Source organism: Curtobacterium sp. MCJR17_020, from assembly GCF_003234365.2.
GTDB lineage: Bacteria > Actinomycetota > Actinomycetes > Actinomycetales > Microbacteriaceae > Curtobacterium.
Genome location: NZ_CP126260.1, coordinates 2,047,806 through 2,278,491, shown reverse-complemented (window position 1 = coordinate 2,278,491; position 230,686 = coordinate 2,047,806). Strand labels below are relative to the sequence as shown.

At 71.0% G+C, this 230,686-nt stretch carries 203 protein-coding genes and 2 tRNA genes (2 of these 205 only partly in view); 159 read left to right on the top strand and 46 right to left on the bottom strand.

Annotation, left to right across the window (positions count from 1 at the left end):
• The 22 genes from DEJ14_RS10735 to DEJ14_RS10630 all read left to right on the top strand — a co-directional run.
• Positions 1-381, top strand: the 3' portion of a protein-coding gene (locus tag DEJ14_RS10735) for an L-threonylcarbamoyladenylate synthase (protein ID WP_111083865.1). Its footprint begins 294 nt before the window's first position; the window shows 381 of its 675 coding nt (coding positions 295-675); its start codon lies off the left edge, out of view; its stop codon occupies positions 379-381.
• Entirely contained in the window at positions 378-1,604 is a 1,227-nt protein-coding gene (locus tag DEJ14_RS10730) for an MraY family glycosyltransferase (RefSeq protein WP_111083866.1), read from the top strand. The genes DEJ14_RS10735 and DEJ14_RS10730 overlap by 4 nt, the downstream gene beginning before the upstream one ends.
• Positions 1,601-2,092 carry a Cg1360 family ATP-synthase-associated protein gene (locus DEJ14_RS10725; protein ID WP_111083867.1) on the top strand — a complete coding sequence of 164 codons (492 nt, stop codon included), beginning with the start codon at positions 1,601-1,603 and terminating at the stop codon, positions 2,090-2,092. Before DEJ14_RS10730 ends, DEJ14_RS10725 begins: the two co-directional genes overlap by 4 nt.
• 107 nt (positions 2,093-2,199) lie before the next feature.
• A complete protein-coding gene (gene atpB, locus DEJ14_RS10720) occupies positions 2,200-3,060 on the top strand; it encodes a F0F1 ATP synthase subunit A (RefSeq protein ID WP_333925860.1) in 861 nt (286 codons plus the stop codon).
• A 61-nt stretch (positions 3,061-3,121) separates the two neighbouring features.
• Positions 3,122-3,358, top strand: coding sequence for an ATP synthase F0 subunit C (gene atpE / locus DEJ14_RS10715; protein ID WP_027465781.1), 237 nt, complete (start codon positions 3,122-3,124; stop codon positions 3,356-3,358).
• Positions 3,359-3,367: 9 nt separating this feature from the next.
• Positions 3,368-3,922, top strand: a complete 555-nt coding sequence (locus tag DEJ14_RS10710; RefSeq protein WP_111083868.1) for a F0F1 ATP synthase subunit B — start codon at positions 3,368-3,370, stop codon at positions 3,920-3,922.
• A 2-nt stretch (positions 3,923-3,924) separates the two neighbouring features.
• Positions 3,925-4,719 (top strand): F0F1 ATP synthase subunit delta, encoded by a 795-nt coding sequence (locus DEJ14_RS10705; RefSeq protein WP_111083869.1) that lies wholly within the window; start codon positions 3,925-3,927, stop codon positions 4,717-4,719.
• A gap of 108 nt (positions 4,720-4,827) precedes the next feature.
• Positions 4,828-6,456, top strand: a complete 1,629-nt coding sequence (gene atpA / locus DEJ14_RS10700; protein ID WP_111083870.1) for a F0F1 ATP synthase subunit alpha — start codon at positions 4,828-4,830, stop codon at positions 6,454-6,456.
• Entirely contained in the window at positions 6,457-7,359 is a 903-nt protein-coding gene (locus DEJ14_RS10695) for a F0F1 ATP synthase subunit gamma (RefSeq protein WP_111083871.1), read from the top strand.
• A gap of 47 nt (positions 7,360-7,406) precedes the next feature.
• Positions 7,407-8,861: a F0F1 ATP synthase subunit beta gene (atpD, locus tag DEJ14_RS10690; protein WP_065959250.1), complete on the top strand. Its 1,455-nt coding sequence runs from the start codon at positions 7,407-7,409 to the stop codon at positions 8,859-8,861.
• Between the two features lies 1 nt (position 8,862).
• Complete coding sequence (locus DEJ14_RS10685) at positions 8,863-9,126, top strand: F0F1 ATP synthase subunit epsilon (RefSeq protein WP_027465776.1); 264 nt, start codon at positions 8,863-8,865, stop codon at positions 9,124-9,126.
• The gene (locus DEJ14_RS10680) at positions 9,123-9,893 is read left to right on the top strand and encodes a YaaA family protein (protein ID WP_349775267.1); all 771 of its coding nucleotides are present in this window, start codon (positions 9,123-9,125) and stop codon (positions 9,891-9,893) included. Before DEJ14_RS10685 ends, DEJ14_RS10680 begins: the two co-directional genes overlap by 4 nt.
• Positions 9,894-9,997: 104 nt before the next feature.
• Positions 9,998-10,576 carry a hypothetical protein gene (locus DEJ14_RS10675; RefSeq protein WP_258373156.1) on the top strand — a complete coding sequence of 193 codons (579 nt, stop codon included), beginning with the start codon at positions 9,998-10,000 and terminating at the stop codon, positions 10,574-10,576.
• Between the two features lie 52 nt (positions 10,577-10,628).
• The gene (locus tag DEJ14_RS10670) at positions 10,629-11,363 is read left to right on the top strand and encodes an FHA domain-containing protein (RefSeq protein ID WP_258373157.1); all 735 of its coding nucleotides are present in this window, start codon (positions 10,629-10,631) and stop codon (positions 11,361-11,363) included.
• Between the two features lie 3 nt (positions 11,364-11,366).
• Complete coding sequence (locus DEJ14_RS10665; RefSeq protein ID WP_111083874.1) at positions 11,367-12,188, top strand: PP2C family protein-serine/threonine phosphatase; 822 nt, start codon at positions 11,367-11,369, stop codon at positions 12,186-12,188.
• 140 nt (positions 12,189-12,328) lie between these two features.
• Positions 12,329-13,741 carry a serine/threonine-protein kinase gene (locus tag DEJ14_RS10660; protein ID WP_111083875.1) on the top strand — a complete coding sequence of 471 codons (1,413 nt, stop codon included), beginning with the start codon at positions 12,329-12,331 and terminating at the stop codon, positions 13,739-13,741.
• Positions 13,738-19,617: an Ig-like domain-containing protein gene (locus tag DEJ14_RS10655; RefSeq protein WP_146249668.1), complete on the top strand. Its 5,880-nt coding sequence runs from the start codon at positions 13,738-13,740 to the stop codon at positions 19,615-19,617. Before DEJ14_RS10660 ends, DEJ14_RS10655 begins: the two co-directional genes overlap by 4 nt.
• Before the next feature lie 69 nt (positions 19,618-19,686).
• Positions 19,687-20,658 carry an AAA family ATPase gene (locus DEJ14_RS10650; protein WP_111083877.1) on the top strand — a complete coding sequence of 324 codons (972 nt, stop codon included), beginning with the start codon at positions 19,687-19,689 and terminating at the stop codon, positions 20,656-20,658.
• Positions 20,655-22,067 carry a DUF58 domain-containing protein gene (locus tag DEJ14_RS10645; RefSeq protein ID WP_111083878.1) on the top strand — a complete coding sequence of 471 codons (1,413 nt, stop codon included), beginning with the start codon at positions 20,655-20,657 and terminating at the stop codon, positions 22,065-22,067. Before DEJ14_RS10650 ends, DEJ14_RS10645 begins: the two co-directional genes overlap by 4 nt.
• Positions 22,064-24,523 carry a transglutaminaseTgpA domain-containing protein gene (locus DEJ14_RS10640; protein ID WP_146249669.1) on the top strand — a complete coding sequence of 820 codons (2,460 nt, stop codon included), beginning with the start codon at positions 22,064-22,066 and terminating at the stop codon, positions 24,521-24,523. The genes DEJ14_RS10645 and DEJ14_RS10640 overlap by 4 nt, the downstream gene beginning before the upstream one ends.
• 68 nt (positions 24,524-24,591) lie before the next feature.
• On the top strand, positions 24,592-26,451 hold the full coding sequence (locus tag DEJ14_RS10635; RefSeq protein ID WP_146249670.1) for an FHA domain-containing protein: 1,860 nt from the start codon (positions 24,592-24,594) through the stop codon (positions 26,449-26,451).
• Between the two features lie 68 nt (positions 26,452-26,519).
• Entirely contained in the window at positions 26,520-27,197 is a 678-nt protein-coding gene (locus DEJ14_RS10630) for a hypothetical protein (RefSeq protein ID WP_111083881.1), read from the top strand.
• A 5-nt stretch (positions 27,198-27,202) separates the two neighbouring features.
• On the opposite strand, the gene DEJ14_RS10625 is transcribed toward DEJ14_RS10630, so the two are convergent.
• Positions 27,203-28,195 (bottom strand): asparaginase, encoded by a 993-nt coding sequence (locus DEJ14_RS10625; RefSeq protein ID WP_111083882.1) that lies wholly within the window; start codon positions 28,193-28,195, stop codon positions 27,203-27,205.
• Between the two features lie 58 nt (positions 28,196-28,253).
• On the opposite strand from DEJ14_RS10625, the gene DEJ14_RS10620 reads away from it, so the two are divergent.
• The 12 genes from DEJ14_RS10620 (at position 28,254) to rbfA (ending at position 42,485) form a co-directional block, all read left to right on the top strand.
• Positions 28,254-28,763, top strand: coding sequence for an OsmC family protein (locus tag DEJ14_RS10620; protein ID WP_111083883.1), 510 nt, complete (start codon positions 28,254-28,256; stop codon positions 28,761-28,763).
• A gap of 6 nt (positions 28,764-28,769) precedes the next feature.
• Positions 28,770-29,741: an FKBP-type peptidyl-prolyl cis-trans isomerase gene (locus tag DEJ14_RS10615; protein ID WP_111083884.1), complete on the top strand. Its 972-nt coding sequence runs from the start codon at positions 28,770-28,772 to the stop codon at positions 29,739-29,741.
• Between the two features lie 2 nt (positions 29,742-29,743).
• The gene (dxr, locus tag DEJ14_RS10610; protein WP_111083885.1) at positions 29,744-30,826 is read left to right on the top strand and encodes a 1-deoxy-D-xylulose-5-phosphate reductoisomerase; all 1,083 of its coding nucleotides are present in this window, start codon (positions 29,744-29,746) and stop codon (positions 30,824-30,826) included.
• A gap of 174 nt (positions 30,827-31,000) precedes the next feature.
• A complete protein-coding gene (locus DEJ14_RS10605; protein WP_181437389.1) occupies positions 31,001-32,335 on the top strand; it encodes a M50 family metallopeptidase in 1,335 nt (444 codons plus the stop codon).
• A 24-nt stretch (positions 32,336-32,359) separates the two neighbouring features.
• Positions 32,360-33,832: a purine-cytosine permease family protein gene (locus DEJ14_RS10600; RefSeq protein WP_111083887.1), complete on the top strand. Its 1,473-nt coding sequence runs from the start codon at positions 32,360-32,362 to the stop codon at positions 33,830-33,832.
• On the top strand, positions 33,829-34,437 hold the full coding sequence (locus tag DEJ14_RS10595; RefSeq protein WP_258373158.1) for a cysteine hydrolase family protein: 609 nt from the start codon (positions 33,829-33,831) through the stop codon (positions 34,435-34,437). Before DEJ14_RS10600 ends, DEJ14_RS10595 begins: the two co-directional genes overlap by 4 nt.
• A gap of 74 nt (positions 34,438-34,511) precedes the next feature.
• Positions 34,512-35,645 (top strand): flavodoxin-dependent (E)-4-hydroxy-3-methylbut-2-enyl-diphosphate synthase, encoded by a 1,134-nt coding sequence (ispG, locus tag DEJ14_RS10590; protein WP_111083888.1) that lies wholly within the window; start codon positions 34,512-34,514, stop codon positions 35,643-35,645.
• Positions 35,646-35,698: 53 nt separating this feature from the next.
• A complete protein-coding gene (locus DEJ14_RS10585; protein ID WP_111083889.1) occupies positions 35,699-37,450 on the top strand; it encodes a proline--tRNA ligase in 1,752 nt (583 codons plus the stop codon).
• A 159-nt stretch (positions 37,451-37,609) separates the two neighbouring features.
• On the top strand, positions 37,610-38,605 hold the full coding sequence (gene nusA / locus DEJ14_RS10580) for a transcription termination factor NusA (protein ID WP_111083890.1): 996 nt from the start codon (positions 37,610-37,612) through the stop codon (positions 38,603-38,605).
• 66 nt (positions 38,606-38,671) lie between these two features.
• On the top strand, positions 38,672-38,983 hold the full coding sequence (locus DEJ14_RS10575; RefSeq protein WP_111083891.1) for a YlxR family protein: 312 nt from the start codon (positions 38,672-38,674) through the stop codon (positions 38,981-38,983).
• A 73-nt stretch (positions 38,984-39,056) separates the two neighbouring features.
• Positions 39,057-41,909, top strand: coding sequence for a translation initiation factor IF-2 (gene infB, locus DEJ14_RS10570; RefSeq protein ID WP_111083892.1), 2,853 nt, complete (start codon positions 39,057-39,059; stop codon positions 41,907-41,909).
• 111 nt (positions 41,910-42,020) lie between these two features.
• The gene (gene rbfA, locus DEJ14_RS10565) at positions 42,021-42,485 is read left to right on the top strand and encodes a 30S ribosome-binding factor RbfA (RefSeq protein ID WP_111083893.1); all 465 of its coding nucleotides are present in this window, start codon (positions 42,021-42,023) and stop codon (positions 42,483-42,485) included.
• Between the two features lie 70 nt (positions 42,486-42,555).
• Here rbfA and DEJ14_RS10560 read toward each other — a convergent pair whose 3' ends face one another.
• On the bottom strand, positions 42,556-43,476 hold the full coding sequence (locus tag DEJ14_RS10560; RefSeq protein ID WP_502868753.1) for an iron-sulfur binding domain-containing protein: 921 nt from the start codon (positions 43,474-43,476) through the stop codon (positions 42,556-42,558).
• Between the two features lie 22 nt (positions 43,477-43,498).
• Here DEJ14_RS10560 and DEJ14_RS10555 point away from each other — a divergent pair, with 22 nt between their 5' ends.
• Genes DEJ14_RS10555 through DEJ14_RS10535 form a run of 5 tightly spaced genes read left to right on the top strand, consistent with a single transcriptional unit; the run spans position 43,499 to position 46,752 of the window.
• Entirely contained in the window at positions 43,499-43,945 is a 447-nt protein-coding gene (locus tag DEJ14_RS10555; protein WP_111083894.1) for a hypothetical protein, read from the top strand.
• 22 nt (positions 43,946-43,967) lie between these two features.
• The gene (gene truB, locus DEJ14_RS10550) at positions 43,968-44,927 is read left to right on the top strand and encodes a tRNA pseudouridine(55) synthase TruB (protein ID WP_111083895.1); all 960 of its coding nucleotides are present in this window, start codon (positions 43,968-43,970) and stop codon (positions 44,925-44,927) included.
• Positions 44,924-45,289 (top strand): hypothetical protein, encoded by a 366-nt coding sequence (locus DEJ14_RS10545; protein WP_111083896.1) that lies wholly within the window; start codon positions 44,924-44,926, stop codon positions 45,287-45,289. The genes truB and DEJ14_RS10545 overlap by 4 nt, the downstream gene beginning before the upstream one ends.
• A gap of 45 nt (positions 45,290-45,334) precedes the next feature.
• Positions 45,335-45,781, top strand: a complete 447-nt coding sequence (locus tag DEJ14_RS10540; protein ID WP_111083897.1) for a hypothetical protein — start codon at positions 45,335-45,337, stop codon at positions 45,779-45,781.
• Between the two features lie 8 nt (positions 45,782-45,789).
• Positions 45,790-46,752, top strand: coding sequence for a bifunctional riboflavin kinase/FAD synthetase (locus tag DEJ14_RS10535; protein WP_111083898.1), 963 nt, complete (start codon positions 45,790-45,792; stop codon positions 46,750-46,752).
• 100 nt (positions 46,753-46,852) lie between these two features.
• On the opposite strand, the gene DEJ14_RS10530 is transcribed toward DEJ14_RS10535, so the two are convergent.
• Positions 46,853-48,085, bottom strand: a complete 1,233-nt coding sequence (locus DEJ14_RS10530; RefSeq protein WP_181437390.1) for a DUF349 domain-containing protein — start codon at positions 48,083-48,085, stop codon at positions 46,853-46,855.
• Between the two features lie 113 nt (positions 48,086-48,198).
• Positions 48,199-49,005, bottom strand: a complete 807-nt coding sequence (locus tag DEJ14_RS10525) for a peptidylprolyl isomerase (protein WP_111083899.1) — start codon at positions 49,003-49,005, stop codon at positions 48,199-48,201.
• A gap of 129 nt (positions 49,006-49,134) precedes the next feature.
• Between DEJ14_RS10525 and DEJ14_RS10520 the strand changes: the two genes are divergently transcribed.
• The 10 genes from DEJ14_RS10520 to DEJ14_RS10475 all read left to right on the top strand — a co-directional run bounded on the left by DEJ14_RS10520 (position 49,135) and on the right by DEJ14_RS10475 (position 60,745).
• Positions 49,135-50,487 carry a replication-associated recombination protein A gene (locus DEJ14_RS10520; RefSeq protein WP_111084157.1) on the top strand — a complete coding sequence of 451 codons (1,353 nt, stop codon included), beginning with the start codon at positions 49,135-49,137 and terminating at the stop codon, positions 50,485-50,487.
• A gap of 223 nt (positions 50,488-50,710) precedes the next feature.
• The gene (gene rpsD / locus DEJ14_RS10515; protein ID WP_111083900.1) at positions 50,711-51,340 is read left to right on the top strand and encodes a 30S ribosomal protein S4; all 630 of its coding nucleotides are present in this window, start codon (positions 50,711-50,713) and stop codon (positions 51,338-51,340) included.
• Positions 51,341-51,472: 132 nt separating this feature from the next.
• Positions 51,473-51,655 (top strand): hypothetical protein, encoded by a 183-nt coding sequence (locus tag DEJ14_RS10510; protein WP_111083901.1) that lies wholly within the window; start codon positions 51,473-51,475, stop codon positions 51,653-51,655.
• Between the two features lie 81 nt (positions 51,656-51,736).
• Entirely contained in the window at positions 51,737-54,394 is a 2,658-nt protein-coding gene (gene alaS / locus DEJ14_RS10505) for an alanine--tRNA ligase (protein ID WP_111083902.1), read from the top strand.
• A gap of 8 nt (positions 54,395-54,402) precedes the next feature.
• Positions 54,403-54,846, top strand: coding sequence for a Holliday junction resolvase RuvX (gene ruvX / locus DEJ14_RS10500; RefSeq protein WP_181437412.1), 444 nt, complete (start codon positions 54,403-54,405; stop codon positions 54,844-54,846).
• Between the two features lie 89 nt (positions 54,847-54,935).
• On the top strand, positions 54,936-56,504 hold the full coding sequence (gene mltG / locus DEJ14_RS10495; RefSeq protein ID WP_111083904.1) for an endolytic transglycosylase MltG: 1,569 nt from the start codon (positions 54,936-54,938) through the stop codon (positions 56,502-56,504).
• 43 nt (positions 56,505-56,547) lie between these two features.
• Positions 56,548-57,768 carry a chorismate synthase gene (gene aroC, locus DEJ14_RS10490; RefSeq protein ID WP_111083905.1) on the top strand — a complete coding sequence of 407 codons (1,221 nt, stop codon included), beginning with the start codon at positions 56,548-56,550 and terminating at the stop codon, positions 57,766-57,768.
• The gene (locus DEJ14_RS10485; RefSeq protein ID WP_349775255.1) at positions 57,765-58,412 is read left to right on the top strand and encodes a shikimate kinase; all 648 of its coding nucleotides are present in this window, start codon (positions 57,765-57,767) and stop codon (positions 58,410-58,412) included. The genes aroC and DEJ14_RS10485 overlap by 4 nt, the downstream gene beginning before the upstream one ends.
• On the top strand, positions 58,409-59,506 hold the full coding sequence (aroB, locus tag DEJ14_RS10480; RefSeq protein WP_181437391.1) for a 3-dehydroquinate synthase: 1,098 nt from the start codon (positions 58,409-58,411) through the stop codon (positions 59,504-59,506). Before DEJ14_RS10485 ends, aroB begins: the two co-directional genes overlap by 4 nt.
• 624 nt (positions 59,507-60,130) lie before the next feature.
• Positions 60,131-60,745: a tRNA-specific adenosine deaminase gene (locus DEJ14_RS10475; protein WP_111083907.1), complete on the top strand. Its 615-nt coding sequence runs from the start codon at positions 60,131-60,133 to the stop codon at positions 60,743-60,745.
• Positions 60,746-60,752: 7 nt separating this feature from the next.
• Here the strand turns inward: DEJ14_RS10475 and DEJ14_RS10470 are convergent, their stop codons facing one another.
• Positions 60,753-60,932, bottom strand: coding sequence for a hypothetical protein (locus DEJ14_RS10470; protein ID WP_146249671.1), 180 nt, complete (start codon positions 60,930-60,932; stop codon positions 60,753-60,755).
• Complete coding sequence (locus DEJ14_RS10465; RefSeq protein ID WP_181437392.1) at positions 60,932-61,234, bottom strand: hypothetical protein; 303 nt, start codon at positions 61,232-61,234, stop codon at positions 60,932-60,934. The genes DEJ14_RS10470 and DEJ14_RS10465 overlap by 1 nt, the downstream gene beginning before the upstream one ends.
• Positions 61,235-61,369: 135 nt before the next feature.
• Here DEJ14_RS10465 and DEJ14_RS10460 point away from each other — a divergent pair, with 135 nt between their 5' ends.
• The 14 genes from DEJ14_RS10460 to DEJ14_RS10395 all read left to right on the top strand — a co-directional run bounded on the left by DEJ14_RS10460 (position 61,370) and on the right by DEJ14_RS10395 (position 77,527).
• Positions 61,370-63,061: an ABC1 kinase family protein gene (locus tag DEJ14_RS10460; protein WP_111083908.1), complete on the top strand. Its 1,692-nt coding sequence runs from the start codon at positions 61,370-61,372 to the stop codon at positions 63,059-63,061.
• 91 nt (positions 63,062-63,152) lie between these two features.
• A complete protein-coding gene (gene efp / locus DEJ14_RS10455) occupies positions 63,153-63,716 on the top strand; it encodes an elongation factor P (RefSeq protein ID WP_111083909.1) in 564 nt (187 codons plus the stop codon).
• 11 nt (positions 63,717-63,727) lie between these two features.
• Complete coding sequence (gene nusB / locus DEJ14_RS10450; protein ID WP_111083910.1) at positions 63,728-64,180, top strand: transcription antitermination factor NusB; 453 nt, start codon at positions 63,728-63,730, stop codon at positions 64,178-64,180.
• Positions 64,181-64,204: 24 nt separating this feature from the next.
• Entirely contained in the window at positions 64,205-64,804 is a 600-nt protein-coding gene (pyrR, locus tag DEJ14_RS10445) for a bifunctional pyr operon transcriptional regulator/uracil phosphoribosyltransferase PyrR (protein ID WP_111083911.1), read from the top strand.
• On the top strand, positions 64,804-65,763 hold the full coding sequence (locus DEJ14_RS10440; RefSeq protein ID WP_111083912.1) for an aspartate carbamoyltransferase catalytic subunit: 960 nt from the start codon (positions 64,804-64,806) through the stop codon (positions 65,761-65,763). The genes pyrR and DEJ14_RS10440 overlap by 1 nt, the downstream gene beginning before the upstream one ends.
• Positions 65,760-67,118 (top strand): dihydroorotase, encoded by a 1,359-nt coding sequence (locus tag DEJ14_RS10435; protein WP_111083913.1) that lies wholly within the window; start codon positions 65,760-65,762, stop codon positions 67,116-67,118. The genes DEJ14_RS10440 and DEJ14_RS10435 overlap by 4 nt, the downstream gene beginning before the upstream one ends.
• Positions 67,115-67,678, top strand: coding sequence for a PH-like domain-containing protein (locus tag DEJ14_RS10430; protein ID WP_111083914.1), 564 nt, complete (start codon positions 67,115-67,117; stop codon positions 67,676-67,678). Before DEJ14_RS10435 ends, DEJ14_RS10430 begins: the two co-directional genes overlap by 4 nt.
• On the top strand, positions 67,675-68,874 hold the full coding sequence (gene carA / locus DEJ14_RS10425) for a glutamine-hydrolyzing carbamoyl-phosphate synthase small subunit (RefSeq protein ID WP_111083915.1): 1,200 nt from the start codon (positions 67,675-67,677) through the stop codon (positions 68,872-68,874). Before DEJ14_RS10430 ends, carA begins: the two co-directional genes overlap by 4 nt.
• Positions 68,874-72,167, top strand: a complete 3,294-nt coding sequence (gene carB, locus DEJ14_RS10420; protein ID WP_111083916.1) for a carbamoyl-phosphate synthase large subunit — start codon at positions 68,874-68,876, stop codon at positions 72,165-72,167. The genes carA and carB overlap by 1 nt, the downstream gene beginning before the upstream one ends.
• Positions 72,164-73,048 (top strand): orotidine-5'-phosphate decarboxylase, encoded by an 885-nt coding sequence (gene pyrF, locus DEJ14_RS10415; protein ID WP_258373159.1) that lies wholly within the window; start codon positions 72,164-72,166, stop codon positions 73,046-73,048. The genes carB and pyrF overlap by 4 nt, the downstream gene beginning before the upstream one ends.
• Positions 73,045-73,992, top strand: a complete 948-nt coding sequence (gene gmk, locus DEJ14_RS10410) for a guanylate kinase (protein ID WP_258373160.1) — start codon at positions 73,045-73,047, stop codon at positions 73,990-73,992. The genes pyrF and gmk overlap by 4 nt, the downstream gene beginning before the upstream one ends.
• A 27-nt stretch (positions 73,993-74,019) precedes the next feature.
• The gene (gene rpoZ, locus DEJ14_RS10405; protein ID WP_111083918.1) at positions 74,020-74,283 is read left to right on the top strand and encodes a DNA-directed RNA polymerase subunit omega; all 264 of its coding nucleotides are present in this window, start codon (positions 74,020-74,022) and stop codon (positions 74,281-74,283) included.
• 5 nt (positions 74,284-74,288) lie between these two features.
• The gene (gene metK / locus DEJ14_RS10400; protein WP_111083919.1) at positions 74,289-75,500 is read left to right on the top strand and encodes a methionine adenosyltransferase; all 1,212 of its coding nucleotides are present in this window, start codon (positions 74,289-74,291) and stop codon (positions 75,498-75,500) included.
• Between the two features lie 8 nt (positions 75,501-75,508).
• Positions 75,509-77,527, top strand: a complete 2,019-nt coding sequence (locus DEJ14_RS10395) for a primosomal protein N' family DNA-binding protein (protein ID WP_111083920.1) — start codon at positions 75,509-75,511, stop codon at positions 77,525-77,527.
• 211 nt (positions 77,528-77,738) lie between these two features.
• Here DEJ14_RS10395 and DEJ14_RS10390 read toward each other — a convergent pair whose 3' ends face one another.
• Entirely contained in the window at positions 77,739-78,194 is a 456-nt protein-coding gene (locus tag DEJ14_RS10390) for a DUF4383 domain-containing protein (RefSeq protein ID WP_111083921.1), read from the bottom strand.
• 96 nt (positions 78,195-78,290) lie between these two features.
• On the opposite strand from DEJ14_RS10390, the gene DEJ14_RS10385 reads away from it, so the two are divergent.
• Entirely contained in the window at positions 78,291-79,226 is a 936-nt protein-coding gene (locus DEJ14_RS10385; RefSeq protein WP_111083922.1) for a methionyl-tRNA formyltransferase, read from the top strand.
• Positions 79,223-80,809 (top strand): RsmB/NOP family class I SAM-dependent RNA methyltransferase, encoded by a 1,587-nt coding sequence (locus DEJ14_RS10380; protein WP_258373161.1) that lies wholly within the window; start codon positions 79,223-79,225, stop codon positions 80,807-80,809. Before DEJ14_RS10385 ends, DEJ14_RS10380 begins: the two co-directional genes overlap by 4 nt.
• 16 nt (positions 80,810-80,825) lie before the next feature.
• Here the strand turns inward: DEJ14_RS10380 and DEJ14_RS10375 are convergent, their stop codons facing one another.
• The gene (locus tag DEJ14_RS10375; RefSeq protein WP_111083923.1) at positions 80,826-81,479 is read right to left on the bottom strand and encodes an NAD(P)-dependent oxidoreductase; all 654 of its coding nucleotides are present in this window, start codon (positions 81,477-81,479) and stop codon (positions 80,826-80,828) included.
• Between the two features lie 62 nt (positions 81,480-81,541).
• On the opposite strand from DEJ14_RS10375, the gene DEJ14_RS10370 reads away from it, so the two are divergent.
• The 17 genes from DEJ14_RS10370 to DEJ14_RS10290 all read left to right on the top strand — a co-directional run bounded on the left by DEJ14_RS10370 (position 81,542) and on the right by DEJ14_RS10290 (position 100,883).
• Complete coding sequence (locus DEJ14_RS10370; protein ID WP_111083924.1) at positions 81,542-82,144, top strand: TetR/AcrR family transcriptional regulator; 603 nt, start codon at positions 81,542-81,544, stop codon at positions 82,142-82,144.
• A gap of 47 nt (positions 82,145-82,191) precedes the next feature.
• Positions 82,192-82,851 carry a ribulose-phosphate 3-epimerase gene (rpe, locus tag DEJ14_RS10365; RefSeq protein WP_111083925.1) on the top strand — a complete coding sequence of 220 codons (660 nt, stop codon included), beginning with the start codon at positions 82,192-82,194 and terminating at the stop codon, positions 82,849-82,851.
• A 59-nt stretch (positions 82,852-82,910) separates the two neighbouring features.
• On the top strand, positions 82,911-83,174 hold the full coding sequence (locus DEJ14_RS10360) for a phosphoribosyl-ATP diphosphatase (protein ID WP_111084162.1): 264 nt from the start codon (positions 82,911-82,913) through the stop codon (positions 83,172-83,174).
• A 69-nt stretch (positions 83,175-83,243) separates the two neighbouring features.
• Entirely contained in the window at positions 83,244-84,083 is an 840-nt protein-coding gene (gene hisG, locus DEJ14_RS10355) for an ATP phosphoribosyltransferase (protein ID WP_111083926.1), read from the top strand.
• Positions 84,080-84,865 (top strand): imidazole glycerol phosphate synthase subunit HisF, encoded by a 786-nt coding sequence (gene hisF / locus DEJ14_RS10350; protein WP_111083927.1) that lies wholly within the window; start codon positions 84,080-84,082, stop codon positions 84,863-84,865. The genes hisG and hisF overlap by 4 nt, the downstream gene beginning before the upstream one ends.
• A 43-nt stretch (positions 84,866-84,908) precedes the next feature.
• Positions 84,909-85,355: a phosphoribosyl-AMP cyclohydrolase gene (hisI, locus tag DEJ14_RS10345; protein ID WP_111083928.1), complete on the top strand. Its 447-nt coding sequence runs from the start codon at positions 84,909-84,911 to the stop codon at positions 85,353-85,355.
• Positions 85,352-86,896, top strand: coding sequence for an anthranilate synthase component I (locus DEJ14_RS10340; protein ID WP_111083929.1), 1,545 nt, complete (start codon positions 85,352-85,354; stop codon positions 86,894-86,896). The genes hisI and DEJ14_RS10340 overlap by 4 nt, the downstream gene beginning before the upstream one ends.
• On the top strand, positions 86,893-87,558 hold the full coding sequence (locus tag DEJ14_RS10335; RefSeq protein WP_146249673.1) for a Trp biosynthesis-associated membrane protein: 666 nt from the start codon (positions 86,893-86,895) through the stop codon (positions 87,556-87,558). The genes DEJ14_RS10340 and DEJ14_RS10335 overlap by 4 nt, the downstream gene beginning before the upstream one ends.
• A complete protein-coding gene (locus DEJ14_RS10330; protein WP_159571188.1) occupies positions 87,555-87,794 on the top strand; it encodes an HGxxPAAW family protein in 240 nt (79 codons plus the stop codon). Before DEJ14_RS10335 ends, DEJ14_RS10330 begins: the two co-directional genes overlap by 4 nt.
• Before the next feature lie 16 nt (positions 87,795-87,810).
• On the top strand, positions 87,811-88,596 hold the full coding sequence (gene trpC, locus DEJ14_RS10325) for an indole-3-glycerol phosphate synthase TrpC (protein ID WP_111084163.1): 786 nt from the start codon (positions 87,811-87,813) through the stop codon (positions 88,594-88,596).
• A gap of 64 nt (positions 88,597-88,660) precedes the next feature.
• Positions 88,661-89,875: a tryptophan synthase subunit beta gene (trpB, locus tag DEJ14_RS10320; RefSeq protein ID WP_111083932.1), complete on the top strand. Its 1,215-nt coding sequence runs from the start codon at positions 88,661-88,663 to the stop codon at positions 89,873-89,875.
• Complete coding sequence (gene trpA, locus DEJ14_RS10315; RefSeq protein WP_111083933.1) at positions 89,872-90,666, top strand: tryptophan synthase subunit alpha; 795 nt, start codon at positions 89,872-89,874, stop codon at positions 90,664-90,666. The genes trpB and trpA overlap by 4 nt, the downstream gene beginning before the upstream one ends.
• A 98-nt stretch (positions 90,667-90,764) precedes the next feature.
• Complete coding sequence (gene lgt / locus DEJ14_RS10310; RefSeq protein ID WP_111083934.1) at positions 90,765-91,763, top strand: prolipoprotein diacylglyceryl transferase; 999 nt, start codon at positions 90,765-90,767, stop codon at positions 91,761-91,763.
• Between the two features lie 202 nt (positions 91,764-91,965).
• Positions 91,966-96,483, top strand: coding sequence for a glutamate synthase large subunit (gltB, locus tag DEJ14_RS10305; RefSeq protein ID WP_111084164.1), 4,518 nt, complete (start codon positions 91,966-91,968; stop codon positions 96,481-96,483).
• A 114-nt stretch (positions 96,484-96,597) separates the two neighbouring features.
• A complete protein-coding gene (locus tag DEJ14_RS10300) occupies positions 96,598-98,055 on the top strand; it encodes a glutamate synthase subunit beta (RefSeq protein ID WP_111083935.1) in 1,458 nt (485 codons plus the stop codon).
• Between the two features lie 157 nt (positions 98,056-98,212).
• Positions 98,213-99,658, top strand: a complete 1,446-nt coding sequence (gene pyk, locus DEJ14_RS10295; RefSeq protein ID WP_111083936.1) for a pyruvate kinase — start codon at positions 98,213-98,215, stop codon at positions 99,656-99,658.
• A 130-nt stretch (positions 99,659-99,788) separates the two neighbouring features.
• Positions 99,789-100,883, top strand: a complete 1,095-nt coding sequence (locus DEJ14_RS10290; protein WP_111083937.1) for a VIT1/CCC1 transporter family protein — start codon at positions 99,789-99,791, stop codon at positions 100,881-100,883.
• 3 nt (positions 100,884-100,886) lie between these two features.
• Here DEJ14_RS10290 and DEJ14_RS10285 read toward each other — a convergent pair whose 3' ends face one another.
• Positions 100,887-101,426, bottom strand: a complete 540-nt coding sequence (locus tag DEJ14_RS10285; protein ID WP_181437393.1) for an HdeD family acid-resistance protein — start codon at positions 101,424-101,426, stop codon at positions 100,887-100,889.
• A 183-nt stretch (positions 101,427-101,609) separates the two neighbouring features.
• Between DEJ14_RS10285 and exaC the strand changes: the two genes are divergently transcribed.
• Genes exaC through DEJ14_RS10270 form a run of 3 tightly spaced genes read left to right on the top strand, consistent with a single transcriptional unit; the run spans position 101,610 to position 104,780 of the window.
• Positions 101,610-103,151, top strand: coding sequence for an acetaldehyde dehydrogenase ExaC (gene exaC, locus DEJ14_RS10280; RefSeq protein WP_111083939.1), 1,542 nt, complete (start codon positions 101,610-101,612; stop codon positions 103,149-103,151).
• On the top strand, positions 103,151-103,549 hold the full coding sequence (locus DEJ14_RS10275) for a DUF779 domain-containing protein (protein WP_111083940.1): 399 nt from the start codon (positions 103,151-103,153) through the stop codon (positions 103,547-103,549). The genes exaC and DEJ14_RS10275 overlap by 1 nt, the downstream gene beginning before the upstream one ends.
• Before the next feature lie 52 nt (positions 103,550-103,601).
• Positions 103,602-104,780 carry a GAF domain-containing protein gene (locus DEJ14_RS10270; RefSeq protein ID WP_111083941.1) on the top strand — a complete coding sequence of 393 codons (1,179 nt, stop codon included), beginning with the start codon at positions 103,602-103,604 and terminating at the stop codon, positions 104,778-104,780.
• Positions 104,781-104,859: 79 nt separating this feature from the next.
• Here the strand turns inward: DEJ14_RS10270 and DEJ14_RS10265 are convergent, their stop codons facing one another.
• A complete protein-coding gene (locus DEJ14_RS10265) occupies positions 104,860-105,318 on the bottom strand; it encodes a hypothetical protein (protein WP_111083942.1) in 459 nt (152 codons plus the stop codon).
• A 147-nt stretch (positions 105,319-105,465) separates the two neighbouring features.
• On the opposite strand from DEJ14_RS10265, the gene DEJ14_RS10260 reads away from it, so the two are divergent.
• The 5 genes from DEJ14_RS10260 to DEJ14_RS10240 all read left to right on the top strand — a co-directional run bounded on the left by DEJ14_RS10260 (position 105,466) and on the right by DEJ14_RS10240 (position 109,054).
• Entirely contained in the window at positions 105,466-106,149 is a 684-nt protein-coding gene (locus DEJ14_RS10260; protein ID WP_243650050.1) for a response regulator, read from the top strand.
• Positions 106,146-107,654 carry a sensor histidine kinase gene (locus DEJ14_RS10255; protein WP_111083944.1) on the top strand — a complete coding sequence of 503 codons (1,509 nt, stop codon included), beginning with the start codon at positions 106,146-106,148 and terminating at the stop codon, positions 107,652-107,654. The genes DEJ14_RS10260 and DEJ14_RS10255 overlap by 4 nt, the downstream gene beginning before the upstream one ends.
• A gap of 12 nt (positions 107,655-107,666) precedes the next feature.
• A tRNA-Leu gene (locus DEJ14_RS10250) sits at positions 107,667-107,748 on the top strand.
• A gap of 124 nt (positions 107,749-107,872) precedes the next feature.
• Complete coding sequence (locus tag DEJ14_RS10245) at positions 107,873-108,478, top strand: ANTAR domain-containing response regulator (RefSeq protein WP_022905562.1); 606 nt, start codon at positions 107,873-107,875, stop codon at positions 108,476-108,478.
• A gap of 105 nt (positions 108,479-108,583) precedes the next feature.
• Positions 108,584-109,054 carry a GNAT family N-acetyltransferase gene (locus DEJ14_RS10240; protein WP_111083945.1) on the top strand — a complete coding sequence of 157 codons (471 nt, stop codon included), beginning with the start codon at positions 108,584-108,586 and terminating at the stop codon, positions 109,052-109,054.
• Between the two features lie 7 nt (positions 109,055-109,061).
• Here the strand turns inward: DEJ14_RS10240 and DEJ14_RS10235 are convergent, their stop codons facing one another.
• The gene (locus DEJ14_RS10235) at positions 109,062-109,430 is read right to left on the bottom strand and encodes a PaaI family thioesterase (protein WP_111084165.1); all 369 of its coding nucleotides are present in this window, start codon (positions 109,428-109,430) and stop codon (positions 109,062-109,064) included.
• Positions 109,431-109,557: 127 nt separating this feature from the next.
• On the opposite strand from DEJ14_RS10235, the gene polA reads away from it, so the two are divergent.
• The 7 genes from polA (at position 109,558) to DEJ14_RS10200 (ending at position 120,009) form a co-directional block, all read left to right on the top strand.
• Positions 109,558-112,200, top strand: a complete 2,643-nt coding sequence (gene polA, locus DEJ14_RS10230) for a DNA polymerase I (RefSeq protein ID WP_258373162.1) — start codon at positions 109,558-109,560, stop codon at positions 112,198-112,200.
• Positions 112,201-112,237: 37 nt separating this feature from the next.
• Complete coding sequence (locus DEJ14_RS10225) at positions 112,238-113,917, top strand: DUF885 domain-containing protein (RefSeq protein WP_111083947.1); 1,680 nt, start codon at positions 112,238-112,240, stop codon at positions 113,915-113,917.
• Positions 113,918-114,077: 160 nt separating this feature from the next.
• Complete coding sequence (rpsA, locus tag DEJ14_RS10220) at positions 114,078-115,556, top strand: 30S ribosomal protein S1 (RefSeq protein WP_111083948.1); 1,479 nt, start codon at positions 114,078-114,080, stop codon at positions 115,554-115,556.
• A gap of 92 nt (positions 115,557-115,648) precedes the next feature.
• Complete coding sequence (coaE, locus tag DEJ14_RS10215; RefSeq protein WP_111083949.1) at positions 115,649-116,251, top strand: dephospho-CoA kinase; 603 nt, start codon at positions 115,649-115,651, stop codon at positions 116,249-116,251.
• The gene (locus DEJ14_RS10210; RefSeq protein ID WP_146249674.1) at positions 116,248-117,291 is read left to right on the top strand and encodes a BPSS1187 family protein; all 1,044 of its coding nucleotides are present in this window, start codon (positions 116,248-116,250) and stop codon (positions 117,289-117,291) included. Before coaE ends, DEJ14_RS10210 begins: the two co-directional genes overlap by 4 nt.
• A gap of 22 nt (positions 117,292-117,313) precedes the next feature.
• Positions 117,314-118,816, top strand: coding sequence for a class I adenylate-forming enzyme family protein (locus DEJ14_RS10205; RefSeq protein ID WP_111083951.1), 1,503 nt, complete (start codon positions 117,314-117,316; stop codon positions 118,814-118,816).
• Positions 118,813-120,009 carry an acyltransferase gene (locus DEJ14_RS10200; protein WP_111083952.1) on the top strand — a complete coding sequence of 399 codons (1,197 nt, stop codon included), beginning with the start codon at positions 118,813-118,815 and terminating at the stop codon, positions 120,007-120,009. The genes DEJ14_RS10205 and DEJ14_RS10200 overlap by 4 nt, the downstream gene beginning before the upstream one ends.
• Positions 120,010-120,299: 290 nt before the next feature.
• On the opposite strand, the gene DEJ14_RS10195 is transcribed toward DEJ14_RS10200, so the two are convergent.
• Positions 120,300-121,628 carry an MFS transporter gene (locus DEJ14_RS10195; protein ID WP_111083953.1) on the bottom strand — a complete coding sequence of 443 codons (1,329 nt, stop codon included), beginning with the start codon at positions 121,626-121,628 and terminating at the stop codon, positions 120,300-120,302.
• A 193-nt stretch (positions 121,629-121,821) separates the two neighbouring features.
• Here DEJ14_RS10195 and uvrB point away from each other — a divergent pair, with 193 nt between their 5' ends.
• The 11 genes from uvrB (at position 121,822) to DEJ14_RS10140 (ending at position 136,026) form a co-directional block, all read left to right on the top strand.
• Positions 121,822-123,894, top strand: coding sequence for an excinuclease ABC subunit UvrB (gene uvrB, locus DEJ14_RS10190; RefSeq protein WP_111084166.1), 2,073 nt, complete (start codon positions 121,822-121,824; stop codon positions 123,892-123,894).
• A complete protein-coding gene (locus DEJ14_RS10185; RefSeq protein ID WP_111083954.1) occupies positions 123,884-124,801 on the top strand; it encodes an SDR family NAD(P)-dependent oxidoreductase in 918 nt (305 codons plus the stop codon). Before uvrB ends, DEJ14_RS10185 begins: the two co-directional genes overlap by 11 nt.
• A gap of 49 nt (positions 124,802-124,850) precedes the next feature.
• Complete coding sequence (gene uvrA, locus DEJ14_RS10180) at positions 124,851-127,877, top strand: excinuclease ABC subunit UvrA (RefSeq protein ID WP_258373163.1); 3,027 nt, start codon at positions 124,851-124,853, stop codon at positions 127,875-127,877.
• Entirely contained in the window at positions 127,878-129,953 is a 2,076-nt protein-coding gene (uvrC, locus tag DEJ14_RS10175) for an excinuclease ABC subunit UvrC (RefSeq protein WP_111083955.1), read from the top strand. It abuts the gene before it with no gap.
• A 103-nt stretch (positions 129,954-130,056) separates the two neighbouring features.
• Entirely contained in the window at positions 130,057-130,956 is a 900-nt protein-coding gene (rapZ, locus tag DEJ14_RS10170) for an RNase adapter RapZ (RefSeq protein WP_111083956.1), read from the top strand.
• 75 nt (positions 130,957-131,031) lie between these two features.
• On the top strand, positions 131,032-132,012 hold the full coding sequence (whiA, locus tag DEJ14_RS10165) for a DNA-binding protein WhiA (protein ID WP_111083957.1): 981 nt from the start codon (positions 131,032-131,034) through the stop codon (positions 132,010-132,012).
• A 280-nt stretch (positions 132,013-132,292) separates the two neighbouring features.
• Positions 132,293-133,297, top strand: coding sequence for a type I glyceraldehyde-3-phosphate dehydrogenase (gene gap, locus DEJ14_RS10160; RefSeq protein ID WP_111083958.1), 1,005 nt, complete (start codon positions 132,293-132,295; stop codon positions 133,295-133,297).
• Positions 133,298-133,300: 3 nt separating this feature from the next.
• On the top strand, positions 133,301-134,518 hold the full coding sequence (locus DEJ14_RS10155) for a phosphoglycerate kinase (RefSeq protein WP_111083959.1): 1,218 nt from the start codon (positions 133,301-133,303) through the stop codon (positions 134,516-134,518).
• Positions 134,515-135,294 carry a triose-phosphate isomerase gene (tpiA, locus tag DEJ14_RS10150; RefSeq protein ID WP_111084168.1) on the top strand — a complete coding sequence of 260 codons (780 nt, stop codon included), beginning with the start codon at positions 134,515-134,517 and terminating at the stop codon, positions 135,292-135,294. Before DEJ14_RS10155 ends, tpiA begins: the two co-directional genes overlap by 4 nt.
• Positions 135,295-135,402: 108 nt before the next feature.
• The gene (secG, locus tag DEJ14_RS10145; protein ID WP_017887256.1) at positions 135,403-135,654 is read left to right on the top strand and encodes a preprotein translocase subunit SecG; all 252 of its coding nucleotides are present in this window, start codon (positions 135,403-135,405) and stop codon (positions 135,652-135,654) included.
• 3 nt (positions 135,655-135,657) lie between these two features.
• Positions 135,658-136,026: an RNA polymerase-binding protein RbpA gene (locus DEJ14_RS10140; protein ID WP_027465686.1), complete on the top strand. Its 369-nt coding sequence runs from the start codon at positions 135,658-135,660 to the stop codon at positions 136,024-136,026.
• 474 nt (positions 136,027-136,500) lie between these two features.
• Here DEJ14_RS10140 and pgl read toward each other — a convergent pair whose 3' ends face one another.
• The 6 genes from pgl to tkt form a co-directional block, all read right to left on the bottom strand.
• Positions 136,501-137,271, bottom strand: a complete 771-nt coding sequence (pgl, locus tag DEJ14_RS10135) for a 6-phosphogluconolactonase (protein WP_111083960.1) — start codon at positions 137,269-137,271, stop codon at positions 136,501-136,503.
• Between the two features lie 98 nt (positions 137,272-137,369).
• Positions 137,370-138,314 carry a glucose-6-phosphate dehydrogenase assembly protein OpcA gene (locus DEJ14_RS10130; RefSeq protein ID WP_111083961.1) on the bottom strand — a complete coding sequence of 315 codons (945 nt, stop codon included), beginning with the start codon at positions 138,312-138,314 and terminating at the stop codon, positions 137,370-137,372.
• Complete coding sequence (zwf, locus tag DEJ14_RS10125; protein WP_111083962.1) at positions 138,311-139,849, bottom strand: glucose-6-phosphate dehydrogenase; 1,539 nt, start codon at positions 139,847-139,849, stop codon at positions 138,311-138,313. The genes DEJ14_RS10130 and zwf overlap by 4 nt, the downstream gene beginning before the upstream one ends.
• A gap of 22 nt (positions 139,850-139,871) precedes the next feature.
• A complete protein-coding gene (locus DEJ14_RS10120) occupies positions 139,872-141,470 on the bottom strand; it encodes a phosphoglucose isomerase-related protein (RefSeq protein WP_111083963.1) in 1,599 nt (532 codons plus the stop codon).
• Positions 141,470-142,582: a transaldolase gene (tal, locus tag DEJ14_RS10115; protein ID WP_111083964.1), complete on the bottom strand. Its 1,113-nt coding sequence runs from the start codon at positions 142,580-142,582 to the stop codon at positions 141,470-141,472. Before tal ends, DEJ14_RS10120 begins: the two co-directional genes overlap by 1 nt.
• A 127-nt stretch (positions 142,583-142,709) precedes the next feature.
• Positions 142,710-144,803 carry a transketolase gene (gene tkt, locus DEJ14_RS10110; protein ID WP_111083965.1) on the bottom strand — a complete coding sequence of 698 codons (2,094 nt, stop codon included), beginning with the start codon at positions 144,801-144,803 and terminating at the stop codon, positions 142,710-142,712.
• Positions 144,804-145,235: 432 nt separating this feature from the next.
• On the opposite strand from tkt, the gene DEJ14_RS10105 reads away from it, so the two are divergent.
• Positions 145,236-146,162 carry a heme o synthase gene (locus tag DEJ14_RS10105; RefSeq protein ID WP_111083966.1) on the top strand — a complete coding sequence of 309 codons (927 nt, stop codon included), beginning with the start codon at positions 145,236-145,238 and terminating at the stop codon, positions 146,160-146,162.
• Between the two features lie 361 nt (positions 146,163-146,523).
• Here the strand turns inward: DEJ14_RS10105 and DEJ14_RS10100 are convergent, their stop codons facing one another.
• Entirely contained in the window at positions 146,524-147,501 is a 978-nt protein-coding gene (locus tag DEJ14_RS10100) for a COX15/CtaA family protein (RefSeq protein ID WP_111083967.1), read from the bottom strand.
• A 252-nt stretch (positions 147,502-147,753) separates the two neighbouring features.
• Here DEJ14_RS10100 and sufB point away from each other — a divergent pair, with 252 nt between their 5' ends.
• The 5 genes from sufB (at position 147,754) to DEJ14_RS10075 (ending at position 151,947) form a co-directional block, all read left to right on the top strand.
• On the top strand, positions 147,754-149,172 hold the full coding sequence (gene sufB / locus DEJ14_RS10095; RefSeq protein WP_111083968.1) for a Fe-S cluster assembly protein SufB: 1,419 nt from the start codon (positions 147,754-147,756) through the stop codon (positions 149,170-149,172).
• Positions 149,173-150,438 (top strand): Fe-S cluster assembly protein SufD, encoded by a 1,266-nt coding sequence (gene sufD / locus DEJ14_RS10090; protein ID WP_111083969.1) that lies wholly within the window; start codon positions 149,173-149,175, stop codon positions 150,436-150,438.
• Positions 150,438-150,764 carry a non-heme iron oxygenase ferredoxin subunit gene (locus DEJ14_RS10085; RefSeq protein WP_111083970.1) on the top strand — a complete coding sequence of 109 codons (327 nt, stop codon included), beginning with the start codon at positions 150,438-150,440 and terminating at the stop codon, positions 150,762-150,764. Before sufD ends, DEJ14_RS10085 begins: the two co-directional genes overlap by 1 nt.
• 71 nt (positions 150,765-150,835) lie before the next feature.
• Positions 150,836-151,618 carry a Fe-S cluster assembly ATPase SufC gene (gene sufC / locus DEJ14_RS10080; RefSeq protein WP_111083971.1) on the top strand — a complete coding sequence of 261 codons (783 nt, stop codon included), beginning with the start codon at positions 150,836-150,838 and terminating at the stop codon, positions 151,616-151,618.
• Positions 151,618-151,947: a metal-sulfur cluster assembly factor gene (locus DEJ14_RS10075; protein ID WP_111083972.1), complete on the top strand. Its 330-nt coding sequence runs from the start codon at positions 151,618-151,620 to the stop codon at positions 151,945-151,947. The genes sufC and DEJ14_RS10075 overlap by 1 nt, the downstream gene beginning before the upstream one ends.
• A gap of 288 nt (positions 151,948-152,235) precedes the next feature.
• Here DEJ14_RS10075 and DEJ14_RS10070 read toward each other — a convergent pair whose 3' ends face one another.
• A complete protein-coding gene (locus DEJ14_RS10070; protein ID WP_111083973.1) occupies positions 152,236-152,835 on the bottom strand; it encodes a biotin transporter BioY in 600 nt (199 codons plus the stop codon).
• A gap of 115 nt (positions 152,836-152,950) precedes the next feature.
• Between DEJ14_RS10070 and DEJ14_RS10065 the strand changes: the two genes are divergently transcribed.
• Positions 152,951-154,549, top strand: a complete 1,599-nt coding sequence (locus tag DEJ14_RS10065; protein WP_111083974.1) for an ABC-F family ATP-binding cassette domain-containing protein — start codon at positions 152,951-152,953, stop codon at positions 154,547-154,549.
• 329 nt (positions 154,550-154,878) lie between these two features.
• Here DEJ14_RS10065 and DEJ14_RS10060 read toward each other — a convergent pair whose 3' ends face one another.
• From DEJ14_RS10060 to DEJ14_RS10050, 3 genes are read right to left on the bottom strand one after another with little or no spacing between them, the layout of a single operon-like run.
• A complete protein-coding gene (locus DEJ14_RS10060) occupies positions 154,879-155,859 on the bottom strand; it encodes an SURF1 family cytochrome oxidase biogenesis protein (protein ID WP_111083975.1) in 981 nt (326 codons plus the stop codon).
• The gene (locus tag DEJ14_RS10055) at positions 155,856-156,164 is read right to left on the bottom strand and encodes a hypothetical protein (RefSeq protein WP_374114431.1); all 309 of its coding nucleotides are present in this window, start codon (positions 156,162-156,164) and stop codon (positions 155,856-155,858) included. Before DEJ14_RS10055 ends, DEJ14_RS10060 begins: the two co-directional genes overlap by 4 nt.
• Positions 156,164-156,586, bottom strand: coding sequence for a DUF3099 domain-containing protein (locus tag DEJ14_RS10050; protein ID WP_111083976.1), 423 nt, complete (start codon positions 156,584-156,586; stop codon positions 156,164-156,166). The genes DEJ14_RS10055 and DEJ14_RS10050 overlap by 1 nt, the downstream gene beginning before the upstream one ends.
• Before the next feature lie 165 nt (positions 156,587-156,751).
• Between DEJ14_RS10050 and fabG the strand changes: the two genes are divergently transcribed.
• Positions 156,752-157,465, top strand: coding sequence for a 3-oxoacyl-ACP reductase FabG (gene fabG / locus DEJ14_RS10045; RefSeq protein WP_027465673.1), 714 nt, complete (start codon positions 156,752-156,754; stop codon positions 157,463-157,465).
• A 116-nt stretch (positions 157,466-157,581) separates the two neighbouring features.
• On the opposite strand, the gene serB is transcribed toward fabG, so the two are convergent.
• Together serB and glgC are read right to left on the bottom strand one after the other, a co-directional pair.
• On the bottom strand, positions 157,582-158,220 hold the full coding sequence (serB, locus tag DEJ14_RS10040) for a phosphoserine phosphatase SerB (RefSeq protein ID WP_111083977.1): 639 nt from the start codon (positions 158,218-158,220) through the stop codon (positions 157,582-157,584).
• Positions 158,221-158,491: 271 nt separating this feature from the next.
• The gene (gene glgC, locus DEJ14_RS10035) at positions 158,492-159,733 is read right to left on the bottom strand and encodes a glucose-1-phosphate adenylyltransferase (protein WP_111084169.1); all 1,242 of its coding nucleotides are present in this window, start codon (positions 159,731-159,733) and stop codon (positions 158,492-158,494) included.
• 47 nt (positions 159,734-159,780) lie between these two features.
• On the opposite strand from glgC, the gene glgA reads away from it, so the two are divergent.
• From glgA to DEJ14_RS10020, 3 genes are all read left to right on the top strand, one after another.
• Entirely contained in the window at positions 159,781-160,980 is a 1,200-nt protein-coding gene (glgA, locus tag DEJ14_RS10030; RefSeq protein WP_111083978.1) for a glycogen synthase, read from the top strand.
• Positions 160,981-160,989: 9 nt separating this feature from the next.
• Complete coding sequence (locus DEJ14_RS10025) at positions 160,990-161,772, top strand: ABC transporter ATP-binding protein (protein ID WP_111083979.1); 783 nt, start codon at positions 160,990-160,992, stop codon at positions 161,770-161,772.
• A 108-nt stretch (positions 161,773-161,880) separates the two neighbouring features.
• Entirely contained in the window at positions 161,881-162,129 is a 249-nt protein-coding gene (locus DEJ14_RS10020) for a type B 50S ribosomal protein L31 (protein WP_017887280.1), read from the top strand.
• A 76-nt stretch (positions 162,130-162,205) separates the two neighbouring features.
• On the opposite strand, the gene DEJ14_RS10015 is transcribed toward DEJ14_RS10020, so the two are convergent.
• Both DEJ14_RS10015 and treS read right to left on the bottom strand, forming a co-directional pair.
• Positions 162,206-162,949: a 3'-5' exonuclease gene (locus tag DEJ14_RS10015; RefSeq protein WP_111084170.1), complete on the bottom strand. Its 744-nt coding sequence runs from the start codon at positions 162,947-162,949 to the stop codon at positions 162,206-162,208.
• 58 nt (positions 162,950-163,007) lie between these two features.
• Positions 163,008-164,717 carry a maltose alpha-D-glucosyltransferase gene (gene treS / locus DEJ14_RS10010; protein ID WP_111084171.1) on the bottom strand — a complete coding sequence of 570 codons (1,710 nt, stop codon included), beginning with the start codon at positions 164,715-164,717 and terminating at the stop codon, positions 163,008-163,010.
• Positions 164,718-164,830: 113 nt separating this feature from the next.
• Between treS and DEJ14_RS10005 the strand changes: the two genes are divergently transcribed.
• On the top strand, positions 164,831-165,937 hold the full coding sequence (locus DEJ14_RS10005) for an alpha/beta fold hydrolase (protein WP_111083980.1): 1,107 nt from the start codon (positions 164,831-164,833) through the stop codon (positions 165,935-165,937).
• Positions 165,938-165,942: 5 nt separating this feature from the next.
• Positions 165,943-167,016: a glycosyltransferase gene (locus DEJ14_RS10000; RefSeq protein WP_111084172.1), complete on the top strand. Its 1,074-nt coding sequence runs from the start codon at positions 165,943-165,945 to the stop codon at positions 167,014-167,016.
• A gap of 90 nt (positions 167,017-167,106) precedes the next feature.
• Here the strand turns inward: DEJ14_RS10000 and DEJ14_RS09995 are convergent, their stop codons facing one another.
• The 3 genes from DEJ14_RS09995 to DEJ14_RS09985 form a co-directional block, all read right to left on the bottom strand.
• Entirely contained in the window at positions 167,107-167,844 is a 738-nt protein-coding gene (locus DEJ14_RS09995) for a hypothetical protein (protein ID WP_284179023.1), read from the bottom strand.
• A gap of 109 nt (positions 167,845-167,953) precedes the next feature.
• Complete coding sequence (locus DEJ14_RS09990) at positions 167,954-168,592, bottom strand: histidine phosphatase family protein (RefSeq protein ID WP_111083982.1); 639 nt, start codon at positions 168,590-168,592, stop codon at positions 167,954-167,956.
• A 7-nt stretch (positions 168,593-168,599) separates the two neighbouring features.
• Positions 168,600-169,436, bottom strand: coding sequence for a Sir2 family NAD-dependent protein deacetylase (locus DEJ14_RS09985; RefSeq protein ID WP_258373177.1), 837 nt, complete (start codon positions 169,434-169,436; stop codon positions 168,600-168,602).
• A 175-nt stretch (positions 169,437-169,611) separates the two neighbouring features.
• Here DEJ14_RS09985 and DEJ14_RS09980 point away from each other — a divergent pair, with 175 nt between their 5' ends.
• Positions 169,612-170,430, top strand: a complete 819-nt coding sequence (locus DEJ14_RS09980; RefSeq protein WP_111083984.1) for a TrmH family RNA methyltransferase — start codon at positions 169,612-169,614, stop codon at positions 170,428-170,430.
• A 35-nt stretch (positions 170,431-170,465) separates the two neighbouring features.
• Here DEJ14_RS09980 and DEJ14_RS09975 read toward each other — a convergent pair whose 3' ends face one another.
• Both DEJ14_RS09975 and DEJ14_RS09970 read right to left on the bottom strand, forming a co-directional pair.
• Positions 170,466-172,043 carry an AtzH-like domain-containing protein gene (locus DEJ14_RS09975; RefSeq protein ID WP_111083985.1) on the bottom strand — a complete coding sequence of 526 codons (1,578 nt, stop codon included), beginning with the start codon at positions 172,041-172,043 and terminating at the stop codon, positions 170,466-170,468.
• A complete protein-coding gene (locus DEJ14_RS09970; protein WP_111083986.1) occupies positions 172,040-173,134 on the bottom strand; it encodes an acetamidase/formamidase family protein in 1,095 nt (364 codons plus the stop codon). The genes DEJ14_RS09975 and DEJ14_RS09970 overlap by 4 nt, the downstream gene beginning before the upstream one ends.
• Before the next feature lie 76 nt (positions 173,135-173,210).
• Between DEJ14_RS09970 and DEJ14_RS09965 the strand changes: the two genes are divergently transcribed.
• Both DEJ14_RS09965 and DEJ14_RS09960 read left to right on the top strand, forming a co-directional pair.
• Entirely contained in the window at positions 173,211-174,440 is a 1,230-nt protein-coding gene (locus DEJ14_RS09965) for a D-alanyl-D-alanine carboxypeptidase family protein (protein ID WP_181437396.1), read from the top strand.
• Positions 174,441-174,490: 50 nt separating this feature from the next.
• Complete coding sequence (locus DEJ14_RS09960) at positions 174,491-175,873, top strand: serine hydrolase domain-containing protein (RefSeq protein ID WP_111083988.1); 1,383 nt, start codon at positions 174,491-174,493, stop codon at positions 175,871-175,873.
• Between the two features lie 132 nt (positions 175,874-176,005).
• On the opposite strand, the gene DEJ14_RS09955 is transcribed toward DEJ14_RS09960, so the two are convergent.
• Positions 176,006-176,800, bottom strand: coding sequence for an SGNH/GDSL hydrolase family protein (locus DEJ14_RS09955; RefSeq protein WP_111084173.1), 795 nt, complete (start codon positions 176,798-176,800; stop codon positions 176,006-176,008).
• A gap of 23 nt (positions 176,801-176,823) precedes the next feature.
• Here DEJ14_RS09955 and DEJ14_RS09950 point away from each other — a divergent pair, with 23 nt between their 5' ends.
• The 7 genes from DEJ14_RS09950 (at position 176,824) to DEJ14_RS09920 (ending at position 187,139) form a co-directional block, all read left to right on the top strand.
• Positions 176,824-178,017, top strand: a complete 1,194-nt coding sequence (locus tag DEJ14_RS09950) for an acyl-CoA dehydrogenase family protein (protein ID WP_111083989.1) — start codon at positions 176,824-176,826, stop codon at positions 178,015-178,017.
• Between the two features lie 170 nt (positions 178,018-178,187).
• Positions 178,188-180,515 carry an FUSC family protein gene (locus DEJ14_RS09945; RefSeq protein ID WP_111083990.1) on the top strand — a complete coding sequence of 776 codons (2,328 nt, stop codon included), beginning with the start codon at positions 178,188-178,190 and terminating at the stop codon, positions 180,513-180,515.
• Between the two features lie 37 nt (positions 180,516-180,552).
• Entirely contained in the window at positions 180,553-181,797 is a 1,245-nt protein-coding gene (dinB, locus tag DEJ14_RS09940; protein ID WP_111083991.1) for a DNA polymerase IV, read from the top strand.
• 131 nt (positions 181,798-181,928) lie between these two features.
• Positions 181,929-183,752 carry a DEAD/DEAH box helicase gene (locus DEJ14_RS09935; RefSeq protein ID WP_502868830.1) on the top strand — a complete coding sequence of 608 codons (1,824 nt, stop codon included), beginning with the start codon at positions 181,929-181,931 and terminating at the stop codon, positions 183,750-183,752.
• Between the two features lie 25 nt (positions 183,753-183,777).
• The gene (locus tag DEJ14_RS09930) at positions 183,778-183,975 is read left to right on the top strand and encodes a hypothetical protein (protein WP_111083992.1); all 198 of its coding nucleotides are present in this window, start codon (positions 183,778-183,780) and stop codon (positions 183,973-183,975) included.
• A 59-nt stretch (positions 183,976-184,034) separates the two neighbouring features.
• Positions 184,035-185,363, top strand: coding sequence for an NAD(P)/FAD-dependent oxidoreductase (locus DEJ14_RS09925; protein ID WP_111083993.1), 1,329 nt, complete (start codon positions 184,035-184,037; stop codon positions 185,361-185,363).
• 300 nt (positions 185,364-185,663) lie between these two features.
• Complete coding sequence (locus DEJ14_RS09920) at positions 185,664-187,139, top strand: HD domain-containing protein (RefSeq protein ID WP_111083994.1); 1,476 nt, start codon at positions 185,664-185,666, stop codon at positions 187,137-187,139.
• Between the two features lie 321 nt (positions 187,140-187,460).
• Here DEJ14_RS09920 and DEJ14_RS09915 read toward each other — a convergent pair.
• Positions 187,461-187,546: transfer RNA gene (locus tag DEJ14_RS09915), tRNA-Leu, on the bottom strand.
• A 183-nt stretch (positions 187,547-187,729) separates the two neighbouring features.
• Between DEJ14_RS09915 and DEJ14_RS09910 the strand changes: the two genes are divergently transcribed.
• The 3 genes from DEJ14_RS09910 (at position 187,730) to mshC (ending at position 191,179) form a co-directional block, all read left to right on the top strand.
• Positions 187,730-189,046: a M20/M25/M40 family metallo-hydrolase gene (locus tag DEJ14_RS09910; RefSeq protein ID WP_111083995.1), complete on the top strand. Its 1,317-nt coding sequence runs from the start codon at positions 187,730-187,732 to the stop codon at positions 189,044-189,046.
• 61 nt (positions 189,047-189,107) lie between these two features.
• Positions 189,108-189,938 carry an undecaprenyl-diphosphate phosphatase gene (locus DEJ14_RS09905; RefSeq protein ID WP_111083996.1) on the top strand — a complete coding sequence of 277 codons (831 nt, stop codon included), beginning with the start codon at positions 189,108-189,110 and terminating at the stop codon, positions 189,936-189,938.
• Entirely contained in the window at positions 189,935-191,179 is a 1,245-nt protein-coding gene (gene mshC / locus DEJ14_RS09900) for a cysteine--1-D-myo-inosityl 2-amino-2-deoxy-alpha-D-glucopyranoside ligase (RefSeq protein WP_111083997.1), read from the top strand. The genes DEJ14_RS09905 and mshC overlap by 4 nt, the downstream gene beginning before the upstream one ends.
• A 342-nt stretch (positions 191,180-191,521) precedes the next feature.
• Here mshC and DEJ14_RS09895 read toward each other — a convergent pair whose 3' ends face one another.
• On the bottom strand, positions 191,522-192,457 hold the full coding sequence (locus DEJ14_RS09895) for a proteasome assembly chaperone family protein (protein WP_111083998.1): 936 nt from the start codon (positions 192,455-192,457) through the stop codon (positions 191,522-191,524).
• 204 nt (positions 192,458-192,661) lie between these two features.
• On the opposite strand from DEJ14_RS09895, the gene DEJ14_RS09890 reads away from it, so the two are divergent.
• The 9 genes from DEJ14_RS09890 (at position 192,662) to DEJ14_RS09850 (ending at position 203,092) form a co-directional block, all read left to right on the top strand.
• Complete coding sequence (locus DEJ14_RS09890; protein ID WP_258373165.1) at positions 192,662-193,420, top strand: HAD family hydrolase; 759 nt, start codon at positions 192,662-192,664, stop codon at positions 193,418-193,420.
• Positions 193,417-194,571 (top strand): tRNA (adenine-N1)-methyltransferase, encoded by a 1,155-nt coding sequence (locus tag DEJ14_RS09885; protein ID WP_258373166.1) that lies wholly within the window; start codon positions 193,417-193,419, stop codon positions 194,569-194,571. The genes DEJ14_RS09890 and DEJ14_RS09885 overlap by 4 nt, the downstream gene beginning before the upstream one ends.
• 43 nt (positions 194,572-194,614) lie before the next feature.
• Positions 194,615-195,541 carry an FKBP-type peptidyl-prolyl cis-trans isomerase gene (locus tag DEJ14_RS09880; RefSeq protein WP_111084000.1) on the top strand — a complete coding sequence of 309 codons (927 nt, stop codon included), beginning with the start codon at positions 194,615-194,617 and terminating at the stop codon, positions 195,539-195,541.
• Between the two features lie 71 nt (positions 195,542-195,612).
• Positions 195,613-196,644, top strand: coding sequence for a helix-turn-helix transcriptional regulator (locus tag DEJ14_RS09875; protein ID WP_111084001.1), 1,032 nt, complete (start codon positions 195,613-195,615; stop codon positions 196,642-196,644).
• A complete protein-coding gene (locus DEJ14_RS09870) occupies positions 196,637-197,608 on the top strand; it encodes a helix-turn-helix transcriptional regulator (protein ID WP_111084002.1) in 972 nt (323 codons plus the stop codon). Before DEJ14_RS09875 ends, DEJ14_RS09870 begins: the two co-directional genes overlap by 8 nt.
• A gap of 190 nt (positions 197,609-197,798) precedes the next feature.
• Positions 197,799-198,551: a twin-arginine translocase subunit TatC gene (gene tatC, locus DEJ14_RS09865; protein ID WP_111084003.1), complete on the top strand. Its 753-nt coding sequence runs from the start codon at positions 197,799-197,801 to the stop codon at positions 198,549-198,551.
• Complete coding sequence (locus tag DEJ14_RS09860) at positions 198,548-200,992, top strand: DEAD/DEAH box helicase (RefSeq protein ID WP_111084004.1); 2,445 nt, start codon at positions 198,548-198,550, stop codon at positions 200,990-200,992. Before tatC ends, DEJ14_RS09860 begins: the two co-directional genes overlap by 4 nt.
• An 11-nt stretch (positions 200,993-201,003) precedes the next feature.
• Positions 201,004-202,596 carry an apolipoprotein N-acyltransferase gene (gene lnt / locus DEJ14_RS09855; RefSeq protein WP_258373167.1) on the top strand — a complete coding sequence of 531 codons (1,593 nt, stop codon included), beginning with the start codon at positions 201,004-201,006 and terminating at the stop codon, positions 202,594-202,596.
• Positions 202,597-202,741: 145 nt separating this feature from the next.
• Entirely contained in the window at positions 202,742-203,092 is a 351-nt protein-coding gene (locus tag DEJ14_RS09850) for an RNA polymerase-binding protein RbpA (protein ID WP_111084006.1), read from the top strand.
• Between the two features lie 73 nt (positions 203,093-203,165).
• Here DEJ14_RS09850 and DEJ14_RS09845 read toward each other — a convergent pair whose 3' ends face one another.
• Positions 203,166-204,392 carry an SPFH domain-containing protein gene (locus tag DEJ14_RS09845; RefSeq protein WP_111084007.1) on the bottom strand — a complete coding sequence of 409 codons (1,227 nt, stop codon included), beginning with the start codon at positions 204,390-204,392 and terminating at the stop codon, positions 203,166-203,168.
• Positions 204,389-204,862 (bottom strand): NfeD family protein, encoded by a 474-nt coding sequence (locus DEJ14_RS09840; RefSeq protein ID WP_235035827.1) that lies wholly within the window; start codon positions 204,860-204,862, stop codon positions 204,389-204,391. The genes DEJ14_RS09845 and DEJ14_RS09840 overlap by 4 nt, the downstream gene beginning before the upstream one ends.
• Positions 204,863-205,016: 154 nt before the next feature.
• Here DEJ14_RS09840 and DEJ14_RS09835 point away from each other — a divergent pair, with 154 nt between their 5' ends.
• The 7 genes from DEJ14_RS09835 to DEJ14_RS09805 all read left to right on the top strand — a co-directional run bounded on the left by DEJ14_RS09835 (position 205,017) and on the right by DEJ14_RS09805 (position 210,903).
• The gene (locus DEJ14_RS09835) at positions 205,017-205,778 is read left to right on the top strand and encodes an SDR family oxidoreductase (protein WP_111084008.1); all 762 of its coding nucleotides are present in this window, start codon (positions 205,017-205,019) and stop codon (positions 205,776-205,778) included.
• Between the two features lie 10 nt (positions 205,779-205,788).
• The gene (locus DEJ14_RS09830) at positions 205,789-206,244 is read left to right on the top strand and encodes an NUDIX hydrolase (RefSeq protein WP_111084009.1); all 456 of its coding nucleotides are present in this window, start codon (positions 205,789-205,791) and stop codon (positions 206,242-206,244) included.
• Positions 206,245-206,414: 170 nt separating this feature from the next.
• Positions 206,415-208,808 (top strand): ATP-binding cassette domain-containing protein, encoded by a 2,394-nt coding sequence (locus tag DEJ14_RS09825; RefSeq protein ID WP_111084176.1) that lies wholly within the window; start codon positions 206,415-206,417, stop codon positions 208,806-208,808.
• Positions 208,809-208,927: 119 nt separating this feature from the next.
• The gene (locus DEJ14_RS09820; RefSeq protein WP_111084010.1) at positions 208,928-209,194 is read left to right on the top strand and encodes a M48 family metalloprotease; all 267 of its coding nucleotides are present in this window, start codon (positions 208,928-208,930) and stop codon (positions 209,192-209,194) included.
• A 126-nt stretch (positions 209,195-209,320) separates the two neighbouring features.
• Positions 209,321-209,476 (top strand): hypothetical protein, encoded by a 156-nt coding sequence (locus DEJ14_RS09815; protein ID WP_181437397.1) that lies wholly within the window; start codon positions 209,321-209,323, stop codon positions 209,474-209,476.
• Positions 209,477-209,637: 161 nt separating this feature from the next.
• A complete protein-coding gene (locus DEJ14_RS09810; protein WP_111084011.1) occupies positions 209,638-210,234 on the top strand; it encodes a dihydrofolate reductase family protein in 597 nt (198 codons plus the stop codon).
• Positions 210,235-210,276: 42 nt separating this feature from the next.
• A complete protein-coding gene (locus DEJ14_RS09805; RefSeq protein ID WP_146249675.1) occupies positions 210,277-210,903 on the top strand; it encodes a hypothetical protein in 627 nt (208 codons plus the stop codon).
• Here DEJ14_RS09805 and DEJ14_RS09800 read toward each other — a convergent pair.
• Together DEJ14_RS09800 and DEJ14_RS09795 are read right to left on the bottom strand one after the other, a co-directional pair.
• Entirely contained in the window at positions 210,900-211,931 is a 1,032-nt protein-coding gene (locus tag DEJ14_RS09800) for an alcohol dehydrogenase catalytic domain-containing protein (RefSeq protein ID WP_111084013.1), read from the bottom strand. The genes DEJ14_RS09805 and DEJ14_RS09800 overlap by 4 nt on opposite strands.
• 47 nt (positions 211,932-211,978) lie before the next feature.
• A complete protein-coding gene (locus DEJ14_RS09795) occupies positions 211,979-215,416 on the bottom strand; it encodes an SdrD B-like domain-containing protein (protein ID WP_146249676.1) in 3,438 nt (1,145 codons plus the stop codon).
• A gap of 185 nt (positions 215,417-215,601) precedes the next feature.
• Between DEJ14_RS09795 and DEJ14_RS09790 the strand changes: the two genes are divergently transcribed.
• Positions 215,602-216,042: a GNAT family N-acetyltransferase gene (locus DEJ14_RS09790; RefSeq protein WP_111084015.1), complete on the top strand. Its 441-nt coding sequence runs from the start codon at positions 215,602-215,604 to the stop codon at positions 216,040-216,042.
• Positions 216,043-216,076: 34 nt separating this feature from the next.
• Here DEJ14_RS09790 and DEJ14_RS09785 read toward each other — a convergent pair whose 3' ends face one another.
• Entirely contained in the window at positions 216,077-216,757 is a 681-nt protein-coding gene (locus DEJ14_RS09785; protein WP_111084016.1) for an SDR family NAD(P)-dependent oxidoreductase, read from the bottom strand.
• Positions 216,758-216,859: 102 nt separating this feature from the next.
• Between DEJ14_RS09785 and DEJ14_RS09780 the strand changes: the two genes are divergently transcribed.
• A complete protein-coding gene (locus DEJ14_RS09780; RefSeq protein WP_111084177.1) occupies positions 216,860-217,696 on the top strand; it encodes a helix-turn-helix domain-containing protein in 837 nt (278 codons plus the stop codon).
• Positions 217,697-217,891: 195 nt separating this feature from the next.
• Complete coding sequence (locus tag DEJ14_RS09775; RefSeq protein WP_111084017.1) at positions 217,892-218,713, top strand: ornithine carbamoyltransferase; 822 nt, start codon at positions 217,892-217,894, stop codon at positions 218,711-218,713.
• Between the two features lie 45 nt (positions 218,714-218,758).
• On the opposite strand, the gene DEJ14_RS09770 is transcribed toward DEJ14_RS09775, so the two are convergent.
• Together DEJ14_RS09770 and DEJ14_RS09765 are read right to left on the bottom strand one after the other, a co-directional pair.
• Positions 218,759-220,672, bottom strand: coding sequence for an ABC transporter ATP-binding protein (locus DEJ14_RS09770; RefSeq protein WP_111084018.1), 1,914 nt, complete (start codon positions 220,670-220,672; stop codon positions 218,759-218,761).
• 79 nt (positions 220,673-220,751) lie between these two features.
• Positions 220,752-221,972, bottom strand: coding sequence for a beta-ketoacyl-[acyl-carrier-protein] synthase family protein (locus DEJ14_RS09765; RefSeq protein WP_111084019.1), 1,221 nt, complete (start codon positions 221,970-221,972; stop codon positions 220,752-220,754).
• Between the two features lie 55 nt (positions 221,973-222,027).
• Here DEJ14_RS09765 and DEJ14_RS09760 point away from each other — a divergent pair, with 55 nt between their 5' ends.
• Positions 222,028-222,636, top strand: coding sequence for a TetR/AcrR family transcriptional regulator (locus DEJ14_RS09760; protein ID WP_111084020.1), 609 nt, complete (start codon positions 222,028-222,030; stop codon positions 222,634-222,636).
• Positions 222,637-222,660: 24 nt separating this feature from the next.
• Here the strand turns inward: DEJ14_RS09760 and dhaM are convergent, their stop codons facing one another.
• The 3 genes from dhaM to dhaK form a co-directional block, all read right to left on the bottom strand.
• Positions 222,661-223,383: a dihydroxyacetone kinase phosphoryl donor subunit DhaM gene (gene dhaM, locus DEJ14_RS09755; RefSeq protein WP_111084021.1), complete on the bottom strand. Its 723-nt coding sequence runs from the start codon at positions 223,381-223,383 to the stop codon at positions 222,661-222,663.
• The gene (gene dhaL / locus DEJ14_RS09750) at positions 223,380-224,021 is read right to left on the bottom strand and encodes a dihydroxyacetone kinase subunit DhaL (RefSeq protein WP_111084022.1); all 642 of its coding nucleotides are present in this window, start codon (positions 224,019-224,021) and stop codon (positions 223,380-223,382) included. The genes dhaM and dhaL overlap by 4 nt, the downstream gene beginning before the upstream one ends.
• Before the next feature lie 74 nt (positions 224,022-224,095).
• Complete coding sequence (gene dhaK, locus DEJ14_RS09745; protein ID WP_111084023.1) at positions 224,096-225,097, bottom strand: dihydroxyacetone kinase subunit DhaK; 1,002 nt, start codon at positions 225,095-225,097, stop codon at positions 224,096-224,098.
• A gap of 318 nt (positions 225,098-225,415) precedes the next feature.
• Between dhaK and DEJ14_RS09740 the strand changes: the two genes are divergently transcribed.
• Together DEJ14_RS09740 and glpK are read left to right on the top strand one after the other, a co-directional pair.
• Positions 225,416-226,141 carry an MIP/aquaporin family protein gene (locus tag DEJ14_RS09740; RefSeq protein ID WP_111084024.1) on the top strand — a complete coding sequence of 242 codons (726 nt, stop codon included), beginning with the start codon at positions 225,416-225,418 and terminating at the stop codon, positions 226,139-226,141.
• Positions 226,142-226,215: 74 nt separating this feature from the next.
• On the top strand, positions 226,216-227,727 hold the full coding sequence (glpK, locus tag DEJ14_RS09735) for a glycerol kinase GlpK (RefSeq protein WP_111084025.1): 1,512 nt from the start codon (positions 226,216-226,218) through the stop codon (positions 227,725-227,727).
• Between the two features lie 96 nt (positions 227,728-227,823).
• Here the strand turns inward: glpK and trpD are convergent, their stop codons facing one another.
• Positions 227,824-228,888: an anthranilate phosphoribosyltransferase gene (trpD, locus tag DEJ14_RS09730; protein WP_111084026.1), complete on the bottom strand. Its 1,065-nt coding sequence runs from the start codon at positions 228,886-228,888 to the stop codon at positions 227,824-227,826.
• A gap of 70 nt (positions 228,889-228,958) precedes the next feature.
• Here trpD and ctaE point away from each other — a divergent pair, with 70 nt between their 5' ends.
• The 3 genes in view from ctaE to qcrA are tightly spaced (at most 33 nt apart) and all read left to right on the top strand, a layout consistent with a single transcriptional unit that may run on beyond the window.
• Positions 228,959-229,597, top strand: coding sequence for an aa3-type cytochrome oxidase subunit III (ctaE, locus tag DEJ14_RS09725; RefSeq protein ID WP_111084027.1), 639 nt, complete (start codon positions 228,959-228,961; stop codon positions 229,595-229,597).
• Between the two features lie 21 nt (positions 229,598-229,618).
• Complete coding sequence (qcrC, locus tag DEJ14_RS09720) at positions 229,619-230,428, top strand: cytochrome bc1 complex diheme cytochrome c subunit (RefSeq protein WP_111084028.1); 810 nt, start codon at positions 229,619-229,621, stop codon at positions 230,426-230,428.
• A 33-nt stretch (positions 230,429-230,461) separates the two neighbouring features.
• Positions 230,462-230,686, top strand: the 5' end (the start) of a protein-coding gene (qcrA, locus tag DEJ14_RS09715) for a cytochrome bc1 complex Rieske iron-sulfur subunit (protein WP_111084029.1). It continues 840 nt past the right edge of the window; the window shows 225 of its 1,065 coding nt (coding positions 1-225); it begins with the start codon at positions 230,462-230,464; the stop codon falls past the right edge of the window.

Below are 230,686 nucleotides of genomic sequence, written 5' to 3'. Positions count from 1 at the left end.
ACCGTGATCCTGCGCGCGCAGCCGTCGCTCGACTGGGACCTCGGCGAGACGCGGGGCACGGTCGCCCTGCGGATGCCGGACTCGCGGATCGCGCTCGAGCTCCTGCAAGAGGTCGGGCCGCTCGCGGTGTCGTCCGCGAACTCGACCGGCGATCCGGCCGCGATGGACGTCGACGCCGCCGAGCGGATGCTCGGGGACGGCGTCGCCGTGTACCTGGACGGCGGCGCGATCGGGGAGCACGACGGCTTCGAGGCCTCCACCGGGTCGACGATCGTCGACGCGACGGGGCTGTCGGACGGCGGGAAGCTCCGCATCGTCCGGCACGGGGTGATCTCCGACGACGAGATCACCCGGGTCGTCGGGGCCGACCTCGTCGGATGAAGTACTACCTGCTGGCGGGGGCGATCGCCGCGGTCGTGAGCTTCCTGGTCAGCGTGCTCGTGTGGAAGCTCGGGCTCAAGTACAAGTGGTACCCCCAGGTCCGCGAGCGCGACGTGCACCGCACGCCCACGCCGCGCCTCGGCGGGATCGCGATGTACATCGGCGTCATCGTGTCGCTGCTGGCGGCGTGGTTCCTGTTCCCGTCGATCGCGGGGACCGACTACTTCCGGCTGGTGTTCTCCGAACCCGGGCGCGTGCTGGCGGTGCTCGGGGGAGCGACGATCATCGTGGTCCTCGGCGTCGCGGACGACATCTGGGACCTCGACTGGATGACGAAGCTCGCGGGGCAGATCATCGCCGCGGGCATCCTCGCCTGGCAGGGCGTCGCGATCGTGTCGCTGCCGATCGGCAACACCCTGGGGGTCGGCTCGTCGTACATGAGCCTGATCTTCACGGTGCTGGCGGTGGTGCTCGTGATGAACGCGGTGAACTTCATCGACGGACTCGACGGTCTGGTCGCCGGGGTCGCGATCATCGCCGGCGGGGTGTTCTTCCTCTACACGTTCTTCATCAACCGCGTGGTCGTGCAGACCGAGTTCTTCTTCAACCTGCCGTCACTGCTGACGGCCGTGCTCGTCGGGTCCTGCTTCGGGTTCCTCATCCTCAACTGGCACCCGGCGAAGCTGTTCATGGGCGACGCGGGAGCGCTGCTCGTCGGCTTCCTGATGGCCACGAGCGCGGTGTCGGTCACGGGGAACATCGATCCCGCCGCGGTGCAGACACGCCAGGCGCTGCTGCCGGCGTTCATCCCGATCCTGCTGCCCTTCGCGATCCTGATCGTACCGATCCTGGACTTCGGCCTGGCGGTCACCCGGCGGCTCAGCGCCGGGAAGTCCCCGTTCTCGGCTGACCGCAAGCACCTGCACCACCGTCTGCTCGACATGGGGCACTCGCACTTCCACGCCGTGCTGATCTTCTACGCGTGGACCGCCACCGTCGCGGTCGGGTGCCTGCTGTTCCTGTTCGTGGACTGGTACTGGGTGGTCGCCTTCGTCGCGGTCGGCTTCACCGTGTGCGCCGTCGCCACGTTCGCGCCGCTCGGCCGGAAGCGGACCGAGATCGCCGCCCAGACCGCCAACCGCTCCGCCGCCGTGGTGGACGCAAGCCTCGACCCGCTCGACCGGGCCGCCAACGACCGCACGATCCCAGGAGACATCACGTGACCGCACCGAACGCGCTCGACCACGTCCGGCCGGTGTTCCGCCGCATCATCACGTGGGGCGCCGTGCTCGCGGTCGCCCTGGCGATCGTCGGGGGAGTCGTGGGACTGCTCGTCGCCGACACTCCCGGGCTCGTCGGCGGCCTGCTCGGAGCCGTGCTCAGCGTGGTGTTCCTCGGCCTCACCGCGGTCAGTGTCCTCGTCGCGCTGCGCGTCTCCAAGGGACAGATGATCTCGGGTGCCTTCTTCGGCATCGTGATGGGCACCTGGCTGCTCAAGTTCATCGTCTTCATCGTGCTGCTCGTGGCGCTGAAGGACCGCACCTGGGTGGACTTCCCGGTGCTCGCGATCGTGATCATCGCGGGGGTCGTCGGGTCCCTGGTCATCGACGTCGTCGCGGTGGCGAAGGCCCGCATCCCGATCGGCGTGCAGCTGCCAGGCGACGGGGCCGATGGCTCCGCGGACGCTGAGAACCCGACCCCTCGCAACTGAGAAGCCGGGAAGCCTCTCGCACCTGATAGGCTTCTCGGAGTCCGCCACCGGAGCCTTTCGCTCGGAGCGGGCAAGCCTCCACAACGTCCACCATCGCGTGCCATGATGTGCGCGCGCCGACACAGGAGACAGCGCTGCTATCCCACGCTCTTCCCCTGTCCCTCTCTGCTGCGGTTGACACCGTTGCGGCGGGGAGCAGCAAGGCCGCCGAGTTCCATGGTCCGTCGATCAACGAGTTCTTCCCGGATGCGATCTTCTTCGCCGGGACGCCGTTCGAGATCGATCGGGTCGTCCTCATCCGCTTCTTCGCCGTCGCCGTGCTCCTGGTGTTCGCCTTCGTGGGAACCCGTGCGCTGAAGCTCGTCCCGAACCGCGGTCAGGCGTTCATCGAGTACGCGTTCGACGTCGTTCGTCGCAACACCTTCGACAACCTCGGAGAGAAGGACGGCAAGCGATTCCTGCCGCTCCTGGCGACGATCTTCTTCGGCGTGCTGTTCATGAACCTGACCGGTCTGATCCCGGGCATGAACCTCGCCGGCACCAGTCGCATCGCGATGCCGATGATCCTCGCGATCGTCGCCTACGTCGCGTTCATCTACGCCGGCCTGCGCAAGCACCCGGGCACGTTCCTCCGGAACTCGCTCTTCCCGCCCGGGGTGCCGTGGTTCCTTTACATCATCGTGACGCCGATCGAGCTCGTCTCGACCTTCGTGCTCCGTCCGGTGACGCTCACCCTGCGACTCCTGATGAACATGGTCGTCGGGCACCTGCTGCTCGTCCTGTTCTTCTCGGCCACGCAGTTCTTCTTCTTCGACGCTTCGCTCGGCTTCAAGGCCTTCGGCGTCGGGACCCTCGCGTTCGGCATCGCGTTCAGCTTCTTCGAGATCCTCGTCGCGCTGCTGCAGGCCTACGTCTTCATGCTCCTCACCGCCGTCTACATCCAGCTGGCGCTGGCTGACGAGCACTGATTCCTCACTGACCCCCTACGGGACCGGCAACCGTCGGACCCGCACCTCGAAAGGAAAACACGTGGACGCAACGACCGTTCTCGCGGAGATCAACGGCAACATCGCGACGGTTGGCTACGGCCTCGCTGCGATCGGCCCGGCTATCGGTGTCGGCATCGTCGTCGGCAAGACGATCGAGTCCGTCGCCCGCCAGCCCGAGCTCCAGGGCCGCCTGACGACCCTCATGTACATCGGTATCGCCTTCACCGAGGCCCTGGCCTTCATCGGCATCGCCACGTACTTCATCTTCACGAACTAAGGTTCCTCGATGCACAACGCACTCATCATCGCGGCGGAGGAGACGCACAATCCCCTCATTCCGCCGCTGTACGACATCGTGTGGTCCGCGGTGGCCTTCCTCATCATCCTCGTGGTGATGTGGCGTGTCGTCACGCCGCGCATCACGAAGATGCTCGATGAGCGCACTGAGGCCATCGAGGGTGGCATCAAGAAGGCAGAGGCTGCTCAGGAGCAGGCCGCTGCTGCGCTCGACGAGTACAACAAGCAGCTCGCCGACGCCCGCTCCGAGGCGTCCCGCATCCGCGAGCAGGCCCGCGCCGACGCCACGGCGATCGGCAACGAGGTCCGCGAGCAGGCAGCGGCCGATGCAGCACGCATCACGGCCAACGCCCAGGCGCAGATCGAGGCCGAGCGCCAGAGCGCCGTCCAGTCCCTCCGGTCCGAGGTGGGCACCCTTGCCCTCGACCTCGCGTCCGGCGTGATCGGCGAATCGCTCAAGGACGACGCCAAGTCGACCGCAGTGGTCGACCGCTTCCTCGCCGACCTCGAGGCCTCGCAGGCCACGAAGACGGGGGAGCACTGAGCATGCGCAGCGCTACCAGAGAAGCACTCGCGTCCACCAGGGCGGTGCTGTCGGACCTCGGTTCGAACGCCGGCCTGGCCGCGGGTGCCGAGATCCTCGCCTCCGGGCGTGCGATCGCCGGTGCGCCGCAGCTGCTCGGGCTGCTGTCCGACCCGACGGCCGACCCGGCCGGCAAGAAGGTCCTCATCGACCGTGTCTTCGCCAGCCAGTCGGACGCCACGCGTGCGGTCCTGACCGCGGTGGCCGGCTCGCGCTGGTCCTCGCAGCAGGACCTGCTCGCCGGCATCGAGGACGCGGGCATCCGCGCCGTCGCCGCCACCGCGGGTCCGGACTCGTCGATCGAGTCGGAGCTGTTCGCCTTCGAGACCGCTGTCCGTTCGGACGCCGGCCTCGAGCTGGCGCTCGGCACGAAGCTCGGCAGCGCGCAGCAGAAGGGCGCACTCGTCGAGCGGCTCCTCGGTGCCAAGGCATCCGAGCAGACGATCACGATCGTGTCGGCCATGGTGCAGCAGCCTCGCGGCCGCCGCATCGGTGAGATCGTCCGCGATGCTTCGCGCATCGTGGCGGAGCAGGCCGGCAAGCTCGTCGCGACCGTGGTCACGGCGACGCCCCTGACGATCGCCCAGTCGGCTCGCGTCACGCGCGGTCTGTCCGAGCGGTACGGCAAGGACATCAGCATCAACCAGGTCGTCGACCCCACGGTCGTCGGCGGGGTCCGGGTGCAGATCGGCGGCGACGTCATCGACGGCACCGTGTCCACGCGACTCTCGGAGCTCCGGCTCCAGCTCGCCGGCTAGGCGTACGGTCGAAGCCGCTCCTCCCCAAGTCCACAACGGGAACTGCCGTGTCCGGCAGCGTCACCCTCTCGGAGCCGAAGGGCCCCGGAAAACCACAAGGAAAATCCCATGGCAGACATCACCATCAGCCCCGATGAGATCCGTGATGCCCTGAAGGACTTCGTCTCGAACTACGAGCCGACGAAGGCCTCCACGGCCGAGGTCGGGCACGTCACCGACGCCGGTGACGGCATCGCCCACGTCGAGGGTCTCCCCGGCGTCATGGCGAACGAGCTCATCCGCTTCGCGGACGGCACGCTCGGCCTCGCGCAGAACCTCGACGAAGACTCGATCGGCGCCATCGTGCTCGGCGAGTTCGCCGGCATCGAAGAGGGCATGGAGGTCACCCGCACGGGTGAGGTCCTCTCCGCCCCCGTCGGCGACGCCTTCCTCGGTCGCGTCGTCGACCCGCTCGGCGCCCCGATCGACGGTCTCGGCGAGATCGCTGCAGAGGGCCGTCGCGCCCTCGAGCTCCAGGCTCCCGGCGTCATGGCCCGCAAGTCGGTCCACCAGCCGCTGCAGACCGGCATCAAGGCCATCGACGCGATGATCCCCGTCGGCCGTGGTCAGCGCCAGCTGATCATCGGCGACCGCCAGACCGGCAAGACGGCCATCGCGATCGACACGATCATCAACCAGAAGGCCAACTGGGAGTCCGGCGACGAGGAGAAGCAGGTCCGCTGCATCTACGTCGCCATCGGCCAGAAGGGCTCCACGATCGCCTCCGTCAAGGGTGCGCTCGAGGACGCCGGCGCGATGGAGTACACCACCATCGTCGCCGCCCCCGCGTCCGACCCGGCCGGCTTCAAGTACCTCGCCCCGTACACCGGCTCGGCCATCGGCCAGCACTGGATGTACTCCGGCAAGCACGTCCTCATCATCTTCGACGACCTGTCGAAGCAGGCTGAGGCCTACCGCGCCGTGTCGCTCCTCCTGCGTCGTCCGCCGGGGCGCGAGGCGTACCCGGGTGACGTCTTCTACCTGCACTCCCGTCTGCTGGAGCGTTGCGCGAAGCTGTCCGACGAGCTCGGCGCCGGTTCGATGACGGGTCTCCCGATCATCGAGACCAAGGCGAACGACGTCTCGGCGTACATCCCGACCAACGTCATCTCCATCACCGACGGCCAGATCTTCCTGCAGTCGGACCTCTTCAACGCGAACCAGCGTCCGGCCGTCGACGTGGGCATCTCGGTGTCCCGCGTCGGTGGTGACGCCCAGGTGAAGTCGATCAAGAAGGTCTCCGGCACGCTGAAGCTCGAGCTGGCGCAGTACCGCTCCCTCGAGGCGTTCGCGATGTTCGCGTCCGACCTCGACCAGGCGTCGCGTCGCCAGCTGGACCGTGGTGCCCGCCTGACCGAGCTCCTCAAGCAGCCGCAGTACTCGCCGTACCCGGTCGAGGAGCAGGTCGTCTCGATCTGGGCCGGCACCAACGGCAAGCTCGACACCGTCCCGGTGCCGGACGTGCTGCGCTTCGAGTCCGAACTGCTCGACCACCTGCGTCGCAACTCCGAGGTCCTCACGACCCTGCGCGAGACGAACCAGCTCAGCGACGAGACCGTCGCCGAGATGTCGAAGCAGATCGACGAGTTCTCGAAGAGCTTCCAGACGAGCGACGGCAAGACCCTCGGCTCCGAGCAGTTCGATGCGGCAGACGCCGAGGACGTCGACCAGGAGCAGATCGTCAAGGGTCGTCGCTAGATGGCAGCGCAGGTCCGGGTCTACCGACAGCGAATCAAGTCCGCGAAGACCACGAAGAAGGTCACTCGCGCGATGGAACTGATCTCGGCGTCGCGGATCCAGAAGGCGCAGGCCCGCATGGCTGCGTCCGGCCCGTACTCGCGAGCCGTGACGCGTGCGGTGTCGGCCGTGGCGACGTTCTCGAACGTCGACCACGTGCTGACCACCGAGCCGGAGTCCTCGACCCGTGCGGCCGTGGTGCTCTTCACCTCGGATCGCGGCCTGAACGGCGCGTTCAGCACGAACGTCCTCAAGCAGGGCGAGGAGCTCGCCTCCCTGCTCCGCAGCGAGGGCAAGGACGTCGTCTACTACCTGGTCGGCCGCAAGTCCGTCGGGTACTTCGCGTTCCGTGAGCGTGCGTCGGAGCAGCAGTGGGTCGGCAACACCGACCAGCCCGAGTTCTCGACGGCCAAGGAGATCGGCGACGCCGTCGTGTCGAAGTTCCTCCAGGACACCGCAGAGGGCGGCGTGGACGAGATCCACATCGTGTTCAACCGGTTCCTCAGCCTGGCGACGCAGGAGCCGCAGGTCGTTCGCCTGCTGCCCCTCGAGGTCGTCGAAGGGGTCGAGGAGCCCGAGGGCAACGAGCCCCTGCCGCTCTACGAGTTCGAGCCGGACGCCGATGCGGTGCTCGACTCGCTGCTCCCGGTCTACATCGAGAGCCGCATCTTCAACGCCATGCTGCAGTCGGCTGCTTCCGAGCACGCCGCCCGTCAGAAGGCGATGAAGGCGGCCAGCGACAACGCGGACTCGCTGATCCGTGACTTCACCCGACTCGCGAACAACGCGCGTCAGGCGGAGATCACGCAGCAGATCTCCGAGATCGTCGGCGGCGCCGACGCCCTCTCGTCGAAGAAGAAGTAGTCCGCGTCGTTCGCGGACAGATACCCACCCTCAGGAAGGCACCAGCCATGACCGACACCGCAACCACCGCGGTCGAGACGTCGTCGGCGCCCGGTGTCGGCCGGATCGCCCGTGTCACGGGTCCCGTCGTCGACATCGAGTTCCCCCACGACGCAATCCCGGAGATGTACAACCTCCTGTTCACGACCATCACCATCGGTGACTCGTCGCAGGAGATCGGCCTCGAGGTCGCCCAGCACCTGGGCGACGACCTGGTCCGTGCCATCTCCCTGAAGCCGACCGACGGCCTGGTCCGTGGCCAGGAGGTCCGTGACTCGGGCGCTCCGATCTCGGTCCCCGTCGGCGACGTCACCAAGGGCAAGGTCTTCGACGTCCTCGGGAACGTGCTCAACACGGACGAGAAGCTCGAGATCACCGAGCGCTGGCCGATCCACCGCAAGGCCCCGGCCTTCGACCAGCTCGAGTCGAAGACCTCGATGTTCGAGACCGGCATCAAGTCCATCGACCTCCTCACCCCGTACGTGCAGGGTGGCAAGATCGGCCTCTTCGGTGGTGCGGGCGTCGGCAAGACGGTCCTCATCCAGGAGATGATCCAGCGCGTTGCGCAGGACCACGGCGGTGTGTCGGTGTTCGCCGGTGTCGGTGAGCGCACCCGTGAGGGCAACGACCTCATCGGTGAGATGGAAGAGGCGGGGGTCTTCGACAAGACGGCCCTCGTGTTCGGCCAGATGGACGAGCCGCCGGGAACGCGTCTCCGCGTGGCCCTGTCGGCGCTGACGATGGCGGAGTACTTCCGCGATGTCCAGAAGCAGGACGTGCTCCTCTTCATCGACAACATCTTCCGCTTCACGCAGGCCGGCTCCGAGGTCTCGACGCTGCTCGGTCGCATGCCGTCCGCCGTGGGCTACCAGCCCAACCTCGCCGACGAGATGGGTGTGCTGCAGGAGCGCATCACCTCGACGCGTGGTCACTCGATCACCTCGCTGCAGGCGATCTACGTGCCGGCTGACGACTACACCGACCCGGCTCCGGCCACCACGTTCGCGCACCTCGACGCGACCACCGAGCTCTCGCGTGAGATCGCGTCGCAGGGTCTCTACCCCGCGATCGACCCGCTGACCTCGACGTCGCGGATCATGGACCCGCGGTACCTGGGCGCCGACCACTACGAGACGGCCACGCGCGTCAAGCAGATCCTCCAGAAGAACAAGGAACTGCAGGAGATCATCGCCATCCTCGGTGTCGACGAGCTCTCCGAAGAGGACAAGATCACGGTCGAGCGCGCTCGTCGTATCCAGCAGTTCCTCTCGCAGAACACGTACATGGCGAAGAAGTTCACGGGCGTCGAGGGCTCCACGGTGCCGCTCAAGGACACCATCGAGTCCTTCCGCGCCATCGCCGACGGCGAGTTCGACCACGTTGCGACGCAGGCGTTCTTCAACGTCGGTGGCATCAACGACGTGGAAGAGAAGTGGGCACAGATCCAGAAGGAGAACCGCTGACATGGCGGGTCTCAGCGTGAGCGTCGTCTCGGCCGACCGTGAGGTCTGGTCGGGCGACACCACCATGGTCGTCGCACGCACGACAGAGGGCCAGATCGGCATCCTCGCGGGACACGAGCCGATGCTCGCGATCCTCGCGCAGGGTCAGGTCCGCATCACGCGGGCCGATGGGTCGACCGTCGCGGTCGACGCCGAAGACGGCTTCCTGTCGGTGGAGCACGACACGGTGACGATCGTCGCGCGGCAGGCCGCGCTGGCGTCCTGACCGGACTGACCGTCCTCCTCCCGCCTTCGGAGACGAAGCGGGAGGGTGGGGACACGAGCCGCACGCTCGATCTGCGTGCACTCTCGTTCCCGGAACTGGCCGAAGAGCGGGCCGCGGTGATCACCGCGGCCCGCTCTGTCAGTTCCGAGGAGTCCTCGGCCAGGACGGCTCTGAAGCTCGGCCCGAAGTCGATCGCCGAACGGTTCCGCAACCTCGAGCTCGACACGTCGGGCACGATGCCGGCGATCGAGCGGTACACGGGGGTGCTCTACGACCCCCTCGGCGCGCAGACCGCTGACGCGTCGACGCGGGCGTGGTGGCACGACCACGTGGTCGTGCAGTCGGCCATGTTCGGACCGATCGGTGCTGGTGACCCGATCCCGGCGTACCGCCTGTCGCACGACTCCCGGCTCGGGACGGTCCGGCTGGCGTCGCACTGGCCCGCAGCCTCGTCCCGGGTCCTGGTCGCACGGGCGGACGGCCTGGTGCTCGATCTCCGGTCCGAGGGTTACCGGCAGCTCGGTCCCGTCCCGGACGCGGTCGCCCCGCGCGTCGTGAGCATCGACGGCTCCGGTCGGCGGCGGGCGTTGAACCACTGGAACAAGACGGCCAAGGGCCGACTGGTCGCGCTGCTCGCGCGCACCGGAGCGGTCGTCGCGACCATGGACGACCTGGTCGACTGGGCCGCCGCGCACGGCGTCGTGGTCGAACGCAGCGACTCCGGCTGGGACCTGGTCGCCGAGAGCCTGGAACCCGTCACCGTCTGACCATCGCCCCGGTCCGTCCTCCACAGGATGGGCCGGGGCGCTGCTGTCCACAGGTGGTCGGTTCGTGCCTGACTGGAGGCCCGGATCACGCTTCGATGGCGTGCATGATCCCCTCGACGGCACACACCCCCGACCACACCGCAGTCCGGTTCCCTCGCGAGATCGCGGCGGCGGTCACCCTCCCGGCAGCGGCCGCAGCGCTGGTCACGTCCGGCGTCGGCGCTGGCTCCCGCGTCGGCGCGATCGCCATCGTCACCGCCTGCGGTGCGCTGTCCACCCGCATGGCGCTCATCCCGTTCCTCGCCGCGCGAGACCAGCCGGATCCGCGGGCCATCCGGGGGTTCGACCCGTTCGACGACCCGACGCCGCCGGCGTTGCACGGCCTCGGACCGGAACCGGACCGCGCTCGTCTGCGCACGGCCGGCGATCGGTGTGCCGAGGCCTGGCGGGTCTGGCGCGCCGAGGGTGGTCAGGTGGACAGTACGGCCGGAGCCGCGGGTGCGCTCGCACTCGGGGCCTGGTGCGCGTGGGCGCTCGGGTCGTGGGCCCGCGCCGAGACACGGGCGCGCTACGCCCTCGAGACCCGTGCTGACGACCCGCTCGCCGGTCTGGTCCTGCGGTCGGTCCTGGCCGGCAGTACGCCGACGTGGGCCGGACCCCGTCGTGACCGGCACCGATCGTGACCGGTGCGGACAGCCGTCGGTGCGGTGTGACGTGTCGACCGGATCGTCTACGGTGGAGGACACCACATCCGAAGGGCTCCGGTTGCGCGACGACGACATCGAGGACACCGTCATCCGGCGACCCCGCGGTGCCGGCGGCGATCGCTTCGACGACGTGCTCGGCGACACCGTCATCCGACCGCCCACGGAGCCGTCCGAGCCGGTCGGCAACCGTGCCGACGACCCTGCCGACGACGGAGCCGATCCGGAGGACACGGTCGTCCGCGCCCGTGTCCGGAGCGCCGCCGGACCGAGCGTGCCCGCCGGAGCCGCCACGGGCCTCCCGTCCGCCCCTGCCGCGCCCGCGGCGCGCGTGCCGTCGATCCGCATCGGCGACCGCACCTTCCGTCTGGACCACCCGGTCGTCATCGGACGGCGTCCGTCGCTGCCGCGGATCACCAGCGGCGCCGAACCGGAACTCGTGACCGTGCGGTCCGCCAACGGGCAGGTGTCGTCCTCGCACGTCCGCATCCACGCCGAGGGCGAAGCCGTGGTGGTGCAGGACCTGCGGTCCACGAACGGCACCGTCGTCCGACCGGCCGGCGCGCCGGTGTACCGCATGGCATCGGGTGCGTCGATCGTCGCGCTGACGGGTACGGTAGTCGAGGTCGGTGACGGCAACGCCATCGAGGTCCTCTCGCCGTACCTCCGGGTCGCACCGACGGCGGACGGGTTCCCACCGGTTCCCCCGTGGCCCACTGACCAGACAGCACACGGCACGCCCCGACCCCCCAGAGAGCGATCCTGAAACGTGACCGAACTCGGCCGAGCAGCGACTGCGCACGCCATCGACGTCCCCGGTGCCGACGGCGCCACCCTGACGCTCTCGTGGGGAGCCGCGACCGATGTCGGTCGTCGCCGTGACCACAACGAGGACAGCTACATCGTCGGGGCGCCGTTCTTCGTCGTCGCCGACGGCATGGGTGGACACCTCGCCGGCGACCGCGCGAGCGACGCCGTCGTGCGTCGACTCGAGCAGGTGACGCAGGAGTCCTTCACCACGCGGCAGGGCATCCAGCGGGCGCTGCTGCTCGCCACGGCCGACATCGAGCGCGCAGCTGGCGGCAACGCGATCGGAGCGGGCACGACCGTCACCGGCATCGCCCTGGTCGCGTCGCTCGGCCAGCCGGCGGCCCTCGTCTTCAACGTCGGCGACTCCCGGACCTACCGGATCGAGGACGGCGTGCTGCGCCGCGTCACCGTGGACCACTCCGTGGTGCAGGAGATGGTCGACGCCGGGTTGCTGCGGGCCGAGGACGCCGAACAGCACCCGGACAGCAACGTCATCACCCGCGCGGTCGGCTTCGGCGAACCGCCGGCGCCCGACTGGTGGACCCTGCCGCTCCGCGCGGGCGACCGGTACATCGTCTGCTCCGACGGCCTGACGAAGGAGCTCGGCGACGCCGGCATCGCGCGCATCGCGGCTCGAGAAGCCGGTGCGCAGGGACTCGCCGAACGCCTCGTCGGCGACGCGGTCGTCGCCGGCGGCCGCGACAACGTCACCGTCGTGGTGCTCCAGGTCGATGCCGCCCCGGACGACGGCGACCTCGAGGACACCCTGCCGCGGCACTGACCGCCGGCACATGACCCCCCGAACTGGGGGAGTGCGCCCGTCCACAGGCGGTCGGTGTGCGGATCGACGGTCACCGGCGCTTCGTACAATGACTGTGCCACGACGAGAGAGTTGGCCGCTCGGCCGGGGAGGAGATAGCGATGGCGCGTCGCCTGCCGTCCAACCCGCCCGTGATCGGCGGCTTCAGCCCCGTGCACGTCCTCGGTTCCGGTGGCTTCGCCGACGTCTTCCTCTACGAGCAGGACATGCCGCGTCGTCAGGTCGCGGTGAAGGTCCTGCTCGACGAGGTCGTCGACGACCGCGTCCGGCAGATGTTCCAGGCCGAGGCCAACCTGATGGCTCGGCTCAGCACCCACCCGTCGATCCTGACGGTGTTCCAGGCGAGCGTCGCGGCCGACGGACGTCCGTACCTCGTGATGGAGCTGTGCTCCTCGTCGCTCAGCGAGCGGTACCGGCGTGAGCCGATCCCGGTGTCCGAGGTGCTCTCGATCGGTGTCCGGATCGGGTCCGCCCTCGAGACCGCGCACCGCGAAGGCGTGCTCCACCGTGACATCAAGCCGTCGAACATCCTGCTCACGGCGTACGGCAACCCCGTGCTCTCCGACTTCGGCATCGCGGCCACCATCGGCGGGACCGACCCGGACGAGCCCATCGGCATGTCGATCCCGTGGTCGGCGCCCGAGGTCCTGATCGACGAGTCCCGCGGCACGATCCAGTCCGAGGTGTACTCCCTCGCCGCCACCGTGTACTCCCTGCTCGCCGGCCGCAGCCCGTTCGAGGTCCGGGGCGGCAAGAACGGTGCGAGCGACCTGATGAGCCGGATCGACAAGGGCGGCGTCAAGCCCACCGGTCGGACCGACGTCCCACCGTCGCTCGAGCGCCTGCTCGCCACCGCGCTGTCCCGCAAGGTGCCGTCGCGCCCGACGACCGTGCTCGAACTCGTGCGCGGGTTCCAGCAGGTCGAGGCCGAGCTCGGGATCCCGCAGACCGCGGCCGACGTCGCGGTCGAGGCGTGGGCCATCGCGACCCCGACCCCGGAGGGCGACCGGACCATGATCCGCGAGCTCCAGCCGCCGTCGCGGGTCGGCGCCCGTCGCCGCAGACGCCGCGCGGTCCAGGGCGGCGTCGTCGCCGGTGGTTCACAGAGCGTCGGCACCGTCCACCGCACCGGATCGGTCACACGTGCGCGCCGACGCACCCGGTCGACGCTCGTCTGGGCGACGTCCCTCGCCGTCGTCGTGGTCGCCGCCCTCGCCATCGCGACCGTGGTCGTCGTCGGGCGACTCGGCGCCGGAGCGATCCCCGTGGTGGCGGACGTCCGCGCACAGCCCTCGGCGCAGGCGGTGTCGTTCTCGTGGGCTGACCCGGGTCTGAAGAGCGGCGACACCTACGTCATCTCGTCGAACGGCGCGTCCAGCCAGCAGACCGGCACCACGTTCGTCGTCTCCGGGGAACGCGGCGACGAGGAGTGCATCGCGGTCGCGGTCAACCGCGACGGCAAGACCGGTGCAGCGAGCGCGCAGAAGTGCGCGACCGTCGGGAGCACCGGGTGATCCGCGCGCTCGTCGCGAAGCACCGATCCGCCGCCGTCACCACCGGGGTCTCCGTCCTGGTCGCCGCGGTCGTCGCGACGACCGCGATCGTCTCGACCGGCTACCACACGCAGCGCGTCGACCTCGGGGACGGCACCGTCTGGGTGCCCTCCGCCGAGTACGGAGCGGTCGGCCGGGCCAACACCGGGGTCCTCCAGCTGAACACCGCCGTCGAGACCGCGAGCGACGACCTTGCCGTGCTGCAGCGCGGGTCCATGGTGTACAGCGTCGACCAGACCAAGGGGACCGTGGCCAAGGTCGACGTCGCCGACGCCACCGTCGGCGACGCCGTGACCCTGCCCGCGGGGACACCCCAGGTCTTCTTCGCGGGGGACACCGCGGTGATCGGCAACCAGGACACCGGCGAGCTGTGGGCGACGCCCGCGGCCGACCTCGCCGAGTTCGACGCCTCGACCAAGGCCGACCTGACGCTCGGAGCGGACACCGTCTTCGACGCCTCGGACGGACACGTCGCGGTGTACTCGGCGAAGACCGGCACGGCATCGCTCGTCGACGTCGGGTCGACGTTGTCCGTCGACCAGCGGTGGAAGGTCGACATGGACCGCACCGACGACTTCCAGGTCGCGACCTTCGACGGCCACCTGGCCGTGCTCGACCGCACCAACGGTGCCCTGTCGATCGACGGCCGCACCGTGGAGCTCGGCGACCGGGTCGGCGCGTCACCCGCGCTCCAGCGATCGTCGGACACCTCGTCCGACGTCACCGTCGCAGGCACCGCCGGACTCGTCCGGGTCAGCGCCTCGGGGTCCGTCGACGCCACCGCGCTCCAGGTGTCCGGACGTGCGGCGCGCCCCTACGTCGACGGGTCCTGCACCTACGCGGCGTGGGCCGGTGGCCAGGCGATCGACACCTGCGACGGCAACGCGCTCCAGCGGCTCGCGAGCACCGGCGGGACCAGCACGATGCAGATCCTGCACAACGGGCAGACCGTCGTCGCCAACGACCCGTCGAGCGGTCGTTCCTGGGCGATCGACCGCAGCGGCCAGCTCATCGACAACTGGGCCGACCTCATCAAGCAGGACGACGAGCAGCAGCAGGAGCAGGTCTCCGACGACGACCCCGAGGTCGACAAGGACCAGAAGCCGCCGGTGGCGGTGGACGACGACCTGGGCGCTCGTCCGGGACGCACCACGAGCCTCCCGGTCCTGCTCAACGACTACGACCCGAACGGTGACCCGATCATCGTGAGCGAGGTCGGGTCCATCTCGGAGTCCGCCGGCCGCGTCGCCATCGTCGCCGACGGCCAACGGCTGCAGGTCACGCTGTCGTCGCGCGCGACCGGCACCGTGACCTTCCCGTACACGATCACCGACGGCAACGGCGGATCGGACACCGCGACCGTCAGCGTCACGGTGCGGCCGGAATCGCAGAACGAGGCCCCGCGGCAGGTGCGTGACACCTCGGCGGACGTGGTGCAGAACGGACACGTCGTCAGCAGCGTGCTCGGCGACTGGGTCGACCCCGACGGCGACCCGGTGTACCTGAAGTCCGCGACCGCCTCGGACGGCGACCGGGTGTCGACCACCCCGGACGGCCTGCTCGACTTCCGTGCGGACAGCGGCCGCACGGGCGACCGTGCCGTCCAGCTCGTCGTGAGCGACGGACGCGCCGACGGCCGTGGCTCGGTGACCGTGCGCGTGGCGAAGCAGGGGAGTGTGCCGCTGCGTGCCGACCCGTTCCCGGTGCAGGGCTACGCCGGCAAGGCCTTCACGGTGGAGCCGCTCGACCACGTCCGCGGCGGCAACGGCACCGTGACCCTCACGAGTGTGTCGTCGTCGGCGGGGCTGACGGTCACCCCGAGCTACGACGCGGGCACGTTCCGGGTGCAGGGTGCGAGTGCCGGCGACCACCAGCTCGAGTACACCGTGACCGACGGTGTGAAGACGTCGAGCGGCATCGTCCGCGTCACGATCCTCGCGCCGCCGGACGCCTCGACCGCGCCCATCACGACCCCGAAGACGGTCTTCGTCAACACGCTGTCGAGCAAGGACACCGACGTCACCGCGACCGACATCGACCCGGCGGGCGGGGTGCTGCTCGTCACCGCCCTCGACGGACCGGTGCGGGGCAGCGGGGTCCAGGCGAGCATCCTCGACCAGCACACCGTGCGCGTCACGCTGACCGCACCGCTCGACGGGCCGGTGTCGTTCGGCTACACCGAGACGAACGGCCTGGCGTCGTCCACCGGCACGATCACCGTCGTCGAGATCCCCAAGCCCGACCGGATCCAGCCGCCCGTCGCCCAGCCCGACAGCGCGACCGTCCGGGTCGGCGACGTCGCGAACATCGACGTGCTCGACAACGACACCCAGCCCGAAGGCGAGCCCCTGACCCTCGAGCCCGAGCTCGTGCAGAACGTGCCCGGCGACGGCGGTCTGCTGTTCGCCTCGGGCGACCACCTGCGCTACCTCGCGCCGAAGACCCCCGGCAACTACACCGCCGTCTACCGGGTCGCCGGTCCGGACGGCCAGTACGCCGACGCCGCCGTCTCGATCTCGGTGCGCGAACGGGACGCCGCGACCAACAACCCGCCGGTCCCGCAGACCGTGACCGCCCGGGTCGTGGCCGGTTCGTCGGTGCGGATCTCGGTGCCGCTGAACGGGATCGACCCCGACGGCGACTCGGTACAGCTCGTCGGCGTCGGGTCGAACCCGGACAAGGGCTCCGTCACCGACGTCGCGTCCGACGCGCTGACCTACGAGGCGGGCGACTACTCGGCCGGCACCGACGAGTTCACCTACACGGTGGTCGACGCCCTGGGCGCACGTGCCACCGGTACCGTCCGCGTGGGCATCGCCCCCCGGGCCGAACAGGCGTCGAACCCCGTCGCCGAGGCCGACCACGTGACCATCCGCCCCGGCGGGTCGGTGACCGTGCGGGTGCTGCAGAACGACTCCGACCCGGAGGGCGGCCAGCTCACCGTGTCGGCGGCCGAGCCCACCGCCGACGACGTGTCGGCGAAGATCCTGCGGAAGCAGCAGATCCGGGTCACACCCCCGAAGACCGCGAAGTCGGGCGACTACGCCGTGCTCTACACGGTGGCGAACGCCAGCGGGGGATCGAGCACCGCGTTCCTCACCGTCACGGTCGACCCGGACGCGCAGCCCCTCCGCCCCGAGGTCGACGACACCACCCTGGACCTGCAGGACATCCTGCGGCGCGAGAGCGTGACCGTCGACGTGCTCGAGAACGTCTTCTTCGCCGAGGGCACCGCTGCCGACCTGCAGGTCGGGATCGTCGACGGCTACGGCGACACCGCACGGCTCACCGACGACGGCCGGATCACGGTCCGGCTCACCGACGAGTCCCAGGTCATCCCGTTCTCGGTCGCACGGGTCGACCACCCCGACATCGTGTCCTACGGCTTCATCAACGTCCCCGGGTTCGACGACGCCCTGCCGCAGATCAACCGCTCGGCCGGTGCCGTCACCGTGAAGAGCGAGGCCACGGTCCGGATCCCGCTCGAGGACTACGTCGTGACCGCGAACGGCCAGACGGCGAAGATCACGGACCGCGGCACGGTGAAGGCGACGCACGCGAACGGCCAGAGCCTGGTCGTCGACTCGTCGACCCTGCAGTTCACCTCGTCGAAGCTGTACTACGGCAACGCGTCCATCTCGTTCGAGGTCACGGACGGTTCCGCGGCCGACGGCGGGAAGGGCCGGGTCGCGACGCTCGTGCTCCCGGTCACCGTGACGCCGCGGTCGAACCAGCCGCCGGCGTTCACCGGCTCGGCGGTCGAGATGCAGCCCGGCGAGACGCGCACCGTCGACCTGACGAAGCTCACCGACTACCCGTACCCGAAGGACCTGCCGGAGCTGCGATACTCCGTCGTCGGCCGTCCGGCGGCCGGCACCACCGCCACGATCTCCAAGCAGCAGCTGACCATCACGGTCGCCGACACCGCGAAGAAGAACACCACGGCGTCGATCGGCATCGGGGTGCAGGACGACGCGAACGCCGGTCGTGCCGGCACCGTGACCGTCGGGGTCGTGGCCTCGACGCGTCCGCTCGTGCAACCCGGCGCCGACCGGTCGATCACCAAGCGCGGTGCGACGACCACCATCGACGTCCTGACGAACGACCAGCCGACGAACCCGTTCCCCGGACAGCGGCTGCGCGTCGTGAACATCCGTGGTCTGTCCGGCGGGCTGCCGAGCGGCGTCTCCGTGACCCCGAGCGGCGACCGCACCCGTCTGCAGGTCCGCGTCTCCGACAGCGCCAAACCGGTGGACGCCCACCTGCAGTACCAGGTCGCCGACGCCACGAACGACCCGGACCGCTACGTGTGGGGCGACGTGACGATCTCGGTGCAGGACGTCCCCGACGCCCCCGGCACGCCCACCCGGACCGGGTCCTACGACGGCGGCCAGGCCACGCTGACCTGGTCGACCCCGCAGGGCAACAACTCGCCCATCACCGGGTACCGCGTCATCGGCACGAACGGCGTCGCGAAGAACTGCGGCACCGCCACGGTCTGCACCCTGACGGGCCTCGACCCGAAGGCGTCGTACCGCTTCCAGGTCATCGCCACGAACGCGATCGGCGACTCGAAGCCGTCGGGCAGCTCGGCCCCGATCAGCGCCGACTACGTGCCGGCGCCGCCGAAGGGCATCACCGTCACACCGAGCGGGTCGACGCCGAACCAGCTCGACGTCGTGTGGAAGGCCGTTCCCGCTCCGAACCGGGGCAGCGCGGTCGACGACTACATCGTGACCATCGAGGGACCGGGGCTGTCCGGCACCCGGCACACCGGCACGGCGACGAGCACCTCGTTCACCGGAGCCCAGAGCGCCGCGCAGTACAAGGTGACGATCTCGGCCCGGAACGACGCCGACCGCAACGGCACCGTCGTGCAGTGGAACTCGGTATCGGCCACGGGCACGGCCGTCGGGACGCCCGGCAAGCCGACGAACGTCCGAGCCGTCGCCGGTGAGCAGGCGGACTCTTCGGGGAAGTCGACCGTGACCGTGACCTGGGGTGCTCCCGACGCGGCAGGCGGGTCCGGACTGCGGTACGGGGTGTTCCGCTCGGGCAACGTCGACTGCGCTGCCAACCCGTCCGGCTCGATCGGTTCGTCGAGCCCGACGCGCGACGACGGCGTCGGCGGCGGGTCGACGCGGTACGCCGTGACCGTGTCGAACGGCTACTTCTGCAACGTCGAGTACACGGACGCGGTGACGTACGAACGTCCCACGGGGACCGGACGACCGTCCGTCGACGTCGTGCAGGTCGGGACGAACCTCTGGAACGTCAGCGTCACGGCTCCCTCGCGGAACGCGCACCACTACCAGCTCGAGACCGGCGGGCAGCCGATCAGCCTGCAGCCGGGCCAGACCTGGACAGGCGTGCCGGGGTCCGGAGCGCGCAACGTTTCCGCGCAGATGCTCCTGCGTGCCTGCGGCGGACCGGGCAGCACGTTCTGCACGTCCGACGACCAGTCGTGGACGGGCAACGCCACGGCCCTCGACTCGAACCTCTCGGTGACCGCTGCCCAGCAGGGGCAGGCGATCGCGGTCACGGGGCCGAGCGGCTCCGGGATCTCGGTGCGCTACACCGCGTACTGGTACTTCGACGAGGACGGCAACATCTTCCGCGGGACGGACAGCTGGAACGCCGGGGAGACCGCGCCGACTCCGCCACTCGGCGCGAGCTCCGTCAAGGTCCGAGCGACGGTCACCGCGACGGACGGCTCGAGCTCGCAGAAGTCCGACGCCGTGACCGATGCGTTCCCGATCGCAGCGGCGCCGGAGCCGGACCCCGAGCCGGAGCAGCCCGTTCCGGGCGAGCCCGATCCGGAACCCGCGCCCGGCTGACCCGGTTCCGCGGCCCACGGACCGTACGCTGCACACACCGCCATCCCCGAGAACGAGGAACGACCACGCATGAGCATGACCCCGGAGCAGGCCACCTGGTTCGCCGACGTCGCAGGCCGCATCGTGACCAACGTCGAGCAGGTGCTCCTCGGGAAGACGTTCGTGATCCGCCTCGCGGTGACGGCGATGCTCAGTGAGGGGCACCTGCTCCTCGAGGACGTCCCCGGCACGGGCAAGACGAGCCTGGCGCGGGCGATGGCGCAGAGCGTGCAGGGGACGACGAACCGCATCCAGTTCACCCCCGACCTGCTGCCCGGCGACATCACCGGCATCAGTGTCTACGACCAGCGCACGCAGGAGTTCGACTTCCACCGCGGACCGGTCTTCGCGAACATCGTCCTCGCCGACGAGATCAACCGTGCGAGCCCGAAGACGCAGTCTGCCCTGCTCGAGGCGATGGAGGAGTCGGCGATCACGGTCGACGGCGTGAACCACCGCCTGGCGGCCCCCTTCATGGTCATCGCGACGCAGAACCCGATCGAGCAGGCCGGCACGTACCGTCTGCCCGAGGCGCAGCTCGACCGGTTCCTCATGAAGACCTCGATCGGCTACCCGGACCACGCCGCCACCGTGAAGATCCTCGAGACCTCGTCGGCTCCGTCGGCATCGGTTCCGCTCGCGAGCGTCGTGCCCGCGGCGACGATCACCGAGATGGCCGCGCTGGCCCGCACGGTGCACGTCGACGCCGTCATCGCCGACTACGTCACACGGTTGGTCGACGCGACCCGTTCGGCCAGTGAGGTCCGCCTGGGCGTCAGCGTCCGCGGCGCGATGGGCCTCATCCGATCGGCACGCGTGCTCGCGGCGCTGAGCGGCCGCCACTACGTCACGCCTGACGACGTCAAGGCCCTCGCCGTCCCGGTGCTCGCGCACCGCCTGGTGCTCGACGCCGAGGCGGAGTTCGACGGTGTCAGCGCGCCGAGCGTCATCGCACAGCTGCTGGTGGAGACGCCGCCGCCGGCCGACCGAGTCACGACGTGACGGACCGCCGGCCCGTCTCCACGCGCTCACGCCGTCCGTCCTCGACGCGGTCGCGTCGCGGGACGACGGCGTACGAGCGCACGGGGACGGTCGCCGGCCTGACCAACGTCCGCTCACGGATCGTCGGTGACCGCGAGGGCGTCGCAGCGGATGCGGTCGTCGGGATCGTCCGGGTCTGGGCAACGGCCTGGAGGCTCGTCAAGCGTTCCTGGGGCGAGGTCTCGTCCGTCGTCACCGGGCTCGGGTGGACGGTCGCGGCCCTCACGCTCGTCGCGTTCGTGGCCGGCTACCGGTTCGGCCTGCGCGAGATCGTCGTCGTCGGGTTCGCGGGAGCGGTGCTGGTCGTCGTCGCGGCGATCGCGCTCATCGGCCGCACGCGGCTGGTGATCCGGATGCGCCTGCCGCAGCACCGAGTGGCTGTCGGCGACGAGGCCGGCGTGGTGGTCACGGCGGAGAACCCGACGCGTCTGCCCTCCGTTCCGACGACGGTCGAGGTGCCGGTCGGCCCGGGTCTCGTCGACGTCGCGATCCCGGCGATCGGCGCGCACGGCACGTTCGAGCAGCTGGTGCCCGTACCGACCGTGCGCCGCGGCGTGCTCGACGTGGGTCCGGTCACCGGCGTCCGCGCCGACCCCGTCGGTCTCGTCCGTCGCGAGGTCGTCTGGACCGCACGCGAACAGGTCATCGTGCACCCGCGCACGATCGCGATCCCGTCGACGAGCACCGGGCTCGTGCGCGACCTCGAGGGGCAGGCGACCACCGACCTGTCGCCGGCCGACATCGCGTTCCACGCCATCCGCGAGTACATGCCCGGTGACGACCCCCGCACCATCCACTGGAAGTCGACGGCGAAGTCGGGCGCGCTGATGGTGCGCCAGTTCGAGGACACGCGTCGCTCGCACCTGGTCGTGGCGCTCGGCATCGCCCGGTCGGAGTTCGGGGACGACGAGGAGTTCGAGCTCGCGGTGAGCGCTGCGGCCTCGCTCGGTGCCCGTGCGATCCGCGACGGCCGGGAGGTCTCGGTCGTGGTGTCGGAACGCACCCCGGAGTTCGCGAAGCGTGCCGTCTACGCGGTGCGGACCCTGCCGACGGTCACCCCGACGCGACTGCTCGACGACTTCGCCTCGGTCGGACTCGCCGATGCCTGCCTGCCCATCGCCGAGGTCTCCCGGATCGTCGGCAGTGACACCGAGGGCATCTCGGTGGCGTTCCTGGTCGTCGGTTCGACGATCGGACTGCCGGCGCTCCGGCTCGCGGCGACGCGCTTCCCCGTGGGGGTCGAGGTCGTCGCGGTGATCTGCGAGCCCGAAGCGCAGCCACGGTTCCTGCGGGTCGCGGGCCTGACCGTGATGACCATCGGCTACCTGGACGACCTCCGGCACGCCCTGCACCGATCGGCCGCCGCGTGAGCGCCCCTGCGGTGGCCACCCCGACGCCGCCCGCGGAGCGTGCCCGTCGGTCGACCCGGCGTTCCGATCGCCGCGATGCCCGGCGGCTCGTGCCGTTCCGTCTGGCCGGCGGGACCCTCGTCGTGTGGCTCCTGCTCGCGGTGGCGAGTGTGTCGTGGTGGCCGGTGTACCGCGACGACTCGATGATCGTCGCGGCGGTGACCGCGATCGTGTTCGGCACCCTCGTCGCCCTCATCGGTGCGGTCCTGCGGCTGCCGCTGGTCGTGGTGGCGATCGCGACGGTGGCGGCGTTCACGCTCGCCGGTGTGCCCGCCGCCGTGCCCGGTCAGGCCAACGGGATCCTGCCGACGGGCCCGGGCCTGCTCGCGCTGTTCGCCGGTGTCGCGCTGGGGTGGAAGCAGCTGGTGACCATCAGCCTGCCGGTCGGCTCGTACGAGGCGCTCCTCGTGCCGTACTTCGTGACGCTCCTCGTCGCCACGGTGACGGCCGTGAGCGTGGCGACCCGGGCCTCCAGGCAGGAACTCGCGAGCATCCCGGCACTGGTGCTGTTCGCGATCGGGGTGGTCGTCGGGCCGAGCCGGCTGGACACGTCGATCGTGACGGCCGTCGTGCTCGTCGCCGTCGCGCTCGTGTGGGCGCTGACGGTGCGGCACGCACGTCGAGCGGTCGCCGTGGCGACCACGATCGGGTCGTCGGTGCCGATCGCTCGGTCCGTCGTGCGCCCCGCCCTCGTCGGCACGGGGACGATCGTCGCGGCAGCCGTCGTCGCCACGGGTCTCGGGCTGGTCGCGCCACCGGCCAACGAGCGCACCGTGGCCCGGACGGACGTCGTCAAACCGTTCGACCCGCGTGACTACGTCAGCCCGTTGAGCGGCTTCCGCGCGTACGAGGAACAGAGCGCGGCGGATACCGCACAGCTCCGGGTCACCGGTCTGCCGGAGAACGGGTTCGTGCGCATCGCGACGCTCGACACCTACGACGGCGTGGTCTACCGCGTCGGCGGGTCGGACGGCTCCTCGTCGTCGGGCACGTTCGAGCGCGTGCCGACGTCGGTCGACGTCCGTGGCGTGGACGGCACCAGGGTGCGCGTGGGGGTGACCGTCGACGGCTACAGCGGGGTCTGGCTGCCGACGGTGGGGGACCTGGAGCGCGTCGACTTCACCGGGACCGACGCCGACGACGAGCGCGGGTCCTTCTTCTACAACGGCTCGACGCAGACGGGCGCCGTGGTCGGCGGTGTCCGCGAAGGCACTTCCTACGACCTGACCGCCGTGGTCCCCGACCAGCCGACGGACGAGCAGCTCGCGGCCGCCCGCCCTGGCAGTGCCGCGGTCCCGACGGCTCGCGACGTGCCGGACGCCGTCCGCGAGACGGTCGAGGCGACGACCGACGCCGATGCGACGTCGGGTGCGAAGCTCGTCGCGGTGATCCAGGCGCTCAAGCGCAACGGGTACGTCAGCCACGGCGTCGGTGACGACCGGATGAGCCGTTCGGGGCACGGCGCCGACCGCATCCAGGAGCTCCTGACGTCGCCGCTGATGATCGGCGACCAGGAGCAGTACGCCGCCGCCGCTGCGCTGATGGCCGACGAGCTCGGGTTCCCGGCACGGGTGGTCATGGGCTTCACCGCGGGCGGCGACTCGGGGTCCGGCGGGGCGTCGGCGAGCGGGGGCACCACGACGTTCCGCGGCTCGGACGTCACTGCGCGCATCGAGGTCGACACCGCGCAGTGGGGGTGGGTGATGCTCAACCCGAACCCGAGTGTCCGCGAGATCCCGAACGAGCAGCAGCAGACGCCGCAGCCGGTGACCCGTCCCGAGACCGTCGTGCCGCCGCCTCCCGTCGACCAGCAGGACCAGGACCAGCAGGCGCCGCCACAGAGCGACCGGAACACGCCGCCCGTGCAGCCGCTGTGGTTGCAGATCCTGCTCGCAGCGCTGCCGTGGGTGCTCGGTGCACTGGGGCTGATCGCCCTCGTGCTCCTGCCGTTCGGGGTGATCGTCCTGCTGAAGCGGGTCCGCCGCCGACGGCGCCGTCGTGCTCCGACGCCGCGCGGTCGCATCGTCGGGGCCTGGGACGAGTACCGCGATGCGCTCCTCGACCGTGGGCACGACGTGGCCGGGTCGGCCACACGACGCGAGACCGTGGCCGGTGCTCCGGGTGAGGGCGGGACCGGACTGGCCGCCCTCGCCGACCGGGCGGTGTTCGGACCGAGCGACGTCGACCAAGCCGCCGCCGACCGGATGTGGTCGGCGACGGACGACGCGGTGGGCACCCTGCGCGCCGGTCGGACGCGCCGTGAGCGGTTCCGCACCGCCGTGTCGCTCCGGTCCCTGCGCGGACCCGAACGGCCGCGCGGGACCACCGGTCAGGGCTCGGCGAGACGCGGTGACTACGATGGCCGGAGGCCTGACGAGCGTCGTGGACGGCCGAGTGAGGACAGAGGCAGACCGTGATCAGATGCGAACACTGTGGATCGATGCTCCCGGAGGGGGCGATCTTCTGCGGTGAGTGCGGACGCGCGGTGACCGCCGGAGCGAGCCGCCGGCCGGTCGCTCCGACCCCCGTCGAGCAGGCGCCGCCACCGCCCCTGCAGCAGCCCGACTCCCACGGACGTCGGTCCGACCCTGCGGCCGACGCGTGGTTGCCCGAGTCGACCCTCGACCCCGCCACCCGCGCGTGGCTGACCGGTGCCGACCGCCGCAGCACCGAACCCCCGGCCGCGGTGCCCGTCCAACGCCCCGACGACCTCGCCCCGCGCGAGGCACCGTCGCATGTGCACGGAGCGGGTTCCGGCCTCGGCGACTGGTCGAACGCGGCCGCGCAGCCCGACGCCGTCCCCGCCCAGGACGAACCGCCCCTGGACCCGGACGCCTACCGCTCCGAGCCCGCCGACGCCCTCGCCGACGACCCCGAGCGGACCCGGTTGGCTCCCGTCGAGGACCGTCCCGTGACCGCGCCGGCCGCTGACGAGGCGCCGGCGCCCGTGTGGGCGCCGCCGGTCGCTCCGGCCCCGTCCGCGGCGCCGGCAGGGCCGTCCTGGTGGGTCGGCCGCGGTGCCTCCACCGAGGCCGCGCAGGCCGCGTCCGGAGCCGAGTCCGCTCCCGTCGTCCCGCCGGTCCCGAGTGCGCCGGCGAGCACTGACGACACGCTCCGTGACACGCCCCGCGACACCGAGGCGTCCTCGCACGCGACGGACGACGCAGCCGTGCACGCCGAGACCGACGGTGCTGACGACACGACGTCCACCCGCTCCGGCGAGCCCGTGCAGGACGGAGCGCTCGAACAATCGACCGCAGCCGTGCCCGTCGTCTCGCCGCCGCAGCCGGGGGACACCGCCGTCGTCGAGCCCCTGATCGACCGCCGACCGCCGCGGCCCGCGCCGCTCGTGACACCGGGCATGCACGCCACGACCATCTGCCACGTCTGCGGCAACCGCCTCGAGCCCGACGACATCTTCTGCGGCGAGTGCGGAGCAGTCCGCCCCGCCGTGACCGCCGCGTTCACCGGACCGGTCGTACCGCTGCCGATGGCGCGTCCGGACTGGGCGACCGAGCACTCCGGTGTGGAGTCGGCCGGAGCCGGCGGGTCGTCGTCGACAGACGTGCCGGACGACGAGATCCCGGCCGACGCGACCGCGGACGACCAGGTCACGAGCGACCAGACCGGGTCCGGCGAGACCGGGTCCGACGGGAACGGGTTCGTCGAGGCCGTGGCCGACGAGACCGCCGCCGACGACGAGTCGGCCCTGCCGGACAGCGAGGCCTCGCGCCCGGGTGGGCGTCCTCGCGGCGCACACGCGGCGCCGGTGACCGAGCCGACCGAGCCGTCCGGGTTCGAGAACGCGGCACCGCACGGAGCACCGCAGGACACCGAACGGTCCTGGGCTCCGCCCGAGCAGGCCCCGCACACCCCGCTCGCCGCGCCGCTGCCTCCGATCCCCGGGGCGGCACCGGAGCTCCCGTTCCCGCCGTCGGACCGTCCCGCGGCCAGCGCGGACGCCGACGAGCTCGACGAGGACGTCGACGAGACCCGCATCGTCTCGAAGACCCCGACGCGTGCGCCGTTCCTGCTGCACTTCAGCACGGGTGAGCGGTTCGGGGTGCACGGCACCGGCCTGCTCGGTCGTCTGCCGCGTCCGCAGCCGGGGGAGCGCTACGACGACCTGCTGACCGTCCACGACCCGGGCAAGTCGGTGTCGAAGACCCACCTCGAGCTCGGCCGCGACGGTGACGACCTGTGGGTGTCCGACCGGTTCTCCGGCAACGGCACCGTCGTCCGCCACATCGACGGTTCGATCCGTCGCTGCGAGCCCGGCCGTCGGTACCGCGTGGAGCGCGGGGCTCGGGTGGACATCGGCGAGCAGTTCTTCCTCGTGCAGTAGCGCTCGGAGTTCTCCACAGATCGGTCGTCGGCGCCCCGGAGACGCCGCCGTCCTGCTGCGATGGAGGCATGACCCCGTTCGCTGCTCGGTGCGTCCTGGTCGGGACCGCCGTCGTGCTCGTCCTCGCCGGGGTGTTCGCGCCCCTCGACGGCGCCTCCCGTGCGGTGGTGTTCGCAGCCGCCGGGTGCTGCGCGGTGCTCGACGTCCTGCTGCACCGCTCCGGCGCAGGCGGGCCCCGCGAACCGGAGTCGCTGTCCGGCGCCGACGCCGCAGCGGCGATCGAGCCCCTCTGTCCGAGCGCACCCGGACGGCTCCTGCTCGGCCACGGCCCGGACGGTGTCCCGTGGGAGACCGACACGACCGGTCACGTCGTGGTCGTCGGCACCGGGGCACTCGCCGCCGCGGTGTTCCGGGCGATCGCCGAGCAGCTCCGCGCCACCGCCGACCCGTGGGACGACCTCCGCGCAGCCGGCAGACTCGGAACCCCCGCTGGCGACGGTCCGGCGCTGCCCGACGGTACGACGCTGCCCGACGGCACGGCGGTGCTCGCTCGCCTCGACCGCTCCGGACGTCCGAGCGGCACGGTCGTGCTCGTCCCGGGCCTCGGCGCGATGCCACGGCTGTGGGACGCCGCGGTCGAGGTCACCCGCTACGGCTGCACCGTCCGTCGCCCACCCGACCGACGCGGTGTGACGCTCAGACCGGTGCTCCCGGTACTACCGGTACGGCCGGAGCTCGTCGGGTGATTGCCTCAGCGCAGGCCGGCGCCGACCCGGACCGCGCCGACCGGCACACCACCGCCGAGCACCTGCTCACCCGTCGCCGCCAGGACATCGGCCACGCCGTCGGCACCCACCAGCCCGTTCCGCTGCAGCAGGGTCAGCGCTGCGAGGGTGCCCGCACGCTGCGACCCGTCCAGCACCTTCACCGCGACCGCGGCCCCACCGGGCAGCCCCATCACCATGACGCCCTCGGCACCGAGCTTCGCCAGGACCTGCAGCCGCTCGATCGTGACGGTGTTGGCCCGCCCGACCCCGTCGATCGCCCACGGGTGCGCCAGGACGGCGTCGGTCAGCGCCGCGGAGTCGTCGTCGGCACGGGCGACGACGCCGGCGAACCCGCGTGCCAGTCCGGTCAGCGTGAGCGGGAAGACGGGAGCGCCGCAGCCGTCGGTGCCCACCAGGTCGACCGTCTCGTGGGTGTACTCCTCGACCACCGAGCGGACGCGCTGCTGCATCGGGTGCTCGATGTCCAGGTACGTCGCCTCGTCCCACCCGTTGACGCGGCACGCGGCGAGCATGCCGGCGTGCTTGCCCGAGCAGTTCATCGCCAGGCGCCGGGGGCCGTCCATCGTCCGGCCGGTCGCTCGGTCGAAGGGCATGTCCGGCGGACACCCGAGGTCGGCCTCGACGTGGTCGAACGACTCGAGCATGTGCAGCGCGAGGGCCTGGTGCGCGGCGGTACCGGCGTGGCTCGCGGTGGTGAGGACGAGTTCCTCGTCGGAGAACAGGGCACCGGCGCCGCGGACGGCCAGGGCCTGGAACGGCTTCATCGTCGAGCGCGGGTAGATGCTGGCGGCGACGTCGCCGACCGAGTCGACCACGGCACCCGCGGAGTCGACCACGACCCCGGCGCCGATGTGCCGGCTCTCGTCGAACCCGGACCGGTCGAGGACCGCGAGTTCGACCGACCCGTCGGCGGTGAGAGGATGGCGATCAGTGCGGACTTCGTGGCTCACCGTCATGCCGCCATGCTAGCCAGGGCGGACGACCGCCAGTGACGCCGACGAAGGGGCAGCACCCGTGCAGGACCACACCTACGAGGTCTCCGTCAGCTGGACGGGAGACCGCGGCACCGGTACCTCCGGCTACCGCGACTACGGCCGCGACCACGTCGTCTCGGCGGTCGGCAAACCCGACGTGCCCGGCTCCGCCGACCCCACGTTCCGCGGTGACCGCGACCGCTGGAACCCGGAGGAACTCGTCGTCGCGGCGTTGGCCCAGTGCCACATGCTCAGCTACCTGCACGTCGCGGTGACCCAGGGCTTCACCGTCGTCGACTACCGCGACACGGCGACGGCGTCGCTGAACCTGAACCGCGACGGCTCGGGCGAGCTCACCGGGGCGACGCTGCACCCGGTCGTGACGATCCTCGAGGCCGACCGGGTGGCCGAGGCCGAAGCCGCGCACGCCACGGCCGACCAGCTCTGCTTCATCGCCCGGTCGGTGTCGTTCCCGGTGCACCACGAGGCCCAGACCGTCGTCCGTGCTGCGACATTGGCAGGGGACTCTTCAGCGGGTGGGGCAGACTAGGTTTCCGTGAAGCGTCTGCGCCTGCTCCCGATCGCCCTCGTCCCCGCCGTCGTGCTGGGACTCGCCGCATGCTCCGGCTCCGGTTCGGACGGGTCCACGGCCTCGCCGACCCCGACCGCCAGCGCGACCGCCTCGGCGATCACGTCCTGCCCCGACCCCGGCAAGGCCTCTGACTCGATCCGGGCGACCGGCTCGTTCGGCGGCGCGAAGGCCCCGACGGTCAAGTTCGCGGCCGGTCTGTCGGCGAAGACGCCGCAGGCCACGAAGCTCGTCTCGGGCAAGGGCGCGTCGTTGGACGAGGGCGACTACGCCCAGGTGTCGTACACGGTCTACGAGGCCAAGGACGCCAAGAAGCTCGGCACGGTCGGCTTCGACGAGGGCAACCCGCAGGTCCTGTCCGTCGGTGGATCGGGCTTCGGCGCCCTGCTCGCCTGCTCGAAGGTGGGCGACCGTGTGGCAGCGGTGGGGCAGTCCTCGGCGCTCGGCTTCAACACCGGTGGCGAGATCGTCGTGGTCGCGGACGTCGTCGCGCAGACCCCCACCAAGGCGAGCGGCACCCCGCAGGACCAGGACCCCGGCCTGCCGACGGTCGAGGACAAGGCGTCCGGCGAGCCGGAGATCACGATCCCCGACGGCGTGAAGGCCCCGACCAAGACGACCGTCGAGGTCCTCAAGCAGGGTGACGGCGCGTCCATCGCCGACGGCGACACCGCCCTGGTGCAGTACAAGGGCGTCGTCTACAGCACCGGCAAGGAGTTCGACTCCTCGTGGTCGAAGGGCGCCCCGACGACCTTCACGGTCTCCGAGAGCGCACTCATCAAGGGCTTCGTCACCGGGCTCGTCGGCCAGAAGGTCGGCTCCCAGGTGCTGATCGTCGCCACGCCGGAGGACGCCTACGGCGCGAACCCGCAGGAGGGGTCGGGCATCCCGAAGAACGCCACGCTCGTCTTCGTGGTCGACATCCTCGCGAAGGGCTGACCATGGCCCGGCGCCGCTTCGTCGTCCTCGGCAGTACCGGCTCGATCGGCACGCAGGCGCTCGACGTCGTCGCCCGCAACCCCGACCGGTTCGAGGTCGTCGGACTGACCGCCGGCAGCAACCGGGCCCTGGTCGCCGAACAGGCCGCGCGGTTCGGCGTGCGCGACACGGCGTTCGGGGCGCAGGACTCCGAGCGGCTCGTCCGCAGCGTCGAGGCCGACGTCGTCCTGAACGGCATCACGGGGTCGGTCGGCCTCGGGCCGACGCTGGCGGTGCTCGAGACCGGTGCGACCCTGGCGCTCGCCAACAAGGAGAGCCTCATCGTGGGCGGTTCCCTGGTGCAGCAGGCCGCAGCGCCGGGCCAGATCGTCCCCGTGGACAGTGAGCACTCGGCGATCGCGCAGGCGCTCCGCTCCGGTGCCGACACCGAGGTGCAGCGGCTCGTCCTGACGGCGAGCGGCGGTCCGTTCCGCGGCCGCACCCGCGAGCAGCTCCGCGACGTCACCCCGGCGCAGGCGCTGGCGCACCCGACGTGGGACATGGGACTCGTCGTCACGACGAACTCCGCCACGCTCGTCAACAAGGGCCTCGAGGTCATCGAGGCCCACCTGCTCTTCGGTGTGCCGTACGACCGCATCGACGTCACGGTGCACGCGCAGTCGATCGTGCACTCGATGGTCGAGTTCGTCGACGGCTCCACCATCGCGCAGGCCTCGCCGCCGGACATGCGTCTGCCGATCGCGCTCGGCTTGGCGTGGCCGGACCGCGTGCCCGGGGTCGGCGTGCCGCTCGACTGGACCACGGCGAGCACCTGGACCTTCGAGCCGCTCGACACCGACGCGTTCGGCGCGGTCGCGCTCGCCAAGCGTGTCGGTGAGCTCGGCGGGACCTTCCCGGCCGTGTTCAACGCGGCGAACGAGCAGGCCGTGGCCGCGTTCCACGCGGGCGCCATCGGGTTCCTCGACATCGTCGACACGGTCGAGCGCGTCGTCGACGAGCACGTGGCGGGGGAGCCGTCACTCGACGGCGTGCTGGCGGCGGAGCACTGGGCCCGCGCCGCGGCGGACCGCGCGCTGTCCCACTGACGCGGGTCGCGCCTCCCGTCCGTCGCTTGGTCACCACGTGACGGACTGGGCCCACACCGCCGGTTCCGGCGCGACGCGCCAGCGGCGGGACGGCCGTGCTGGTGGGGAGAGGCCCGTCCCACCTCTCAGACGGCGCTCGGCTCCGTCATGGCAAGCGTCCCGTACCCTTTCCCGGTGACCGTCGAATCCGTCCTGCTCTTCGTCCTCGGCGTGGTCGTCTTCATCATCGGCCTGCTGGTCTCGATCGGACTCCACGAGCTGGGGCACCTGTCCTTCGCGAAGCTGTTCAACGTCAAGGTGACGCAGTACTCGCTGGGGTTCGGCAAGGCCATGTGGTCGTTCAAGCGGGGTGAGACCGAGTACGGCATCCGCCCGATCCTGCTCGGCGGCTACATCTCGATGGTCGGCATGCTCAAGCCGCGTGCCTCCGGCCGCCCGAGTGCGATCACGAACACCGGCATGTACGGCGCGTTCGTGCAGGACGCCCGCCAGGCCAGCGCCGAGCAGATCGCGGACTCCGGCGGCGACGACTCCCGCGCCTTCTACCGACTGACCCCGTGGAAGCGCATCATCGTGATGGTCGCGGGCCCGGCGATGAACCTGGTGATCGGGATCGTGCTGTTCGGCGTGCTGCTGTGCGGCTTCGGGTCGCCGACCACGACGTTCACGTCGAGCGTCGACTGCGTCCTGCCGACCAGCCAGACGACCGAGTGCACGTCGGGCGATGCGGAGTCGCCGGCGAAGCAGGCCGGCATCGCATCCGGCGACGTCGTGCTCTCGGTGAACGGTGAGCAGGACCCGACCATCGCGCGCGTCTCCGAGGTCTTCCAGAAGTCGGCCGGCGAGCAGGTGACGGTCGTCGTCGAGCGCGACGGTGCCCGGAAGACGCTCGAGATCACCCCGACGACCGCCACCCGCGACGTCTACGACGCCGAGGGCAAGGTCGTCACGAACGACGACGGCACCACGAAGACCCAGCGGGTCGGCGTCGTCGGCGTCAGCATCGGGCAGTCGCTCGTGCGGCAGTCGCCGGCCGAGGTCCTGCCCGCGACGGGTGCGCAGATCGCCGCGTCGGCGCACCTCATCATCGACCTGCCGCAGCGACTGGTCGCCGTCTGGAACGCGGCGTTCGGCGCGCAGGAGCGGTCGCAGGACAGCCCCGTGTCGGTCGTCGGTGTCGGCCGAGCGATCGGCGAGGTCTCGTCGATGAGCGGCGTGCCGGTGGTCGACAAGGCGTACACGATCCTCGGGCTGCTGGCCTCGCTGAACATCGGCCTGTTCGTGCTGAACATGGTGCCGCTGCTGCCGCTCGACGGCGGGCACATCGCCGGCGCCCTGTGGGAGGCGATCAAGCGACGGTCCTTCACGCTCGTCGGCAAGGCGGACCCGGGCCCCATCGACCTGGCCAAGACGATGCCGCTCACGATGATCGTCGTGGTGCTGCTGGCGGGGATGAGCGCGCTGCTGATCTACGCCGACATCGTTCGGCCCGTGAACCTGTTCGGGTAGTCGCTGCGGCGCTACGCTCAGCGGATGAGCACAGCGCCCACGAACTCCGGGCCCACCACCGCCGCGCCCGAGGTCCGCACCGTCGAACGGCAGGGTCTCGACGTCATCGCCGAGTCCGACCGCAAGGGCACCCCGCGGGGACTCTTCTGGCCGTGGTTCGCGGCGAACATCTCCGTCCTCGGCATCGCCTACGGGTCCTTCGTCGTCAGCTTCGGCATCTCGTTCTGGCAGGCCACCGTCGTCTCGGTCATCGGGGTGGTGTTCTCGTTCCTGCTGTGCGGCGTCGTCGCGATCGCCGGCAAGCGGGGGTCGGCGCCGACGATGGTGCTGAGCCGCGCGGCCTTCGGGGTCCGCGGCAACCGGGTGCCCTCGTTCCTCAGCTGGATCCTCACCGTCGGGTGGGAGACCTCCCTCGCCGCACTGGCGGTCCTCGCGACCTCGACGGTCTTCACCGAGCTCGGCTGGGACGGCGGGGTGCTGACGAAGGTCGTCGCCCTCGTCGTGGTCGCCGCGCTCGTGGTCGGGGCCGGCGTCGCGGGCTTCGACGTGATCATGCGCCTGCAGACCTGGATCACGGTCATCACGGGGGTGCTCACCGTCGTCTACGTCGTGCTCGCCGTGCCGTCCATCGACTTCGCCGCGGTCGCCGCGATGCCGACGGGCAGCAGCCAGCAGTTCATCGGTGCGCTCGTGCTCGTGATGACCGGCTTCGGGCTGGGCTGGGTGAACGCCGCTGCCGACTACTCCCGGTACCTGCCGCGGTCGTCGTCCACCGGGGGAGTCGTCGGGTGGACGACCTTCGGCGGTGCCCTCGCACCGGCGATCCTCGTGGTCTTCGGTGTCCTGCTCGCCGGGTCCTCGCCGGACCTGAACGTGGCGATCGGTGCCGACCCGATCGGCGCGCTCACCACGATCCTGCCGGTGTGGTTCCTGATCCCGTTCGCCCTCGTCGCGATCCTCGGGCTCGTCGGCGGCGCGGTGCTCGACATCTACTCGTCGGGCCTCGCACTGCTGAGCGTCGGCGTCAAGATCCCACGGCCGGTCGCCGCCGGGGTCGACGGTGTGTTCATGGTCGCGGGTGCGATCTACATCGCGTTCTTCGCGAAGGACTTCGTCGGTCCGTTCCAGGCGTTCCTCATCACCCTCGGCGTGCCGATCGCGGTCTGGGCCGGCATCTTCGTCGCCGACGTCCTGCTGCGTCGCACTGCCTACGCCGAAGGCGAGCTCGACGACCGTCACGGCCGGTACGGCGACGTCCGGTGGAGCGCGATCGCCCTGGTCGCGGTCGGCACGGCGCTCGGATGGGGCCTCGTCACGCTGGCGTCACCGGCTTGGCTGTCGTGGCAGGGCTACCTGCTCGAGCCGCTCGGCCTCGGCGGACGGAAGGGCGCCTGGGCCTACGCGAACCTCGGTGTGCTGGTCGCCCTCGTCGTCGGGTTCCTCGGCACCCTGTTGTTCGCCCGGGGCTCCGTCCGGCGCCAGGAAGCACAGCGGTGAGCGGAGCGGTGAGCACGTCGGTGAGCGGAGCGGTGAGCACGTCGGGGAGCACGAGCGTCCCCGACGACGCCTGGCTCGTCGTCATCGACATGCAGCAGCTCTTCACGGGGGAGTCCCCGTGGGCGGCGCCGCGGTACGACCACGCCGGTGTCGGCATCGAGCGTCTGCTGCCCCGCTTCACCGGACGCACGGTGTTCACCCGGTTCGTCGCACCCCAGCGCCCGCAGGGCGCCTGGGTGCCGTACTACCGCGAGTGGCCCTTCGCCCTCGTGCCGGACGCCGACCCGCTGTACGCGCTGACCGAACCCTTCGCGAGTGCGGCAGGGGACCGGAACGACCCCGTCGTGACCGAGCCGACGTTCGGCAAGTGGGGGACGGGCCTCCAGGCAGTCGTCGGCGACCACCCGCACCTGGTGCTCACGGGCGTGTCGACCGACTGCTGCGTCCTGTCCACAGCCCTGGCGGCGGCGGACGCCGGAGCGACCGTGACGGTCGTGGCGGACGCCTGCGCCGGGGCGAGCGACGCCGACCACGAGCGCGCCCTCGACGCGATGCGGCTGTACGCGCCGCTCATCACCGTGGTGGACAGCGCCGCGCGGCTCTGAACGTCCGGTGTGACCGGGCCGGGTCGATCAGAGCGAGCGCGTAGAGTGCTCACGTGCCCGCTGTGAACCTCGGTATGCCCAAGTCGCCCGAAACCCTCGCCCCCCGACGCAAGTCGCGCCAGATCCGGGTCGGCAAGGTGCTCGTGGGCGGCGACGCTCCGGTGTCCGTCCAGTCGATGACCACGACCCCGACGACGAACATCAACGCGACGCTGCAGCAGATCGCCGAGCTCACGGCCTCCGGCTGCGACATCGTCCGGGTCGCCGTGCCGACGCAGGAAGACGCCGACGCGCTGCCGATCATCGCGAAGAAGTCGCAGATCCCGGTGATCGCCGACATCCACTTCCAGCCGAAGTACGTGTTCCAGGCGATCGACGCCGGCTGCGCCGCTGTCCGCGTGAACCCGGGCAACATCCGCAAGTTCGACGACCAGGTCGGTGCGATCGCCGCCGCGGCGAAGGCCGCAGGTGTGTCGCTCCGCATCGGCGTCAACGCCGGGTCGCTCGAGCCGAGCCTGCTGCAGAAGTACGGCAAGGCCACACCCGAGGCGCTCGTCGAGTCCGCCGTGTGGGAAGCCAGCCTGTTCGAGGAGCACGACTTCCACGACTTCAAGATCTCGGTCAAGCACAACGACCCGATCGTCATGGTCAAGGCCTACCGACAGCTCGCCGCCGCCGGCGACTGGCCGCTGCACCTCGGTGTGACCGAGGCCGGCCCGGAGTTCCAGGGCACCATCAAGAGCGCCACCGCGTTCGGCATCCTGCTGGCCGAGGGCATCGGCGACACCATCCGCGTGTCCCTGTCCGCGCCGCCCGCGCAAGAGGTCAAGGTCGGCCTGCAGATCCTGCAGTCCCTCAACCTGCGCGAGCGCAAGCTCGAGATCGTCTCCTGCCCGAGCTGCGGCCGGGCCCAGGTCGACGTCTACCAGCTGGCGAACGACGTCACCAAGGGGCTCGAGGGCATGTCCGTCCCCCTGCGCGTCGCCGTCATGGGCTGCGTCGTGAACGGCCCGGGCGAGGCGCGCGAGGCCGACCTCGGCGTGGCGTCGGGCAACGGCAAGGGCCAGATCTTCGTCAAGGGCAAGGTCGTCAAGACGGTACCGGAGCACGAGATCGTGCAGACCCTGATCGCCGAGGCGAACCGCATCGCCGACGAGATGGGGCCGGAGGCCGCGCTCGGCAGCCCCGAGGTCATCACCACCCCGTAGCGCGCTGCGTCGCACCGTTCGTCCGGGTCGGCGCACGCCGCTAGGCTGGCCCCGTGGTCACACGGCTTTCGCATCTGTTCCTCCGTACGCTCCGCGACGACCCCTCCGACGCCGAGGTGACGAGCCACAAGCTGCTCGTCCGCGCCGGGTACGTCCGTCGCCAGTCCCCGGGGATCTTCGCCTGGCTGCCGCTCGGTCTCCGGGTGCGCGCCAAGATCGAGGGGATCATCCGCGACGAGATGGTCGCGGCCGGGGCGCAGGAAGTGCTCCTGCCGGCGCTGCTGCCGCGCGAGCCGTACGAGGCGACGAACCGCTGGACCGAGTACGGCGACGGCATGTTCCGCCTGAAGGACCGCAAGGGGTCCGACTACCTGCTCGCCCCCACGCACGAAGAGATGTTCGCGCTGCTGGTGAAGGACCTGTACTCGTCGTACAAGGACCTCCCCGTCACGCTGTTCCAGATCCAGGATAAGTACCGCGACGAAGCACGCCCGCGCGCGGGTCTGCTGCGCGGTCGCGAGTTCACCATGAAGGACGCCTACTCGTTCGACCTCACCGACGAGGGCCTCGAGCGCAGCTACCAGGTCATGCGCGACGCGTACGAGAAGATCTTCGCGCGCCTCGGCCTCGAGTACGTCATCGTCAAGGCGGACGCCGGCGCGATGGGCGGCTCCAAGTCGGAGGAGTTCCTGCACCCGATCGCCGTGGGCGAGGACACCTTCGTCCGCAGCGCCAACGGCTACGCGGCGAACGTCGAGGCCTACGTCACGCCCGTGCCCGCGTCCCTGCCGATCGAGGGCCAGCCCGACGCGGTGCTCCTGCCGTCGTCGGACACCCCGACGATCGACACGCTCGTCGCGCACGCGAACGAGGTCGCCCCGCGCGACGGTGCGCCGTGGACCGCCGCGGACACGCTGAAGAACGTCGTCCTCGCCCTCACCCACCTGGACGGCACGCGCGAGGTCGTGGTCGTCGGCCTCCCGGGTGACCGCGACGTCGACCTGAAGCGCGCCGAGGTGGCGTTCGCCCCGGCCGAGGTCGAAGCCGCAGGCGACGACGACTTCAAGAAGCACAAGGGCCTGGTCAAGGGCTACATCGGCCCGCAGGTCCTCGGCGCCGACAGCGCCACGGGCATCCGGTACTTCGTCGACCCGCGCGTGGTCGACGGCACCGCATGGGTCACCGGCGCCAACGAGCGCGGCGTGCACGTCTCCGGCCTGGTCGCCGGCCGTGACTTCGTGGCCGACGGTGTCGCCGAGGTCTCCGACGTCCGCGCGGGGGACCCGTCGCCCGACGGCTCGGGTCCGCTCGAGACCGCCCGCGGCATGGAGATCGGCCACGTCTTCCAGCTCGGCCGCAAGTACGCCGAGGCCCTGGGCCTCAAGGTGCAGGACGAGAACGGCAAGCTCGCGACCGTCACGATGGGCTCGTACGGCATCGGCGTGACGCGCATCCTGGCGATCCTGGCCGAGGCGCACAATGACGACAAGGGCCTGGCCTGGCCGAAGAACGTCGCACCGTTCGACGTGCACATCGTCGCCACCGGCCGTGACCAGGTCGCCTACGAGCTGGCGACGTCGATCGTCGCCGAGCTCGAGGGCGAGCGGTTCGACGTGCTCTACGACGACCGTCCGAAGGTGTCGCCCGGCGTCAAGCTCCGCGACGCCGAGCTGCTCGGCATGCCGATCGTGGTCGTCGCCGGCCGCGGCGCCGCCGACGGCGTCGTCGAGCTGTGGAACCGTGCCAGCGGCAAACGCCGCGACGTGCCGGTCGCCGAGCTGCTCGACGCGGTCCGCGCGATCTAGACGCCACCAGGAGACGGACTGGAGGCCCGGTGCCAGCTGGCACCGGGCCTCCCGTCCGTCTCGACTCGGGTCCGCGAGCCGCAGTGCGGTACGCTTGTGGCCGACTTCTGCGACGGTTCCATCCGCAGGAGCGACTCATCTGAATACGGAGGCACCTCGGTGAAGATCGATCTCGCAGTCCTGCGACTCATGGAGCGCGAGCGGGAGATCCCGTTCGACGAACTGGTCCAGATCATCGAATCTGCCATCCTGACCGCCTACCAGAAGCACGCCGAAGAGAACGGCGAGCCGGCCCACGCGCAGTCGCGTGTCGAGCTCGACCGCAAGTCCGGCGAGGTCAGTGTCTACGTCCCCGAGCTCGACGACGAGGGCACCGTCATCGGTGAAGCCGTCGACCAGCCGAGCGACTTCGGTCGCATCGCGGCCTTCGCGGCGAAGCAGGTCATCAACCAGCGCCTGCGCGACATCGGTGACGACAAGATCCTCGGCGAGTTCCGCGGCAAGGAAGGCGACATCGTCGCCGGTGTGGTCCAGCAGGGCCCCAACCCGCGCATGGTGATGGTCGACCTCGGCACGGTCGAGGCGATCCTGCCGCCCGAAGAGCAGGTGCCGGGCGAGTCCTACGCGCACGGTTCGCGCATCCGCGTGTACGTGACGAGCGTCGCCCGCGGCAACAAGGGCCCGCAGATCACGGTGTCGCGCACCCACCCGGGCCTGGTCCGGAAGCTCTTCGCCCTCGAGGTGCCGGAGATCGCCTCGGGCGTCGTGGAGATCACGTCGCTGGCGCGCGAAGCCGGCCACCGCACGAAGATCGCGGTCAAGGCGAACGAGCCCGGCGTCAACGCGAAGGGCGCCTGCATCGGCGAGCTCGGTGCGCGCGTGCGTGCCGTCACCAACGAGCTGGGTGCCGAGAAGGTCGACATCGTGGACTGGTCCCCGGACCTGTCGGCGTTCGTCGCGAGTGCCCTGTCGCCGGCCAAGGTGACCAGCGCCTTCGTGCTCGACGCGTCGACCAAGGCCGTCCGCGCACTCGTGCCGGACTACCAGCTGTCGCTCGCGATCGGCAAGGAGGGGCAGAACGCCCGCCTGGCCGCCAAGCTCACCGGGGCCCGGATCGACATCCAGCCGGACTCCATCCTGGACGGCGACGACTAGGCGATTTCGCCGCCGGCGTGCCCAGAAGGGCGCGCCGGATCGCGGACGTCCGAGGCAAGGAGTAGAGTGGTTCCCGTCAGAACGTGCATCGGCAGTCGTCGTCGCGCTTCCCGATCCTCACTCCTCCGAGTCGTCGCCCTGAGCGATGGCCGCGTCGTGGCGGATCCGAAGGCAGTCATGCCGGGCCGGGGAGCATGGCTCACACCGACCGTCGATGCCTACGATCTGGCCGTCAAGCGCAGGGCTTTCCGCCGTGCGCTCCGGTTGGATCGCGATCCCGACACGTCCGCGGTGCTCGACCACATCGTCGGCCTCTCACGAGCGTCGACCGAGCGCCCGGACATGACAGAACAGGCTGAACGGCTTATGGACAACTGATGAGCGGCTCGAAATGAGACCCGTCATCCATTGAGTCCTGCCCTTTACGGGGTGGGACCCGTGAAGGAGAACAGTGGCTAAACCACGCGTACACGAGATCGCAAGCGAACTCGGCGTCGACAGCAAGACCGCACTCGAGAAGCTCAAGGAGCTCGGAGAGTTCGTCCGGGGTGCCAGCTCGAGCATCGAGCCCCCCGTTGCCCGGAAGCTCCGTGCCGCCCTGCAGGCGGACGGTGTCCCGGCATCCAAGCCCGCAGCCTCGGCCCCCGCGCCGAGCACGCCGGCCAAGAGCAGTACGCCCGCGTCCGGCGCGCCGAAGCCCGGCGGCCCGCGCCCCGGTCCGGTCCGTCCGGCACCCGCACCGGAGCCCGAGGTCCAGGCAGCACCTGCTGCCGAGGACGTCCCGACCCCGGCCGCACCGAAGTCCGTCGCCCAGCGACAGGCTGAGGCCGAGGCCGCACAGAAGGCCCGTGCCGAGAAGGCCGCCGCCGAGCAGCAGGCTGCCGCGCAGCCGGCCGACTCGACCGGTGACGAGCCGAAGACCGACGCGGTGAAGCCCGGCTCCAGCGCCAAGCCCGCCGCTGCCGGCCCGAAGCCCGGTGGCCCGAAGCCCGGCGCACGTCCGGGCAACAACCCCTACGCGTCGAACCAGGGCATGGGGTCGCGCCCGCCGCGCCCCGGCAACAACCCCTTCGCCTCGAACCAGGGCATGGGCCAGCGCCCCGCCGCTGGTGCCGGTGGAGCGGGCATCCCGCGTCCGCAGCCCCCGCGTCCCGGCGTCCCGCGTCCGGGTGCACCGCGTCCGGGTGGACCCGGTCAGGCGAACCGTCCCAACGGCTTCGGGCAGCGCCCGGGCCAGGGTGGCGGTCGTGGCGGCCCCGGTGGCGCCCGTCCGGGTGCCGGCGGCGGTGCCGGTGGCGGCTTCCCGCGTCCGGCCTTCAGCGGCCCGCGTCCCGCCGGTGGCGGTGGCCGTGGTCGTGGCCCCGGTGGTGGTACCGCCGGTGCGTTCGGTCGCGGTGGCGGCAAGAGTCGTGCTCGCAAGTCGAAGCGGACGAAGCGCGCCGAGTACGAGATGCGTCAGGCCCCGTCGCTCGGCGGTGTGCAGGTCCCTCGTGGCGACGGCAACACGGTCGTCCGACTCCGTCGCGGTGCGAGCATCTCGGACTTCGCGGACAAGATCGACGCCATGCCCGGCAACCTGGTCACGGTGCTGTTCCACCTCGGTGAGATGGCGACCGCGACCGAGTCGCTGGACGAGGCCACGTTCGAGGTCCTCGGTGACGAGCTGGGCTACAAGATCCAGATCGTCTCGCCCGAGGACGAGGACAAGGAGCTCCTCGAGGGCTTCGACATCGACATCGATGCCGAGTACGCCGACGAGGACGACTCCGTCCTGCAGGTCCGTCCCCCCGTCGTGACCGTCATGGGTCACGTCGACCACGGTAAGACGCGACTGCTCGACGCGATCCGGAACTCGAAGGTCGTCGAGGGTGAAGCCGGTGGCATCACCCAGCACATCGGTGCGTACCAGATCGTCACCGAGCACGAGGGCATCGAGCGTCCGATCACGTTCATCGACACCCCGGGTCACGAGGCCTTCACGGCCATGCGTGCTCGTGGTGCGCAGGTCACCGACATCGCGATCCTCGTGGTCGCGGCGGACGACGGCATCATGCCCCAGACGATCGAGGCGCTGAACCACGCGCAGTCGGCCAACGTGCCGATCGTGGTCGCGGTGAACAAGATCGACAAGGAAGGCGCGAACCCGGCCAAGGTCCGCCAGCAGCTCACCGAGTACAACCTGGTGGCGGAGGAGTACGGCGGAGACGTCATGTTCGTCGACGTCTCGGCTCGGCAGAACATCGGCATCCAGGACCTCCTGGACGCCGTGCTGCTCACCGCTGACGCCGGGCTCGACCTGCGTGCGAACCCCGACAAGGACGCCCGCGGCGTCGCGATCGAAGCACGGCTCGACAAGGGCCGTGGTGCGGTGGCGACCGTCCTCATCCAGTCCGGAACGCTGCACGTCGGCGACGCCATCGTGGCGGGCACGGCCTACGGCCGAGTCCGTGCGATGACCGACGAGAACGGTGTCGCGGTCAAGGCCGCCACGCCGAGCCGCCCGGTCCAGGTGCAGGGTCTGTCCTCGGTGCCCCGCGCCGGTGACACGTTCCTCGTCACCGAAGAGGACCGCACGGCACGTCAGATCGCCGAGAAGCGTGAAGCCGCCGAGCGCAACGCCCAGCTGGCCAAGGCCCGCAAGCGCATCTCGCTCGAGGACTTCACCCGTGCACTCGAAGAGGGCAAGGTCGACTCGCTCAACCTCATCATCAAGGGTGACGTCTCCGGTGCCGTCGAGGCACTCGAGCAGTCGCTCCTGGACATCGAGGTCGACGACAGCGTGCAGCTCCGCATCCTCCACCGCGGTGTCGGTGCGATCACGGAGTCGGACATCGACCTCGCCACGATCGACAACGCCATCGTGGTCGGCTTCAACGTCCGTCCGGACGTCAAGGCCCGCGAGCGTGCGGCACGCGAAGGCATCGACGTGCGCTTCTACTCGGTCATCTACAACGCACTCGACGACATCGAGCAGTCCCTCAAGGGCATGCTCAAGCCCGAGTACGAAGAGGTCCAGTCCGGTGTCGCCGAGATCCGCGAGGTCTTCAGCTCCTCGAAGTTCGGCAACATCGCGGGTGTCATCGTCCGCTCCGGCACGATCACGCGCAACGCCAAGGCGCGCGTCATCCGTGACGGTGTGGTCCTGGCCGACGGACTGGCGATCGAGTCGCTCCGCCGCTTCAAGGACGACGTCACCGAGGTCCGCACGGACTTCGAGGCCGGTATCGGTCTGGGCAAGTTCAACGATCTCCAGATCGGTGACGAGATCGAGACCACCGAGCTCGTCGAGAAGCCGCGCGACTGATCGTGTGACTACCCTGGGCCCCGGCCTCCCGTCGCGGGAGGTCGGGGCCCGACCCCTTTCCACGCAGAACCACCGGCGGGAAACGTCCCGCCACTGCCTCAGGAGGCACCCATGGCCGATCCGCAGCGCGCACGCAAGATGGCGGACCGCATCAAGGAAGTCGTCGCACGCCGTCTCGACAAGGGTCTGCGCGACCCGCGTCTCGGGTTCGTGACGATCACCGACGTCCGCGTGACCGGAGACCTGCAGCACGCATCGGTCTTCTACACCGTGTACGGCACCGACGAGGAGCGCGCCGACTCCGCCGCGGCGCTGAAGGCCGCGACCGGCATGCTCCGCTCCGAGGTCGGCAAGAACATCACGGCGCGGCTCACCCCGTCGCTCGAGTTCATCGCCGACGCACTGCCGGAGACCTCGGCGCACATGGAGGACCTGCTCGTGCAGGCCCAGGTGCGTGACGAGCAGGTGCGAGCCGCGTCGGTCGGTGCGACGTTCGCCGGCGACGCCGACCCGTACAAGCACGACGAGGACGAGGACGAGGAGTCCGACGACGAGCAGGACGTGGCGCGGGCCTAGCCACCGCCCGTCCGAACGCCCCGCTGCGCCCCGCGCAGCGGGGCGTTCGCGCGTCGTGCCCGGCGGAACGTCAGGCGTCCGGCAGTCGGTACCCGGCGGTGTCGTCGCCGACCGCCAGCCCGTCGCGCAGGAGCGACGCGAGCGCTCGGTCCCGCTGCTCGGCGTCCGGCCAGACCGGTTCGATCTCCGACCGGGCGACCGGCACGTCGCTCGCGCGCAGCTCGGCCATGATCAGCCCGCGCACCTGCCGGTCGCTGCCGGCGAACTTCGCCTGCTTCGGTGCACGTGGCCCGTCGTGTTCGGGGTACCCGGCCGCACGCCAGGCGCAGCGGTCCGCGATCGGGCACGCGTCGCACGCGGGGGAGCGGGCGATGCACACGAGTGCTCCGAGTTCCATCACCGCCGCGTTCGTCGCAGCGGCGTCGTCGCGGTCGGCCGGCAGCACGGACTCCATCAGCGGCAGGTCGTCCTTGGCCTTCGCCGGCCCGGGCTCGCCCTGGCCGAGGAGCGCGCGCTTCAGGACCCGCCGCACGTTGACGTCGACGACGGGGTGGCGGTCGCCGTACGCGAACACCGCGACGGCCCGTGCCGTGTAGTCGCCGATCCCCGGCAGCGCGAGCAGCGCCTCGACGTCCCGTGGGACGACGTTGCCGTGCTCGGTCGCGATCACCGTGGCCGCCGCGTGCAGCGCGAGCGCGCGTCTCGGGTAGCCGAGCCGGTCCCACGCACGCACCGCGTCCGCCGGGGGCGACGCCGCGAGGTCCGCAGGCGATGGCCACCGGGTGAGCCACGCCTCCAGTCGGGGGATCACGCGCGCGACCTGCGTCTGCTGCAGCATGATCTCGCTGACCAGGGTGCCCCACGCGGGGAAGCCGGGACGACGCCACGGCAGGTCGCGGGCCTCCTGTCGGAACCAGGTGGTCAACGGGGTCGCGATGTCGGGGACGCTCGCGTTCTCCACATCCGGCTGGGAGGCACTGCTCGCGTTCACCACGACAGCCTACGGTGGACGCATGGCACGCTGGGCACCCGAGGAGACCGACACGATGGCCGCGATCGCTGCTGAGGTGATCGCGCAGGTCGGCACGAACCGAACCGTGATCGGCATCGACGGGCAGGACGGCACCGATCTCGAACACGTCGCCGCCGCGCTGGTGGCCGGCTTCGAGCAGCACGGGGTGTCCGCGATGGCCGCGACGGCGCCGTCGACCGACCCCGACACACTGCGCGCCGAGGTGGTCACCCCGTTCCGCACCACCGGCGCCGGTGACGGCGTGCTGGTCGTGCACGGGCACGGGCTGCTGGCCCCGGGGGTCCGCGGGCTCTGGCGCTGGTCGCTGTGGGTCGAGCAGGAATCCGGCCGGCTCGAACGTCGGGCGGACGTCAAGATCGCCGCCTCCGCCGTCCTCGACGTCACCGATCCCGAGCACCCTCGTCGCGAGTGGAACGACGCCTGCTGACCGGCGCTGGTAATCTCCTCTGGTGCTCGAAACCGTGCCGGACGGCATCCTCCTCGTCGACAAACCGCAGGGGATCTCCAGCCACCGCGTCGTGTCGATCGCCCGCCGCCGCCTCGGTCTGAAGAAGGTCGGCCACGCGGGGACCCTCGACCCGATGGCGACCGGGCTGCTGCTCCTGGGGATCGGGCACTCCACCCGGTTGCTCACCCACCTGGTGGGCCTCGGCAAGACCTACACCGCCACCATCCGGCTCGGCGTGTCCACCGACTCCGACGACGCCGACGGCACCCCGACCGCCGCGACCGGCATCGCCGCAGCGGACGTCTCGGACGAGTCCGTCGAACGTGCCGTCGCCCTGCAGCGCGGCCGGATCGACCAGGTCCCGTCCACCGTCAGCGCGATCAAGGTCGACGGGCGCCGCGCGTACGACCTGGCACGCAAGGGCGAGACCGTCGAGCTGAAGTCCCGCACGGTCACCGTCTCGCGGTTCGACGTCACCGGCCGGAACGACCGCACCGTCACGGTCGACGGTGCCGAGCTGGCGGTCGTCGACCTCGACGTCGTCGTGACCTGCTCGTCCGGCACGTACGTCCGGGCCCTCGCACGCGACGTCGGCGCCACCCTCGGCACCGGCGCGCACCTCACGGCGCTCCGCCGCACCCAGGTCGGCCCGTTCGACGTGGCCGACGCGATCGACCTCGAGGACGACGCCGTCGACGTCCGCGCGGCGCTCGCCCGGCCGGCCGACGTGGCACGCCGGTTGTTCTCGTCGGTGTCGCTCGACGCGGCCGCGGCGAAGGACCTGACCGACGGCAAGCGCGTCGCAGCCGACCACCCTGACTCGGACGAGCCGGTGGCTGCCGTGGCCGTCGACGACGACCGCCTCGTCGGACTGGTCTCGGTCCGGCGCGGACTGCTCCGGGTCATCACGAACTTCCCGGCGCCGGCTGCTCCGGCGTCGCAGAACGGGGCACACGCGTGATCGAGTGGTTCATGTGGGTCCAGCTCGTCGTCGCGGTCCTTGCCGGGCTGTTCGCCGTCGTGGTCGGGTTCATCGGCTGGAAGCCGAACGACTACACCGTGGGGTCCCTCGCGCTCATCGAGGTCCTGCTCCTGGTGCAGGGCGTCATCTCGATCGTGCTGCCCGCGACGGGCAGCCCGCCGGACGGCAACGCCCTCGAGTTCGGGGTCTACGCCGTGTCGGTGCTCCTGGTGCCGCCGGCGGCCATCGTCTGGGCGCTCGTGGACCGCACGAAGTGGAGCACCGTCGTCCTCGGCGCCGGCGCGTTCACCGTCGCGGTCATGATCTACCGGATGTACCAGATCTGGTTCGCCCTGAACTGACGTCGAGCGTCATGGTGGTCCGCGCACGTCGGTAGAATCGGTGCAATGGCGACCAGATCCTCACTCGCGACCGGCATCGGCCGCGTCCTCATCGCCGTGTACGGCATCCTCGCCCTGGCGGCGACGGGCCGGAGCGTCGTCCAGATCATCGAGAAGTTCTCCTTCGCGCCGTTCGCGTACACGGTGAGCGCCATCGCCGCCGTCGTGTACATCGTGGCGATGATCGCCCTGATCGTGCCCGGACGCTTCTGGTACCGCGTCGCGTGCGTCACGATCGTGTTCGAGATGACCGGTGTGCTCGTCATCGGCACGCTCTCGCTGTTCGACCGGCAGCTCTTCCCCGACGACACGATCTGGTCGTACTACGGCATGGGCTACGCGTTCGCGCCGCTGGTGCTGCCGGTCGCCGGACTCTGGTGGCTCCGCAAGCACCACCGCACCGCGACGGTCGAACCGGTGCCCGCATCGACCACCGCCCCCGTGGGCGAGTAGGAGCAGCCGTGCAGTTCTACGACGACATCGCCGACGTGGCCGAGGGCTTCGGTCCGAGCGCCGTCACGATCGGCAAGTTCGACGGCGTGCACGTCGGACACCGCGCGGTGATCGCGCACCTGGAGCGCGCCGCCCACGAACAGGGCCTGGTCGCCACCGTGGTGACGTTCGACCGGCACCCCCTCAACGTCATCGACCCGCAGCACGTCCCGCCGGCCCTGACGAGCACGGCGCAGCGGCGCGAGCTCCTCGACGACGCCGGAGTCGACGCCACGCTGCTGCTCCGCTTCGACGAGGAACTGCAGTCGAAGTCACCCGAGGCGTTCGTGTCCGAGATCCTCGTCGACACCCTGCACGCCCGGCTCGTCTTCGTCGGCAGCGACTTCCGCTTCGGGGCGAAGGGCGCCGGTGACGTCGCCCTGCTCCGCAGCCTGGGGGAGCAGCACGGCTTCACGGTCGAGCTCATCGACGACGTCGACCTGGTGGACGACGTCCGCCCCGACGGCGAGCGACGCGTCTCGTCGACCTGGATCCGCGAACTGCTCGGCGACGGGCGGGTGGCCGAGGCCGCTCGGTTGCTCGGGCGTGAGCACGCGGTCCGCAGCACCGTCGTGCACGGCAACCAGCGCGGGCGCGCCATGGGGTACCCGACGGCGAACCTCGACCCGGCGTTCGAGGGGTTCGCACCGGCCGACGGCGTCTACGCCGCGCGGGTGCTGCACGACGGCACGGTGTACCCGGCGGCGGTCTCGGTCGGCAACAACCCGACGTTCGAGGGCGTGCCCGCCAAGCAGATCGAGGCGCACCTGCTCGACGTCGACCTCGACCTGTACGGCGACCGCATCTCGGTGCTGTTCGTCTCGTACGTCCGTGGCATGGTGAAGTTCGACTCGATGGACGAGCTCGCCACGCAGATGCGGCAGGACGACCTCGACATCCGGTTGCTGCTGGGTCTGCCCGCGCCGGTCTGAACGGCGGCGCCGCACGGACGCCTCTCGACGACGCCACGCGGCGCCACACGACGACGCCCCCGCGACCGATCGGTCGCGGGGGCGTCGTCGTGTGCGGTGACTAGCTGCCGAGGGCGTCGAGCCAGATCTTGCGGGCGTCGAGCGCTTCCTGGGCGTCCTTGATCTTGCGGGCGTCGCCGGAGGCCTGCGCGTCGGCGAGCTCGGACTCGAGCTTGCCGATGGCGTCCTCGAGCTGGCTGGCGAGTCCGGTCTGCCGGGCCTTGCGCTCCGGGTTGGAGTCCTTCCAGTGCGCGTCCTCGAGCCCACGCACGTGGTCCTCGATCGCACGGAGGCGGTCCTCGATGCGACGGACGTCCGCGCGGGGGACCTTGCCGACCTCGTCCCAGCGGCGCTGGATGCCGGTCAGGGTCTTGCGCGCAGCCACCCGATCGGTCGCCTTGAGGAGCGGCTCGGCCTCGGTCAGGAGTGCCTGCTTGGCCTCGAGATTGCCGGAGAACTCCTCGTCCTCTGCTGCGCTCTCGGCGTGGCGCTGCTCGAACAGCACGTCACCGGCGGCCTTGAACCGTGCCCAGAGAGCGTCGTCGTGGCGCTTGCCGGCGCGTCCCGCGTTCTTCCAGTCGTCGAGCAGCTGGCGGTAGTCCGGGATCGCGTCGGACCCGCGCGAGGCGAGTGCCTCGGCCTGGGTCACCAGTTCCTGCTTGCGGGTGCGGGCGTCGCGGTGCTGCGCGTCGAGCTCGGAGTAGAACGCGCGACGGTGCTGGTCGACGGTGGACCGCGCTGCGCGGAACCGCTTCCAGAGCTCGTTCGCCTCGTTCTTGGGGATGCGCGGGCCGTCGTGCTGGTGCTGCTGCCAGCGGGCGAACACGTCGTCGAGCTGCGCCGTGATCTGCTTCCACTGCGCGCGTGCCGGGTCGACCGCGGCGAGTGCCTCGGCCTCTTCGACCAGAGCCGCACGGTGCGCCAGGGCGTCGTTCAGGGCTTGCTGCGCCTGCTCGGCCTGCTCCTTGGTGAGCGAGCCGAGCTGCTCGGTGAGCGCGCCCACTCGGGTCTCGAGCGACTTGATGTCACCGACCACGCGGGCTTCGGCCACCAGGGTCGTCAGGTGCTCGACCGTCCGGGCGACGTCGTTCGCCGACGCACCACGCTGGACGCGCTGCTCGGCGATCTTCACCTGCCCCTCGAGGTCGGCGTACTTCCGCGCGAAGTAGGCGAGGGCCTCTTCGGGGGTGGCGTCCGGGTACTCACCGACAGCACGTTCGGTCTCTTCGTACCGGACGTACACGGTCCCGTTCTCGTCGACCCGCCCCCAGGTCGTTGCTTCGTCAGATCCCACAGGTCTCGCCTCGATCGTGGTCGTGCATCGCCGACGTCACCGTCGGCACGGTCAGGTCGTCAGCCTATTGCACGGACGGGCTCCGCGGCCCGCCGGACGCAACGGCTTGTGGACTACTTCTCCTGGGCGATGGTCGCGGAGGTGATCGTCGTCGCGACCTCCGGCTCGCCGGTGCCGTCGTCACCGGGTGACGAGATGCCCTTCGCGGCGATCTTCGACTCGAGTTCGGACAGGCCGCTCGTGACCTTCCCGACGACCGTGTAGCCGCCCGTGGAGCCGTCGAGCGTGGTGTCGCCGTAGACGATGAAGAACTGGGTCGACTGCGAGTACGGCGACGTCGATCGCGCGATCGCGATGGTGCCCTCGTCGTAGACACCGTCGCTCGGGACGTTCTCGAGCGGACCGTACTCGAACCCGGCGTCGCCCGTGCCGTCGCCGTTCGCCGAACCGCACTGCAGGAACTTCAGCCCGTCGCTGTCGGCCAGCCGGTGGCAGGTGGTGCCGTTGTAGAACTGCTCCTTGATCAACGAGATCTCGACGCTCGCAGCCTGCGGGGCCTTCGCGCCGTCCAGCTCGATGCCGAGGTCGATCGACTTGTTGAGCGTCAGCGAGCCCGTCCAGGTCGCGCCCTTCGCGATCTCCTTGCTCGGCACGTCGCCCGTGTTCGCCGCCGTGGCACTCGCCGAGGGCGTCGGCGTGGCGGTGGCGCTCGCGTCCGCCGACCCGTTCCCCTGCGAGCCCGCGAAGGCGAGCTGCGACCCGGTGGCCAGGGCGGCGACCAGCACGAGGGCACCGGCGCCGACCAGGTTGTCGCGCACACGCCGGCGGCGCTGCCGGTCGTGGAGTCCCTGGCGGGCCTGGTAGAGACGGAGGCGCTCGCGCGCCTCGCGGTTGTCGCGCGCTGGGTTCTTCGGTGCCACGGTGCTGTTCTGCCCTCTCGTCGCAGTGTGGAACGAGCGTATCCGAGTCGTCACCATCAACGGCCTGGGAGGTGCGGGGCTGTCAGTGGGTCGGCCTACGATTGGTGCATGGCAGCGGACCGTTCGAGCATGCGTGCGCCCACGACGGGCGGTCGCGCCGGTCTCGCGCAGGGCTCCGTCCCGCTCGCGGTGCGGATGCGCCCGACCAGCCTCGACGAGGTCGCCGGCCAGCAGCACCTGCTCGGCCGCGGGTCACCGCTCGTGCAGCTCGCCACCGGCACCCGCGACAACCCGGGCGGTGTGTCGGTCATCCTCTGGGGTCCTCCAGGCACCGGCAAGACCACGTTGGCGCAGGCCATAGCGCGGCAGTCCGGCCGCGAGTTCGTCGAGCTCTCCGCGGTGACCGCCGGCGTCAAGGACGTGCGCGAGGTCATGGAGAAGGCCCTCACCCACCGCGACCTGTACGGGTCCACGACGGTGCTGTTCCTCGACGAGATCCACCGGTTCAGCAAGGCCCAGCAGGACGCCCTGCTGCCCGGTGTCGAGAACGGATGGGTGATCCTCATCGCGGCCACCACCGAGAACCCGTCGTTCTCGGTCATCTCCCCGCTGCTGTCCCGGTCCCTGCTCCTGACGCTCAAGCCGCTCACCGATGCCGACCTCGGCATGCTCGTCGACCGTGCGGTGGAGGACCCCCGCGGCCTCGGTGGGGCGGTCGTCCTCGGTGACGAGGCACGTGGGGCCATCGTCCGGTTGGCCTCGGGTGACGCCCGACGTGCCCTCACGGCGCTCGAGGCCGCTGCGGCCTCGGCCACCGCGGCCCAGGACGACGACGACGACACCGTGCCGGTGGTCGACGCGGACACCGTCGCCGCGGCCGTCGACCGTGCACTGCTGCGGTACGACCGGCAGGGCGACGAGCACTACGACGTCATCAGCGCGTTCATCAAGTCGGTGCGGGGGAGCGACGTCGACGCCGCGCTGCACTACCTCGCGCGGATGATCGAGGCGGGCGAGGACTCCCGGTTCATCGCGCGCCGGATCATCATCTCGGCGTCCGAGGACATCGGCATGGCGGACCCGCAGGCGCTGCCCATCGCCGTCGCGGCGGCCCAGGCCGTGCAGCTCATCGGCATGCCCGAGGGCCGCATCCCCCTGGCCGAGGCCGTCGTGTACCTGGCGACCGCGCCGAAGTCGAACGCCGCCTACAACGGTGTGAACGCGGCGATGGCGGACGTCAAGGCCGGCCGGATGGGCACCGTGCCGATGCACCTGCGCGACGCGCACTACGCGGGGGCGAAGCGACTCGGCCACGGCAAGGGCTACGTCTACTCGCACGACGCCGAGCACGGGGTCGCCGAGCAGCAGTACCTGCCCGATGCGCTCGAGGGCACCGAGTACTACACCCCGACGGCGAACGGCTACGAGCGCGAGGTCGGTCCGCGGCTCGAACGACTCCGGAAGATCACCCGCGGGCAGTAGGAAGGCACGTCGACTTCCTGCTAGCATTACCGGGCCTACGTCCTGGTCCTCGAGCACGGCTGCGTTGAGGACAGAGTGCCACTCCGGTGGTACGGGGGCAGAGGTTCGGACTGTAGCCGTCCGATCCCACAGGCTCATCCCTCTGGATCCCGTCGTCGGGGCCACGGGCACTCGCGTGCCCGGCCTCCGGTGAGTATTCAGTTCGAACAGAGAAAAGGACCCTGTGTCTACCAAGTCACGTACCCGCAGCAAGACCCGCCTGTCGCGCGCACTCGGCATCCCGCTGACGCCGAAGGCGGCCCGTTACCTCGAGAAGCGCCCCTACGGCCCCGGTGAGCACGGCCGTACGCGCCGTCGTGCGGACAGCGACTACGCCGTCCGCCTCCGTGAGAAGCAGCGTCTGCGCGCCCAGTACGGCATCCGCGAGAAGCAGCTCCGCATCGTCTTCGAAGAGGCCCGCAAGACGAAGGGCCTGACCGGTGAGAACCTGGTCGAGCTCCTCGAGCAGCGCCTCGACGCCCTCGTGGTCCGTGCCGGCTTCGCCCGCACCACCGCGCAGGCCCGTCAGCTGATCGTGCACCGTCACCTGCTGGTCGACGGCAAGCTCGTGGACCGCCCCTCCTTCCGCGTCAAGGAGGGCCAGCTGATCCACGTCAAGCCGAAGTCCGAGTCGATGGAGCCCTTCCAGGTCGCCGCTGCCGGTGGCCACCAGGAAGTCCTGCCGAAGGTCCCGGGTTACCTCGAGGTCGAGATCGACAAGCTCCAGGCCCGCCTCGTGCGTCGCCCGAAGCGCGCCGAGGTCCCCGTGACCTGTGAAGTGCAGCTCGTCGTCGAGTACTACGCAGCTCGCTGATCCACTGATCACACCCGAACGGCGGGTCGTCCTCTCGAGGACGGCCCGCCGTTCGGCGTTCCGGCCCCGAAGTGCCCGGCGGCTAAGCTTGTCCGGGCATGCACCGCCAGGGTGCACAGAGGGAGAGGCACCGTGAAGCAGCTGTTCTTCGTCGCGGTCGGCGTCGTCATCGGGTTCGCCGTGGCGCACCAGGTCGCCAGGACCCCCGGAGGCGCGCGGCTCTTCGCCGTCGTCGACGCGAGCACGAAGGCCTTCACGGGCGCGGTCGCCGACGGGTACCGGTCCCGCGGGGCCGAGCTCCGCACCGACGTCTGAGTCATCGAGCTCCACCGCGGTCCGGCCGCACCGTCCGTCCCGCCTCCACCTCCCACTCCCGACCTGAACCCAGGAAGCACCATGCAGACCGCAGAGATCCGCCGCCGTTGGCTCCAGTACTTCGGTGACCGCGGCCACACCGTCGTCCCGTCCGCGTCCCTCGTCTCCGACGACCCGTCGCTCCTCTTCACGGTCGCCGGCATGGTGCCGTTCATCCCGTACCTGACCGGGCTCGTCCCCGCGCCGTACCCCCGTGCCACGAGCGTCCAGAAGTGCATCCGCACGAACGACATCGAAGAGGTCGGCAAGACCCCTCGCCACGGCACGTTCTTCCAGATGAACGGCAACTTCTCGTTCGGCGACTACTTCAAGGAGCAGGCGATCCAGTTCGCCTGGGAGTTCCTGACGAACCCGGAGTCCGACGGCGGGCTCGGCTTCTCGCCCGACGACCTCTGGGTGACGGTCTACGAGGACGACGACGAGGCGATCGCGTTCTGGAAGCAGCACTCCTCCCTCCCCGAGGAGCGCATCCAGCGACTCGGCAAGGACACGAACTACTGGTCCACCGGCCAGCCCGGACCCGCGGGTCCCTGCTCCGAGATCTTCTTCGACCGGGGTCCCGAGTACGGCATCGACGGCGGCCCGGCCACCGACGACGACCGGTACGTCGAGATCTGGAACCTCGTGTTCATGCAGTACCAGATCGCCGACGTCCGCTCGAAGTACGACTTCGAGATCACCGGCGAGCTGCCGAACAAGAACATCGACACCGGCATGGGGCTCGAGCGCGTCGCCTTCATCAAGCAGGGCGTCGACAACATGTACGAGATCGACCAGGTCCGCCCGGTCCTCGACCGCGCGTCCGAGATCTCCGGCCGCCGCTACGGCGCCGTGCACGAGGACGACGTCCGCATGCGGGTCATCGCGGACCACGTGCGCTCCGCGCTCATGCTCATCGCCGACGGCGTGAGCCCGTCGAACGAGGGCCGCGGGTACATCCTGCGTCGGTTGCTGCGCCGGACGGTCCGTGCGATGCGCCTGCTCGGGGTCGAGACCGCGACGTTCCCGGAGCTGTTCCCGGCGTCCCGCGACGCGATGCGCGACGCCTACCCCGAGGTCGCTTCCGACTACGACCGCATCGCGCGGATCGCCTACGCGGAAGAGGAGACGTTCCTCCGCACGCTCGCGCAGGGCACGACGATCCTCGACGTCGCCGTCGAGCGCGCGAAGCAGGACGGTGCGCCGTCCATCGGCGGGGACACCGCGTTCCTGCTGCACGACACCTTCGGGTTCCCGATCGACCTGACGATGGAGATGGCCGAAGAGGCCGGGGTCCACGTCGACCGGACCGCGTTCGAGACCCTGATGTCCGAGCAGCGTGCCCGGGCGAAGGCCGACGCGAAGAGCAAGAAGACCGCGATCGCCGACCTGAGTGTGTACAGCGCGTTCCGGGCGAAGGGCGAGACGGTCTTCCTCGGCTACGACGCGCTCGAGGCCGAGACGAACGTGCTCGGCATCATCGTCGGCGGCGTCAGCGTCGACCGGGCCGTGGCGGGCGACATCGCGGAGGTCATCCTCGGCGAGACGTCGCTGTACGCCGAGTCGGGTGGCCAGGATGCCGACCAGGGATCGATCGTCGGCAACGGCTTCGACCTCGAGGTCCTCGACGTCCAGCGTCCCGTCGCCGGCCTCTGGAGCCACACCGTCCAGGTCCGCTCCGGCGAGGTCGGCGTGGGCGACGCGGCGAGCACCGTGGTCGACGCCGAGTACCGCCGCGGCGCCACGCAGGCGCACTCCGCGACGCACCTGGTGAACGCCGCGCTCCGCGACATCCTCGGCCCCGAGGCGCTGCAGGCGGGTTCGTACAACAAGTCCGGCTACATGCGCCTCGACTTCTCGTGGTCGCAGCCGATCTCGCTCGCGACCCGCTCCGAGATCGAGGAGGTCGTCAACACCGCGATCCGCACCGACCTCGAGGTCTCGACCCGCATCATGCCGATCGACGAGGCCAAGGCGCTCGGTGCGCAGGCGCTCTTCGGTGAGAAGTACGGCGCCGAGGTCCGCATGGTCGACATCGGCGGTCCGTGGTCGCGCGAGCTCTGCGGTGGGACGCACGTCGCGTCGAGTGCACAGATCGGACTCGTCAACCTGGTGGGGGAGTCGAGCGTCGGGTCGACCAACCGTCGTGTCGAGGCGCTCGTCGGGCTCGAGGGCTTCCGTGACCTCGCGGTCGAGCGGACGATCGTCTCGCAGCTCTCCAGCGCCCTGAAGGCCCCCCGTGCCGACCTGCCCACGCGCGTGCAGTCGCTCATGGAGGACCTCCGCACCGCGCAGAAGCGGATCGCCGAGTACGAGTCGGCGAACCTGCAGCAGCGGGTCCCGTCGATCGCCCGGACCGCGACGACCGTCGGCACGACCACCGTCGTGGCCGAGACCGTCGACGGCCTGCAGTCCGGCGACGACCTGCGCTCGCTGGCGACCGGGGTCCGTGCGCAGCTCGGTGACGGCGCTGCCGTCGTCGTGCTCGGTGCCGTGGTGAGCGGGAAGCCGATCGTGATCGTCGCGACGAACGACGCGGCGCGCTCCGCGGGCGTCCAGGCGGGTCCGCTCGCCAAGGAGGCCGCCGGTGTGCTCGGTGGCGGCGGCGGCGGCAAGCCGGACCTGGCCCAGGGCGGCGGCACCGACCCGGCTGCGCTCCCGGCTGCGCTCCGCGCCGTGACCGCTCGGATCGCGGGCTGATCGTGGCGATCCGGTCCGGGCGGCGGCTCGGCGTGGACGTCGGTCGCGCCCGGATCGGGATCGCCGTGTGCGACCGCGACGGGTTGCTGGCGACGCCGGTCGAGACCGTGCGTCGCGACGACTCGTCCGACCTGCGTCGGATCCTCGAGATCGCGGACGAGTACGACGTGCTCGAGCTCGTCGTCGGACTGCCCCTGTCGATGTCCGGTGGCGACACCCCGTCGACGGACGACGCCCGGGCGTTCGCGGCCCGGATCGCCGAGCGCCGCCCGGTCCGGCTGGTCGACGAACGGCTGTCCACGGTGACCGCGCAACGGGGACTGCACCAGGCCGGCAAGAACACCAAGAAGTCGCGGTCCGTGATCGACCAAGCGGCCGCTGTTATCATTCTGCAACACGCGCTCGACCACGAGCGCAGTGCCGGTGCCCCTCCGGGCACCACGCTTCCCTGACAGGGCAACCCACCGCGACCCGGCTGCCCTTCCGTCACCCGAGGACGACGGTGCCCAGGCGGAGTTCCCGACCGAGAGACCGAGAACCGTTGGCAGACGATCTGGACTGGAACGCGATCATCGCGCCCGGCAACGAAGCCGAGCGGCGGAAGACCACTTCCGACCGCGCAGCAGGTACCGATGACCGTGACGACTCCGCGCGGGTGACCGCGCAGCCGGACCGTCCGATGTCCCGCCGCGAGGCTCGGGCGCTCGAAGCGGAACGCGCTCGTCGCGACGCCGCCCCCGACCCCGATCCAGCACCCGATGCGCCCGCCGCCTCTGCCGACCGCGTGGACCCCGACTCGACCGCTCCGCGCGAGCAGCCGGCGCCGGAGCCCGTGCGACCGCAGCAGGCGGCCCCTGAACTCCATCCCGAGGTCGCCGCGCTGCTGACCGGCGAGGTGCCCTCGGCGCCCGCCGCCGGCGGAGCCGGGTCCGACGGTACCTACGACGCCGGGCGCACCGGTGGCGGTGGAGCCGCGGGAGGCGGGGGTCGTGGCGGCCGTGGCGGACGCGGGGGATCCTCCAGGCCGCCGCGCGAACCGCGCCCGAAGCGCCGACGCGGACCGCTCATCGCCGGCATCGTGATCGTCGCCGTGGTCGTGGCCGGCGGGGTGAGCGCGTACGCGTTCGCCGCCCCGAAGATCCAGCAGATCGTTGCCGCGGTCAGCGGCTCGACCGAACCGGACGACTACACCGGCTCCGGCAAGGCCAAGGTCACCATCACGATCAAGCAGGGCGACATCGGCGAGAACGTCGCCGCGACGCTGCAGCGCAGCGGGGTCGTGAAGGACTCGAAGGTCTTCTACAAGCTGCTGCTGGCGTCCCCCGACGTGCAGTTCCAGCCGGGTTCGTACTCGCTGAAGAAGCAGATGAGCTCGAAGTCGGCCCTGGCCGCGCTGCAGGACGACGAGAACCGCGTGCAGGCCTCGATCGTGATCCCCGAGGGCACCGCGTTGGCGGACATCGAGGCCGGCATGGTCTCGAAGGCCGGGCTCACCAAGACCGAGGTCGCCAAGGCCGCGAAGGACCTGTCCGTGTACGACCTGCCGTCCGGCGTCACCACGCTCGAGGGCTGGCTGTTCCCCGCGACGTACCCGATCAACCCGGGGTGGACGGCGGAGCAGTACTTCGGGTCGATGGTCGACACGATGAAGGAGCACCTGGCCGCCGCCGGCGTCAAGGAGGCCGACCAGGAGCACGTCATCGTGTTCGCATCGCTCGTGCAGAAGGAAGCCGGCCTCGCCGCCGACTACCCGAAGGTCGCACGGGTGTTCCAGAACCGGCTCGACCAGGGCATGCGCCTGCAGTCCGACGCCACCGTCGCCTACGGCACGGGCAACACCCACACCGTGACGACGACCGACGCCGAACGGGCGGACGAGTCGAACGCGTACAACACGTACGTGCACGAGGGGCTGCCGCCGGCACCGATCTCGAACCCCGGGGACATCGCCATCAAGGCCGTGACGAACGAGGCCCCGGGCAAGTGGCTGTACTTCGTGACGGTGAACCTGGAGACCGGCGAGACGGTGTTCTCGAACACCTACGACGAGCACCTCGTCGCGGTGAAGCAGTTCCAGGCGTGGCTCCGGGCGCACCCCGACTACCAGTAGGGCGGCGACGTCGCACGGCGGTGCGCTGTGGGAGGATTGCTCCATGCTTCGTTGGTTGACTGCTGGTGAGTCCCACGGACCCGAACTGATCGCGATGCTCGAGGGCCTGCCCGCGGGTGTCCCGGTGTCGTTCGAGTCCATCCGTACCGATCTCGCGCGCCGCAAGCTCGGCTACGGTCGTGGCTCGCGCATGAAGTTCGAACAGGACGAGCTGCACGTGTCCGGCGGTGTCCGGCACGGGTTCTCGCTCGGCAGCCCGATCGCGATCCGGATCGGCAACACCGAGTGGCCGAAGTGGGTCGAGGTCATGAACCCCGAGCCGGTCGAGTCCACCGAGATGTCGCGTGGCCGCAGCGCCCCGCTGACCCGCCCCCGTCCGGGCCACGCCGACCTGGTCGGCATGCAGAAGTACGGCTTCGACGAGGCCCGCCCGATCCTCGAGCGCGCGAGCGCCCGAGAGACCGCGGCCCGCGTCGCGCTCGGTGCCGTCGCGAAGTCCTTCCTCGCCGAACTCGGCATGCGGTCGGTCGCGCACACCCTGCAGGTCGGCACGGTCCGTGTGCCGGACGGCACCGACCTGCCGCTGCCCGACGACGTCGACCGTCTCGACGACGACCAGTTGCGGTGCTTCGACGCCGACACCTCGGCGCGCATGGTGACCGAGGTCGAGGCCGCGAAGAAGGACGGAGACACCCTGGGCGGCGTCGTCGAGGTGCTGTTCTACGGCGTCCCACCGGGGCTCGGCTCGCACGTGCAGTGGGACCGTCGACTCGACGCCCGTCTGGCCGCGGCGATCATGGGCATCCAGGCGATCAAGGGCGTCGAGGTCGGCGACGGCTTCGCGACCGCCGGTCGCCGTGGCTCCGCGGCCCACGACGAGCTCTACCGCGAGGACGGCGAGATCTACCGCACCAGCGACCGCGCCGGCGGCACCGAGGGCGGCATGTCCACGGGCACCGTCCTGCGCGTCCGTGCCGGCATGAAGCCGATCGCCACCGTGCCGCACGCGCTGCACACCGTCGACGTCGTTTCGGGCGAGGACGCCTCGGCGCACCACCAGCGGTCCGACGTCTGCGCGGTCCCGGCCGCCGGGGTCGTGGCCGAGGCGATGGTGGCGCTCGTGCTCGCCGACGCCGTGCTCGAGAAGTTCGGCGGCGACAACGTCGTCGAGACCAAGCGCAACCTCGACGCCTACCTCGCGTCGATCCCGGAGACGCTCCGCACCCGTCGGACGGAGCCGGTGGCACCGGCCGACGCGTCGTGAGCACGCACGGCGGTGGCGCCGCGCCCGGCGACGTCCCGTCCGGCGGCGCCGCGCGGGGTCCGGCTGCGCCCGTCGTCGTGATCGGCCCGATGGGCGCCGGCAAGTCCAGCGTCGGCAAGCGCGTCGCGAAGGCGCTGGGCGTGCCGTTCACCGACACCGACCGGGTCATCGTCCGCGAGCACGGCCCGATCCCCGGCATCTTTGCCGATCGCGGTGAGTCCGCCTTCCGTGCCCTCGAAGCCGACGCCGTCCGGACCGCCCTCGGCACCGGGGGCGTGATCGCCGTCGGCGGCGGAGCGGTGACGCACGCCGCCACCCGCGAAGCACTGTCCGGTGCCCGCATCGTCCTGCTCACCGTCTCGCCCGAGGCCGTCGCCGAGCGGATCGCCGGCTCGGACCGGCCCCTGCTCGCGAACGGCGGCATCGACGCCTGGCAGACGATCATGGACGAGCGTGCGGCGACCTACGCCGAGCTCGCGCACGTCGTCGTCGACACCTCGCGCCGTCCGATGTCCCGGGTGGTCGACGAGGTCGTCACCTGGCTGCGGAGCGACGGCATCGACAGCAGCGACGGCAGCGCCAGCGGCGACAGCAGCGCCAGCCGACGCGACGACATCAGCACCACCACCGAAGGAGCACCGTGACCGACCCGATCCTGCCCGCAGGCACCACCGAGATCCGCGTCGGCGGTGACGACGGCTACGTGGTGGCGGTCGGCTCGGGCCTGCTCGGCTCGCTGCCCGCGATCCTCGGCCCCCGTGTTGCCAAGGTCCTCATCGTGCACGCCCCGACCCTCGGTGCGCGGGCGAACGACCTGCGTGACCTGCTCGTCGACGCCGGCCTCGAGGCTCTCATCGCCGAGGTGCCGGACGCCGAGGCCGCCAAGCGCATCGAGGTCGCGTCGTTCTGCTGGCAGATCATGGGCCAGTCCGACTTCACCCGCACCGATGCCGTCATCGGCCTCGGTGGCGGTGCCGTCACCGACCTGGCGGGCTTCGTCGCGGCGACGTGGCTGCGCGGCGTGCCGTACGTGTCGGTGCCGACGAGCGTGCTCGGCATGGTGGACGCCAGCGTGGGCGGGAAGACCGGCATCAACACGAACGAGGGCAAGAACCTGGTCGGTTCCTTCTCCGCCCCCCGCGCGGTGGTCGCCGACCTCGACCTCGTCCGCACCCTGCCGCGCAACGAGATCCTCACCGGCTTCGCCGAGATCGTGAAGGCCGGGTTCATCGCCGTGCCGGAGATCCTGGACATCATCGAGGCCGACGTCGCCCGCGTCACCGACCCGACGTCGCCGGAGTTCCGCCGCGTCGTCGAACTCGCCATCGCCCTGAAGGCCGAGGTCGTTTCCGACGACTTCACCGAGCAGGGACGACGCGAGATCCTGAACTACGGCCACACGCTCGGGCACGCCATCGAGCACGCGGAGCGGTACCAGTGGCGGCACGGTGCTGCGGTGTCGGTCGGCATGGTGTTCGCTGCCGAGCTCGCACGCCTGACGGGCCACCTCGACGACGCGACCGTGGACCGGCACCGGGCGATCCTGGACTCCCTGGACCTGCCGACGACCTACGGCATCGGCAGGTGGCAGGGCCTCCTCGCCGCGATGCGTCGCGACAAGAAGGCCCGTGCCGGCATGCTCCGGTTCATCATCCTCGACGGGGTCGGCAAGCCGGTGATCCTCGAGGGCCCCGAGGACCACCTGCTGTTCACCGCCTACCAAGAGGTCGGCGTCTAGTACTTCTGCACCCCGAGGTGGTCGCGCAGGTGCGGTCCGGTGTACTCGGTCCGGTGCAGTCCGCGGCGCTGCAGCTCCGGCACGACCTTCTTGGTGAAGCCTCGGCGAGTTCGGCGGCGCGGACGGAGTGGTCGATGCCGAGGTCGAGCTCGGGGACGGCGTCCGGCAGGCGCCAGGCGCCGAGGTGGTAGCCGGGGAACAGGAACACGGCGAGGTGGATCGTGGTCACGGGGTTCCTCTCGGAGGGGACGGTGGAGCAGGTGGGTGGGTGCGTCCGGCGGACGGCCGGGAGGCACGGAGCAGGGTGGGCGGATCGGTGCGGCTCGGCGAGTCGGCGCACTCCAGAACACGTGGACCGCCCGGCGGATCGGCGCGCGGCGGTCAGACGGACGAACGGTCGGACGTCAGTGTCCGTGCGCGATGGCGCCGCGAGGCCAGCAGCGGGACGCGGCGGTCGCGTGGTGTGCCGTCATCGTCGTCCCCGGTCGTGGATGCCCGCGTGACGTTGATGCGCACGCGCTCCTGCCGGCTCGAGCCGGTGGTGGACGACGCTACGGGCGCGGTGTCTCGGCATCGTCTCGATCGGGAAACACCGTCGAAACGATGCGCCGTTAGCGTCGCCGCATGTCTGCAGCAGCCCTCGCCCCGTTCCCGACCGAGCTCCGTGTCGGCGTCCCCGACTGGCTCCGCGACGCGCAGGCCGCTGCTCCGGAACACCTCGGCACCCGTGCGGAGCGGTTCGCGCTCGTGAACGCCCTCGCTGAACGGAACGTCGAGGAGGGCACCGGCGGTCCGTTCGCGGCGGCCGTCGTCGACGAGGACACGGGCGCGGTCGTCGCCCTCGGGGTGAACCTGGTGCTGCACGCCAACGTGTCGTCGATGCACGCCGAGGTCGTCACCCTCGGACTCGCGCAGACTCGGACGGGTGCCTGGAACCTCGGCCGTGACGTCGGGCACCGGCGTGTGCTCGTCGTGAACGCCCAACCGTGCGTGATGTGCCTCGGTGCCCTGCTGTGGTCGGGGGTCTCCGCGCTGGAGTTCGCCGCCGACGGAGCCACGGTCGAGCGGATCACGGGCTTCGACGAGGGTCCGGTGCCGGGGGACTGGCGCGAGCAGCTCGTTGCTCGGGGCATCGACGTGCACCAGGAGCACGGCACCGGTGCCGAGACGGCGCTCGAGCGCTACCGCGACCTGGTCGAGTCCGGTGCCACCGCACGCTACAACGGCAGCGGCGCCTGACCCGGCGTCAGCGCAACACCCGCCGCGTCCGTCGCCACCACCACTTGACCCGCATCGACACGGTGAGGACGCCGGTCCGCTGCCATTCCCGGAACTCCGCGATCGTGGCACCGTTGTCCCACGCGAAGAGCACGTCGTCGTCCGCGTCCAAGTCGGGCGCATCCGGCAAGGGTCGCAAGATCGGCATCAGGTGGGCTCCTCTTCCTCAGGGGGGACGTGATCGGCGACGGTTCGCCTCCGGAGTGCACGAGCGGCGAGCCGTCGGTCCGCCTTCGACCACCACCGTACGGTTTCGAGTTCCCGGAGCACAGTCCTCGAAATGTCGTATGCACAGCCCCCTCGTGGCTGGGCGATCGACCAAGTGAACCGCTTCCAGGCATGCTCTCGATCGGTCGTCCGTCGGCTCTGGAACGCCCCGAACCAGCTGACGACCGCCGCCACGATCGCCGCGCCGGCGGCGATGCACGCCGCGACCAGTGCTGTCTCCATGCGGCCAGCCTGCGGCAGTGGGCGCGACCCGACGCGACACGTGAGGCGATCTGTGGATGCCGAGCCGTGCCTCCCGGCCTGTGCAGGAGGACGGGCGCACCCGACGGACCCAGCAGCGGGGAGCAGACTGACGACGTGCCCAACCCACCCCGACTGAGCGACCTGTCCGGCTCGCAGGAGGCCGACACCGGCACCCTCCGGTCCCGCGGCCGCCGGTTCACCGAACTGCTGTCGATCGCGAGACGCCACCGCCTCGTCCCGTTCCGTCGCCTCGACTTCTCGCACGACCCGGCCACCTCCGACCTGCGCCGCAGCCAGGCCGAGCACCTGCGCCGTGCACTCGAGGAAGCGGGCGGCGGGTTCGTGAAGATGGGCCAGCTGCTCTCCACCCGTGACGACCTGCTGCCGGAGGAGTGGACCGAGGGACTCGCCCACCTGCAGCGCAACGTCACCGCCGCCCCCGCCGACCAGGTGCTCGCCCTGCTCGAACAGGAACTCGGCGCACCGGTCGACCAGGTCTTCGCGTCCTTCGACCCGGTGCCCGTCGCCGCGGCCTCGATCGCCCAGGTCCACCGCGCCCGCCTGCCCGACGGCACCGCGGTCGCGGTCAAGGTGCAGCGCCCCGGCATCGACGCCGCCGTCCGCCGTGACGTCGACATCGCGCTCCGCGTCGTCCGCTTCATGGCGCGCTGGTCGACCGAAGCCCGGCAGGTCGGCGTGCAGGACGTGGCCGCGCAGTACGCCGACGACCTGGTCCGCCAGGTCGACTTCGTCTCCGAGCTGCGGAACCTCACCGCCCTGCGTGCCGCACAGGCCCGCAGCGCCCGTCCGGACGAGGTCCGGTTCCCGGACCCGTACCCGGACCTGTCCGGGCGCCGCGTGCTCGTGATGGAGTTCCTGGAGGGCGACACGCTCAGCGCGATCCGCGCCGAGCGAGCGGACCGCGACCTCGACGGTCCGATGCGCGCGATCCTGCGCGCGTTCCTGCGACAGGTCGTCTTCGACGGCCTGTACCACGCAGATCTGCACCCCGGGAACGTCCTGGTGCTGCCCGACGGACGGCCCGCGTTGATCGACTTCGGATCGGTCGGCAGGCTCGACCCGACCCTCCGGGACACGGTCCAGGACCTGCTGGTCGCCTACCTGCAGGACGACACCTCGCGGATCGCCGATGCGGTGCTGCGGATGGCTCCGGTGCGCGACGCGCACGACGAGCCCGACTTCCGTCGGGACATCGCGCGCTTCGTCGCGGACGAGCTCGGACCGGGCGCGCGCATCGGCGTCGAGACGGTCGACGACGCCGTCGAGGTGTTCGGGCGGTACCGGCTCAAGGCGCCGCCGGACTTCGTCGCCGCCGCGCGGGCGCTGGCGATCTTCGAGGGCACGCTCCGGACGCTCGCGCCGTCGTTCGACCTGCTCGAGGAGTCCCGCGGGCTCGCCCGTGAGCAGATCACCGACCAGCTGCGCCCCGGCAAGCTGCGCGACCTGGCGGCGAAGGAGTTGATCGGCGTCGTCTCCGCGGCCCGACGACTGCCGCGCCGGGTCGACCGGATCGGCGAAGCGATCGAGACGGGCAAGTTCACCGTCAACATCCGACTCTTCGCGGACCGCCGCGACCGCGAGCTCGTGTCCGGCATGGTCCGGCGCATCCTGCTCGTGCTGCTCGGCGCCGGTGCCGGCATCCTGGCGATCGTCTACCTGGCGCTGCCCGCCCGACCGGACGCGGCGATCTCGACCGCGGTGGCCGGGGCACTGCTCGGGGGAGCGGCCGTGGTGCTGCTCGGCTGGGCGGCGATCGACTCCTGGCGCGCCCGGCGACGGCGCTGATGGCGACGGGCGGGCGTCCGCTACACTCGTCCGGGGCCCAGCGCGGCCCGAAGACCTTTCACAACACGACCGAACGGGACACCGAAGACTCATGGCCAGTACCACTGACATCAAGAACGGCGCCGTTCTCATCATCGACGGCCAGCTGTGGTCGGTCGTGGAGTTCCAGCACGTCAAGCCCGGCAAGGGTGGCGCGTTCGTCCGCACCAAGCTGAAGAACGTCGTCTCCGGCAAGGTCGTCGACCGCACCTTCAACGCCGGTGCGAAGATCGACACCGCCGTGGTCGACCGCCGCGACTACCAGTTCCTCTACGAGGACGGTGACTCGTACGTGTTCATGGACACCGACACCTACGACCAGATCCCGGTCTCGGCGACGGTCGTGGGCGACGCGAAGAACTACCTGCTCGAGTCCGCGATGGTCACGATCGCGATGAACGAGGGCAACCCGCTCTACGTCGAGCTCCCGACGTCGATCGTGACCGAGGTCGAGACCGAGCCGGGTCTGCAGGGCGACCGCTCCTCCGGTGGCACCAAGGACGCGACCATCATCGCGACCGGCCACCGCATCCAGGTCCCGCTGTACCTCGAGAGCGGCACCACGGTGAAGATCGACACGCGCGACGGCAGCTTCCTCGGCCGCGTCAACTCCTAGGCGACGTCCGTATGAGTGCTCGTTCGAAGGCCCGCAAGCGCGCCCTCGACATGCTGTACGTGGCCGAGGTGCGTGAGCTCCCGATCACGGACGTCCTGGCGACCGAGACCGTCCGTCACCTGGACCAGCCCGAGCGCGCCTCGAGCTGGGACTACGCACGGCAGATCGTGACGGGCGTCGACGACGCCCGTCACGAGATCGACTCCGTCATCGTCGACCACGCCCAGGGGTGGTCGATCGCCCGGATGCCGGTCCTCGACCGCTGCATCCTGCGGATGGCCGTCTGGGAGCTCCGGTTCAACCCGGAGGTGCCCGACGCCGTCGCGATCGCCGAGGCCGTCGAGCTCGCCCAGTCGCTCTCGACCGAGGACTCCGCGGGCTTCGTGAACGGTGTCCTCGGAGCCGTCGCCGGCGGTCGTGCACCGTCCGGTCGGACGGTCGCAGGGGACCAGGAGTCCCGCTAGGCTTGTGCACGTCAGCATCCTTTAATGCCGTCCAGTGAGGCGGGGAAGGGGGTCGACGTGGGTACCAGAACGGTCCTGCAGCAACCCGACATCACGCGCGCTCTGACGCGCATCGCACACGAGATCCTCGAGGCCAACCACGGCGGCTCGGACCTCGTCCTCCTGGGCATCCCGACCCGGGGCGCCGTGCTCGCCGAACGGCTGGGCCGCGTCCTCGCGGACATCGAGCCCGAGTGGCAGTCCGCGCGGGCGGGCATCGGATCCGAACGGGTCGGCACGCTCGACGTGACCATGCACCGGGACGACCTCGGGCACGGCATCGGCCGTGCCCCGCACCGCACGGTCATCCCCGCCGGTGGCATCGACGGCAAGGTCGTCGTGCTCGTCGACGACGTCCTGTACTCGGGCCGCACGGTCCGGGCAGCGCTCGACGCCCTGCAGGGGATCGGCCGGCCGCGCGCCGTGCGGCTCGCCGTGCTCGTCGACCGCGGCCACCGCGAACTGCCGATCCGCGCGGACCACGTCGGCAAGAACCTGCCGACCGCCTCGGACGAGCGGGTCACCCTGCACCTGTCCGAGACTGACGGCGACGACACCGTGTTCATCGAGCAGGGGGTGGCGTGATGCGGCACCTGCTCTCCACCGCCGACCTGTCGCGCGACCAGGCCGTGCACATCCTCGACGTCGCCGAGGAGATGGCCGAGGTCAACACGCGCGAGGTCCGGAAGCTCCCGGCCCTGCGCGGCAAGACCGTCGTGAACCTGTTCTTCGAGGACTCGACGCGCACGCGCATCTCGTTCGAGGCCGCGGCGAAGCGCCTGTCGGCCGACGTCATCAACTTCGCGGCCAAGGGCTCGAGCGTCTCCAAGGGTGAGTCCCTCAAGGACACCGTGCAGACCCTCGGCGCGATGGGCATCGACGGCATCGTCATGCGGCACGGCGCGTCCGGTGCGCCGCGCGTGCTGGCCGACGCCGACTGGATCGACGTCCCCGTGGTGAACGCCGGCGACGGCACGCACGAGCACCCGACGCAGGCGCTGCTCGACGCCTTCACCATGCGCCGTCGCCTGCACGGTGCCGGGTCGCGTGGACAGGGCCTCGACGGCGTCCGGGTCCTCATCGTCGGCGACGTGCTGCACAGCCGCGTCGCCCGGTCGAACGCGTGGCTGCTCCGGACCCTCGGCGCGAGCGTGACCTTCGCCGCACCGCCGACGCTCCTGCCCGCGACGACGACGCCGTTCGGAGCCGCCGTGCACCACGACCTCGACGCCGCCCTGGCCGAGGACCCCGACGTCGTCATGACGCTCCGGATCCAGCAGGAGCGGATGGACGACGCGTTCTTCCCGAACCCGCGCGAGTACACGCGGCACTGGGGCCTGACGGCTGCGCGGTTCGCGCGGCTGTCCGAGCGCACGCTGATCATGCACCCCGGTCCGATGAACCGCGGGTTGGAGATCGCCGGCGTCGCAGCCGACGACCCCCGTTCCACCGTGGTCGAGCAGGTCGAGAACGGCGTCTCGGTCCGCATGGCGGTCCTCTACCTGGCCCTGACCGGCACCGAACCGAAGGAGTCCGCAGCATGACCGCTCACCTGATCCGCGGCGCGCAGCTGGTCGACGGCTCGCGCGCCGACATCCGACTGCAGGACGGCCGCATCACGGCGATCGGGTCCGGTGTGGACGCGGGCGGCGCCACGGTCGTCGACGCCGACGGGCTCATCGCCCTGCCCGGCCTCGTCGACCTGCACACCCACCTGCGCGAGCCCGGGCACGAAGAATCCGAGACGGTCCTCACCGGCTCGCGCGCCGCGGCGGCCGGAGGCTTCACCGCCGTCAACGCGATGGCGAACTCGAGCCCGGTCGCCGACACCGCCGGGGTCGTCGAGCAGGTGCAGGCACTCGGCGACGACGCCGGCTACGTCACGGTCCGCCCGATCGGCGCGGTGTCGCAAGGGCTGCAGGGCACGCACCTGTCGGAGATCGGCGCCATGGCGACGAGCCGGGCGAAGGTCCGGGTCTTCTCGGACGACGGCTCCTGCGTCGCCGACCCGCTGCTCATGCGCCGCGCGCTCGAGTACATCAAGGGCTTCGGCGGCGTGCTCGCGCAGCACGCGCAGGAACCCCGACTCACCATCGGCGCGCAGATGAACGAGGGCCGCCTGTCCTCGGAGCTCGGGCTGGCGGGCTGGCCGGCCGTGGCGGAAGAGGCGATCATCGCCCGCGACGTCCTGCTCGCCGACCACGTGGGTGCGCGGCTGCACGTCTGCCACGTGTCGACCGCCGGCAGCGTCGAGGTGATCCGCTGGGCCAAGTCCCGCGGCATCGACGTCACGGCCGAGGTCACCCCGCACCACCTCGTGCTCACCGAGGACCTCATCGCCGGGCACGACGGCGCCCCCGGGTACGACGCCCGCTACAAGGTGAACCCGCCGCTCCGGGCCCGCGAGGACGTCGACGCCCTGCGCGCAGCCCTCGCCGACGGCACCATCGACATCGTCGCGACCGACCACGCACCGCACACCGCCGAGGCGAAGTGCTGCGAGTGGCCCGCGGCGGCGAACGGAATGGTCGGCCTCGAGTCGGCGCTCAGCGTCGTGCAGTCCGCCGTCGTCGCGTCGGGGCAGCTCGACTGGGCCGACGTCGCCCGGGTCCTGTCCGAGGCGCCGGCACGCATCGGTCAGGTCGAGGGCCACGGTCAGCGCATCGCCGAGGGCGCACCCGCCGAGATCACGCTCTACGACCCGACGGCCAGCCGCGAGTTCGCGGTCGCCGACCTCGCCGGACAGTCGCAGAACTCGCCGTACCTCGGCATGACCCTGCCCGGCCGGGTCGTCGCCACGTTCCACCTGGGCGCGCCGACGGTGCTCGACGGCCGCCTCGTCGACGCCGACACCGTCGCCGCGCACGCCGCGGCACTCCGGACGGGAGCGCGCGCATGAGCGGCGACGCCGCACGCTGGCTGCTCGGCGGGGTGATCCTGCTCGCGGTGGCCGCGCTGTTCGTCGCCATGGCGCGCACCTGGCGGACGCGGACCAGGAAGCAGGCGGAATCCGTGCCTCCCGTCCCCGTCCCGACCACGGTCGGACCGGCAGTCGGGTCCTGGGACGGCTTCTCCGTCGCGACGACCCGCGCCGACCAGCCGCTGGAACGCATCACCGCCGGCGGACTCGGGTTCCGGGGCCGCGGTGGCGTGACCGTCCACGAGACCGGTGTGGTCCTGCGACTCGCCGGGGCGGACGACCGGTGGATCGCACGTGCTGCGGTCCGCGGTACCGACCGCTCGACGTGGGCGATCGACCGGGTGGTCGAGCCCGGGGGACTGGTCCGTCTGCGATGGACGGCGACCGGCGCCGCAGGTGCGACGGACCTCGACACGTACTTCCGGTTCCCGGAGGGCGACGCAGCCGCGCTGCTCGCCCTGCAGGGACTGACCGAGACCGGGCCGCAGGCGACTGCGGCCGATGCCCCGCGAACCGCGGGCGAAGGGAAGAAAGCATGACACGCGAACGGGCCGTCCTGGTCCTCGAAGACGGCACCCGGTACGACGGCTGGGCCTACGGCGCCCGCGGGCGCACGCTCGGCGAGGTGGTCTTCGCGACCGGCATGACCGGCTACCAGGAGACGCTGACCGATCCGTCCTACGCCGGCCAGATCGTGGTGCAGACCGCACCGCACATCGGCAACACCGGCGTGAACGACGAGGACCCCGAGTCCCGTCGCATCTGGGTCGCCGGGTACGTGGTGCGCGACCCCAGCCGCGTGGTCTCGAACCACCGCGCGAACGCGTCGCTCGACGACCACCTGGTGCGCGACGGCATCGTCGGGATCTCCGGCATCGACACCCGGTCCCTCACGCGCCGGATCCGCGACGCCGGCGCCATGAAGGGCGGCGTGTTCAGCGGTGCCGACGCGACGCTGTCGGAGTCGGAGCAGCTGGACGCCGTCCGGTCGCAGGCCACGATGGCCGGCGCGAGCTTCTCGGCGATCGTGTCCACCCCGGAGACCTACGTGGTGCCGGCCGAGGGCGAGCAGATCGGCCGGCTGGCCGTGCTCGACCTGGGCGTGAAGGCGTCGACGACCCGCTACCTCGCCCAGCGCGGGTTCGAGGTGCACGTCGTGCCGCAGGACATCTCCGCTGCGGCGCTCGAGGAGCTCGCACCGGACGCCCTGTTCTACTCGAACGGCCCCGGGGACCCCGCTGCGTCGGACGCCCAGGTCGAACTGCTGCAGGGCAGCCTGCGGACCGGACGTCCGTTCTTCGGCATCTGCTTCGGCAACCAGCTGCTCGGCCGCGCGCTGGGCTTCGGCACCTACAAGCTGCCCTTCGGCCACCGCGGCATCAACCAGCCGGTCCTCGACACCACCACGGGCAAGGTCGAGATCACGAGCCAGAACCACGGCTTCGCGGTCGACGCCCCCCTCGGACAGGTCCTCGAGTCGCCGGCCGGGTTCGGCCGCGTCGAGGTCTCGCACTACTCGCTGAACGACGACGTGGTCGAGGGCCTGCGGGCGCTCGACGTGCCCGCGTTCAGCGTGCAGTACCACCCCGAGGCCGCCGCTGGTCCGCACGACAGCATGTACCTCTTCGACCGGTTCGCGGACCTGGTGCGCGCGCGACGTGACGGGGAGCCGCTCGACGCGGCCACCGCCGACGCGACCACTCCCGCAGCAGACATCACCAAGGAAGCGAACTGATGCCCAAGCGCGCAGACATCAACTCCGTCCTCGTCATCGGTTCCGGCCCGATCGTCATCGGTCAGGCCGCCGAGTTCGACTACTCCGGTACCCAGGCGTGCCGCGTCCTCCGTGCTGAGGGCGTCCGGGTCATCCTCGTCAACCCGAACCCCGCGACGATCATGACCGACCCCGACTTCGCCGACGCGACCTACATCGAGCCGATCACGAACGCGTGCCTCGAGGAGATCATCCGCATCGAGAAGCCGGACGCCGTCCTGCCGACGCTGGGCGGCCAGACCGCCCTGAACGCGGCGATCGCGCTCGACGAGGCCGGCATCCTCGAGAAGCACGGTGTCGAGCTCATCGGCGCCAAGGTGGACGCCATCCAGCGCGGCGAAGACCGCCAGCTCTTCAAGGAGCTCGTGCTCGAGTCCGGCGCCGACGTGGCCCGGAGCCACATCGCCCACACGCTGGAAGAGGCGAAGGAGTTCGCGAAGGACCTCGGCTACCCGCTCGTCGTCCGCCCGTCCTTCACCATGGGCGGTCTCGGTTCGGGCTTCGCGTACGACGAAGCCGAACTCGTCCGCTTCGTCGGCGACGGGCTGCAGTCCAGCCCGACGACCGAGGTGCTGCTCGAGGAGTCCATCCTCGGCTGGAAGGAGTACGAGCTCGAGCTGATGCGCGACAACTACGACAACACCGTCGTCATCTGCTCCATCGAGAACGTCGACCCGGTCGGCGTGCACACCGGCGACTCGATCACCGTCGCCCCGGCGCTCACGCTCACCGACCGCGAGTACCAGAACATGCGCAACATCGGCATCGACATCATCCGTCGCGTCGGTGTCGACACCGGTGGCTGCAACATCCAGTTCGCCGTCGACCCGTCGAACGGGCGCCTGATCGTCATCGAGATGAACCCGCGCGTCTCCCGCTCGTCGGCCCTGGCGTCGAAGGCCACCGGCTTCCCGATCGCGAAGATCGCCGCGAAGCTCGCCATCGGGTACCGCCTGGACGAGATCCAGAACGACATCACGAAGGTCACCCCGGCCAGCTTCGAGCCGACGCTGGACTACGTGGTCGTGAAGACCCCGCGCTTCGCGTTCGAGAAGTTCCCCGCGGCGGACGCCACGCTCACCACGACGATGAAGAGCGTCGGCGAGGCGATGGCCATCGGCCGCAACTACGCGACGGCGCTGCAGAAGTCGCTGCGCTCGCTCGAGAAGCGCGGCTCGAGCTTCCACTGGGACACCCCGGCGGCGGAGCTCGACAAGGACGCCCTGCTCGCGAAGTCGTCCGTCCCCACCGACGGCCGCATCGTCACGGTGCAGCAGGCGCTGGTCGCCGGCGCCACCGCCGACGAGGTCTTCGAAGCCACGAAGATCGACCCCTGGTTCATCGACCAGATCGTGCTCATCAACGAGGTCGCAGCCGAGGTCGCGGCCGCCGACGAGCTCGACGCGGACACCATCCGCTGGGCCAAGGAGCACGGCTTCAGCGACACCCAGATCGCGGCGCTGCGCAGCACCCCGGAGCACCCGGTGAGCGAGCAGCAGGTCCGCGACGACCGGCACGCCCTCGGCATCCGCCCCGTCTTCAAGACCGTCGACACGTGCGCCGGCGAGTTCCCGGCCCTGACGCCGTACCACTACTCGTCGTACGACGCCGAGACCGAGGTGGTCGCGAGCAACCGCAAGAAGGTCGTCATCCTGGGCTCCGGCCCGAACCGCATCGGCCAGGGCGTCGAGTTCGACTACTCCTGCGTGCACGCGTCCTTCGCGCTGAGCGACGCCGGGTTCGAGACGATCATGATCAACTGCAACCCCGAGACGGTCTCCACCGACTACGACACCTCGGACCGCCTGTACTTCGAGCCGCTCACGGCCGAGGACGTCCTCGAGGTCATCGAGGCCGAGGCAGCGTCGGGCGAGCTCGTCGGCGTCGTCGTGCAGCTCGGCGGGCAGACCGCCCTGGGCCTGGCGAAGCCGCTCGAGGCGGCGGGGATCCCGATCCTCGGCACGAGCCCGACGGCGATCGACTCCGCCGAGGAGCGCGGCCAGTTCTCCGCCATCCTCGACGCCGCGGGGCTGCTCGCGCCGCGCAACGGCACCGCCCACGACCTGGCGAGCGCGACCGCCGTGGCCGAGGAGATCGGCTACCCGGTGCTCGTCCGCCCGTCCTTCGTGCTCGGCGGCCGCGGCATGGAGATCCTGTACGACTCCCCGTCGCTCGCCGACTACTTCGACCGGATGGCCGACCAGGCGATCATCGGCCCGGAGCTCCCGCTGCTCGTCGACCGCTTCCTGGACGACGCGGTGGAAATCGACGTCGACGCGCTCTTCGACGGTGAGCGGCTCTACATCGGCGGCATCATGGAGCACCTGGAAGAGGCCGGCATCCACTCCGGCGACTCCGCCTGCACCCTGCCCCCGGTCGGCCTCGGCCGCGCCGAGATCCAGGGCGTCGTCGACGCGACCGAGAAGATCGCCCGCGGCATCGGCGTGCAGGGCCTGCTCAACGTCCAGTTCGCCATCGGCGCCGGCGTGCTCTACGTCCTCGAGGCGAACCCGCGCGCCAGCCGCACGGTCCCGTTCGTCTCGAAGGCGCTCGGCATCCCGCTCGCCAAGGCCGCGTCCCGCATCATGACCGGCACGAGCGTCGACGAGCTCGTCGCCGAGGGCATGCTGCCGGCCCGCGACGGGGCGTTCGTCCCGATGGAGGCCCCGGTCGCCGTCAAGGAGGCCGTGCTGCCCTTCCGCCGCTTCCGCACCCGCGAGGGCCAGGTCGTCGACTCGGTGCTCAGCCCCGAGATGCGCTCCACCGGCGAGGTCATGGGCATCGACCGCGACTTCCCGCGGGCGTTCCTCAAGTCGCAGGACGCGGCGTACGGCGGCCTGCCGACCAGCGGCACGGTCTTCGTGAGCGTCGCGGACACCGACAAGCGCGCCATCGTGCTGCCGGTGCACCGCCTGCAGCAGCTCGGCTTCACGATCATCGCGACCGAGGGCACGGCGGAGATCCTCCGCCGCAACGGCATCGAGGTCGGCATCGTCGGCAAGTACAGCCAGGGCGGCGAGAGCGTCGTCGACCTGCTGACGCGCAACGAGGTCGACATCGTCATCAACACGCCGTCGGGTGCCGCCGGTCGTGCGGACGGGTACGAGATCCGTGCGGCCACGGTCGCTGCAGACAAGCCGCTGTTCACGACGATCGCGCAGATCGGTGCGGCGGTCGCGGCGATCGAGACGATCGGCACGCCGCTCAACGTCCGGAGCCTGCAGGACTACGCGCGGGAGCGCGCCACCTGGTGAGCGAGGGGCGTACGGGAGGCCCTGCCTCCTTCGGCGATCGGCTCGCGTCCGCGATGCGCGAGCGTTCACCGCTCTGCGTCGGCATCGACCCCCACGCCACCACCCTGGCGGCGTGGGGGCTCGGCCGCGACGAGCAGGGCCTGACCGCCTTCGGCGCGGCCCTGGTCGACGCGGCCGCCGGCCGCGCGGCGATCGTGAAGCCGCAGATCGCCTTCTTCGAGGCGGCGGGGGTGGCGGGCTACCGCGCGCTCGACGCGACGATCCGTCGGGCACGTGATGCGGGCCTCCTGGTCGTCGCCGACGTGAAGCGGGGCGACATCGGGTCGACCGGTGACGACTACGCGCTCGCGTGGCTCGACCGTGACGGGCCGTTCGCGGCCGACGCCATGACGGTGTCGCCGTACCTGGGCTACGGCTCGCTCAGCGGGACGGTCGACGTCGCTCGGCGGAACGGTGCCGGGGTCTTCGTGCTCGCCGCGACGAGCAACCCGGAGGCACGGGTGCTGCAGACCGCGGTCCTGGCGGAGGGCCCGCGTGCCGGGCGGTCCGTCGCGGCCGGTATCGTCTTGGACGTGGCAGACGACAACCGGGCCGCGGGCGACCAGGCCCTCGGCGACGTCGGGCTCGTGCTCGGCGCGACCCTTCACCTCGACGACTTCGGCATCGACGCGGACACGATCGGCACCGCGCCGGTGCTCGCCCCGGGCTTCGGTGCCCAGGGCGCCCGGATCGAGGACCTCCGCGCGCTGTACGGTGCGCGTGCCGAACAGGTGCTCGTCAGTGAGTCCCGCGGCCTGCTGACCGACGGTCCGGACGGCGTCGCGGCGCTGGTCACCGACCGCGCCGACCGGATCCGCGCCGCCCTCGGAGCCGCAGCATGACCACCGACGGCGACCGCACCAACGGCGCAGACGGCTCCGACCTGCCGGCCCACCGCACGCCACCGGAGGTCGACCGTGTCGCGGCGGCCCAGGCGGCGGTCGCCGCGCGACGCGCCCGGGCCGCGGTCAAGTCCCAGGTCGCGTCGGGGGAGCGCTCGGCGCTCGAGGTCGCTCGCTCGGCATGGGACGACGCCCTCGTCGACACGACCTCGGCGGAGCGCTCGCTCCGGGTGCGCGACCTGCTCGTCAGCCTGTCCGGCATCGGTCCGGCACGTGCCGAGTCGATCATGGGCACGCTGCGCATCGCGCCGTCGAAGCGCCTCGGGGGCCTCGGCACCCGGCAGCGCACGGCCCTGGCCGACTGGCTCGCCGCCCGCGGTCGCAAGCGCGGTGCCTCGAAGCTCGTCGTCCTCGCCGGGCCGACGGCGGTCGGCAAGGGCACGGTGAGCGCGTACATCCGCGAGCAGTACCCGGACGTGAACCTCAGCGTCTCCGCCACCACCCGGAAGCCCCGCCCGGGCGAGGTCGACGGCGTGCACTACTACTTCGTCGACGACGCCGAGTTCGACCGGATGATCCGCGAGCGCGAACTGCTCGAGTGGGCCACGGTGCACAACTCCTACCGGTACGGCACCCCGCGGCCGCCGATCGACCGTGCGCTCGACGCCGGCGAGCGGGTCATGCTCGAGATCGACCTGCAGGGTGCTCGCCAGGTCCGTGACGCCATGCCCGAGGCCGTGCTCGTGTTCCTGCTGCCCCCGACGTGGGAAGAACTGGTGCGTCGACTCATCGGCCGCGGCACCGAGTCGCCCGAGGAACAGGCGCGTCGACTCGACACCGCGAAGGTCGAACTGGCCGCCCAGGACGAGTTCGACGTCCGCATCGTGAACTCCGATGTCGGCACCGCGGCACGACAGGTCGTAGACTTGTTCTCTGCGCCCTGACGGGTGCACCGACGACGAGGAGACTCCATGGCCAACCCCCAGGGCATCATCGACCCGCCCATCGACGACCTGCTCAGCAAGGTCGAGTCGAAGTACGCGCTCGTCATCTTCGCTTCCAAGCGCGCGCGCCAGATCAACGACTACTACGCCGACCTGCACGAGGGCTCGCTCTTCGACAACGTCGGCCCGCTCGTCGACTCGACGATCGACGACAAGCCGCTGTCCGTGGCTCTCCACGAGATCAACGAGGACAAGCTCACCGTCACCAAGCAGCAGCAGCCCTCCGTCTGATCCCGGTGACTGCAGCTGCTCTGCGCCTCTTCACGTCCGAGTCGGTGACCGAGGGGCACCCCGACAAGATCTGCGACCAGATCTCGGACAGCATCCTCGACGCACTGCTCACGGTGGACCCGCACGCTCGGGTCGCCGTCGAGACGATGGTGACGACCGGGCTCGTGCACGTCGCCGGCGAGGTCACGACCTCGGGCTACGTCGAGATCCCCAAGCTCGTCCGTGACGTCATCACGGGCATCGGCTACAACTCGTCGGACGTCTCCTTCGACGGCGCCACGTGCGGCGTCGAGGTGTCGATCGGTGCGCAGTCGCCGGACATCGCGCAGGGCGTCGACGAGTCGCTCGACTCCCGCACCGGCGCGGTCGACCCGCTCGACCGCCAGGGCGCCGGCGACCAGGGCATCATGTTCGGCTTCGCGACGAACGAGACCCCCGAGTACATGCCGGTCGCGATCTGGCTGGCGCACCGACTGGCCGAGCGTCTGGCCGCCGTGCGCAAGTCCGGCGAGCTGGCGTTCCTGCGCCCGGACGGCAAGACGCAGGTCACCGTCGGCTACGACGGCGTCGTGCCGAAGACCGTCGAGACCGTCGTCCTGTCGACGCAGCACTCGCCGAGCGTCACGCTGGAGCAGCTCACCGCCGAGATCACCGAGCACGTGATCCGTCCGGTGCTCGACCTCGTCGACCTCGACTCCTCGCACGTCGACGTCATCGTCAACCCGACGGGTCGCTTCGAGATCGGCGGCCCCCAGGGCGACGCCGGACTCACCGGCCGCAAGGTCATCGTCGACACCTACGGCGGGGCCTCCCGTCACGGCGGCGGCGCGTTCAGCGGCAAGGACCCGTCTAAGGTCGACCGCTCGGCGGCGTACGCGCTGCGCTGGGTCGCGAAGAACGCGGTCGCCGCGGGCCTCGCCGACCGGCTCGAGGTGCAGGTCGCCTACGCGATCGGCCGCGCGAAGCCCGTCGGGCTCTACGTCGAGACCTTCGGTACCGGACACGTCGACGACGCCACGATCGAAGCCGCGATCCGCCAGGTGTTCGACCTGCGTCCGGCCGCGATCATCCGCGACCTCGACCTGCTCCGTCCGATCTACGCGCAGACCGCGACGTACGGACACTTCGGCCGCGAGCTCCCCGGGTTCACCTGGGAGCAGCTCGACCGCGTCGAGGAACTCCGCGCCGCCGCAGGGCTCGTCACCGCCGCCGTCTGAGGCACCGCGTGACCACCGTCGCGCGCGTCGTCCTCGACTCGCCGCTCCCGCAGTTGGACCGTCTGTTCGACTACCGGGTGCCGGCCGAGCTCGAGGACGACTGCGTGCCGGGGGTCCGCGTGAAGGTCCCGCTCCGGACCGGGGCCCGGATGTCCGACGGCTACGTCGTCGAGATCGTCGACGAGGGCGACTACCCGGGTGAACTCAGCGCGATCGAGACCCTGGTGTCACCCGTCCCGGTCCTGGCGCCGGAGATCTGGAAGCTCGCCCGCGCCGTGGCCGACCGCGCTGCCGGTGTGGCGTCGGACGTCCTGCGCCTGGCCGTGCCGACCCGCCAGGTCCGCGCCGAGAAGGCGTGGCTCGCGCGGGACACCTCGTGGTCCCCGCCCCCGGTGTCCGCACCGCCGGTGACCGGCTACACCGCGGGCATGCTCGAAGGCGTGATCGCCGAGCACGATCGTGCTGCGGTCGCCGCCGTTCCCCACCCCGTGGCGCTGGCCGGACGTTCCGGTGCGGACAGCGACGGAGGCGACGACAGCGACGCCGACCCCGTCTGGGTCCCCGGATGGGCAGCGACGCTCGCCCAGGCGGCCGCCCACACCCTCGCGGCCGAGCAGTCCGCCGTCATCGCCGTCCCCGACTTCCGCGACGTGATCGACCTCGAGCGCGCGCTGCTCGCGGTGCTGCCACCGGAACGTGTCGTGCGCTTCGACGCCAAGCAGACGAACGGGCAGCGGGCCAAGGCACTGCTGCAGGCGCGGACGCACCCCGTCGTCGCGATCGGCAACCGCACGGCGGTGTACGCACCGGCGACCGACCTCGGGCTCATCGCGATGTGGGACGACGGCGACGCCTCGTTCATCGAGCAGCGCGCGCCGTACGTGCACACGCGTGACGTCGCCCTCGTGCGGGCTGCGCAGTCCGGCGCAGCACTGCTGTTCGTCTCGCACGCCCGCAGCACCGACGTGCAGCGGCTCGTCGAACTGCACTGGCTGCAGGACGTCACGCCGTTCCGGGTGAAGACCCCGAAGGTCATCCCGACCGTGCAGCAGACCTCGGCCGAGGGGTACGCCGCGCAGGCACGCATCCCGAGCTCCGCCTGGCGTGCGGCGCGCGAGGCCAGCCAGCACGGCCCGGTGCTCGTGCAGGTCGCGAGCCCCGGGTTCGGCACCGGACTCGTCTGCGCGGAGTGCGGTGAGCGGGCGCACTGCCGGATCTGCGGCGGTCCGCTCGGCAGTCCGCACCGCGGTGCCACGCCGCAGTGCCGGTTCTGCGGTGCCCTCGCCGTGGGGTTCCGCTGCCCGACGTGCGGCAACGGCACCGTGAAGCCCGTCGGACAGGGTGCCCAACGCACCGCCGACGAACTCGGGCGGGCGTTCCCCGGCACCCGGATCGTGGTGGCGGACGGCTCACGCCCGCTCGACGAGGTCCCTGCGAGGCCCTCCGTCGTCGTCGCAACCCGTGGCGCTGAGCCGAGCGTGCCCGGGGGCTACGCGTGCGTCCTGCTGCTCGACGGCGAGAAGATGCTGGCGCGCGAAGGACTGCGCGTGCAGGAGGACGTGCTCCGGTTCTGGACGAACGCCGCCGCGAAGGGTGCTCCCGGGGCCGAGGCGTACCTGGTCGGCATCGGCGGCAAGCTCGCGACGGCGATGGCGCTCTGGCGGCTCGACGGTCCCGCGCACGACGAACTCACCGACCGGCGCGAACTGCACTTCCCGCCGGCGGTCCGCGTGGCGACGATGACCGGCACCGACGAGGCCGTGACAGCTGCGGTCGAGGCCCTCGAGGGGGCGACCGCCGGACCGGTGCTCGGCCCGGTACCCGTCGAGGACGACGCCCTGCCGGGCACGGTCCGGGCGATCGTGCGGTTCCCGTACGCCCACGGTGCCGAGGTCGCGGCGACCCTGAAGGCCGAGGTCATCCGGCGGTCGTCGACCCGGCGAGTGCTCAAGGGCGGCAACCGGCGTCGGGCGGCACCGACGCTGCGGGTCCGGCTGGACGACGCCGAGCCCTTCAGCGAGGTCTGACCCGCACGGCCGCCGGACGAGACCTCCGCGGCGGAGCTGCACCGGGCCTCCCGGACCGCATGCGTTCGCATCTTGCGACGTTCCACGCGTCGATCACCTCGTGTTCTGTCGGCCCATGCGCACGCACCCGATGCGTGTGCACCTTCCGACGGACCACGCGTCGATCAACGAGTGGTTCGTCGGAAAACCCGCCCGCGCCAGGGGCCGCCCCTCAGGCACGCGCGGCCCGCCCACCGACGCGCGGGAACACCACGCCGAGCGCGACCATCCCGACCGCGAGCACGAGGTGCAGCCAGTTGTCCGCCCAGTTCAGCGGCACGAAGTTCGCACCGAACGAGTGCCCCGCGGTGAACAGCCCGTAGACCCAGAGCACGAAGTAGACGACCCCGCCGAGCACCAGGTACATCCGCGAGCCGGTGGCGTACCCCGCCGCGAGCACCCCGACGACCCCGAACAGCAGGTGCACGATGTTGTGCAGCACCGACACCTGGAAGACCCCGAGCAGCATCGCCATCGACCCGTGGCCGGCACCCGCGAGCGAGCCGGACGTCAGCCCGGGCACGAACCCGGCGATCCCGACGAGCAGGAACACGACGCCGACGAGCAGCGCGACCTTCTGGATGCTGGACCCTGCGAAGCGGTCGGTGGACGTGGTGACGTCGGACATGGGAACCCCTCTCGTGCTGTGCCGCAGACCGTACCCACCCGGCGCGGGCCCGGTTCGGGTCAGTCCACCGAGCGCGCGCGTGGGAGGATCGAACCCATGCGTCTCGTCGTCGCCGGCAGCCCCGCTGCGGCCGTCCCCACCCTCCGTCGCCTGGCGGCGTCCGACCACGAGATCGCCGCGGTCCTCACGCGTCCGCCGACACCGCAGGGCCGGAAGCGCATCCTGACGCCGACACCGGTCGCGCAGGTCGCCGCGGAGCTCGGGCTGCCCGTCATCGAGGCGAGCCGCGTCGACGACGAGGTGACCGCGCGCATCGCCGCGCTCGACGTCGACCTCGGTGTCATCGTCGCCTACGGCGCGTTGCTCCGCCGCCCCGCGCTCGACGCTCCGCGCCTCGGTTGGGTGAACCTGCACTTCTCCGACCTGCCGGAGTACCGCGGTGCCGCGCCGGTCCAGCGGGCCGTGATGGCAGGGGACACCCGCACCGCCGCGTCGGTCTTCCAGCTCGTCGAGGCGCTCGACGCCGGCCCGGTGTTCGCGGCGGACCCGTTCACGATCGAACCGGAGGCCACCGCCGGCGAGGTCCTCGCCGCCATGGCCGAGTCCGGCGCCGAGACCGTCGCCCGTGTGGTCGACGACATCGCCGCAGGCACGGCCATCGCGACCGAGCAGACCGGCGAGCCGACGCTCGCGCCGAAGACCACCATCGACGACGGGCGCATCGACTTCGGTGCTCCGGCGACGGTCGTGCACGCCCGTCTGCGCGGGGTCACCCCCGAGCCCGGCGCGTACGCCCACCTCGGCGAGACCCGCGTGAAGCTGCTCCGCAGCAACCGCCTGACGGGAGGCACGGCGGACCCCGCCCCGCACCTCGCGCCCGGTGCGCTGGCACTCCACGGCGGTCGGCTGCTGGTCGGGACCGGTGACACTCCGCTGGCGCTGCTCGAGGTGCAGCCGGCCGGCAAGAAGGCGATGGACGCCGCAGCCTGGGCCCGTGGCCTGGGTGAACTGGACGGGAAGGTCCTCGCATGAGCCAGCCGACGAACACCCGGGGCGCCCGCCGCGGACCCCGCCCGGCGAACGCCCGTCGTGTCGCGTTCGACGTGCTCCGTGCCGTGCAGGTCGACGACGCGTACGCGAATCTGCTGCTGCCGACACGCATCCGTCGCGCCGGCCTCACGGCCCGCGACGCCGCGTTCGCCACCGAGCTCACCTACGGCTCGATCCGGATGCTCGGTCGCTACGACGTCATCATCGCGCTGGCGTCCGGTCGTCGGCCCGAGAACATCGAGGCCGACGTCCTCGACGTGATGCGGCTCGGCGCCCACCAGCTGCTCGCCATGCGCACCCCGACGCACGCCGCGGTCGACGCCACGGTCGAGCTCGCCCGCGAGGTCGGTGCCCGCCGTGCCACCGGCTTCGTGAACGCCGTGATGCGCAAGATCGCCGCGCGCACCGACGACGAGTGGGACGCGCAGATCACCGAGGGCCGTGGCGGCGACGCCCTGCTCGCCACACGGTGGTCGCACCCGGTCTGGGTCGTCTCGGCACTGCGCGACGCCCTCGCCGCCGAACGCTCCCGCGACGAGCTCGCCGCCCTGCTCGCCGCCGACAACGCCGCGCCCCGCGTGCAGCTCGCCGCGCTGCCCGGGCTCGCCACCGACGAGGACATCGCCACCGCGACCGCGCGCACGGTGCCCGACGAAGGCGAAGGCGAAGACCACGACGCCGATGCCGCGTTCGCCGACGCGACCGGCGCGGCGGACGTGCCGGCGGCCCTGGTGCCCGCCGACGACGAACCGGAGGCCGACGGCGCGACCGGCACCGTGCCTCCCGTCCGGACCGCCGACCCCGTGCCGGCCGCCGACGCCCTGCCGGTCTCGCCCGTCGGGATCCGCGGCATCTCCGGTGACCCCGCGCGCGTGCCGGGCGTCGCTGCCGGGCGCCTGCGCGTGCAGGACGAGGGCTCGCAGCTCGCCGCCCTCGCGCTGAGCCGGTCGTCCGCGGTCCGCGCGGGCGAGCGCTGGCTCGACATGTGCGCCGGCCCCGGTGGCAAGGCCGCGCTGCTCGCCGCCGAGGCGCAGCAGGGCGGCGCGACCCTCGTCGCGAACGAGCTCGTGCCGGCACGTGCCGGACTCGTGCGGAACGCCCTCGGGGTGTTCGGCGACCACGTCCGCGTCGTCGAGGGCGACGCCCGGCGCTACGGCCGCGACGGCACCGGGATGACCTTCGACCGCATCCTGCTCGACGCGCCGTGCACCGGCCTCGGCGCCCTGCGTCGGCGTCCGGAAGCGCGATGGCGCAAGACCCCCGAGGACGTCCAGGAGCTCGCGGCCCTGCAGGCCGAGCTGCTCGACGCCGCGGTCCGGGTGCTCGCACCGGGCGGGACGCTCGCGTACGTGACGTGCTCACCGCACCTGGCCGAGACGCGCGGGCAGGTGGACGGGCTGATGGGGCGGCACGGGGGAGTCCTCGAGCAGCTCGACACCGCGACGATCGTGCGCGGCGTCGCCGCTCGTGACCCGGAGATCGCGGACGGGAACACGGCGCAGCTCTGGCCCCACCGGGTCGGCACCGACGCGATGTTCATCGCGTTGTTCCGTCGCGTCGGCTGAGCGGGTCGCCCGGCGTTCAAGCCGCGCGCCGGTAGGCGCTGCCGTCGCACGTGTGCACGGCCGTGTCGTCGAACAGCGCCCGCAGGTTGTACGCGGCGCAGTCCCGGAACGTGCCGATGCTGATCCACCGCGCCGACCGGCGGAGCTCGCCCTTCGTGGGACCGTCCGAGCCGATACCGGCCCGGTGGACGGTCCAGGCGATGTCCTGCGCTTCGGCGTCGAGGTAGCGCATGACCGCCTCGTTGTCCGCGTGCTGGCCGAGGTAGTCCCGCGCGAGCGTCGACCGGACGACACGGAGCACGGGGGCGAGCCGCTTGCCGGGCGGGGCGCTCAGCCCGCCGGCCTGGTACAGCAGGCGCCGGGTGCCGTTCCGGCGCATGGCCGGCACGAGGGCGCGGACGAACTGCGTGTTGACAGGTCGCTCGCGTTGCGCGGCGACGTCCCCGAGCATCACGACCACGCCCGTCACGCCGTCGAGCAGTGCGTCGAGGTCGAGGTCGTCGGTGACCGAGCCCTGCACGACCTGCAGGTCGTCGTGCTGGACGGCCAGCTTCGACGGCGTCCGGACGACGGCGCGGACGCGGTGACCGGCGTCGAGCGCGAGCCGGGTGAAGTGCTGGCCGGTCTGGCCGGTCGCGCCGAACACGAGGAGGGTCTGATCTGCAGGCATCTGGTCAAACTAGGCGTCGCCTAGAAAATAGTCAATGCCTAGTTCGGGTTTAGGATGTCCTCATGACCGAGCGGCCCTTCCACCACGGGAACCTGCGGGCGGTGCTGCTCGACGAGGCCGTCGCGGTGCTGCGGGAGTCCGGGGTCGACGGACTCTCGCTCCGCGACCTCGCCCGGCGTGCCGGGGTCAGTCACGGCGCCCCCCGGAGTCACTTCGTCGATCGTCAGGCACTCCTCGACGCCCTCGCCGAACTCGGCTTCGACCGCCTGACCGCTGCCGTGCGCCGGGCGTTGTCCGGTGCCGACGGGCTGGAGGACCGGTTCCGCCGGGTCGCCCTGGCGTACGTGGACTTCGCCATCGACGACGCCGCGCTGATGGACCTCATGTTCCAGGCGAAGACGACCGGCCGCCCCGGGCCGGTGCAGGCTGCCGCGGAGTCGCTGTTCGCGGTGCTCGAGGGTGCCGTGGGAACCGCGGCGGCAGGCGACGACGGTGCAGACGCCCGACTCCTCTTCAAGCTCCTGTTCGCGGCGACCATGCAGGGGATCGCCACGCTGGTCGTCTCGCGCCGGATCGACCGGGCGCAGGGCGAGCGGCTTGTCGACGCCGCGCTCGAGACGATGCTCGGCTCGGAGCTCGGCACCCGGGTCGTCGGCGCCCGCTGACGTCGCCGCGGAGCGGCCCGGCGCACACGCGCCGGTAGGCTTGCCCGGTGACGATCCGCATCTCGCCGAGCATCCTGTCCGCCGACTTCGCGAACCTCGAGCGTGAACTCCACCGCATCGAGAGCGCCGACCTGGTGCACGTCGACGTGATGGACAACCACTTCGTGCCGAACCTGACGCTCGGGCTGCCGATCGTCGAGCGCCTGCAGCAGGTCTCCCCGGTGCCGCTCGACGTCCACCTCATGATCACCGACGCCGACGTCAACGCGCCGAAGTACGCCGAGACCGGTGCGTCGAGCGTGACGTTCCACTTCGAGGCCGCGGACGACCCCGTGGCCACGGCCGCCGCGATCCGCTCGAACGGGGCCCGTGCCGCCGTCGCGGTGAAGCCCGGAACCCCGATCACGCAGGTGCTGCACCACCTCGACGCCTACGACATGATCCTGCTCATGACCGTCGAGCCCGGCTTCGGCGGGCAGTCGTTCATGCCGTCCGTGATGCCGAAGCTCGCCGACGCACGTGCGGCGGTCGACGCCTCCGGGCTCGACGTGTGGCTCGAGGTCGACGGCGGCATCTCGGTGGACACCGTGCCCGAGGCCGTCCGCAGCGGCGCCGACACGCTCGTCGCCGGGTCGGCCGTCTACGGCGGTGAGCCCGCCGCGCGGATCACGGACCTGCGCGAAGCGGCCGCGCGGGCGCGGGCATGAGCGCGACCCGTCCGGACGGTACGTCGGAAGCGTCAGCGGAGACCGGTAGCCTGGACCGCGTGAAGACGTTCGACGACCTGTTCCAGGAGCTCACCGAGAAGGCGCGCACGCGCCCCGAGGGCTCCGGCACCGTCGCCGAACTGGACGCCGGCGTGCACCAGATCGGCAAGAAGATCGTGGAAGAAGCGGCCGAGGTCTGGATGGCGGCCGAGTACGAGGGCGACGAGCGCACCTCGGAGGAGATCTCGCAGCTCGTGTACCACCTGCAGGTCCTCATGGTCGCGAAGGGGCTGTCCCCGGCGGACATCTGGCGACATCTGTAGGACGCGCTCGGGCCCGCCCGTGCACCGACCTCGATCCGCCACGACACCGACCAGAAAGCAGACCCCCTGATGCTCCGCATCGCCGTGCCCAACAAGGGCTCCCTGTCCGAGACCGCGTCCGACATGCTGCGCGAGGCCGGGTACGCCGGTCGCCGCGACCCGAAGGCGCTGCACCTGCTCGACGAGCGCAACGGCGTCGAGTTCTTCTTCCTCCGCCCGCGGGACATCGCGACCTACGTCGGCTCCGGCGCACTCGACGTCGGCATCACCGGCCGCGACCTGCTGCTCGACTCCGGTTCCGAGGCGCACGAGGTCGACGCGCTCGGCTTCGCCGACTCCACGTTCCGGTTCGCCGGCACGCCGGGCAGGTACAGCACCCTGCAGGACCTCGACGGCGTCCGCGTCGCGACGAGCTACCCGGGCCTGGTCGGCGACTTCCTCGCTCGCCACGGGGTGACGGCGACGCTCGTCAAGCTCGACGGGGCGGTCGAGAGCGCCGTGCGTCTCGGTGTCGCCGACGCCGTGGCCGACGTGGTGTCGACGGGCAGCACGCTGCGGCAGGCCGGCCTCGAGATCTTCGGTCCGGTCATCCTCGAGTCGACCGCGTTGCTGGTGTCGACCGACGAGACGATCCCGGGCATCGACGTGCTCCGCCGTCGACTGCAGGGTGTGCTCGTCGCGCGCGGCTACGTCATGCTCGACTACGACATCCCCACCGCGCTGCTCGAGCAGGCGACGGCCGTCGCGTCCGGCATCGAGTCCCCGACGGTGTCGCCGCTGCACGGCCGCGACTGGTCCGCGGTGCGCGTGATGATCCCGCGCGACGACGCGAACCTGATCATGGACGCCCTGTACGACCTCGGGGCGCGCGCCATCCTCGTCAGCCCGATCCACGCGGCGCGGCTGTGACCGCGGCAGCCACGGCGCCGGGCGGCGTGGCCGTCCGGGTCATCCCGTGCCTCGATGTCATGGGCGGCCGGGTCGTCAAGGGCGTCAACTTCCTCGACCTGCAGGACGCCGGTGACCCGGTCGAGCTCGCCGCGCGCTACTACGAGCAGGGTGCCGACGAGCTGACCTTCCTCGACGTCGGTGCCACGGTCGAGAACCGCGCCACGATGTACGACACGGTCACCCGCACCGCCGAGCAGGTCTTCATCCCGCTCACGGTGGGTGGCGGCGTGCGCTCCGTCGACGACGTGTCCCGCCTGCAGCAGTGCGGCGCGGACAAGATCGGCGTGAACAGCGCCGCGATCGCCCGACCCGACCTCGTCGGCGAGATCGCCGACCGGTTCGGCGCGCAGGCCGTCGTGTTGTCGCTCGACGTCAAGCGCTCCGACCGCACCGCGTCCGGCTTCGTGGTCACCACGCACGGTGGCCGCACCGAGACCGACATCGACGCGATCGCCTGGGCGCGCGACGCCGTCGAGCGGGGTGCGGGGGAGCTGCTCGTCAACTCCATCGACGCGGACGGCACGAAGAACGGGTTCGACCTCGAACTCGTCGCCGCGGTGCGGTCGGTCGCGCGGGTCCCGGTCATCGCTTCGGGAGGCGCGGGTCGGGTCGACCACTTCGCCCCCGCCGTCGACGCGGGTGCGGATGCCCTCCTCGCCGCGTCCGTCTTCCACCGTGGCGAGATGACGGTGGGCGACGTCAAGGCCGCGCTGCGCGCGACCGGCCACGCCGTCCGCTGAACCGCAGCCGCCCGCTGATCCGCCGCCGTAGGCTAGGAGTCTCATGACCGACAGCACCAGCACCGACACCGACGCGGTCCTCGACCGCGCACGTTTCGGTGCGGACGGGCTGCTCCCCGCCATCGTGCAAGAGGAGTCGTCGAAGGACGTCCTCATGCTCGGGTACATGGACCGGGAAGCGCTCCGCCGCACCCTCACCGAGGGGCGCGTGACCTTCTGGTCGCGGTCGCGGAACGAGTACTGGCGGAAGGGCGACACGTCGGGGCACGCGCAGTACGTGCGCGACGCGGCGTTCGACTGCGATGCCGACACCCTGCTCGTCACCGTGCAGCAGGTCGGGGCCGCGTGCCACACCGGGGCGCACCGCTGCTTCGACGTCGACCCGCTCGCGCCCACGACGGCGTCAGCCCCGACCGGCACAGCGGCGTCGGCGCCGACGGACGCGACCGCGTCTGCCCCGGCCGACACGGCAGTGGAGGCGACCCGATGACGACCGCGACGATCTCCGATGCGCCGCACACGACCTCCCGGCCGGAGTTCGACGCCCTGCTGAGCGACCACCGCGTCGTCCCGGTGGTGCGCGCGCTCTACGCCGACAGCGAGACGCCGGTGGGTGTCTACCGGAAGCTCGCCGACGGTCGGCCCGGGTCGTTCCTGCTGGAGTCCGCGGGCCAGGGCGGCCTCTGGTCGCGCTGGTCGTTCGTCGGTGTGCGCAGCTTCGGCGTCCTCACGCAGGAGGGCGACCGCGCCGCCTGGATCGACACGGGCATCGACGCCGAACGTGCGGTCGGCTCGCTCGACGGCGAACCACTCGAGGTCCTGGCACGCCTGCACGAGCGCTGGGCCACACCGCGGGTGCCCGGCTCCCCGCCGCTCGTCGGCGGGACGGTCGGGTTCATCGGGTGGGAGGCCGTGCGCCAGCTCGAACACCTGCCGAACGTGCCGCCGGCCGACTTCGACGTGCCCGGACAGGCGCTGTCCTTCGTCTCCGAGCTCGTCGCGCTCGACCACCGCACGGGGCTCGTCCTGCTCGTCGCGAGTGTGCTGAACGACGGCACCGACGACGCCGACACGCTCTGGTCCGATGCGCAGCGCCGCCTGGACCGCCTGCAGGCCGATCTCGTCCAGCCGAGCCTCGCGACCGTCGCCGAGGCGTTCGAGATCGCCGAGCCGACGCCGACGCACCGTTCGACGCCGGACGAGTACATGGCCGCGGTGGAGCGCTCGAAGGAGTTCATCCGCGACGGCGACGTGTTCCAGGTCGTGGTCTCGCAGCGCTTCGACCACGAGGTGACCGCCGACCCGCTCGACGTGTACCGGGTCCTCCGGACCCTGAACCCGAGTCCCTACATGTACTTCCTCGCCCTGGCGGACACCGCCGACGAGCGGTACTGGATCGTCGGCGCCTCGCCAGAGGCCCTGGTGAAGGTGCAGTCCGGCCGCGCCATCACGCACCCGATCGCCGGGTCCCGTCCGCGTGGTGCGACCCCGGAAGAGGACGTCCGCTTCGGTGACGACCTGCTCGACGACCCGAAGGAACGTGCCGAGCACCTGATGCTCGTCGACCTGGCCCGCAACGACCTGCAGAAGGTCTGCGAGCCCGGCACCGTCGCGGTCACCGAGTTCATGACGGTCGAGCGCTTCAGCCACATCATGCACCTGGTGTCGAGCGTCGAGGGTGCGGTGCGCCCGGGGATGTCCGCCATCGACGTGTTCCGGGCGACGTTCCCGGCGGGCACCCTGTCCGGTGCGCCGAAGCCCCGCGCGCTGGAGATCATCGACGAGCTCGAACCGGCGAAGCGCGGTGCCTACGCCGGTGTCGTCGGCTACTTCGACTTCGCCGGCGACGCGGACATCGCGATCGCGATCCGCACGGCCCTGATCAAGGACGGCGTGGCACGGGTGCAGGCCGGTGCCGGCCTGGTGGCGGACTCCGACCCCGCCACCGAGCACGAGGAGACCATCAACAAGGCTGCGGCACCCCTGCGGGCCGTCGCCACGGCCAACCGGATGCGCGAGGTGTGCTCGTGAAGCGCTCACGCCCGATCGTCGTCGTCGCCGGACTGCTCGTCGCCGGCATCATCATGCTCGCGTGGACGCAGACCTGGTTCACCGTGGACCTGCACGCCGGGGCCGCCGTCACCTCGACGGTCGACGCCGACGGGGCCGCGGTCGTGCCGCAGTACACCGCCCTGGCGATCGCGAGCCTGGCCCTGTTCCTCGCGATGACCATCGCCGGCCGGGTGCTGCGCATCGTGCTCGCGTGCGTCGAGATCCTGCTCGGACTCGGCGTCGTGGTCAGCGGCATCACCGCACTCGGCGACCCGGTCGCCGCGGCGAAGGGTGCCGTCGGCGCGGTGGCCGGGGTCAGCGACCTGACCGCCGTGCGCCGCGTCGTGTCCGGCGTCGACGTGTCGCTCTGGCCTGCCGTGGGCATCGCCGGTGGCGTCCTCGCCGTCCTGCTCGGCATCGTCGTCATCGTGGTGCAGCGTGCGTGGCCCGGTCCGAGCCGGAAGTACGGCGCGGCGACCGCCGGAGCCGCCGCCGACGCCCGCGCCGCAGCCCCGGTCGTGCGCGACGCCGTCGTGGACTGGGACGACCTCAGTGCTGGGGTCGACCCGACCGACGGCACGGTAGGATCGGATGGGCGTCGGTCGACCGACGACGCCGGAGCAGAACGAGGAGCACCGTGAGCAACACTGAGCCCGCAGAACTCGGCGAAGGCCACTCGCCGGCCGCCTGGACCGCCGTCGTGATCATGCTGATCGGATTCGCGGCAGGCACGCTGTTCTTCTGGTTCGACCAGCCGTGGGGCGTCTGGGTCTCCGCTGCCGTCGTCGTCATCGGTCTCGTCATCGGCGCGGTCATGGCGAAGGCCGGCTACGGCGTGAACGGCCCGAAGTACGTCGCCAAGCACCACGCCGAGTAGGACTCGCATGCCGAACGTGCTCGAGACCCTCGTCGCGGGCGCGCTCGAGGACGCAGCCGCCCGTCGTGTCGACCGCCCGTACTCGGACGTCGAACGCGACCTCGACCGGGTGGCATCGCCGCTCGACGCCCTCGCGTTCCTCGCCCCGGGCGACCGGGTGAAGATCCTCGCCGAGGTCAAGCGCGCCAGCCCGTCCCGTGGCTCGATGGCCCCCATCGAGGATCCGGCTGCTCTCGCGGCCGACTACGAGCGCGGCGGCGCGTCGACGATCAGCGTCCTGACCGAGGGACGCAAGTTCCTCGGCAGCCTCGCCGACCTCGAAGCCGTCAAGGCCCGCGTGGGCATCCCCGTGCTGCGCAAGGACTTCATCGCCGACCCGTACCAGGTCGTCGAGGCCCGGGCCGCCGGAGCCGACGTCGTGCTGCTCATCGTGGCCGCGCTCGAGCAGCAGCAGCTCGTCGAGCTCCACACGCTGGCTGAAGAACTCGGCATGCGCGTGCTGGTCGAGGCGCACTCCGCCGACGAGGTCTCCCGTGGCCTCGACGCCGGTGCGCGGATCCTCGGCGTCAACGCGCGCGACCTCACCGACTTCTCGCTCGACCGCGACCTCTTCGGGTCGCTCGCCGACCGCATCCCCGACGGGGTCGTGCGCGTCGCCGAGTCCGCCGTCGCCGGTCCCGCCGACGTCGCGCACTACCGCGCAGCGGGTGCCGACGTCGTCCTGGTCGGGGAAGCGCTCGTCACGGGTTCAGACCCCGCCACCACCCTCGCGTCGTTCATCGAGGCCGCCGACCGCGGCTGAACGTTCCACCCGTCCGACCACCGGCACCGCCGGTCGCGTCGGACACGTCCCGGGAAGACCCATCGTGACCTCACTCCGCGACCTGCACGGCCCGTACTTCGGTGACTTCGGCGGACGCTTCGTCCCCGAGTCGCTCGTCCTCGCGCTCGACGAGCTCGAGGCAGCCTTCCGCACGGCATGGGCGGACCCGGCCTTCCGTGCCGAGCTCGACGAGCTCCAGCGCGACTACACCGGTCGTCCGTCGATCATCACCGAGGTGCCGCGGTTCGCGAAGCACGCCGGTGGTGCCCGCGTCATCCTGAAGCGCGAGGACCTGAACCACACCGGGTCGCACAAGATCAACAACGTGCTCGGTCAGGCGCTCGTGGCCCGTCGGCTCGGCAAGACCCGCCTCATCGCGGAGACCGGTGCCGGCCAGCACGGCGTGGCCACGGCGACCGCCGCGGCGCTGTTCGGCATGGACTGCGTCGTGTACATGGGTGCCGTCGACACCGAGCGGCAGGCGCTCAACGTCGCCCGGATGCGCCTGCTCGGCGCCGAGGTGATCCCGGTTGAGACCGGATCGCGCACGCTGAAGGACGCCATCAACGAGGCACTCCGCGACTGGGTGGCGAACGTCGACTCGACCCACTACCTGCTCGGCACGGTCGCCGGCCCGCACCCGTTCCCCGAGATGGTGCGCGAGTTCCACAAGGTGATCGGCGAAGAAGCCCGCCAGCAGGTCCTCGACCGCGTCGGGCGTCTCCCGGACGCCGTTGCCGCGTGCGTCGGCGGCGGCTCGAACGCGATGGGGATCTTCGAGGCGTTCCTCGACGACGAGTCCGTCGCGCTGCACGGCTTCGAGGCCGGTGGCGACGGCGTCGAGACCGGTCGGCACGCCGCGAGCATCACGCTCGGTCGCGAAGGCGTCCTGCAGGGCGCGAAGTCCTACCTCATGCAGGACGAGGACGGCCAGACCATCGAGAGCCACAGCATCTCCGCCGGGCTCGACTACCCGAGCGTCGGGCCGGAGCACGCCTACCTGGCGTCGATCGGTCGCGCGCAGTACGCGCCGATCACCGACACCGAGGCGATGGAGGCGTTCCGCCTGCTCAGCCAGACCGAGGGCATCATCCCGGCGATCGAGTCGTCGCACGCGCTGGCCGGTGCGATGAAGGTCGGCAAGGAGCTCGGCCCCGAGGGCGTCGTGCTCGTGAACCTGTCCGGCCGTGGCGACAAGGACGTGGCGTCCGCCAGCCGCTACTTCGGCATCCTCGACGAGAACGCGGTGCAGCTGTGACCACGAACCAGACCGTCGCCACGACGATCGACACCGCCAACGCCGAGCGTGCCGGGGCCGTCGTCGGCTACCTGCCCGCCGGGTACCCCGACGTGCAGACCAGCGTCGAAGCTGCCGTCGCCCTCGCCGAGAACGGCGTGGACGTCATCGAGCTCGGCCTGCCGTACTCCGACCCCGTCATGGACGGACCGGTGATCCAGCGTGCGGCCGAGGAGAGCCTGGCGAACGGCTTCCGCGTCGCGCAGGTCTTCGACGCCGTGCACCAGATCACCGAGCGCGCCGACGTGCCGGTGCTCGTGATGACGTACTGGAACCCTGTGCTCCGCTACGGTGTGGACCGCTTCGCCGACGACCTCGTCGCCGCCGGTGCCGCCGGGCTCATCACGCCCGACCTGATCCCGGACGAAGCCGCCGAGTGGATGGCCTCGTCGGAGCGGACCGGCCTGGACCGCGTGTTCCTCGCGGCACCGTCCTCGTCCGACGCCCGGATGCAGCAGGCGGTGCAGGCGAGCCGCGGGTTCGTCTACGCCGTCTCGACGATGGGTGTCACCGGAGCACGGGCCGGCGTCGACGTCGCCGCGCGCACCGTGGTGTCCCGGCTCCGAGACGCCGGCGTCGCGCGCACCTGCGTGGGCCTCGGCATCTCGACGGCCGAGCAGGTCGCCGAGGTCCTGGAGTACGCCGACGGCGCGATCGTCGGCTCGGCGTTCGTCCGCGCGCTGGCCGACCTCGGGGTGCAGGGGGTCGCCGACCGCGCGGCCGACCTCACCACCGGCGCCCGCCGCTCCTAGTCCAGTTCCTGGCGGGCCCACGGTCCGCGCTACAGTGAGCGGGGCCGACGACACGTCGACACCGCGCCCCGTCAGTTCCGAAAGGCGACCGTTCCTCCATGCCCCTCCTGAGCATCCCGAGCCCGAGCACCGCCTGGCAGTACTTCGACCTGACCGCCTGGCTGCGCGACGCGTTCGGTTGGTCGCTGCCGCTCGACTTCCGCATCCACGCGTACGCGATCTGCATCCTGCTCGGGATCGTCGCCGCGGTCCTGCTCGCGAACCGCCGCCTCAACGCGCGCGGCGTCGAGCGCTGGATCATCATCGACATCGCGATCTGGGCGGTGCCCGCCGGCATCATCGGCGGCCGGCTCTTCCACGTGTTCACGCACGTGTCCGACTACTTCGGCCCCGGCATCGACCCGCTGTCCTTCCTGTACATCTGGGAGGGCGGGCTCGCCATCTTCGGCGCCCTGATCCTCGGGTCCGTCGGTGCCTGGATCGGCTGCCGCCAGGTCGGCCTGCGGTTCACGTCGTTCATCGACGCGGTGGTGCCCGGCGTGCTGCTCGCGCAGGCGTTCGGCCGGCTCGGCAACTACTTCAACCACGAGCTCTTCGGCATGCCGACCAGCCTGCCGTGGGGCCTGCAGATCGAGTCGACGAACGCCGCGTTCCCGAAGGGCCTGCCCGAGGGCACGCTGTTCCACCCGACGTTCCTCTACGAGATCATCTGGAACGTCCTGGGCGTCGTCGTCATCCTGCTGCTCGACCGCAAGTTCACGCTCCAGTGGGGCAAGGTCCTCGCCCTGTACCTGATCTGGTACGGCGTCGGCCGGTCCTTCCTCGAGTCGATCCGCGTCGACACCAGTGAGACGTTCGCAGGCATCCGCACGAACGTCTGGATGTCGTTCGCGGCCATCCTGCTCGGGATCGTCATCTTCATCGTGCAGACCCGTCGGCACACCGGCAAGGAGCCGAGCCCGTACCTGCCCGGTCGCGAGCCACGTCCGAAGTCCGATGTAGACTCCGACGACACCTTCTCGGAGCACGAGGACGACGACGAACGCCTCGTCGCCCAGGGCTCCGGAGCGGTCACGACTCCCACTGACCGCGCCTAGGAGCACTCCTCCCCGCCACAAGCGGGGCACGGGCACCAGTCCCGCCCGTCTGGGCGGAACGCACCACCGGGCCACCGCTGTCCCTGTTCCACTTCCTCGTGAGGACGGTTCCCCCATGGCGCTCCAGCCACTCCAGCCCTCGGCACCGAAGTCCCTCGTGCCGCCGCACCGTCGGTTCTCGGCGATCCCCGACGCCACCGGCATGTACGACCCGGCGAACGAGAAGGACGCCTGCGGTCTCGCGATGGTCGCGACGCTGCGCGGGACGCCCGGCCACGACATCGTCGACGCTGCACTCGGCGCCCTCCGCAACCTCGAGCACCGCGGTGCCGTCGGTTCGGACGCCGGCACCGGCGACGGCGCGGGCATCCTGTGCCAGGTGCCGGACGAGTTCCTGCGCGCCGTGGTGCCGTTCGACCTGCCGGCGGCGGGGGAGTACGCGGTGGGTACGGCGTACCTGCCCACCGACGAGGGCGACCGGCACGCCGTCAAGGGCGCCGTCGAACGACTGGCGCGCGAGGAGGGCCTGAAGGTCCTCGGCTGGCGCGAGGTCCCGGTGCGCCCCGAGGTGCTCGGCACCCTGGCGCGTGCGGCCATGCCCGCGTTCGAGCAGCTGTTCGTCGCCTCGGTGCGCCACGACGTGCACGGCGCGTCCTGGAGCGGCATCGCCCTCGACCGCCAGACCTACCGGCTGCGCAAGCGCGCCGAGCACGCGAACGACCTGTACTTCATGTCGCTGTCGAGCCGCACCATGGTCTACAAGGGCATGGTCACGACGCTGCAGCTCGAGCCGTTCTACCCGGACCTCAGCGACGAGCGCTTCGCCTCGAAGCTCGCGATCGTGCACTCGCGCTACTCGACCAACACGTTCCCGTCGTGGCCGCTCGCCCAGCCCTTCCGCACGATCGCGCACAACGGCGAGATCAACACGGTGCGCGGCAACAGCAACTGGATGCGCGCACGGCAGTCGCAGCTCGAGAGCGAACTGCTCGGCGACGTGGCGCCGCTGCTGCCGATCGTCAGCCCCGGTGCGAGCGACTCGGCGTCGTTCGACGAGGTCCTCGAGCTCCTGACCCTGACGGGCCGGACGCTGCCGCACGCGGTGTCGATGATGGTGCCGGAGGCCTGGGAGAACCAGGTCGGGATGGATCCGGAGCTCCGGGCGTTCTACGAGTACCACTCGATGCTCATGGAGCCGTGGGACGGTCCGGCCGCCATCACCTTCACCGACGGTTCGCTCGTCGGCGCGACCCTCGACCGCAACGGGCTGCGTCCCGGGCGCTTCCTCGTCACCGACGACGGACTCATCGTCATGGGATCCGAGACCGGTGTCATCGACGTGCCCGCTGCGAAGGTCGTCCGCAAGGGCCGTCTGCGCCCCGGCCGGATGTTCCTGGTGGACACCGAGGCCGGCCGGATCATCGAGGACGACGAGGTCAAGCAGGGCCTGGCGTCGTCCGGCCCGTGGGCTGAGTGGCTCGACGAGGGCCGCATCAACCTGAACGACCTGCCCGACCGCGAGCACATCGTGCACACCCCGGCGTCGGTCACCCGCCGCCAGCGTGCCTTCGGCTACACCGAGGAAGAAGTCCGCATCCTGCTCCGCCCGATGGCGCAGGTGGGCGCGGAGCCCCTCGGTGCGATGGGGTCCGACACCCCGATCGCGGTGCTCTCGCAGCGCCCCCGGCTGCTGTTCGACTACTTCACGCAGCAGTTCGCCCAGGTGACGAACCCGCCGCTCGACTCGATCCGCGAGCAGGTCATCACCTCGATGGGCATGGGCCTCGGTCCGGAGCGCAACCTGCTGTCGGCCGGTCCCGAGCACGCGAAGCAAATCACGCTCGACTTCCCGGTGATCGACAACGACCAGCTCGCCAAGGTGCAGCACTTCGAGACGGAGTCGGGTCGGCACCTGACCGTCACGATCAAGGGCCTGTACCGCGTCGATGCCGGCAAGAAGGCGATGCAGAAGCGCATCGCCGCCGTGTGCGACGAGGTCGACGCCGCCATCGAGTCGGGCAAGCAGTTCATCGTGCTGTCGGACCGTGACGGCAACGCCGAGCAGGCGCCCGTGCCGAGCCTGTTGCTGCTCGCCGCCGTGCACCACCACCTGATCCGCACCGAGCAGCGCATGAAGGTCGGCCTGATCGTCGAGGCCGGCGACGTGCGAGAGGTCCACCACGTGGCGTCCCTCATCGGGTACGGCGCGTCGGCGATCAACCCGTACCTCGCGATGGAGACCTGCGAGAACCTGGTCCGTGCCGGCATGATCACCGGGATCACCCCGGAACAGGCCGTCAAGAACGTGATCAAGGCGCTCGGCAAGGGCGTCCTGAAGATCATGTCGAAGATGGGCATCTCGACGGTGTCGAGCTACGCCGGCGCCCAGGCGTTCGAAGCCGTGGGGCTCAGCCAGGAGTTGGTCGACAAGTACTTCACCGGTACGTCGTCGATCCTCGGTGGGGTCGACATCGACGTCATCGCGAAGGAGAACGCCGAGCGGCACGCCCAGGCGTACCCGCAGGACGGCGCGGTCCTGTCCCACGAGCGGCTGCAGACCGGCGGCGAGTACCAGTGGCGTCGCGAAGGCCCGCCGCACCTGTTCAACCCGGACACCGTCTTCCGGCTGCAGCACGCCACCCGTGCCCGCCGCTACGACATCTTCCGTGAGTACTCGAGCGCCGTGGACGACCAGTCCGAGGAGCTCATGACGCTGCGCGGGCTGTTCCGCTTCAAGCACGGGGTCCGGAAGCCCGTCGCGCTCGACGAGGTCGAGTCGATCGAGTCGATCGTCAAGCGCTTCAACACCGGCGCGATGTCGTACGGCTCCATCTCGAAGGAAGCCCACGAGACGCTCGCGATCGCGATGAACCGCCTCGGTGGTCGCTCGAACACGGGTGAGGGCGGTGAGGACGTCGACCGGCTGCTCGACCCCGAGCGTCGCAGCGCGATCAAGCAGGTCGCCTCCGGGCGGTTCGGCGTGACGAGCATGTACCTCACCCACGCCACCGACATCCAGCTGAAGATGGCGCAGGGTGCGAAGCCCGGCGAGGGCGGCCAGCTGCCCCCGCAGAAGGTGTACCCGTGGGTCGCACGCACCCGGCACGCCACCGCCGGAGTCGGCCTCATCTCGCCGCCGCCGCACCACGACATCTACTCGATCGAGGACCTCAAGCAGCTGATCTTCGACGTGAAGCGCGCCAACCCGGCCGCCCGCGTCCACGTGAAGCTCGTGAGCCAGTCCGGCATCGGCGCGGTCGCGGCCGGCGTGACGAAGGCCCTGGCCGACGTCGTGCTCGTTTCCGGGCACGACGGTGGCACGGGTGCGTCCCCGCTCAACTCGCTCAAGCACGCCGGCACCCCCTGGGAGATCGGCCTCGCCGAGACGCAGCAGACGCTCATGCTGAACGGCATGCGCGACCGCGTCGTGGTGCAGGTCGACGGTCAGATGAAGACCGGACGCGACGTCGTCGTGGCAGCTCTGCTCGGCGCCGAGGAGTACGGCTTCGCCACCGCTCCGCTCGTCGTCGAGGGCTGCATCCTGATGCGCGTGTGCCACCTCGACACGTGTCCGGTGGGGGTCGCGACGCAGAACCCCGAGCTCCGCAAGCGCTTCTCCGGCAAGCCCGAGTTCGTCGTGAACTTCTTCGAGTTCATCGCGCAGGAAGTGCGCGAGCTCCTCGCCGAGCTCGGCTTCCGCACCCTCGACGAGGCGATCGGCCGGTCCGACGCCCTCGACGTCGACCGTGCCCTCGAACACTGGAAGGTATCAGGGCTCGACCTCGCACCGGTCCTCGCGGGTCCGCACTTCGAGGACGCCGAGCCGCGTCGCCACCAGCGGGAGCAGGACCACGAGCTCGAGCAGCACTTCGACGTGGGGCTGATCCAGCAGACCGCCGACGTGCTCGACCACGGCGGCTCGATCGCGCTCGACCTGCCCATCCGGAACACCGAACGCGCGGTCGGCACGATGCTCGGCCACGAGGTCACGAAGCGGCACGGCGAGCACGGGCTGCCGAGCGGCTCGATCGACGTCACGCTGCGCGGTTCCGCCGGGCAGTCGCTCGGCGCGTTCATGCCCGCCGGCATCACCCTGCGCCTCATCGGCGACAGCAACGACTACGTCGGCAAGGGCCTGTCCGGTGGCGAGATCATCGTCCGGCCGGACGCCGGCTCGGGCTTCGACCCGGCGCAGAACGTCATCGCTGGCAACGTGATCGGCTACGGCGCGACCCAGGGCAGCATGTTCATCCGCGGCATCGTGGGTGAGCGCTTCCTGGTGCGCAACTCGGGGGCGACCGCGGTGGTCGAGGGTGTGGGCGACCACGCGCTCGAGTACATGACGGGCGGCCTCGCGCTCATCCTGGGCGAGACCGGTCGGAACCTCGGGGCCGGCATGTCCGGCGGCACCGCGTACATCCGTGGTCTGCGCGAGGAGCACGTCAACACCGACGCCCTCGCGACCGGTGAACTCCGGCTCGAGGCGCTCGACAGCGCCGACGTCGAGATCGTCACCGACCTGCTCACCCGGCACGCCGAGGAGACCGGTTCGACGCTCGCGTCCGACCTGCTCGAGTCCGGCGACCTGAGCGACTTCGTCAAGGTACTGCCGCGCGACTACGCGGCGGTGCTCGAGACCCGTCAGCGCGCCGTCGACGAGGGGCTCGACCCCGACGGCGACGTCGTGTGGAACCGAATCATGGAGGTGACCGGTGGCTGAGCGTCACGCACGTGTGGAACCGGCAGCGCCCAACACGACCACGGAGGTGACCGGTGGCTGAGCGTCACGCACGTGTGGAACCGGCAGCGCCCAACACGACCACGGAGGTGACCGGTGGCTGACCCCAAGGGATTCCTCAAGGTCCAGGAACGCGAACTGCCGGCACGGCGCCCCGTGCCCGTCCGGCTCATGGACTGGAAAGAGGTCTACGAGCAGCAGGAGTCGGGCGCCCTCAAGCGCCAGGCCGGCCGCTGCATGGACTGCGGCGTGCCGTTCTGTCACCAGGGCTGCCCCCTCGGCAACCTGATCCCGGAGTGGAACGACCTGACGTGGCGCGGCGAGGGCCGTCAGGCGATCGAGCGACTGCACGCGACGAACAACTTCCCGGAGTTCACGGGCCGGCTGTGCCCGGCCCCGTGCGAGTCCTCGTGCGTGCTCGGCATCAACCAGCCGCCGGTGACGATCAAGCAGGTCGAGGTCTCGATCATCGACGACGCGTTCCAGAACGGCTGGGTCACCCCGCACCCGCCGGAGCGCCTGACGGGCAAGACCGTCGCCGTCGTCGGTTCCGGCCCCGCCGGTCTGGCCGCCGCGCAGCAGCTCACGCGCGCCGGGCACACCGTCGCCGTCTACGAGCGCGACGACCGCATCGGTGGGCTGCTCCGCTACGGGATCCCGGACTTCAAGATGGAGAAGCGCCAGATCGACGCGCGCCTGTCCCAGATGCAGGCCGAGGGCACCCGCTTCCGCGCGGGCGTCGAGATCGGCCGTGACATCACCTGGGACGACCTGAAGTCGCGCTACGACGCGGTCGTCGTCGCCACCGGAGCCACGGTGCCGCGCGACCTGCCGATCCCGGGGCGCGACCTCGAGGGCGTGCACTTCGCGATGGACTACCTGGTCCAGCAGAACAAGGCGAACGCCGGCACCCGGGTCGACAACCAGCTGACCGCCGAGGGCAAGCACGTCGTCGTGATCGGCGGCGGTGACACCGGTGCGGACTGCATCGGGACCGCGCACCGGCAGGGCGCCCTGAGCGTGACGAACCTGGCGATCGGCAAGCAGCCGCCGCTGGAGCGTCCGTCCGAGCAGCCGTGGCCGATGTTCCCGACCGTCTTCGAGGTCACGAGCGCCCACGAAGAGGGCGGCGAGCGGCACTTCCTCGCCTCGACCGTCGAGTTCCTGGCGAACGAGGCCGGCGAGGTCCGTGCGCTCCGCGTCGCCGAGACCGAGTACCTCGATGGCCGTCGCGTGCCGAAGGCCGGCTCCGAGCGTGAGATCCCCGCAGACCTCGTCCTCGTCGCGATGGGCTTCACCGGTCCCGAAGCCGACACGATCGAGCCCCAGCTCGGTCTGCCGACGACGGTGTCCGGTGCGCTCGACCGCCGCGCCGACTACACGACGAACGAGGCGGGCGTGTTCGTCGCCGGTGACGCCGGCCGCGGGCAGTCCCTGATCGTCTGGGCGATCGCCGAGGGCCGTGCCGCGGCGGCGAAGGTCGACGAGTACCTCGAGGGCTCGACGATCCTGCCGGCGCCGGTGAAGGCGACCGACCGCGCGATCTCGGTCTGAGATGACCGATCGCCGCATGACCGACCACCACCAGATGCTCACCCCCCGGTGAGCGAGGGGCCACCAGCACTCGATAAGGTGCTGGTGGCCTCGCTTCGTTCCGCGCGGCCCCACAGCGCGGAAACCAGAGCATCACCCACCACCACGAAGGAATCCATTGAGACGCGCAAAGATCGTTTCGACGCTCGGACCGGCAACGTCGGACTACGAGACCGTCAAGGAGATCATCGAAGCGGGCGTCGACGTCGCCCGACTCAACCTCAGCCACGGTGACTACAGCGTCCACGAGGCCAACTACGTGAACGTCCGTCGCGCTGCCGAGGAGCTCGGCAAGCCGGTCGCGATCCTCGTCGACCTGCAGGGTCCGAAGATCCGTCTGGCCAAGTTCGCCGACGGCCCGCACGACCTGGCGGTCGGCGACGTCTTCACGATCACGACCGAGGACGTCCCCGGGTCCAAGGAGATCTGCGGCACGACGTTCAAGGGCCTGCCCCAGGACGTGAAGCCCGGCGACCCGCTGCTCATCGACGACGGTCGGGTCCGCCTGCGCGTGCTCGACACCGACGGCGTCCGCGTGCGCACCGAGGTCGTCGTCGGCGGCACGGTGTCGAACAACAAGGGCATCAACCTGCCCGGCGTCGCCGTCAACGTCCCCGCGCTGAGCGAGAAGGACGAGGCGGACCTCCGCTGGGCGATCCGCCAGGGCGCCGACCTCATCGCGCTGTCGTTCGTGCGCAACGCCGCCGACGTCGACCGCGCCCACGAGATCATGGACGAGGAGGGCAAGCGCCTGCCCGTCATCGCCAAGGTCGAGAAGCCGCAGGCCGTCGACGCGCTCGAGGAGATCATCGACGCGTTCGACAGCATCATGGTCGCCCGCGGTGACCTGGGCGTCGAGCTGCCGCTCGAGGCCGTCCCGATCGTGCAGAAGCGCGCCGTCGAGCTGTCCCGCCGCATGGCGAAGCCGGTCATCGTCGCGACGCAGATGCTCGAGTCGATGATCTCGTCGCCGATCCCGACCCGCGCGGAGACCTCCGACGTCGCGAACGCCGTCCTCGACGGTGCGGACGCGGTCATGCTCTCGGGCGAGACCAGCGTCGGCGAGTACCCGGTGCAGACCGTCCGCACGATGGCCCGCATCGTCGAGTCGACCGAGGACCACGGCCTCGAGCGCATCGCGCCGCTCGGCACGAAGCCGCGCACCCTCGGCGGTGCGATCACGCTCGCCGCGGTCGAGATCGCGGAGTTCACCGAGGCGTCGTACCTCTGCGTGTTCACCGAGTCCGGCGACTCGGCGCGCCGCATGTCGCGTCTGCGCCACGGCCTGCCGATCATCGCCTTCACCCCGAACGAGGCCACGCGTCGCCGCATGGCGCTCACCTGGGGCGTCCGGTCCTTCCTGGTCGAGCGCAAGACCCACACCGACGAGCTCTTCTCGCAGGTGGACGACGTCCTGCTCGAGAACGGCCTGGCCGCCCCCGGCGACCGCGTCATCGTGACGGCCGGCTCGCCTCCCGGGATCGAGGGCTCGACGAACGACCTGCGCGTGCACCGGGTGGGCGATGCCCACGCCGAGGCCGCTCCGGCGTACGTGCGGGACTGATCCGCAGGATCCCGACGCCGACAGGGCGCGGACAGGAGGCACGGCGCACGACCACGCGTCGCCTCCGGTCCGCGCCCCGCCGCGTCTCCACGGCCCTGGTGATGACCACCGGTCGGCCGCAGGCGGCAGGATGGCTGCTGTGAGCCTCCAGACCGAACACCCGGCGCCGCGCGCCGACGTCCGCCGCTGGCGCCGCTACCTGGCCGACGAACGCGCCGAGGGCGCTGTGTACCGCAACCTGGCCGCGCGGCGGTCCGGCGAGGAACGCGAGATCCTGGCCGCGCTGGCCGAGGCCGAGGGACGGCACGAGCAGCACTGGCTCGACCTGCTCGGTGACGACGTCGGACGTCCGCAGCGGGGCAGTCTGCGCACCCGGGTCCTCGCGACGCTGGCGAAGCGGTTCGGGTCGGTGTTCGTCCTCGCGTTGATGCAGCGCGCCGAGGACCGCTCGCCGTACGCCGACGACGACGACGCGACCGCGAGCATGGCGGCCGACGAGCGCATCCACGGCGAGGTGGTGCGCGGGCTCGCGAACCGCGGTCGGATGCGGTTGTCGGGCACGTTCCGCGCGGCGGTCTTCGGCGCCAACGACGGACTCGTGTCGAACCTGGCCCTCATCATCGGCATCAGCGCGTCGGGCGCCGACCGGCACTTCGTCCTGCTGAGCGGCATCGCGGGTCTGCTCGCCGGCGCCCTGTCGATGGGTGCGGGGGAGTACGTGTCGGTCCGGTCGCAGCGCGAACTGCTCGAGGCCTCCGCACCGCACCCCGAGGCCGGCCGCGCCGTCGCGGACCTCGACGTCGACGCGAACGAGCTGGCCTTGGTGTACCGCGCCCGCGGGATGTCCGAGGCCGAGGCGACCGAGCACGCGGCGCAGGTGCTGTCCGGCATCGGTGAGCGACACCCGTCGACCGGTCCGGTCACCGTCACCGACGACCACGAGGCGGTGGGCAACGGCCTGAGCGCCGCGGTGTCGAGCTTCCTGTTCTTCGCGTCGGGCGCCATCATCCCGGTGCTGCCGTTCCTGTTCGGCATGCAGGGGTGGGCGGCGATCGCGGTCGCCGGCACGCTCGTCGGACTCGCCCTGCTCGGGACCGGTGCGGTCGTCGGCGTGCTGAGCGGTGCGTCGCCGGGCAAGCGGGCGTTCCGGCAGCTGGCGATCGGGTTCGGCGCCGCGGTCGTGACCTACGCGCTCGGGCTGCTGTTCGGCACCGGGGCCGCCTGACGCCTAGCGGCGGACGGCGGCTCGCGGCGGGAGCAGCAGCAGGGCCGCGGCGCCGACGACGATGAGGGCGATCCCGGCGAAGACCATGAACACGGTGAGTGCGAGGCCGGGTGCGACGAGCACGACGACGCCGCCGAGGATCGACAACACGCCACTCACCAGGGTCGGGACCCGGGACGACCCGGGGTGGCCGACGAGGCCGCCCACGATCGACACGATCCCCTCGACCACGAAGCCGACCCCGGCGAGCACGGCGTAGACGACCAGGGGGATCGCCGGGTCGAGCAGCGCGACGAGTCCGGCGACCGCGACGAGCGCACCGACGACCCCGGAGGTCCACCGCCACACCGTCGGCGTCCCGTGCCCGCGCGCCGCAGCCACGACCCGCAGGGCGCCGGCGACGACGAGGTACACACCGAACAGCAGCGCCACGAGGACGAGCGACGGCCGCGGCCACACGATGGCGACGATCCCCAGGGCGATCGCGACGACCGCCGTGACGACGACGAACACCCGGAACGTGCGGACGGCACGAGAATCCACGGACACTCCTCCTGATCGGACCCGCTGGAGTCCCGAACGCTACCCGGCCGACGGCGAGCCCGTGCGGTCCTCGGACCCGAGCGGGCGCGAGCCCGTGCAACCGGATGCAACCCTCGCGCTCGTACGGTGCGAGCAGCACGCGAACCGTGCGTGCCCCGACAGCGTCGTCGAAAGGCCACCACCATGACCATCGCACCATCGCCCACCAGCTACGCCGCACCCGGCGAACCGGGCTCCCTCGTGCAGTACCGATCGCGGTACGACCACTTCATCGGCGGCGAGTACGTCCCGTCGGCGAGCGGGCAGTACTTCGAGAACCCCACCCCCGTCACCGGCAAGGTCTTCACCGAGGTCGCGCGCGGTGACTCCACCGACGTCGACCGTGCGGTGGCGGCGGGCTGGAAGGCGTTCCCGACCTGGGGGCGGACGAGCGCCGCCGAGCGCGCGGTCATCCTCAACAAGATCGCCGACCGCATGGAGGAGCACCTCGAGATGCTCGCCGTCGCCGAGACGTGGGAGAACGGCAAGCCGATCCGCGAGACCCTCGGCGCCGACATCCCGCTCGCGATCGACCACTTCCGCTACTTCGCCGGAGCGATCCGCGCGCAGGAGGGCTCGGCCGGCGAGATCGACCACGACACCGTGGCGTACCACTTCCACGAACCGCTCGGCGTCGTCGGACAGATCATCCCGTGGAACTTCCCGATCCTGATGGCCGTGTGGAAGCTCGCGCCGGCCCTGGCCGCGGGCAACTGCGTCGTGCTGAAGCCCGCCGAGCAGACCCCGGCGTCCATCCACGTGCTCGTCGAGCTCATCCGCGACCTCCTGCCCGCCGGCGTGCTCAACGTCGTCAACGGCTTCGGCATCGAGGTCGGCGCACCGCTCGCCCAGCATCCGGACATCCGGAAGATCGCGTTCACCGGCGAGACCACCACCGGTCGGCTGATCATGCAGTACGCCTCGCAGAGCCTCATCCCGGTGACGCTCGAGCTCGGCGGCAAGAGCCCGAACGTGTTCTTCCCCGACGTCGCCGCCGAGAAGGACTCGTTCTACGACAAGGCGCTCGAGGGCTTCACCTTCTTCAACCTCAACCAGGGCGAGGTCTGCACGTGTCCGTCCCGGGCGCTCGTGGCGAAGGAGATCTACGACGGGTTCGTCGCCGACGGCCTCGACCGGGTGCGCGCCGTCAAGCAGGGCCACCCGCTCGACCTGTCCACGATGATCGGCGCCCAGGCGTCCAACGACCAGCTCGAGAAGATCCTGAGCTACATCGACATCGGCAGGCAGGAGGGCGCGAAGCTCCTCACCGGCGGGGAGCGCGCGGACCTCGGCGGGGAGCTCTCCGGCGGGTACTACGTCACGCCGACGGTGTTCGAGGGCGTCAACTCGATGCGGATCTTCCAGGAGGAGATCTTCGGTCCTGTCCTCGCGCTGACGTCCTTCAGCGGCTACGACGACGCGATCGCCACGGCCAACGACACCCTCTACGGACTCGGCGCCGGGGTGTGGAGCCGCGAGGCCACCACGCTGTACCGCGCCGGCCGTGACATCCAGGCCGGACGGGTGTGGTCGAACACGTACCACCAGTACCCGGCCGGTGCGGCGTTCGGTGGGTACAAGCAGTCCGGCATCGGGCGCGAGAACCACAAGATGATGCTCGACCACTACCAGCAGACGAAGAACCTGCTCGTGTCCTACGCCGACGGTCCGATGGGCTTCTTCTGATGCCCGACACCGCTCGCGTGGCGGTCACGCCGGCGGCGGGGGAGCTCCTGCGCACCCTCGCCGCCCGGCACGGCCCGCTGATGTTCCACCAGTCGGGCGGCTGCTGCGACGGCTCGAGCCCGATGTGCTACCCCGTCGGCATGTTCCGGACGGGCTCCGGCGACGTGCTGCTCGGGGCACTCGAGGTCGACGGCATCGACCCCGTCGAGGTGTACATGTCGGTGTCGCAGTTCGAGTACTGGAAGTACACGCACCTGACCATCGACGTCGTCGACGGGCGCGGCGGCGGGTTCTCGGTCGAGAGCCCCGAGGGCAAGCGGTTCCTGACCCGGTCGCGGATGTTCGACGACGCCGAGCTGGCGGATCTCGGCCTGGTCCCGGTCGCGCACCGGACGTAGGCTGGCCGTACTCGTCGCGACGGTGCGGCGGGTGGGGTCGATCGGAGGACGCATGCGCGCACCCGACCCGCTCCGCCCGCTCGTCGCCGCGTCCTGGCGACGGTCTGCGGCGGTCGACCCGGACGGTGTCCCCGCCCTCGCGCTCGGTGACGACGAACTCGACGCCGCCCGCCGGGACGGCCCCCTCGCCACCCTGCTGCCCGTCGTCCGGCACCTGCTGCTCGACGACACCCGGTCCGCCGGCTGCGTCGTCGCCGTGGGTGACGCCTCCGGTCGGTTGGTGTGGGTCGACGGCGCGCGGACGGCCCGGCGTGCGGCCGAGGACATGGGCTTCGTCCCCGGGGCCGACTGGGCCGAGGACCGTGTGGGCACGAGCGCGCCCGGGACCGCCCTGCGGCTCGACCGGCCGGTGCAGATCCGCTCTGACGAGCACTACGCCAACGCCGTCAAGCCGTGGTCGTGCACCGCCGTGCCCGTGCACGATGCCCACGGGGCCACCGTCGGCGTGCTCGACCTGACGGGTGACGACCGGGCCGTCGAACGGCACACCCTCTCACTGCTCGCGGCCACGGTCGCCGCCGCCGAGGCCCAGCTCGCGCTGGCCGCGAGCCGGGTGCCGGGGTCCGCCGCGTCGACGCCGCGCGCACCGGACGCAGAGCTGTCGGTCCTCGGCACCGACACCGCCGTCCTGCGCGTCCACGACCGCCGGGTCCACCTGTCCGCGCGGCACTCCGAGCTCCTGGTCGTCCTCGCCGCCCACCCCGACGGGTTGGCGGCCGCCGACCTCGCGCAGGCCGTGTACGGCGACGCCGGCGCCGTCGTGACGCTGCGCGCCGAGGTGGTGCGGCTCCGACGGGTCCTCGCGGAGCACGCGTCGGGCGTGACCGTGACGTCGCGACCGTACCGGGTGACCGGGATGGCGACCGACGTCGACACCGTGCTGTCCGCGCTCGACCGCGGGGCGCGCCTCCAGGCCGTCGACCGGTACACCGGACCGGTCCTGCCGGGGTCGGCTGCGCCGGGGGTGGACGCCGTGCGCGACCTGGTGCGCGGTCGGTTCCGCGAGTCGGTCGTCGCGGACGGCAGCGTCGAGGCGCTGCTCGCGTGGGCGCGGACGCCGGACGGGGCGGCGGACGCGCGCGTGCTCCGCGCGCTGCTCGCGGTCCTGCCGCGGCGGTCGCCGCGACGGGCTGGTCTCGTGGCGGCGATCGAGGCGCTCGAGGGTCCCTGAGCCGGTCGGGACGACCCGGCCTGGAGGCACGCCCCGCGCGGTCGGGACCGCTGACGGCGCGCGCCTCCCGGCCTGGTGATCAGGAGCCGGAGGTCGGCGCCGCCGTGGTGGTCGCGTCGGGCACCGGCGGGGTGGGCGTCGTGGCCTTCGCGCCGTCCTTCGGCGGGGTGGGCGTCGTGGCCTTCGCGCCGTCCTTCGGCGGGGTGGGTGCCTTCCCCTCGGCGCCCTTCGGCGGCGCGGGCACGGTCGCGGGACCGCCGGCCTTCGGCAGTGCGGTGCAGCCGGGCGCCGTCGCGGGGCCGCCCTCGGGCGGTGCGGGCACCGTCGCGGTGTCGCCGTCCGACGGAACCGGGGCCGGTGTGGCCGCGCCGGTCGGGGCGCTCGGCGCCGGGGTGGTCGTCGCGGCGTTCGCCGTGGCGATGCCGAACCCGCCGAGCACCAGCGCCGCGGCTGCGGCCGTGCCGATCCCGACCCGTCGCAGGAGTGCGCCGCGTCGCGGGGTGGCGGTGGTGGTCGAGTCGTCTCGTTCGTCGAGCATGGTGGTTCCGTTCCGTGACCGGGCGGATCCGGGTGATCCGCCGCTGGAGACGACGCTCGAGTCCGAATCTGAAGCATGCCTGAAGCACAGGGGTTCTCCAGCGTCCTCCATGCTCGGTGGCCGCCGGAGCGCCCTACGGTGTCCGCCGTGCCTGTTCCCGCTCGAATCCTGGTCGTCGACGACGACGACTCCATCCGGACCTCCGTCGCGACGACCCTGCGTGCGGAGGGCTTCCTGGTCGCCGAGGCGTCCGACGGACGCGACCTCGTCGAGGACCTCCGCCGCGCCGCGCCCGACCTCGTCCTGCTGGACTGGATGCTGCCCGGGCCGAGCGGCATCGTGCTCGCCGGTCGGGTGCGCTCCACCTCGGACGCCGCCGTGGTGATGATGACCGCGCGGGACGAGCTCGACGAGCGGTTGCGCGGCTTCGCCGAGGGCGCCGACGACTACGTGGTGAAACCGTTCGCGATGGCCGAGCTGGTGGCGCGGGTGACGGCGGTGCTCCGGCGGCGCGGGCGGATCCCGTCGGTCGTCGAGGTCGGCGACCTCGTCCTCGACCCGGACGCCGCCACCGCTCGGCGTGCCGGGGTCCTGCTCGACCTCACCGCGACGGAGTTCCGCCTGCTGCGGTTCCTCGCCGAGAGCCGGGGGCGCACCGTGTCGAAGGGGCAGATCACGACGCAGGTGTGGGGCTACGACGACGTCGCGGCGAACGTCGTCGAGGTCCACCTCAGCGCCCTCCGACGGAAGATGGAGGCGCACGGGCCGCGGCTCGTGCACACCGTGCGCGGCATCGGGTACCGGCTGAGCGACGAGCGGACGGCAGCGTGACGGTCGACAGCGGCCCGCTCCGCACGACCTCGTTGCGGCTGCGCACCGTCGTCGCGATCGTGGTCCTGCTCGCGGTGCTGCTCGCCGGACTGGCGGTCGCCGTCGAGGTGCTGCTCGGCATCCGGCTGCGCGCCCAGGCCGAGGATCGGCTCCGCGACCGCGCATCGGCCGCCGCCGCACTCGTCGGGACCGTCGACGCCGAGGACCTCGCCGACCGGCTCTCCGCGCAGGGGCTGTCGGTGCGCATCGTCCGGCCGGACGGCGGGGCAGTCGAGGCCGGTCCGACGCCGGACCAGCTGCGGACGGGCCCGCCGGACCCCGGCGGCCTGCCGGCGACGGTGCCGCGCGGCAGCGGACTCGTCGGCGGGACCACACCCACGGCTGCGGCGACGCCGACGACCACCGCGGACGGCGCCACGGTCACGTCGTCGTCCGTGCGCGAGGACGACGGGGTGCTCACCCTCGTGAGCCGGCTCGACGACGGCACCCGCATCACGCTGACCGTCGGCACCCGCGACGTGCAGGACACCCTGGTGCAGCTCGGCTGGGTGATGGGCGGTGCCTCCGCGGCGTTCCTCGGCGTCGCCGTCCTCGGTGTGGTGCTCGTCGTCCGGCGGTCCCTGCGGCCGCTGGACGAGATGGCGACCACCGCGCGGTCGATCGCGGGCGGCGACCGCGGACGGCGACTCCGACCCTCGCGGCAGGACACCGAGATCGGTCGCGTCGCCGTCGCCATGGACGAGATGCTCGACGCCGTCGAGGGCGCGGAGCGCGAGGCCGTCGCGGCAGAGGCACGGGTCCGCTCGTTCCTCTCCGACGCCGCGCACGAGCTGCGGACGCCGGTCGCCGGGGTCCGGGCTGCGGCCGACACGCTCGTGCGCGACGGTGGCGGCGACGCCGCCACGCGCGAGGTGCTCGCCGTGCACGTCGTCCGCCAGGCAGACCGAGCCGCGCGGCTCATCGAGGACATGCTCACGATGGCCCGGCTCGACCGGGGGATCGAACTCGACCGACGACCGGTGGACCTCGGCGCCTTCCTCGTGGCGGAGGGCGACCGGCTGCGGTTGCGGCTGCCGTCCGTCGCGCTCGAGGTCGTGGTGCCCGAGCGGCCCGTGTGCGCCGACGTCGACGCCGAGCGGCTCGCCCAGGTCGTCGGCAACCTCGTCGACAACGCCGCCCGCGCTGCCGGACCCGCGGGCCGGATCGTCGTCTCCCTCGAGGGCCGGGGAGCGCGCTCCGTGCTCCGGGTGGAGGACGACGGTCCGGGGATCCCGGCCCAGGACCGCGTGCGGGTGTTCGACCGACTCGTCCGCCTCGAGGCTGCTCGCGACGCCCGTTCCGGTGGGGCCGGACTGGGCCTGCCGATCGCACGGGGCATCGCCGAGGCGCACGGCGGGTCCCTGCAGCACGCCGACGACCGTGAAGGCGGCGAGGGCGACGTGCTCGGCGGTGCGGTGTTCGAGCTGCGGCTGCCGGCGTCGGTCGAGGGGCGGGGGCCCTGCTAGCCTGGAGGCCTCGCGAGTGTGGTGGAATCGGCAGACACGGGGCACTCAAAATGCTCTGCCTCACGGCGTGCGGGTTCAAGTCCCGCCACTCGTACAAGGCAGGCTCACGGCGTGCGGGGCTGTTCCGGTACCGCGTCCCGCCACTCGTACAACGCTTTCTGGCAACCTGAGCCGTGTGCTGACATGAAGCACTTCTGACGTCTAGTAGGCTTGCGGCTGTGAGTGACACAGAAGCAACTGCAACAGCACCCCGTCGCGTCGTCGTCGCCGAGGACGAGTCGCTCATCCGCCTCGACATCGTCGAGATCCTCCGCGACAACGGGTTCGACGTGGTCGGCGAGGCCGGCGACGGCGAGACCGCCGTGCAGCTCGCCACCGACCTCCGTCCCGACCTCGTCGTGATGGACGTCAAGATGCCCCAGCTCGACGGCATCTCCGCAGCCGAGAAGCTGTCCAAGAACCACATCGCTCCGGTGGTCCTCCTCACGGCGTTCAGCCAGAAGGACCTCGTCGAGCGTGCCACCGAGGCCGGCGCGCTGGCCTACGTGGTCAAGCCGTTCACCCCGAACGACCTGCTCCCCGCGATCGAGATCGCCCTCTCGCGGCACCAGCAGATCATCACGCTCGAGGCCGAGGTCGCCGACCTGGTCGAGCGCTTCGAGACCCGCAAGCTCGTCGACCGCGCCAAGGGCCTGCTCAACGAGAAGATGGGCCTCACCGAGCCCGAGGCGTTCCGCTGGATCCAGAAGGCCTCGATGGACCGCCGCCTGACCATGCACGACGTCGCCAAGGCGATCATCGAGCAGCTCAGCGCCAAGAAGTAGCACCACCCGTCGCTCACACCAGCGCCGTCGGACCCCGGTCCGGCGGCGCTGCTGCGTCCCCGGGCGCGTGGGGCGGTGGAGGCGACCACCTGGCAGGCTGGAGAGGTGGACGACGTGGTGATCCGGGCCTCCCGGCCTGAGGACATGCCAGCGGTGGCCGACCTGCGGTGGCGGTGGAGTGTCGGCGAGGGCGGCGCCGAGCCGGCCGCGACGCCGGACGACTACCGCGCGGCGATGACGGCCTTCGCACTCGAACACCCGGACACGCACCGGTGCGTGGTCGCGGAGCGCGACGGCTGGGTGCTCGGGATGGCGTGGCTCGGACTCGTCGCCCGGCCGCCGACCCCGGACCGGCCGGGGCGACGCCTGACCGCCGACGTGCAGACCGTCTACGTGCACCCCGACCTGCGCGGGCTCGGCGTCGCCGGACGACTCGTCACCGCGCTGCTCGACATCGCGGACGACCTCGGCGTCGAGCGGACCTCGGTGCACTCGAGCGTGGACGGGGAGCGGCTCTACCGGCGGCTCGGCTTCGGCGACGCACGGCTGCTGCTGCAGCGTCCGCCCGAGGACTGACGACGAGTCAGCGTGCCTCGCGGATGAGGTTGGTGATGCGGACGGTGGAGCAGCGGCGCCCCTGGTCGTCGGTGAGCACGATCTCGTGCGTGGTGAGCGTGTTGCCGAGGTGGATCGCGGTGCAGACACCGGTGACGGTGCCGGACGTGGCGCTCCGGGTGTGCGAGGCGTTCAGCTCGATGCCGACGGCGTAGCGGCCCTCGCCGGCGTGCACGTTGGCGGCCATCGAACCGAGGCTCTCGGCGAGGACGACGTAGGCGCCCCCGTGCAGCAGGCCGACCGGTTGGCGGTTGCCCTCGACCGGGATGCTGCCGACGGCGCGGTCGGCCGACATCTCGGTGATGACCATGCCCATCTTGTCGGCGAGCTCACCCATCCCGCGGGCAGCGAGCCGCTCGTCGACGTTCCCGGTGATGGTGGCTTCGTCGGTCACGCGCTCGAACTCCCGTGTCGGATGGCGTCGGTAGGCTGTCCGGGTGTCGGACTCCGCAAAGCCTACCCTCATGGTCATCGACGGCCACTCGCTCGCCTTCCGGGCCTTCTACGCGCTGCCGGTCGACAGTTTCGTGAACCGCGACGGGCAGCACACGAACGCCATCCACGGCTTCATCTCGATGCTGCTCATGCTCCTGCAGCGCGAGAAGCCGACGCACCTGGCGGTGGCGTTCGACATCTCCCGGTTCTCGTTCCGCACCCGTGAGTACGAGGCGTACAAGGGCACCCGCTCCGAGACCCCGGCCGAGTTCAAGGGGCAGATCCCGCTGCTGCAGCAGGCGCTCGAGGCGATGGGCATCACCACCGTGACGAAGGAGGACTACGAGGCCGACGACATCCTCGCGACCCTGTCGTCCCAGGGTGCTGCGCAGGGGTACCAGGTGTACGTCGTCTCCGGCGACCGCGACGCCATCCAGCTCGTCAACGACGACGTGACGCTGCTGTACCCGTCGGTCCGTGGCGTCTCCGAGCTCACCCGGTACGACCGCGACAAGGTGTACGAGCGCTACGGCATCGAGCCGCACCAGTACCCGGACATCGCCGCGCTCGTCGGCGAGACCAGCGACAACCTGATCGGCATCGACAAGGTCGGCGAGAAGACCGCGGTCAAGTGGGTCACGCAGTACGGCTCGCTCGAGGGGGTCCTCGAGCACGCCGACGAGATCAAGGGCGTCGTCGGCAACAACCTGCGCGAGCAGCAGGACCGTGCCGTCCGCAACCGCCGGCTGAACCGCCTCGTCACCGACGTCGAACTGCCCGTCGGCCCGGCGGACGTCGCGCTCCGTCCCCTCGACGAGACCGCCGTGCGCGAGCTGTTCGCCAAGCTGCAGTTCCGCACGCTGCTCGACCGCGTCTTCAAGGTCGCCGGCTCCGGCGAACCGTCCGAGCAGCCGGCCGAGGGCGGGGTGACCGACGGCACCGCGACCCCGCCGTCGGTGAAGACCCTGATCGACGAAGAACTCGGGTACTGGCTCGAGCGCCGCAACGCGTCCGAGGCGGCGAACGGCTACGGCGTCGCGGTCGAGGTCATCGACGGCCGACTCAGCACCATCGGCATCGCCACCCACGACGACGCCGTCCAGGTGCCCGGCGGCAGCGGCGCGAAGGACTACGAGCAGCTGTCGGCGTGGTTCGCCTCCGACGCCCCGAAGCACTTCCACGATGCCAAGACCGCGATCAAGGTGCTCGCGACCGCGGGCTTCGTCGTGAACGGCATCGCCGGCGACGCCCGCATCACTGGGTGGCTCGCCCAGCCCGGCAAGCAGGGGCAGCCGCTGGCCGACCTCGTCTACCAGGAGCTCGGCGAAGAGCTCCCCACCGCCGACCCGAACCAGCTCGTGCCGGAGACCGACCCGGTCAACGTCGGCGTGCACGCGTGGTTCGTCCTGCGGGTCACGACGGCGCTCCGTGCCCGGATCGACGAGTCCTCGCTCAAGGTCCTCGACGACATCGAGCTCCCGCTGGTGTCGGTGCTCGCGAGCATGGAGACGATCGGTGTCGGCATCGACCGCCCGGTACTCACGGGGCTGTCGAAGGAACTGGGAGAGCGTGCCGCCGACCTGGCGCAGCAGGCGTTCGCCGAGATCGGGCACGAGGTGAACCTCGGGTCCCCGAAGCAGCTGCAGGAAGTGCTGTTCACCGAGCTCGCGATGCCGAAGACCCGCAAGACGAAGACCGGGTTCTCGACCGACGCGGCCAGTCTGGCCGACCTGCAGGAGCAGCATCCGCACCCGTTCCTCGGCCAGCTGCTGCAGCACCGCGACGCCACGAAGCTCCGCCAGATCGTCGACACGCTCGACGCGGCGATCGTCGACGGGCGCATCCACACCCGGTACGAGCAGACGGGCAGCAGCACCGGTCGCATCTCGTCCACCGACCCGAACCTGCAGAACATCCCGGTGAAGACCGCGGTCGGACGCCGGGTCCGGTCGGCGTTCGCCGTCGCCGAGCCGTACACGACGCTCATCACGGCCGACTACTCGCAGATCGAGATGCGCATCATGGCGCACCTGTCCGGCGACCCCGGTCTCATCCAGGCCTTCAACGAGGGCGAGGACCTGCACCGCTTCGTCGGCGCCCGCGTGTTCGGTGTCGAGCCGTCCGAGGTCTCCGCCGAGATGCGCACCAAGGTCAAGGCGATGTCGTACGGCCTGGCCTACGGGCTGAGCGCGTTCGGGCTGTCGAAGCAGCTCCGCATCGAGCAGTCCGAGGCCCGGACGCTCATGACCGAGTACTTCGCCCGGTTCGGTGCCGTGCGCGACTACCTGCGCAACGTCGTCGAGCAGGCGCGCGAGGACGGCTACACCGAGACGATCTTCGGTCGTCGCCGGCCGTTCCCGGACCTGAAGAGCCCGAACCGCGTCCTGCGCGAGAACGCCGAGCGTGCCGCGCTGAACGCGCCGATCCAGGGCTCGGCGGCCGACATCATGAAGATCGCGATGCTCGGCGTCGACGAGGACCTGCGCGACGGCGGACTCGAGTCGCACCTGCTGCTCCAGGTGCACGACGAGCTCATCCTCGAGGTCGCGCCCGGCGAGCAGGACCGCGTCGAGGAGATCCTGCGCACCCGGATGGGCAACGCCGCCGAACTCACCGTGCCGCTCGACGTCTCGGTCGGTCTCGGTGCGAACTGGGAGAGCGCGGCGCACTGACCGCGTGCCGGACGGCGCTGGTGGATAGGGTCGGAGCATGAGCGAAGAGCGTCCCGTCCGCCAGCAGACCGCCGTCGACCACGTGGCCGAGGGATGGGTCGCCACCCTCGTCGACCTCGACCCGACGACGGCCACGTACATCGGTGTTCCGGGTCGCACGGGGGAGTACGGCGACACCTCACCCGCCGGCGCGGCCGCCCTGGCCGACGCGGCACGGGCCGCGAAGCACGCGCTCGACGCCGCGGCGGCGGTGGACCCCGTCGACGAGGTCACGAAGGCGGACCTCGGCGCCGAACTCGACCTGGTGCAGGAGTCGTACGCGCGGAAGCTGCACCTCCGCGACCTCAACGTGATCGCGAGCCCGGCGCAGTCGGTCCGCGAGATCATCGACCTGATGCCGACGGCGACCGAGTCGGACTGGCACGACGTCGCCAGCCGGCTGCACGCGTTGCCGGACGCGCTCGAGGGCATCCGCGAGACCCTGCTCGAGGGCACGCGCGAGGACGTCACCCCGGCGAAGCGGCAGGTCGCCCTGGTCGCGGAGCAGGCCGCCCGCAACGGTGCCGAGGACGGCTTCTTCCGCCGGCTCGCCGAGGGTGCGGCGTTCGACGACGGCTCGCCCGTGCCGGACTCGCTCCGTGCCGAGCTGACCCGCGGGGCCGAGGTCGCCTCGGCCGCGTACCGGAGCCTCGGACAGTTCCTCGAGCACGAGCTGCTGCCGCTCGCCACCCCGGTCGACGCCGTCGGGCGCGAGGCCTACGAGCTGCACTCCCGCCGGTTCCTCGGCGCCGTCGTCGACCTCGACGAGACGTACGAGTGGGGCCTCGAGGAACTCGCCCGCATGCGTGACGAGCAAGAGCGGATCGCGGACCGGATCGAGCCGGGTGCGAGCGTGGCCCGGGCGATCGAGGTGCTGGACACCGACCCGTCGCGGATCCTGCACGGCACGGACGCCCTGCAGCGCTGGATGCAGGAGACGAGCGATGCCTCCGTCGCCGCGATGGCCGGCACGTACTTCGACATCCCGGACCCGATCCGCCGGCTGGAGTGCCGCATCGCCCCGACGCAGGAGGGCGGGATCTACTACAGCGGCCCGTCCGACGACTTCTCGCGCGCGGGCCGGATGTGGTGGTCGGTGCCCGAGGGCGTCACCGAGTTCGGCACCTGGCGCGAGAAGACGACGGTCTACCACGAGGGCGTCCCCGGGCACCACCTGCAGATCAGCCAGGGCGTCTACAACCGCGGTGAGCTGAACACGTGGCGTCGCCAGCTGTCCGGCTCGTCCGGACACGTCGAGGGTTGGGCGCTCTACGCCGAGCGTCTGATGGAGCAGCTCGGGTTCCTCGACGACGACGGCGACCGGCTGGGCATGCTCGACGGCCAGCGCATGCGTGCCGCCCGCGTGGTGCTCGACATCGGCGTGCACCTGCAGAAGACCAACCCGGACGGCGGCGGCTGGACGTGGGAGTACGCCCTCGACTTCATGCGCGAGAACGTGAACATGGACGACGCGTTCGTGCAGTTCGAGGTCGCGCGGTACTTCGGGTGGCCCGGACAGGCGCCGTCGTACAAGGTGGGCCAGCGCGTGTGGGAGTCGATCCGCGACGAGGTCGCCGCTCGCGAAGGCGCCGACTTCGACCTGAAGTCGTTCCACCGTCGCGCGCTCGCCCTCGGGAGCGTCGGTCTCGACACGCTGCGGAGCGCGCTGCTCGGCTGACGCGCGGGCGACACGCCCGGTTGTGGGGGCTCCGCCGGTGCGGTTAGACTTGTGCGGCGCAATCCGCGTCACACAATCAATCGCCACGGCGGTGCACCACGGGGGTCTCGACTCCTCGCCCGCCACGGCCCGACTCATGTCCGTTCGGAGCAATCTCTACATGACAACCACTACGACCAAGGCTCCTAAGCAGGTCGCCATCAACGACATCGGTTCGGCTGATGACTTCCTGGCCGAGGTCGAGAAGACCCTGAAGTTCTTCAACGACGGTGATCTCATCTCCGGCACCGTCGTGAAGATCGACCGCGACGAGGTCCTCCTCGACGTCGGTTACAAGACCGAGGGCGTCATCCCCTCGCGCGAGCTCTCGATCAAGCACGACGTCGACCCCAACGAGGTCGTCAAGGTCGGCGACGAGGTCGAGGCCCTGGTCCTCCAGAAGGAGGACAAGGAAGGCCGCCTCATCCTGTCCAAGAAGCGTGCGCAGTACGAGCGCGCATGGGGCGACGTCGAGAAGATCAAGGAGTCCGACGGCGTCGTGACCGGCACGGTCATCGAGGTCGTCAAGGGTGGCCTGATCGTCGACATCGGTCTCCGCGGCTTCCTCCCCGCCTCGCTCATCGAGCTCCGTCGCGTCCGCGACCTCACGCCGTACCTCGGCCAGGAGATCGAGGCGAAGATCCTCGAGCTCGACAAGAACCGCAACAACGTGGTCCTGTCGCGCCGTGCGCTCCTCGAGCAGACGCAGTCCGAGTCCCGGACCACGTTCCTCAACAACCTGCACAAGGGCCAGGTCCGCAAGGGCATCGTGTCCTCGATCGTCAACTTCGGTGCGTTCGTGGACCTCGGTGGCGTCGACGGTCTCGTCCACGTCTCCGAGCTCAGCTGGAAGCACATCGAGCACGCCAGCGAGGTCGTCGAGGTCGGTCAGGAAGTCACCGTCGAGATCCTCGAGGTCGACCTGGACCGTGAGCGCGTGTCGCTCTCGCTCAAGGCGACGCAGGAGGACCCGTGGCAGGTCTTCGCCCGCACCCACGCGATCGGCCAGATCGCACCGGGCAAGGTCACGAAGCTCGTCCCGTTCGGTGCCTTCGTCCGCGTTGCCGACGGCATCGAGGGCCTGGTGCACATCTCCGAGCTCTCGAACAAGCACGTCGAGCTCGCCGAGCAGGTCGTCTCGGTCAACGACGAGGTCTTCGTCAAGATCATCGACATCGACCTCGACCGTCGCCGCATCTCGCTCAGCCTCAAGCAGGCGAACGAGGGCGTGGACCCCGAGGGCACCGAGTTCGACCCGGCGCTCTACGGCATGCCGACCGAGTACGACGACAAGGGTGACTACAAGTACCCGGACGGCTTCGACCCGGAGACGAACGAGTGGCTCGAGGGCTACGACACCCAGCGCACCGAGTGGGAGGGCCAGTACGCGGCCGCCCAGGGTCGTTGGGAAGCCCACAAGGCGCAGGTCGCGAAGACCATCGCCGACGAGGAAAAGGGTGGCTTCGACCTCCCGGCCGGCGCATCGACGTCGTCCGCTTCCTCTTCGTCGTCGTTCTCGAGCGAGACCGGTGGCGCAAGCCCCCTCGCCGACGACGCTTCGCTGGCGGCGCTCCGCGAGAAGCTCAGCTCGACCAACTGATCGAGCGAGTCGCACTGACCGGAAGCCCCGGCATCCCCCAGGGGGTGCCGGGCTTCCGGCGTTTCCACGCTGCGGGTCGTTAACCTGTCGCAGTGCGCATCATCGGTCTCACGGGCGGCATCGCCGCGGGCAAGTCGACGGTCTCCAAGCGGTGGGCGGAGCACGGCGGCGTCGTCGTCGACGCCGACCGGCTGGCGCGGGACGCGGTCGCACCCGGCAGCCCCGGGCTCGCGCAGGTCGCCGAGCGGTTCGGCTCCTCGGTGATCGCGGCCGACGGCTCGCTCGACCGTCCCGCGCTCGGAGCGATCGTGTTCTCCGACCCCGCGGCACGCAAGGACCTCGAGGCGATCACCCACCCCGAGGTCTGGCGGCTCGCCCAGCGTGCCTTCGACGCGGCCGAGGCCGTCGACCCGGACGCGGTCGTCGTGTACGACGTGCCCCTGCTCGCCGAGGCCCGCGGATCCCGCCCGCTCCGGTTCGATGCGGTCGTGGTCGTCGACGCCCCCGCCGCGCAGCGCATCGAGCGGCTGGTGGAGCACCGTGCCATGGCCCGCGACGAGGCCGAGCGCCGGGTGGCTGCACAGGCGAGCGACGCCGACCGACTCGCGCTCGCCGACCACGTCGTCGACGCGACGGGCACACTCGACCAGACGATCCGATCGGCCGACGAAGTGTGGTCGCGGATCACCTCGTGAAGCACCGTCTGCTGCTCGTCCTCGCCGCGATCGTCCTCGTCGCGATCGGCGGCGGTGCGCTGGTCGCGGCGAACCTGCTCGGTGCGCAGCGCATCGAGGACGAGGGCCGCGTCCCCACGATCGACCGCTCGCACGCCGACGAGCCACCGTCGGGCGACGAGCGCGGACCCGAGGGGGAGTTCCACCGATTCCGGCTCGGTACCGTGGGCGGCGAGCGGCTCACCCCGAACCGCGACGACTTCGCCGCCCGCACCTCGGCGGACGGCCCCCTGCTGCTGTTCCTGCCCGCGACGAGGTCCCGCCCGGCGGAGTACCAGCGGTTCCTCGGGCAGGCCCTGGCCGACGGCTACCACGTGCTCGGGTTGGACTACTGGAACCTCGGTCGCACCCTGTCCGGCACGTGCGAGGCCGACGCCCGCTGCTACGGCATGGTGCAGCGCAACCGGTTCGACGGCACCCGCCAGTCCGAGTTCAGTTCGGTGACGCCCGCCGGGTCGATCGTGTCCCGCTTCCGCGACGCGGTGGCCTACCTCGACGACCACGACCCCGACGGCGGGTGGGGCCGCTTCGTGCAGGGCGACGACGACATCGCCTGGCAGGACATCGTCGTGGCCGGGCACTCCCAGGGCGGCGGCGAGGCGGCGTACATCGCGCACATCCGGTCCGTCCGCGGGGCACTGATGTTCTCGTCGCCCGTCGAGTCACGGGGTCCGTCGCACGCGGCGTGGATGAACCGTCCCGGCAAGACCCCCGTCGCCCGGATGTTCGCCGTCGACGACGTCCGCGACACCTTCGGCGCGCGGATCACCGGATCGTGGCGGGTGCTCGGGCTCGACGGTGTCGACGGCCCCTTCCGGACGGACACCGATCCGCCGCTCGCCGGCGCGGAGCCGCACGCGATCCTGACCGACGTCCGGGGCCGGGGGAAGGCGCACTCGTTCATCATCAAGGACTCCACGCCGCTCGGACCGGACGGGGAACCCCGGATGACCGCGCTCTGGCAGTGGATGCTGCACCGGTTCCCCTCTGACGGCTCATAGGCTCGCGCAATAGCCTCTGCTGGTGCAGCCCGTCGACGGAGAACCCGACCTGCGCTCGCTCATCCGCGACCGCGCCGCGGAGAACCCCGAGCGCCCCTACCTGGAGGACGCCCGTTCCGCGCGCGTCCTGACCTACCGAGCGCTCGAGGACGCCGTGACCGCCTGGTCCGCGACGTTCGACGCGATCGGCGTGCCCGCCTCCGGAGCCGTCCTCGTCGACGTCGGCGACCCCCTCGCGTTCGCCGTGGTGCACCTGACCGCCGTGGCGACCGGGCGCCGTGCCGTCCCGGTGGACACCGGACAGCCGGCGACCGAGCCGGCCCGCCTCGCCGACCTGATCGGCGGGGCCTCGATCGTGGTGTCGGACCGTGCCGTGGACGGGGCCGTCCCCGGGGTGCCCGCCAGCGGGATCGACGCGGCCACGTTCCTCCCGGCCGCCGTCCGTGACGGTGACGTGCCCACGCAGAGTCCGGACGCACCGGGCGAGGGGTCCGTGGTGCTCTTCACCTCGGGGTCGACCGGCGCTCCGAAGGGCGTCGAGCTGCCGGAGTCGCAACTGCTGTTCGTCGCGCGGGCGGTCGCGCGGCACAACGGGCTGACGGGCCGCGACCGCGGGTTCAACTCGCTGCCGCTGTTCCACGTCAACGCCGAGGTCGTCGGCCTGCTGGCGACGCTCGTGGCCGGGGCGACGCTCGTGCTCGACGTGCGCTTCCGGCGGACCGGGTTCTGGGAGCTGCTCGCCGAGCGGCGCATCACCTGGCTGAACGCGGTGCCGGCGATCCTCGCCGTGCTCGCGAAGACCGGGCCGCTGGACTTCCCGGAGGGCCTCCGGTTCGTCCGGAGCGCTTCGGCACCGCTGCCGGACCCGGTGCGCACTGCACTCGGGGACGTCCCGCTCGTCGTGAGCTGGGGGATGACCGAAGGCGCGTCGCAGATCACCGCGACGCCGCTGGACGCGCCCGCTCGCCCCGGGACCGTCGGCGTGCCCGTCGGGTCCGAGGTGCAGGCACGCGACGAGGACGGCGCAGCCCTGCCCGCCGACGAGGTCGGTGCGCTGTGGGTGCGCGGCCCGGGGATCGTCGGGCGCTACCTGTTCGGGCGCGCGGCGGACCGCTTCGACGCCGACGGCTGGCTGAGCACCGGCGACGTGGGCTCCGTCACTGCGGACGGCTGGGTCTCGCTCGCCGGGCGCTCCGACGACGTCATCAACCGTGGCGGGGAGAAGGTGTACCCGGCCGAGGTCGAGGACGTCCTGCTCGGCGACCCCCGGGTGCTCGAGGCCGTCGTGGTCGGGCGGCCGGACGACGTGCTCGGGGCTGTCCCGGTGGCGTACGTGATCCTGCAGCAGGACGCAGCGGCGCCGGTCGACGCCGCTGCGCTCGTCGCCGACCTGACCGCGCGCGCCGAGGCCCACCTGACCCGCTTCCGCCGCCCCGTCGAGATCATCGTGGTCCCCGACCTGCCGCGTGCGCCCACCGGCAAGGTGCAGCGGGCGAAGGTGCGGACGATGGCGCAGCCGTCGTGACCGGCGCCCAGCCGAAGCCGCAGGCCCAGCCGCAGCAGCTGCAGGTCCAGACCCCGACCCGCACCGCGGCGGGCAAGCCACGCCACCTGTACGAGGTCGACGTCCTCCGGATCCTGACCTTCGCCTGCGTCATCGGCGTGCACACCACCAGCCACACGGCCGCTTCCGACGACGTCGGCCTGAACGCGCTGCTCGCCCTGCTGCACTTCACCCGGCTCGTCTTCTTCTCGTTGACGGCGTTCGTGCTCGTCTACAGCTACACGTTGCGACCGCGGCCGATGGCGCAGTTCTGGCCGAAGCGGTTCCTGCTCGTCGGGGTGCCGTACCTGGCGTGGTCGGTCGTGTACGTCGGCTCGAGCTGGCTCCTCAGCAGCACCCGTCGGGGCGACGTGCCCGACCTGGTGCGCACCCTCGCCGAGGGCGTCGTCACCGGCACGTCCTGGTACCACCTGTACTTCCTGCTCGTGACCATGCAGGTGTACCTGCTGCTGCCGGTCATCGTGTGGCTGGTCCGGAAGACCCGCGGGCACCACGTCACGACGCTCGTCGTCGCGCTGATCGTGCAGCTCGTCGTGTTCGCCGGGTACAAGTACTTCCCGGCGAGCGATGCCTGGCTGCACGGGTACCAGAAGCAGTTCTTCTTCTCGTACGTGTTCTTCATCGTCTCCGGGGCGATCGCCGCCGACCACGCCGACGCGTTCCTCCGGTTCATCCGGGTGCACCGACGGTCCGTGCTCTGGGCCTTCGCCGGCGTCGGCGCACTGACGCTCGGCGTCTGGGCGCTCCAGGTCGCCCTCGGCCAGTCGCTCTACGCCGCCGGGACACCGCTGCAACCGATCGAGGCCGTGTGGAGCACCGCGGTCTTCGTCGGCTTCCTGGCGATCGGTGCGCGCTGGGCGGACCGTCGGCGCCCCGGCAGCCCGGTCGCGCGCTTCGTCGACTACGCCTCGGACCGGTCGTTCGGGATCTTCCTGAGCCACCCGTTCCTCATCTGGATCCTGCTGTACGGCGACAGCTGGCTCGAGGCCGTGGTGCCGCGGCCGTGGCTGACCCTCGTCACGTACCTGCTGGTGGTGGTGTTGTCCGTGGCGGTCACCGAGGCGTTCCGGTGGACCCCGCTGAGCGTGCCGCTCACCGGCCGGCCGTCGCTCGCGTCCCGCGCCCAGCGTCGGGCGCGCAGCCCGCAGCGCTGACCCGTGCGTTCCGGGCGTCCCTGGTCGGTCCTCCCGACCAGGGACGCCCGTTCCTGCTTGCTGTGCGCGGCGGCGGGTGCGCTTCGCAGCGGTGGACGCGCTGCGCGCCGGACGGGAGGCGCGGGTCGGGCCGGACTCGGGCCTCCCGTCCGGCGGGTGGGGACCACCAGGGCCGCGCGCACGCCCGGTGGGTCCCGCACCGGACAGCGGAATCGGGCGTACCTGGTCGTTCCTCTCGACCAGGTACGCCCGATTCGGCACGGCGTGCCGCTGACGGCGCGCGTCGCGGGTCAGGCGGCGCGCTGCTCGGCGGCGGGGGTGCCGACCTCGAGGACGCCGTTCGTCGACGTGAGCCGCTGCGGCTTCATGAACCACGCGACGACCGCCGCGGCGCCGAGCAGCACGCACGACAGGGCGAACGGCAGCTGCCAGCCGGACGCGTCGATGAGCAGCCCGAAGACGATCGGGGAGACCACGCCGGCGATGCCGAAGCCGGTGTTCATGAAGCCGGACGCGGTGCCGGACCACTGCGGGGCGACGTCCATCGGGATCGCCCAGAGGTTCGCGTTGCAGAGCTCCAGGAAGAAGAACGACAGCGCGAGCGAGATCGTCGCGACGAGCAGGCCCTGCCCGATGACGAGCGGGATGAGGCAGACGAGCGACCCGCCGAGTCCGATCACCAGGACGGTCAGGCGGGCGTTCCGGGTGTTGCCGCCGCGGTGGATGATCCGGTCGCTGAGCATGCCGCCGACCGTGTCCCCGACGACGCCGGCGAGCAGGATGAGCGTGGTGAACAGCGCGAAGTCGCCGATCTCGAGTCCGTAGGTCGAGCTGAGGAACGTCGGCAGCCACGTGAGGAACACCCAGAGGGTCCAGCCGTAGCCGAAGTCGACGAAGGTCACCGGCAGGATCTGCCGCGCCATCTGCCGCCACGGCACCGGCGGACGGGTCGCACGGGTCTCGACGGGCGGGAGCTCGTCGATCTCGACCTGCGTGATGCCCTTCGTGGACTCGGGCTTGTCGCGGAACCAGACGAACCAGACGATGCCCCAGGCGAAGGACAGGACCGCCGTGGCGAAGAACGCCCACCGCCAGCTGCCCGTCGAACCGATCACCCAGGCGACGAGCAACGGGGCCAGCGCGTTGCCGAGCCGAGCCGCGGAGTGCACGACGCCCTGCGCGAAGCCGTTGCGGTCGCGGGGGATCCAGCGGGTCATGGCCTGGGTCGCGGTCGGGAACGCCGCGGCCTCGCTGAGCCCGAGGAGCGCCCGGGCCGCGAACAGGGTCCAGAAGCCGACGGCGAACCCCGTCCACAGCGTCGCGACGCCCCACACCACGGTGATGACGAAGAGGGCCTTGCGCGGTCCGAACTTCTCGCTGATCGTGCCGCCGAAGACCTGCAGCAGCGCGTACGGCAGCGAGAACGCGGACACGATCAGGCCCGCGGTGGCCTCGTTGAAGCCGAACTCCTCGGTGATGTGCGGCAGCGCCGTCGAGATGTTCGTCCGGTCGATGTACGAGATCGCGTACATGAAGCAGAGCAGGAGGAGCACTCGTCCGCGGATGCGACCGCGGAACGGGGTGCCCTTCGTCGGTGCGGCGGGGGTCGCCGTCGTCATGGGGCCTCTTCGGGTGTGGCTCGTGCTGGCTCGTCGGGGACGTGCGGAGCGATCGGGTTGCTGAACGGACCGGACGCTATGCCCGCTGGTTATCAGCGGACTTGGAGGCTGCTTGGCGAGGACGATACGCCCAGGGCGAGCAGGGGCGCCGGTGTCAGGGGTGCCGACTACCGTTGAGGGCATGGGTGTTGCGATCGAACCGACCCGAGCGGTACGTCCGTTCGAGGTCATCAGCGAGTACACGCCGAGTGGCGACCAGCCAGCGGCGATCGCCGAGCTCGCCGGGCGCATCAACGCCGGTGAGACCGACGTCGTGCTGCTCGGTGCGACCGGTACGGGCAAGTCGGCGACGACCGCGTGGCTCATCGAGCAGGTGCAGCGGCCGACGCTCGTGCTCGCGCACAACAAGACCCTCGCGGCCCAGTTGGCGAACGAGTTCCGCAGTCTGATGCCGAACAACGCGGTCGAGTACTTCGTGTCGTACTACGACTACTACCAGCCCGAGGCGTACGTCCCGCAGACGGACACCTTCATCGAGAAGGACTCCTCGGTCAACGCCGAGGTCGAGCGGCTCCGGCACTCGACGACCAACTCGCTGCTCAGCCGGCGCGACGTCGTCGTGGTGTCGACCGTGTCCTGCATCTACGGCCTCGGCACGCCCGAGCAGTACATGAACGCCTCGGTGGCACTGCACGTCGGGCAGACGATCTCGCGCGACCAGCTCGTGCGCAAGTTCGTCTCGATGCAGTACCAGCGCAACGACGTCGACTTCGCCCGCGGTACCTTCCGCGTGCGCGGCGACACCATCGAGATCATCCCGATGTACGAAGAGCACGCCATCCGGATCGAGATGTTCGGCGACGAGGTCGAAGCGCTCTCGTCCCTGCACCCGCTGACCGGCAACGTGATCAACGACCTGCCCGCCGTGTCGATCTTCCCGGCGTCGCACTACGTCGCCGACACCGACGTCATGCACCGCGCCATCGTCGACATCAAGGCGGAGCTCGCCGAGCGCCTGGCCGAGCTCGAGGGGCAGGGCAAGCTGCTCGAGGCCCAGCGGCTCCGCATGCGCACGACGTTCGACATCGAGATGATGGAGCAGATCGGCTTCTGCTCGGGCATCGAGAACTACTCGCGGCACATGGACGGCCGCGTCGCGGGCGAGGCGCCGCACTGCCTCATCGACTACTTCCCCGACGACTTCCTCATCGTCATCGACGAGTCGCACGTCACCGTGCCGCAGATCGGCGCGATGTACGAAGGCGACGCCTCGCGCAAGCGCACCCTGGTCGACCACGGGTTCCGGCTGCCGAGCGCCCTCGACAACCGTCCGCTGCGGTTCGAGGAGTTCCTCGACCGCGTCGGGCAGAAGGTCTTCCTGTCGGCGACGCCCGGTCGGTACGAGCTCGGCATCACGGACAGCGTCGTCGAGCAGATCATCCGCCCGACCGGCCTGGTCGACCCCGAGATCGTGGTGAAGCCGAGCGACGGCCAGATCGACGACCTGCTCGAGGAGATCAAGCAGCGCGTCGACAAGGACGAGCGCGTGCTCGTCACGACCCTGACGAAGCGCATGGCCGAAGAGCTGACCGACTTCCTCGGCAACGCGGGCGTGCGGGTGCGGTACCTGCACTCCGACGTCGACACGCTCAAGCGCGTCGAGCTCCTGACCGAACTCCGACAGGGCGTCTACGACGTGCTCGTCGGCATCAACCTGTTGCGAGAAGGCCTCGACCTGCCCGAGGTGTCCCTGGTGGCCATCCTCGACGCCGACAAGGAAGGCTTCCTGCGGTCGTCGACGTCGCTCATCCAGACGATCGGTCGCGCGGCCCGCAACGTGTCGGGCCAGGTGCTCATGTACGCCGACAAGATGACCGACTCGATGAAGACCGCGATCGAGGAGACCGATCGTCGTCGCGAGAAGCAGGTCGCGTACAACCTGGAGCGCGGCATCGACCCGCAGCCGCTCCGCAAGAAGATCGCCGACATCACCGAGGTGCTGCAGCGCGAGAACGACGACACCAAGGCACTGCTGCAGGGTCGTCCGGGCGCCGACGGTCGCCGCTCGCCCACGCCGAACCTGAAGCGCGGCGGCATCGCGGGCGAGGGCGCGACCCAGCTCGAGGCGACGATCGGCGACCTCAACGACCAGATGCTGCAGGCCGCGGCCGAGCTGAAGTTCGAGCTCGCCGCGCGACTCCGTGACGAGGTGCAGGACCTGAAGAAGGCGCTGCGGCAGATGGAGTCGGCCGGGCATGTCAGCTGACGGTCGCCGCACGGTCGTCGTCACCGGAGCGAGCGCGGGCCTCGGGTACCACGCGGCCGAGCAGCTCGCCGCGTCCGGGCACCGGGTCGTGCTCGCCACCCGCGACCGCGGTCGGGCGGCGGCGGCGGAGCACAGCATCCGCCGTCACGTGGACGGGGCGTCGTTGGCGCACGTGCACCTCGACCTCGCCGACCTCGACTCCGTCCGTGCCGCCGCCGACGAGCTCGCGGCCCTCGAACCGGACGGCGTCGACGCGATCGTGAACAACGCCGGAGTCGTCGGGGCCTCGACCCCGAGCACCACCGCACAGGGCACCGAGCTGCAGATCGGCACGAACCACCTGGGCCACTTCGCCTGGACGGCGCTGACGCTGCCGCTGCTCGAACAGCGTGGCGGTCGCGTCGTGCACCTCGGGTCGATCGCACACCGGTGGGCCAGCCTCGACACGGGCGACCCGTTCCGTGTCGGCCACTACTCCAGCTACCGGCAGTACGGCCGCAGCAAGCTCGCGGTGATGCTGTTCGGCTTCGAACTCGCCCAGCGGTTGGCGGATGCGGGCTCGTCCGTCGCCAGCGTGGTCGCGCACCCCGGGTTGTCGCTCGACGCGCTCTCGCCGGAGCGCCCGGACGTCGCACCGTCGCGCCCGGAACCTGCGTGGACCCGGCCTGCGCAGCGGCTGTACGCCCAGGGCAAGGACGCCGGTGCCGAGCCCCTCGTGCACGCTGCGGTCGCCGCGGACGTGCGCTCGGGGGAGTCCTGGGGCCCGGCCGGGTGGATGCAGCTGCGCGGACCCGCCGCCGTGGTCCGTGCCGAGCCGCGTGCACACGACCGGACCGCTGCCGCGCGTCTCTGGACGGCCAGCGAGGGTCGTTCCGGGGCCGCGTTCGCTCTCGACGCACTCGTCTGACCACCGACTCGCGGGCGGATGTCGGACCCCTTTCGTACAATCGACGGCGATGACAATCACCTCTGACCGCGGCACCGCGACCTCGGGCCGGAACGCCTTCGGCGAGCCGACCGACCCCCACCTCCCCGGCGTGACCGTCCCGACCGGCTCCTCGACGCTCAGCGTCCGCGGGGCCCGGGTGCACAACCTCCGCAACGTCGACCTCGAGATCCCCCGTGACTCCCTCGTGGTGTTCACCGGCCTGTCCGGATCCGGCAAGTCGTCGCTGGCCTTCGACACGATCTTCGCCGAGGGCCAACGACGCTACGTCGAGTCCCTGTCCGCCTACGCGCGGCAGTTCCTCGGGCAGGTCGACCGGCCCGACGTCGACTTCATCGAAGGGCTGTCGCCCGCGGTGTCGATCGACCAGAAGTCGACGAACCGCAACCCGCGGTCGACGGTGGGCACGATCACCGAGGTCTACGACTACATGCGTCTGCTCTGGGCGCGCATCGGGGTGCCGCACTGCCCGACGTGCGGCGAGGTCATCAGCAAGCAGACCGTGCAGCAGATCGCCGACCAGCTCATGGAGTTCGAGTCCGGCACGCGCTTCCAGGTGCTCGCCCCGGTCATCTCCAAGAAGAAGGGCGAGTTCGTCGACCTCTTCCAGGAACTCGCGGCGTCCGGCTACGCCCGCGCGATCGTCGACGGTGAGCGCATCCAGCTCAGCGATCCGCCGAAGCTCAAGAAGCAGGTCAAGCACGACATCTCGGTGATCGTCGACCGTCTGGTGTCGAACGAGGACATCCTCGGTCGGCTCACCGACTCGCTCGAGACGGCACTGCGCCTGACCGGTGGCACCGTCGGCATCGACCTGGTCGACCACGACGGCCCCGGCGCCGTGCGCACCTACTCCGAGAACCTGTCGTGCCCGAACAACCACCCGCTCGCGCTGACCGAGATCGAGCCCCGCACGTTCTCGTTCAACGCGCCGTTCGGCGCCTGCCCGGAGTGCTCCGGGCTCGGCACGCGCATGTCGGTCGACCCGGACCTGGTGCTCGGCGACCCCGATGCCTCGCTGCGCGACGGCGTCCTGCTGCCCTGGACCGGAGCGAGCGGGCTGTACTCGTACTTCGAGAAGCTCCTCGCCGGCCTCGGCAAGGACCTCGGGTTCACGCTCGACACCCCGTGGAGCCAGCTCGACGCCTCAGTGCAGGCCGCGATCCTGACCGGCAAGGACTTCCAGGTGTCGGTCTCCTGGCGCAACCGGTTCGGCCGTGAGATGCGCTACACCAGCGGGTTCGAGGGCGTCATGCCCTACATCGAGCGCAAGTTCGCCGAGGCCGAGTCGGACTCGCAGCGCCAGCGCTTCCAGGGCTACCTGCGCGAGGTCCCGTGCCCGGTGTGCGACGGTACGCGCCTCAAGCCCGAGGTCCTGGCGGTCACGGTCGACGGCCGCAGCATCGCCGACGTCACCGACATGTCCCTCGACAACGCGTACGCGTTCATGGACACCCTGACCCTCACCGACCGCGAAGCGCACATCGCCGCGGCGGTCCTGCGTGAGATCCGGGCGCGCCTCGAGTTCCTGCTCGAGGTCGGCCTGAACTACCTGACCCTGGCGCGCGGCGCCGGCGGGCTGTCCGGTGGCGAAGCACAGCGCATCCGTCTCGCGACCCAGATCGGTTCCGGCCTGACCGGGGTGCTGTACGTGCTCGACGAGCCGAGCATCGGGCTGCACCAGCGGGACAACCGCCGCCTCATCGACACCCTGGTCAAGCTCAAGGACCTCGGCAACACCCTGATCGTCGTCGAGCACGACGAGGACACCATCCGCACGGCCGACTGGGTCGTCGACATCGGCCCCGGGGCCGGCGTCAACGGCGGCAACGTCGTGCACTCGGGCTCGTACGAGGGCATCATCGCGAACCGCGAGTCGGTGACGGGGGACTACCTCGCCGGCCGTCGTGCGATCGAGGTCCCGGCCGAGCGTCGCAAGGTCAACCTGAAGCGCACGATCAGCGTGCAGGGCGCACGGGCGAACAACCTGAAGACGATCGACGCCGACTTCCCGCTCGGGGTGTTCACCGCCGTCACCGGCGTGAGCGGGTCGGGCAAGTCCACCCTGGTCAACGACATCCTGTACAAGGTGCTCGCGAACCAGCTCAACGGCGCCCGGCACATCGCCGGCAAGCACACCCGCGTCAAGGGCCTCGACCAGCTCGACAAGGTCGTGCACGTCGACCAGGCACCGATCGGCCGCACGCCGCGGTCGAACCCGGCCACCTACACGGGTGTGTTCGACCGGATCCGGCAGCTGTTCGCCGAGACACCCGAGGCGAAGACCCGCGGCTACCAGCCCGGTCGGTTCAGCTTCAACGTGAAGGGCGGCCGGTGCGAGAACTGCTCCGGCGACGGCACGATCAAGATCGAGATGAACTTCCTGCCCGACGTCTACGTCGCGTGCGAAGTCTGCGGCGGTGCGCGCTACAACCGCGAGACGCTCCAGGTCCACTACAAGGGCAAGAGCATCTCCGAGGTCCTGGACATGCCGATCAGCGAGGCGGCCGAGTTCTTCGAACCGATCTCCGCGATCCACCGGTACATGGCGACGCTCGTCGACGTGGGCCTCGGGTACGTCCGTCTCGGCCAGAGCGCGACCACGCTCTCCGGCGGCGAGGCACAGCGCGTGAAGCTCGCCACCGAGCTGCAGCGCCGCTCGAACGGCCGGACCGTCTACGTGCTCGACGAGCCGACGACGGGTCTGCACTTCGAGGACGTCCGCAAGCTCCTCCTGGTGCTGCAGAGCCTGGTCGACAAGGGGAACACCGTCATCACGATCGAGCACAACCTCGACGTGATCAAGTCGGCCGACTGGGTCATCGACATGGGCCCAGAGGGCGGTGCCGGCGGCGGTACGGTGCTCGCGACCGGCACCCCGGAGCACGTCGCCGACGTGCCGGAGAGCTTCACGGGCGTCTTCCTGCGGGAGATCTTCGACGCGCAGGACGCCCGGGTCGGCAAGCAGCAGGCGGTCGAGGCCCGCACGGCGAGCCGACCGAAGAAGTCGACCAAGCAGAAGGCGGGTGCACGGTAGGTGGCGGACACCGTCCCGTGGCGCCCGAAGGCGGGGGAGATCCCGACCGACCCGGGCGTCTACCGCTGGCGTGACGAGGCCGGCCGGGTGCTCTACGTCGGCAAGGCGAAGAACCTCCGCGCCCGGCTGAGCAACTACTTCGCGCCGCTGCCGACGCTGCACGAACGCACCCGGCGGATGGTGCTGACGGCCCGCAGCGTCGAGTGGACGACGGTGGGCTCCGAGATCGAGGCACTGCAGCTCGAGTACACCTGGATCAAGGAGTTCGACCCGCCGTTCAACGTCAAGTTCCGCGACGACAAGTCGTACCCGTACATGGCGATCACCATGGCGGACGAGGCCCCACGGGTGATGGTGACGCGGAACCGGAAGATCAAGGGTGCGAAGTACTTCGGGCCGTACCCGAAGATCTGGGCGGTGCACGACACCATCGACCTGATGATCAAGGTGTTCCCGATCCGCACCTGCTCGGACTCGTCGTACAAGCGCGCGATGCAGACGGGCAAGCCCTGCTTCCCCGGGCAGATCGGCAAGTGCGGCGGTCCCTGCTCGCAGCGCGTCACCATCGAGGAGCACCGTGCGCTCGTCGAGGAGTTCGTGCGGTTCATGAACAGCTACGACCGCCGGGTGATCACCGAGCTGCGCCAGCGCATGGGCGCATCGGCCGATGCGATGCAGTACGAACAGGCCGCGAAGTTCCGCGACCAGGTCGAGTCGCTCGAGGCGGTGCTCGAGAAGTCCGCCGTGGTGCTCCGCGACTCGGTGGACCTCGACCTGTTCGGCATCGCCGAGGACGAACTCGCCGCCGCCGTCCAGCTGTTCTCGGTTCGTGGCGGGCGCATCCGCGGTGTCCGCGGGTGGGTCGTCGACAAGGAGCTCGACATCTCGACCGGTGACCTGGTCGAGCAGATCGTGCAGGGCGTCTACGCCGACAACGAGCTCACGCCGGCGGCCGTCGCCGAGGAGCCCCCGCGCGAGGTCGTGGTGCCGACCCTGCCCGAGGACGCCGACGCGCTGCAGCAGTGGCTCAGCGAACGGCGGGGCGGCCGCGGCACGAAGCTCAGCACGGCGCAGCGCGGTGACCGTGCCGGCCTGGCCCGCACGGCCGCGCAGAACGCTGCTCAGGCGCTGATGCTCTACAAGACGAAGCGGTCCGCCGACTACACGACGCGCTCCGCGGCCCTCGCCGACATCCAGGACGCCCTCGGCATGACCGAGGCCCCGCTCCGCATGGAGTGCTACGACATCTCGCACCTGCAGGGGACCAACGTCGTGGCGTCGATGGTGGTGTTCGAGGACGGCCTGCCCCGCAAGGACCAGTACCGCCGCTACACGATCGCCGAGACCACGGACGACACCGACAGCATGTACCAGGTGCTCACCCGGCGTCTGGCGCGCCTCGACGAGGACGCCGACCTGCCGGACGTCCCCGACGTGACGAGCGCCGAGGTGGTCGAGGGCTCCAAGCCCTCGAAGCGGTTCGCGTACCGGCCGCAACTCCTCATCGTCGACGGTGGACAACCCCAGGTGCAGGCCGCCAAGCGTGCGCTGGACGAAGCCGGGGTGCGTGACATCGCGTTGGTCGGCATCGCGAAGCGTCTCGAGGAGCTCTGGCTGCCCGACGACGACTTCCCGGTGATCATGCCGCGCAACTCCGAGGCGCTCTTCCTCATCCAGCGCATCCGTGACGAGGCACACCGGTTCGCGATCACGCACCAGCGCACCCGCCGCAAGCGCGACGTGCGGTCCCGGCTGTCGGAGATCCCCGGGCTCGGGCCGTCGCGGGTGAACGCGCTGCTCAAGCACTTCGGGTCCGTGGCACGGCTGCGCGAGGCCACGGCCGACGAGATCAGCGAGGTCAACGGCGTCGGGCCCGCGACCGCCGCGGCAGTCGTCACGAAGCTGCAGCAGACCCCGACGAGCGCGCCGGCCACCAGTGCGGCGAGCCCGACGAGCGCGCCGGAAGCCGAGACGGACCCCGCGGACCCCGCGGGCATCGCGGACGCTGCGCCGCTCCCAGGAGGCCCGGTGCGGGTCCCCGACGTGACCCACGACGGTCCGCAGCTGCCGAGGTGACGCATCCCGTGCCTCCCGACACCTGTCGGGCGATACCCTGGTCCCGCAGCCGAGACCTCCCCGGGCGACGCGCCCGGGCCGCCACGACGGAGCCCACTCCCAGATGACCGACAGCGCCACAGCGACCGCGCACGCGTCGCAGCACGACATCCTCATCGTCACCGGCATGTCCGGCGCCGGGCGTTCGACGGTCGGCAAGGCCCTCGAGGACCTCGGCTGGTACGTCGTCGACAACCTGCCGACGCAGATGCTGGCACCGCTCACCGAGCTGGCCGACCGCGCCGGCGAGAAGATCCCGAAGATCGCCACGGTCGTCGACGTCCGCGGCGGACGGTTCTTCACGGACCCGGAGCACGCGGTCGAACAGGTGCGGTCGACCACGTCCGCACGGGTCCGGGTGCTGTTCCTGGAAGCCACCGACGCCGTCCTGGTGCGGCGCTTCGAGCAGGTCCGACGGCCGCACCCGCTCCAGGGCGAGGACACCCTGCTCGACGGCATCGCGCGCGAGCGGACCCGGTTGGCCGGCCTGCGCGAAGCGTCCGACATGGTGATCGACACCTCGGACCTCAACATCCACCAGCTCGCGAACACCGTCACCGAGCAGTTCGCCGACGATCACTTCGTGGGTGTTCAGGTGACGCTCATGAGCTTCGGTTTCAAGTACGGACTGCCCGCCGACGCCGACATGGTGGCCGACGTCCGGTTCCTGCCGAACCCGTACTGGGTCCCGGAACTCCGGGCCCACACTGGCCTCGACCAGCCCGTCTCGGACTACGTCCTGGCCCAGGCCGGAGCCCGTCCGTTCGTCGATCGGTACGTCTCCGTGCTCGAGCCGGTGCTCGAGGGGTACCAGCGCGAGAACAAAAGACACGCTACGATCGCCATCGGCTGTACCGGCGGGAAGCACCGCTCGGTCGCCATCGTCGCCGAGTTGGCGAACCTCCTCCGCGGGATGCCTGGCGTCGCCGTGCGTGTGAAGAACCGAGATCTCGGCCGGGAGTGACCGTCCCTCCGGCCGCTCCCCACGCACGTGCCGCCGGAATCGCGGGACCACCAGATGAACGTTAGGAATGATGCTGTGCCGTTGACTGCCGAGGTCAAGGACGAACTGGCCAGGGTCGCCGTGAACCGCAACACGGTCCGCGCCGCCGAACTGGCCACGATCCTCCGGTTCGCGGGTGGCCTGCACGTCATCTCGGGCCGCATCGCGGTCGAGGTGGAGCTCGACACCCGGATCATCGTGCACCGGGTCCGCAAGGACCTCGCCGAGCTGTACGGCGTCCGCAGCGAGGCGTCGGTGGGTTCGTCCGCGTCGTCCCGTCGTGGCACCCGCTACCTGGTCCGCGTGCTCGAGGCGGGGGAGACGCTCGCACGCCAGACCGGTCTGATGGACGCCCGTCGTCGCCCCGTCCGCGGGCTGCCGAACCGGCTCACCACGGGCAACCGCGAGGACCTCGCCGCGATCTGGCGCGGTGCGTTCCTCGCCTCCGGCACCCTGACCGACCCGGGCCGGGCCGCAGCGCTCGAGGTCACGTGCCCCGGCAACGAGGCCGCCATGGCCCTCGTCGGTGCCGCGTCGCGTCTCGGCGTCGCCGCGAAGGGCCGCGAGGTCCGTGGCGTCCACCGCGTCGTCATCCGCGACGGCGAGGCCATCGGCCAGATGCTCACGGTGATGGGTGCGGCCCGCACCACCGCCGACTGGGAGGAGATGCGGCAGCGTCGCGAGGTCCGTGCGACCGCGAACCGCCTCGTCAACTTCGACGACGCCAACCTCCGCCGTTCGGCGCAGGCCGCCGTCGCCGCCTGCGCGCGCGTCGAGCGCGCGCTCGAGATCCTCGGCGACGAGGTCCCCGACCACCTGCAGTACGCCGGCGCGCTGCGCCTGCAGCACCGCGACGCGTCGCTCGACGAGCTCGGCCAGCACGCCGACCCGCCCATGACGAAGGACGCCATCGCCGGTCGCATCCGCCGACTCCTCGCCATGGCCGACAAGCGCGCGTCCGACCTCGGTATCCCCGGGACGGAAGCGAGCGTCCCCGAGGAGCTCGAGGGCGTCTGAGACGGGTCGTCCGACCTGCACGACGGGAGGCGCGGTGCCAGCTGGCACCGCGCCTCCCGTCCGTTCTGTGGGGGCGTCCACGGGCCGCACCGACGTCGTTCCGGACGTCGCGGACGACCGTCCGGACGGACCGTCACACCGCACTGCCTGGCAGGGTCCGACTGCTAGGGTCGTTACGGCGACGTTACGGGGCGTATCGTCCACCACACGCGGGCCCGACAGGGCCAGCGCCCTCCGAAAGCAGCGCCCCTCGGGCGCTCCACACCCAACAGGAGATCCATTGACCGTCAAGATCGGTATCAACGGCTTCGGCCGTATCGGCCGCAACTTCTTCCGGGCCGCCCTCGCGAAGGGCTCCGACCTCGAGATCGTGGCGGTGAACGACCTCACCGACAACGCCGCTCTGGCGAACCTGCTGAAGTTCGACTCCATCACGGGTCGTCTCGGCGTCTCCGTCGAGCTCGACGGCGACAACATCGTCGTCGACGGCAAGGCCATCAAGGTCCTCGCGGAGCGCGACCCCGCCAACCTCCCCTGGGGCGAGCTGGGCGTCGACATCGTCATCGAGTCGACCGGCTTCTTCACCAAGGCCGCCGATGCGCAGAAGCACATCGACGCGGGCGCCAAGAAGGTCATCATCTCCGCCCCGGCCACCGGTGACGACGTCACCATCGTCCTCGGCGTGAACGAGGACCAGTACGACCCGGCGAACCACAACATCATCTCGAACGCGTCCTGCACCACGAACAGCCTCGCGCCGCTCGCCAAGGTGTTCAACGACAAGTTCGGCATCGAGCGTGGTCTCATGACCACGATCCACGCCTACACCGCCGACCAGAACCTGCAGGACGGCCCGCACAAGGACCCCCGTCGTGCCCGTGCGGCCGCGCTGAACATCGTCCCGACCTCGACCGGTGCCGCCAAGGCCATCGGCCAGGTCATGCCGGAGCTCGCCGGCAAGCTCGACGGCTTCGCGCTCCGCGTCCCGGTCCCGACCGGCTCGATCACCGACCTCACCCTCGAGACCAAGTCCGAGGTCACCGTCGACGAGATCAACGCCGCGTACAAGGAGGCCGCAGAGGGCCCGCTCAAGGGCATCCTGCTCTACAGCGAGGACCCGCTGGTGTCGACCGACATCACGACGGACCCGCACTCCTCGATCTACGACTCCGGCCTGACCAAGGTCATCGGCGGTCTCGTGAAGATCACCTCGTGGTACGACAACGAGTGGGGCTACTCGAACCGTCTCGTCGACCTGACCGAGTACGTCGGCGAGCGTCTGTAACACATGGCCCTCCGCACCCTCGAGGACCTCGGCGACCTCGCCGGCAAGCGCGTCGTCGTCCGTTGTGACCTGAACGTCCCGCTCAAGGACGGCACGATCACGGACGACGGCCGCGTGCGGGCGTCCCTGACGACCCTCAACACCCTCATCACCGCCGGCGCACGCGTCATCGTGATCTCCCACCTGGGCCGCCCCGACGGGGAACCCAAGCCGGAGTTCTCGCTCGCGCCGGTCGGCCAGCGGCTCTCCGAGCTGCTCGGCAAAGAGCTCACGTTCGTCGGCGAGACCGTCGGCGACGAGGCGACCGCAGCCGCCGAGGCCCTCGAGGACGGTGACGTCCTGCTGCTCGAGAACCTCCGGTTCAACCCGGAGGAGACCTCGAAGGACGCAGCCTCGCGCTCCGCGTTGGCGGACCGCATCGCAGCACTCGGTGACGCGTTCGTCTCCGACGGCTTCGGTGTCGTGCACCGCAAGCAGGCCTCGGTCTACGAGCTCGCGTCCGCGCTGCCCAGCGCAGCCGGTTCGCTCATCGAGACCGAACTGCGGGTGCTCGAGCGCCTGACCACCTCGCCGGAACGGCCGTACACGGTCGTGCTCGGCGGGTCGAAGGTCAGCGACAAGCTCGGCGTCATCGACCACATCCTGCCCAAGGTCGACACGCTGTGCATCGGCGGCGGCATGCTCTTCACCTTCCTCGCGGCCCAGGGCCACGGGGTGGCGAAGTCGCTGCTCGAAGCCGACCAGCTCGACGTCGTCCGCGAGTACCTCTCGCGGGCGAAGGAGCTCGGCGTGACGATCGACCTGCCGACCGACGTCGTGGTGGCCTCCGGGTTCTCCGCCGACGCGGCGCACGAGACGGTGGCGGCCGACGCGATCGAATCGTCGTCGTTCGGCACCGACGGCATCGGCCTCGACATCGGCCCGGAGACGGCGGCGCGGTTCGCGTCGGCGGTGTCCGGTTCGAAGACGGTGTTCTGGAACGGTCCGATGGGCGTGTTCGAGTTCCCGGCCTTCGCCGCCGGCACGAAGACCGTCGCCAAGGCCCTGACCGAGGTCGACGGCCTCGGTGTGGTCGGCGGTGGCGACTCCGCCGCTGCGGTCCGCTCGCTCGGCTTCTCGGACGACCAGTTCGGGCACATCTCGACCGGTGGCGGTGCGAGCCTCGAGTTCCTCGAGGGCAAGTCGCTTCCCGGTCTCGAAGCACTGGGGTGGTCCGCATGACCCGCACGCCGCTCATCGCCGGGAACTGGAAGATGAACCTGGACCACCTCCAGGCCATCGCCACGGTCCAGAAGCTCGCGTGGACCCTGAAGGACGCCCGCCACGACTTCGACGACGTCGAGGTCGCGGTGTTCCCGCCCTTCACCGACCTGCGGAGCGTGCAGACGCTCATCTCGGCCGACAAGCTGCCGATCCACTTCGGTGCGCAGGACCTGTCGCAGTACGACTCCGGTGCCTACACCGGCGACGTCTCCGGCGCGTTCCTGTCGGCGCTCGACGCGCAGTACGTCATCGTCGGACACTCCGAGCGGCGCACGCTGCACGGTGAAACCGACGAGGTCGTCGCGGCCAAGACCGCCGCGGCCGTCAAGCACGGCCTCGTGCCGGTCGTCTGCGTCGGCGAGACCGGCGAGCAGCGCGAACAGCGCGGCGCCGGCGTCGTGCCGGTCGAGCAGCTCCGCGTCGTGCTCGACGCCGTGCAGCCGTCCGACATCGTCGTCGCCTACGAGCCCGTCTGGGCGATCGGTTCCGGCCAGGCGGCCACTGCCGAGCAGGCGCAAGACGAGTGCGCCGCGATCCGTCGCGGCATCGCTGCTGCCTGGGGTGACCAGGCCGCTGCCGACACGCGCGTCCTGTACGGCGGTTCGGTCAAGTCCGGCAACATCGCCGGGTTCCTCCGTGAGCCCGACATCGACGGCGCCCTCGTCGGCGGCGCATCCCTCGACGTGCAGGAGTTCGCGGCGATCGCCCGGTTCCGCCAGCACGTCGGGCTGTAGCAACACCTGCTGGCGTCGGGCTGTAGTCCGCACCACTCCCGTCCGTGTACCGGCCGTGCCCCGCGCGGCCGGTACACTGGTACGGCTGACTGACACGAAAGGTACGTCGTGGCGATACTCTCCGTCGTGCTGCAGGTCCTGCTCGCAATCACGAGCCTCCTGCTCACGCTCCTCATCCTCCTGCACAAGGGCCGCGGTGGCGGCCTCTCCGACATGTTCGGTGGCGGCGTGACGAGCAACCTCGGGGCGTCCGGCGTCGCCGAGCGCAACCTCAACCGCATCACGGTGATCCTCGGTCTGGTCTGGATCGTCTCCATCATCGTGCTCGGTCTCATCAACAAGTTCACGGCGGGGGTCTGATCCATGGCTAGCGGAGGCAGTGCAATCCGAGGGTCCCGCGTCGGCGCAGGACCGATGGGCGAGCAGGACCGTGGGGTCCAGGCCGAGCGTGTGGCGATCTCGTACTGGGACGCCCTCGGCAACGAGGTCGTGCGGTACTTCGCCGCCAACCTGCCGGACGAAGAGATCCCCGAGACGGTCGATTCGCCGTCGAGCGGGCTCCCCGCCGGGCGCGACAAGGAGAACCCTCCCGTGGTCTCCAAGACGGAGCCCTACAAGACGCACCTCGCGTACGTGAAGGAGCGTCGTACCGAGGAAGAGGCAGCGCAGCTCCTCGAGGACGCGCTCCAGCAGCTCCGCGAGCGTCGCGGTACCGCCGCCAAGAAGGCGTAGCGCGCACACTGACGAAGGCCCCCACACCGTGATGGTGTGGGGGCCTTCGTGCGTCGCCGATGACGGACGCTCTGCCGAGGTGTGCCACGAGACGCCGAGCGCGCGTCCCGCCGGGGCTCCACGACACGCCGCGTGCGTTCCGCGGAAGTTCCACGACCTGCCGCGTCCGCCTCGCCGAGGTTCCACGGCCAGCCGGTACGAGCGCCGAGGTTCCGAAATCTCGCGACCTGGGGGAGGGAGCGCGATCGGCGCGGGAAGCGCGGCGTGCTCGCTCGAGGCGCCGGCAGCCCAATGGTGTGGGCGTCTCGAGGTTCCACGACATGCCGCGTGCTCTCCGCCGAGGTTCCACGGGCAGCCGGTGCGATCGCCGAGATGCCGAGATTTCGGAACCTCGGGGGCAGGGGGGCGACAGGGAAACAGACGGGAGGCCCGGTGCCAGCTGGCACCGGGCCTCCCGTCAGGCAGGACGCTTGTCTAGTACGTCGACGCGATGAGGTTCTCGGGGACGTCGCGCGCTGCGTCCTGGTCCACGAAGAAGACGGTGCGCTTGCGACCCTGGACACCGCCGACGGGGACGTCCTCGACGGAGGCGCCCGCCAGGGCGAGTCCGAGGACCGACGCCTTCTCGGCACCGGACAGGATGACCCACACGCGCTGCGAGGCGTTGATCACCGGGTAGGTGACCGTCAGACGCTGCGGCGGCGGCTTGGGGGAGTCGTCGACCGACACGACGGCGCGGTCGGTGACCGTGAGCTGCGGGAACTCGGGGAAGAGCGACGCGGTGTGCCCGTCGGGGCCGACACCGAGCAGCGTGATGTCGAAGCGCGGAGCGACGGCACCCTCGTACGCGGCGTCCTGCAGCTCGCGCTCGTACTGTAGCGCGGCCGCTTCGATGTCGATGCCGGCGTCGGAGGCGGGCATCGGGTGGATGTTCGACTCCGGGATGTCGACGTGGTCGAAGAAGTCGGTCTGCGTCCCCGTGGTGTTGCGGTCGGCGTCACCTGCCGGCACCCAGCGCTCGTCGACCCACCAGACGTGGACCTTCGACCAGTCGACGCTCTCGCGCGCCGGCGACTGGCCGATCGCGGCGAGGACGAGGGACGACACCGAGCCACCGCTGATCGCGATGTCGGCCCGCTCCTGCTCGTCGAGCACGTCGATGATCTTGGTGATGAAGCGTGCGGCGACCGAAGCGCCGAGGGCCTGCTTGTCCGGGTGCACGAGCACCCGCCGTTCGTTGGTCACGTGACTCCCGTGTTCGTGGCGGCCGACCGGTCGTACGACCGCCTTCGGTCCGGTCGGGCCGCCTGCACCAGACAGGCGGCCCGACCGTTGTGGGGTGCTCAGCGGGCGATGGTCTCGCGCAGCTGGGGCACCCCGTGCTTGACGACGTCTCCGAAGAGGACGTCCGGGTCGAGTCTACGGAGTTCCTCGGCCAGGCAGTCACGCAGGTTGCGGCGTGGCAGCGACAGGTCGTGCGTGGGCTGACCGGGCATCGAGAGCGTTGCGACGTCCACCAGGGAACGCTCGAGGTCGATGGTCCCGGACTCGCGCACGAGCTTGACGCCGTGGATGCCGCTCGAGCCGGTCGCACGCGGCGACGTGGTGACCGTCACCGGCACCTCGAGCTGGAGCTGCAGCCACGCGGCGAGCAGGATCGTCGACGGGCTGTCCGACGCGCCCGTGACCTCGACGCCGGTGATCGGCTCGTACGGCGGCTGGTCGAGCGCCGCGGCGAGCTGGTTCCGCCACAGGGTCAGTCGGGTCCACGCGAAGTCGGTGTCGCCCGGCACGTACGAGGCACCGAGGGCCTCGATCGCGCCGTTCGGGTCCTTCTGCGCGGCGGCGTCGGTGATCCGGCGCTGGGCGATGCGGCCCAGTGCCGAGGCCGACGGCTGCGACGGCGCGGTCTGCGGCCACCAGGCCACGACCGGAGCGTCCGGCAGGAGCAGGCCCGTGACCAGGCTCTCCTCGTCGGTCGCGGTCTCGCCGTAGGCACGGAGGACGATGACCTCGCTGGCGCCCGCGTCGCTGCCCACGCGGATCTGCGCGTCGAGACGGCCGGGCGACTTCGTGTCACCGTCGTTCTTCGACACGATGATCACGCGCATCGGGTGCTCGCGGGACGCCTCGTTCGCAGCCTCGATCGCTTCTTCCTCGTGCCCGAGGGCGGTCGAGATGATCAGCGTCAGGACACGACCGAGGGCGACGGCGCCGCCCTCCTCGCGGATGTGGACGAGCTTCTTCTGGATCTTCGAGACCGTGGTGTTCGGCAGGTCGATCTTCATGGACGCCTCCAGGTCCGGCCGTCGCGGGCGAGCAGGGCATCGGCGGACGCCGGACCCCACGTGCCGGGACGGTACTGCTCGGGCTGGCCCTGCGTGGCCCAGAACTCCTCGATCGGGTCGAGGATCTTCCAGGACAGCTCGACCTCCTGGTGCCGCGGGAACAGCGGCGGGTCACCGAGGAGCACGTCGAGGATGAGTCGCTCGTACGCCTCGGGGGACGCCTCGGTGAAGGCGTGGCCGTAGCCGAAGTCCATCGTCACGTCGCGCACCTGGGTACCGACGCCGGGGACCTTCGAGCCGAACCGGAGCGTGACGCCCTCGTCCGGCTGGACACGGATGACGAGCGCGTTCTGACCGAGGGGGGACTGCGAGTTGCCGTAGACGTCCTCGGGGACGCGCTTGAAGACGATCGCGATCTCGGTCACCCGACGGCCGAGCCGCTTGCCGGCGCGCAGGTAGAACGGGACGCCCTGCCAGCGACGGGTCGCGATGTCGAGCTTGATCGCCGCGTACGTCTCGGTGCCGGACTCGGGGTTCATCCCGGCCTCGTCGAGGAAGCCGAGCACCTTCTCGCCGCCCTGCCAGCCGCCGGCGTACTGCCCGCGCGCCGTGGCGGTCGACAGGTCCTCGGGCAGCCGCACGGCGGACAGCACCTTCTCCTTCTCGGCGCGCAGGTCGGCGGCCTTGAACGAGACGGGCTCCTCCATCGCGGTGAGCGCGAGGAGCTGCAGCAGGTGGTTCTGGATGACGTCGCGCGCCGCGCCGATGCCGTCGTAGTACGCGGCACGTCCGGCTACGCCGATGTCCTCGGCCATCGTGATCTGGACGTGGTCGACGTAGTTCGAGTTCCAGATGGGTTCGTACATCTGGTTCGCGAACCGGAGCGTCAGCAGGTTCTGGACGGTCTCCTTGCCGAGGTAGTGGTCGATGCGGAACACGTCGTCGGGCGCGAAGACGCTCTCGACGATCGCGTTCAGCTCGCGCGCGGTGCGGAGGTCGGAGCCGAACGGCTTCTCGACGACGACGCGGCTCCACGAACCCTCGCGCTTCGCGGTGAGGCCGGACAGCTTCAGCTGCTCGGTCACCACCGGGAACATCTTCGGCGGGATGGACAGGTAGAACGCGTGGTTGCCCAGCGTCCCGCGCTCGGCGTCCAGGTCGTCGACGGTCTGCTTGAGCTGCAGGAACGCCTCAGGGTCGTCGAACGAGCCCTGGACGAAGCGGATGCCCTGTTCGAGCTGACGCCAGACGTCCTCGTCGAACGGGGTGCGGGAGTGCTCCTTGACGGCGTCGTGCACGAGCTGGGAGAAGTCTTGGTCCTCCCAGTCGCGACGGGCGAACCCGACGAGCGCGAACCCCGGGGGCAGGAGCCCCCGGTTGGCCAGGTCGTAGACCGCCGGCATCAGCTTCTTGCGTGACAGGTCGCCCGTCACGCCGAAGATGATGAGCGTGCTCGGTCCCGCGATCCGGTTCAGTCGACGATCCGTCGGCAGCCGGAGCGGGTTGTGCTCCGGGGTGATTGCCACCGGTGACATGAGTCGGTGAACTCCTTACGAGTCAGTGGGAGACGGCGGAGGCGATGGCCGCGGTGGCGGCGCGCACGTCCGACGTCGTGAGGGTGAGGACCGGGCGGCCGTGCTGCGCGAGGACACTCGCGTCACCGGCTGCCTGGGCCTGGAGGAGCTGGCCGAACGTGAACGGCCGGCCCGGGATCGCCAGGTCGTCCGGTTCGTCCGCCACGATCTGCAGGAACACTCCCGTGGCGGGGCCGCCCTTGTGGTACTGCCCGGTCGAGTGCAGGAACCGCGGGCCGTACCCGAAGGTGACCGGCCGACGCGTGCGCGCCGCCAGGGCGTCGCGGAGCGTCTCGAGGTCACGGTTCGTGGTGCGGTCGACGTACGCCTGCACCGCCACGTAGCCGGTGGCGTCCAGTTCGGACAGGAGGCCCGTCACGGCTTCTGCGAGCGTCGTCCCGACCGGCAGTCCCGGCGTCGCGGAGACGGCGATGCCGTCCTCGGTGAACGCGGGTTCCGCAGGCGCGGGACGGTCGTCGAGCAGCGCACGGGTCGCGACCTTGGCGGCCTCGACGTCGGGCTGGTCGAACGGGTCGATGCCGAGCAGACGCCCGGCGACCGCGACGGCGTACTCCCAGACGAGGATCTGACCACCGAGCGTCCCGGTGATCTCGACCTCGCCCTCGGCGACGTGGCGCTCGTCCTCGCGCGAACCGACGAGGCGGATGACCTGGACGTCCGGCAGGGCTGCGGAGACCTCGGGGGAGTCGGCGTGTAGCACGACGGGCAGCAGGCCACGTCCGCTCTTGCCGGTCGACTCCGCGATCAGCTGTTCCACCCAGTCGCCGAACCCGACGATGTGGGTGCCGTCCGGGACGATGGCGATCTTGTCGCGCAGCGGGTCGGTGCCGGCGAGGACCGCACCGAGCACGAGCCCGGGGTTCTCGTCGAGGTCGACCGACAGCAGCGCGGAGATCGCGTCGGCCTCGTCCAGCAGCTCGGCGATGTCCGCTCCGGCGAGACCGGAGGGCACCAGCCCGAATGCGGTGAGGGCCGAGTAGCGGCCGCCGACGGTCGGGTCGGCGGTGAAGACCCGGTAGCCGGCGTCGATCGCGGCGGCCTCGAGCGCAGAGCCCGGGTCGGTGACGACGACGATGCGGCCGGTGGGGTCGATGCCCGCGTCACGGAACGCCTGCTCGTAGACGCGGCGTTGGGAGTCGGTCTCGAGCGTGGAGCCGGACTTCGACGAGACGACGAGCACGGTGCGCTCGAGGTCCGTCGTGACGGCGGCGCGGACCTGCGCGGGGTCGGTCGAGTCGAGCACCGTCAGCGGGACGCCGGCGGTGCGCGTGATGACCTCCGGCGCGAGCGACGAGCCGCCCATGCCGGCGAGGACGACGTGGTCGACCCCTTCGGCACGGAGCGACTCGCGCAGCGCGGTGATCTGGGCGACGAGGGGGCGGGAGACCGAGACGGCCTCCACCCAGCCGAGGCGCTCGGACGCCTCGGCCTCTGCGTCCGGTCCCCACAGCTCGGGGTCCTGGGCGGTGATGCCCGAGGCCACCAGGTCAGCGACGAGCCGCGGGACCACCGAGTCGATGGCCCGCGCGGCATCGCCGCTGGCAGCGATGGAAACCGTCACTACTTGGCGCCCTCGAGCGCGGTCTTCACGGTGTCGACGAGCTCGCCCCACGAGACGTTGAACTTGTCCACGCCCTCCTTCTCGAGCAGCGCCACGACGTCGTCGTAGTCGATGCCCTGCGCGGCGAGCTGGTCGAGGACCTGCTGCGCGGCGTCGAAGGTGCCGGCGATGGCGTCGCCGTGGATCTCACCGTGGTCGAACGTGGCGTCGAGCGTCTTGCCCGGCATCGTGTTCACGGTGTTCGGAGCGGCGAGCTCGGTCACGTAGAGCGTGTCGGGCAGCGACGGGTCCTTGACGCCGGTCGAGGCCCAGAGCGGACGCTGCGTGTTCGCACCGGCCTCGAGCAGGCCGAGGGCGCGCTCGGAGGCGAACGCCTCGGTCCAGACCTGGTAGGCGAGCTGCGCGTTGGCGATGCCGGCCTTCGACTTCAGGGCCTTGGCCTCGTCGGTGCCGACGGCGTCCAGGCGCTTGTCGATCTCGGAGTCGACGCGCGACACGAAGAACGAGGCGACCGAGTGGATCTTCGACAGGTCGTGGCCGGCGGCCTTGGCCTTCTCGAGCCCACCGAGGTAGGCGTCGATGACGGCGCGGTAGCGCTCGAGCGAGAAGATCAGGGTGACGTTCACCGAGATGCCCGCGCCGATGACCTCGGTGATGGCCTCGAGGCCTTCGACCGTTGCGGGGATCTTGATGAGGACGTTCTCGCGACCGACCTTCTCGAACAGGAACTTGGCCTGCTCGATGGTCTTGGCGGTCTCGTGGGCGAGACCCGGCTCGACCTCGATCGAGACGCGGCCGTCGAAGCCCTTGGTCTCGTCGTAGATCGGCTTGAACAGGTCGGACGCGTTGGCGACGTCCTGCGTCGTGATCTCGAAGATCGCGTCGGTGAGCTCGGTGCCGGCGGCGGCCAGCTCCTTGACCTGTGCGTCGTAGCGCTCGCCCTTGGCGAGGGCCGACGCGAAGATGGTCGGGTTCGTGGTGACGCCGACGACGTTCTTCTGCTCGATGAGCTCGGTGAGCTTGCCGGTCTCGAGGAGCTCGCGGGACAGGTCGTCGAGCCAGATGCTCACGCCGACCGCGGAGAGGGCGGCAGTGGGGGTGTTCTCAGCCATGTGTTTCTCTTCTTTCCTTCATCGGCCTGGTGGCCGGGGTCTGGGGGACCGGGGGCGCGTGGCGGAGCCGAACCGCGCCTCCCGGCAGAAGGGCCGGATCCGGCGAACCGGACCCGGCCCCTGCGGGTCAGGAAGCCGCGATGGATTCCTTCGCGGCGGCCACGACGTGTTCCGTCGTGAAGCCGAACTCCTTGAAGAGCGTCTGGTAGTCGGCCGAGGCACCGAAGTGCTCGATCGAGACGCTGCGGCCCTTGTCGCCGACGATGTCGCGCCAGCTCATGGCGATGCCGGCCTCGACCGACACGCGAGCGGTGACGTCCTTCGGGAGCACCTGGTCCTGGTAGTTCTCGGACTGGGCGCGGAACCACTCGATGGACGGTGCGCTCACGACGCGGGCGTTGATGCCCTCGGCCTTGAGCTGCTCGCGTGCCTCGACGGCGATCTGGACCTCGGAACCGGTCGCGATGAGGATCACGTCCGGGGTGCCGTTCGGCGCCTCGGCCAGGATGTACGCACCCTTGGCGACGTTCTTCGCCGAGGCGAAGACCTCACCGGAGGCGTCGCCCTCGCCACGCTCGAACACCGGCAGGTTCTGACGGCTCAGCGCGATGCCGGCCGGGCGGTCGGTGTGCTTGAGCATCTCGAGCCAGGCGTACGCGACCTCGTTGGCGTCGGCGGGGCGGACCACGTCGAGACCCGGGATCGCACGGAGCGACGAGACCTGCTCGATCGGCTGGTGCGTCGGGCCGTCCTCACCGAGGGCGACGGAGTCGTGGGTCCAGACGTAGATCGCCGGGGCGCCCATGAGCGCGGCGAGACGGACCGCCGGACGCATGTAGTCGCTGAAGATCAGGAACGTGCCGCCGAAGGGGCGGGTGTTCCCGTGCAGGACGATGCCGTTGAGGATCGAGCCCATGGCGTGCTCGCGGATGCCGAAGTGCAGCACACGGCCGTACGGGTCGGTGCTCCACGTCGTCGTCGAGGCCTCGGCCGGACCGAAGGACTTGGCGCCCTCGATCGTGGTGAGGTTCGACTCGGCGAGGTCGGCCGAGCCACCCCAGAACTCGGGCATCAGCGGTGCGATGGCGTTGATGACCTTGCCGGAGGCGGCACGGGTCGAGACGGCCTTGTCGGTCGGGAAGACCGGCAGTGCTGCCTCGAGGTCCGCGGGGAGCTCCTTGGCGTTGACGCGGTCGAACAGCGCCTTCTTGTCGGCGTTGGCGGCAGCCCACGCGTCGAAGGCCTTCTGCCACTCGGCGTGCTGCGCCTGGCCCTTGGCGACGGCGCCGCGGGTGTACTCGAGGACCTCGGGAGCGACCTCGAAGGTCTTCGCGGTGTCGAAGCCGAGGACCTCCTTGAGGCCCTTGATCTCGTCGGCGCCGAGCGCCGAACCGTGGATCTTGCCGGAGTTCTGCTTGGTCGGCGACGGCCAGCCGATGATCGTCTTGAGGACGATGAGCGACGGCTTGTCGGTGACCTGCTGAGCGGCCTCGATCGCGGCGTGGAGCTCCACGGCGTCCTCGGAGTACTCGCCGGTCTTCTTCCAGTCGACGATCTGGACGTGCCAGCCGAGCGCCTCGTAGCGCTCGGGGACGCTCTCCGAGAACGCGATGTCGGTGTTGTCCTCGATCGAGATCTGGTTCGAGTCGTAGAACGCGATCAGGTTGCCGAGCTGCTGCCGGCCGGCGAGCGAGCCCGCCTCGTTCGTGACGCCCTCCTGCATGTCGCCGTCACCGGCGATCACGTAGGTGAAGTGGTCGAACGGCGACTGGCCGGCCGGGGTCTCCGGGTCGAACAGGCCGCGCTCGAAGCGCTGGGCGTAGGCGAAGCCGACCGAGGACGCGAGGCCCTGGCCGAGCGGGCCGGTGGTGATCTCGACACCGTCGGTGTGGCCGTACTCCGGGTGACCCGGGGTCTTCGAGCCCCACTTGCGCAGGTGCTGGAGGTCTTCGAGCTCGAGGCCGTAGCCGTGCAGGTAGAACTGCACGTACTGCAGGATCGAGGCGTGACCGGCGGAGAGGATGAAGCGGTCGCGGCCGATCCAGGTGGAGTCGCTCGGGTCGCGACGCATCACCTTCTGGAAGAGCAGGTGTGCGAGCGGCGCGAGGCTCATCGCGGTGCCGGGGTGACCGTTGCCGGCGGCCTCGACCGAGTCGGCGGCGAGAACGCGGGCCGTGTCGACGGCCTTCCGGTCGATGGCGTCCCAGGTGAATTCAGCCACTTGGATGTTGACCCTTCTTGATGCGACATGTGCGAGGGCTCGTGCCATCGCACGGACATGTGGCCATCCCGGGGCCGAGTCGTGTCGCCGTCTGACGGCGGCCGACCGGCTCATCGCGGCCGACGTCATCGGGGCGCGCACTGCGGGAGGGCAGGTCCAGCATAGTGACCAGCCACTCAGAAGGGGTTCAGGTGACGCCCGATGTTCACCAGTCGGGTCACCCGGGACCTCGTCCGCCGGGCGTGTCGTGCTCCGCGGCCCGTCGTTCTGCACGGGATGGGGGAGCGGGGCATCATCGCGGCGCTTCCATCACGTAAACTGTCGACGACCCGTGGACATTCCGGGTCAGCGCATGCCCGGACGCCGCCGCAGTCGTCCACCGAGTGTGCGAGCTGATGCGAACAGACTGAGGTTCCCTTGCCGACTGCCACCGTGACCAGGCCCGACACCGATCGACCCCGATCGACGCTGTCCCGCAAGGTCCGTGCGTACGTCTCGTTGACCAAGCCGCGGGTCATGGAGCTGCTGCTCGTGACCACCGCGCCGACCATGTTCCTGGCCGAGCGTGGCGTGCCGGACCTCTGGCTCGTCTTCTGGACGATGCTCGGCGGCGCGATGTCCGCCGGTTCGGCGTCGGCCTTCAACTGCTACATCGACCGTGACATCGACCGCCTGATGAAGCGGACGAGCACCCGCCCGCTGGTGACCGGTGAGCTCTCGGACCGCGAAGCCCTCGTGTTCTCGTGGATCCTCGGCGTCCTGTCGACGGCGGTGCTCGGGTTCCTGGTGAACTGGCTCGCCGCGGCCCTGAGCGTCATCGCGATCCTCATCTACGTGTTCGTCTACACGCTGTGGCTCAAGCGCCGCACTCCGCAGAACATCGTGTGGGGCGGCTCGGCCGGCTGCATGCCCGTGCTCATCGGCTGGGCGGGCGTCACCGGATCGCTCACCTGGGCCCCGGTCATCCTCTTCATGGTGATCTTCCTCTGGACGCCGCCGCACTACTGGCCGCTGTCGATGAAGTACCGCGACGACTACGACGCCGCCGACGTCCCGATGCTCGCCGTGGTCCGCGGTCGCACCGTGGTCGGCCTGCAGGTCGTGCTCTACGCCTGGGCGACGCTCGTCTGCTCGCTCCTGCTCATCCCCGTTGCGCACATGGGCCCGCTGTACACCGTGGTCGCACTGGCCGGTGGCATCTGGTTCGTCGTCGAGTCGCACCGGCTGTACTCGCGGGCGATCCAGCACGTCGAGCACGTGCAGCCAATGCGGGTGTTCCACAGCTCGATCACGTACCTGACGCTGCTCTTCATCGCCGTGGGCATCGACCCGCTGCTGCCCCAGGTCTTCACCTTCTAGGCGCTGCGCGCCGCCAATGGGCGACGTCGTACGACGAACTCGATGTCGTACGACGTCGCCTTCGTCGTCGGTGCGCCTGTGCGACGGTTGCGCGCGCGGGGATGCGACGTCCTCGACGTCGCACGACGTCGAGGACGTCGTTCCGGGTCGGCGCGCGACCTGGCGCGGCTGTGGACGTGCGCACAGGGCGGCCGGGAGGCCCGTGGCGGACACGGCCACGGGCCTCCCGGCCGCCGCGTGCGAGCCCTGGCCGCAGGGCGGACGCACGCACCTGATGCGTGCGCAACGGACGACACCCCACGAGTCGATCGACTCGTGGGGTGTCGCAGAAGCGGTGTCGCGCGCGCGACGCGCCCGGGCGTCAGGCAGCGTCGAGTGGTTCGCGCACGGCCTCGCGACCGGCGCTGGCGCGCGTGGCGAGCACGACCGCCGTGGTGGCACCGACGAGCAGCCCGGCGAGCACCATGTGCGTGCCCACCAGTCCGACGGGCAGGCCCGTGCGGGCCTGGGTCAGGCCGACGGCGATCTGCAGGAACTCGACGACGAGCAGCAACAGCGCCCACTTGCTCGAGATCCGGAGCCGGACGGCGCCGACGACGAGCACGAGGGTCAGCGCGAACAGGGCGTACGCGGGCCAGGCGTGCACGTGCTCCATGACCGCGGGGTCGAAGCCCGTGCGGTGCAGCATCCCGCCGTCGACGGCCTCGTCGGCGCCGGCGTGCGGGCCGCTGCCGGTCGTCAGGATGCCGACGAGCACGGTGACCACGACGGCGGCGACGGTGCCGCGGACGACGCCGGTGTACCAGCCGGGCACGAGGCGGTGGCTGGTGCGGGGGCCGTGCATCGTCCGGTAGACCAGGGCCGCGGTGACCGAGGTCAGGGCGGCGGACACGACGAAGTGCAGCCCGACGACGAAGGGGTTGAGGTTCGTGAGCACGCTGAGCCCGCCGATGACGGCCTGGACCGGGATCGCCACGCCCTGAGCGAACGCGAGCCAGAACAGTTCGGGGCGCGTGCGGAGCATCCGGACGACCGCCAGGAACATCGCGATCGCCACGATGACGAGCACGAAGGTGAGCAGTCGGTTCCCGAACTCGATGATCCCGTGGATGCCCATCTCGGGCGTCGACACGAGCGAATCCGCCGTGCACTTGGGCCAGGTGGGGCATCCGAGGCCCGACGCGGTCAGCCTGACGAGGCCGCCGGTGCCGATCAACACGACCTCGACGACGAACGAGGCCCACGCCAGCGCGATGACCCGGCGATCGACCACCCGGGGGAGCGACCACCACCGTGCGGTCCGGAGATCCTGGTCGACGGGGGGTCCGACGCGAGTCACGAGGGTGGTGCCTTCCTGTTGTTCCGTGCAGTGAACCTGTAGGATTCGAGGGTTCAGCAGCAGTCAAGTCTAGGCAGGCGCCGGCTCCGAATGGGCCGAGATCGCCGATCACTCCACGGACTGCGTGGAACCATTGTCGTTGCGAGGGAGCAGCACCGTGACCGCTTGTCAGCGGTCTGCGGTGGAATGGCGTCCAGGCGCCACGGGTTCACACCTGAAGACGCTGTCCCGCGAGAAGGAAACGAGGAGACCATGTCCGACGTGCTCATCGACCGTCCCGAGCTCGAAGGGCTCGGGCAATACGAGTTCGGCTGGTCCGACTCCGACTCCGCCGGGGCCTCGGCCCGCCGTGGGGTCTCGGACGAGGTCGTGACCGACATCTCGAACCTCAAGCACGAGCCCGAGTGGATGCTCAAGAACCGGCTCAAGGGCCTGCAGCTCTTCGGCCGCAAGCCGATGCCGACGTGGGGTGCCGACCTGACGGGCATCGACTTCGACAACATCAAGTACTTCGTGCGCTCGACCGAGAAGCAGGCGCAGTCGTGGGAGGACCTCCCCGAGGACATCCGCGCGACCTACGAGAAGCTCGGCATCCCCGAGGCCGAGCGCCAGCGCCTCGTCGCCGGCGTCGCCGCGCAGTACGAGTCCGAGGTCGTGTACCACCAGATCCGCGAGGACCTGGAGCAGCAGGGTGTCATCTTCATGGACACCGACACGGCGCTCCGCGAGCACCCCGAGCTCTTCCAGGAGTACTTCGGCACCGTGATCCCGGCCGGCGACAACAAGTTCGCCGCGCTGAACACGGCCGTGTGGTCCGGTGGTTCGTTCGTCTACGTCCCCAAGGGCGTCCACGTCGAGATCCCGCTCCAGGCCTACTTCCGGATCAACACCGAGAACATGGGCCAGTTCGAGCGGACGCTGATCATCGCGGACGAGGACTCCTACGTGCACTACATCGAGGGCTGCACCGCGCCGATCTACAAGTCGGACTCGCTGCACTCGGCCGTCGTCGAGATCATCGTGAAGAAGAACGCCCGCGTGCGCTACACGACGATCCAGAACTGGTCGAACAACGTCTACAACCTGGTGACCAAGCGTGCGATCGCGCACGAGGGCGCCACGATGGAGTGGATCGACGGCAACATCGGCTCCAAGGTGACGATGAAGTACCCGTCGATCTACCTCGCCGGTGAGCACGCCAAGGGCGAGACCCTGTCCGTCGCGTTCGCCGGCCCCGGCCAGCACCAGGACGCCGGCGCGAAGATGATCCACATGGCGCCGTACACGACGTCGTCGATCGTCTCGAAGTCGATCGCCCGTGGCGGCGGTCGTGCGGGCTACCGCGGCGAGGTCCGGGTCGACCCGGCGGCGCACCACGCAGCGAACACCGTGCGGTGTGACGCGCTGCTCGTCGACACCATCAGCCGGAGCGACACGTACCCGGCGATCGACATCCGCGTCGACGACGTCCAGCTCGGGCACGAGGCCACGGTCTCGCGCGTGAGCGAGGAGCAGCTCTTCTACCTGATGTCCCGCGGCATGGCCGAGGACGAAGCGATGGCGATGATCGTCCGTGGTTTCATCGAGCCGATCGCCCGCGAGCTCCCGATGGAGTACGCGCTCGAACTCAACAAGCTCATCGAGATGAGCATGGAAGGATCCGTCGGCTAGATGTCCAGCACCACCCCTCCCCACATCGACCAGCCGATCGAGCCCGCGGCACCCGCCCAGGGTGCCGAACAGCACGGCGCCGGAGCCCACTCCGACGGCGGCTGGGACGCCCCGGACAAGAAGATCCCGGTCCAGACCCGCTCCGAGCGGTTCCAGTCCGGCGACCTCGAGGCGTTCCCGACCGTCACCGGCCGAGAGGTCAACTGGAAGTTCGCGCCCCTGGCGAAGCTCCAGCCGCTCCTCGACGGCGGTCTCGACGGATCCGCCTACCGGTTCCTCGCCCGCCAGTCCGACGGTGCCGACGTCGAGTGGGGTCGCAGCGACGACCCCCGCGTCGGCACCGCCGGTCTGCCCGAGGACCGTGCAGCGGCCGCTGCGTGGTCCGCGCGCGACGCCGTCCTCGCCGTCACCATCACGGCGACCGAGGCGCACGAGTTCATCACCATCACGCGTTCCGACTTCGGCACGCAGCCCCGAGCGGCGCACACGGTCATCACGGCCGAGCCGCACGCCCAGGGCATCGTCGTGCTCGACAACCGCGGCAGCGCACTGCTCAGCGAGAACATCGAGATCGTCGTGCAGGACGGCGCACGCCTGACCGTCGTCAGCCTGCAGGACTGGGACGACGACGCGGTGCACGTCTCGACGCACTTCGCCGAGGTCGGCCGCGACGCCTTCCTGAAGCACGTCGTGGTCTCGCTCGGCGGCGACGTCATCCGGGTCAACCCCTCGACGCACCTCGGTGCGCAGGGCGCCGACACCGAGATGTACGGCGTGTACTTCGCCGACGCCGGTCAGTACATCGAGCAGCAGGTCTACGTGAACCACGATGCGCCGAACACGCGCGGTCGGGTCAACTACAAGGGCGCGCTGCAGGGCAAGGGCGCGCACACCGTGTGGATCGGTGACGTGCTCATCGGTCGCGCCGGTGACGGCACCGACTCGTACGAGCAGAACCGCAACCTCGTGCTGACCGACGGCACCCGTGCCGACAGCATCCCGAACCTCGAGATCGAGACGGGCAACATCGAGGGCGCCGGCCACGCGAGTGCGACCGGTCGCTTCGACGACGAGCAGCTGTTCTACCTGCAGGCCCGCGGCATCCCCGAGGAAGAAGCGCGTCGTCTCGTCGTGCTCGGCTTCCTGGTCGAGGTCATCCAGAAGATCGGTGCGCCCGAGCTCGAGGAACGACTCATCGCCGCAGTCGAGCAGGAGCTCGCCGACGGTCGCTCGGCGGTCGTCGCGCCGGCGGAGGCCGACGCCTGATGCCCACGAAGGTCTGCGCGGAGTCCGAGATCGCGGTGGACAGCCCCATGCGCGCCGTCGTCGACGGCACCGCGGTGGCCATCGTGAAGGACTCGTCCGGCACCGTGCACGCCATCGGCGACACCTGCACCCACGGGGACATCTCGCTGGCCGAGGGGTTCATCGAGGGCGACACGCTCGAGTGCTGGGCCCACGGCTCCCGCTTCTCGCTCGCCACGGGGAAGCCGCAGAACTTCCCGGCGTACGAGCCCGTCCCGGTCTTCCGGGTCGAGGTGCGCGAGGGCGACGTCTACGTCGACGTGCACGATCCCGTCCCCGTCGACTGACACCGCCGCCCGGCCCCCACACTTTCCGCGGCCCGTCCGCGACACGACAGAAAACCGAAGGAACCCACGCAATGTCCACTCTGGAAATCCGCGACCTCCAGGTCTCGATCGACACCGATCAGGGCACCAAGGAGATCCTCAAGGGTGTCGACCTCACGATCAACGAGGGCGAGATCCACGCGATCATGGGGCCGAACGGCTCCGGCAAGTCCACGCTGGCGTACACGATCGCCGGGCACCCCCGGTACAACGTCGTCGGCGGCTCGATCACCCTCGACGGCGAGGACGTCCTCGCGATGAGCGTCGACGAGCGCGCCCGTGCCGGCATGTTCCTGGCGATGCAGTACCCGGTCGAGATCCCCGGCGTGACGGTGTCGAACTTCCTCCGCACCGCCAAGACGGCGATCGACGGCGAGGCCCCGGCCCTGCGCGGCTGGATCAAGGAGCTCCGCCAGTCGATGGCCGACCTCAAGATGGACTCGTCGTTCGCCGAGCGCAACGTCAACGAGGGCTTCTCCGGTGGCGAGAAGAAGCGCCACGAGATCATGCAGCTCGAGCTCCTCAAGCCCCGCTTCGCCGTGCTCGACGAGACCGACTCCGGCCTGGACGTCGACGCGCTGAAGATCGTGTCCGAGGGTGTGAACCGCGCCAAGGCCGCGACCGGCCTGGGCGTGCTGCTCATCACGCACTACACGCGCATCCTGCGCTACATCAAGCCGGACTTCGTGCACGTGTTCGTCGCGGGCAAGGTCGCCGAGCAGGGTGGCCCGGAGCTCGCCGACCGCCTCGAGAACGAGGGCTACGACCGCTACGTGCAGGCCGCGGCTGCGTCCGCCGCCGAGGCGCAGGCCTGATGATCGCGGCACTCGCCCCGGAGAAGTTCGACGAGGTCGTCGAGGGGCTGAAGGAGGTTCAGGACCCGGAGCTCGGCGTCAACATCGTCGACCTCGGTCTGATCTACGACCTCGCCTGGGACGACGAGGCCTCGGCGCTCGTGATCAGCATGACGTTGACCAGTGCCGGCTGCCCGCTCACCGACGTCATCGAGGGCGACACCGCGAACGCCCTCGACGGCATCGTGGACGCCTTCCGCATCAACTGGGTCTGGATGCCGCCGTGGGGCCCGGAGCGGATCACCGACGACGGGCGCGAGATGATGCGCGCGCTCGGGTTCGCGATCTAGTCGCGACCCCCTGACGGACGGGAGGCCCGGTGCCAGCTGGCACCGGGCCTCCCGTCCGTCCGTGGTCGCGTCACGCGCGGGGCGCGCCGCCGAGTGGTCGCAACCGCCCGCTCGCGTTCGCCGAGTGGTCACGTTCGGTCGGCCGACCGCGCTCCAGGCGACGGAATGTGACCACTCGGCGTCCGGCTGCCGGGGAGTCGTGACCGCACTGACAGCCCGTCACCCCGCACGCAGCAGGCACAGAACGGCCCCGCACCGATCGGTGCGGGGCCGTTGTCGTGCGACGGGTCAGCGGCGGCCGACGGCCTTCCACGCCAGCGGCACGATGCCCGCGGCGATGAGCGCCTTCGCGATCCCACCGACGATGAACGGGTACAGGCCGGCGGCGAGCACCGACTGCAGGTCGTTCGGTGCGCCGAGCTGCCCGAGCACGACCGCCAGGTACGGCAGGCCGGTCACGAACGGGATGGCGCTCGCGAGCAGCATCGCCACGGCTGCGCGCCCGAAGTGACGGTCCCAGTTGCGGCGGGCCAGCCAACCGACGACGCCGGCGGCGGGGATGAACCCGATGACGTAGCCGAAGCTCGGCACGGCAAGGGCCTGCAGGCCGCCGGTCATGTCGGCGAAGAACGGTGCGCCCGCCAGGCCGGCGACGGCGTAGACGAGCAGCGAGAGCATGCCGCGGCGGGCACCCAGGGTCGCACCGACGAGGACGACGGCGAGCGTCTGCCCGGTGATCGGGACCGGCCACATCGGGACCTCGAGCTGTGCCATCGCAGCGGTGAACAGGGCTCCGCCGGCGACGAGGGCGGCGTTCGTGGCCAGCCCGTGCGTCCGCAGATGGTCGGCGAGGACTGCGCGGGGAGCGAACCCGGTGGCGTTCGTCATGGATTCTCCTAGAATGGACTGCTGGTCCCGTTCGGAACCATCGGTCCCGTCAGCGTAGCGGTGCACCTCACGCACACGTCGTTGTGCAAACCCACCAACTGATTGGACGTCCACTGTGCTTGCCGTGCACGAACTCGAGATCCGCGTCGGAGCTCGTCTCCTCATGGAAGACGTGTCCTTCCGTGTCGAGAAGGGTGACAAGATCGGACTCGTCGGCCGCAACGGCGCGGGGAAGACGACGATGACCAAGGCCCTCGCGGGCGAGACGCAGCCGAACGGCGGGACGATCGACCGCGGTGGTGAGATCGGCTACCTGCCGCAGGACCCGCGCTCCGGCGATCCGGAGGAGACCGCGCGCAAGCGCATCCTCGACGCCCGCGGGCTCGGAGAGCTCGTGGAGGGCATCCGCCTCGCCACGCTCGACATGGCGAGTGAGGACGCGGCCGTCGCCGAGAAGGCGATGCGCCGGTACAGCCGGCTCGACGACCAGTTCAACGCGCTCGGCGGCTACGCGGCCGAGGCCGAGGCGGCGTCGATCGCGTCGAACCTCAAGCTGCCGGACCGCATCCTCGACCAGCAGCTCAAGACCCTGTCCGGTGGGCAGCGTCGTCGCATCGAGCTCGCGCGGATCCTGTTCTCGGACGCCGAGACGATGATCCTCGACGAGCCCACGAACCACCTCGACGCCGACTCGGTCGTGTGGCTGCGCGAGCACCTGAAGACCTACCCCGGCGGCGTCATCATCATCTCCCACGACGTCGAGCTCGTGGACGAGGTCGTCAACCGCGTGTTCTACCTCGACGCCAACCGCCAGACCATCGACATCTACAACATGGGCTGGAAGCTCTACCAGCGGCAGCGCGTCGCCGACGAGGAGCGTCGCCGCAAGGAGCGCGCCGGCGCCGAGAAGAAGGCCGCGACGTTGAAGGACCAGGCCGCTCGGTTCGGTGCGAAGGCCTCGAAGGCCGCCGCGGCGCACCAGATGGTCGCGCGTGCCGACAAGCTGCTCGCGGGTCTCGAGGACGAGCGCGTCGCGGACCGGGTCGCCAAGATCCGCTTCCCCACGCCGGCCCCGTGCGGCCGCACGCCGCTCATGGCCGAGGGGTTGTCGAAGTCCTACGGGTCGCTCGAGATCTTCGCGGGCGTCGACCTGGCGATCGACCGCGGTTCGCGCGTCGTCATCCTCGGGTTCAACGGTGCCGGCAAGACGACGCTGCTCCGCATCCTCGCGGGTGCCGACCTGCCCGACACCGGTGAGATCCAGCCCGGCCACGGCCTGCGCATCGGGTACTACGCGCAGGAGCACGAGAACATCGACATCAACCGCACCGTGATCGAGAACATGGTGTCGGCGTCGACCGACCTCAACGAGACCGAGGCCCGTCGCGTGCTCGGTTCGTTCCTGTTCACCGGGGACGACGGCTACAAGAAGGCCGGGGTCCTCTCAGGTGGTGAGAAGACGCGTCTGTCGCTCGCGATGATCGTCGTCTCGGGCGCGAACGTGCTGCTGCTCGACGAACCGACGAACAACCTCGACCCGGCGTCGCGCGAGGAGATCCTGAACGCGTTGGCCGGGTTCGAGGGCGCGGTCGTCCTGGTGTCCCACGACGCCGGCGCAGTCGAGGCCCTCAATCCGGAGCGCGTCCTGCTGTTGCCGGACGGCACCGAGGACCACTGGAACAAGGACTACGCGGAGCTCATCGAGCTCGCCTAGCGGGCGGTCACGACACCCCGCTCAGGTTCGCCGAGTGGTCACCATGTGTCGTCGCCGTCGCCGGTGAGCGACGGTTCGTGACCGCTCGGCGGCACGCGTGCGAGCGCGTCGTGACCAGCGGCCGGGCGGCGTGCGGTGGTCGACGTGACCGGAGGACGGACGGGAGGCCCGTGGCGACGCCGCCACGGGCCTCCCGTCCGCTGTCCCGTCGGTCAAGGCAACCCGCTCACGTCCGCCGAGTGGTCACCACGTGTCGACACCGGCGTCGACGGGCGACGGTTCGTGACCGCTCGGCGGCGCGCCCGCGGCGAACGGCCCGGCGCAACGCGTCAGCGGCGGGACGCGATCAGGTCGTCCTCGATCTCCGCGTCGGTCTTCGGCTTGGCGTCCTTGCGGCGCTGCCGCTCCTGGGCGCGCTCGCGTTCCTCCGGGTCGTCCTGGTTGAGGTTCCGGTACTCCTGCACCATGACGTACGCCAGGAACCCGAACCCGCCGGCCGCGAACAGGAACCACTGGATGAAGTAGCTCAGGTGCAGGCCGGTGTCGGCGGTGGGACGCTCCCAGCCGAGCGGACGCGCCTCGGTCGGGGCGGGGGACTCGGAGGCGAGCTCGCCGTACGCGCCGGTCCAGATGGGGGTGTCGGCCTTCTTCGCGACGTCCGCGAGCGTGACCGACTGCACCTGGTCGGTGTGCGCGGGGTCGGTGCGGCCGGGGATCCGGGGCTCGCTCTGCTGAAGCCGGACGATCGCCGTGACCTCGCCCGACGGGGGAGCGGGCACGTGGTCGGGGGCGTCCTGCGCGTTGCCGGTGGGGACCCAGCCGCGGTCGACGATGAACGCGCGGCCGTCGTCGGTGACGAGGGGGGTGAGGACCTCGAAGCCGGGCTGGCCGTTGTGCACGCGGTTGCGGACCAGGAGCTGTGCGTCGACGTCGTAGCGCCCGGTCACGGCGACGCGGAGCCACTCCTGCTCGTCCTGCCAGCTCGATGCCGTCGGCAGCGCCTGGTCGAGGGGGACCGGGGTGTGGTCGTAGTTCTGGGCGACCTGCTCGTTCTGGCGCACGGCTTCGTTGCGGCGGTCCCACTGCCACATGCCGAACAGGGCGCAGACGATCGCGAAGGCCACGGCGATCGCGAAGTACCCGAGCCAGCGGCGACTGCGGACGAAGTGCCAGCCGACGAAGGGCTCGTCCGGGTCCTGGGTGGGACGTTCGTCGTCCGGTGCGGATCGCCGTGCGTGGTCGGCGGCGCGCTGCAGCTTGGCAGCGTGCTTCCGGCCGTACCGGGAGTGCGGGTCGAAGTCGTCGGTCATCGACCGGTGCCGGTGGAGCGCACCCCGACGTCGTTCTTCGGCGACGATGCCGGATCGCGTTCGTCGTCGAGCCGGTCGACGTCCTCGTGCATGCCGGTGACACGAACCGGGAAGGTGCGCGACCGCAGGTAGTCGGCGAGGAAGTCGCGGTGCTCTTCGCACGCGGCCCAGATCTTCACGCGGTCGGCGGAGTGGATCCGGGGGTTGCGCCAGTTCACCCGCCACGCTGCCGTGTTGGAGCAGCCGGCTCGGGAGCAGACGGGGGTCGAGCCCGGTTCGGTGTGCAGGTCGAAGGTCGCGCCCATCAGCGGTGTCCCCACATCTTCGAGCGGTCGCCGCCACGCTGCCACTCGTCCTGTGCGTGCTGGGCCTGCTGCCGGAGGCGGTCCTGCTCGTCGCGGTAGGCCTGGGCCCGGTCCTCTTCCTGCTGCTCACGGAGGCCCGGGTCGACCGCGTCGTAGAGCTGCATCGCACCGGCGGGCGAGATCATGTCGCTCTCGGTCCGACTGCCGGCGTTCGCGACGATGACGGCGACCCAGGGGATCACGGCGGCGAGGACGATCGGCACGACGGCGATCCAGGAGTGCCAGATGGAGTAGACGAGCACCGCCACGACGAAGAGGACGACGCGGATCGCCATCTGCCACACGTAGCGGGACAGGCGGTGCGCCCGGTCCAGCTCCGGCGAATCCGGGAGCGTGGTGATGCTGGTGTGCGTGCTCTTCATACAGATGGTCTCCGTCTACCCGTGGTCCAGCCTAAGCCTCCGGGGCCGATCGTGGGTGCGCCGCGCGCGAACGGGCTGCGGTGCTGGCTCCGCTACGCTCGTCCGGGCGTGTCCGCCGACCCGTCGGCACGACACGACCGCACACCACCACCGAACGGAGCGACCATGAGCACCCCCCGTACCGTCCTGATCACCGGCGGCAACCGTGGCATCGGCCACGCCCTCGCCGAGCGTTTCGTCGCCGCCGGGCACCGCGTCGCGGTCACGTCGCGCAGCGGACAGGGCGGACCCGAAGGGGCCCTCACCGTGCAGGCCGACATCACCGACACGGCCTCGGTGGACGCCGCCTTCACGCAGGTCGAAGCCGAGCTCGGACCGATCGAGGTGCTCGTGGCCAACGCCGGCATCACGAACGACCAGCTGCTGCTCCGCATGTCCGAGGACGACTTCACGAGCGTCGTCGACACCAACCTGACCGGCACGTTCCGGGTCGTGAAGCGCGCCACCAAGGGCATGATGAAGGCGAAGTTCGGCCGCATCGTGCTCATGTCGAGCGTCGTCGGCGCCTACGGCCAGATCGGCCAGGTCAACTACGCGTCGTCGAAGGCCGCCCTGGTCGGCATGGCCCGGTCGATCACCCGTGAGCTCGGCTCGCGCGGCATCACCGCCAACGTCGTCGCGCCCGGGTTCATCCAGACCGACATGACGGCCGCGCTGTCCGACGAGCTGCAGGCCGAGTTCAAGAAGGCGATCCCGGCGGCCCGCTACGGCACCGTCGACGACGTCGCCGACGCCACGCTGTTCCTGGCGAGCGACGGGGCCGGCTACGTCTCCGGCGCGATCATCCCGGTCGACGGCGGCCTCGGCATGGGCCACTAGCCAGCCCGCCCGGCCTGGCCGGCCTGGCCCGAGTCTCGGCCTGAGCGACACTGCTCGGGCCGCGCGAGCCGAGAAGTGTCGCCGTGCGCGAGACTCGGCTGCGAGGAGCGGTCCGCTCAGCCGCGCAGGCCGAGCGTCGCGAGCACGGCGGACAGGTCGCGGTCCACGACGGCGACGTCCGCCTGCTCCCGCACGCGCGGCTTCGCGTCGAACGCCACCGACAGGGCGGCGACGCGCATCATCTCGAGGTCGTTCGCCCCGTCGCCGATCGCGACGGTGCGGACCGCGTCCACGCCGTCGGCCTCGGCCCACTCGCGCAGGGCGACGGCTTTGGCGTGCGCGTCCACGACGTCGCCGAGCACACGGCCGGTCAGCACGCCGTCGGCCACCTCGAGTCGGTTCGCCCGGCAGTGGTCGAGACCGAGCTGCTCGGCGAACGGGTCGAGGACCTCGTGGAACCCGCCGGACACGACACCGACGGTCCCACCGGCGGCGTGCACGCCGCGGACGAGTTGGTCGGCGCCCCGCGTCACGCGGACCGCCTGCTGTGCGCGTCGGAAGACGTCGACCGGGAGGCCCGCCAGGGTCGCGACACGCTCCCGGAGGCTCTCGGCGAAGTCGATCTCCCCGCGCATGGCGCGCTCCGTGATCGCCGCGACCTGTGGCCGGGTGCCGGCGGTGTCGGCGAGGAGTTCGATCACCTCGTCCTCGAGGAGGGTGGAATCGGCATCGAGGACGACGAGGAAGCGGGGCACGGACCAACGGTACCGACACACGGAGGCACGGCTCGCGTCCGTGACGCGAGCCGTGCCTCCTGACCGTGCGTGTCGACGTGACCGGCGGACGCTACGCGTCGACGCGGACGCCCTTGCCGACCCATGGGCGGAGCCCGGACTCGGCAACGGATCAGGCGTCGACGCGGACGCCCTTGCCGACCCATGGGCGGAGCCCGGACTCGGCAACGGATCAGGCGTCGACGCGGACGCCCTTGCCGACCCATGGGCGGAGCCCGGACTCGGCAACGGATCAGGCGTCGACGCGGACGCCCTTGCCGACCACGGTGATGCCGGAATCGGTCACGGTGAAGCCGCGGGCCTCGTCGGCCTCACGGTCGATGCCGACCTGCGCACCCGGCGCGATGACGACGTCCTTGTCCAGGATCGCCCGGTTCACGACCGAACCGGCGCCGATCGTCGCCCGCTCGAAGACGATCGAGTCGAGGACCTTCGCGCCGGAGTCGATCCCGCACCACGGGCCGATCATGCTGCGTTCGACCTGCGCGCCCGACACCAGGCAGCCGAGTGACACGAGCGAGTCGACCGTCGAGCCGGTGTTGCCGTTGGCGTCCCGCACGAACTTCGCCGGCGGCAGGTTCGTCTGCTGGTTGAAGATCGGCCAGTCCTGGTTGTACAGGTTGAACACCGGCACCGGGGCGATGAGGTCCATGTGCGCGTCGAAGAACGAGTCGATCGTCCCCACGTCGCGCCAGTAGTACTTGTCGCGGTCGGTGGACCCGGGGACCTCGTTGCGCTGCAGGTCGTAGACACCGGCGTCGCCGCGGTCCACGAAGTCGGGGACGATGTCGCCGCCCATGTCGTGCGCGGACGACTCGACCTGGCCGTCGCGGAGCACCGCGTCGACGAGGGCGTCCGCGTTGAACACGTAGTTGCCCATCGAGGCCAGGACCTCGCCGGGGGAGTCGGCGAGCCCGACCGGGTTCTTCGGCTTCTCGAGGAAGGCGTCGATCTTCGTCGGGTCGTCGGCGTCCACCTGGATGACGCCGAACTGGTCGGCGAGCTCGATGGGCTGACGGATCGCCGCGACGGTGGCGCTGCGACCCGAGGCGATGTGCGCCTCGACCATCTGGTGGAAGTCCATCCGGTACACGTGGTCGGCGCCGACCACGACGACGATGTCCGGACGCTCGTCCCGGAGCAGGTTGAGCGACTGCAGGATCGCGTCGGCCGAACCGGCGAACCAGCGCTTGCCGAGTCGCTGCTGCGCGGGGACCGACGCCACGTAGGACCCGAGCAGGCCCTCCATGCGCCAGGTCTCGGCGACGTGCCGGTCGAGACTGTGCGACTTGTACTGGGTGAGGACGACGATCTTCTGCAGACCGGAGTTCACCAGGTTCGACAGCGCGAAGTCGATGAGACGGAAGTTCCCGCCGAACGGGACTGCGGGCTTCGCCCGGTCGGCCGTGAGCGGCATGAGCCGTTTCCCCTCGCCGCCAGCGAGCACGATGCCGAAGACCTTCTTTGGTGCCATGCCGCTCACAGTAGGCGTCAGCACTGGGAACCGGTTACCTTGAACCCGTGCGAGTCGATCTACTGACCAGGGAGTATCCGCCGGAGGTCTACGGCGGAGCGGGCGTCCACGTGGCCGAACTGACTGCTGCGTTGCGGTCGGGGACCGACACCGACGTCCGGGTCCGGGCCTTCGGGGCCTTCCGCGACGAAGCCGACGTCTGGGGGTACCGCACGCCGGCAGGCCTCGAGCAGGCGAACGGTGCACTGCAGGCGCTCGGCACCGACATGGCCATCGCCGCCGACGTCGAGGGCGCCGACCTCGTGCACTCGCACACCTGGTACGCGAACTCGGCGGGCCGGATCGCGCAGTTGACCTACGGGATCCCCCACGTCGTCACGGCGCACAGCCTCGAGCCGCTCCGCCCGTGGAAGGCCGAGCAGCTCGGCGGTGGCTACCGCCTGTCGAGCTGGATGGAACGCGAGGCGTTCGAGAACGCCGACGGTGTCATCGCGGTGTCGAAGGCCATGCGCGCCGACATCCTGCGCTCCTACCCGTCGATCGACCCGGCGAAGGTGCACGTCGTCTACAACGGCATCGACATCGACGCCTGGAAGCCGCAGGTCGACGAGGACGCCGTCCGCGCCCTCGGCATCGACCCGTCGCGCCCCAGCGTCGTCTTCGTCGGTCGCATCACCCGGCAGAAGGGCCTGCCCTACCTGCTCCGCGCCGTGGCGTCGCTCCCCGAGGACGTCCAGATCGTGCTGTGCGCCGGTGCCCCGGACACCCCGGAGATCCTCGCCGAGGTCACCGGGCTGGTCGAGGGCCTGCGCGAGCAGCGCGAGGGCGTCGTCTGGATCGACCGGATGCTCGCGCACGAGGAGATCGTGAACGTGCTGTCCTCGGGCACCGTGTTCGTGTGCCCGTCGATCTACGAACCGCTCGGCATCGTGAACCTCGAGGCCATGGCGTGCGGCATCCCCGTCGTCGGCACCGGCACCGGGGGCATCCCCGAGGTCGTCGCGGACGGCTTCACCGGTCGCATCGTGCCGATCGACCAGGCGCAGGACGGCACGGGCACCCCGACCGACCCCGACAAGTACGTGGCGGACCTGGCCGCGACCCTGTGTGAGGTGCTCGCCGACGAGGGGCTCGCGAAGCTCATGGGCCGCGCCGGACGCCTGCGCGTCGAGTCCGAGTTCACCTGGGACGCGATCGCCACGAGGACACGGCAGGTCTACGACGAGGTGCTCGGCCGGACCCCGTAGGCTGGTCGCATGCCCTCGGTCGTGCGCTTGTCAGACGTCTCCGTGGTCCGCAACGGGGCCACCATCCTCGACTCGATCTCGTGGGGGGTGCAGGACGACGAACGCTGGGTCGTGCTCGGTGCGAACGGCGCCGGCAAGACCACGTTGCTGCAGGTCGCCGGTGCCCAGACGTTCCCGACCTCGGGTGACGTCGAGGTGCTCGGCACCGAGCTGGGCGGCGCCGACCTGTTCGAGCTCCGCCCGCGCATCGGCTTCGCATCGACCGCCCTGGCCCGTCGCATCCCGGTGACCGAGAAGGTCATCGACGTCGTGCTGACGGCCGCGTACTCGGTCACGGGTCGCTGGAACGAGGAGTACGAGGAGCTCGACGTCCGCCGTGCCCAGCGCGTGCTCGAGGAGTGGGGCCTGGGGTCGTTCACCGACCGCACCTTCGGCGAGCTGAGCGACGGCGAGCAGAAGCGCGTCCAGATCGCCCGTGCCGTCATGACCGACCCGGAGATCCTGTTCCTGGACGAGCCGGCCGCCTCGCTCGACCTCGGTGCCCGTGAGAGCCTCGTCCGCACCCTCGGCGGCTACGCCCAGAGCGCCGACTCGCCGGCCATCGTGATCGTCACCCACCACGTCGAGGAGATCCCCGCCGGGTTCACCCACGCGCTGGTGCTCGCCGACGGCCACGTGCAGGCCGCCGGGCCCATCGACGAGGTCCTGACCGACCAGACCCTGACCGAGGCGTTCGGCATCGCGCTGTCCGTCACGAAGGACGCCGGTCGGTACACGGCGCGCGCGTCCTAGCGCTGCGATCGCGCCGTCCGTCTGGTAACGTTGACGGCTGGCGCAAGCCGATGACTTCCCGCGCATCTCGCGCAATCCCACCACCGCTACCGCTATCGAGGAAACTCCATGAAGACCGACACCCACCCCGAGTACCGCGCCATCGTCTTCCGTGACCTGGCCTCCGGTGAGACCTTCCTGACGCGTTCGACCGCGAACAGCGACAAGACGATCGAGCTCGACGGTGCCACCTACCCGGTGATCGACGTCGAGATCTCGTCCGCTTCGCACCCGTTCTACACGGGCAAGCAGCGCATCCTCGACTCGGCCGGTCGCGTCGAGAAGTTCAACCAGCGCTTCAAGGGCTTCTCCAAGTAGTCCTTCGGCAACAGCAGAACGGGCGGTCCTCCTTCGGGAGGACCGCCCGTTCTGCGTCGTGCGAGCGGTGCGCGGGTCAGGCGCCGTTGCGGTGCGGCCAGCGACCGTCGGCGGTGAAGGACGGGTCGCGCTTCTTGCGCATGTACTCCTGGAACGAGGTCGCCTGCTCGGCGCACCACCCGACCTGCTTGCGGTGGAGTTCCTCTGCCGAGATGCCGAGCTCGTCCTGGTACTTGCCGGCGATGGCCTGGGCGACCCGACCGGCCGCGATGGCGTCGGCACCGGCGTCGTGCGCGTCGTCGAGGGTGACGCCGTACAGCTCGGACGCCGCCTCGAGCGTGCGCTTGCCCTTGCGGAAGGTGTCGAGGGCCTTGTCGATCACGAGCGGGTCGACGACGTTGCCGATGACGGGGGAGGCGAACCCGTGCCGCTTTGCCTCGCGATCGAGGACCGTCAGGTCGTACGGGGCGTTGTAGATCACCAGCGGGACGCCGCGGGCGAACACCGCCTCGATCGCGGCGATGATCTCGGCGACGACCTCGGCCGCGGGACGCCCCTCGGCCTGGGCGCGCTCGGTGGTGTAGCCGTGCACGGCCGCGGCGCCCTCGGGGATCGCGATGCCCGGGTCGGCGATCCACGCACCCTCGGCGATGGAAGCACCCGTCATGTCGATGAGGCCGACGTGCGCCGTGACGATCCGCGCCGTCTCGACGTCGACACCGGTGGTCTCGAGGTCGAAGACGCCGAGAGCGTGCCACCAGGGGCGTCCGGAGAGGTCCTGCGCCGGGGCGGGCGTGTCGAGCTGTGCTGTCGGATCCAGCTGTGCTGTGGGGAACGTCACGCGGTCAGGCTAACGGGACGCACCGACACGACCGGTGCTACCCGACCGGCGCGCCGACGTGCAGCCAGTAGAACGACTGCGTCCCGAGGGTCAGCGTGACGGTGCCGTCCTCGTCGAACGCGGGGAACGAACCGCCGCCGAACAGGTCGTAGAGCGGTCGACCGGCGAACTCGGGTGCTGAGACCGTGACCGACGTCGGGTTCGTGGCGAACGAGAACACGCACAGCACGTCCTCCGCCGACGGCCCGAACTGCTGCCCGGAGCCCTCCCACGAGCGCACGAACGCGAGCACCGACTCGTTCGAGGTCTCCTGCACGTGCAGGGTCCCGAGCCCGAACACCGGGTGGGCCTTCCGCACGTGGATGACGTTGCGCACCCAGTGCAGCAGGGAGCGGGACTGGGCGAGCTGGGCCTCGACGTTGACCTGCGCGTAGTTGTACACGAGCGACTGGACCACGGGCAGGTAGAGCTTGCCGGGGTCTGCCGTGGAGAACCCGGCGTTGCGGTCGGGGGTCCACTGCATCGGCGTACGGGACGAATCGCGGTCGGGGAGCCAGATGTTGTCGCCCATCCCGATCTCGTCGCCGTAGTACAGGAACGGCGAGCCCGGAAGCGAGAACAGCAGCGCGTGGATGAGTTCGAGTTCGGCACGCGAGTTGTCGAGCAGGGGAGCGAGCCGGCGCCGGATGCCGATGTTCGAGCGCATCCGGGGGTCGTAGCCGTACCAGCCGTACATGGCCTGCCGGTACTCCTCGCTGACCATCTCGAGCGTGAGCTCGTCGTGGTTGCGGAGGAACACGCCCCAGGCTGCCGCGGACGGCACGTCGAGCGTCTCCGACAGGATCGCGGACAGCTCCTTGGCGTGCTGGGCACGGAGCGAGTAGAAGATGCGGGGCATCACCGGGAAGTCGAACGCCATGTGGCACTCGGGCTCCTCGTCGGTGCCGAAGAAGGCGGCGGTCTCGCGCGGCCACTGGTTCGCCTCGGCGAGCAGGACACGACCGGGGTACTCGTCGTCCACCATCGCGCGCATCTTCTTGATGAACTCGTGGGTTTCCGGCTCGCCTTCGCCGTTGCCCTCTTCGGACTCGAACAGGTACGGGATCGCGTCGAGCCGCAGACCGTCGACACCGAGGTCGAGCCAGTGCCGCACGACGTCGTACACGGCCTCGACCACCGCGGGGTTCTCGAAGTTCAGGTCGGGCTGGTGCGAGAAGAACCGGTGGAAGAAGAACTGCCGGCGGACCGGGTCGAACGTCCAGTTCGACTCCTCGGTGTCGACGAAGATGACCCGGATGTTCGGGTACTCCTCGTCGGTGTCCCGCCAGACGTAGAAGTCACCGAAGGGGCCGTCAGGGTCCTCGCGCGACTGCTGGAACCACTCGTGCTGGTCGCTGGTGTGGTTGATCACCATGTCGATGACGATGCGCATGTTGCGCTCGTGCGACTTCGTGACGAGCTCGCGGAAGTCGTCGAGCGTGCCGAACTCCGGCAGGATCGCCTTGTAGTCGGCGATGTCGTACCCGCCGTCGCGCATCGGCGACTGGAAGAACGGCGGCAGCCACAGGGCGTCGACGCCGAGCCACTGCAGGTAGTCGAGCTTGCCGATCACGCCCTGCAGGTCACCGATCCCGTCGCCGTTCGAATCGACGAACGAGCGGATCATGCACTCGTAGAAGACCGAGCGCTTGTACCACTGCGGGTCGAGCGTCAGGCCGGGCAGCTGGATCGGGGCTGTGAAGGTCACCGTGCTCCTCGTCGTCATCGACGGGCCGGTCGACGGCCCGCCCCGGACACGATAGGCGCGCGATGCTGCGGGTGTCCGGGGTTTCGTGCGGTTGTCTTCGTAGACTGGCGCCGATGCAACCGCCCGTGCTCTCCCCGTACCAGTCGCTCATGGCCGCCACACCGGTGGTCCACCGGTCCGTGCAGGTCGACGGCCGCACCACGCACTACTGGGAGTACGGGCCGTCCGACGCGACGCAGACCGTCCTCGCGGTGCACGGGTTCCGCGGAGACCACCACGGCCTCGAGACGATCGCCGCGCACCTGCAGGACGTCCGCGTGATCGTCCCCGACCTGCCCGGCTTCGGCGTGTCCGACCCGTTGCCGGTGTCGGACATCGAGTCGTACGTCGGCTGGCTGCGCGCGTTCCACGACGCGCTCGGGCTCGGCCGCGACGCCGTCGTCCTCGGCCACTCGTTCGGGTCGATCGTGGTGTCCGCCACCGTGGCCGCCGGGCTCGACACCCGCCTGCTCGTCCTCGTGAACCCGATCGCCGCGCCGGCGCTGCAGGGGCCCCGCGCGGTGGGCACCGGGATCGCGATCGGCTACTACAAGGCCGGCGCGGTGCTGCCGAAGCCGATCGGGCTCGGGATCCTGCGGAACGCCGCCATCGTCCGCGTGATGAGCATCGCGATGCTCAAGTCGCACGACCGCGGGATGCGCCGCTGGGTGCACGACCAGCACGACCGGTACTTCTCGGCCTTCGCGAACCGCACGAGCGTGCTCGAGGCGTTCCGCACCTCGGTCACCCACGACGTGTCCGAGTACGCGGACCGCATCGACGTGCCGGTGCTGATGATCGCTGCCGAGCACGACGACATCACGGCCGTCCCCGAGCAGCGTGCCCTGGCCGCCCGCCTGCGCGATGCCGAACTCGTGGTCATCCCCGGGGTCGGCCACCTGGTGCACTACGAGACACCGGCTCCGGCCGCCGCCGCGGTGCTGCGCCGGATGGCGGACACGGCCGCGCGCCCTGAACGGGGCCGCGGCACCAAGGCAGGCCGACCGTCGGGCGCGGGACGGGCCTCCCGGACGACCGCGACGAAGACGACCGCGACGAACACGACGGCGACGAAGACGACGGCGATGAACGCGAGCTCGCCGAAGACGACGGCGACGAAGGCGAGCGCGCCGAAGGCGGACGACTCGACGGCGAGTGACGCGAAGGAGTCCGACGCGTGACGCGTCTGCGCATCGGCCTCGACTGCCGCTACGTCCGGATCGGCCGCCACGACGGCATCAGCCGGTTCACCGCCGGGGTCGCCTGGAACCTGCCCGACCGGCACGACGTCGTGCTGCTCGTCCACGACGAGCGCCAGCTCGAGTCCCTGCCGCGCGACCTGCCGTGGGAGCTGCTGCCGGCGCCCACCGACGCGGGGGAGCCGCTCGTCGCACGACGGGTGAACCAGCTCGGCCTCGACGCGGTGTTCTCGCCGATGCAGACGATGGGCTCGCGGGGGCGCGACTACGCGCTCGTGCTCACACTGCACGACCTGATCTACTACCGGAACCGGACGCCTCCGCGCGAGTTCTCGTGGCCGCTCCGGCTCGGGTGGCGCGCGTTCCACCTGTCGTGGGTGCCGCAGCGCGTCCTGCTGAACGGTGCCGACGGGGTGGTCACGGTGTCCGAGACCACCGCGGGGCTCATCGCCGAGCACCGGCTGACGAAGCGTCCGGTGACGGTGGCGTACAACGCTGCCGACCCGGCGGCTCCGCGTGCGGCGGGTGCGCCGCGGGAGCGCTCGCTCGTCTACATGGGCTCGTTCATGCCGTACAAGAACGTCGAGACGCTGGCGGCCGCGCTGCCGCTGCTCGGAGCGGACTGGACCCTGCACTGCATGTCGCGGGTGTCCGACGCCGACCGCGCACGGCTCGAGGGGCTCGCGCCGGCCGGCTCGATCGTGTTCCACGACGGTGCGACCGACGAGGAGTACCTGTCGGTGCTCCGATCCGCCACGGCCCTGGCGACGGCGTCGTACGACGAGGGCTTCGGCATCCCGCTGGTCGAGGCGATGGGCGTCGGGACCCCGGTCGTGGTGAGCGACATCCCGATCTTCCGCGAGATCGGGGGCGATGCGGCCGAGTACTTCGACCCGGCGTCGCCGTCGGCGGTGGCGGCTGCGGTGCGGCGGGTCGAGGAGCGGTGGGACGACGCCTCGGCGCAGTCGGTCGAGCGGGCCGCGCGGTTCCGGTGGCAGGACTCGGCGGAGCAGGTCGTGCGGGCGGTCGAGCGGGCCGTGGCCGACCGGCGCGCGCGGTAGCGAGGCGTGTCGGTCGATGCGACACGAGATCGTCGACGTCGTGCGACATCGGATTCGTCGTTCCGCGTCGGCCACGCGACCGCCCGACCGCTACTTCGCCGCGACCACCTCGACGCTCGCCCCGGGGAACACCTTGTGCGTCTCCTCGGTCACCCGCGCCACGATCGGCGGGACGGCGGCCCCTCGCCCCGGGGTCTCGACGACGATCGACTGGTCGGCGGCGCGGTCCGACGGGGTGCCGCCGCGTTCCCACGAGCAGCGGACGGCCGTGACCCCGCCGATGTGGTCGAGCGTGTCCGCCAGTACCAGGCGCTTCGCGGTCACCGTGCGCGAGTCGGAGACACCCACCTCGAGGGCACCGAGGTTGGCGATCGCGACGACCCGGACGCCGTTGCCGCCGGCCGAGTCGGCCGCGCGGCTCAGCGTCTCGACCAGGTCGGTGCGCTCGGCGGCGTCGAGCGACGGGTCGGCCGTGATCGTCGCGGTGGCGTCGTAGCTCGCGAAGCCGGTCTTCTCGGCCGGGTGGTGGCGGACCTCGGTGACACCCGGCACGTCGGCGAGCCGGTCGTCGAGGCGGTCGAGTGCCAGGTCCGGCCGGGGGAACACGCCGCCGATGCCGGTCTGCACGCTGCCGATGATGGTGCCGAGCACGAGGGCGATCACCCCGGCGACCACGACGGTGCTGCCGCCGATGACGAGCCAGGTGCGAGCCCGCTGCCCCATCGTGCGGGTCTGCACGCTGGCGGTCTCGGGGCCGAAGGCACGGTCGAGGTCGTCGTCCTGCTGGTCAGTGGCTTGCCAGCCACCCGGGTCGGTTCCGTCGGTCACCATGTCGCCCCCTGGTTCGGGTGCGTCGGAGCCTAGTCGCAGGACGGCCGCGCCGTCCGCGCACTGTGGTGCGGGAGCCGCTCGGCGCCCCGTCCGCGCAGGGCGCTCGTCAGCCCCGGCGTTCCAGCGGGTTCTGGTAGTCGAACGCGTACCGCCCCGGCCCGTCCGAGACGTCGTCGATCGGGTCGTCGAACCGGACGAGCTCCGCGTGGAAGCGTTCCGGGTCCCAGCGGAACGAGTGGATCGAGCCGTTGCGGATCGGGGTGGCGTGCCGGTCGGCGGTGCCGGGCGCCGCCTCGTTCACCACGCTCCGGATCACCGCGCCGTGGGTGGCGACGACCACGACCCCGCCGTCGAAGCGCACCGCGATCTCACCGAGTGTCTCGGTGATGCGGGCGAGCAGCGCGGACCGGGACTCGCGGCCCGGGATGTCGTCGTGCGGGTACTTCGCCGTCACCTCGGTGTCGGTGAGCCCCTCGGCTTCGCCGTAGGAGCGCTCGGCCAGCCCGGCGTACGTCACGGGCGCCGCGAGCCCGAGCCGGTCGGCGATGATCGCCCCGGTCTCGGCGGCGCGGGACAGGGGTGAGGCGACGACGGCGTCGAACTGCCGGCGGGTGAGGAGTTCCGCGGCCTCGGCGGCCTGTCGCCGCCCGGTGTCGTTGAGCGGGATGTCGGTGGAACCCTGGATGCGGCGCTGCGCGTTCCAGTCGGTCTCACCGTGCCGGACCAGGTACAGGAGCGTCGTCACCCGTCGATCATCCCAGAAGGCGAGGCCGGCCGAGCCGCTCGGCCAGGTGCACCAGCGTCTCGGTCGTCCCGCCGTCGAGCTTGACGGCGGCACGGCGGTCGCTGCGGGTCGCACCGCGGTTCACGATGACCACCGGGTTCTTGCGGCGAGCAGCGTGGTCGACGAGCCGCACGCCGGAGTTCACCGTCAGCGACGACCCCACCACGAGCAGCGCCTCGGCGTCGGCGACGATCGACACCGCCTCGTGGAACTTCTCAGTGGGCACGAACTCGCCGAAGAACACGACGTCGGGCTTGAGCATCCCGCCGCACACCGAGCAGTCCGGCACCACGAAGCGCTCGACGTCGGTGATCTCGACGTCGCCGTCGGGCTGCAGCTGCACCGAGCCGGGCTCGTCGATCCACGGGTTGGCGCGGTCGATGGTCGTGGCGAGGTCGGCACGGGAGAACACCTGCCCGCACGTCAGGCAGAGGGCGCGGTCCATCGACCCGTGGATCTCGACCAAGCGGCGGGACCCGGCGCGCAGGTGCAGGCCGTCGACGTTCTGCGTGATGACGCCGGTGACGACACCGGCGTCCTCGAGGGCGGCGAGCGCCCGGTGCCCCTCGTTCGGTCGGGCGGCGGCGAAACTCCGCCAGCCGAGGTGCGAGCCCGCCCAGTACCGCTGCCGTTTGGCGGCGTCGGCGCGGAACTCCTGGAAGGTCATCGGCTTGCGCACGACCCGCCCGGCGCCGCGGTAGTCGGGGATGCCGGAGTCGGTGCTCAGGCCGGCCCCGGAGAGCACGGCGACGCGTTTGCCGGCGAGCACGTCGAGCACGCGGTCGAGGTCCGCTGCGGTCGGCAGAGCGGTCGACTGACCGGTCGGCGCCCCGGTGGGCGGTCCGGTCGTCGACGCAGCATCATCCAGCACCCTGTTCACGGTACCCTCAACAGCCGACCGTCCCGGTCGCTTCCCCCTTCGGCGAGACGCGGCGAGACATCAGCTGGCCCACCACCTGCACCACACCGAAACGAGCCCCGTGCACCCCGTCCGCATCGACTCCCTCGACGACCCCCGCCTCGACGACTTCGCCCGTCTGACCGACGTGGCGCTCCGCCGGGTGAGCGAACCGGAGGGCGGCCTGTACATCGCCGAGTCGAACACGGTCATCGAGCGCGCGGTCCGTGCCGGGCACACCCCCCGGAGCATCCTGGTGCAGGAGAAGTGGCTCGACAGCGTGCTGCCCCTGGTCGCGGAGCACGACGGCCCGGTCTTCGTGGGCCCGGACGCCCTGCTCGAGGAGCTCACCGGCTTCCGCATGCACCGTGGCGCGATCGCCGCCGTGCAGCGCCCCGAGTTGCCGACCGTCGCCGAGGTGGTGCGGGACGCGAAGCTCGTCGTCGTGCTCGAGGACATCGTCGACCACACCAACGTCGGCGCCGTCTTCCGCAGCGTCGCCGGTCTCGGCGCCGACGCCGTGCTGGTCAGCCCGCGCTGCGCGGACCCGCTGTACCGCCGGAGCGTCCGGGTGAGCATGGGCACGGTCCTGCAGGTCCCGTGGACCCGGATCGGTGACTGGCCGGCAGCGGGCGAGGAGCTCCGTGCGCAGGGCTTCCACCTCGCCGCGATGGCGCTGACCGACGAGTCGGTCGACCTCGCCGAGTTCGTCCGCGACGTCCCCGGCAAGGTCGCGCTCGTGATGGGCACCGAGGGGCAGGGACTGACGCCCGCCGCGATCGCGTCGGCCGACACCACGGTGCGGATCCCGATGGCGCACGGCGTCGACTCGCTCAACATCGCTGCGGCGAGCGCCGTCGGTCTGTGGGCGGTCACGCACGCCCAGCGGCTCGCTTCCTAGCCACGCCAGGGGCGGACCGGGAGGCGCGGCTCGCCTCAGTGCTGCAGCATCCGTCCGGCGCGGATCACCAGGGCACGGTCGGTGCCCGGTTCGCCGACCAGGCACACGCCGACGGGGGCCCCGTCCACGGTGAGCGCCGGTGCGCTGACCGCCGGCGTGCCGCCGACGCTCGCGAGGCTCGTCATCGCCGTCGTCGCGGTCCGGGTGCGTTCGAGCGACGCCGTGTCGGCGGCGAGGAGTGGTGCCGGCCCGGGGACCGTCGGGAACAGCAGGGTCCGGCCGGCGAGCGCCGTGCGGATCGTCGTCCGGACGTCGTCGAGCCGCGCGACGGCGTCGGCGGTGGCTGCGGGATCGTTCGCCCGGGCGGCGGCGAACCGGTCGCCGACGACGGCGCTCAGGGCGCCGGGGTGGGCGTCGATCCAGGCACCGTGTGCGGCGACGGCCTCGGCGGCCTGCACGAGGCGCAGCAGTTCGCGCAGGTCGTCGAGGGGCGGGATCCCGAGGTCGGCGAGCCGCACGGTGCCGATCGGTCGGCCGTGCCCTGCGACGAAGGCGGTGAAGGCGTCGGCGACGGCTGGCTCGACGAGGTCCAGGAGTTCAGCGGGCACGAGCAGCTCCGGATCGGCCCCGGCTGCGGTCGACGGCACGGTGGCGTCGAGCGCCGCGAGCAGGACGTCGGCGCTCCGGGTGAGCCACCCCACCGTGTCGAACGACGGCGCGAGGGGCAGCAGGCCCTGTCGGGAGACCGCGCCGTGGGTCGTCCGGAGGCCCCAGAGTCCCTGGTACGAAGCGGGGACCCGCACCGATCCCGCGGTGTCCGTGCCGATCCCGATCTCGGCCGTGCCGAGACGGACAGCCGATGCGGATCCGCTGGACGAGCCTCCTGGCAGTCGGGTCGGGACCGCCCCGTTGGGCGGGGTGCCGTGGTGTTCGTTGCGTCCCGTCAGGTTGTAGGCGAACTCGTCGGTGCGCGCGATGCCGCGGATCGCGGCGCCGGCGTCGAGGAGCGCCGCGACGGCCGCTGCCGGCGTCGCCTGGACGGTGGACTCGCGCAGGTACGTCGGGTTGCCGCCGCCGACGGGCTGGCCGGGGACGGCGTAGAGGTCCTTCACCGCGACGGTGAGCCCGTCGAGCGGTCCGGACGCCGTGGGGGCGACGAGCGGGTCGCCGACGGCGCGCCAGACGGTGGTGTCGAAGGCCTTCGGGCGGCCGGTGACGTGGGCTGCCTCGATGCGCCAGCGCGGCGCGGCGTCGCCGTGGTCGCTGTCGCTGTCGCGTCGCCACAGCTGCGTCTGGAGGCCCTGCCCGCCCGCCGCGAACTCGGACACCGACACGACGAGGGCGAGTCCCTCGGCCAGGGGACGGACCTCGACGCGCGACAGCGACCGGGCCAGGACCCCACCCCGTGCACCGCGGAACGCGCTGATCGCGTCGTGCCCGACGAGCAGGCCGCGGTCGTCACCGCGCATCGTGCCCGGGGCGTCGACGAACGCGGCGTCGAGGGCGTCGAGGTCGTTCGCGGCGAGGGCGGCCTCGTACGCGTCGAGCGCGTCGAGCAAGCCCTCCGGTGCCGCAGTGCTCGTCTCGTGCGTGCTCGTCTCGTGCGTGCTCATCGGGTGGGCTCCTCGAAGTCGGCCTTGCGGATGCGGGCGTGCGCGCCGGTGACCAGGTCGACCACCTGCGAGATGTTGAAGTCCGTCGCCGCCGACAGGTAGGCGTACGCCAGGTGCGGCTCCATGCCCCAGCGGGCGCCGAGGATCGCGACGGCGTGCCGGACACAGGCGCGGACGGCCTCGTCGAGGTCCGGGTCCATGCCCGTCGGCACGAGGAACTCGTGGGTCTCGACGAGCGGCCAGGCCAGGTCGCCGAACTGCTGTGCGGCGTCGGCGGCAGGTGTCACGTCGAACCGGACGGTCGCGCGGAGCGACGCCTCCATCGCGGTGAGCGCGACCTCGCCGTCGCCCTGGGCGAAGTGCGGGTCACCGACGTACGCGAGCGCCCCGGGGACCAGGACCGGCAGGTGCAGCTGCGCGCCGACCTGCAGCAGGTTGACGTCGACGTTGCCGCCGTGCCGGCCCGGCGGCACCGAGTGCAGCCGTTCGCCGGGGGTGGCGACGCCCATGATCCCGAGGAAGGGGGCGAGCGGGAAGTGCGCGAAGCGGTCGCGGGCGCCGGTCAGGGGGATGCGGCCCCGCTGACCGTCGGCCGTCTCGACCACGTCGGCGAAGACGCTGACCGTGGTGCCGTCGACCGGGTACTCGCCGTGCAGGGCGCCGCGGCCGTGCCGGTTCGACACGACGCCGTAGTGCACCCGCGGCAGCGTCTCGAGCACCGTCATGGTCAGGACGTCGCCCGGCTCGGCGCCCGCGATGGCGATCGGACCGGAGACGACGTGCGGACCGTCGGTGGCAGGGTCCCGGTGGCCGCTCCTGGCGATCGCGACGGCGTCGTCGAGGACGTGGTCCGCGGCGACGCCGTGCGACGCGAAGTACGCGCGGGGGTCGCTGCCCTGGTCGGGCAGGATCCCCTCGTGGCTGACGGTGTCGATCGTGACGTCCTCACCGGACGCGATCGTGATGACCGGGCGGTCGTCGGCGTTCGGCAGCCGACCCCACAGGACCGTGTCCGGGTCGACGGGCAGGTAGCGGTCGGACCGGATCGGGCCGGCGCCGGGCTGCAGGGTCGGGATCGCGGGGGTGCTCACGGAGCCACTTTTGCACACGCGACACCGCGGCCCGCTCGCAGCCACGCGGGACTCGTCACCGGTACGCTCGGTTCCCGTGTCACGAGTCGTCCGTCGCCCCCGCTCCGCCGTCCGGAGGCCCGTGACGATCTCCGTCGTCGCGGTCCTGGTGCTCGTTGCCGGGTACCTCGTGGCCGCCGCCGTCGTGCCGTTCGGTCCGGCGAGCGCCGCGACCACCACGTACTCGGCCCCGACGTCGAGCGTGCCGGCGCTGAGCTTCCCCGGCTACGGCGCCACCGCGGTCGAGGCCACCGACTTCCCGGAGAGCCTGCGCACCAGCGGTGACACGAAGCCCCGGTCGATCGCGAGCATCACCAAGATCGTCACGGCGCTCGTGGTCCTCGACGAGAAGCCGATGGCGGCGGGGGAGTCCGGCCCGGCGATCACCTTCACGCCGAAGATGGAGTCGCTCTACGCCAAGTACGCGGCGATGAACGGCGAGGTCGCGCCGATGCCCGCCGGCCTGAAGCTCACCGAGCACCAGGCGTTCCAGGTGATGCTCATGAAGTCGGCGAACAACTACGCCGGCGCTCTCGCCATCTGGGCCTTCGGGTCGATCGCCGAGTACGAGCAGGCGGCGACGAAGTGGCTCGAGGAGCACGACCTCGACGACACCACGATCCACGAGCCGACTGGTCTCGATCCGCAGAACACGTCGACCGCGACCGACCTGGTCGACCTCGGGCAGCTCGCCCTCGCGAACCCGGTGGTCAAGGAGATCGTCGGCACCAAGGACGTCACGATCCCGACGGTCGGCGAGATCGAGAACTCGAACAAGCTGCTCGGCCTGGACGGCATCGAGGGCATCAAGACCGGCACCCTCGACGAGGCCGGCGCCTGCCTGCTGTTCGCGGCGACGTACGAGCGTGGCGGCCGTGACGTCACCGTCATCGGTGTGATGCTCGGCGGGGTCGACCACGACTCGCTCGACGTCGACGTGCAACGGCTGCTCCGGTCGGTCGCGGACAACTTCCAGGTCGTGCCCCTGACCCACGCCGGCCAGACCTTCGGCACGTTCTCCACCCCCTGGCAGGACGAGGCCGACGCGGTCACCGCGAAGGCGGCCGAGGTCCTGGTCTGGGGCAAGACGAAGGTCCGGGCGAAGGCGCACCTCGACGAGGTCACCCTCGGGACGAAGGGCGAGCGGGTCGGGAAGGTCCGCTTCACGGTCACGAACCACGACCCGGTCACGGTGCCGCTCGTGCTCGAGCGGACGATCGACGACCCCGGCGTCTGGTGGCGCTGGACGAACCCGTTCCAGGGCTGACGGTGCTCGCGCGCTGACGCGCACCACCCGGAGTCCGTACTGTCGGACGGGTGACGACGACGAAGACGTTCCCCCGGACCACCCCCTCCGCCCGCGACATCGATGCCCGCGGTGTGCTCGCGTTCGTCGACGCCCTCGAGTCGACCCCCGGCGTCGAACCGCACAGCCTGATGCTGCTCCGCCACGGCCAGGTCGCTGCCGAGGGGTGGTGGCAGCCGTACGCAGCCGACCGGGTGCACCTGCTCTACTCGCTCAGCAAGAGCTTCACCGCAGCGGCGGTCGGCATCGCCGTGCGCGAGGGACTGATCGACCTCGACGCGACCGCGCTGTCGTACTTCCCCGAACTCGACGACGAGATCACGGACGAACGCAGCCGCCGCATCCGGGTCCGGCACCTGCTCGCGATGGCGAGCGGGCACCGCGAGGACTCGATCGACCGGGCCCGTGAGCTCGACCGCATGGACGTCGTGCGTGGCTTCCTGCTCCTGCCGCCGGACGAGGAACCCGGCTCGCTCTTCACCTACAACCAACCGTGCACGTACACGCTCGCCGCGATCGTCCGGCGGGTCAGCGGCGGCTCGCTCGTCGACTACCTGCGTCCCCGGCTGCTCGACCCGCTCGGCATCGACGACCTGTCCTGGCGCCGTGACGAGTCCGGCGGCGAGCTCGGCTTCAGCGGCTGCTACACCACGACGTCGGCGGTCGCCGCGCTCGGGCAGCTGTACCTGCAGCGCGGCGTCTGGGAGGGCGAGCGGATCCTCGACGAGGACTGGGTCGCGGCCGCCACGAGCACGCAGGTCGAGAACCCGGCTGAGGAGAACCCGGACTGGTCGCAGGGCTACGGCTTCCAGTTCTGGATGGCCCGCCACGGCTTCCGCGGCGACGGCGCCTACGGTCAGTTCTGCGTCGTCCTGCCGGAGCACGACGTCGTCCTCGCGATCACGGGACAGAGCCTCGACATGCAGGCGGTCCTCGACGCGGCCTGGCAGCACCTGCTGCCCGCCGTCGACCGTCCGTCCGCCACGGGTGCGGACACCGCCCTGGAGGCCCGGCTCGCCTCCCTGGGGCTGCCCGCGGTGAGTGGCGGCGCGGTCCCCGAGCACGTGGCCGGTCGTGCACTCCGCGTGCTGCCCGGTGCGGCGCTCGACGCCGTGGGCTTCGACCGCGGGACCCACGGGATCCGGCTGACCGTGTCGGCCGACGGAGCGTCGGCGTCGGTGCCGGTCGGCGAGGGGGAGTGGGCCGTCGAGGGTGCCCTCGCAGCGAGCGCCGCGACCCAGCCGGACGGCGCCGTGCTCGTCGCGCTCCGTTTCGTGGAGACGCCGCACCTGCTGTGGCTCCGTGTCGACCTCGCTGCCGGCACGGTCGACACGACGTGGGAGACCGAACCGCTGCACGACGGCGCGCTGACGCTGCACCGGCCCGCCGACTGACGGGCGCCGACCACGGGGTGCACGACCCGGTTCGCGCCCCACCGTGGTCATCGCGCCCTGGGGAGTCGGGGCGCGATGACCGTGGTGGGGCGCGGTCGGGGAGGCGTGCGGACTCCGATGGCCCTCGTTCCGCTACGGGGTGTCGGACTTGTGCTCGACGACGTCCTGCAGCTCGGGGCGCTTGGCGGAGACGCCGTCGCCCGACGACGTGTGCTTGATGCGCCGGACGACCCACGGCACCAGGTACTCCTTCGCCCAGCCCAGGTCCTCGGCGCGGGCTTCACGCCACGGCCGGGCCTCGAGCGGTTCGGGGTTGAACGGCTCCAGGCCGTGCGGCACGCCGAGGGCGTCGAGCACCGCGGCGGCGATCGTGGCGTGCCCCGTGGGGGAGTGGTGCAGTCGGTCCGGTGCCCACATGCGCGGGTCGCGGAGCACCCGGAGCGCCCACATGTCCGCCACCAGTGCGCCGTGCTTCAGGGCGATGGCGTGCAGGTTCTCGTTGTAGATCGCCGTCTTGCCGCGCACCATGCCGAGCACCGGCGTCATGCCGACGTCGGGCCCGGTGAACAGCACGACGGTGGCGCCGTCGCTCCGCAGCCGCGACACCATCGCGTCCACCCGCTCGGCGAGTTCGTCCGGATCGGAGCCCGGCCGGATGATGTCGTTGCCCCCGGCGGACACCGTGACCAGGTCCGGACGGAGCGCGAGCGCCGGTTCCACCTGCTCGTCGATGATCTGCTGCAGCAGCCGCCCGCGGATCGCCAGGTTGGCGTACGCGAAGTCGTCGGACCCGTGGGCGAGCACCTCGGCGACCCGGTCCGCCCAGCCCCGGTTCCCACCGGGGACGGTGGGGTCGGGGTCGCCGATCCCCTCGGTGAACGAGTCACCGATCGCGACGTACCTGGACCACGGATGACGATCTGACACGCTCCGGACCATAGTCTCGTGCCATGACGAAGGCCAACACGGGCGCAGCCGCCGGCGCGGACGGCGGCACGGACGCAGCCGCTTGGACCGTGCCGGACGACCTGCTCGCCCGCATCGCCGAACGCGCCCCCGGGTACGACGCCGCGAACGCGTTCTGCGCCGAGGACCTCGAGGAACTCCGCGCCGCGGGCTACCTGCGCATCGGGGTGCCGGTGGCGCAGGGTGGCTCCGGGCTCGGCCTCCGCGCCACGGCCGCCGTCCAGCGGACCCTCGCCCAGGCCGCGCCGGCGACGGCGCTCGGTCTCGGGATGCACCAGGTGTGGGTGCAGGCGGCGCGCGCCGTCACTGCGCGGGGTGCGTCGTTCCTCCAGTCCGTCACCGACCACGCGTCGGACGGCCACCTGCTCGCCTTCGGGGTGAGCGAACCCGGCAACGACGCCGTCCTGTTCGACTCGTCGACGACGGCGGAGCCGGACGGCGACGGCGGGTACCGCTTCACCGGCACCAAGGTCTTCACCTCGCTCGCACCGGCGTGGGACGTCCTGAGCGTGTTCGGCAAGGATACCTCCGGGCCGGAACCGCGGCTGGTGCACGGCTTCGTGCTCCGGTCCGACGGCGACGTCGAGCACCTGGACGACTGGGACACCCTCGGCATGCGGGCGACGCAGAGCCGCACGACGAAGCTGCACGGTGTGCACGTCCCCGCCGACCGCATCGTGCGGTCGCTGCCGGTCGGGCCGAACCAGGACCCGCTCGTGTTCGGGGTGTTCGCGGCGTTCGAGCTGCTCGTCGCCTCGGTGTACGTCGGGATCGCCGAACGTGCGATCACGCTGGCGGTGTCCGCCGTCGGACGTCGCGTCGCGGCCGACGGCTCGCTCCGGTCGCAGGACCCGGACGTCCGGCGTGCGATCGCGGACCTGCGCGGCGCCGTCGACGCGATCACCCTGCAGGTCGACGCGCTCGCCCGGTCGGTGGACGAACAGGACGACCTCGGTGTCCGGTGGTTCCCGCTGCTCGTCGGCACGAAGGCGCGGGCGGTGGACACCGCGCAGCACGTGGTGGACGAGGCGATGCGGGTGGTCGGGGGCTCGGCGTTCCGGTCCTCGAGCGAACTCGCCCGCCTGGCGCGCGACGTCCGAGCCGGCCAGTACCACCCGTCGTCGCGGGACTCGGCGGCGCGCACGCTCGCGGCGTCGGTGCTCGGCCCGCCCGCCTGACGCGGTCGCGTGCCCCGTCCGCGTGCCCCGGTGCGAGGTTGATCACTCCGTGCAGTCTTGTAGCGCCGCACCGAGTGATCAACCTCGCACCGTGCGACTGCCGCCCGCACGACCGGATAGTTAGCATCCGGTACGATTGGCCTCCCGAGCGCAGAGGAGGCGGCCGACTCGTGCCGAGGACCGACACCACGAACCGGACCGCTCCCCGTCGACGGACCCGCTCCCGGCGACTCGCCGACGCGGTCCTCGCGCTCGACCCCGGGCTCGTGAAGACCGACGGTGCCCTCCGCACCCTGGTCGCGGTGCCCGCCGGCATGGCCGTGGGGTACGCCGTCGCGACCGCGTTCGGCCTGCCCGCGATCCTGGGCGTGATGATCGGCGCGATGCCCGCGTTCATCACGTGCCTGGTCATCGTCGACCCGAGCACCGGCCGGACGGCTGCCCGCACGGGAGCCGTCCTCGTGCCGTTCGTCGTCGCCCTGGCCGGCAGCATCGCCCTGCAGTCGTTCCGGCTCCTCGAGCTCGTGCTCATCGTCGTGCTGCTGTTCCTGCAGTTCGCGGCGGCGGCGTGGGGCGCGTGGGCCGCCGACGCCGCGATCGTCGGGTTCGCCGGGTACCTGTGCGGGCTGCTCCTCCCGCTGCCCGAGACGAGTGTCGTGCCGCTCGGCCTCGTCGTGGCAGCCTCGCTCGCCGCGACGATCCTGGTCCGCCTGGTGCTCCGACCGGACGCCCACCGTGCCCTGTTGCGCACCCGCCGCGGCTTCGTCGCCCGTGGCTCGGCCGTGCTCGAGGCCGCTGCCGCCGTCCTCGCCGCGGCGGACGACCCGGCCGCACGCCGCCGCACCCTGCGCCGCCTCGGTCGCAGCCGCGACCGGTACCACGAGATCGCGTTGACGGTCGACGGGATGCTCGCCGCGAGCGGGGTGGACGCCGACACCACGGCCGAGGAACTCCACCGGCTCGTGTTCGACACGCACTTCGCGGTCGACGAGCTCGGGCGCGGGGCAGGAGCCCTCGTCGAGCACGGCGCGCCGTCGGACGTCCGGCACGCCGCGCTCCGTGCCGTCACGATCGTCCTGCGCCACGGTGGCGGGCACGGTGAGGACGCCGCGCAGACACTGCTCGCCCGCTACGGCATCACGGCGTCCGCCGGCGACCCCGGCTCGCGCACGACGGCCGTCGTCCGTCGGATGGCCGCCGAGTTCACCGACCTGCAGGGCGCCGGGCTGCGGTGGCGCGAGCTCCGCGACGAGCTGCCGCACCGCGGCGACGGCGTCGCGTTGGCAGCGCCCTTCGTCACGCCCGTCGTCCTCGCCGGCGGCCGCCCGGCCGGGGCCGTGCCGGTGCTGGCCGACACCGTCGCCGACGGCCCCTGGCGCCGCTGGCGACTCTCCGTCTCGCTGCGCACCGCGGTGCACGCCGCGATCGCCGTCGCGATCGTCGAGCCCCTCGCGCTGCTGCTCGACGGCCCGCGGTTCTACTGGGGCGTGATCGGCGTGATGATCGTCCTCGCCGGCACGAACACCACGCACGAGCGGGTCCGCAAGGGCCTGCACCGCGCGGTCGGCACGGTCGTCGGCGGCGCAGTCGGCATCGTCCTCGTGCACGTCGTCGGCACGGCGCACCCCTGGTTCACGCTCGTGCTCGTGTGCGTCCTGCTCGCGGTCGGCACGTACGGCTTCGGCGGCGTCTACTCGGTCTGGGTCGCGTGCCTGGTCGTCGTCCTGTGCCAGGTGTACGCGTTCTCCGGCAGCTTCACCGACTCGCTCATCCCGATCCGCCTCGCCGAGAACCTGCTCGGCGCCGCGGTCGCCGTGCTCGTGAGCGCCGTCGTCTTCCCGATCGCAACACGGGCCGTCATCCGACGGGCCGTGCGACGGCAGCTGACCGCGATCCGGGCGTTCGTGCTCGCGCTGGTCGGGGTCGATGCGGACGCCGAGGCGGACGCGACCGACGGTGCGGGCGCGAGCCGGGCCTCCCGGTCCGCCGCCACGGCCACCGACGCCGCCGCACCGGACCTGCGCGCACGATCGCGCGCCGTCGACGCGGCCACCTACCAACTGGACGCCGTCCTGCGCCCGATGGTGCGGTTCCCGACGGGCGGACCCGCCCGCGCGGACGCCAGGACCCGGACGTCCCTGCAGGCGGCGGCGACGTTCGCGCGCGAGGCGGCCGGGAGGCTCGGCTCGCCCCCGCAGGACCCGCCCGCCGCCCTGGCCGGTGCCGCCCACCGCCTCGCCTCGTCGATCGCGGACCTGGCGGACGGCATCGTGGCCGGGCCCCGGTCCGCCGCGCCGGCGCCGGTCTGGGCGCGGGTCGGCGACCAGCTCGACACGGCGGTGGCCGCGGCGGCGGGCGGTCCGGACCAGCAGGCCGTCGAGGTCGCGGCGCACGCGCTCGGCCGCATCGACGAGGCGCTCGCGCTGCTGGCCGACCGGCACCGGGCGACCGTGCTCGGCGAGACCGCCACGCGTTCGGCGGCCACCGGCGCACGGTGAGCCCGGCGATGTCGGTGGTCCCTGGCATCATCTCGGTGTGAGCAAGCAGGACGGAAGCAACCGGCTCGTCTCCGACGCACCGGTGGACGACGTCTCGGCGACCGTGCTGCACGTCGACATGGACGCCTTCTTCGCGTCCGTCGAACTGCTCGACCGACCCGACCTGGTGGGTCTGCCGGTCATCGTCGGCCACGACTCCGACCGCTCCGTCGTCACCGCTGCCACCTACGAAGCCCGTCGGTACGGCGTGAACTCCGCCATGCCGATGGCCATCGCGAAGCGCCGCTGCCCGAACGCGATCATCGTCGAGCCGCACTTCGAGAAGTACCGCGACCAGTCCGCCGCGGTGATGGCGGTCTTCGACCGGTTCACGCCGCGGGTCGAACGGCTCGGCATCGACGAAGCGTTCCTCGACGTCGCCGGCGCGCTCCGGCTGTACGGCACGCCGTGGGAGATCGGCCGGGCCATCCGGCGCACGGTCCACGCCGAGACGGGCCTGCACTGCTCGGTCGGCGCCGCGTCGACCAAGTTCGTGGCGAAGCTCGCATCGAGCCGGTCCAAGCCGGACGGGCTGCTCGTCGTGCCCGCAGCCGACACCATCGCGTTCCTGCACCCGCAGCCGGTCTCGGCGCTGTGGGGCGTGGGCGGCAAGACGCAGGAGACCCTCGAGCGCCGCGGCATCCGCACCGTCGGCGACCTGGCGAACACGCCGCTCGGGTCGCTCGTGTCCGCGCTCGGGCCAGCCGGTGGCCAGCGTCTGCACGACCTGTCCTGGGGGCGCGACCCACGCGTCGTCGACACCGGCGTGGGCGAGAAGTCCATCGGGCACGAGGTCACGTTCGGCCACGACCTGACCGAGCGGGACGACGTCGCGCGCGAGCTCCTGCGCCTCGCCGACAAGGTCGCCGTCCGCCTGCGCCACGCCGACGTGCAGGCCCGCACCGTCGCGCTGAAGGTCCGCTACACCGACTTCACGACACTGACCCGGTCGCGCACCCTCGCCGAGCCCACCGACGTCGCCAAGCGGCTGCACCGCGAAGCCGTCGAGCTGTACGACGTGCTGCACCGACCGGGCAACCGGATCCGGCTCATCGGGGTCCGCGGTGAGAACCTCGTGCCGGCCGCCGCGAGCAACGCGCTCTGGGACGACGACGCGCCGTGGCGCGAGACCGAGACCACGGTCGACGCGGTCGCCGCGCGCTTCGGCGCAGGCGTGCTGCGTCCGGCATCCCTGGTCCGTCGGACCCCCGACGGCCACGTCCCGCACGCCAGGCAGGACTGACGGTGGCGGTAGAATCAGGTCCAGTGAGCGCAGCGGAGTACGAACAGCAGCAGCCCGCCACGCTGTGGGCCGAGTCGGGGGACGACCACACATCGTCGACGGATCCTTCGTCCTCCGCACAAGCCGATGCGGTGGCACGCGACGAAGCCGACGCGGCCGCCCTGGCCGAAGCAGCCGGCAACTCGGCCGTCCAGCACCTGTCGCCGGCGTTCCCGGACCGAGCCGCGTGGGGCACCGCCTCCAAGCTCCGCGCGTGGCAGGTCGAGGCCCTCACGAAGTACTTCGAGTCCGAGCCGCGTGACTTCCTGACGGCCGCGACACCCGGCGCCGGCAAGACGACGTTCGCGCTCCGCCTGGCCACCGAGCTGCTGGCGCGCGGCACCGTCGACCGCATCGTGGTCGTCGCCCCCACCGAGCACCTGAAGCGGCAGTGGGCGGACTCGGCCGACCGCGTGGGCATCCGCATCGACCCGATGTTCAAGAACGGCGACGGCATGTTCGGCCGGCACTACCAGGGCGTCGCGATCACGTACGCCCAGGTCGGCATGAACCCCGAGGTGCACAAGAAGATCACCGAGGGCGGGCGCACCCTGGTCGTCCTCGACGAGGTCCACCACGGCGGCGACGCGCTCACCTGGGGCGACGGCATCAGGGAAGCCTTTTCCGGTGCCACCCGACGGCTCTCGCTGTCCGGCACGCCGTTCCGCTCCGACACCGCACCGATCCCGTTCGTCCAGTACGCCCCCGACGAGCAGGGCATCCGCACCTCGATCTCCGACTACAACTACGGCTACGGCCGCGCGCTCAAGGACGGCGTCGTCCGGCCGGTGCTGTTCATGGCCTACGCCGGCCAGATGCGCTGGAAGACCCGGATGGGCGACGAGATGTCGGCTTCCCTGGGCGAACAGGTCACGAAGGACATCACCGCGCAGGCCTGGCGCACGGCGCTGTCGCCCGAGGGTGAGTGGATGCCGGCCGTGCTGTCCGCCGCCGACAAGCGCCTGACCGAGGTGCGTCGTGGTGTGCCCGACGCCGGTGGTCTGGTCATCGCGACGGACACCACCACGGCCCGCGCCTACGCCCGGATCCTGCAGCAGATCACGGGGGAGCGGCCGACGGTCGTCCTCTCCGACGAAGCCGCCGGGTCCAGCCGGATCAGCGCGTTCGCCGACGACACCTCGCGGTGGATGGTCGCCGTGCGCATGGTGTCCGAGGGCGTCGACGTCCCGCGGCTCTGCGTCGGCGTGTACGCCACGAGCGCGAGCACCCCGCTGTTCTTCGCCCAGGTGATCGGCCGCTTCGTGCGTGCCCGCCGTCGTGGCGAGATCGCCTCGGTGTTCCTGCCGAGCGTGCCCGGACTGATGGCGCTGGCGGCGACGCTCGAGCTCGAACGCGACCACGCCCTCGACCGTCCGAAGGACGCCGACGACGGCATGTACAACCCCGAAGACGCGATGGTGGCCGAGGCCAACAAGGAAGACCGCGCGTCCGAGAGCCTGCTCGAGGTCCAGCCGTTCGAGGCGCTCGACTCGCAGGCGTCGTTCGACCGCGTCCTCTACGACGGCGGCGAGTTCGGCACCGGCGGCGAGGTCGGTTCGCTCGAGGAACTCGACTTCATCGGGATCCCGGGGCTCCTCGAACCCGACCAGGTGCGTGACCTGCTCCGGGCGCGACAGGCGACCCAGGCGAAGCGCTCCAAGGGCCGGGCGGTCAAGGACGGCCAACCGAAGGCCGCCGAGCCCGAGAACCGCCCGATGTACATGACCATCAAGGAGCAGCGGACCGAGCTCGCGCGCCTCGTGTCGATCTGGTCGAGGCACTCGAACGAGCCGCACGGCTCCATCCACGCCGAGCTCCGGCGCATCAGCGGTGGGCCGGCCGTGGCACAGGCGAGCATCGAGCAGATCCAGAAGCGCATCGACGTCCTGCGCTCCCGCATCGGCGGGCGCCGGTGACGGGTCCGGTCCGGGCGGTCCGCCCGTGATCGAGTCCGTCGACGACCGCACCTGGTACGTCAAGCGCGACGCCGAGTCCTCCCCAGAGGCGATCATCGACCGGTTCGGTGGTGGCTACCGGTTGCGACGGTTCTCGCTGACCGAGTCCCGACGCACCCCGCACGGGGTCTACATGGGCCTCGACCTCGCTGAGACGGCCTGGTGGCGACTCCGAGAGCGCTGATTCGCTCAGGAAGTGCGGCGTTCATGACGTTGACGGCCCGTATCCGGTAGACCGGAGGAATGGCAGACTCGATCCCTCACGTCCTCGTCCTCGGCGGCGGCTCCGCTGGCTACAGCACCGTCAAGCAGCTGCAGAAGCACGCCGCGACCGTGCCCATGCGCATCACGCTCGTGGACCAGAACACCTACTACACGTACCTGCCGTTCCTGCCCGAGGTCGCCGGCGGCCACATCGCCCCGAAGGACGTGACCGTCGAGCTGCGCCGTGCGCTCCGCAAGACCCGCGTCATCCAGGGCAAGGTCACCGGCATCTCGTCGAAGGACAAGACCGTCTCGATCGCGACCGCCGGTGGCGACGACCGCACGCTCGGCTACGACCAGCTCGTCGTCGCGCTCGGCTCGGTCACCCGCACCTTCCCGACCCCCGGGCTCGAGGAGTACGGCGTCGGCTTCAAGAGTGTGGAAGAGGCCGCCTACGTGCGCGCCAAGCTCCTCGACAACATCGCCAAGGCCGCTGCCACCCGTGACGAGGACGAGCGTCGTCGTCTGCTGACCAGCGTCTTCGTCGGCGGTGGCTACACCGGCGTCGAGGCGATCGGCGAGCTGTTCGACGTCTCGCAGGCCGCCATCAAGACCTACCCGTCGCTCGCGGGGGAGCAGCCCCGCTGGATCCTCATCGACGCGCTCGACCGTGTCGCGCCCGAGGTCGGCCCGGAGCTGTCCAAGTGGACGCTGGAGTCGCTCCGTGCCCGCGGCATCGACGTGCGCCTGAAGACCACCATGCCGAGCGCCGAGGGCGGCATCGTCAAGCTCTCCGACGGCGACGAGATCCCCACGGGGCTGCTCGTCTGGACCGCCGGCGTGAAGCCGAACCCACTGCTCGACGCCTCCGACCTGCCACGCGGACCGAAGGGGCACCTCGCCGCCAACGCGAAGCTGCAGGTCGAAGCCGAGGACACGCACGAGGTCGTCCCCGGTGTCTGGGGTCTCGGCGACGTCGCACAGGTGCCCGACCTGACCGCCGACAAGCAGCCGGCGTTCTACCCGCCGAACGCGCAGAACGCCGTCCGTCAGGCCGTCGTCGCGGCGGACAACGTCGTCGCGACGATCACCGGCAAGCCCCTCGAGGAGTACCGTCACCCCTCCATCGGCACGGTCGCCTCGTACGGTGTCGCCAAGGGTGCCGCCAACATCAAGGGCATCAAGATGACGAACCTGCTCGCCTGGCTCGCCCACCGCGCGTACCACGTGTACGCGATGCCGACGCTGAACCGCAAGGCGCGCATCGTCATCGGCTGGGTCACCGGTGCCGTCTCGGGCCGCGACGCGACCTCGCTCATCAAGGAGACGGACCCGCGCCGCAACTTCGTCGAGGCGTCGAAGAGCTAGGAGACCGAACGCGGCATCAGGCCGCAAGTTCGTCGAGGCGTCGAAGAGCTAGGAGACCGAACGCGGCATCAGGCCGCAAGTTCGTCGAGGCGTCGAAGAGCTAGGAGACCGAACGCGGCATCAGGCCGCAAGTTCGTCGAGGCGTCGAAGTCGTAGACGCGACCACCTGACGGACAGGAGGCGCGGTGCCAGCTGGCACCGCGCCTCCCGTCGTCCGTGCGGGTCGCGCGCAGTGCCCGGGTCGGGCAGACTGACTCCCTCGGCGCCGGCGCGCGGAGGTCCCGGAAGCCGAACCACCACGTGAACACGAACGACATGCCCTCCTGCGCTCGCTGCGGTGCTCCGCGTCGCAGCGCCGAGGTCCACCGGTGCCCCGGCCCGGCAGAGCCGTGGCGCGACCTCGGTCTCAACGGCGGGGCACGCGCTGCGCTCGACGCGCTCGCGGGCACCGGACGACCGTTCGTCGTCGGCGGGGCGGTCCGCGATGCCCTGCTGCGCGAAGCCGGCCGCACCGTGCCGTCTGATGGGGACCGGGACGTCGACATCGAGGTGCACGGCTGCGACCTCCCGACGGCCGCTGCCGCGCTTCGGGCTGTCGGCGCCGTCGTCGTCACCGCGGGCACCCGGTTCGCGGTGCTGAAGGTCGTACTCGACGGCACCCACCTCGACGTGGCGGTGGTCGACGGAGCCGGCGACGACGGCGCACTCACCGACTCCGCAGCGCGCCGGGACTTCACCGTGAACGCGATCGCCTGGGACCCGGTGACGAACGAGTACGTCGATCCGTCCGGCGGTGTCGACGACGCCGTCCGGGGGATCCTGCGGCACGCGTCGGATCGTTTCGGCGAGGACCCGCTCCGGGTGCTCCGTGCCGTACAACTCGTGTCGCGGTTCGGGTTCGCGGTGCACCCGGCCAGCATCCGGGTCGCCCGGACCCTGCAGGGCGCGTTCACATCGATCGCCACCGAGCGGATCTGGCCCGAGGTCCGGAAGACCGCCGAGGGCGACCACCTGTCGGCTGCGCTCGGGTTCCTGCACGCGAGCGGGTGGGAGCGACACTTCGCCGAGCTGGCCGCCGTCCGCGACGTCCCGCAGGACCCGCGGTGGCACCCGGAGGGGCCGGTGCACGTGCACGCCGGGCTGGCCGGCGACGCGGCCGCACGCGCCTGCACGGCGGACGGTGTGCGGGGCGAGGACCGTGTGGTGATCGTCCTCGGAGCGGTCCTGCACGACCTCGGGAAGGCCGGTGACGGCACCCGGTTCGTCCCCGACGGCGACGGGACGGTCCGGATCCGGAGCCTCGGACACGAGACCTCCGGCGCGGATGCGGCCCGGTCGCTGCTCCGTCGACTCGCCGCGCCACGAAGCACCGTCGAGCGGATCGTCCCGCTCGTCCGGGAACACATGGTCGCGCACTCGACGAACGGTCGGGCGCCGTCGGTCCCTGCGGCACGACGGTTGGTCCGTCGTCTCGGCGGCTCGCTGTCGGCGGTGGAGGCGTGGGCCCGTGTCTGCGAGGCGGACTCGCAGGGTCGCGGCGCGGCGTCCGGTCCGTCGCCGGCGTGGGCGTGGTTCGCCGTGGCGCTCCGGGATGCACTGTCGCGCCGACCGGACCGGTTGCTCGCCGGCCGCGACCTGATCGAGGCCGGGCTCGCACCCGGACCGGTGTTCCGCGAGGTCCTCGACGCTGCGAACGAGGCGCAGGACGAGGGCCGCTTCGTCGACGCCGCCGGGGCGCGCGCGTGGCTGCGCGAGGCACTGGACGCGCGTCCTTGACAGCCAGGAGGCCCCGTACCGCCGCCCCGTGCCTCCCGTCCGCTTCCACGCCCCCCGCCGGCCGCGAGCCAAGCGAACCGGCCGAGTCTGCAGCGGTGGCCGTGAGCGCAGCGAACTGGCCCCACCCTTGGCCGTGAGCGCGCGAACTGGCCCCACCCTTGGCCGTGAGCGCGCGAACTGGCCCCACCCTTGGCCGTGAGCGCAGCGAACTGGCCATCCCCGAGGCGGTGACGCCCTGAGCGCAGCGATGGCGGCACTCGCCGGGAGACGGAACAGAAAATGCCCCCGGACCGAAAGGTCAGGGGGCACCGCATGTTTCTGTGTCCGAAGGGGGACTTGAACCCCCACGCCCTAATACGGGCACTAGCACCTCAAGCTAGCGCGTCTACCAATTCCGCCATCCGGACTGGATGTGTGGCGATTTCCCCGGGTTTCCCCGGCGTCCCTGCCGAGAGAAAACACTAGCACGGGTCTGAACGCCCGATGAACACGGCCGCGCATCCCGGGCGCGTCCAGAAGGCTGGGTCACCGGCGCGTCCCGCGGCGTCACCGGGCCGGGTCGCGTCGGTGCGGACCGATACCGTGGAGGCATGACGAACCCGGAGCCGCCCGTAACCGAGCTCGAGGCCACCGCGGCGATCGCACGTGACCTCATCCGCATCGACACCACGAACTGGGGTGAGGGGAAGTCACGCGGCGAGACCGAGGCGGCGCACTACGTCGAGGACAAGTTGCGCGGGCTGGGCCTCGAGCCGCAGTTGTTCGAGTCCGAGCCGGATCGCGTCAGTGTCGTCGCTCGGGTGCCCGGCCGCGATCGTGACAAGCCGGCCCTCGTGGTGCACGGGCACCTCGACGTGGTGCCGGCCGATCCGGCGAACTGGTCGGTCGACCCCTTCGGCGGCGTCGTCAAGGACGGCTCGCTGTGGGGGCGGGGAGCCGTCGACATGAAGAACATGGACGCGATGATGCTCACGTCGCTGTCGGACGTCATCGCGGCGCAGGGGGCTCCCGAGCGCGACCTGGTGATCGCGTACTTCGCCGACGAGGAAGCCGGCGGAGTCCTCGGTTCGCACCACGTCGTCGAGCACCACCCAGAGGTCTTCGCCGGGGCCAGTGCCGCCATCAGCGAGGTGGGCGGGTACTCGATCACCCTCGGCGACCGTCGCGCCTACCTGCTGCAGACGGGCGAGAAGGCGCTGATGTGGATCAAGCTCGTCGCCCGCGGCACCGCTGCGCACGGTTCGCACGTCATCCGCGACAACGCCGTGACGAAGCTCGCCGCGGCGGTCGCCCGGATCGGCAGCGAGGAGTGGCCGGTGCGTCTGTCGGCCACGACGGACGCGATGGTCGCCGAGGTCGCTCGGTTCCTGGGCGTCGACCCGACCGTGACGGGCCCGGACGAGGTGGCGCTCGCCACCGGGTCGGCCTCGCGGTTCATCCACGCCGCCCTGCACACCACGACGAACCCGACGGTCCTGACCGCGGGCTACAAGCACAACGTGATCCCGGACACGGCCGAGGCGCTCGTCGACATCCGCTGCCTGCCGGGGGACGAGGAGTCGGTGCTTGCGCGCGTGCGGGAGCTCGCCGGCGACGAGGTCGAGGTCGTGATGTCCTTCCGCGACATCGGCCTCGAGCAGGACTTCGGCGGACCGCTCGTCGACGCCGTCCGTGACGTCCTCGGCCGCCACGACCCGGGCGCCCCGGTGCTGCCCTACCTGCTGTCCGGCGGCACGGACAACAAGGCGCTGTCGACGCTCGGGATCGCCGGGTACGGCTTCGTGCCGTTGCAGCTGCCCGCCGGCGTGGACTTCCCGGCGATGTTCCACGGTGTCGACGAGCGGGTGCCGCTCGACTCGCTGGCCTTCGGTCGGCGCGTCCTCGGGGACCTCCTGGCCACGTACTGATATTGTTCATGGTCGCCTGCGTGGCGGTGTCCTGACCGCCCTCCCCCCGAAAGGCCCGTGCGTGCACATCCTCGAGGCGATCTTCCTCGGCTTCGTCCAGGGGCTCACCGAGTTCCTGCCGGTGTCCTCCAGCGCGCACCTGCGCATCGTCGGGCTGTTCCTGCCCGACGCGAAGGACCCGGGCGCGGCCTTCACCGCGGTGACCCAGCTCGGCACCGAGACCGCGGTGCTCATCTACTTCTGGAAGGACATCACCCGGATCATCGGGCGGTGGTTCCGTTCCGTGTTCCGGCGCGACGTCCCGAAGGGCGACCCCGACGTGCGCCTCGGGTGGCTCGTGATCCTCGGCACCATCCCGATCGGCATCGCGGGGCTCCTGCTGAAGGACTCCATCGAGACCACGTTCCGTTCGCTCTGGATCGTCGCGATCGTGCTCATCGTGTTCGGCATCGTGCTCGGTGTGCTCGACGTCGTCGGCCGCAAGGAACGTCGGATCGAACACATGACCTTCGGTGGCGGCATCCTGATCGGGCTCGCGCAGGTGCTCGCACTCGTCCCCGGGGTCTCCCGCTCCGGCGCGACCGTGTCGATGGGGCTCGCGCTCGGCTACACGCGACCGGCAGCGGCGCGGTTCGCGTTCCTGCTGGCCGTCCCCGCGGTGTTCCTGTCCGGACTGTACGAGGCCGCGACGAGCCTCGGTGACCACGGAGCGCCCTTCGGACTCGCGGACACGCTCATCGCGACGGTGGTGGCGTTCGTCGTCGGGTTCGTGGTGATCGCGGCGTTCATGAACTACATCAGCAAGCGCAGCTTCATGCCGTTCGTCGTGTACCGCATCGCACTCGGTATCGTTCTCATCGTGTTGTTGTCGCTCGGAGTGATCCAGCCGTGAGGGCCTGGCAGGCCCCGTCCGTCCCCGACGTCCCCGGCGCAGCGCCGCGGCCCGTCGTGCACGACACCGCCACCGGCAAGCCGGTCGACCCGACGCAGGGCGACGAGCGCGCCGCACTGTACGTCTGCGGGATCACCCCGTACGACGCCACCCACCTCGGGCACGCGGCGACGTACCTGGCGTTCGACACGCTCGGCCGCGCGTGGCGCGACGCCGGCCTCGACGTCGAGTACGCGCAGAACGTCACCGACGTCGACGACCCGCTGCTCGAGCGCGCCACCCGCGACGGCGTCGACTGGCGCGAACTGGCCGCGTCGCAGATCGACCTGTTCCGCCGCGACATGGAGTCGCTGCGGATCCTGCCGCCCGACGACTTCGTCGCCGTCACCGACGAGGTCGACCGCGTCGCCGAGGCCGTCGCGTTCCTGCAGGAGACCGGCTCCGCCTACGAGGTCCCCACCCCGGACGCCGAAGGCGACGACCTGTACTTCGACGTGAACCACCCCACCGACGCGTGGTCGCTCGGCGACGAGAGCGGCCTGGACCGCGAGACCATGCTCACGCTCGCTGCCGAGCGCGGCGGCGACCCGGAGCGCCCCGGCAAGCGCGACCCGCTCGACCCGCTGCTCTGGCGTGCGGCCCGCGACGGTGAGCCGAGCTGGGACTCCGAGATCGGCCCCGGCCGGCCCGGCTGGCACATCGAGTGCAGCGTCATCGCCGGCGACCGTCTCGGCCTGCCGATCAGCGTGCAGGGCGGCGGTAGTGACCTCGTCTTCCCGCACCACGAGATGAGCGCGGGACACGCAGCGGCCCTGGCGCACCAGCCCCTGGCGCACGCGTTCGTGCACACCGGGATGATCGCCTACCAGGGCACGAAGATCTCGAAGTCGCTCGGCAACCTCGTCACCGTGCGCGGGCTGCTCGACGACGGTGCGGACCCCCGGGCGATCCGGCTCGCGCTGCTGTCGCACAAGTACTCCGACGACTGGGAGTGGTTCGACGCCGAGCTCACGAGTGCCACGACGCGCCTCGCGACCTGGGACGCCTGGGCATCGGGTGCGTCTGCGGGGCACGCCGACGACGCGGCCGACGTCGCGTCCCGGATCCGGGCTCGGGTCTCCGACGACCTCGACACGCCGGGTGCGGTCGCCGCAGTCGACACCGCGATCGCCGGGGGCACGGCGTGCACGCCGGAGCTCGCCGACCTGATCGACGCGTTGCTCGGCATCCGTCTGGCCTGAGCTCGGGCCGGCGGCGTCGTTGTCGGCCTGCGTCGACAGGTGACGACACGTCGTGTGCCGGTCGCCGTTCGGTCAGGAACTGTCGCCTGAGCGAGCGGCAACAGACAGTTCGCGACCACCCTGCGGAGGTGAGCGGGGTGTCGTGACCGTTCGCGACCCCCGGACGGGAGGCCCGTGGCGGACCCGTCCCGCGCCTCCCGTCCGCCGTGCGGTCGCAACACGTCGTGTGCCGGTCGCCGGTCGGTCAGGAACTGTCGCCGAGGCGGGCGGCAACCGACAGTTCGCGACCGCTCGGCGGAAGTGAGCGGGGTGTCGTGACCGCACGCGCCGGGGCCGCCCGCCCTACTGCTGGGGCGGCTGCGGGGGCCGCCAGGGCCCCTCGCCACCAGCGGTGCCGCCGTCCTTGCCGTCCTTGTGCTCGCGGCGCCGCAGGTACTGCTCGAACTCCTGCGCGATCGCGTCGCCCGAGGCCTCGGGGGAGTCGACGGTGTCGCGTGCCTGCTCGAGCTGCCCGATGTACGAGGCCATGTCCTCGTCGTCGGCGGCGAGGGCGTCGATGCCGTCCTCCCACTCGGTGGCGTCGTCGAGCAGGGTGCCGCGGGGCACGGTGACGTCGGTGAGCTCCTCGATCTTGTCGAGCAGCGAGAGGGTGGCCTTGGGCGACGGCGAGTTGTGCACGTAGTGCGGGACCGAGGCCCAGAGTGACAGCGTGGTCAGCCCGGCCTTGTCCATCGCGTCGGCCAGGACGCCGAGGATGCCGGTCGGGCCCTCGTACGAGGACTTGTCGACGTCGAACGCGGTGCGGACGCCGGCGTTCTCGCTCGACACGAAGACCGAGATCGGACGGGTGTGCGGGACGTCGGCCAGCATCGCGCCGACGAAGACGACGGCGTCGATCGAGTAGACGTCGGCGAGGTCGATGACCTCGGCGCAGAAGCCGCGCCAGGTGCGGGAGGGCTCCGGACCGACGAGCACGAACACGTCGCGGTCGGTCGGGGAGCCGGTGGCGCCGATGACCGGACGGCCCTCTGCTCCGGGGCCGTGCAGCACGATGCGGGGCCACTGCACCCCGCGGGCACCGGTCTCGTCGGACCCCATGGTCGGACGGTTGAACTGGTAGTCGACGTACCGCTCCCCGTCGAGTTCGCGCAGCTCGTCGAGCCCGAGCGACTCGACGATGCGTCGGGCGAGTCCGCTCGCGGCTTCGCCGGCGTCGTTCCAGCCCTCGAAGGCGACGACGAGCAACCGGCCGTCGCTGAAGGGGGAGTGCTGTGGCACGGAGCGGACCTCCTGGTGGTGGAGCGGAGCGGGGCGGGCACGACGAGGCACCCGGCCGGACACGATGCAGGCATCCACTGTAGGCCCCGGCGACGCCCGCGGGCATGCGCGTCCGCGCCCAGCGGAACGGCAAGGCGGCCCGCGCCCGCCGCGGCGCACGGCCCGCGCCCGCCGCGGCGCACGGCCCCGGTAGACTCGTCGCCCGTGACCGCGCATCCTCCTGCCCTCGTCCCGCCCGCAGCCGTGCTGTGGGACATGGACGGCACGATCATCGACACCGAGCCGATCTGGCAGCGCTCCCAGGTCGACCTGACGAACCGCTACGGCGCCGAGTGGACCCACGAGGACGGCCTGTCCCTGGTCGGTTCCGGCCTCGAGCGCTCCGGCGAGCTCCTGCGCGCCAAGGGCGTCGACATGGAGGTCGAGGAGATCATCCAGTGGATGACCGACTACGTGATGGAGCACCTGCGCGCAGGTGAGCTGCCGTGGCGCCCGGGTGCCCGCGAACTCGTCGAGGAGCTCCACGCCCGCGGCATCCCCACCGCGCTGGTGACGATGTCCCGCCGCAAGATGGCACTCGTCGCCGCCGAGGCACTGGGCGAGCGCGGGTTCCGCGTCGTCGTGGCCGGAGACGACGTCGACCGTCCGAAGCCGTTCCCGGACGCGTACCTCTCCGCCGCCGCCCAGCTCGGCGTCGAGCCGACCGCGTGCGTCGCGATCGAGGACTCCGCCACCGGCGTCGCCTCGGCCGTCGCCTCCGGCGCCGTCACGGTCGCCGTGGAGCACATCGTCCCGCTGTCCGAGATCGCCGGCGGTGACGTGCACCTGACCACCCTGTCGGGTGTCGACGTCGCCCGCCTGGTCGAGTTGACGACGCCGGCGCTGGCCGCACGCGCTGCCGTGACGGGAGGCCCGGCTCCTGACCCGGCGCACGCTGCGGACACCGAGGGAGTCACCCGATGAGCCACACCGACGACCCGACAGCGGCCCTGCCGCACACCGCCGGAGGCGCACCCCACACGCCCCCGCGTGGCCCGTTCCGGGCCGGCGACCGCGTGCAGCTCACCGGCCCGAAGGGCAAGCTCACGACGCTGTCCCTCGAGACCGCCGGCGAGTACCACACGCACCGCGGGGTCCTCCGGCACGACGACGTCATCGGCCAGCCCGACGGCTCGGTGATCCGTGCCAGCACGGGCGACGAGTACCTGGCGCTCCGTCCGCTGCTCAACGACTACGTGATGTCGATGCCGCGTGGTGCGGCCATCGTCTACCCGAAGGACGCCGCCCAGATCGTGGCGTTCGCGGACGTCTTCCCGGGCGCCCGGGTGGTCGAGGCGGGCGTCGGTTCCGGTGCCCTCTCCCTGTTCCTGCTGCGGGCGATCGGTCCGACGGGGCAGCTGCAGTCGTTCGAGCGTCGCGAGGAGTTCGCCGCGATCGCGCAGGGCAACGTCGGCACGTTCCTCGGCGCCGTCCCGGACAACTGGTCGGTGACCGTCGGTGACCTGGTCGAGGAGCTGCCCGGCGCGGTCCAGGGGCAGAGCGTCGACCGCGTCGTGCTCGACATGCTCGCGCCGTGGGAGTGCGTCGACGCCGCCGCCGACGCACTCGTGCCCGGCGGACTCATCGTCTGCTACGTCGCGACCGTCACCCAGCTGTCCCGCACGGCCGAGGCCCTGCGCGACACCGGCCGCTTCACCGACCCGATGCCGAGCGAGACCCTGGTGCGTACCTGGCACGTCGAGGGGCTCGCCGTCCGACCGGACCACCGCATGGTCGGGCACACCGGGTTCCTCATCACGGCCCGACGTCTCGCCGACGGCACCGTCCTGCCGAACCTGAAGCGCCGCGCGGGCAAGGTCGAGTTCTCCGACGAGGACATCGAGGCCTGGACCCCCGGTGCCGTGGGCGAGCGCGCGACGAGCGACAAGAAGCTCCGCAAGGTCGCGCGGCAGTCGGCGGCGCAGGCCCGCAAGGTCGCCGCTGCCGAGGCCGGGTCCGCAGCCGCTGCTGCCGAGGCCGGGTCCGCAGCCGCTGCTGCCGAGGGGTCCGAGCCGGTCAGCGACGCGTCCGAGTCGGTCAGCGACGGGTCCGAGCCGACCGACGGCGAACGGTAGGCTGACGGACGTGCCCGTCCTGCATCGAACGGAAAGAGGGTCCGTGCGCACCATCCCCGCACTCCTGGTCACCATCGGTCTCGTGGCGTCGCTCACGGCGTGCGCCTCGAACGGCGCCGGCACCACCCCCTCGAGCTGCGCCGCACCCGGTGCGGCCTCCGAAGCGGTGACCGCCACCGGCGCGTTCGGCAAGGAGCCGAAGGTGTCGATCCCGAGCGGACTCACCACGAAGGGCACGCAGGTCTCCGTCCTGAAGCAGGGCGACGGCCGCACCATCGACGACGGCACGCCCGTCCTGATCGAGTACACGCTCGTCGACGGTGCCACCGGCGAGGTCGCCCAGACCAGCGGGTACTCCGGGCAGACGGCCCCGATCACCGCCGGGGCGAGCAACTACGGCGCCCTCGGCGAGTCGCTCGAGTGCGCGCAGGTCGGCGACCGCCTGGCCGTCGCGCTGCCGAAGAGCGCCCTCAGCAGCTCGGACACCAGCGCGACCACCGACAGCGGCTCGTCGACGAAGACCGAGGACGCCGTCATCGCCGTCATCGACGTCAAGCGGGCCTTCGACGCCCGCGCGACCGGCACTCCGCAGCTCGCCGGCGACAAGATGCCCGCCGTCGTGCTCGCACCGTCCGGTGCCCCCGGCATCACGATCCCGTCGTGGAACGCGCCGAAGTCGAACGAGACGCACCTGCTCCGCAAGGGGTCCGGTCGCGTGCTCTCCGCCAAGGACACCGCGGTCATCAAGTACACCGCCGTGACGTGGGGCGCTGACCCGTCCGTTGCCGGCTCCAGCTGGACCGACGGCTCGGGTGCGCAGACCGTGCCGCTCACCAAGGGGCAGGTCGACGAGGGCGTTCGCAACGCCATCGTCGGGCAGCACGTCGGCGACCAGGTCCTGGCCGTCGTGAACCAGCAGGGCACCGCCTACGCGTACGTCATCGACGTGCTCGGAGCGATGTCGAGCTGACGCTCCCACACCGTCCACCGACCGCGGCGCGGGTGCACTCCGGTGCACCCGCGCTGCCGTAGGATCGCCTCGTGCCAGCGACCCGTGTGCCCCGTGTGCCCGCAGAGGAGCGGCTGTTCAGCCTCGTGCTCGCGCTGCTCTCGACGGAGTCCGGGCTGACCAAGGCGGAGATCCTGACCAACGTGCAGGGCTACCGCCAGCGGTTCACGCCGGGTGGGGACAACGCCTCGCTCGAGCGGCAGTTCGAGCGTGACAAGGACGACGTCCGCGAGCTCGGCATCCCGCTCGAGACCATCGAGACGCCGGGTGCCGCCGGCAACAACCAGACGCTGCGCTACCGGATCCCGAAGGGCGAGTACGACCTGCCCGTCGACGTCCGCTTCACCCCGGACGAGTCCGCCCTGCTGTCGCTGGCCGCCATGGCCTGGCGCGAAGGCGCCCTGTCCGCTGACTCACGTCGCGGGCTGCTGAAGGTGCGGTCCGCGGGCTCCGAGGACGACGACGGCGCACTCCAGCTCGGCGTCGACGCGTACGCCCCGCGACTCCGGGCCCGCGACGCAGCGTTCGAGCCGCTCCGCTCCGCCCTCGACCGCGGTGCCGCCGTCCGGTTCGACTACATCACCCCGGGCCAGCACGAGGCCCGTCGTCGCGAGGTCGCCCCGCTCGCCCTCGTGCAGCACGGCGGCCGCTGGATGCTCGCCGCACACGAGTTCGCCACGGACTCGGACAAGAACTACCTGCTCTCACGCATCGTCGGACCGGTCACGCAGTACGACGTCGGGCAGCACACCGCCCCGGTGGGCGCGGGGGAGCGCACGCTCGCCGAGCTCGAACGGATCTGGTCCGCCCGCACGGCGCGCATCGCGGTGACCCCCGGCTCCGACGCCGAGCGGCGGCTCGCCCGCCGTCGTGACACCGAGACCGACGCCGACGGCGCACTCGTGCTGCACCACGTCGACCCGCAGATCCTGGCCGAGGAACTCGCGGCGTTCGGACCCGAGGTCCGGGTGCTCGAGCCGGAGGACCTGCGGCTGCGCGTCGTCGAGCGGCTCCGTGCGCTCGTGCGCGACCACAGCGACGGAGAGGAGTCCGCCCGTGGCTGACGCCCAACCCCTGCAGGCGCAGGACAAGCTCGCGTTCCTGCTCGCCCTGGTGCCGTACCTGATCGACCGCGAGCGCGTCTCCGTGGCCGAGGCCGCGCGCCACTTCGGCGTCCCCGAGGCCCGCATCCGCCGCGCCGTGGAGCTCATCGCGGTGTCGGGGGTCCCCGGCGAGACGATGCAGTACCAGCACGGCGACCTGTTCGACATCGCCTGGGACGACTTCGACCAGAACGAGATGATCGTCCTGACGAACCTCGTCGCGATCGACGACTCGCCCCGGCTGTCCGCGCGAGAAGCTTCTGCGCTCATCGCCGGGCTGCAGTACCTCTCCGCGCTGCCCGAGGCCGCTGATCGCGACGCCATCCGAGCACTCATGGCGAAGCTGTCGCGCGGTGCCGGCGGTGCCGCGTCGACGGTCGCGGTCGGTCAGGACCTGCACGACGTCGCCCTCGCCACGATCCGTCGTGCGATGGCCGACGGCCGCGGCTTGTCCTTCGAGTACGCCGGTCCGCGCACCCAGGGCGGCACCCGCCGGGTCGACCCGCTGCGCGTCGAGTCGATCGACACCGACTGGTACCTCCGCGCCTGGGACCTCGACCGGCAGGCGCTCCGGACCTTCCGCCTCGACCGGATGTCCGGTGCACGGGTCGACGACCGTGCGGTGGAGAAGTCGGCCGACCAGGTGGTGATCCCGGACACGCTGTTCCAGCAGTCGGCAGAGGACGTCATCGTCACCGTCGAGCTCGACTCGTCGTCGCTGCCGCTCGTGGCCGACTTCCTCGCCGACACCGCGGACGCTCCCGACGCCGAGGCGCGCGTGCGCATCCGGCTCGCGGCGTCGAACGGCTTCGACGGCGTGGTCCGGCTCGTCGCGGGGCTGCCCGGCCGTGCCGTGGTGCTCGACCCGCCCGCAGCGCGGGACGCGGTGCGGGACTTCGCCGCCGCCGCCCTCGCCGCCGGCTGACGCAGCCGCTCGCCGACCGACGCGGCCGACCGACGCGGCTGACCGCCCCGCCGACCGCTCCTGCATGTGCGTTCGCACGGAGCGCGCCGAACTGTCGGCCCCCACCCCGTAGGATCGACCCATGGCTTCGACGACCGCGCGCGGGCGAGCGAGGCGGCAAGGGCGCCGTGACAACGACGCCGAAGGCCGCATGTCGCTCGGGCAGCACCTCATCGAGCTGCGCAACCGCCTGTTCCGCGCAGTGATCGCCGTGGTCATCGCGGCGGTCGGTGGATGGTTCCTCACCCCGTTCGTGCTGGACTCGCTCCGGGCACCGGTTGCCGAGCTCGCCAAGGTCGGCGGCCACACGGCCGAGCTGAACTTCCCGATGATCACGGGTGCGTTCGACCTCAAGCTGCAGATCGCGATCACGATCGGCATCGTCATCGCCAGCCCGGTCTGGCTCTACCAGATCTGGGCGTTCATCGTGCCCGCCCTGGTGCGGCGCGAGAAGCAGTACGTGTGGGGCTTCCTCGGCACCGCGATCCCGCTGTTCTTCGCCGGGTGCTACTTCGGGTGGTACATCCTGCCCCACGTGGTGGGCATCCTCGGCAGCTTCGTGTCGAGCCAGGACACCTCGATCGTCGACGCGAAGGCGTACTACGACTTCGTCATCAAGCTCATCGTCGCGGTCGGCATCGCGTTCGTGCTGCCGGTCTTCATCGTGCTGCTGAACTTCGTCGGCGTCCTGTCGGCGGCGGCGATCATCAAGTCCTGGCGCATCGCGATCCTGTGCATCCTGGTCTTCTGCGCGATCGTCACGCCGAGCGCCGACGTCATCTCGATGTTCCTGCTGGCCGTCCCGATGGTGGTGCTCTACATCGCCGCGTGCGTCGTGGCCTGGTTCCACGACCGCAGGGTGGCGAAGAAGCAGGCCAAGCTCGACGAAGAGTACGGCCTGTGACGGGCGCGGACCTCAGCGCGGCCGAGCGCTTCGCCGCCGCCAAGGTCCGGAACCGCTCCCGCAACCTGGAGCTGTTCCGCGCCGACCTGCGCTTCGACCTCGACCCGTTCCAGTTCGCCGCGTGCGACGCACTCGACCAGGGCCGCAGCGTCCTCGTGGCCGCGCCGACCGGTGCCGGCAAGACGATCGTGGCCGAGTTCGCGATCTGGCTGGCGATGCGGCAGCCGACGGCGAAGGTGTTCTACACGACGCCGATGAAGGCCCTGAGCAACCAGAAGTACGCCGAGCTGGTCGAGGTCTACGGCGAGTCCGAGGTGGGCCTGCTCACCGGTGACACCAACGTGAACCCGCGCGCGCGGGTCGTCGTGATGACGACCGAGGTCCTGCGGAACATGATCTACGCCGACTCCGACCTGCTCGACGACCTGGCCTGGGTCGTCCTCGACGAGGTCCACTACCTGGCCGACCGGTTCCGCGGTGCAGTGTGGGAAGAAGTGATCCTGCACCTGCCGACCGAGGTCCGGCTGGTGTCCCTCAGCGCCACGGTCTCCAACGCGGAGGAGTTCGGCGACTGGCTGCAGGCCGTCCGCGGGGACACCGACGTCATCGTGTCGGAAGACCGCCCGGTCCCGCTCGAGCAGCACGTCCTGGTCGGCTCGAAGATGGTCGACCTGTTCGACTCCAGTGGTGCGGCGGCGACGAACCGCGTCAACCCGGAACTGCTCCGCATGGTCGGCGGTGCTTCACGCAGCGAACGGCACGGCGGCGGCCACCGTGGCGGACGAGGCCGTGGGGGATACCACGACCGCCGTGGGCCGCGTACCGAGAAACTGCACCGCGAACGCATCGCGCACATGCTCGACGAGCGGATGTTGCTGCCCGCGATCTTCTTCGTGTTCAGCCGCGCCGGGTGTGACCAGGGCGTCCGGAACGTCCTGCGCTCCGGCCTGTCGCTCACCACCGTCCCGGAGCGCAACGAGATCCGCGAGACCGCGGAGTACCACTGCCGCACGCTTCCGGACGAGGACCTCGCCGTCCTCGGGTACTGGGAGTTCCTGGAGGGCCTCGAGCGCGGGGTCGCCGCACACCACGCCGGCATGCTCCCCGCGTTCAAGGAAGTGGTGGAGAACCTCTTCCAGCGCAAGCTGCTCAAGGTCGTCTTCGCCACCGAGACCCTGGCGCTCGGTGTGAACATGCCCGCGCGCACGGTGGTGCTCGAGAAGCTCGAGAAGTTCAACGGCGAGGCCCGTGTCCCGATCACCCCGGGGGAGTACACGCAGCTCACCGGGCGTGCCGGGCGCCGCGGCATCGACGTCGAGGGGCACTCGGTCATCCAGTGGACCGACGGCCTCGACCCGCAGGCCGTCGCCTCGCTCGCCAGCCGACGCACCTACCCGTTGAACTCGTCGTTCAAGCCGACGTACAACATGGCCGTCAACCTGATCGAGCAGTTCGGGCGGCAGCGCACGCGCGAGGTCCTCGAGACCTCGTTCGCGCAGTTCCAGGCCGACCGCTCCGTGGTCGACCTGGCCCGCAAGGTCCGCTCGCAGCAAGAGTCCCTCGAGGGCTACCGCGAGGCCATGCAGTGCCACCTCGGCGACTTCACCGAGTACTCGACGCTCCGCCGCGAGCTCTCCGACCTCGAGCGCACGAACGTGCCCGGTGGGCGCGAGGCCTCGCACGGCGCGCGGCAGGAACGGCAGGCCGCGATCACGGCGGTCCGTCGACAGATGCAGCGGCACCCCTGCCACGCCTGCCCCGACCGCGAGGCGCACGCTCGTTGGGCGGAGCGCTGGTGGAAGCTCAAGCGCGTCAACGACAAGCTGCTCCAGCAGATCCGGTCCCGCACCGGTGCCGTGGCGACCACGTTCGACCGGGTCACGGACGTGCTCCTGCAGCTCGGCTACCTCGTCGACGCCGGCAACGGCGAGGCCACCGTGGCCGCTGGCGGCCGCCGACTGCAGCGCATCTACGGTGACCGTGACCTGCTCGTCGCCGAGTGCCTCGAGGCGGGCGTCTGGAAGGACCTCACGCCGGCGCAGCTCGCCGCGATGGCCGCGACGATCATCTACCAGCCCCGTCGCGACGACGCCCCCGGCACCGAGCACGCACTGCCGCGCGGCGCGTTCCGTCCGGCGCTCGACGACACCCTGACCATCTGGTCGCGCCTCGACGACATCGAGCGCGACGCCCGTCTGGCCGGGTCGGTGCCGCCCACCCCGGCGATGGCGGTCGGCATGTTCCGCTGGGCCTCCGGTTCGGCGCTCGACGACGTCCTGCGCACCCTCGACCTGCCCGCCGGCGACTTCGTCCGCTGGTCGAAGCAGGTCATCGACCTGCTCGACCAGATCCGGAACGCCGGTGACGACGACCTCGCCCAGACCGCCCGACGTGCGACCGACGCGGTGCGCCGCGGCATCGTCGCCTACGCCGCGGTCTGACAGGAGGCACGGTGCGGGTTCCGGAGACCGGTGTGCGTGGGGTGTCCGCGCGCGTGGGCCGCGGTGCGGTCGCGGACGGCCCGTTCGCGGCGCTCCCGCTGGGCACCGCGCTGCCCCTGGCCGTCATCGGCGGGGTGCTCTTCGCGCTCGCGTTCCCGTCGCCCGGCTGGTGGTTCCTGGCCTTCCCGGCGCTCGCGTGCATGCTGCTCGCCGCGATGGGCCAGCGTGCCCGCAGGGCCGCGTGGCTGGGCTACGTGGCCGGTGCCGCGTTCTGGATCCCGGCCATCTCGTGGGCCGGCCGCTACCTGGGGCCCGTCCCGTGGTTCGCACTGGCGTTGTTGGAGGCCGCGTTCTTCGCCCTCGGCAGCGTCGCGATCGCCCTCGCGTACCGCTGGGTCGCGCGCGTGGTGCCCTCGACCGCCGGACGTGTGTGGGGCCTCCCGGCCGTGGTCGCCGCACTGTGGACCGGACGCGAGTGGTTCTCCGGGAGCTGGCCGTACGGCGGTTTCGCCTGGGGGCGCGTCGGCCTGTCGCAGTCGCAGGGGCCGTTCACCCACCTCGCCGCGTACGTCGGCGTCCTCGGGGTGACGTTCGTCGTCGTCTACTGCGTCGCGGTCGTCGTGTCGCTCGCCCTCGTGTCCCCGCGGGCGCCGGGAGCGACCCTGCGGCTGCCGGTCCGGGTCGCGACCGCCGGTCTGCTCGTCGCCGCCGTGCTGGCGGTGCCGGCCTGGCCGACCGCGACCTCCGGCACCGTCCGGATCGAGTCGGTGCAGGGCAACGGTCCGGCCGGGTACTTCGACGGTGCTGCGCCGGGCGAGGTCCTGGCGGCACAGGTCGCGGCGACCGACGTCGAGGCGAAGGGCGTCGACCTCGTCGTCTGGCCCGAGGCCTCCGCCGAGTTCGACCCGCGCCAGCAGCCCGTGATCGCGTCGTCGCTCGACGCCGTCGTCGACTCGGTCGGGGCGCCGCTGGTCGCCGGCGCCATCACGCAGACCCCGTCCGGGGTGCTGCACAACACCTCGTTCGTGTGGACCGCTGACGGGTGGCAGTCGTCCTACGACAAGAAGCGCCCGGTGCCGTTCGGCGAGTACGTGCCGGACCGGTGGTTCTTCTCGAAGCTCGCGCCGTCCCTGATCGGCCTGCTGCAGCGCGACTACACGCCGGGCACGAAGCCGAACGTCCTGCCGGTGGCGGGGATCAAGGCGGGCATCGCGATCTGCTTCGACATCGTCGACGACGGGCTGTCCCGCGACATGGTGCGCGGAGGAGCGCAGGTGATCCTCGCGCAGACGAACAACGCGGACTTCTCCGGCACCGACGAGAACCTGCAGCAGCTCGAGATCGCACGGATGCGGGCGATCGAGACCGGTCGGTCCCTCGTCAACATCTCGACCGTCGGCGCCTCGCAGGTCATCGACCCGTCCGGACGCACCATCGACCGGGTCCCCGAGTACACCGCGACCTCGATGGTGACCGACGTGCCGCTCGGCACCTCGACGACCCCGGCGTCGCTCGCTTCGGGGTCGATCGCCGTGTTCCTGTCGCTCGGCGGGCTCCTCGTGCTGCTCGCCTGCGCGCCGTGGGGACGCCGTACGCGCTCCTGATCCGCCGCCGCGTCCCTGTGCGTCCGAGGCCGTGATCCTGTGCATCGGGGCCACGCACTGGGAACGGACTGTGAATGCGCCCAGTCGGGAACGACGGCGCGTGGGACAGTGTTGTGGAGGGCAGACGAGCGAGAGGAGCACACACATGGCTGATCGGAGTCTCCGCGGCATGCGGCTCGGGAGTCAGAGCCTCCAGAGCGAAGAGGGCGTCGAGCTCTCGGACCGCAAGCGCGCGGTCTACCAGACCGATTCGGGGGAGACCTTCGACATCGTCTTCTCCGCTGACGCAGACGTGCCCCAGACCTGGTCGGAGCCACGCTCCGGTCGCGAAGGACGCCTGCTCGGTGACGACGGCATCCCCGTCGAGGTCGCAGCAGAGGACGTCAAGGCGCCCCGCACCCACTGGGACATGCTGCTCGAGCGTCGCTCGCGCGAGGAACTCGAGGAGCTCCTCGAAGAGCGCCTGCAGGTCCTCCGTGCACGACGCGGTGCCTGACACCACCACCTGACGAACGACGATGCCCGCCCCGGTTCCCCGGGGCGGGCATCGTCGTTCGTGGTGGTGCGGGTCAGCGTCGGCCGGAGCCGTCGCTGGTGCGGTGCCCCGACGCTTCGTCGTTCGGGTGCTGCGCGGCGTCGGCCCGCGGGGCCGGTGCGTCGTCGACCTTCTCGGCGGTCGCGTCGTCGGCGGCTGCGAGGTGCGCGTCGACGCTCCGGTTCGACTCGGCCAGTCGTGCGTCGAGGTCGGACTCGGGGACGATGTCCGCGGCGGTGGCGTCCGCACGCGGCATGGTCGTGTCGGCCGACCCGGCAGCGGCGGTGTTCGCCAGGCTCTCGTTCGCGAGCTTGGAGATGCGGGAGAGGAAGTCCCCGCCCGTACCGGCGCCGGCGACCGGGCCGCTGCCGCTCCGTCCGCCGGAGAAGCCCTTCGCGATGCCGGACAGTGCCTCGGTGAACTCGCTCGGGATCATCCAGAGCTTGTTCGCGGTGCCCTCGGCGATCTTCGGGAGCATCTGCAGGTACTGGTAGGAGAGCAGCTTGTCGTCCGGGTCACCGGTGTGGATGGCCTCGAAGACCGTGGCGATGGCAGAGGCTTCACCCTCGGCGCGGAGCACCTGGGCCTTGGCGTCACCCTCGGCCGCGAGGATGGCAGCCTGCCGCTGTCCCTCGGCCTCGAGGATCTGGGACTGCTTGGTGCCCTCGGCCTGCAGGATCGCGGCACGACGGCTCCGCTCGGCACGCAGCTGCTGCTCCATGGCGTCCTGGATGGACACGGGCGGCTCGATCGCCTTGAGCTCGACACGGCCGACGCGGATGCCCCACTTGCCGGTCGCTTCGTCGAGCACGACGCGGAGCTGACCGTTGATGTTGTCGCGGCTGGTCAGGGCCTCTTCGAGGTTGAGGCCACCGACGACGTTGCGGAGCGTGGTGGTGGTGAGCTGCTCGACGGCGCCGAGGTAGTTCGCGATCTCGTAGGTCGCCGCGCGGGCGTCGGTGACCTGGAAGTACACGACGGTGTCGATGGAGACCACGAGGTTGTCCTCGGTGATCACCGGCTGCGGCGGGAACGACACGACCTGCTCGCGCATGTCGAGCAGGGGCCGCAGGCGGTCGATGAACGGCACGAGCAGGTTCAGGCCCGGCGAGAGCGTCTTGTGGTACTTGCCGAGGCGTTCCACGATGCCCGCGGTGGCCTGCGGGACGATGCGGATCGCCTTGGCCAGGACGACGATCACGAAGATGACGACGACGAGGATCAGGACGAGCAGTGCGATCGTCCCGGGTGAGATGGTCACGAGGTGGCCCTTTCTGCGAGGCGCACGACCGCGGTCGACCCCTCGATCGACTCGACGACCACGGGGGTGCCGAGTGGCGGTGTGCGGTCGATGGCGCCCACGGCGAACCGTGCGCTCCAGGTCTCGCCGTTGGCCAGGCGGACCTGGCCGGGAGCAGATGATGTGAACGCGACGGCGACGGTGCCCGGGAGCCCGATGAGCCCCTCGATGTTCGTGCGGTGCGGGTCGGCGCCTCGACCGAGCATGAGCAGCAGGCGCGGTCGCACGAGCGACAGCAGCACGAGCGCGAGCACGGCGGAGATGATGGCCGACAGCCACCACGGGGCGCCGAGCAGCGCGGCGATCAACCCACCGGCGGCTCCGGCCGCGAGCATGATGAAGATGAAGTCGAGGGTGAAGATCTCGACCACTCCCAGCAGCAACACGAGTCCGATCCAGACGATGGTCTGGATCCAATCGATTCCGTTCACGCGATCTCCCTCCCTCGGTCGCGCGCCGTGGCTCGCAGCGTCGCGACGGCCGGTACAACTCCGTTCAACATATCAGGAGGGTCGGTCGGCCGTGCAGGCGATTGGTAGGCTCGGTGCGGCCGACCGGCCGGAACACGACCTGGAGAACACGACTGTGAGCAACCCCCTCGCCCCCGGATCCCTCACCGACACGCGCGCCGTCGTCACCGGCTCGTCGCGCGGCATCGGCGCCGACACCGTCGGGTACCTGGCCGAGGCCGGCGCCAAGGTCGTCGTGAACTACCGCAACAAGGCCAAGCGCGCCGAGCAGATCGCCGAGAAGGTCGTCGCCGCCGGCGGCTCCGCCCTGGCGATCGGCGCCGACCTGACCGACCACGAATCGGTGCAGGCCCTCGTCGACACCGTCGTGCAGGAGTGGGGCGGCATCGACCTGCTCGTCCTGAACGCCTCGGGCGGCATGGAGTCCGGCCTCGGCGAGGACTACGCACTCCGCCTGAACCGCGACGCGCAGGTCGACATGCTCCAGACCGCCGTGCCGCACATGCCCGCCGGGTCGCGCGTCGTGTTCGTGACGAGCCACCAGGCCCACTTCGTCGAGACCGCCGAGACGATGGACGAGTACGTCCCGGTCGCCAAGAGCAAGCGCGCCGGCGAGCTCGCCCTCCGTGAGCTCATCCCGCAGCTCGAGGCCGCGGGCATCGAGTTCGTCGTCGTCTCCGGCGACATGATCGAGGGCACGATCACCGCGACCCTGCTGAACCGCCTGAACCCCGGCGCGATCGAGGGCCGCCGGCAAGAGGTCGGCAAGCTCTACAGCGTGTCGGAGTTCGCCGCCGAGATCGCCCTCGCCGCGATCGAGCCGATCCCCGCCGACCACACCAAGCTCGTCGGCGACGTCAGCGGCTTCGTCGGCTAGCGTCGGGCGGGTGACTGCCACGCCCGGCCTGCGCCGAACCTCCCGCATCATCCTGCTCGACCCCGAGGGTCGCGTGTTCCTGATGGACACGAACTCCCCGTCGTCGGACGGCGCCCACCGGTGGATCACGCCGGGTGGCGGGGTCGACCCCGGTGAGGACCACCGCGACGCGGCGATCCGCGAGCTGCGCGAGGAGACCGGCATCGTCATCGACGACCCGGGCGAGCCGGTCTGGTCCTGGGACTTCACCGTCGAGTGGGACCTCGCCGACCACGACCGCGGCCACAGCGAGTTCTACGTCGTGCGCACACCGGGCTTCGAGCTGTCGGACGCCGAGTGGACCGACGACGAGCGGGTCGACATCCTCGCGTCGCGGTGGTGGACCGCCGACGAGCTCGACGCCACCGACGAACCGTACGAACCGGCGGAGCTGCCGGACCTGGTCCGCCGGTTCGCCGCGGCCTGACCGCTCCGGCCCGGCACGTGGAAGCGCGCAGGGGTGAGAAGGTGCGCACGGTGCTGACGGGAGGCGCGGTGCGGACCCGACCCGTGCCTCCCGTCCGGTGATCGGGTGCGTCCAACGCACGGTGCGGGGTTGCCTTGTCGGTGTCGGTACCCGCCGGTACGCTGATCGACATGCACACCAGTTCCGGTGACGACGCCGCACCGAGCCGGAGCGTGCACGCCGCCGACGGCCACGACCGCATCCGCGTGCGCGGTGCCCGCGCCAACAACCTGCAGGGGATCGACGTCGACCTGCCGAAGCGTCGACTCACGGTGTTCACCGGTGTGTCCGGGTCCGGCAAGAGCTCGCTCGTCTTCGGCACCGTCGCCGCCGAGTCGCAGCGGATGATCAACGAGACGTACAGCGCCTTCGTGCAGGGCTTCATGCCGTCGCTCGCACGACCCGACGTCGACCTGCTCGACGGCCTGACCACCGCGATCGTCGTCGACCAGGAACGCATCGGAGCCGACCCGCGGTCGACCGTCGGTACCGCCACCGATGCGAACGCGATGCTGCGGGTGCTCTTCAGCCGTCTGGGCGACCCGCACGTGGGTGGTCCGAACGCGTTCTCGTTCAACCTGGCGACGGTCACCGCCGGGGGAGCGATCACGGTGCAGAAGGGCAAGGACGCCAAGGCCGAGAAGGTCTCGTTCACCCGGCTCGGTGGCATGTGCGCCGATTGCGAGGGGCGCGGGCTCGTCAACGACATCGACCTGACGCAGCTGTTCGACGACTCGAAGGCGCTCGGCGACGGGGCGATCACGATCCCCGGCTACGGCACCGACGGGTGGAACGTCCGGATGTACGCGGAGTCCGGGTACTTCGACAAGGACACCCCGATCCGCGACTTCACCGAGCAGGAACGCGCCGACTTCCTCTACCGCGAGCCCACGAAGCAGAAGATCGCCGGCATCAACATGACGTACGAAGGGCTCGTCCCCCGGGTGCGCCGCTCGATGCTGCAGAAGGACCGCGAGGCGATGCAGCCGCACATCCGCGCCTTCGTCGACCGCGCGGTCACCTTCACGACGTGCCCGGCGTGCGGCGGCACCCGGCTGAACGACATCGCCCGCTCGTCGAGGATCAGCGGGAAGAGCATCGCCGACGTCTGCTCGATGCAGATCACCGACGTCGTCCCGTGGCTGCGTGCCATCGACGACCCCGGCGTCGCGCCGCTGCTCGACGGCCTCCGCGACCTGCTCGAGTCGTTCGTCGAGATCGGTCTCGGTTACCTCTCGCTCGACCGCCCGACCGGCACGCTGTCCGGGGGAGAGGGACAGCGGGTCAAGATGGTGAAGCACCTCGGGTCGTCCCTCAGCGACGTCACGTACGTCTTCGACGAGCCGAGCACCGGTCTGCACCCGCACGACATCGAGCGGATGAACGGCCTGCTGCTTCGCCTGCGCGACAAGGGGAACACCGTGCTCGTGGTCGAGCACAAGCCCGAGGTCATCGCGATCGCCGACCACGTCGTCGACCTCGGCCCGGGCGCCGGCTCCGGCGGCGGGACGCTCTGCTACCAGGGCCCGGTGCAGGGGCTCCGGGGGAGCGGGACCATCACGGGTCAGCACCTCGACGACCGCGTCTCGGTGAAGACCGCCGTCCGTCGGTCTGACGGGGCGATCGCGATCCGCGGTGCATCGGCGCACAACCTGGACGACGTCGACGTGGACGTCCCCACCGGGGTGCTCACCGTCGTGACGGGCGTCGCCGGGTCCGGCAAGAGCACGCTGATCCACGGGTCGCTCGCACATCGCGAGGGTGTCGTCGCCATCGACCAGAGCGGGATCCGCGGCTCCCGACGCAGCAACCCGGCGACCTACACCGGACTGCTCGAACCCATCCGCAAGGCGTTCGCGAAGGCCAACGGCGTGAAGCCCGCGTTGTTCAGCGCGAACTCCGAGGGCGCGTGCCCCGCGTGCAACGGCGCCGGCGTCGTCTACACCGACCTCGGGATGATGGCGGGCATCGCCACCCCGTGCGTGGAGTGCGACGGCAAACGGTTCGACCAGTCGGTGCTCGGCTACCAGCTCGGCGGCAAGGACATCAGCCAGGTCCTCGGCATGTCCGTCGCCGAGGCCGTGGTGTTCTTCGCCGACGGTCCCGCCGCGCTGCCGGCTGCGCACACGATCCTGGCGCGCCTGGCCGACGTCGGTCTCGGGTACCTGACCATCGGGCAGCCGCTCACGACGCTCTCCGGAGGGGAACGGCAGCGGCTGAAGCTCGCGACCCACCTCGGTGAGCCGGGTGGCATCGTCGTGCTCGACGAACCGACCACCGGACTGCACCTGGCGGACGTCGCCCAATTGCTCGGGCTGCTCGACCGTTTGGTGGACTCGGGCAAGACCGTCGTGGTGATCGAGCACCACCAGGCCGTCATGGCCCACGCCGACTGGATCATCGACCTCGGGCCCGGCGCGGGGCACGACGGCGGACGGATCGTGTTCGAGGGCACGCCCGCCGACCTCGTCGCCGCCCGCTCGACACTGACCGGCCAGCACTTGGCGGCCTACGTCGGCGCCTGAAGCAGGGGACAGGTTCGTGCAGGGAACCTGAACGTTGCCGGTGCGATTCGGATAGCGTTTGATCGACGCTCACGATCGGCTACCCGGCCTGGATCGGCGTCCTGATCGAAGGAGCTCTCATGTCCAACCCCGGCAACGCGCCCGCTCAGTCCAACACCTTCGGTGTCGTCTCCCTGGTGCTCGGCATCGTCGGCGTCGTCGGTGGCATCTTCATCGCCCTGATCGGCATCATCGCCGGCGTCATCGGGCTCGTGCTCGGCATCCTGGCGCGCAAGCGTGGTGGCAGCCGCGGCACCGTCCTCGCCGGCATCATCCTCTCCGTCGTCGCGATCGTCATCGGCATCGTCGGCTACATCCTGACGGCGGTCATCCTCACCCAGTCGTGAGGCCCGTCCGAGGGCGTACTCGTGACGTCCGCGGGCGTGCATCGTGAGCAGAAGAGGTCGAGTCCGCCATCGGAACTCGACCTTTTCTGCTCACTCGATCGGCATCGGCGGCGTACCGTCCGGCGCATGAGCTACAGCCAGCCAGACCCAGCCGAAGAGACCACCCAGAGCGAGGCGCCGGAACAGCCGGACACCGACCAGGAGAACCTGGAGGAACAGGGCGGCGAACCAGCAGCGCTCGAGATCGACGCCGACGACGTCCCGACGAAGCCAGTCGACTGACGTTCCTGACGTTCCTGACGTTCCGCCATCGAGTGAGCAGAAGAGGTCGAGTCCCACGTGTGGACTCGACCTTTTCTGCTCACCAAGCCCGTTCGGCGCCACTTCCGAGTGTGCGCCGATAATGCATATTATGTCAACTCAGGTCCGGACAGGGGCTTCCCGTGCGTGAACTCGTCCTCAAGATGTCGATGTCGTTGGACGGCTTCGTGGCCGCTCCCCGAGCCGAGTCGAACTGGATGTTCCGCGGCGGGAGTCCGGACTCGATGGCCTGGGTGCTCGACGTCGTCGCTGGTGCGGGCGTGCACGCGTTCGGTCGGAAAACCTTCGAGACCATCTCAGGTTTCTGGCCGACGGCACCCGGTCCAATCGCCGAACCGATGAACCGGATCCCCAAGGTCGTCTTCACCACGCAGCGCGAGTTCGATCCGCGAACGGTGGCAGTCCCCGACCCCGGCTCCCCCGCGGCGGCGACCTGGACCGGTGCGCGGGTTGCAGCCGGACTGCTCGAGGCCGAAGTGGCAGCGCTCAAGCAGGAGTTGGACGGGTACGTCCTCGCCCAGGGCGGAACGGGGTTCGGTCGCAGCCTCGTCCGGGCCGGCCTGGTCGACGAGTACCGGCTTGCCGTGCTTCCGGTGGTGCTCGGCTCCGGGGACGGTGTGTTCGCGAGGCTGCCGGACGAGCTCGACCTGCACCTGGTCAGTTCCGAGGCGTTCGCCGGCGGTGCGCTCGGGCTGGTGTACCGTCCGACGTCGCGGTGACCGCCGAGACGCCGACGGCGTCGCATGCGTAGCGTCGTCGCCATGACACTCACCGATGTCCAGATCGGCCGGAACCTCCGGGGCGTCCGCGAACGACTGGCCGGTTCCGATCCTGACGACCGGGCTCTCCGGATGCGGCTGAGCGGCTGGCACGGGGACGCCGCGACCGTCGACTCGGTCGAGGGCGGCGCTCGTCCACTGCTCCGGTCCGACGCCGACGACCTCGTGGGGATCCTCGGGTACTCGGACGGCTTCCTGACGGCCGAGACCGACGCTGAGCACGAGGCCGACATCACCGATCAGATGGTCCGTCGAGCCGAGGGGCACCTGCGACGGGCGACCGAGTGGTGGCAGGAGGTCGCCGACCGCTACCGGATGTCCGGGCTGACTCCCCCGATCGACATCGACACGGTCGTGGCAGAGGCGCACCGCGCCCACCGCGACCCCGACGCCGCACTGGGTGTCCCCCTGAGCGACGACCGCACGACGCACCTGGCGGACTGGGCAAACCGACCGGAGCGGCCCGTGCACCCCCTCGACACCATCGAGGCCGGTGCGGTGTGGACCGCCGAGCAGATCGCGAGGCAGCTCGACCACGACCTGCGCGAGGCATCGGACGCCGTCCGGTACGCCACCGTGCAGCTGCTCCGCGTCAGCGCGGACGGCTAGAAGACGGCGACGGTCATCCCGGTCGACGTGGCGGGACGGTCCATGGCCACGATCGCGCCCGGCAGGTCGTCGAAGCCGATGGTCCGGCCGATCGAGTCGTCCGGGCGCAGTCGCCCGATGACGACGTCGGCGAGCATTGCCGCGTACTCCCCCACTGAGATTCCGTGGCTCCCGAGGAGTTCGAGTTCATCGGCGATGACGCGACCCATCGGGATCACCGGCTCGGCCTCGTCGTCGAGCAGCAGGCCGACCTGCACGTGACGTCCCCGAGGGCGCAGGGATGCGACCGCTGCGACGGAGGTCGCTCGGCTGCCGAAGGCGTCGATCGAGACGTGCGCGCCGCCGTCGGTCCGAGCGCGGACCGCGGCGACTGCCCCTTCGTCCATCGGCACCGTGATGGCACCGAGAGCCGCCGCGCGTTCGAGTGCGGCGGACGAGACGTCGACCGCGATCACCTGGGCGCCCGCCGCGACCGCGACGATGATCGTCGACAGGCCGACGCCGCCGCAGCCGAACACGACCACCCACTCCCCCGCCGCGACCCGACCTCGGGCGTGCAGGGCGTGGTACGCCGTCCCGAACCGGCACCCGAGTGCCGCGGCTTCGGCGAACCCCACGGCGTCCGGGAGTGCGACCACGTTGACGTCGGCGTGCGGGATGACGACCGACTCGGCGTAGGAGCCGGGCAGCGTGAACCCGGGTTGCTGCTGTCGCGTGCACACCTGGGTGGCGCCGTCGACGCACTCCGGGCACGTCCCGCAAGCGAACACGAAGGGTGCGGTCACGCGGTCGCCGACCGACACCCGGGTCACCGAGTCCCCGACGGCCGTGACGACACCGGCGAACTCGTGCCCGGGGACGTGCGGCAGTGCGACGGAGTCGTCGTGCCCCTTCCAGGCGTGCCAGTCACTGCGGCACAACCCGGTCGCTGCGACCCGGACGACGACACCGTGGTCCGGTGCCACCGGATCGGGCAGGGCGACGATCGACGGGGCGGATCCGAACTGGTCGTACTGGACTGCGCGCATCCGACCATCGTCGCAGACGGCGTCGAAGAACGACGGTGACGGAGGCGTCAGCGCCGGTGCCCCTGGTTCCGATTCGTCCCGAGCATCGCGGCCCCGAGCGCCAGCAGCAGCAGGGCACCACCGAGGATGAGCGGCATACCTGAGGTGCCGGTGAAGGCGAGCTCCTGGCCGCCTCCGGGTGCACCGGCCGGGGGTGCGACCGTCGGACTGGTCGTCGGGCCGGTCGGCGTCGTCGTCCCGGTCGTCAGACCGGAGCTCGGGCCCGGAGCCGGAACCGGGCGGGTGCCGGGGTCGGGCCCAGGGGCCGGCGGCGCATCGCCCGGCAGCACCCCGGCATCGATGGTGCGGTTCCGGGTGATGGACTCCTTCGCGCCTTCGTCGGTGCGTTCCCATGCGATCGAGACCCCGGACGTCTCGCCGTCCTGGCCGGCGTCCGAGTCGACGGCGCGATCAGTTCCGACGTGTTCCTTCGTGAACCGCCGGCCGTCCGGAGCTGCGAAGTCCACGACGTAGTTCCCCGGGCGGAGCCCGTCGAAGTGGTACTCGCCGTCAGCACCGGATTCGGTCTCGCGTTCGACGTCGGCACCCCGGTCGTCCGTGCCGGACAGACGAACCGGAACGCCGTCGACTCCCGCCTCGTCGGCATCCTGGAGACCGTCGCGGTTGCTGTCCGTCCAGACCCGGTCCCCGATGCTGCCGGCGACCAGCCGAACGGTGGCGCGGTTCGACAGCGCGGTGAGCTCGAGGTTCGAGGCGCGGAGCCCGAAGCGGTTCGTGTACGTGTCGCCGTCACGCTCCCCGCGAGTGCGCAGCGCGAGGTGGTGTCGGACCGACTGACCCGGGGCGACTTCGTCGGTTCGTTCGATCCGGACGGCGGTCACGTCGGCGAGTTCCGCGGACCCACACGCGGCGTCTCCGAGGTCCTCCGCCGCGCACCAGACGGTGCTCCCGCCTGGCTGGTTGGACGCGGCCGTCCCGTCGAGCGCGATCGAAGCCGGATCGGTCGTGGTGTAGCGCACGGTCTCACGGGCACCAGGCGCGGTGTCGACGCGATCCGCCAGCGAGACCGTCCCGTGGAAGGCCGATCCCTGCGGGTCGCCGTGGTGCGGCAGGACGTCGATGACGTCGAGGCCGCTGATGCCCCGGGCATCGCGGTTCGTGTAGGTCAGGTCCCACTCGAGCTGGTCCCCCGTCGCGACGACGGGTTCGGTCGCCACCTTCTCCACACCGACACCGGCCGCGGCGACGACCTGCACCGCTCGTTGGGTGTCGCGGCGGAACGACTCGGAGTTGTCCGTCGGCGACACGATGGTCGCGTAGTTCTGCACCGGCCCGGCGGGCGCGAGTCTCGACACCTGCACCTCGTAGGTGATCGGCGTGATCTTCGTGTTCGGCTGCACGTCGTCGAGTGTCCAGGTGAGGCGCTGGCGGAGGTTGCCGGCACTGTCCGTGATGGTGTCGATCTCAGCCGGACGGGATGCGCTCTCGGGGAGGTAGTCGGTGTGCATCGGCAGGACATCGCGCACCGTCACGGTGGTCGGCTGCCCATCGGAATGGCCGTTGGTGAGGGTCGGGTAGAGGGCGTACTCGAGGGTGCTCCCGGAGACGACGAAGCTCGTCTTGTCCGGTGTGTCGTCTGCGGTCGAGCCTGGATCGACGATCTTCTTCCCGATGCGCGCCAGGTTCTCCGTGACCAGGACGCTGTCCGCCATCGCTCCGGCACCGTTCTCCGGACGGGTCGTGTCGTGGGTCCAGGTGTCGGTGTGGTCGCCGAACAGCGCGTGGCCGAAGTCGTGGGCGCGGGTACCCGACGGCACGGACGCCACCGCGACGTACGTGTGCAGCACCGCAGTCGCCCCACCGGCGACGTCGCCGACCGCGCGCACGGCGCCGACGGCGGTACGACCACCGGGCACGTCATCCGGACTGACGAACCACGGGCCGTCGTCGGCGCCGCACGTGTGCTGCTGCCCGGACGCGGGGCTCGTCATGTCGTAGGCCGCGTACTCGACCCTCGATCCACTCAGCCCGCTGGTCCACGCGGTGGCCCCGGGGGTGCCACCGCTGGTGAGGTGCTGAGTCCCGCGGTCGAACGTGTCGCAGACGATCGTGCCGACGTACCGGCTGAACCCGTCGTTGTGGACGGTGACGTCGCTGCGCAGGACCTGCCCGTGCGTCACCCACGGATCGCCCGCGCGGGCGGACCCCTCGACCACCGTGCCGGCGCGGTCGATCACGCGCCAGAGTCGTTTGCCGGCGGTGCCGGATCCACGACCCACCAGGTTGCGCGACGTGGAGTTGTCGGCGAGCGGTTCCTCGCGGCCGGGGTAGTTCTGGCCGCCGCTCGCCGAGGTGGTCTGCAGGGCCGAGTACCGGTTGACCGACAGGACGGAGTTGCCGTCTGGTGGGTAGGGCAGCCACAGGCTCAGGTAGCCCGACACGAAGTACGCCCTGGTGCCGCCGGTGACCGGGCCACCGTTGAGGGACTGCGTCGGGATGCGGTCCGGATCCGTGACCGTGTCCGTGATCGTGACATCGACGTCCGCACCGGGCGCGGACTGCTCGCAGTCGATCGCCCCCGAGTCGACCACGTTGCGCGCTCCGCCGCCGCGTCCGCCCGGGAGACCGTCGAACCGCCAGCCGTTCGCCGCGTTCACCCCACAGGCGGGCGCTGTCCCGTTCCAGAGCACCGCGGTCTGCGGCAAGTCGCCGAGGATCTCGGAGAGGTCGTCGGTGAAGGTCATCGGCCCGGCGCTCGACTCGAAGCCGAGCAGGCCCTGTCCGGCGATGACGGGCTCCCAGTTGACCGCGATCGGGTAGACGAGACGCAGGCCTGGCTCGCCGTCGGGACCGGCGAAGTCGGGGGTGAGTGACGAACGGACGACGTCCTTGCTGAGGTTGTAGCGCGCGGCCGCCGAGACCGTCACGGTCGGCGCGTCTGCCGTCACGACGCCGTTGTCCGCGTTGTCCGCTGTGGCCTCGGCCGTCACGTCGATCGCGTCGCCGTGACGCATGCTGCCGGAGACGTCGAGCACCACGGGGACCTCGACGAGGTGGCCCTCGTCCAGGTCACCGACCGAGCAGGTGAGGCGCTGGCCGTCGATGCGCGACGCCGCCCCGGTGCACGGCTTCGGCAGCCCGGCCCAGGTCGTGCCGGTCGGAGCGCTGACGACGAACCGTTGGTTGACGCTGCCGCCGTCGTTCACGCTCATCTCGACGCTGTAGGTGATCGCGTCGAGTGTCCGCACGATGCCGTTCATCGGGCTCGAGTCGCCACCGGGTCGGTCGTCCGGGCTGAACGGGCCGTTCCCGTCCTTCGTGACCTTCACGGCGAGACCGACGATCCCGGCCGGACCGACGGACGCGGTCGGGCCGATTGCTCCCCTGACTGCGGTGGTCGCGCTCGCCGGGGCGACGGCAGCGAGCGGGAGCGTCATCGACAACGCCGTGGCGACTGCTGCTCGGATCGGGAAGCGTGTTCGCATGGGGACTCCTCGGGCGGACGGGTGCACGTTGCACCGGTTGTCCAGGAGTGTAGGAATTCATCTGACACGATGCAATAGATATTTCGCATTGCAGCTCACGGCTACCGCTGCGATGGGCCGACCTGCGGTCCACCGCCTGCGGATCGGCCGTCGCCCGTCGCTCACGGCTCCGGTTGACTGAGACGATGACCGCACTGCACTTCTCCGCCGACCCCGCCGACCTCGACGTCGACCGCGTGCACCGCTGGCTCAGCGAGCAGTCGTACTGGGCGCGGGGTCGCAGTCGTGCCACCCAGGACGCGGTCATCGCCGGGTCCCGCAACTTCGGCGTCTACGACACCGCGACGGGCGCGCAGCTCGGGTACGCCCGGGTGATCACCGACGGGGTGACGTTCGGCTGGTTGGCCGACGTGTTCGTCGATCCGGACGCTCGTGGCCGTGGCGTCGGCGTCGCCCTCGTGCAGGGCGTGACCGAGGCGATCGAGCCACTCGGGTTGAAGCGGTTCGCCCTGTTCACCGCCGACGCGCAGGGCCTGTACGAGCGGTTCGGGTTCCGTCCGCTCCCCGACCCGGAGGGCTGGATGATGCGCCCTGGGCCGGGGTTCGGTGCCGATGTGCACGACTGAAACGGATACCGCGAACGTCCGCGCCCGGCGAGCGTCAGTACTCGATGCGGCCGTCCCGGTTGTGGAACTCCCCCGTGGGCCCGTCCGGCCCGACCGTGGCGAGCGCGACGGTCGCGTCGGTGCCCTCGGTGATCGTCTGGTGTCCACCGAAGCCGTTGAACTCCGTGGCGGTGTACCCGGGGTCGCTGACGTTGACGCGGAACCCGGGCAGGTTCTTCGCGTACTGCACGGTCAGCGCGATCACCGCGGCCTTCGACGCGGCGTAGGGCACAGCCGGCACCGGGTACTCGTCGTGGCCCGGGGTCGTCAACCACCTGGCGAACCCCACGCCCGAGGCGACGTTCACGATCACGGGGTGGTCGGATGCCCGCAGGAGCGGGAGCGCCGCCTGCGTGACCCGGACGATGCCCGTCACGTTGGTGTCGAGCACGGTGGCCATCGCGGCGGCGTCGAGGTCGTCGACCCCGAACGACGTCCCGAGGATGCCGGCGTTGTTCACGAGCACGTCGAGGGCGGGGATGGTCGCGATCGCGGCGTCGATGCTGTCCTGGTCGGTCACGTCGAGCTGGACCACCTGGGCGCCGAGGGCACGCGCCTCGTCGCCCGTGGCGGGGTCGCGCATGCCGGCGTACACGGTGTGGCCCGCGTCGACCAGGCGGCGGACGGTCTCGAGCCCGAGGCTGCGGTTGGCTCCGGTGATGAGTGTCGTTGTCATGCCCCCACTCTCCGCCCGAGCGGCTGACTTCCCCAGGCACCGTGCGACGGTGGGACCACCAGTACCAGGAAGGACAGGAGGCGCGGGGCGAGGATGGTGGACATGAGCGAGTTCGCGAGTGTGTTGCGTTCCTGGCGCGACCGCGTCCGTCCCGAAGAGGTCGGCCTGCCGGCCGGGCCCGGCCGACGGACCCCCGGTCTCCGACGCGAGGAGCTCGCCGCGCTCGCCGGGGTGAGCGTCGACTACGTCGTCCGCCTCGAGCAGGGCCGCGCGCTGAACCCCTCACCCCAGCTGCTCGGCGCCCTCGCCACCGCGCTCCGGCTCACCGCGGCCGAGCGCGACCACCTGTGCCGGGTCGCCGGCGTCGCTCCCCCGTCGTTCCAGGTCGTCCCGCGGCACATCACCCCCGGGGTGCAGCGGCTCGTCGACCGGCTCGGCGACGTCCCGATCGCGGTGTTCACGGCGACGCACGACATCGTGCTGTGGAACGACCTGTGGGCTGCGCTGAACGGAGACCCCTCGCGCGCGGTCGGGATCGAGCGCAACCTGGTGTGGCGGCACTTCATGCACGCACACGACGGCGTCGAGTGGGACGACGAGCACCAGGAGGAGTTCTCGAGCGACCTCGCGGCGGACCTCCGTCAGGCGTCCGGCCGCTACCCCGCCGACCGCGATCTGGCCGAGCTCGTCGCGCGGCTCCGCCGGGAGTCGCCCGAATTCGAACGTCGCTGGGACACCGGGCGCATCGCCGAGCACCGGGCCAGCCGCAAGCAGGTGCACACGCCCGTCGGGCCCATCGAGATCGACTGCGACGTGCTGACGGTGCCGGGCGGCGACCTGCGGATCGTCGTCTACACCGCGGTCCCCGGCACCGAGGACGCCGCGAAGCTCGACCTGCTTCGGGTCACCGGCCTCCAGCAGTTCACGACGGCGCCGTGAAGACCGCCGGCGCGTGCTCGGTGGTCCGGAGCTCGGCCGTGGATCACCGGTCGATCGGTACGAGCCGCGATGGGTTGATGCGGACTTGCTTGCGCAGCTCCCTTCGGTGCCGGACGCAGCGATGCGCGCGGCGACTCTGGTCTTCGGAGAGCGGTCATCGCCGATCCTGATCCGGACGGTCTCTACTGTGGTGTGATGCGCTCGCTCGTCAAGCTCGATGACTGGTCACCGTCCGACGTCCATGCGGTCTTCGACCTGGCTGACGCGTTCCGCACGGGGCGAGGGCCCGCGACGGCAGGCGCGGCGGTCATGTTCTTCCCGCCGACGAGCCTGCGCACCAGGGTCACCTTCGAGCGGGGCGCCTCGCTCATGGGACTCGAACCGATCGTGTTCCCGGACACGACACTCGACAAGCCGGAGGCCCTGGCAGACGTCGCCCGGTACCTCGACAACTGGGTCGACATCGTCGTGGTGCGCCATCGTGACCTCGCCGTGGTCGAAGCGTTGGCCGCGGCGCATGCGTTGCCCGTCGTGAACGCCATGACGGACGAGAACCACCCGTGCGAGGTGCTGTCCGACCTGCATGCCCTGCAGCAGCGGGGGGACATCGAGTCACTCCGCTACCTCTTCGTGGGCGCAGACGGCAACATCGCCAGGGCGTGGCAGGAAGCTGCTCGCGTCCTGCAGCTCGACCTGGTCCAGTGCTGCCCGAGTGACCTCGCAACCCCGGGCGCTGCGTGGACCGACGACCTCGAGGCGGCTATTCGATCAGCGGATGTGATCCTCACCGACGGTCCCGGTGCACACGCGGCGGCCCTCGAGCCGTACCGGATCACAGCGGCGCTCCTGGACCTCGCGCCCGCGGGAGTCCGCTGCAACCCGTGCCCGCCGTTCGTGCGTGGCCGCGAGGTCAGCGCAGAGGCTGTGGAACACGCCGCGTTCGTCGGACACGACTTCAAGGCCGGACTGCTCCCGGTGCAGCAAGCCGTCATGGCGTTCTGCCTCGGCCTCGACTGACGAGCGTGCCGTGCGCGGGGCGATCGACCGACGCAGGAGCCGTCCTCAGACCGAGGACGCGCTCGGGCGCAGGGCTTCCTCATCCGCCGCGACGTCCTTCTGCACGGCGAACTGGGTCCGGTGCAACTCCTCGTGCCGTCCGCCCACGGCCAGCAGTTCGTCGTGGGTCCCACGCTCGACGATCGAGCCGTCCTCGACCACGAGGATCAGGTCCGCGCTGCGGATGGTCGACAGCCGGTGGGCGATCACCATCGCCGTCCGCCCCTCGAGTGCCTCGCTGAGCGCAGCCTGCACCGCGGCCTCGGACGTCGAGTCCAGCGCCGCGGTGGCCTCGTCGAGGATGACGACGCGCGGCTGGGCGAGCAAGAGCCTGGCGATGGTCATCCGTTGGCGCTCGCCGCCGGACAGCCGGTAGCCGCGCTCCCCGACCATGGTGTCCAGCTGGTCCGGCAGGGAGCGGATGAGCGGTTCGAGGCGCGCGCGCCGGACAGCGTCCCACACCTCGTCCTCGGTCGCCTCGGGCCGCGCGAGGCGCAGGTTGGAGCGGATGGTCTCGTGGAAGAGGTGACCGTCCTGCGTCACCATCCCCATGGTGTGTCGCATGGAGGCGAACGTGACGTCGCGGACGTCTGATCCCGCCAGGCGGACGGCGCCGCTGTCGACGTCGTACAGGCGGGAGAGCAGTTGCGCGATCGTGGACTTGCCGGCTCCGGAGGTGCCGACGAGGGCGACGGTCTGCCCCGGCTCGATCCGGAACGAGACGCCGTGCAACACCTCGTCACCGCCGCGGGTGTCCAGCGTGGAGACCTCCTCGAGCGAGGCGAGGGACACCTTGTCCGCAGCGGGGTAGGCGAAGCGGACGTCGTCGAACTCGACCGCCACCGGGCCGTCGGGGACGGTGCCGGCGTCGGGCTTCTCCTGGATGAGCGGTTCGAGGTCGAGGACCTCGAAGACGCGCTCGAAGCTGACCACCGCGCTCATGATCTCCACCCGGGCGTTCGCGAGGCTGGTCAGCGGCGCGTACAGGCGGGTGAGCAGGAGGGCCAGCGTCACCACGTCGCCCGTGTTCAGCTGGCCACCGAGTGCGAGGGCGCCGCCGACCCCGTAGACGAGCGCGAGCGCGAGGGCGGAGACCAGGGTGAGGGCGGTGACGAAGACGAACTGCAGCAGGGCACTCCGCACCCCGATGTCGCGGACACGGGCGGCGCGCACCCGGAACTCCTCGGCCTCCTCGTCGGGCCGGCCGAACAGCTTCACGAGGGTGGCGCCGGGCGCGGAGAAGCGCTCGGTCATTTGCGTGCTCATGGCGGCGTTGTGGTCGGCGGCCTCGCGACGCAGCGCGGCGAGCCGGCTGCCCATGCGCCGCGCGGGGACGAGGAAGACCGGGAGCATCACGATCGCCAGGACCGTCACGAGCCAGGACGTGCTGAGCATGACGGTCAGGGTGAGGATCAGCGCCACGAGGTTCGTGACCACGCCGGACAGCGTGCCGCTGAAGGCCTGCTGCGCACCGATCACGTCGTTGTTGAGGCGGCTGACGAGGGCGCCCGTCCGTGTGCGGGTGAAGAAGGCGATCGGCATCTTCTGCACGTGGTTGAAGACGGCGGTCCGGAGGTCCAGGATCACGCCTTCGCCGATGCGTGCCGAGAACCAGCGCGTCGCGAGCGACACGCCTGCGTCGCCCACGGCGACCAGGGCGATGACGACCGCGAGCCAGATGATCGTGCTGAGCGCGCCACGGGCGACGATGACGTCGACCACCCGGCCGGCGAGCACCGGTGTCGCGACCGCGAGGACGGCGCCCACGACGGAGAGCGCGATGAAGACCACCAGCTTGGCCCGGTAGGGCACGGCGAACGTCATGATCCGCCGCACGGACTCGCGTGAGATGCCGTGCTTGCCGTCCTTGGCGGTGGAGATCTTGTAGAGCGAGCTCCAGGCCACGCCTTCCATGCTCATTGCAGTTCCTTCCGTGGGCGACACCCCCGACTGCGGCGGCGACGAGCAGGCAGTCAGGATACGTCGGTCCCCGCGCCCCTCAGACCGCGGTGAACACCAACGAGGCGTTCTGCCCGCCGAACCCGAACGAGTTGCCCAGCGCCGCACGCATGGTCGCGGTCCGAGCGGTCCCCACCACCACGTCCAGGTCGATCGACGGGTCCTGGTGCTGCAGGTTCAGCGTCGGCGGCACGACCCCGGTCTCGAGCGCCCGGACCGTCAGGATCGCCTCGACCGCTCCCGCAGCACCGAACATGTGCCCGATGGCGCTCTTCGGCGCGGTGACGAGGGCACCGGTCCCGACCGCCCGACCGATCGCCGCTGCCTCACCGACGTCCCCGACCGGGGTCCCGGTCGCGTGCGCGTTGACGTGGTCGATGTCCGCACCGGTGAGCCCGGCCATCCGGATCGCCGCCGTCATCGCGCGCTCCTGTTCGCTGCCGTCCCCGAGCGGGGCGGTGATGTGGAAGGCGTCAGAGGTGATGCCCCACCCAGCGAGCGTGCCGTGCGACCGCTGTGCGCGGGCGGCGGCGTGCGCGGCCCGTTCCAGGACGACGAACCCGGCACCCTCGCCGAGGACGAACCCGCGGCGGTCGGCGTCGAACGGCCGCGACAGTGTGGTGGGGTCGTCGCCGTCGGGCTTCGCGAGGGCCTGGGACTGCGCGAACGAGGCCATGGTGACCGGGGTGACCGCTGCTTCGGTGCCGCCCGCGATGACGACGTCGGCCTCCCCCGTGACGATGAGCCGCGCGGCCGTCGCGATCGCCTCGGCACCGGACGCGCACGCCGAGACGGTCGTGTACGCACCGGCGCGGGCGCCGTACTCGATGCTGATCTGCGCCGCGGCCCCGTTGGCCATGAGCATCGGGACGGTCCGGGGTGACACCCGACGCGCGCCCGACGCACCGAGCACGTCGTGCGCGTCGAGCAGCGTCTCCACTCCCCCGATGCCGGTCCCGACGACGACGGCCAGGCGGTCGCCCGCGACGGCAGGCGCGCCGGCGTCGGCCCAGGCCTCGCCGGCGGCGACGAGCGCGAGCTGCTGGCTGCGGTCGAGGCGGTTCGCCCGGACGCGACCGAGTGCGGACTCGGCGTCGAGTGCTGCGTCGGCACCTACCATGATCGGCACCCGTTCCCAGAGCTGCCCGTCGCGGTGCAGCTCGTGCACACCGGAGCGTCCCGCGACCAGGGCGTCCCACAGCGGCGCGACGCCGTGGCCGAACGGGGAGACCGCGCCGTAGCCGGTGATGGAGATGTCCACGAGTGCTCCTTCTTGTACGTTGAACAAGTCGAGTTGTACCACGTACAATTCGAGAATGGCAACCACCGACGGCACCGGGACGACCCGCGGAGCAGCGACCCGGGCGAGGATCCTCGCCGCGACCGCCGGACTCCTCAGCGCAGGGGCAGCCGGTGACGTGGGCGGAACCAGCGCCGCACGCCATGCCGTCACCGTCAGCGAGATCGCCCGTGCGGCCGGGGTCTACCCGAACCAGATCACGCACCACTACGGCTCGAAGGACCGCCTCGTCCTCGACGCCGCCTTCGCGCTCTTCCTCCGCGACACCACGCGCCTGCAGGCCGCCGGTCGGCGTGCCGGGTCCGCCGACGCGTTCCGTCAGGTGCTCGCACGCACCGCACTCGCCATGCCGTCGACACTGCTCGTCGTGCGCGCGCTGGCCGCCGCCGGCGACGACGACGCCCAGCGCGAGCGCGTGCGGCTCCTGCTCGCGGTCCTGTTCCGGCAGTCCGAGCGTTACCTCGAGCGTGTCGTCGCCGAGCACGGCTGGACGAGTCCGAGCGGTGTCGGCCGTGATGCCCGGACGTTCTGGAGCGCGGTGTTCGGCGCGACGCTCCTCGCCGATGCGGGCGTCACCGGCGGGCCGTCGGACCTCGACCTGGCCGGCACGGTGTCCATCCGCTGAGCGCGAGACGGCGAGCGGTGACGCTTACTCGCCGAAACCGCTCCGCACCAGCTCCGCCAGTGCGTCGACCGCGACCTGCGCATCGGCTCCACTCGCCTCGATCGACACGGTGGCGCCCTTCGGCAGCGCCAACGCCATGATCGCCAGCAGGCTCTTCGCGTCCACGCCGTTCACGCGCACCGCTGCGTCGTACTTGGCTGCCGTCTTCACGAACTCCGCCGCAGGGCGGGCGTGCAGGCCGGTCTCGTTCACCAGTTCGACGCTCTCGGACGCGGCCACGTCGTCGACGCTGCCAGCCCCGTCACCCGGCCCCGTGCCTCCCGGATGGTCACCGGTCGGACGGGAGGCAGTGCTCGCGTCGTCCGCGGACCCTGCGGCGGACGCCGCGGCAGCGAGCACTGCCTCGGCGTCACCACCCGTCTGGGCCGCGACGGCCGCGGCGACCGCGCCCTCGACGAGGGGTGCCTGTGAAACGTGCACGCGTGCGCGGACGTCGTCGTCGAGGAAGTCGAGCGCCGTGTCGGTCGTCAGGTAGGCAGAGCCGAGGTCGCACAGGACGACGACGGCGTCGGCGTCCGAGAGCTCCTCGACGCCGGCGGTGATCGCCTCGAACGACGTGCCGATGCCGCCGTCGTCGGTCCCGCCGGCCGCGACGAGCGGCACGTCGGCCGCCATCTGGCGGGCGAGCTCGACGGTGCCGGAGGCGATCGCGGCGCTGTGCGAGACGATCAGGATGCCGACGGTCACGCGGCGGAGCCCGTCGTCGCGTCCACCGCGGCACGCAGGATGTACGCCGTCGACTGCGCACCCGGGTCGCGGTGCCCGACGGCGCGTTCGCCGAGGTAGCTCGCACGACCCTTGTGGGCGACGAGCGGTTCGGTGGCCTCGGCGCCCGAGGCGGCGGCGTCGGCTGCGGCGGCGAGCACCGCAGCCGGGTCGTCACCGGCTGCGGCGGCAGCGGTGGCGGCATCGACCGCGGGGGTCCAGGCGTCCACCATCGTCTTGTCGCCGACGGCGGCCTTGCCCCGCGAGACCACGCCGTCGCGGGCAGCGGCGAACACGGCGACGAGCGTGTCGGCGTCGAGCTCGGACGCGTCGCCAGCAGCCTGGGCTGCCTTCAGGTACGCGGTGCCGAACAGCGGACCGGCGGCGCCGCCGACGGTCGAGATGAGCTTCGTCGCGACCGTCTTCAGCACGGCGCCGGGTGTGTCGAAGGAGCCGCCGTCGACGGCCTCGAGCACGGCGCGGAAACCACGGTCGAGGTTCTCGCCGTGGTCCCCGTCACCGATCTCGCGGTCGAGCGTGACGAGCTCTGCCCGGTGTTCGTCGATCGTCGCAGCCGTGCGACGGACCCAGTCGATGGCCCATGCGGTGTCGAGCGCCAATGCGGTTCCCTTCGTGTGTCCGGCCCGGTGGGCTCGGTGTCGTGGTCGGTGCTCTCGCGGTCGATGGCGGCCGCTCAGCGACCCCAGCGCAGTGCGGGGGTCTCCACCGGTGCGTCCCAGAGTGCCGTGAGTTCCTCGTCGAGCACCGTGACGGTGAGCGAGAACCCCTGCATCTCGAGGGACGTGACGTAGTCGCCCACCAAACTACGCGTGACGTCGTACCCGCGATCCGTCAGCACCTCGGCGGCGCGGCGGTAGGCGATGTACAGCTCGGACAGCGGGGTGCCGCCCATGCCGTTGACGAGCAGGAGCAGCTTCGAGCCGGCCGGAGCGTCGAGGTCGGTGAGGATCGGTTCGAGCACACGGTCGACGAGCTGGTCGGCCGGTGCCATCGGGATGCGCTCTCGCCCGGGCTCGCCGTGGATGCCGATGCCGAGTTCGACCTCGTCGTCGGCGAGCGTGAAGGACGGCTCCCCCGCGTGCGGCACGGTGCCGGACGCCAGGGCCAGGCCCATCGACCGCGTGACGTCGTTGACGTGGCGGGCGACGGCGGCGACGGCGTCCAGGTCGTCACCGCGCTCGGCCGCGGCGCCGGCGCACTTCTCCACGACGACGGTGCCGGCCACGCCGCGGCGACCGGCGGTGTAGAGCGAGTCCTGCACCGCGACGTCGTCGTCGACGACGACGGACTCGACGCGGATGTCGTCCATCTCGGCGAGCTCGGCGGCGGTCTCGAAGTTCAGGACGTCGCCGGTGTAGTTCTTCACGATGTGCAGGACACCCGCGCCGCCGTCGACGGCCTTGGTGGCCGCGACGATCGGGTCGGGCGTCGGGCTCGTGAACACCGGGCCGGGAACGGCGGCGTCGAGCATGCCGTACCCCACGAAGCCCGCGTGCAGCGGCTCGTGTCCGCTGCCGCCTCCGCTGACGATGCCGACCTTGCCGGCGACGGGGGCGTCGGCGCGGTGCAGGTGGATCGGGTCCTCGACCAGGACGACGTGTGCGGCGTGTGCCCGGGCGAATCCCCGGACGGTCTCGTCGACCACGGCCTGCGGGTCGTTGATGAGCTTCTTCATGCGCGTGCCTCCACGGGTACGGGGCCGAGCCGAGGCGAACTGCACACCGCCGTCGTCGACCGGAGTGCGCCCAATCTACATCCGACGCCCGGGCGCTCGTTCGTCCGGTCTGCACGTTCGTGCAGTGCGACGGGGACGCGTCATCGGCTCGCGATCCCCCGCAGCGCACGCCGCTTGCACGTTCGTGCACGATCGCGGACTTCCCTCAGGAATTCGTCGCCCCGTCGTTCTCCGCGTCACTATGCTCGGCCTCAATCACTCAACGGGGAGTGCGGCGCAGCACCACCGGACCCCCACCTCACGCACTGGAGGTCACCGATGGACGACATCGGCGTCAAGTTCCTGTCCGAGCTCGTCGGTACAGCGATGCTCATCATCCTGGGTGGCGGTGTCGTCGCCGCCGTCTCCCTCTCGAAGTCGAAGGGCTTCGGGGCCGGCTTCCTCATGGTCACGATCGGTTGGGGCTTCGCGGTCTTCGCCGGTGTCACCGTGTCGTACAAGTCGGGTGGCCAGCTCAACCCGGCCGTCAGCCTCGCCCAGGCCATCCTCGGCAACATCACCGTCGGCGCGATGCTCCTGTTCTGGCTCGCCCAGCTCATCGGTGCGGTCATCGGGGCCGTCATCGTCTGGCTCGCCTACAAGCAGCACTTCGACGAGGAGCCCGACCCCGCCGCCAAGCTCGGCGTCTTCTCCACCGGCCCGGCGATCCGGTCGTACGGCTGGAACCTCGTGACCGAGATCATCGGCACCTTCGTGCTGGTGTTCGTCGTCATCGCCTTCACCAACGGCCAGACCCCGGCGCAGCTCGGCGCGATCCCCGTCGCCTTCCTCGTGATCGCGATCGGTGTCAGCCTCGGTGGCCCGACCGGCTACGCCATCAACCCGGCCCGTGACCTCGGCCCGCGCCTCGCGCACGCCTTCCTGCCCATCAAGGGCAAGGGCTCGAGCGACTGGTCGTACGCCTGGGTGCCCGTCGTCGGACCGCTGATCGGTGGCGCCATCGCCGCCGGGCTGTCCTACGCCCTGCTGCCCGTCGTCAGCTGACCCAACCCAACCCCGGGGTGAGCGGCACGCGATCGCGGGCCGCTCACCGCACCGAACACCCGTAAGGAGCACCAATGGCCGACTACATCGTCGCCATCGACCAGGGCACGACCTCCACCCGAGCGATCGTCTTCGATCACTCCGGCTCGATCATCTCGACCGGGCAGAAGGAACACGAGCAGATCTTCCCGCGCGCCGGGTGGGTCGAGCACGACCCCGCCGAGATCTGGGACAACACCCGCGAGGTGATCGGTCAGGCACTGTCGCGTGCCGACATCACGCGTCACGACGTCGCCGCCGTGGGCATCACCAACCAGCGCGAGACCGCCGTCGTCTGGGACAAGACCACCGGCAAGCCGATCTACAACGCGATCGTCTGGCAGGACACCCGCACGCAGTCGATCGTCGACAAGCTCGCCGACGGTGACACCGACCGCTACAAGGCCATCGTCGGCCTGCCGCTCGCGACATACTTCGCCGGCACCAAGATCATGTGGATCCTCGAGAACGTCGAGGGTGCGCGTGAGAAGGCCGAGGCCGGGGACCTGCTCTTCGGCACCACCGACACCTGGGTCCTCTGGAACCTGACCGGTGGCGTCGACGGCGGCGTCCACAAGACCGACGTCACGAACGCGTCCCGCACGCTGTTCATGGACCTCGAGACGCTCCAGTGGCGCGACGACATCCTCGCCGACTTCGGTGTGCCGAAGTCGATGCTCCCCGAGATCGTCAGCTCCTCCGAGGTCTACGGCCACGTCGAGTCGTCCAACCTGCTCCGCGAGGTCCCGATCGCGGGCATCCTCGGCGACCAGCAGGCCGCGACCTTCGGCCAGGCGGCGTTCGACCAGGGCGAGTCGAAGAACACCTACGGCACCGGCAACTTCCTCATCTTCAACACCGGTACCGAGATCGTCCGTTCCGAGAACGGCCTGCTCACCACCGTCGGCTACAAGCTCGGCGACCAGGAGACGCACTACGCCCTCGAGGGTTCGATCGCCGTCACGGGCTCGCTCATCCAGTGGCTCCGCGACAACCTCGGTCTCATCGGCAGTGCCCCGGAGGTCGAGGCGCTGGCCAAGACCGTCGAGGACAACGGCGGCGTGTACTTCGTGCCGGCGTTCTCCGGGCTGTTCGCGCCGTACTGGCGTCCGGACGCTCGCGGCGCCATCGTCGGCCTGACCCGCTACGTCAACAAGGGACACATCGCACGTGCGGCGCTCGAGGCGACGGCGCTGCAGACCCGCGAGGTCCTCGACGCGGTGAACGCCGACTCGGGCGTGGACCTGACCGAGCTCAAGGTCGACGGCGGCATGACCGCCAACAACGAGCTCATGCAGTTCCAGGCCGACATCCTCAACGTGCCGGTGGTGCGTCCGGTGGTCGCCGAGACGACGGCGCTCGGCGCGGCCTACGCGGCCGGTCTCGCCGTGGGCTTCTGGGCCAACCTCGACGAGCTCCGTGCCAACTGGCAGGAGGACAAGCGCTGGGAGCCGCAGCTCGACGCCGCGGAGCGCGAGCGCACGCTCCGTCTCTGGAAGAAGGCCGTCACGAAGACCTTCGACTGGGTCGACGAAGACGTCCAGTAGCGACGCACGCGCGCGCTGACCGCGTGCACTGAACGCACCGACGGGAGGCCCGGTGCCGGTTCCGTGAACCGGCACCGGGCCTCCCGTCGGTTGCGTCTACTGCGCGTCGGTCGCGGTCGGGACCGCGGTCCAGTCCGCCAGCTTGCGGGTGCCGGCGCCGGAGTCGATCGCCTCGGCCGCGACCGCGAGCTGCTCGCGGAAGCGCTGCAGGATCGGTCGGTCGGACTCGGCCGGGTCCTGCGCCAGACGGAACGAGACCAGGCCCGCCGCGGCGTTGAGCAGCACGATGTCGCGCACCGGGCCGGTCTCCCCCGACAGCACGCGGTGCACGACGCCGGCGTTGTGCTCGGGGTCGCCACCGAGGAGGTCCTCGGTGCGTGCACGTGCGATGCCGAGGTCGCGCGGGTCGAGGTCGTGCTCGATGACCCGACCGCCGGTGACCTCCCAGATGTGGCTGTGGCCGGTGGTGGTGAGCTCGTCGAGGCCGTCGTCTCCGCGGAACACCAGGGCGGTCGCGCCGCGGGTCTGGAACACGCCCGTGATGATCGGCACGAGCTCGAGCTGCGCGACGCCGACGGCGTTCGCTTCGCACCGTGCGGGGTTGACGAGCGGCCCGAGGAAGTTGAACACCGTGGGCACACCGATCTCGCGGCGGACCGGCCCGGCGTGCGCGAAGCCCGGGTGGAACGCGTTGGCGAACGCGAAGGTCAGTCCGACACGCCGGAAGGTGTCCGCGACACGCGCGGCGTCCATCGTGAGATCGAGCCCGAGTGCGGCGAGCACGTCGCTCGAACCGGACTTCGACGAGCTCGCCTTGTTGCCGTGCTTCACGACGGGCACCCCGGCGGCGGCGATGACGATCGCCGCCATGGTCGAGACGTTCACGGTGCCGACGACGTCCCCACCCGTGCCGACGATGTCCAACGCCATCGGGTCGACGTCCAGCGGAACGGCGGCGTCGAGGATCGCGTCGCGGAACCCGACCACCTCGTCGACGGTCTCGCCCTTCGCGCGGAGCGTCACGGCGAACGCGGCGATCTGTGCCTGGGTGGCGCGCCCGTGCACGATCTCCTCCATGGCCCATGTGGATTGCCTGATCGTCAGGTCCTCGCGCGCCATGAGCGCGCTGATCACTGCAGGCCAAGAGAGTGCGTCAGGCATGGCTCGATCGTAGTGAATTCGAGAGACCCGCCAGTCTCCTGCGAAAACACTGTCTGGGGTTTCGGCCATAATGGAGGACGTGACTAGCACCCCTCTCTCCAGATCCGCCAGCGGTCCGGCCCTGAACAGGCCGAACGCCGTTGCCGTGGGGACGATCGTGTGGCTGGGCAGCGAGGTCATGTTCTTCGCCGGCCTGTTCGCGATCTACTTCACGCTGCGCAGCACGTCCCCCGAGCTCTGGGCGGCCGAAACCTCCAAGCTCGAGGTGCCCTTCGCCTCGGTGAACACGATCATCCTGGTGCTGTCCAGCTTCGCGTGCCAGTTCGCCGTGTTCGCTGCAGAGCGTTTCCAGGTGCACCGCACGAGCTGGAACCCGCGCCACTGGGGCATGACGGAGTGGTTCTTCGTCACCTACGCGATGGGCGCGATCTTCGTCTGCGGCCAGATCTTCGAGTACGCCAACCTCTGGCACGAGGGCGTCACGCTCTCCTCCAGCGCCTACGGCTCGGCCTTCTACATGACGACCGGGTTCCACGGCCTCCACGTCACGGGTGGCCTCATCGCCTTCCTGCTGACGCTCGGCCGTGGCTTCGCCGCGAAGAACTTCGGTCACAAGGAAGCGACCACCGCCATCGTCGTGTCGTACTACTGGCACTTCGTCGACGTCGTGTGGATCTTCCTCTTCGCCGTCATCTACCTTCTCAAGTAGGAACTGGACACCCCCGAGCACATGTTCAACAGAACCAAGTCCAAGAAGGGCCGCCGTTCACCGATGGCGACCGTCTCGCTCATCGTCGTGGGCCTCATGACCACCGGCGGTGCGTACGCGCTCTTCAGCTCCACGGCCAACGCCGACGACAGCACGAGCACCGTCGCGGCGACCAGCCAGTCGAAGGTCAACGAGGGCCAGAAGCTCTTCGCCTCGAACTGCGCGACCTGCCACGGCCTCTCCGCCCAGGGCACGAGCGAGGGTCCGTCCCTCATCGGTGTCGGCGCCGCCTCGGTCGACTTCCAGGTGGGCACCGGCCGCATGCCGATGGCCGCCCAGGGCCCGCAGGCCGAAGAGAAGCCCGCGCAGTTCACGGACGAGCAGGTCGACGCCCTCGCCGAGTACGTCGCCTCGCTGGGCCCCGGCCCGGCCGTCCCGTCCACCGAGCTCACCAACGGTGAGGACGGCGACGCGGCCGAGGGTGCCGAGCTCTTCCGCATCAACTGCGCCATGTGCCACAACGTGGCCGGCGCCGGCGGCGCCCTGACCGAGGGCAAGTACGCCCCGAACCTGTCGACGGTCTCGGGCAAGCACATCTACGAGGCGATGCAGACCGGCCCGCAGAACATGCCGGTCTTCAACGACCTGAACCTCACGCCGGAGCAGAAGGCCGACATCATCACGTACCTCAAGTACGTGCAGGACAACAAGTCCCCCGGCGGGTTCGCACTCGGCTCCCTGGGCCCGGTGGCCGAGGGTCTGTTCATCTGGATCTTCGGACTCGGCGCGGTCGTTGCGATGACCGTCTGGCTGACCGCGAAGTCCAACTGATCGTCCGTGTCGAACGACACTGAAGGGAACACCATGGCAGAGCACGACGACGAGACGCTGAACTCGTCCTCGGCTGTCGAGAAGCACGGCACGACCACCTCCCCCGGGATCGCGGTGCTGCCCACCGACCCGTTCGAGAACCCGGGTGAGCCGCCGCACCGAGCGCGCCGCACCGACGTCGACCCGAAGAAGCAGCGCCTGGCCGAGCGTCAGGTCGCGACCTTCTTCTACCTCTCGATCGTCGGCAGCGTCCTCTCG

What these genes read in the sequence shown, in the direction of transcription:
- DEJ14_RS10730 (WP_111083866.1), top strand. Translation starts at nt 378, where the DNA reads ATGAAGTACTACCTGCTGGCGGGGGCGATCGCCGCGGTCGTGAGCTTC.
- DEJ14_RS10710 (WP_111083868.1), top strand. Translation starts at nt 3,368, where the DNA reads ATGCACAACGCACTCATCATCGCGGCGGAGGAGACGCACAATCCCCTC.
- DEJ14_RS10705 (WP_111083869.1), top strand. Translation starts at nt 3,925, where the DNA reads ATGCGCAGCGCTACCAGAGAAGCACTCGCGTCCACCAGGGCGGTGCTG.
- atpA (WP_111083870.1), top strand. Translation starts at nt 4,828, where the DNA reads ATGGCAGACATCACCATCAGCCCCGATGAGATCCGTGATGCCCTGAAG.
- DEJ14_RS10695 (WP_111083871.1), top strand. Translation starts at nt 6,457, where the DNA reads ATGGCAGCGCAGGTCCGGGTCTACCGACAGCGAATCAAGTCCGCGAAG.
- atpD (WP_065959250.1), top strand. Translation starts at nt 7,407, where the DNA reads ATGACCGACACCGCAACCACCGCGGTCGAGACGTCGTCGGCGCCCGGT.
- DEJ14_RS10685 (WP_027465776.1), top strand. Translation starts at nt 8,863, where the DNA reads ATGGCGGGTCTCAGCGTGAGCGTCGTCTCGGCCGACCGTGAGGTCTGG.
- DEJ14_RS10675 (WP_258373156.1), top strand. Translation starts at nt 9,998, where the DNA reads ATGATCCCCTCGACGGCACACACCCCCGACCACACCGCAGTCCGGTTC.
- DEJ14_RS10660 (WP_111083875.1), top strand. Translation starts at nt 12,329, where the DNA reads ATGGCGCGTCGCCTGCCGTCCAACCCGCCCGTGATCGGCGGCTTCAGC.
- DEJ14_RS10650 (WP_111083877.1), top strand. Translation starts at nt 19,687, where the DNA reads ATGAGCATGACCCCGGAGCAGGCCACCTGGTTCGCCGACGTCGCAGGC.
- DEJ14_RS10630 (WP_111083881.1), top strand. Translation starts at nt 26,520, where the DNA reads ATGACCCCGTTCGCTGCTCGGTGCGTCCTGGTCGGGACCGCCGTCGTG.
- DEJ14_RS10625 (WP_111083882.1), bottom strand. Translation starts at nt 28,195, where the DNA reads ATGACGGTGAGCCACGAAGTCCGCACTGATCGCCATCCTCTCACCGCC.
- dxr (WP_111083885.1), top strand. Translation starts at nt 29,744, where the DNA reads ATGGCCCGGCGCCGCTTCGTCGTCCTCGGCAGTACCGGCTCGATCGGC.
- DEJ14_RS10600 (WP_111083887.1), top strand. Translation starts at nt 32,360, where the DNA reads ATGAGCACAGCGCCCACGAACTCCGGGCCCACCACCGCCGCGCCCGAG.
- ispG (WP_111083888.1), top strand. Translation starts at nt 34,512, where the DNA reads ATGCCCAAGTCGCCCGAAACCCTCGCCCCCCGACGCAAGTCGCGCCAG.
- rbfA (WP_111083893.1), top strand. Translation starts at nt 42,021, where the DNA reads ATGGCCGATCCGCAGCGCGCACGCAAGATGGCGGACCGCATCAAGGAA.
- DEJ14_RS10555 (WP_111083894.1), top strand. Translation starts at nt 43,499, where the DNA reads ATGGCACGCTGGGCACCCGAGGAGACCGACACGATGGCCGCGATCGCT.
- DEJ14_RS10540 (WP_111083897.1), top strand. Translation starts at nt 45,335, where the DNA reads ATGGCGACCAGATCCTCACTCGCGACCGGCATCGGCCGCGTCCTCATC.
- DEJ14_RS10520 (WP_111084157.1), top strand. Translation starts at nt 49,135, where the DNA reads ATGCGTGCGCCCACGACGGGCGGTCGCGCCGGTCTCGCGCAGGGCTCC.
- alaS (WP_111083902.1), top strand. Translation starts at nt 51,737, where the DNA reads ATGCAGACCGCAGAGATCCGCCGCCGTTGGCTCCAGTACTTCGGTGAC.
- aroC (WP_111083905.1), top strand. Translation starts at nt 56,548, where the DNA reads ATGCTTCGTTGGTTGACTGCTGGTGAGTCCCACGGACCCGAACTGATC.
- DEJ14_RS10475 (WP_111083907.1), top strand. Translation starts at nt 60,131, where the DNA reads ATGTCTGCAGCAGCCCTCGCCCCGTTCCCGACCGAGCTCCGTGTCGGC.
- DEJ14_RS10470 (WP_146249671.1), bottom strand. Translation starts at nt 60,932, where the DNA reads ATGCCGATCTTGCGACCCTTGCCGGATGCGCCCGACTTGGACGCGGAC.
- DEJ14_RS10465 (WP_181437392.1), bottom strand. Translation starts at nt 61,234, where the DNA reads ATGGAGACAGCACTGGTCGCGGCGTGCATCGCCGCCGGCGCGGCGATC.
- efp (WP_111083909.1), top strand. Translation starts at nt 63,153, where the DNA reads ATGGCCAGTACCACTGACATCAAGAACGGCGCCGTTCTCATCATCGAC.
- nusB (WP_111083910.1), top strand. Translation starts at nt 63,728, where the DNA reads ATGAGTGCTCGTTCGAAGGCCCGCAAGCGCGCCCTCGACATGCTGTAC.
- pyrR (WP_111083911.1), top strand. Translation starts at nt 64,205, where the DNA reads ATGCCGTCCAGTGAGGCGGGGAAGGGGGTCGACGTGGGTACCAGAACG.
- DEJ14_RS10440 (WP_111083912.1), top strand. Translation starts at nt 64,804, where the DNA reads ATGCGGCACCTGCTCTCCACCGCCGACCTGTCGCGCGACCAGGCCGTG.
- DEJ14_RS10435 (WP_111083913.1), top strand. Translation starts at nt 65,760, where the DNA reads ATGACCGCTCACCTGATCCGCGGCGCGCAGCTGGTCGACGGCTCGCGC.
- DEJ14_RS10430 (WP_111083914.1), top strand. Translation starts at nt 67,115, where the DNA reads ATGAGCGGCGACGCCGCACGCTGGCTGCTCGGCGGGGTGATCCTGCTC.
- carA (WP_111083915.1), top strand. Translation starts at nt 67,675, where the DNA reads ATGACACGCGAACGGGCCGTCCTGGTCCTCGAAGACGGCACCCGGTAC.
- carB (WP_111083916.1), top strand. Translation starts at nt 68,874, where the DNA reads ATGCCCAAGCGCGCAGACATCAACTCCGTCCTCGTCATCGGTTCCGGC.
- gmk (WP_258373160.1), top strand. Translation starts at nt 73,045, where the DNA reads ATGACCACCGACGGCGACCGCACCAACGGCGCAGACGGCTCCGACCTG.
- rpoZ (WP_111083918.1), top strand. Translation starts at nt 74,020, where the DNA reads ATGGCCAACCCCCAGGGCATCATCGACCCGCCCATCGACGACCTGCTC.
- DEJ14_RS10390 (WP_111083921.1), bottom strand. Translation starts at nt 78,194, where the DNA reads ATGTCCGACGTCACCACGTCCACCGACCGCTTCGCAGGGTCCAGCATC.
- DEJ14_RS10385 (WP_111083922.1), top strand. Translation starts at nt 78,291, where the DNA reads ATGCGTCTCGTCGTCGCCGGCAGCCCCGCTGCGGCCGTCCCCACCCTC.
- DEJ14_RS10380 (WP_258373161.1), top strand. Translation starts at nt 79,223, where the DNA reads ATGAGCCAGCCGACGAACACCCGGGGCGCCCGCCGCGGACCCCGCCCG.
- DEJ14_RS10375 (WP_111083923.1), bottom strand. Translation starts at nt 81,479, where the DNA reads ATGCCTGCAGATCAGACCCTCCTCGTGTTCGGCGCGACCGGCCAGACC.
- DEJ14_RS10370 (WP_111083924.1), top strand. Translation starts at nt 81,542, where the DNA reads ATGACCGAGCGGCCCTTCCACCACGGGAACCTGCGGGCGGTGCTGCTC.
- hisG (WP_111083926.1), top strand. Translation starts at nt 83,244, where the DNA reads ATGCTCCGCATCGCCGTGCCCAACAAGGGCTCCCTGTCCGAGACCGCG.
- hisI (WP_111083928.1), top strand. Translation starts at nt 84,909, where the DNA reads ATGACCGACAGCACCAGCACCGACACCGACGCGGTCCTCGACCGCGCA.
- DEJ14_RS10340 (WP_111083929.1), top strand. Translation starts at nt 85,352, where the DNA reads ATGACGACCGCGACGATCTCCGATGCGCCGCACACGACCTCCCGGCCG.
- lgt (WP_111083934.1), top strand. Translation starts at nt 90,765, where the DNA reads ATGCCCCTCCTGAGCATCCCGAGCCCGAGCACCGCCTGGCAGTACTTC.
- gltB (WP_111084164.1), top strand. Translation starts at nt 91,966, where the DNA reads ATGTACGACCCGGCGAACGAGAAGGACGCCTGCGGTCTCGCGATGGTC.
- DEJ14_RS10290 (WP_111083937.1), top strand. Translation starts at nt 99,789, where the DNA reads ATGGCTGCTGTGAGCCTCCAGACCGAACACCCGGCGCCGCGCGCCGAC.
- exaC (WP_111083939.1), top strand. Translation starts at nt 101,610, where the DNA reads ATGACCATCGCACCATCGCCCACCAGCTACGCCGCACCCGGCGAACCG.
- DEJ14_RS10275 (WP_111083940.1), top strand. Translation starts at nt 103,151, where the DNA reads ATGCCCGACACCGCTCGCGTGGCGGTCACGCCGGCGGCGGGGGAGCTC.
- DEJ14_RS10270 (WP_111083941.1), top strand. Translation starts at nt 103,602, where the DNA reads ATGCGCGCACCCGACCCGCTCCGCCCGCTCGTCGCCGCGTCCTGGCGA.
- DEJ14_RS10265 (WP_111083942.1), bottom strand. Translation starts at nt 105,318, where the DNA reads ATGCTCGACGAACGAGACGACTCGACCACCACCGCCACCCCGCGACGC.
- DEJ14_RS10235 (WP_111084165.1), bottom strand. Translation starts at nt 109,430, where the DNA reads ATGGGTGAGCTCGCCGACAAGATGGGCATGGTCATCACCGAGATGTCG.
- polA (WP_258373162.1), top strand. Translation starts at nt 109,558, where the DNA reads ATGGTCATCGACGGCCACTCGCTCGCCTTCCGGGCCTTCTACGCGCTG.
- DEJ14_RS10225 (WP_111083947.1), top strand. Translation starts at nt 112,238, where the DNA reads ATGAGCGAAGAGCGTCCCGTCCGCCAGCAGACCGCCGTCGACCACGTG.
- rpsA (WP_111083948.1), top strand. Translation starts at nt 114,078, where the DNA reads ATGACAACCACTACGACCAAGGCTCCTAAGCAGGTCGCCATCAACGAC.
- DEJ14_RS10195 (WP_111083953.1), bottom strand. Translation starts at nt 121,628, where the DNA reads ATGACGACGGCGACCCCCGCCGCACCGACGAAGGGCACCCCGTTCCGC.
- DEJ14_RS10185 (WP_111083954.1), top strand. Translation starts at nt 123,884, where the DNA reads ATGTCAGCTGACGGTCGCCGCACGGTCGTCGTCACCGGAGCGAGCGCG.
- uvrA (WP_258373163.1), top strand. Translation starts at nt 124,851, where the DNA reads ATGACAATCACCTCTGACCGCGGCACCGCGACCTCGGGCCGGAACGCC.
- rapZ (WP_111083956.1), top strand. Translation starts at nt 130,057, where the DNA reads ATGACCGACAGCGCCACAGCGACCGCGCACGCGTCGCAGCACGACATC.
- DEJ14_RS10155 (WP_111083959.1), top strand. Translation starts at nt 133,301, where the DNA reads ATGGCCCTCCGCACCCTCGAGGACCTCGGCGACCTCGCCGGCAAGCGC.
- tpiA (WP_111084168.1), top strand. Translation starts at nt 134,515, where the DNA reads ATGACCCGCACGCCGCTCATCGCCGGGAACTGGAAGATGAACCTGGAC.
- DEJ14_RS10140 (WP_027465686.1), top strand. Translation starts at nt 135,658, where the DNA reads ATGGCTAGCGGAGGCAGTGCAATCCGAGGGTCCCGCGTCGGCGCAGGA.
- DEJ14_RS10130 (WP_111083961.1), bottom strand. Translation starts at nt 138,314, where the DNA reads ATGAAGATCGACCTGCCGAACACCACGGTCTCGAAGATCCAGAAGAAG.
- zwf (WP_111083962.1), bottom strand. Translation starts at nt 139,849, where the DNA reads ATGTCACCGGTGGCAATCACCCCGGAGCACAACCCGCTCCGGCTGCCG.
- tal (WP_111083964.1), bottom strand. Translation starts at nt 142,582, where the DNA reads ATGGCTGAGAACACCCCCACTGCCGCCCTCTCCGCGGTCGGCGTGAGC.
- sufB (WP_111083968.1), top strand. Translation starts at nt 147,754, where the DNA reads ATGTCCGACGTGCTCATCGACCGTCCCGAGCTCGAAGGGCTCGGGCAA.
- sufD (WP_111083969.1), top strand. Translation starts at nt 149,173, where the DNA reads ATGTCCAGCACCACCCCTCCCCACATCGACCAGCCGATCGAGCCCGCG.
- DEJ14_RS10085 (WP_111083970.1), top strand. Translation starts at nt 150,438, where the DNA reads ATGCCCACGAAGGTCTGCGCGGAGTCCGAGATCGCGGTGGACAGCCCC.
- sufC (WP_111083971.1), top strand. Translation starts at nt 150,836, where the DNA reads ATGTCCACTCTGGAAATCCGCGACCTCCAGGTCTCGATCGACACCGAT.
- DEJ14_RS10075 (WP_111083972.1), top strand. Translation starts at nt 151,618, where the DNA reads ATGATCGCGGCACTCGCCCCGGAGAAGTTCGACGAGGTCGTCGAGGGG.
- DEJ14_RS10070 (WP_111083973.1), bottom strand. Translation starts at nt 152,835, where the DNA reads ATGACGAACGCCACCGGGTTCGCTCCCCGCGCAGTCCTCGCCGACCAT.
- DEJ14_RS10060 (WP_111083975.1), bottom strand. Translation starts at nt 155,859, where the DNA reads ATGACCGACGACTTCGACCCGCACTCCCGGTACGGCCGGAAGCACGCT.
- DEJ14_RS10055 (WP_374114431.1), bottom strand. Translation starts at nt 156,164, where the DNA reads ATGGGCGCGACCTTCGACCTGCACACCGAACCGGGCTCGACCCCCGTC.
- DEJ14_RS10050 (WP_111083976.1), bottom strand. Translation starts at nt 156,586, where the DNA reads ATGAAGAGCACGCACACCAGCATCACCACGCTCCCGGATTCGCCGGAG.
- fabG (WP_027465673.1), top strand. Translation starts at nt 156,752, where the DNA reads ATGAGCACCCCCCGTACCGTCCTGATCACCGGCGGCAACCGTGGCATC.
- glgC (WP_111084169.1), bottom strand. Translation starts at nt 159,733, where the DNA reads ATGGCACCAAAGAAGGTCTTCGGCATCGTGCTCGCTGGCGGCGAGGGG.
- DEJ14_RS10025 (WP_111083979.1), top strand. Translation starts at nt 160,990, where the DNA reads ATGCCCTCGGTCGTGCGCTTGTCAGACGTCTCCGTGGTCCGCAACGGG.
- DEJ14_RS10020 (WP_017887280.1), top strand. Translation starts at nt 161,881, where the DNA reads ATGAAGACCGACACCCACCCCGAGTACCGCGCCATCGTCTTCCGTGAC.
- DEJ14_RS10005 (WP_111083980.1), top strand. Translation starts at nt 164,831, where the DNA reads ATGCAACCGCCCGTGCTCTCCCCGTACCAGTCGCTCATGGCCGCCACA.
- DEJ14_RS09975 (WP_111083985.1), bottom strand. Translation starts at nt 172,043, where the DNA reads ATGAGCACGCACGAGACGAGCACGCACGAGACGAGCACTGCGGCACCG.
- DEJ14_RS09950 (WP_111083989.1), top strand. Translation starts at nt 176,824, where the DNA reads ATGACGAAGGCCAACACGGGCGCAGCCGCCGGCGCGGACGGCGGCACG.
- DEJ14_RS09925 (WP_111083993.1), top strand. Translation starts at nt 184,035, where the DNA reads ATGGCAGACTCGATCCCTCACGTCCTCGTCCTCGGCGGCGGCTCCGCT.
- DEJ14_RS09910 (WP_111083995.1), top strand. Translation starts at nt 187,730, where the DNA reads ATGACGAACCCGGAGCCGCCCGTAACCGAGCTCGAGGCCACCGCGGCG.
- DEJ14_RS09885 (WP_258373166.1), top strand. Translation starts at nt 193,417, where the DNA reads ATGAGCCACACCGACGACCCGACAGCGGCCCTGCCGCACACCGCCGGA.
- tatC (WP_111084003.1), top strand. Translation starts at nt 197,799, where the DNA reads ATGTCGCTCGGGCAGCACCTCATCGAGCTGCGCAACCGCCTGTTCCGC.
- DEJ14_RS09850 (WP_111084006.1), top strand. Translation starts at nt 202,742, where the DNA reads ATGGCTGATCGGAGTCTCCGCGGCATGCGGCTCGGGAGTCAGAGCCTC.
- DEJ14_RS09825 (WP_111084176.1), top strand. Translation starts at nt 206,415, where the DNA reads ATGCACACCAGTTCCGGTGACGACGCCGCACCGAGCCGGAGCGTGCAC.
- DEJ14_RS09820 (WP_111084010.1), top strand. Translation starts at nt 208,928, where the DNA reads ATGTCCAACCCCGGCAACGCGCCCGCTCAGTCCAACACCTTCGGTGTC.
- DEJ14_RS09815 (WP_181437397.1), top strand. Translation starts at nt 209,321, where the DNA reads ATGAGCTACAGCCAGCCAGACCCAGCCGAAGAGACCACCCAGAGCGAG.
- DEJ14_RS09805 (WP_146249675.1), top strand. Translation starts at nt 210,277, where the DNA reads ATGACACTCACCGATGTCCAGATCGGCCGGAACCTCCGGGGCGTCCGC.
- DEJ14_RS09800 (WP_111084013.1), bottom strand. Translation starts at nt 211,931, where the DNA reads ATGCGCGCAGTCCAGTACGACCAGTTCGGATCCGCCCCGTCGATCGTC.
- DEJ14_RS09795 (WP_146249676.1), bottom strand. Translation starts at nt 215,416, where the DNA reads ATGCGAACACGCTTCCCGATCCGAGCAGCAGTCGCCACGGCGTTGTCG.
- DEJ14_RS09790 (WP_111084015.1), top strand. Translation starts at nt 215,602, where the DNA reads ATGACCGCACTGCACTTCTCCGCCGACCCCGCCGACCTCGACGTCGAC.
- DEJ14_RS09785 (WP_111084016.1), bottom strand. Translation starts at nt 216,757, where the DNA reads ATGACAACGACACTCATCACCGGAGCCAACCGCAGCCTCGGGCTCGAG.
- DEJ14_RS09780 (WP_111084177.1), top strand. Translation starts at nt 216,860, where the DNA reads ATGAGCGAGTTCGCGAGTGTGTTGCGTTCCTGGCGCGACCGCGTCCGT.
- DEJ14_RS09775 (WP_111084017.1), top strand. Translation starts at nt 217,892, where the DNA reads ATGCGCTCGCTCGTCAAGCTCGATGACTGGTCACCGTCCGACGTCCAT.
- DEJ14_RS09770 (WP_111084018.1), bottom strand. Translation starts at nt 220,672, where the DNA reads ATGAGCATGGAAGGCGTGGCCTGGAGCTCGCTCTACAAGATCTCCACC.
- DEJ14_RS09760 (WP_111084020.1), top strand. Translation starts at nt 222,028, where the DNA reads ATGGCAACCACCGACGGCACCGGGACGACCCGCGGAGCAGCGACCCGG.
- dhaK (WP_111084023.1), bottom strand. Translation starts at nt 225,097, where the DNA reads ATGAAGAAGCTCATCAACGACCCGCAGGCCGTGGTCGACGAGACCGTC.
- DEJ14_RS09740 (WP_111084024.1), top strand. Translation starts at nt 225,416, where the DNA reads ATGGACGACATCGGCGTCAAGTTCCTGTCCGAGCTCGTCGGTACAGCG.
- glpK (WP_111084025.1), top strand. Translation starts at nt 226,216, where the DNA reads ATGGCCGACTACATCGTCGCCATCGACCAGGGCACGACCTCCACCCGA.
- trpD (WP_111084026.1), bottom strand. Translation starts at nt 228,888, where the DNA reads ATGCCTGACGCACTCTCTTGGCCTGCAGTGATCAGCGCGCTCATGGCG.
- ctaE (WP_111084027.1), top strand. Translation starts at nt 228,959, where the DNA reads ATGGAGGACGTGACTAGCACCCCTCTCTCCAGATCCGCCAGCGGTCCG.
- qcrC (WP_111084028.1), top strand. Translation starts at nt 229,619, where the DNA reads ATGTTCAACAGAACCAAGTCCAAGAAGGGCCGCCGTTCACCGATGGCG.